Origin of the sequence: Pseudoalteromonas sp. MMG024, from assembly GCF_021654175.1 — a bacterium.
Taxonomy (GTDB): Bacteria; Pseudomonadota; Gammaproteobacteria; order Enterobacterales; family Alteromonadaceae; genus Pseudoalteromonas.
The window spans coordinates 115,343-346,028 of record NZ_JAKFZO010000002.1; the positions used below are offsets into that span (position 1 = coordinate 115,343).

Genomic DNA, 230,686 nt, shown 5'->3' on the forward strand with positions numbered 1-230,686 from the left:
TTTTCGAAGCCAATAAGCTTTGCACATTCAGTGACTAATTCTTTGAATTTATTACTCATGATATTCTCTCTTAGTGAAGCAGCTTTACTGCTCCACTGGTTTAATACAGTTAACGTGTTTGTTATAGCGGACTAATTTTCGCCCATTCCCGGTACCGTTAAGGTATTGCCATAGGTGTGTGTTCTGCCAATCGAATTATTTGACACATTGCCATTACTCTCGTTTGAAACAGCTAATTGATCGTCATTTTGCGGCACACTCAACTCATCTACCGACAAGCTATTTGTTGGCTCTATTACATCCGCGACTTTTGAAATATGCGCTAATGTCATATGACTGTGACTAAATGTGCTTGAATGAGTTATTTGATTAGCATTTGCATCAATCGCATTTGCAAGATCTGAAATGCGTGTTTCAATATTTGCGCTTGATGTAACAGCAGCATTACTTGATGTTGACGCAACAGTCGTAACAGTAGCTGCAGGCGCAGCAGGAGCAACCGTTGCAGCAGGAGCTGGTGTTAACGTACTCGGATCATACGCTGTACCTTTAACATTTTGATTTAGCTGCGTTCTTAGTCTGAGATTTGGGTCGTTCATTAATGTGCCAATTTCATTTATTGACGCACGTAACGATGTACTTAGCTTGCTCTTACAATCTAAAACAGCCTGTTTCTCTGTATACAAGGGATCATTTTGGTCAATTTCATCTGTTAATTTAATATCGACAGATTTTAACTTAGCCATGTCACCATCTAATACATTTGGCGATTTACTAATTTGTAAATTGCGTGCTACATCTTGGCCACCAAGCCTTTGCGCATTGTCATCTGTTTGAGCGCGCGTTGCTAATTCTAAATCTTTGAGTGCTGAAACATAACTGTGGAAATCGTGACCAACTGCTTTTCGTGTTGTCGAACCTATATTAACAGTGGTACTTGCATTAGTTCCTAGGTATTTGTTGAACAAATCAAGTACATCATCTGCACCAAACTCTAAATTGTTGCTACCTCTATTTAGCGGTTGATTTACATCAACTAAGATATTTTTTTGTACATCATTTAAAAATTTAATATTTTCGCTTGAATACTCACTCATAAGGTGGAGAGTAAATAGCTTTGCAAAATCAGTCTCATTAGCAAGTTCTTTCATCAGATAACTTGCGTTCATTCCACGCAAGTTATCTGGGTAACTTTCCAATATGTAATGGCTAGTTTCAGCGCTAAACTTTGAGGGAAAATTTCCTTGCCTTATGTCTCGATGCACACACGCATCAATGACCCCACTTTCTATTCCAAGGCCGCGAGATACTGGCTCTTGAACTGCTTCTCGCGCCGCGCCAGCTGCATAATCAATTGCATTACCTGTTAACGCCATTCCCTTACCAAAGCCCTGCATGCCTTTATAAAGCCTTGAATTTTCAAAACTGTTCTCTACTTTGCTCCAAAATTCTCCAAATTTTTCGCAAAAACCATCAACCATTTTTTGAAATGTATTGCGGTTATCATTTGATGTCACTTGTTGTGCTTGGGTTTCGGATTGGTTTGTTACATCAGTAACTTGACGATTGTTAGTCGCATTATTACTGACTGTAGTAGGCGTATTATCTACCTTTGTGGTCGTCTGAGTGGTGGTTTGATTCACATCACCCACATTATTATTGCCTATAGTCATGTTATTTCCTTTTTTATGGCTGAGAATGCACAGAGAAATACCCTTAGCATCTCAATAACATTGTTGTGTGTTCACCAAAATGAACGGTTATTTTTTTGCTTCGTACAGCTTTGTCAGTATGGACGACAAAACATCTAGAATTGCCTTATTAATTAGCGTATTACCTGCATCCTCATAAAGCGCAGTTAAGCAATTTGTATATTCATCAAACAAATGTGTACAGCCAATAAAGGTGCTTTGGTTAATCACATTTGCTAACTGTTTATGGAGCTGAATAAACACCTCGCTTAGTGCGTCACTGTTATCATTTGGCTGTTTTGCCAGCGTTATTACATCACTTTCAACAATCGCGAAAATCAGTGCTCGGTAGGCAAGCCCAGCCTCTGTCCGAGTAAATTCATGTAACAATTCTGGGTGGCGTTGATAAAACTTAACAATGTCAAAACCGCGCAGGTTTTGCCCAATTAGCCCTTTTTTAGAAAACCCCGAAATGACGTTAATTTCTGCCCGGCGCTGTGATTCTTTTATCTCTATTGCCGCATCACACGGTTTAAAATGTCTGTTCTTTATCATGATTTGAAAAGAGTTTACCTAGTTCGTTTCGTTCTGTTTGTGTAAGTGTTTTGTCGTTCATTAAAAGCGTAAAACCTACGGACTTTTCAAACCCAACTGTTACTAGCGTGTTATCGCTATTAAACGTGTCAAGTGCTGCTGTATCACTGTAAATTGCATCAATCTCCTGACTAACAAGTAATTGAAAACAGTGCTCTAATGAGTCGCATTGAATATAAGATTGGTGCCTAAGTGGTTTTGGCATCACCAGTTCGTTAACCACGCCAGATTCACCTTTAGCAACGTAACCCACGCGTTGAACTTGCCTTAGAAAACTGCTTTCGAACACATATTCACTCAGTAATCGTTGATCCTCTTTGTAAACCAAATAATCGAAAACGCGTTCTTCTAACACAATGCTGCGACTGTGCATCATCGCTTTCAGATCATCTGTTTCAGGTATGCCAACGATAAGGTCGACATTGCCAACACGCATCTCATCTAGAAGCGCGTCGTAAGGTAGTTCGATGACGTTTCCGGCAAGTGTTTGGTTCGACTTACTCAGTAAACGCCAGTCCGCAAGGCGCGTATCCTCTAACACACCAATGTTTACAGTGTTAAGCAATGGTTGCACTTGCTCTTTCGTTAAACTGCATGCGCTTAATACGCACATTACTGTTAAGCAAATAATAAAATTCTTCATTGTATTTACTTACGCGCTTGCTTTGGTGTTATGCCAAAACGCGATTTATATGCTTGGGTAAAATAAGACTGGCTTGAAAAACCCGCTTCGATAGCAATATCAATTACGCGCATCTGACTGGTGTGCAATAAATGTGCTGCATATTTAAGACGGCGTTCATTGAACCAGGCACGCGGTGATGTGTGATAAATTTGATTAAATGCCGATTTAAATGCAGTAAGCGACATGCCAATTTCTTTAGCAAACTGCTCTAACGACCAGTCTTTTAAATAGTGCTGTTCAACAAATTCTCTAAAGCGTTCTGTTGCAGGGTCACAACTTTCCACCAGTAAATTAACTAAACAGCTACCTTGTGGCTTATTTATTTGCAGTAGCAACAATTCTTCGACTTTAAGCGATGTCAGGCTAGGGACTTGTGAATCACTTAAAAGCTGATCTAGCCCAGTCATCGCCATACGCGTTAAATCACAGCCGCAGAATGTTAGTGGTGCTGAACTATCGTGATGCTTGCCTAACTTTGCGCCAGTTACTAACGCTTGATAGCGTTGTTTAAAATTTACAAGCCATGTTTGTTCAAGTGACAAACATAAAATAACGGTATCACGGGTACTATTAAGGTTTTCAAAGTGACAAAAGCCATCTTTTACAAGCAATAAACTGCTCGGTGCATAAGCACTTAAATTGTTTACACCAGCCGTACCTGTGACCACCATTAACAGTGTCAAGGGGGCCTTAAACGCGACAGAATATTCTATACCTGCTGGCAAAGTTAATCGAAATGCAGTCCCATATTCAAACGCCAAATTATTCATAAACGCTTGTTCTAAATTCGTATTTTCAAGCGTAGCTAATTGTGTTTGCATAATGCTTCCCTCAAATTTAGGCCGAAAAAACCCGCGATGTCGAAACACCGTTATTAAAAAAACGTGGAGTTAGGCAGGTATTAACCTGCCTGTAAGTTAGATGTTGTTACCCATATTGCGCGCTGTGCTTGGCTCTTGTGAAAAGAGCTCCTTTGCCAGGCTCAATAATGCAGCTTGAATATCATTCAAAGTGCCTTCCCAGTTTTGCGCACGTTGTTGCAACGCAGCCGCTTGTTGCGCAGTCGCATCGTTTTCAGTTTGCTCTGCTTTAGACTTTTCTTGAATTTCAGTGACTTTATTGTTCTGATTTGCCGCTTCAGCACTAGCAAAACCCGCACTACCGCCAGACCCTGTTGTGACCAGTGATGACACGGCAGCGCCCGCTTGTGCTCCGGCAAATTTTGTTGCACCGGCACCCGCAACACCACCCAAAACGGCACCACCAATATTTATAGCTGCTGCGATACGTTGTTGGTGCACGGCTTCATCACCTTTGTCTTTCGCATCTTTTGCTTCAGAGCGAATGGTCTCTGCTGAGTCGCGTTTTACTTCAACTTGTGTTTCCATTTGTTGAATAATCACTTCCGCGCGATTTTCAGCCGCTTCACGCAAAGATTGTACTAATTGCAAAAACAATTGAGCCATCTTTGTTGCACTGTTTGCAGATGCGGTTAAATCAAATGCGAGCGTTTCTGCATTTTTAACCACGTCGCTATCCAAACTTAAAGGTTCATAACGTTGCGCCGCATCATTAGCATTCACACCACAGTTGTGCTGCGCTTTATCCAAGTTGTTTTCACCAGAAACGACTTGTGGTTGCATCGTATTAATGCGTGGACCATCGAGTACTAAACCATTCATGATAATTTTCCTTAAATTGGTGCTCGTGCGTTGTTTAGCACTGTAAGCGATGCTTGCATTTCATTTTTTGCTGCATCAGATAAAATACTTGCAATATCAACCACTGTGCCTGACTGAGATTGAATGAAGGCGATAAAGCGTTGTAAAATTGACTCAAGTTTTGATACTAGCGCTTCATTCTCAACTAATTCGCTTTCAAGTAACTGCACTTGCAGATTTACTTTATTAAGCGCTTCTTGAATATCAGCTTGCTCTGCACTAATAACGCCGCTACCGGTTTGTGCTCCCATAGAAGCTGCGCTTGATGCCCACGTTGTGCGTCCCATTGCAGTTCTTATCATGTCGTCACTTTGCTTTTTGATCATGGTTTCACAGAGGTTTTTCGCAGCGCGTTCAATCGCTTCTTCTGCTACCTCTTCCGCTACATTTTGTGAGATTTCCTTTACAACCGCTTTGGCTGCTTGTTCAACAACTTCTTCAGCCGCTTCACTTGCAGCTTCTTTCGCAGCCGCCTTTACCCCTTCTTTTACAGCTACTTCTGTCGCTTCTTTTGCGGCTTCTTTACCTGCTGCCGCACCTGCCATTGCACCTGATGCCGCGCCATATGTTAGTAATCCAACACCAATAACCGTGAGCGCAATAGCGGTATAACTTAATATTTCTGCAGCTTTATCTTCTCCTAATGCCAAGCATATTTGTGCAGCCACTTCACACATACCCGCAGCAGTCAATGCAACACCAGCTGCAATTAAATTAGGTTGTCCAGAAAGTACTCCCGCGGCTAACGAGCACATGCCTCCAATAGTGGTCGCGATCGCTGTTACAAAACCAAATACTTTGCCAAAAATACCCGCTTGTTTTGCTTTTTTACGCGCTTTTTCCGCTTTTTCAATTTGATCTAAACGGTTGTCTTCTTGCTCATTAAGCTTGTCGATTTGTTCATTCATTAAATCTTCTTGCTCTGCTTGAACACGCTCAAGTTCCGCTTTATTCGCTGCAATGGTCGAGTCTTTAATCTCTTTGATTTTTCCCAACACAATAAACATGGTGGCAATACCACTTAACGTGGTGTCGCTATCGGGCTCTGCAATACTTGGATTACCCGATTCGTTCGATGCACTGGTTACCCCAGAGGCATCAGATGGGTTAATCCCACTAAAGCTTTTCATTACCGCAGACATTCCTTCTTGGAAAATCTGAGTAAATGCCGTATTGCCAACTCCTAGGCTATTTACTGACATCAGTTTGCTCCTGTTTCTTTTTACGTTTTTCAACGATGGATAGTAACCCTTGTGCTTTAGTTGCAAGTTCGCTGTATTCATCACGCCCTTCACAACGCACAAGCGTACCGGTAAACCCTGCTTCTGCGCGCTCTAAATCACCCAATGCTAAATGGCATTCGCCTGAATGGAATGCAAGCTTTGGTTCCTCAGCATCAATTAACGTCGCCATGCTGTAGGTTTCAGCCGCTTCTTCATATTTACCTTGAGCTTGGCGTGTCGCCCCAAGACCGATTTGGTACTTTACGTTTAGGTGGTCACATAACACCAACATTTTGAATACTTGCTCTGCCTCGCTCATGCGATTGGTTTGATACAAGTTAAACGCAACGGCATATAAGCTTTCCATTTGCTCTTTACTTAAATCCACCAGCTCATGCATTAAACCGCCTTTACCAATAAACGTTTCAAGCTGTTCCTTTTTAACTAGACTTGGGTCAATCTGTGCCATAGTGTTTTCACTCCTCAGAATTTAAATGTAATGCGTATGTCGCGGTAATTTTTTAGGTTTGCTGACAGTAACTTCTTTGCTGGTTTGATTAAGCACTTTACTCACCATTTTCTTAACATCGCTGTGCTGCGTTTTGCCTTTTTCGCGTTCTTTTTTACAGCGCGCTTTGAACTGCTCAAATGTCATGCCTAGCTTTTGAGCTAGCTCCTCTTCTAAGCGACGCGTTTCACGTAAACGTGCATTCACATTCGCGGTTACAGCTTGTAATCTGCGTTGTTGTAGTAATTTGTCAGGATCAGACATGGTGAACACCTTTATTACTGCCTTTTGACTTTATGTGTTCAGTATAAGAAGTGAAATATCAATAAATATGGAGAATTGTTTCTTAATTGTGGTTTTTACGATTAAACCTAACTTATTGAATATAATAAAATTAATGTCATTACCAAGCACTGGATTAAGAATATGCAGAGATTGTGCAAATTGCTTCATTGAGATTTTGCACATTGTGTTATTTTTACGCCAACAATGTGCAAATTTACAAAAATACCTGACTAGTCTGTAAGCTGTTTAATACTGCCGTAAAAATCTTCTGCGTATTGCGACATAGCGGTAATAACAGAAGTGTACTGTTCATTTGATGATTGAAAATCAGTACTTAAGGTTTCCGTTTGCGTGGTTTTTTCTTTTACGGTATTGCGAAGAGCTTCAAGTGCATTTGAAATATCGTTTTCCTGAAACGTCATTAGGTATTGTGTCGTATTTAATGTTGTTGTACCGAAGCGATATGTACCGATACTACTTGTGGTGCTGCCACTGATGTTTTCCCAATAAATATAATCATTATTGGCTTCTTGTAACAAGGTAACCCGCTCAGCATCACTCAGTTCTGGTGTTTGCTCTTTCAATAACTTGAAAAACTCATCGCCACCAAATACCGCAGCAAATGAGTTGTAGGTAATTTCACCGTCTTCTTCAAAAGTGGTACTTTCACCTAATGCTGCCGAAATGTAATTCAGCTGCTCTAACAGCTCATTAATTTGTTCAATGTCGTCTTGTAGCTTCTCGATCATTAGGGTATGAACTTCGTAGCCAACCTCTGCGTATTCCAGAGTCTCTCCTTTAAACACAATAGACCCTGCAGAGGTTAATGATAAATCTCCATCATTAATAAAGGTTTGTATTTCACTTGACGTATATTCCACCCCTTTAATTTGATAGCGCACTGCGTCACTGGTTTCACCCAATGATGCCAAAATACTCCAAGGGTCAATATTTTCATCTACCACTTTTAGTTCATCGGCATCCAGAGTTTCAGTCTTCCGTTCACCCTCTTCAAAAACCGTGGTTGTAACAGAAGCATTAGCAAATGCACCAAATTGCCAGTATGGATCTGCCATGGTTACCCTCCTGTTAGCAGACTTTTCGCTGCATCAAAGTAAGTGCTGTAATAATTCGACATGGCTTCCATTAAGCTGTTGTACTGTGAGGTATTACTTTGTAGGTCAGTACCTAATTGTTCAACCTGAGTCGTGCGTTCTTTTACTTTGTTATTTAACACTTCAATGGCATTGGTAATGTCATTTGTTTGAAAAGCAACTCTTGAGGTCACACTCATTACAACTGTACCAAAATCATAATAGGTATCGCTGTCAGAAGGCCAAACTTGGCCTATTTCAGCCCACTCTCTGTAATTATAATCACAAGCAACAATAAACCTAGCAAGGTTATAACTCGTCTCGCCAGGTAATTCATTTTGTAAATCATCCCAAAATTCACCACTGCGACTATCTAAATCAATCTTTTCCTCACCTTTATCTTTAATATCAGAATTTAGCAACAAAACATTTTCGAGCTTTTGCATATCAATAATTAGCTCATTGATTTCATTGATTTCTTCTTGTATTTTTTCAATAAGCAGTGTGTGAACTTCATAGCCTACTTGGTCAGTCTCAAGCTGCGTGTTATTAAAGGTGATATACCCTGACGACGTGATATCTAAATTGCCATTATCTATAAAGGTCTGAATCTCGTCACTGGTATAAAGTGTGCCATTTATTTGATATTGCACGGCATCAGCAGCATCATCGAGTGCTGATAAAACTTCCCATGGATCGATATTGGCATCGGCATCTTTTAAGTTGGTAATTGATAGCTCTTTGCTTACACGTTCACCATCTTCAAATATATCTGTCGTTACTTTTTCATTTGCATGATAACCAAATTGCCAATAGGCATCGTCAGTTGAAATACCGCTCATTTCTTTGTTCCTTTATCAGCCAAGATAATCACTCTAACAAATAATTTTGCAAAAAATATGCAGCAATGTACGTGCGCACTCAGATTTGACGCCAAGTAAAAAGTTTACACCCGAATTATAAAAATGAAGCTGCGCAGGTATTTCAACGCACGTGATGCTTAATTAAATTCAGTTTTTATGGCTACGACTTTCAGCTGACCCAATATATAAAATTTTGCGCCTTCCTCTACAAACTTATGTTTTTAAACCGTGAGACTCTAAGCACCGTGGAGGAGATATGTTAATTAACGATTTTATAAAACAGCTTGCTAATGAACTAAACATTGATATTAGTCAAAGTGAACAAGGATTTGCGAGCGTGAGTCTGGATGATATTTTGGTCGATATCCAAAGCTACAAAGATACACTGGTATTTTATAGTTACATCGATCACTTCAGTGAACAGGCTTATGAACAAGAACAACAGCTAAAACAAGCAATGAGTTGGACTTACGGCTGGCAAAAAAGCGAATCAAGCATCGCACAATTGTCGGAACGCTTCGCCATACAAACTACTCAACCGCTATCTCTCTCATTTGAGCAGTTACTTGAATTATTGAACAGCCATTGCCAATTAGTGGCGCAAATTCAACAACTCGAACTTCAACCAATTCAACACAGCCAACAGCATGCGTATATTTTACCTTAGATTATTGTTTATCAGCTTTTTACTGCTGCCATTTGGTGTGCTGAGTAAAGCCGCACTTACAAAACAGCCATTTGAATACTATGGTGAAGGCGACTCATTGAGAAAGGTATTGACTGCGCTTGCTTCAAACGCTGATATTAGTGTAAATGTCTCTTCCACCATTGATGAAAAGTTTAATGGTCATTTACGTTACGCTTCAAGCCTTAAAGCGCTAGATTACCTGGCTAGCGCATACGATTTAATTTGGTATTTTGATGGTGCAACACTGCACATAAATCGCAGTGCTGAAAGGCAAAGTCAGATGATCCGCTTAGAGTTACTGTCAACTAATCAACTCAAGCAAACAATGCAAGATTTAAAGCTGTGGGACCCGCGCTTCGAATGGCGCACCATACAACATACCAATATGATTATGGTATCTGGTCCACCGCGTTATATCGAATTAATCAATGAAACCGTAGCCTTATTGCAAGACAGTTCAGATTCCGGCTTTGTTGATCCACTTGTGATCCGCATTTTCAAACTTAATCATGCCAGTGCCATCGATCGGGAGTTTGAAGTGCGCGGTGAGGAAGTAATTATTCCTGGTATAGCTTCACTGTTGGCGAATATGATTAATGGCGAAAGTCGCGGCCAAAGTGGTAATGTGCAAATGCAAGACATCGATGGCTCATCGAGCGAACAATCAGCAACCAGTAATGCCCATACACAAGTAAGCATACAGGCTGACGCCAGTTTGAATGCGGTAATCATTCAAGATTATCGTTCACGTATCGATATGTATGCGCAACTCATTGAACAACTCGATACACCGCGCGAGCAACTTGAAATTAGCCTAGTGATTATCGATTTAACTATGAACTCATTGTCTGAAATTGGCATTGATTGGGCGACTAAGCAAATAAAAATAGGCGAAGGTTTGGTTGACTTAATCTTACCAGGTGCCGGGGCCACTGATGCTGAAACACTGACGACAACGAATGCTGATTTTTTAGCAACAGTGAGCTTACTCGAAACACAAGGCCGAGCACGCGTTACCTCACGCCCCGCCATTGTCACTGAAAATGGCCTGCAAGCATTACTTGATAATAACGAATCGTTTTTTGTTCGCGTTGAAGGTGAACGGGTCGCAGAGCTTGAAGAAATCACTTACGGCACTTTGTTACAGGTGACACCTCGCATAATTCAAACAGCTGTGCCACGTCAAATATACCTTGATGTTAACATTCAAGACGGAGCGCGTATTGATGATGGCGGCCCTGACTCACTGCCATCAATCAAGAACACCCAAATTACAACACGTGCCCAAGTACCTGAAGGGGCAAGCTTACTAATTGGCGGTTATTCACGAGAGTCAAATAGCTCAGGTGTCGGTAAAGTGCCTGGTGTTGGGGATATCCCAATGCTCGGAAAGCTTTTTCAAAACAATACCAGCAATTCACAACAAATGGTGCGTTTATTTATGATAAGCCCGAAAGTGATGGAAACGCATACCGTTCCTGATGGCACACAAGAAATTGATTATGAGTTACTGCCCGAAAACAAACGCATTAAACAGTTGATGCGCTTAAGTAACAATAATGGTCATATTTTTAGTCTGGTTAACCGTTTGCCATGTGAATCTGCGATTGAAGCACGTGTACGCCGTAATCACTATCAAAAAAAACAATACGGTACGACTATTCGCAGCTGCCGAGACCTTGATGGTTACCAAGGTTATCAAGTGACACTCAATAACTGCCCAACAACCGCAACTGAGCCGGAGTGTGCGCTGTGAAAGAATGGAAATTACTAATTCTCAACACCGCATACAAGGGTGCTGAAATCAACTTTACGCATTCTCAGCGCTTGGGTAGTGATGAAAACAGCATGGATTTAGTGCTCAACGACAGTGATATTCCCCCGCATTTACTGAGCCTAAACTGCCAAGATGACGCTGTGTATTGTGAGCCTTTTGCGCAAACTGTGGGCGTAAAGGTGCAAGGTGTGCTCCATGATAATACGCTCGCTTTACCCACACTGACTCCAATCAATGTGGGGGAATTATGGTTTATGATTGGCGAGGTTAACGAGCCTTGGCCTAAAAAATTACCCGTATTTGATAAACCATCGGTAAATCAAAGTAAATCTGAACAGCCCGTCAAGATGAATAAAACCTACAAGCACCTGTCAAATTTGATTTGGCTTGCGGTACTTGGCACCATTACAGCTGCGGTATTGCTGTTTTTAGATATAAAAGCAGAAACTGGTCAAGAAGTAGATACTGAAAAACTCAATTTATCGATTGCTAAAGATCTGCTTCAAACCGACAGTCGCCCTCACCTAATAATTGATTGGGACGAAGTCGATCAGAAAATCAGCCTCTCTGGCTATGTCGATAGCAAACTTGAACGTAAAAAGCTATTGAAGCAAGCAGAAAAACTTAATATTCGCTTTACCAGTGATATTCGTACCATGGAAGAAATTAAGTTTGCAGCACGGTTTATTTTGAAAAACCTTGAGCTTGATGCCATTGAAATGCGTTCAGGTGATCTTGCAGGCAGTCTTGTATTTGTTACTGACTCAAATAACTTAAATGCTTGGAGTCGCGCCGAACAGGTATTACAGCGTGATATTCCTGGTTTAACTGCGTTTGACCTTGAGATTCTTGAAGATAAACCCGCGCTTGAACAGTTAAATGAACTGCTGGTCAATTCCAGCTTTAATGATAAGATTATTGTTGAAGATCGCGGCGATATCATCGAACTTGTAGGCCAACTAAGCGGTTCTCAATTGCGCGAGTTTGATCAATTAAAAAAGCAGTTTGCCACCAAGTTTGGTAATAACCCGCGATTAATTCTATCTACACCAATGATCAAACAAGACGATAGCCCAAACTTAAGCTTACGATTTCGTACCGTTAATCTTGGAAAAGTCCCTTATATTGTGCTTGATAACGGCGAACGCTATTTTGAAGGTGCCCGTTTACCTAATGGTGCGCGTTTAAAATCAATTAGCAGTGAAGGGGTTTTTCTTGAGTCCGGAAACAAAAGTTACATGATAAATTTTAGCCGCACTATTTAAGGAATAAACTATGACTCTCATTGAAAAAATCAAAAACCAAGAACAACGCCAAGCGTTAACTAATCATTTGGAAGCACTAAAGTCAGCTCACGTCGCTACGCTTGCCAAAGGATTACCACCTCAGAAATTTAAGCAAACAGAGGCATGGATTAAAGCGTTAAACGCCTCACTTAAAATAGTTAAAAGTCCAAAATTACAAGTTTTAAACCCGTAATCTAAACCTCCTAGTTAATAGGTAATTTATAGTGTTATGGCACTATATTTTTTAAAGAGGATTTATCATGGCTTTAACCCATGCAGGTTACGACGTAACTAAAGGTAATTTAAGTACAGTATCAACAGAGTTAAAAACAGTCGCGGATTCAACCGCAGGTACACTTGATTCAGCACTCACTGACTTAAAGGCAGATCCAAACAACCCAGCTAAACTTGCGAACTTTCAAGCATCAGTAAATGAATACTCTGTAGTAATGAGTCTTGTTGCCACAGTGCAAAAATCAATTAAAGATGCCATGTCAACGATAGTACAGAAGATGGGCTAATGGATATTCAAGATATCAAGCTATTGGCAGATATCGGTGTGTTAGGCTCAAATTCGGGCCTAACGCGTGAAGCTGAACATATATTTGCAGCATTACGATTATCGAAATCGGGCGAACAAATAGCGGTAACTACCACCGCGTTGAACTTATTCAATCGAGCACGATTTCCAGAAGCAGCCCAAACACTATCTAAATGGTGTGAAAATAAAACACCATCGATACCCCACGCATTATTAGCAATGGTGTATTGGACATGGGGATTTAACGTAAATGCAGAAGCCTATGCGCGTGATGTGTTATCGCAAGCATCGGAGCCAGAGGCACATGCACTTGCTAAAGAAGTACTTGATGGTATGGGAGTAACTTACTGATGGACGCTATTAACCAAATCACCGCTGTTTCAATGGACTCATTGCAAGGACAGCAAGATTATACGTTACCTACGGCTCCTTCTATGGCAGAGATGGAAGGCTTAAGCGCACAATTTTTAGACGCATTAGGCGAAATGAAAGCTGAAGTGTCTTCGCGCGCGGATAATGTTGAGCTTAGCTTAAGTAACTTAACGGATTTATCACCTCAAAAGCTGCTCCAAGTACAAATGGAACTGATGCAAGTAACGTTGCAGCAAGAGCTGATAAGTAAAGGCGTAACCAAAACAACACAAAATGTTGAATCATTAATCAAGGCGCAATAATTAATGAATAGGTTTATATCAGTGTTACTTGCTTGCCTTGTACTAACAGGGTGTAAAGTCGACCTTTACTCAGGCCTTGATGAAAAGCAGGGAAACGAGATGCTTGCATTATTGTTAGTTGAAGGCGTAGATGCGGAAAAAATTGCCGACAAAAAAGGCACAGTTAAGCTGCGTGTTGATAAAAACCAATTATCGAACGCCATTGAAATCCTCTCTCGTAACTCTTATCCGCGAGATAAATTTGCCACATTAAGCGATGTTTTTCCTGAAGGTGGACTGATTTCTACTCCTACTGAAGAATCAGCTCGTTACAATTACGCAGTGTCGCAAGACTTAGCAGCCACGGTGTCCAATATCGATGGTGTGTTAACGGCGCGCGTTCATTTGGTATTACCAGAACAAGATGGCAACAAAAAAGCCAAATCAGACACCAATCTGGCCAAAGCCTCAGTATTTATTAAGCATTCCAGCAATATCAGCCTGGATGCCTATATTCCACAGATTAAACAAATGGTTGCTAATTCGGTGGGCGGATTAAAATACGAAAACATCGCGGTAATTTTATTCCCTAGTGTTGCAACATTTAACCCCATAGCAAAAACCAGTACCGATGTAAGTCTTGGTATTATTCAACAGTTCAAAGATTTAGGTCCTTGGTTAATTGCCGCTGCCGTACTGTTAATTATTGGCTTACGCTTTGAAAAGCTAAGTGGCACAGCGAAAGAAATCTACGAACGACAGCAGCGAAATGGTTAATCAAAAACATCACTTTGCTGCGATGCTTGAAAGTCAGCATGCTGACGCGATCATCGCTAAACTGTATCAACCATTACGCTGGTTACACCCACAATGGATTGAAAAGGTGATACCTGCTGACTTTCCCATTGATCATCAGTGTATTAAAACGAACCAGTTTCTCGCGGAACAATTAAGCATTCCCGGCACGTTTGACACAGAGCTTAGCTCGCCGTTATCTAAGTTTTTGTTACTTGAACGTGAATTGATCACGCAAGTGATTGGTGTGTTGGGCCTGTCATGTTTTCAACCGTCATTGAAAAAGTTGATAAGCAAACAGATTAAACACTCGATAGATCAACAAATTGGCTGTAACGCATGCCAAATTGTGACACAAAAAATCCCTTTTATGTTAAGCGACTTTCCAAAAGAGTTGCTGGTTGAGGATATCACGTTGAATTCATCGACCAACTTACCCAATTTCATTGAAAAGGGGTTATCAGTGTTTAAGCAAATTTGTGACGACGAGAGTCATTTTCAATTACTGTGTTTTATTTTATCACCTGAGTATATGAGTAACGAAAAACAAATCGTCCGCTCAAAAGAAACGTGTCGTAAAACCATCTTACTTATTCGTAAATTAGCCATTGAGATAGACCCACCATGTTCAAATTTACTGAAATAAAAGCGGATAAGCTGCAATTGGTCAGTGGCGCTAAAGTGCTGAAAGCCGTTGATTATAATCATTACTTAGGTTCACAAGATGTCGTTGAAGCAGCTCAGAAAAAAGCAAATGATATTATTGCAAGCGCAGAGCGTGAATATAAGAATCAGCAGGCGCTTGGCTTTGCACACGGTATGGAACAAGCAAAACAACAACAAGCGCAGTTACTTTTACAAACAGTGGAGCAATGCCATCAGTATTTTGCTTCTCAAACACCACTAATTGCTGAACTGATTATGGCGGGCATGTCACAGCTTGTCAGTGAATTTGATGACACTGAACTTACCCTTGAAATGGCTAAAAAAGCGCTGAGTACAGTGACAAACCAGCGAAAAGTTACGTTACGTGTAAACCCGAACTTAGTAGACTCCGTAAAAGAAAAGCTCTCCGTTCTTTTGAAACAATTCCCTGAAACAAGCTATGTCGACGTTGTTGCAGATCAGCGAGTGGATGCTGGCGGCTGTTTACTAGAAACCCAAGTAGGCGTGATTGATGCGACCATTGAGAACCAAATTGCCGCAATTGAATCTCTGCTTTTAAGCGAAGATCACGTATAATCTGCCAATCTAACGGATATATTTAACACCTATGCTCAAACAAACAATTCTATTAATAGAGGATGACGAAGATCTCGGCGAAATCTTAATTCGTTTTATCGAGGCGTCTGGCTATCAAACAAAGTGGCTTAAAACCGGCGATACTGTAATGGATTATGTTAATAACAACATGCCAGATCTTATTTTAATGGATGTGATGTTACCCGGTGTCGATGGCGTGACCCTAACCAATCAAATTCGCCAATTTAGTGACGTGCCAATTATTATGGTGACCGCTAAAACGGACGAGATCAGCCGTTTAATAGGTTTGCAAACTGGTGTAGATGACTATGTTTGCAAGCCCTATTCTGGCCCCGAGCTGATGCTCAGAATTAAAGCAATATTGCGCAGGGTGAATACAACCCCCTCACCTACAACAGTTGAAACTCAGGTTTCTGCCATAAGTACTCAAAGCTTGCAACTCGATGAAGCACAGCTAAAAATCAGTTACGGTGAACAACAGCAGAAACTCACATTTGTTGAGTATAGTTTATTAAACTTACTAGTATCGCATCCTAACCGGATTTATAATCGCGAACAAATCATTGAATTAGTTTACGATTCGTACCGTGAAATAAGCGACCGTACGGTCGATAGCCATATTCGTAATGTGCGAAAAAAGTTATCGTTACTTGGGCTAGATTACGAAGCAATTGAATCAGTATATGGTGTGGGTTATCGCTATATCGAGAAAGCATCATGAAACATGCCCCATCCATACGTATAACTACCTTATTTATAGCCGCGCTTTTTATTGTTGTTTTGCCAGTTTCAGCAAACCAGTTGCTAAAGGAAATTACAAGTATTGCTGAAGTCCCCAATCAGCACACAAGCTTAAATAAACTGCGCAATACCGCAGAATTGGGATCAAATATAACTGCATTTACGGCCGCTACAGAAAGTATTCTCAAAGGTTATTTAAAACAAGGTGAATATGACGCGTTTAGCAAAGAAATAAGGTATGTAAAACAACATAGCCTTTGGTCTAGCACGCCAGAGTTACAGATAATTGTTTACATTGCCCTAGCTGACGAAGCTTATCGAAAAGGCGATGTGCAGTTGGCATCGGACATCCAAACTACCGCCATCACATTGGCGCAGAATCATAATTTCATCTCTCGAATGAGCGAAGTATATACACGTCAAGGCATCTTTTATCGCAATCTTGGTTTGTTGGACAAAGCCCTGGAATATTATGAACGAGCATTACCTTATGCAGAGCAAAGCGGTGATCCATTGCAAGCGTCAAGAATTACCATGAATAAAGGGGTTATTTATGAAGGGCAGAACAAATACAACGAAGCATTAGAGCTTTATAAGCAAGCATTACCAAGCATTGAAAGTGGTAACAACCCTATTTTACTTGCCGACATCTTGTTTAATATCACTGCGGTTTATATGCAACTGCACGAATTAGATTTGGCCTTAACGTTTTCTCAGCGCGTGTTAAAACTTGATGAAGCGTCTGGCGACATTAATAATATCATTTACTCTCTTAACCGCATTTCAAGTATTTATTTGTTACTTGGTGACAACGGTCAAGCACAAACCTATTTAAACCGCTCTATCGAATTGGCAGACAAAGGGAAAAATAAGCAGCAATTAGCAGTGGCGTTTATGCGAAAAGCACGTATCTTGATGAAACAAGGTAAACTAGACCAAGCGCTTGAAATTGCAAATAAAAGCGCCGATAACGCTTTAACAATCGATAACCCCATCACCAAGAATAACGTTATACCACCGCTTGCTGAACTTTACATATCGATTAATCAAAACCAAAAAGCGATAGAGCTTATTGAAATGCTGCCAGGTGATACGATTAGCCCAACATACATGGTTAGAAAGCAAAAAATTCTAGCAAAAGCGAATTACAACATAGAAAATTATCAGCAAGCCTACTCGCATCTAAAAATACTGCACAATACCGAGCAAGCACGCGCTGAAGAAAAATTGAAAGCATACCGGGATGAAATGAATTCAGAGCTTGCAAAATTCTCAGAACAATTAAATGTAAAAGAGTTAGAACTTGAAAATGAAAAGCAGCAAAGTGATCTTGAAGTAATGCAATATCGTCAATATTTCGGCATCACTTTAGCGTTAATTGTTTTTCTACTATTTAGCCTTTTGATTTACTCGCAAATTAAGAAAAAGCAGATGGCACAAGCGCAAGCTCGATTAAAAGAAGCTGCAATTGACCACAAAAACCAAATGCTTTCAGATATTTGCCACGAACTACGTACACCGTTTAGTGTACTAAAATTACAAATTGAGGCACTGCAATATAACTTAGAACCAGATACTGAACTCGCTCACAACCGTTTAAATGCAAAGATTGAGCAACTAAGTCACTTGGTGTCTGATATCGACCAACTATCGCAAGCTGATTCGATGGTACTAACCTTAAATAAGGTTAAAATTAACACACACAACTTACTTAATGCCATTATTACTGATAACCGTGTACTTATTGAAAAAGTAGGCCTTGAGCTTAAGCTTGATATTCAACTTGACGAGACACTTGATGTTGACCTTGATATCAACCGTATCCAACAGGTTTTCCATAACTTATTTAGTAATGCGATTCGCTACACATCAGTGCCTGGTTTTATTCGATTAAAAGCACGAAATGACCAGAATAATCTGTTTATTCAAGTAGACGACACTTCCCCAGGCGTATCGCTTGAGGATATCGAACACTTGTTCAATCGTCTCTATCGAGTTGAGAAGTCGCGAAGTCGTGCCACGGGTGGTTTAGGTTTAGGTTTATCTATTTGTAAAAGCTTAATTGAATTACACAACGGCCGCATTATTGCCAAACAAGGAAAAAGTGGCGGACTATGTATTCAAATTACACTGCCCTTACACTAAAATCGAGCTGGCCAACGCGCTACACATTAGCGCGCTTTGGCAAGCCCACTTTCTAGTATCAACGGTTACATTCATTATTGTCACTCAACTAACTGACATGTCAGTTAAACCATTCTTATCACCCACTTTTGTGACCATTGTTGTTTAACAAACCAAAACGCCATAAAAAACAACACTGCCTAATTGTTTCACGCAGCGTTTTTGAACTAAGTTAAAGTAGTTATAAACCTACACGATTAATACGATATTCGACCATTCAAATATTACGTATTTTTCATTGACATTAACCTTTGCTGAATTAGAATAACGCCGTTCGAATCTCATTCGAATGGCGTTACCAAAGAAAATAAGCGAGAGGTTTAGTAATGGCACCAGCACCAAAATATAGCCTGCAAGAACAGGAAAGAATGATTTTAAATGCCGCAGAACAGTGCATTAATGAGTCGTCAGTTACTGACTTTACGATGGCTAAGGTCGCGCGTTTGGCAGGTCTTTCAATGGGCTCTGTATATAAGTTCGTGCAGAGCAAAGAAGATATTGTGCTTGCCCTTGCCTATCAATCATTTGATCACGTATCAAAGGTATTTGAACGTGTGCTTAGCTTGCCTTTATCAACGCCAGAAAAAATGCTCGCGGTATGCTTAATATCCCCTAAAGCCATGCAACGCTTTGAATTTGATTACGAACTGCAATCTTATTCAACCAATAAAGCGGTTATTCAACGCGCTTCTAGTCGTTGGACTGAAAAAATGATCGACGCCTGTAACTGTTGTGAACAAGGTTTTAAATTAGCCCTTTCCGATGGCATCAGTGCGGGCGAGCTGCAAAATGTGCCTAACCTAAGCGAAGTGATTGAAGAAATACTCATTAGTGGCTGGGCTATAACTGTTGGCTTTGAACAAGTACAACGGGTTAAACAAACGCAGGAAATTGTCGAAGGTACAGACTCATTACTTGAGCCATTGCCGCTTAATCATCCTATTATTAGAAGCACAGTGCGTTTGCTTAATAGTTACCCATGGAAGAAACCCATCGATGATGACTCACTTGTCACCATTGAAAACGAATTAAAGAAATTAACATTGCGTTAATGCAATACAAACGGAGAAAGTATGAAAATTAAACGCTGGCTCGCAGCCATTATCCTTATACTTGTTATTGTCTCGGGACTAGGTTTTGCCAAGTTTAGTCAAATTCAAGCAATGATTGCCTTTGCCGAATCATTTCCTGAACCTTCCGCATCGGTTAAAAGTACCTATGCACATCCAACTCAGCACATTAAAACCGTAAAAGTTATTGGCCAAGTGCAAGCACCGAATACACTAACCGTAAGCAATGAATATGCTGGCAATATTACCAAAGTAGGTTTTAAACCGGGTGATATAGTTGAAAAAGATCAGTTACTTATAAAACTAGATACCAGTATCGAAGAAGCCAACTTGAGTGCTGCTAAAGCACGCCTTACACTTGCAGAATCAACCCTATCGCGTGTTGAAAAGTTGTTATCGCAAAAGCGTATTAGCCAAGATGAAGTGGATAAAGCGCTGGCAAATGTTAATGTTGCTAACGCTGAAGTAGCTAATTTAACGTCAGTTATTAATAAAAAGAACATTAAAGCGCCGTTTGCTGGTCGCGTTGGTTTAACGCAATATCAAGTCGGCCAATTACTTGATGCCAATAGCCAAATCACTACTTTGGTTGGCTTAAATGATAATATTTGGATTGATTTTGCTGTGCCACAAACGCTACCACGCTTAGCCATTGGTGATGCCCTGCGCGTTGCACCGGTAAAGCAGCAAAAGTCAGACACCACGTTAACGGCTGAGCTTATTGCTATTGCGCCGAATATCGACGTAAATTCACGCCAGCAAAGCTATCGCGCCATTGTTAACAACCAAAATAAGCAGTTACATCACAACCAAATGGTGAGTGTGTTTGTACCAATTGAAGTGATTGACGCAGTAGCAGTACCGACCAATGCGGTAACACGCAGCCACTTCGGTGATTTTGTTTATAAATTAGAGAAAGACGATAAACAAAATTGGCGTGCCAAGCCAATAAAAGTAGAGCTAGGCGACAAAATCCAAGACCAACAATTAATCTTAAGTGGTTTAAATGCTGGTGAGTTTATTGCCAGTGAAGGTGCGTTTAAACTAAAAGAAAATCTCTTGGTTTACACCACAGAAACGGCAGAAAATACAACGCACACTGGAGGCTTGTAATGAGTTCATTACACGAAAACAAGCCCTCCTTTATGGACATATTTGTCAATCGACCCGTATTGGCAATCGTACTGTCAGTATTAATTGTGCTTGCGGGTATTAACGCCGCGCAAAAAATCTCGGTACAACAATACCCGAAAATTGAAAGTGCCTCGTTAGTCATTAATACCGTTTACACCGGTGCATCAGCCGATGTTGTAAAGGGCTATGTTACCGAGCCTATCGAGCGTGTAACCTCTACGGTTCCAGGCGTAGATTACGTTGATTCAATTACCACAGCAGGCCTTAGTAAAGTAACTGCGTGGCTTGAGCTAAACCACAATACTACCGATGCTTTAGCTGAGCTCACGACTAAATTAAACCAAATCAAATTTGAACTACCAACGGGCGCTGAAGATCCGGCAATTCAAATTGTACGTGCCGATAGCCCGTACGCGGTGTTTTATCTGGATGTGCAATCGCAAGGTTTACCACGTAGCGAAGTAAGTGACTACCTAACCCGTAACATTGTGCCACAAATGAGCGATATTGATGGCGTACAAAAAGTCACCCTAGAAGGCGGTCGCGATCCAGCTATGCGCATTTGGCTTGATACCGATAAACTCGCTGTGTACAACATCAGTGCAGTTGATGTGTTTCAAGCACTGCAGGCTAACAACACCATTGCAACATTAGGCTACAGTGAAAACAACCGCCAACGCATTGATTTAATGGCTAATACATCGCTAAAAAGCGTTGCTGATTTTGAAAACCTCATCGTAAAAGAAAGTGACGGTGTACAACTTCGCCTTGGTACTATCGCCAATGTCGAAATTGGCGAAGCCGAAGGCATGGTAACAGCGCGTTTAGATGATCACGATACGGTATTCTTAGCAGTTTGGGCGCTGCCAGGCGCTAACGAAATTGTGATTGGCGATGCACTTTATAAAAAGCTAGATCAAATCAATGAAGTATTGCCAAACGGTATGCACATTGAAATCGGTTACGACGGCACGCTCTACATGCGTGATTCTATCAAAGAGATTTTTACTACCCTTGGTGAAACGGTTTTACTTGTTGGCATTGTGGTTCTCGCGATGATGGGCTCATTTAGAACGGCTATGGTGCCGCTTATCACCATTCCTATTTCAATTTTAGGTGCGATTGCTGTTATTTATGTAGTTGGGTTTTCACTTAACCTGCTGACAATTCTTGCAATTGTGTTATCAGTTGGCCTTGTAGTAGATGATGCCATTGTGGTCGTTGAAAACGTAGCCCGCCATATGCGAGAAGGCAGACCTCGCTGGCAAGCTGCACTCATTAGTTCACGTCAATTGCTTGTGCCAGTAATCGCCATGACCTTAACGCTTGCCGCAGTGTACGCCCCCATTGGCTTTTTAACTGGTTTAACGGGCTTCTTGTTTAGAGAGTTTGCGTTTACCCTTGCCATTGCTGTACTTATTTCCGGAGTTGTTGCAGTTACTTTATCACCAATAATGAGTGCGTGGGTTAACGCCGAAGGCGGTAAAGAAAGTAAGCTGACGAAAAAAGTAAATAGCTACTTTGATAAGTTACAAAATTTCTACTTTAACGCATTAGACACCCTATTTAACTGGCGTGCTCAAGTGTTCTTCGTGGCTATTGTGTTTTCATTGTTATCGGCACCTTTTTATCTTTTATCACAAAAAGAGCTCGCCCCCATTGAAGACCAAAGCAGTATTCAAGTGGTTGTTGAAGCGCCGCCGGAGTCTTCTCAAGCTTATACTTCAAGCAAAATGGATGATACCGCTGAGGTGATGAATGCTACAGAAGGTGGTCAGTTTACCTGGCAAATTATTACTGCCGCGGCCGGTTTTGGTGGTGTTGAACTTGCGCCATATGAAGAACGCGAAAACTCGGTACACGACTTACTGTTTGACCTTTACGGTCGACTTGGCAGTGTAACGGGCTTAAGCTTGTTCCCAATTCTGCCAGCGTCATTGCCTACCGCAGGACAGTTTGACGTTGAAGTGGTATTGCGCGCGAATGATGACCCAGAAACTATGAAGCAATACGCCGACAAGATTATTGCAAAAGCAAACGCCAGCGGCAACTTTATGTTTATTAATACCGACCTAAAAATCGATTTACCGCAAGCAGAGCTAGAAATCGACCGCGAATTAATCGCCGATTTAGGGTTAAATTTACAATCGGTGAATGATCAGCTGAGCATTTTAATGTCGAACAATTTTGTTAACTATTTTAATAAAGACGGCAAAGCCTATCGCGTGATCCCAATTGTTGGCGATAATGAGCGCTATAACCCTGAAAACATTCTGGATATGAAAATACGCACAGGTAGTGGCGAGCTTATTCCTGTGTCGTCATTTGCAACATTACGCACGTTTACCAGCCCGCGCGTATTGGGCTCGTTTAACCAACAAAGTTCATTTAGAATTTTAGCGGGTGTTTTGCCTCATATCACCAAGGAGCAAGGTTTAAGCACTATTGAAAAAATTGCAGCTGACGTGTTACCAAAGCATTATTCTATTGATTATGCAGGTGAATCACGCCAACTTCGTAAAGAAGGTAATACTATGGTTGGCGTACTATTAGTATCAATGATTGTGGTTTACTTCCTGCTGACGATTCAATTTAATAGCTTCCGTGACCCGTTAGTTGTATTGCTTGGCTGCGCGCCTTTAGCACTTGCAGGCGCACTAATGTTGCCATTTTTATCATTAACTACGGTGAATATTTATAGCCAAATAGGCCTTATTACCTTGATAGGATTGATTGCAAAGAACGGTATTTTAATTGTTGAATTCGCGAATCATTTACAGCTTGAAGGTAAATCTAAACTAGACGCTGTAAAAGGCGCTGCCGCTACACGTTTACGCCCAATTTTAATGACCACAGGTGCAACCGTACTCGGTCATTTCCCATTGGTACTCGTAACAGGTGCGGGCGCTGAAGCGCGTAATAGCATTGGTATTATTTTGGTTGCCGGAATGTTGATTGGTACCTTCTTTACCTTAATGGTGCTACCGCTACTTTATGAAAAAATAGCAAAAGATCACCGCGGCGAAATGGAAACAGAAGAAGCCTTATCTCATACGCAATTTCAAACCGCTTTGTAAATTCAGATTTGCGCGTTAACAACTCAAGGTCGTTGGCGCGCATAATGTTCGCCCTATAATTACGATATTAATAACGATATACTGATTAAATAATTGCTTTTTCATCCAAACCAAAGGTAGCCAATGAGTCTTACTATTCGCAACGCCACTGCTAACGATATTAATACAATTCTGCATTTTATTAGGGAGTTAGCAATATATGAAAAGGCAGAACACGAAGTATTGGCAACGCCCGAGACCATCAAACAGAGCATGTTTTCTGAGCACTCTGGTGTTTACGGTTTAATTTGCGAATTAGACGGTCACGCCATTGGCTTTGCCGTATTCTTTTACAACTATTCAACCTGGCTTGCAAAACCAGGCTTATATCTTGAAGATTTGTACGTATCACCTGAATACCGCGGCAAAGGCGCGGGCATCGCGTTACTTCAAAATTTAGCACAAATTGCTGTTGAAAAAGGGTGTGGCCGCTTTGAATGGAGTTGCTTAGATTGGAATACCCCATCGCGTGACTTTTATGAATCACTTGGCGCCGAGCCTCAGCATGAGTGGATTGGCTATCGTATGAGTGGTGAAACGTTAGAAAAATTTGCTGAAAACGGAAAATCTTAAAATAAAAGCGTTACGCATGAATAGATAAGAGTGAAAGCGACTTAAATATGCCGCTTCCACTTTAACAAGCCAGCTGTTATTACGTTACAATAAGCTGGCTTTTTTCTTATCCTTTACTGCAATCAACCAATAGGTAACGCCAAGCGCAAGTACTAAGCCTGCAGTGCTCTAAATGTATTCAGGGGCCAATTTTGTAAAGTCGAGTACAATTACTTTTTGCGCTATCGCCATTAATGCTGTCGCGATTACCAAGTTAACGTGAATTACATCGTCACGTAGATACATAACAATGTTGATAAAGATTTCAATTGCAATCAATACAGCCAAAAACGCGCTAAACACTGCGAGAATGTCACTAATTGATAGCAAGAAATAAGGCGGTGAACTCAATTTCATATACATCACGTAGACAACATCTAACACCCCCCAAATAATGAGCAACGTCATTAAAATTGCGAGTATTTTTACGCAAAAGCGAATAACAGTATGGCTAAAACGGATCGCTTTATCATCATAACTTGCTTCATCAAAGCCACTATCATGCTTTTCCATTGCATCTCCTTAATGCTGCAAAATTTAAAAATGATAACTTATTGAACTTTAAACGTTTATTCGCGTTCTTCAATAGCACTGCCAGAATTAATATCAAGGCGCATATTCACCCCAATTTGCTCAACAAACTGGGTGTCGTGACTCACTAATATAAACGCACCCGGATAGTTTTTTAATGAAATCGCCAATGCAGTTTTCGCAGCGATGTCCAAATGATTATCAGGTTCATCAAGCAGCAATAACGCATCTTTTTGTGCATGGCTTACGCATAGCATCGCCAGTTTCATTTTTTCGCCGCCACTTAATGATTCAACAGGTAAAAAAACGCTATCGCCTCGAAACCCAGCAGACGCGAGCAAGGTACGCGCGGTTTGTTCACTTATCTGTGTTGTCAAAGCCATAATAGCACTTAGTACATCACTGTATTGATCGAGCCAGCGACAATTTTGTTCAAGATAAATCACATCGCAATTACTATTAACTGTTAGGTTCACCTTACTCAGGTTTGCTATGTTTTTAAGTAAGGTAGATTTTCCTGAACCATTATTCCCTAGAAGCCAAACGCGACTTGTTTGTTTAATGGTAGCGTTCAGTGGTGGCTGATGATTAAACTCACATTGCCAGTTGTTTATATTAACCAGTACCTTATTTTTATGAGTATTTATATCCGCCATGTGGAATGTGACTGGTTCGTTTAATACCTGAACATCGCATACTGCACGCAACATTTTATTTGATGTATCAATGCGCGCGTTTTGCAATTTCACTTGCCGACTATGGGATTTGGCCGCACCTTCTTTTTTACTATCGAGTAACACTTTCGGCTGACTGCCCGATGCTCTTTTTTGCTTGCCCTGCGCCGCACGCTGATTTGCTTTTTCTAAGCTTAACTGTGCAATGCGCTTAAATTGCATTTGTTCGCGTTTAATGTGCTCTTGTTTCGCTCTTAGTGCTTTTTGCTCGGCATTAAACTGTGCTTTAAATTCATGATAGCCAACACCGTATTCATTTACCGTACCATTAATTACGTGCAATGTATGTGTGCTGTGATCCAATAGACTTTCATCGTGACTTGCCATAACCACAATCCCCCTAAAGTCTTTTATTTGGCAGCTTAACCAATTTCTGGCATTTATGTCGAGGTGATTGGTTGGCTCATCCAACAATATAATATCTGCATCACTGTTAAAGCACCGATGTAACATTAAACGAGCCAGCTGCCCATAGCTTAATTTATTACACGATATAAACGGGTCTTTTGGTAATGCAAGTCTCGTTAACAGTGCTATTGTATCTCGTTCGCAATGCCAATCATCTTGTACCGTTTGATAGTCGTTAACGTCGATGCTACCGGCATTAATGCGCGACAACGCGTTTAGTTTATCAGCAACACCCAAATAGCCTGCAACTGAGCAATTTGGCATAGCATTGAGCTGCGAAAAAATAGCGGTTTTGCCAGTGACTTTAATCGTGTTATTGCAGCCATCAAGCTTTGCTATTGCGTTTATAAGTGTCGACTTACCGCTACCGTTGTTACCCACTAAGCCGTAAACGCCACGTGTTAGTTGCAGAGATACGTTTTTTAAAATGTGTTTTTGCGCTACGCTGTATGAAAAATTTGAAATCGAAATATGTGGCATAAGACCATCCTTTTACCCAAGTAAAAGGGATCAGCATCACCTGCGAGAAACGTCTAAGCATTATTGCACTTAGCGTCAATATTGATTTTCAGTGAAAAATTGGCAAAGCAACGCCTACTAATCCCTAACATTAAACAGAAAGTTAAAATTGTTTGGGGAGTTAGTTGTTCATGTCGGCGTTTGCTCCAATAAGAAATGTAGGTTTACTTTGCCCTAAAACAACAAAACGCGCAAGTAATCAGCAATACAAAATAAAAAAGCGTAGAAAATAACGTTATTATCAGCCTTCAACACATTGATATTTAAACAAAACACAGGTATAGCGCGCAATTATTACTCAGGAATTCTTCTACCTCCCTAACAGACCTTTCAAAAATAAACTGAAGTTAAGCCAACTTAACCAAAAAACGATATAAATTAATCAAGTACAACTCAAATTACGAGTAGTTTTAGTTTTAAAGGATTTAAAATGCGATATTGGTTTTTTGTTTTAAGCATCGTGTATTCGTGTTCGCTTGCGGCAAAAGAAACGCTTAGAATTGGTGTTCAGCTAGAAAGCCAAAAACATGTCGAACAATTTATTGCGGGTCGCGAAATTAACAGTATAGATGATTACTCGGGCGAGTTTGCGTATCGCGATGTTGTTGAACAAGTATTATTGTTACAAGCGCTTCACTTTGGTGGATTTCGTGGCGACATTGAATTTGTACGAGCAGATCACTATAAACGTCGCTTGCGTCTGCTCGAACAAGGACTTCTTGATTTAAGCGTTACCGGAGTTTGGCTAAGCGACGCTCTGCCCATTAAAGATAATCTATACATTTCAAGGCCGTTATTGCGTGATGGTGAAGCTGAGGCAGGCTTTTATGTACATCAAAACAATACACGCGCACGTCAGGTAAATGACAAATTTGGCTTACAACGCCTAAACGCAATTTCCAATAAAAACTGGCAAATTGATTGGCGAATAATGTCGGCAATTGGTTTCGCTCATTTAGATAGCGTAAGCCAATTTACACAAATGACAGATATGATTATGAAAGGCCGAAGTGATGTTATGCTTGCGACATTTTACAACACCGACGATCTGAGTTTTTCACAAGACAATGAAACCTTTGTACCAATTCATGGATTGAAAGTTAAGCTCCCCGGTAGCAGGCATTTTGTTGTGTCAAAAGCCGCGCGCAACTCAGAAATATTTGACTGTGTGCAACGGGGCTTAAAAGAATTACGAAGCCGCGGTTTAATCAATAAGGCCTATCGACAAAGCGGCTACATAAATGAAAAAGTGAACGAATGGATGGTGATTCGTTAGCCGTACCATGCAACAAGTTTACATTTTTAGATTGGTTATTGCGGAATTAACCAGGTAATCATAATTCGCGCCCCCATTCCATCAGGCCCATTGTCTAGGCCTTTTGCCCAGTAATGCAGACCAGTACCAAGGCTAAATACATTATCTCCGATGGTTATCACTTGGCTGGCAACCAAATTGATTGGTACTGACTCTACATCATTTTCCCAGTCGATTGTTGCTTCGCTGTTTAAGAATACTGAGGTTGCACTTGGCCAGGTATAACCAATAAAAGGTTGAATAAAAGTTGCATTTACATCAGTCTGACCTTGGTCCTTATCTGCACCATAACCCCAGATATGGTTTGCCAATGCACCAAACGTCCAGCCATCGCTTTGTGTAAGCAGTACCGCCGTTGGGCCTATTCCCCAATTGTCGCTACCAAACATAGGATCAGAGGCACTCGGAAACATAAAAACAGGCCCTGCCCCCCAAATCCAGCCACTGTCGGTTTGTTGTTTAGGTGAAAAGAAAAAACTTTGTACTATATCGCCAATGCCTTCTTCACGAAACGAGCCAAAGTCTTGGCTTACTATGGGAATAATTGTGCGAGAGATTAAATTCCAATCATCATTTAAATCGTACGGTACAACAGGCTGAACATTGGTTAACCAACGGTCACCTTGCTCATCCTGACCAATATTCGGGTCGTAATTAAACTGCACTGGCACACTGATTATATCGGCAACAGGGTTTTGTAATTTTTTGGCGATATCAGCAGAATTGTTTGCTGTGGCAGTAAGTGAGCTTAGTCCAAGCAAGGTACTTAGAATGCTATATTTCATGCGCTTCATCCTTAAAGACTAAAATTCGTTTTAGTTTACTATTTACACACTTACACTAACGCAGTTCATCTTTAAGAGATAGATTTTTCGGAGATTTGTTTCCATTTGCTGTACCAGCGCACAACTTCATTGATGGGTTTTGGCCGACAGATAAAAAAGCCCTGTAATAAAATGCCAATTTCACTTTGGCGCAAGTACTCTAAATCTTCAATATCTTCTACGCCTTCTGCAACAAGCTCTACTTTTTGCTCTTTTGCAATATCGATAAGCGACTTAACAATCACCTGAGAAAATTTATCATCACGAATGCTCGAAATAAAACATCTGTCTATTTTAATCTCAGTGAAAGGCAAGGTTCTTAACTGATTTAAATTAGTAAATCCCGTACCAAAATCATCAAGCGCAATACCATAACCATGCATGCGCAAACGGTTTAACGTTTCCAGTTGTTCAGGCGTACGCAACGCGTATTCTTCGGTCACTTCAATAATAAATTGGCTTGGCTCTAATCCGTTAACACACAATATGGTCGCCATTTGTTCGGCACAAAATGAATCTTGCATTTGTTTGGGTGATAAATTAATTGCCAGTTTAAAATCGTGATCAAAAATCACCTGCAATTCGCAATAATGTCGTGCGGCTTTTTCAACAAGCTGAAACGTAATAATATTTTCAATGCCAAGTGATACTGCAGTCGGCAAAAAATGTTGCGGTAAAATGGCATCAATACGACCAGGCTTTACGATTCTTGCAAGAATTTCCAAACTGTCAACACAGTTAGTTTGACTGTTAATTTTAGGCTGGTAGTAAGGTTCAATTTGCTGGCTTTCAATGGCTTCAATCAGTTCTTGTTCAGAGAGGTATTGCAGGGTTTGCATTTTAACAACATTGAGTGTTTTTAGCCGGTCTAACACCATTTCAATTTGTTTAACGCTAACAGGCTTTGACAAATTGCCAATAAGCCGGACTTTGTGAATTTTAGCAAGGTCGGCGGCCAGCGAGATAACACGTTCATCCATTTCTGAAACAATTGCCACACCACCATTAAAGCCAATTTCACCTAACTGCCTAATAAATGCCATACCGTCTAATTCAGGCATATTTAAATCAGTTAATACGCAGTGATAAGCTGAACTATCTTTTTTGATTTCGTCAAATGCAAGACGCGCGGAAGAAAAAGTCTCGGTATTTTGATAACCGAGTCCATTGAGCATTGCTTTTAACGTTAACAACATGGTTTTCGAATCGTCAACAATCGCAATTTTAATTAAATTTTTATGCATGTCGCATTCCTTGCAAGTAAGAACATCTTTGACGCCAGCCCTTTCCCTTTTAAGTCTAGTAACAAACTGAAAGATTACAAAAATTTAATCGTTAAATTGACATCAAATAGTATGTCATTTTGCGTTTAGTTTATTCATTAAAAATGATTAACAAAACCGAAACATTACATTAATTTGATCTAGTTAAATTTTTAACCCGTACAAGATCTCGCCAGTTAATTATCAAAAAAAGGATAAACAAGGTGAGAAATTTATTAAAAATAGCACTTTTAGTGTCATCAACGCTTGTAGTAACTGGGTGTAACGACGATGACGACGATCATAAAGTGGAAACGCCAACGACACCAGTTGCCACACCAACAACAGTGGTCGACGTTGCAGTGAGCGACGGCAACTTTACAACGCTAGTCGCCGCACTTGAAGCAACAGGGCTTGACGAAACGCTTGCAAATACTGAATCCAACTTTACCGTATTTGCGCCTACCGACGCTGCATTTGCGCTGTTACCTGAGGGCACTGTTGAAGCACTGTTAGCCGATACAGACACGCTTTCTGATATTCTCACATACCACGTTATTGCAGACAAAGTCGATGCGGCAACGGCAGTATCAAGTGCAGGATCAAAAGTAACCATGGTTAACGGTGATTCGGTCGGTTTATCGCTCGACGGTGATAATTTGCTGGTCAACACAGTAACTGTTACAGCAACCGACATAATGGCAGACAACGGTATAGTTCACGTTATTGATGCTGTGTTAATGCCCCCAACAGATAAAGGTATGCCAACGGCAAATATTGTTGAGACCGCTGTTGCAGCAGGTACTTTCAATACGCTCGTTGCTGCTTTACAAGCAACTAATTTAGATACAGTGCTCGCTGATGAGTCTAAAATGTATACGGTATTTGCGCCAACTGACGATGCATTTGCAATGCTTGGTGAAGAAACCATCAATACATTACTTGCAAATACCGACGTGTTAAGCAGTATTCTTTTGCAGCATGTTGTTATGGGTGAAGTTGACTCTGTTACTGCATTTACCCTAAACGGGATGGAAGCTGAAACAGCTTCTGGTGCTAAATTGCCTGTATCAATCAACTCAGAAACTGATTCATTGATGTTCGGTGGTGCTAAAATTGTTACCAAAGACATCTACACCACTAACGGGATTATTCACGTAATTGATGCTGTTATTGTGGGTGATGTAAGTGTACCTGAGCCTGTCGGCAATATTGTTGATGTCGCCTCACAAGCAGGTTCATTCAACACATTATTAATCGCCGCGGCTGCCGCGGATCTTGCTGAGGTACTTGCAGACGAATCTGCAACTTACACCGTTTTTGCACCAACAGATGCTGCATTTGCACAACTTCCTGAAAGTACACTAAATGCTCTACTCGCCGATACAGAAGCGCTGAAAAATGTATTGCTCTACCACGTTATTGCTGATGCGAAAGTAATGTCGGATGGCGCAGTAGCTGTTGCGAATAGTGAAAATAATAAGGTGACTATGGCAAACACTCAAATGGCCGCCTTATCACTTTCAGGCTCTGATTTGTACATAAATGCGTCTAAAGTATCTGCTGCCAATGTCGAAGCAAGTAATGGCGTAATTCACGTGGTTGACCAAGTGATTTTACCACCATCAATGAAAGGCGAACCGACTCAGAACATCGTTGAGGTTGCCGTATCCAATCCTGACTTTTCAACCCTAGTGACCGCGTTACAAGCTGCAAATTTAGTCGATGCGCTAGCTGATGAAACTAAGTCTTACACGGTATTTGCACCAACTAATGCTGCGTTTGATAAAATCCCAGACGATGCGTTAACAGCATTACTTGCCGACAATACGGCTTTAACAAATGTGTTGTTACAACATGTTGTGGCTACTGAGATAGATTCTGTTTCTGCGTATGCAGCAAATGGTAAAGCAGTAGACACTCTTGCAAATAATGATGTATCAGTGGATTTAATTAATTACACCGAATCAACTAATTCGGCGTCAGATGAAGTTGCCTATGATGCTGCAGGTCAAATGCTAGTCGGCGGTAATGGCTCTGCCAAAGCAGGTTACACGCTCTATGTGTTCGATAATGACCTTGGTCAAACTAGCAGTACATGTGTTGATGCGTGTGCAGATGCATGGCCGCCAGTAATGGTTACTGATGAGATGGTTGATAATATTCAAGGCTTAAGCGTTATTACACGCGCTGACGGTACTAAACAAGCAGCCTTTATGGGTCGCCCGCTATATTTTTATGCACAAGATATGGCTCCTGGTGACACCAAAGGTGATGCAGTTAACAATGCTTGGTGGAAAGTGTCATTGCCACAAGTTGCGCTGCAAGTGCAAGGGGCTAACGTGGTGACTACCGATATTTACACTACTAACGGTGTTATCCATGTGATTGATACCGTTATAACTGAAACCTTAAACTAAACACTCCCTTCGTGTTAAAGGGGCGTTTGAAGCCCCTTTTTTTACGCATTCTTACAGGCGTTGATTTTACGTGATACGTCGCTTTGGAATTCGTCACTTAAAAACGTAGTTGCCGGTACCGGTTTGGCAAAGTAAAAACCTTGAAGGTTATAACAGCCTAAGCGTTTTAACACGCTGACCTGCGTAAGCTCTTCAACCCCTTCGGCGATACAGTAACTGCCTAAATTTTTCGCTAAATCCGCAATAGTTTGTACGATCGCTTGGTTTGTGCGGCTGGATAACATTTGACGAATAAAACTCTGATCTATCTTAATCACATCAATTGGAAATTGGTTGATATAAGTTAACGACGAATACCCTGTGCCAAAATCATCCAAATACAGTTTAAAGCCTGCTTTTTGTAAGCGCTCTAGTTGCTCAAGAGCGTTCACCGTGTCTTCAATCAAAATACCTTCGGTAATTTCTAAGCGAATTTGACGTGGCGATACGTTATTGTCCGCTAAAATGGTGACAAATCGCTCGACCAAGTTAGGCTGGGTAATATGTAGCGCAGATAAGTTAATTGATAGGTAGCGGTTCTCATTACTTGCTAACCATGACGCTAACTCTGTTGTTGCTGTTTCAAGCGCTACTTCGGTTATCGCAACAATTTGCCCAATTTGCTCTGCCAACGGAATAAACACACCTGGTGAAATCATGTCACCGTCTTTAAACCAGCGCAATAGCAACTCTACACCCACTACTTTTTGTGATTGCGTATTAATAATGGGTTGATAGAAGTTAGTCAGTTGTCGATTTTGTACCGCGTTAACTAATTCGTTTTCAAGCAACATACGGTTGCGCGCTTCTTTATTAAGCTGCTCAGTATAAAAGCGGTAACAATTACGACCGCTGTTTTTCGCGTGGATCATCGCGATGTCTGCTTTTTGTATTAGTTCTTCAGTTGTTTCTGCATCAAATGGATAAAACGAAATACCGATTGATGAACTAATATTGACCGTGTTACCGCCAATTTTATAGGGTTTGGCAAGTTCGCTGTTGAGGTCATTAGCATATTGGCTAATTTCCTGTGGCGAAACCACATCTTCAAACAACACAATAAACTCATCGCCGCTTTGACGGCCTACACTGTGTTGCTCGCCTACAACCGAAGTCATGCGCTCGGCAACTTTAACTAATAACCTGTCACCGACACTGTGGCCAAGCGAGTCGTTCACCTGTTTAAAGCGGTCGAGGTCAATAAATAACACCGCAACGACTTTGTTTTGAGCATGCAGCAAGGCTTGTTCGATACGATCGTTGATTAAGCTACGATTAGCTAATTGCGTAAGGTGATCAAAGTTAGCCATTTGTGTAAGTTTCTTCTCTGCTGCTTTTTGCTGCGTCAAATCCGACACAACAACCACATAGTTACTTACACTCTCTTCACCGATCGCGGAAATTGATAACAATACCTCAATGGTTTCGTTATCAAACACCCAAGTTTCTTCGCGACGTAAATGCTCGCCAACCTTAAGACTGGCTAATTGCTCAACGTAAAATGCTTGACGTTTCTCATCAAATAACGCCAATAAAGTATCTTGGGTCGCATCTTCCGCATGTTTTGAAAAGCGTTTATTAAACGCTTCATTTGACGCAACCAATTTGAATTTGCTGTCTAAAATAATCAGCCACTCGTTCATTTTGCGCAGTGCTTCACCGTAGAGTCGCGCTTGGATCTCTTTATTTTTGGTTTCGCTAATATTGGTGTAAGTCCCTGCATAAACGGGGTTTTCTTCATTTTTACTTTCTTTAGAACGCTTACCTAAGTCTCGATACCATACCCATTCACCACTTTTTGCGCGCATACGATACGTAACGTCCCATAAATTGGTCGCGCCACTTGAAAATGCCCGCCATTTTGCTTCTAAGCGAATACGGTCTTCAGGATGGATAAGTGACATATGATCATTGAGGCTGGTTAGCGTTTCACGCTCATAACCTAAGTCAGACACAATGCGCTCTTGATCCAATTGCTGGTTATGGCTGTTATACACCCATACACCGCTGTTACTCGCGTCAAGCGCCAAGCGTGCACGCTGCTTTGCCGCCATCGAATCATTATGAAGTTGTTGCAGAATATGCTGCTGCTTAACGCGCTTAATGTAAATTAACGTAAAACAACCAAGAAACAGAATAATGTAACCAACAATGGCATATGGCGATGTCCATGGGTTGTGCTTTACGTAAAATGAAAAGGTTTCAGACTTGCCTAATTGGCCATCTTTTAATGAATAAGCTGCTACATTAAACGTGTAGTCACCTGGCAACAAACGGGTAAACTCAATGTTATTCTTACCGTAATGTTCATACACCACACTGCTTGGCCCTTGTAAATCAACACGGTACTTAATTTGCTTTTGATTGGCAAAGTCAAAGTTAGAAAAGTGGAATTTCAGGCCAAAATCATCATATTCAAGCGATAATTGCTGCTCCATTAAGCCTGAAAACGTAAGTTTTTCATCGCGAGATTTCAATTCGACATCAAGTAACCTTACCGGTTTGTCGTTTCGTGTTTTTTCAATTTCTTCAGCGTTAAATAAAATAATGCCCGCGGGTGTCGTAAACGCAATTCGACCATCTTTTAATTTATGTGGCGCACTGTAGACCTCATCACTTATCAACCCTTGCTCGTGGGTATACTGATTAAGTGCATCTAAGTCTTTATCATATTTGATTAAGCCACTTTGCGAACTAAACCACAGCGCGCCATTATCACTTTGCGTGACACTGAATAATCGATTATCCGGTAAACCATCAGCAAAGGTAATTTCTTTTTGTAGTTGATACTTATCGTCGAGGGCCACTATGCCGTGTGCATTATAAGCAATCCAAATAGTATTATCTGCGTCTCGTGTCCAGTCAGATACAAACTTGAAATCGTGTACCTGATAGTTATCGATCTGATGAATTAATTCGAATGTACCCTCTTGATAGTTATAGTGGTAAACCGCCCCACCAACGCTATAAAGCACGCCAGAATCATCAACAAAGCTTTTCATAAAGCCAATTGATAAATCAGGATCAAAGTGTTTATCAAGACTGTTAAGAGAAGTGAGGGTATTTTTTTGTGTATCTAAAATAAAATGCCCTTTGTAACTAACAAATATCAAACGATGTTTGTCTAATGGGTGAACACCGTAAGGATATAGCTCAGTGAATTCTTTATTAACTTCTGCAGATAAGTTGGTCGGCACAATGACTTCTTTTTCAGTGTCAAAAAGTGTCAATCCCTCACTGTGTACCAGCCAAATCTTTCCATCACCTGCGTCAAAAATATACTGAATAAAGTGCTTTCCCCATTTATTTTTGGGGTTCTCACTAACGAAGAAATGTTTAGTTTCTTTTGTCTCAGTATTTAGTTTTGTCAGGCCATTCTCGGTTGCAACCCAAAGCGTACCTGCTTGCAATTCAATAAAGTCGGTCACTGAAGAATTAGACAAATTGATGCCAGACGCGTTGCTGTAACTTGAAAATTTTTGTAAGTCAGGATGCCAGTAATAAACGCCCTTTGACTCAGACGCAAGCCAAAGCAATCCGCTATTATCTTGGTAAATGTCTTTAATAGCGTCGTTACTGACTAAGGGGTGACGTTTTGAATATTGTGCCAGCAAATTTAACTCAAACGACATTGGGTCGAAGCGATACAGTCCTTTTTCAGAGCCAATATAAAATGCATCTGCATTTCTAACCACACCCCAAATATTTAAATCGGCAATAAGCTGCATGGGTTTAGCATCTTGTTCATCGAGTTTAAGTGCAAACAACCCTTCAACTGTGCCAATCAATAAACCTAAACGATGATCCCACGCTAAGTATTTTACATTGTTGTTATCATAGGTATCTTGTATGTTGGAAGGTTTATGGTGCGTTAACCCCGCACCACCTGTCTCGATATGATAGACATAAAGACCTTTCGATGTACCAAAATATATGTATTCCCCTTTGTAAAACAGGGTGCGAATAAGGTCTTGATTTTCACTTAATGAAAACAAAATTTTTAATTGCTTTTTTGCAACACTATACGAAACCAAGTGACGACCAATTGCTAATATCAAGTCACCCTTTACTTCAATAACACTTTCAACACTTAAGTATTCGTCTTTAGTTTCAACTAATTTACCGTCATAGAACCGTGTGGCTTCAAGCGTAAGAGGATCAACAAAATACGCACCTGTATAATAAGTGCTAACAATTAAACTGCCATTTTTTAGCGAATGGAGTGCAATAATGCCATCGTTTGCAAATACGTTGTCAGGACCCGTTATTTTTTCAAATTCATAACCATCAAAACGATTCAAGCCATAGTCTGTGGCAACCCACAAGTAGCCGTAGTTATCTTGCAGCGTTTGATTGACATAGCTTTGCGATAACCCTTCTTCAACGGAATAATTTTTCAGATAGCGGCTATATTCCGCAGCAAACGCATTGCTGGATGCAAAGAGTAAAACAAGAACAAAAGAAAAGACTTTATGAAACAAAAAATTAAACCCTAGTCACATGAATCCGTTCAGAATATGAGAAGTAAACCAACGAGCCATCACTGCTGTCGTTTCATTAATACAGTGTAAAACACAAAGCATATTCAAAGAAGAAAAAATTGATCTTATTCAAAACAACTTCTTAACATTAAAAAACGAACTTTAAAGCAAAGCCAAACCCGTAACAAGCTGAAATAGCTAATTATTAACGATAAAACGCATAATACGGATTAGTCCTTTTGTCGTACCAAAGTACTTTAAAGCTAATCTGTACTTATTAAGCTAGATCTTGCCTTGGCAATATAACTTTGTATTTGCCTTTCATTTATAATAGCCCGTATTGGCCCAAGTGCGTGTATTTTGGCCATAAAATACAACAAAACATGCATATTTAACCTATAGCCAAGTAAACCCAGTTTAAATTGTACAATTCTTCACCTGTTTTAGTGCTTTTAAATCGCTAACTTTGCGCTACGACAGGCTATGTTAAGGCGCTCTGACTTACACATTACTCAAGCAATAAATAGTTATTTTTAAGCGCTTTTATACAGGTACTGTAGCCAAGCGCAATCATCTCAGCGGCTTTATCAAACTCCAATGTGCCACAGGCATTACGGCTAATCTCAACCAGTACATCAGGCGGATATGCCGCTAATTTAGCTGCAGCTAAGTGAGACTGCATGGCATCAAATGCTTTATCTGCTACTTCGTACGCCCCCAGTTTATTCACCTCTTTTTCTTCTTTATCAAATCGCAATGAATCTATAAAACGTGAAATTGGGAATGTATCATCGTGAATTTCGACTTTTTCGATGGGTTCTGGTGGTGTTGCTTTTTCACTGCCTAAATTAACCGCTATTTTATAATCACTGTCATCATTAAACGTAGGCGCAATCGGCACAGGATTTAACACCCCACCATCAATTAGAATTCTATTATTGGTTTCAATCGGTGTAAAAAACAAAGGAAGTGAAATCGATGCGCGGATCGCGTCGAATAATGAGCCTGAATTTAGCCATACTTCTTTACCGTTTAAAATATCAGACGCAACAGCCGTGTAGCTAATTGGTAACTCGGTAATCGTAATATCCCCTACCATTTCCTTTAAGGTGTTAATTATTTTGTCGCCCTTTACAAGCCCATTATTGCCCCACGCTAAATCAAGCAATGACACAATATCGTATTTGTCTATTTCTAAAATCCATGTCTCAAATTCAGGCAACTTACCTGCTGCATAAATACCACCGATTAAAGCACCAATTGAACACCCTGATATGGAACAAATCTCAAAGTTGTGCTGTTCTAACGCTTTAATTACGCCTATATGCGCAAGCCCACGTGCACCACCACTGCCTAAAATAAGTGAAATGCGTTTTTTCATCTATTTATCTAATTTTACTGAGTTTTTACTATTAATACATAAGATTACATACCGATACAATAAGATCAGTTGAACTTATTCACTGGGTTTAAAATAGATACCGTCATATCAACTCATTTTGGAATAAGTGCATGAATACACTGCTGTCTAAAGTATCAGTTCGTATCAGTATCAATATCTTTGGAATTCGGATTAATAACCGAGCATAAAATTGTATACAATTTAAATCTCGGTTATTATGCCTGTCATTTCTATCGTTCAAAATGAGTTAGCGATGTCATTAAACCCCCTTGCAGAGCAATACGTAGAGCTAGTACTGGCAATTGGCCTTCATCACCCACATTATGTTGACGCTTACTATGGCCCAAGTGACTGGCAACCAACTATTAAAGAGCCGCTTGAAGCTATTCAACAGCAGGTTACAAAACTTGTAGATACCTTAAAACGAACAACACCAAATGAAAGCGAAACACTCAGACATACATTTTTATTAAAGCAAAGTGAATCAATACTAACTTTTATAAATGTAATTTCGGGCAACGCACCAAAATTCGATGATGAGTCGCTTGCGTTATACGATGCCATTTCGCCCAATAAGACGGAGACTGAGTTTGATAACGTCCTACTAGAGCTTGAAAACCTGGTACCAGGCGACGGTAGTTTAAGCGAACGCATGGTGGCATTTAACGCACAATTTGAAATTCCCAAAAATAAGCTCGATGACGTATTTAAAGCCGCAGTATCGCGTTCACGGGAGATTACCAAGCAATTTATTCCACTTGCAGATAATGAAAATTTTCAGCTGGAATATGTAACTAACCAAATTTGGAGTGGCTATAACTGGTATAAAGGCGATAACTTCAGCCTGATTCAAATGAATACCGACTTCCCGATTTATATTTCACGTGCCGTCGATTTAGCCGCCCATGAAGGCTATCCCGGTCACCATGTGTTTAACTCACTAATGGAAAAGCACCTAGTGAACGAAAAAGGCTGGATGGAATATTGTGTTTATCCATTATTTTCCCCTATGTCACTGCTTGCCGAAGGCTCGGCTAACTATGGCATTGAAGTGGTTTTTCCAAAACCTGAACGCATGGTATTTGAAAAAGAAGTACTCTTCGTGCTTGCCGGTCTCGATGTCTCACAAGCTGAGCGCTACTATCAAGTACAAGCGCTACTGCAAAAACTCTCTTATGCTGACAACATGGTTGCTAAACGCTTACTTGATGGTGAAATATCAGAGCAACACGCAGTCGAGTTATTAGTTAAATACACCTTAGTGAGTGAAGCGCGTGCAACACAGCGCTTAGGATTTATTAAAGCAAACCGTGCCTATGTGCTTAATTACAACCTCGGCCAAGATATTGTTAAAGCCTACATTGAAAAACATGCCAATATGCAAGATAAAAACTCTGTTTGGCAGGTGTTTGCCGATTTACTAGCAAATCCAAGGCCCGCGAGTTTATTGGTATAACTCATTCAATAAGGCCTTTTTTGCTGTTTAACTTGGGCGTAAGCCTCTTCAAAAAATTCCTAACTAGCAGTTGCAACTATTATTCTTTGTAACTGCTTTATTTTATCTCATTTAAAATCAATGTAATAAAAATTTTTAGTTAACTTCTTATCCCAAGTTCAGGTTAAATAAAAAACTCAGTCAATTTTCTATTTTTCACACAAGCGTAACCGATTTGTAAAAAACCCTCGTTAGACTTTTTTTCAGTTTCTGGTCTAGACCATAATAATTTTACTAACTGAGAAGCCTTAACATGAAAAATATATCGCGTATTGCCGCCAGTATACTGCTGATAACAAGCCCCCAAATTCTTGCCGCAGAAGCAAAACTGACAGGCGTTGTAAAAGATCAACATGCAACACTACCAGGTGCCATGGTGAAAGTAGTTGGAACTAATAACAGTGCCGTTACCGACTTTAATGGCCGCTTTGAACTCCCTAAATTAACACCAGGTACGTATCAACTGGAAGTTAATTATATGGGTTACCAAACAAAGCTACTGAGCGTTTCTGTTAAAGATGATGAACTGAAAGTACTTGAAACCATTTTCCTCAATGCAAACAACACCAACAATGAAATTGAAGAAGTGGTTGCGATTGGTCAAATCCAACGTGGCGAAATGGCTGCAGCTAACAGCCAAAAAAATGCCAGCAATATTATCAATGTGATATCAAGTGACGGCATTGGCAAATTACCAGACCGAAATGCAGCAGAAGCAGTACAGCGTATTCCGGGGATTTCCATTGAGCGCGATCAAGGTGAAGGCCGCTTTGTTGCTGTACGCGGTTTACCATCACAATGGAGCTCAGCATCAATAAATGGTAATCGCTTACCAACCGCTGAAGAAGAAACCACCAGCCGTGCTACCGCATTTGATTTTTTCCCAAGTGAACTTATTGAATTTGTTGAAGTATCAAAAGCCATCACACCTGATATGGAAGGTGATGCAATTGGTGGTAACGTTAATTTCATCACCAAAAAAGCCCCTGACGAATTTACCTTAAATACCAATATCGCGCTAGGTGCAAATGAACTTGCCGAAGGCACTAACTACTCTGCTAGTGTGCTATATGGCGACCGTGTAGCCGATGACAAACTCGGTTATCTAATTAATGCCACTGCATGGAAACGTGATTGGGCGACGGATAACTTTGAACCTCGTCGTGGAAATGATGGTATTGGTATTCGTCGTTTAGAGCTTCGAGACTACAAAGGTACACGCGAAACCTACGGTTTAAATGGCTCTTTAGAGTACACTTTAGATCAGGGTAAAATCAGCGCAAGCGTAATGTACGGTACCTTAATCGACGATGAAACCCATTACAAACATCGTATGCGTTTTGACAAAAACCGCGTTGAAGTGCAACACATTCGCAATGAACTTATCACCGAAATGCGTGGCGGTGAGCTTGCTGGTGAACATTATTTTGGTTTTGATAAAACATTTTCTTGGTCACTCTCAAGTTATGAAAATGAGTTCCGCTACGGCGATATGCCAAATAGCGAAGACAACAGTTACTTTGTTGTGCGTTTTGACCAAAAGAACGTTGGCTATGTTGGCCTTGAAGACCGTGGCACAGGTAAAAACTATGCCTACAACGAAGTGGACGGCGGCAGTGACCCATGGAATGCCATCAGTAACCACTTGCCAAATGGCTTTCAAATGTCACCAAGCGATACCAAGCTTGCATGGGTAGAGCTTTACAAAGTATTTGTTAATGAAAAAGACAAAATCGTTTTCAGCAGTGATTTTGACTGGCAACTAGATAACAGCCTATTACTTAAATTCGGTGTGAAGTACCGTGATAAAGAACGCGTTGCCGAATTTGCTGATGAATTTTACGCTTGGAATAGTGAGAACTACGGCGATGCGCCTACGCTTGCAGACTTTGCGTTAAGCGACCAACCAGGTCGGAATGATTACTTAAACGAACTTAGCATTGATTACGCAAGCCAGTTCTCTCAAGTGGCTTCCACGGATGCGTTAGCACAGTTTTGGACACAAAACCGCAATAAATTTAAGCTCGATTCCGGTGAATCAGCACTTATTTCAAACGGTGGCGCACTTGGTCGTAACTTTGATGTAAACGAGCAACACGCCAGTATTTATGGTATGGCAACATGGCAAGCTAATGAACAAATCGAAGTACTCGGTGGCCTGCGTTTAACCCAAACCGATACCGAAGTATCTGGCTTTACCTATCTTGCCGATCAAGACAAAGTGGTTGAAAGTAAAGCCGAGAATGATTATCTCTCTGTGCTGCCATCGCTCCATATCACATATAAAATGAGTGATATGACCAATTGGCGTTTAGCACTCACGCGCACTTTTGCCCGTCCGGATTTTGGCTCATTATCGCCAGGTGCAACTTACCTTGAAGCAGATAACCAACTGTTTTCAGGTAATCCTGAACTGGAACCAACCTATTCAAACAACATTGATGTCATGTTTGAACATTACTTTGACCGCCTTGGTTTAGTGTCAGCCGGTGTGTTTTATAAAGATATTGAAGATCCAATTTTCCAAAGCAGTTCCATTGGCAGTTACAACGGCCGTGAAGGTGTTAATTTAATTCGACCAGAAAATGGCGACAATGCATCGTTAATAGGATTAGAACTTGCGTTTAATCGTGATTTTGGCTTTATTGCGCCAAGCCTTGAAAACTTTGGGGTAATGGCAAATGTGACCTTTATGGATTCAGAAATGACCATTCCAGAACGCGATGACAAGGTAAGCATCCCTCGCCAAGCCGATGAATTATTTAACATTACCCTTTACTACGATAACACCTTCTTTGCTGCGCGTTTAGCTGTGAACCACAAAGGTGAGTACATTGAAGAGCACGGCGGTGATAAACAAAGCGACAGTTACTACGGTGACTATACCAGCGTTGATTTTACTACCTCATATCAAATTAATGACGATGCCATGGTTTACCTTGAGCTTAATAACTTAACGAACGAACCCTTAATGTATTACCAAGGTCAGCAAGGTCGCCCGCTGCAAGTTGAATATTACGGTATTCGCGGCATGCTCGGCCTTAATTATCGTTTCTAACGAAGTTTTAACGAATGTTTCTAACGAATGTTTTTAACGCGAACGAGCGAACAGGGGTAAGGGTGCATCACAATTCAAACTTAACCCCTTGGGTTACACATTAAGTTCACAGAACACTATCACAATGGGTTCCCGAAACAATTGCCCTAAATTAACACTGATTTGTTGATAGTACCGAGGTTGCAAAGCACCTGTTTTGCACCCTTTTTCAAACGCAGTCGAGACGTATTATGTTGTTTAAAAATGCTAACTGGTTACAAAAGACACAAGGCCCCGCGTTCGTATTATTCGCAGCCTCCGCTGCCTTTATGACTTATTTTTGTATGTACGCATTTCGAAAGCCATTTGCTGCATCAAGCTATCTTGCATTTGAGCAAGAAAACTGGCTTGTAAGCTTTAAAGTGGCGCTGGTATTAAGCCAAGTATTTGGTTACATGCTAGCAAAATTTATCGGCGTAAAAGTGATTTCCGAAATGCACTCTAATCAGCGAGCCAAAGCCATAATTTTAATGATCTTAGGCGCAGAGCTCTCGCTGGTGTTATTTGCACTATTGCCAATTGGCCTTAACATTATTTGCCTATTTTTTAATGGTTTATCTCTTGGCATGATTTGGGGGGTCGTCTTTAGTTATTTAGAAGGTAGACGCACCACCGAAATCCTCGGTGCCATTTTAAGCATCACCTTTATTTTATCATCCGGTGTTGTGAAAACCGTTGGCCGCTTTATTACCAACAACTTAGGTGTTTCTGAGTTATGGATGCCTGCCCTAACAGGCCTACTCTTTTTACCCTTATTATTGCTCAGTGTAGTGTGTTTAAACACCATTCCAAAACCAGATAAAAACGATATTGCAGCAAGGCAAAAACGCACACCAATGGATGGTAAAGCACGGTTTAATTTCTTTAAACAATATTGGTTTGGTATTACAGCGCTCGTTTTAAGTTTTTTACTTTTCACAGGCTTTCGCGACTTTTTAGATAACTTCCAAGCAGAGCTGTGGATGGCGTTAGGTTATGGCGAAGAGCCAACTATTTTTGCTTACGCTGGCATTCGTATTTCAATTATCGTGCTGATTGCCCTTGCCATGATGGTACTGATTAAAAACAACAAAACCGCTTTTTTAGTTAATCATGGTTTTATCTTATTTGGCACTTTATTACTCGGTGCGAGTACCTATGGCTTCGAAGCAGGCATCTTAGATGCCAAGGCATGGATGGTGTTACTTGGTGCAGGACTTTATATCGCGTATATCCCCTACAACTGCTTTTTATTCGACCGCATGATTGCCGCCGTGGGTGGTGTCGCCAATGTGGGTTTTCTACTCTATTTAGCTGATTCAGCAGGGTATATCGGCTCGGTCAGTATTTTGCTGTATCGCACCTTTGCCGAGCCAGAGTTGTCATGGCTGAGCTACTTTATTGCTACCAGTTACTGGATCTGTGCGGTTGCAAGCGTATTAGTCATCAGTTCCCTTTGCTACTTCAGCATAATTTTATCTAACAAATACACCTCTAAACGAGCACTTAATGCTAAGTCGCTCGCACCAACTCATTAAGGACTATTTATGAAACAAGTAGAAGCGCTTATTCTCGACTGGGCTGGCACCGTTGTTGACTATGGCTCAATTGCACCCACTACCATCTTTGTTGAAGCGTTTAAATCGGCTTATGATTTTGACATCACGCTCGAAGAAGCACGAATTCCAATGGGCATGGGTAAATGGGATCATATTGCTGCACTTGGCAAGCTCGACAGTGTTAATCGCCGTTGGTGTGAACAATTTGGTACGGCAATGACCACCGATCAAATTGACCATATTTATCAAACCTTTATGCCGCTGCAAAAAGCCAAAGTTGCGGATCGTTCAGCACCTATCGAAGGCGTGCTACCAGTGATACAACGCTTACAAGCAAAAGGAATTAAAATCGGTAGCTGTTCAGGCTACCCGCGCGAAGTGATGACAGAACTTGAAATTGCCGCAGCTGAACACGGCTACCGCCCAGATCACTGCGTTGCAAGTGACGAGTTGACTGCGGGATCTCGCCCCGGTCCTTGGATGGCATTGGAAAATGTTAACAAACTGGCAATCAATTCTGTCAATCACTGTGTAAAAGTTGATGACTCAGTTCCCGGTATTTTAGAAGGATTAAATGCAGGCATGTGGACAATCGGTGTGGCACTTACGGGCAACGCTGTGGGCAAAAGTGAACAAGAGTGGCAAGCTTTATCAGCAAGTGAACAAATCGCTTTAACGCGCGAAGCATATGCCCAATTATCAAGTGCAGGTGCTCATTTCGTGATTAATAGCTTAGCCGATATAGAACCGGTACTTTTTGAGATTAATGCACGCTTAGCAAGATGCGAACGCCCTTAATGACGTATCAACCCTTTTGGTTTGATCAAGCAATGACTGAAGAAACAACTTCTGTTTCTTCAGCCAGTATTGATGAAAGCCCTTATGACATTGCAATTATTGGTGGTGGATTTACCGGACTTTGGACGGCAATCACCATAAAACAACGCGCACCAAACACGCGTATTGTGATCCTTGAAAAATATTTATGTGGCCAAGGGGCTTCAGGTCGCAATGGCGGCGCCATGTTGACGTGGTCAACCAAGTATTTAAGTTTAAAAAAACGCTTCGGTGAGTCACAAGCCAAGTGGCTAGTACAACAATCTGAAAACGCCGTTCATGCAATATCCCAATTTGCCACAGAACATAATATTGACTGTGATTTACGTGTCGATGGTTGTTACATCACCGCCTCTAATGCCGCGCAACAAGGTGAGCTTACACCCTGTCTTAGTGCCCTTGACGGTGTTTCACTTAATCAATGGCAACCGCTAAATAAAGAGCAGCTGAAACACACGGGTTCAGGTCAAAATCAACACGCGGTTTTTTCACCTCATGCTGGCAGTTTGCAACCGGCTAAACTGGTTCGCGGGCTACGCCGTATTGCCATTGAAATGGGCATAGTGATCAGTGAATCTACCCGTTATGTTTCCCACGTAAAGATAAACGCACCACAAAACGAGACTATTACCGTTTGTTATAAAGACAAAAATCAGTCAATAAAAACTCTTAAAACTGAAAAATTATTATTTGCCGTCAACGCCTGGTTACCAGAGTTAATGCCAAAATTTTCGCGAAATGTTGTGTTGGTATCATCCGATATGGTGATTACTAAACCGATGCCTGAAAGGTTAAAAGCACTTAACCTTAACCATGGTGCAGCAGTTATCGATTCGCGTATCTTTGTGAATTATTACCGCACAACATCCGATGGCCGTTTAATGCTCGGTAAAGGCGGTAACTATTTTAGTTTTGCCAATCAGATAAGTGATAAATTCAACGCACCCAGCCAATATCAAGCTGAGCTACAACACTCACTTAATTATTTCTTTGGCGATCATGGCTTTGAAATTGAGCGCACCTGGACAGGTCCATCGGATCGTAGCGTAAGCGGCTTTCCATTTTTCCAAGAGACCGATAAGAATGTAGTAGTTGCAGCAGGTTACTCGGGCAATGGTGTGGTGCAGTCGTATTTAGGCGGTCAAATCCTCTCGTCTATGCTATTAAATACGCACGATGAATGGCAAAAGTGTGGCCTTGTAAACCAAAAGCTTGAACGTTTTCCCATCGAGCCTTTTCGCACACTTGGCGCTTATGTCATTCGCAACGGCATCAGGCGAAAAGAGAGCGCGGAGGATAACAATGTAGCACCATCTAAACTCGATAATTACTTAGCTAAGCTTTCTGGTGCTGCTGCAAAGGCAGATACAAATTAACGCGCAATTCATATGCTTGACATATTTCTAAGGCCTAATAGCATAGGCCTCGTTTTCTGCAGATTTTAAAAGCCACTTTCTATGTTGCTATATCAAAAAATACAAAAGTATATTCAAACACATATCGCCAGTGGCGAGCTTGCTATTGGTGATAAACTACCATCTGAGCGCACGCTGCAAGAACACTTTAATTCTACTCGTATTACTGTGCGTGAAGCATTAAACCGCCTTGAAGCAGAAGGCTTAATTTACAGCCAAAAACGCCGCGGCTGGTTTGTTACACCCAATAAACTTAAGTGGCGACCTGCTACTAAGGTTAATTTTTATCAATTAGCGCAAGAGCAAGGCTTTACGCCAAACACCCATGTATTGAGTATTGAAAAACAAGAAAATCTGTCGCTTAACCAGCACTTTAGTGGAGATACGTTATATAAAATCGAACGTGTTCGCAGCCTTGATGGCCGACCCATTATGTTTGAGCAGATTAACTGCGATGCCAGCCGTTTTGATGATTTAGAATCACAACCGCTCAATGGCTCAATCACCACGATTATGACCTCTCATTATCATGTGGATATTAACAACGAAGAATGCGTAATAAGTGTTACCGTTCTGCCCGATGATGTTGCCAAAAGCCTTGCAAAAAATAGTGGCGCGCCGTGTTTACAAGTGATTCGTCAGCGTCATGAATCAAGTGGTATTTTAATTGATTACAACATTGAATACTGGCTGCATGATGCCATTGAAATGATAGTAATTGGCCAATAAAAACTAACGCATAGGGCTGAGGTTTCTTATATTTTTCTTTAAATTCTAAGCGCTAACATTTTAACTATGCTGGATTTTTACTAAACTCAGAGCATTAATTGTACAGCGGCAGAATGAATGAGCATTAGTTACCAAGAAGCAGTGGGTGTGAGTACCACCATAGAGATCATCGCCTGTATTTTCGCGCTATTTATTTTACGCTCGGTGATGAAAGACAACAAAGAAACCCCCTACCTTTTTGGTTACTTTATTAGCTCATTACTGTTCTTTTACTTTCTTAATAAATCGACCTTAGAGATTGGCAATACAGGTTGGTACATTGAAGACTTATTAGGTAGCTTAACATCACTCTTTTTTGGTTTAACCATTTGTAAAAAAAACCATAGCGAATGGCTTTGTAGGTTATTAATCACGGCATTTTTTGCGTTTTCAGCGTCAATATTATTTGTTGCAAACCACGTTCATTACACCATGACATTTTCGGCATTTTGTATATTTATTGCGTTTATAAGTCTTGTTCGTACTAAAAATTTAAACCAAGCAGATAAAGGCTTAGCCATATTTATCGCTGTGTCTTTGATGGTTATATTTTACGAATTAAACAGTATTCCTCATAACATTAGTCGAATTGAGTATTACGCATCTGATTTCTATTATCCGCTGGTTTATTTTTCATCGTTAATCTTAGTATTAACGGTATTTATTTTTACCAGCCAATTAATAAACCTTACACTGAAATACAAAACACTCGCCACACAAGACGCACTAACCGGTTTATATAATCGGACTTCTGTTTATGATTTAGTTAACAACCAGCTCGCGCTAGCAAAACGAAATAAACAAGCCTGCGTTGTGCTTATGTTAGATATTGACCATTTTAAACAAGTAAACGATCAGCATGGGCATCAGCAAGGAGATGATGCGATTAAGCTTGTGGCACAGCAAATACAACACTGCACGCGTGAATACGACATTAATTGCCGTTATGGCGGTGAAGAATTCTTTATTTTTTTAACCAATACTGACAGTAACCTTGGCTTTCAAATTGCCGAACGCATTCGTGGATCGGTGACGGAACACTCAAAAGATAAGCTATACGGGCCATTAACCATCAGTGTTGGATTAACTCAGTTTAATGAAACCGTGTCTTTGGATGATAATATTGCACACGCTGATAAAGCCTTGTATCAGTCTAAACAAGCTGGGCGTAACCAAACAACCATTAACTAACAAAACAAAAGGCAATAATCTTAGCTATCACCTTTAGCTAATCAATAATTCTATTTTAAGCTTCTAACCAAAATCGGCTGCGCTTTATTGCACTAAGTAATCGCGTTATATCATCAGGGTAAATCTCGCCAATATTGCCAATGCGGAAACAATCAGCATCTGATACTTTCCCCGGATAAATCACAAACCCTTGCTCTTTTAACGCACTGTAAAACAAAGCAAAATTGTATTTATTACTGGTTGGTGAATAAAACGAGGTGATAATCGGCGAATGAAGCTCTTTCGCTAGTAAGGTGGTAAAACCAAGTGCGTGCATACCATCAACTAAACGCTGTTGATTTTCTTTGTAACGGTTATAGCGCGCTTTAACACCGCCTTCCTCTTCTAATTCCAACAACGCCTGATAGAAGGCTCTTACAACATGAGTCGGCGACGTGAAACGCCACTTACCGTTATGATCTTCCATGGTTTTCCACTGCGCGTACAAATCTAAGCTAAGCGACCGTGCAATGCCTTGACATTGTTCAATAATTGCTTTTTTAACAATCACAAAGCCAAAACCCGGCACACCTTGAATACATTTGTTAGCAGAGCTGATAAGCACATCTATGTTAAGTTCAGCCATATCAAGCTCAATACCACCAAAGCTACTCATTGCATCCAATATAAAAGTTTTTTGGTGCTTTTTAGCAAGCGCGCCTATTTCTGCAATCGGGTTAAGCATGCCCGTGGTGGTTTCGCAGTGCACCATTGCAATGTGAGTAATATCACTGTGTGTTTGTAACTGCTCTTCAACCTCAGCCATATTTGGGAACTGGGTTTCATTTAAATTTATTACCTGCGCATTAATATTTAAGTAATTTGCAATTTCAGCGATGCGCTTACCATAAGCGCCATTATTAATAATAAGCAGTTTATCAGTGTTTTTAATTAAACTGCCAAGTGCTGACTCAACACTTGCAGTACCACTTCCTTGCATTAATACACTGGTATAATCGTGAGTGTTACTCGCAAGTGCCGTGAGTTTTGCACGGATCGCCTGCACAATCTCAATGTTATAGTCGTCATCCCAGGTACACCAATCTTTAAGCATTGCTTGCTTTACTGTATTGCTGGTTGAGAGTGGCCCCGGCGTCAATAACAAGTATTCATTCATTTCATCTTTTCCAATCTGGTATAGTCCAGATCATTTAAGCATAAAAATGACCTCGAATTATGAAACTTCAATGACAAATAACGGTTCGGGGTAAACCTTAGATAGGAGTTATTCGGCTTTTAGTGCTACAAACTGCCCATTAGTAAGTGATAAAAGATCACTTGGTTGAAGTTCAATCTCCAAACCGCGACGACCGGCGCTCACATAAATAGTAGATTGTGCTTTAGCTGAGTCATCAAGCAAGGTTTTAAGACGTTTCTTTTGTCCAAGTGGGCTTACGCCGCCAAGTACATAACCGGTTAAGCGTTCAACATCGAGCGGATCTGCCATTTTTGCTTTTTTTGCTTTACTCGCCTTGGCCACAGCTTTTAGGTTTAATTTTTGATCGACAGGAATAATCGCTACAACCAGCTCGCCATTATCTAAGCTCGCTACTAGCGTTTTAAACACAGTGGCCGCAGATACGCCAAGCTTTTCACTGGCTTCTAACCCGAAAGACGCAAAACTGCTGTCGTGTTCATACTGGTGTACGGAGAAATCTATTTTCGCTTTTTCTGCTGTTTTAATCGCTGGCGTCATGATTTTGCTCATAAAACTAAGATGTTATAAGCAGCTTACATAAGCCAATTCAAAAGCAAAAGCCCTTTTAACACGAAAATAGTGCGACCGTAAAAGTATTCATGTCCAACAAAAAATAGTTCAGGTCGCACTAGGGAGGGTTGATACGGGGTTATCCAGTGAATCTAGCGAATTCTTGTGGACTTAATTCGCCATTACTATCACGGTCTAAATGTGTAAATTGTTCAAGTAGTGCGTGATTGCGTTTCGCCTCGTCTACGCTGATGGTGCCGCTGTTGTCAGAATCGAACAAAGCAAACTCTTCATCTGCAACAGCTTTTACGGTGGCAAATAACATTACATACATTGAGATTGCGATAACTAAGGCTTTTTTCATTTCACTTCACTACTTGATTTAATAAAAAAAGTTGGACTCACTCGGCATACTGATTGACAAGGAGTTAAGTGAGCCCAACTGTAAAACGGGATATTTAAGAAGCTTTAAACTTATGACGCTTTAAACTTCGAAAATTCCTCTTTGCTTAACTCGCCACTGTTGTCTACATCTAAGTCAGCAAATTGGTGAACTAGCGATACGTTTTGCATTGCTTCGTCTTTGCTGATAGAGCCGTTACCGTCTGTATCAAATGTTGCGAAATCGTCTGCTGCAACTGCTGAGAATGAACTTGCGATAACAAATACTGACATTACTAATTTTTTCATTTGGAACTTCCTTTCATTTTAACTTTGAATATCTAAACTGATTGGAAAGTAGCGCACTTCCCTATTATTAAGTGGTAAGGCGTTTGTTAGCCTTCAAATGCTGCAAATTCGTCTTTGCTGATTTGCGCATCTTCGTTTGTGTCTAACTCTTGAAACACTTCAGCTACTTTGCTGTTTGCTCCCGCTTCTACTTCAGAAATGAAGCCATCTTTGTTAAGGTCAAGCTCATCAAATAATGTGTTTGCTTGTGTATTAAATGCTGCTACACCAAGTACTGCTGTTAAATATGCAATTGCTCTAATCTTCATGGGTATTTCTCCCTATATTTGGATGTCCGTTAAATTTTTGCTTAACGCAAAATACATTTGTTAAGCTAGTCTCGTTTTATGCTTTCGCATTGTCGCTAAGACTATTACAAACATGATGCCAACTTTTAAAAAAGCATATAAAACAAATAGATAGAATATTTTTGAGGCATTTCGTTCGAAAACCAGCTGTTTATTTGTTGCTAAATTGCAACAGCAGAACAGTCGATATATTTTTATCTATATAAAACAAATAGTTACATTGTCGCAATTTAGCAACAACTAATTTAATTTCTACTTTTAATCGAGCGAAAGCTGTTCGGTTCAGCCTGTATTTGCAAAGGTTTTTTTAGTGAAACAATTTTTTTCTCAGTCGTTACAAAAACAAGCGCTAGTCGCTATGTTAGTGGGCGTGCTTCCAATCGTATTGCTTACACTGTGGTATGCCACCAGCATCTCGAAACACCAGCAAGAAACACTTAGTATTTATGATGAAAATCAAGAACTTATACTCGAATACAATTATATAAAAGCAGACGTAAATGGCATTGAAAAGGCGCTCAAGAACAACCAACTTTTAAAGAGTGAACAATTACAAATTAGTATCGAACAAAAATGGCAAACCACGCAAAATCGCATCGAATTACTAAAATTAAAACTCGCGAAAAGTGATTTTGTTGCTAAATTGCAACAAGCGACATTATTGGACCCCAAAAGCGCTGACGAATTTGCTCAACTGGTGGCGCAACTTAAACAACTTGATGCCAACTTTGATGACACACTAGATACCCGTCTCGCAAATAAAAATGAACAGTTTAAGTCGTTACAAACCGAGTTTGTTGTTGGCCTTATTGTGTTACTGCCGATATTAGTGATTATTAGTTCGTTTTTAATCTTTCGCATTTGTCGTCAACTCAATCAGGTTGAAACCGTGTTATCAGATGTAGGTAAAGGGCAGTTAGATCAACCGATAAAATTATCAGGTAGCCATGAGCTGCAACAACTTGGCAGGCGACTAGACTGGCTTCGCTTGGCACTAAAACGCGTGCAACAACAAAAGGAAACCTTTTTGCGTCATGTCACCCACGAACTGAAAACACCGCTAGCCTCAATTAATGAAGGCAGTAGCTTATTAAACAGCGGGTTACTTGGTGAGGTAAGTGATAAACAAGGTAGAATTTTAACCATAATGCAGCAATCGGTAGAGAAGCTTGCGCGCATGATTAATGATTTACTTAATTACAGTGCAGCAAGCCACCCTGACGGACTACAACAGGTTACCTCTTTCAACACACTAGAAGAAGAAATTAACCGTCACTTAAGTGATACTATTGCGAATAAAGACATCGCTATATGTTGGCACATTAGCGCTACAAATAAGGTACCTCACTTACCGTGTAAATTGATCCTTACGCAACTAGTCAGCAATGCGCTAAATCATGCGACGAGCACAGTAGATATTTACATTAGACAAAATCATAATACCATTGAACTCAACGTGGCGGACGACGGACCAGGCATTAATCAAGAAGAAGCACACTTACTTTTTCAGCCTTTTTACCAAAGCGAACACAATAAAAACAAGCAAGGTTCTGGGTTAGGGCTTGCCATTGTGTCAGAATGCGTCAATCAATTAAAAGGCGATATCACATGGCAAGAAACAGACTCAGGTACAAACATACTAATTACATTCCCAAGCCAATGAAGATATTTAAACTAATTACACAGTTAAGTGCAGCACTGTTTATTGTCGCATGTACAAGTACACCACCTGTGCAAAATAACAGCGAACACACTCAGCCGACAACAAATAAGGCAGCAGAACAAACGCATCAACCAATTACCACAGTTATAAGCGCCTTACTTGCAAATTGTACTCAAGCGCCAACACGCCAAACTCTTGAAAACGAGGCGTTACAAACATTTATTAGTGAATACTGTACAACAACCTCTACCAACAAACAGTTAAAACTAATTGAGGACATTAAAGCCAACGCGTTATGGCCAAATGATTACGTGGTTTGGTTTGATTCGTTAACTTGGCATACGGAAAACTTACGAAAACAAAAGATCACTAACTTTTATTCAGATTCAAAAGCTCAAAAACACGAGCAACAATTACTCGAGCTGCAAAGGCAATTAATTGAACTTAAACAAAAGCTAGTCGACATTGAAAAGCAACGCCTTGAAACCTCTCTTTCAGAAAACAGAACACAATAAAGGACACCTATGAAACATTTGGCTAGCGCTGCCAATTTATTATTGGTTGACGATGACACTGCGCTTGCAGAACTGCTTGCGATTCGCCTTGAAGGCAACGGATATAATGTCACTGTGGCTGAAAATGGTAATCAAGCACTTGCCCTGTTAAAGCAAACCGCCATTGATTTAGTGATCACCGATTTTAAAATGGCGAATATGGATGGCTTTGCTCTTAATCAAGAAATCAAAAAATTTTACACTGGCATGCCGGTAATTATGATGACAGCACATGGTTCTATTCCCGATGCGGTAGATGCCATGCACCAAGGGTTTGTTAGCTTTTTAACAAAACCTATCGATAGCCAGCAAATGCTTGATGTGATAGAAAAAACGCTTGCCGGTAAAGTAAGCCAAAACAGCAGTGTTGAGCCAGATAACTTTCATGGCCTCATTTACCAAAGTGAAAAAATGCACCAATTAGTGCAGCAAATAAAAGCGCTGGCAAACAGTAAGGTCAATATCCTTATTCAAGGTCAAAGCGGTAGCGGTAAAGAAGTCGCAGCAAAAGCCATTCACTTAGCCAGTAATCAAGCCAACGGCCCTTTTATTGCTATTAACTGTGGTGCAATGCCAGGTCACTTGCTTGAATCAGAGTTATTTGGTCATAAAAAAGGAGCCTTCACAGGCGCAGTAAGCGATAAAGAAGGCCTAGTGCAAGCGGCCAATGGCGGTACCTTATTTTTAGATGAAATTGGCGATATGCCGCTTGATTTGCAAGTCAAATTATTACGGGTGTTACAAGAGAAAAAAGTTCGTCCAGTTGGTAGCCAAGTTGAACAAGAAGTCGATATTCGTGTAGTCTCAGCAAGCCATAAAAATATCGTGCAAGCGGTCAAAGATAATCAATTCCGTGAAGACTTGTATTATCGTTTAAATGTGGTTTCAATTACTTTACCGAGCTTAAAAGAACGCTTAGATGATATCCCCCTACTCGCCACGCGATTTTTAGCCAAACTCACCGACGACGCCAAACAATTTAATCCACAAAGTATCACGCGCATGCTAAGTTACGATTGGCCGGGTAACGTGCGTCAACTACACAATATCGTTGAACACTGTATTGCCATTAGTGCTGGAAATATTATTACCGAAGATGTTGTTGCAAACGCATTGCCTGATTCAGATGAAACGCATAACGCCTTTGTTGGTTTAAATGAAGCCAAACGTCAGTTTGAATATGACTATATTCAAAAGGTGTTAGCACTGTCTGGTGGCAATGTGTCTGAAGCTGCAAAACTGGCACAACGAAACCGTTCCGACTTTTACAAATTAATGAAAAAACACGAAATTAATAATGAGTGATCATACAATTACGTAATAGTGTTCCGTTACACTTGGGCGTTATCACCGTTTTTGGATTGGTTTAAGTCTGCAAGTAAAATGAGGCTTAAACCAATTATCGCAATATTCGTTGTAACTGGATTAAATGCTTCAATCAGTAACGACGGCTGTAAAATCGCAACAAACAGCAATAAACCACATAACGCTAAGATATTGAAAAATAATAGCAGTTTTGAACGATAATAAACAAAAATAAGCAGACCGAACAACACTTCCCCGACCCCCGCGGCTTTCGTAATGAAGTATGAGGCTTCTTCAGAAAACCCGATACTCGCAGTCATTAACTTTTCAAATGGCGCAATATGCACTAGTTTTGGAAAAATTCCGTGATACAACCAACTAAAACTCACAATATAACGAGCAATTTGAACTGATGACACCGAGTTTCGTCCTTGATTTACAACATTAGTATTGACGTCATCCTAACATCAAAACACCAAGCAACGTCTTAAATATTGAAAAAACATCAGCTTAAATCGCATACGATGTTTCACAACAATAAAAAACACCCAAACAACGACGCTCCGTTCGGGTGTTGGCCCCAAGCCTTACAGCATTTTTCGCAAAATGAGTTTAAGCGCGCCCAAGCATACGCAATAAGGTGACATCCTTACTCAACAGGTGATGTTTAAACGCGTTTACAGTTGATGCTCTGTGTGATTGTCACCTACTGTAAACCCCGATTACAATTAATGAAGCTTAATAAATTCGCCCGCTAGCGCGCCGCTAAATATACCTGCTTTTATGTTGAACAAACACCCACTGATAATAACACACTTAGTTAGACGCAAGTAACTGACGAGCGGGTTGATTGTAACTAAGCGTTATTACATTTGACGCCAAATCATACGATGACAAGTATTTCGCAATACTCGTAAACGTGGTGGTATAAATTTTCGAACCATGATCATCGGTCGACACGCCATCCATAAATAAGTTTCCCATTGCCAATTTTGCACGGTTTACTCTAATACGCTGCGGCTTAAAATACGCTTTAGTGTTCGCTTTTAATTGCTGTTTATCTGTAGTTTGATAAATCGCTGAGTTAATCAGATCTAGTAAATGCTCGTTGCAATTTTGATATTTTGTTGAGTAAGGGTTTGATATAAGTGAGTAATTGCTATTGTGCAGAGTAACATTATTACCGTTAACAACGGCTTCAATTAGCCTTGTTTGTAGGTCACTGTCAGGAATAATTATACCCGCAGTAAGCTCAGGCACACCCCAAAAAAAATCCACAGGATAATCGGTCACTAAACTGCTTTTGTCTTTATCTTTTGGCTCTTGATACAAGTTATAAATAGCATACCCTTTCGCTGTGTCGCCGTTATCAAGGGCAATTTCCGAATAAATCGCTAATGCCGAATGGGTGAAATTAACGCCTTTTGGTAAATCTTTTTTCGCTTGCCCCATGCGCGCAATAATAAATGCACGCGCACCTTTTTTAGCGGCATAGTGCTCAACTTGTTTAGCAAATGCGGTGACATCCTCAACCGGAAACGTTTGCTTTTGTTGTTGCTGGCTGCCAGCAATGGCAGCCTTTGACAACAGCAAGCAACTAATTAACGCATATGTCCATTTCATAATGTTTCTCCCTTAATACGATTTAACCCGGAAATAAGTAAAAGTAGCTGCTAGAAAGTAATTTGTTATCCCGAATTCAGATTACTTAATTACTGCTTGCACTTTTTCTTCATTGCATGTGCAGGTGAACGGTCTACTGTGATAGTCACCTCGGTAATTTCAAGCGGTGCATCTGGTTTTTTGCTAAGTGATTTTGCAGTGCGCATTGCTTTATCGCCCGCAGCCATACTCACCATGCCAACGCTGCCAGCGGCAAGTAAGGGTACGGCTACTACACCGCTCGCAACTTGTGCTGAGCCTTTCGCTGAATGGGCCGTTGCAAGCGATGAGTGTTTGCTCGCCTCACTAAAGTTATCTGATGCTGCATTTGCGTGATACGGCATTGCCGCGAAAAGTACTGAACTGATTACAATTGATTTAATAAACTTCATGTTAATTCCTCTTGGGTGGTTCCGTTTACGCTTTTTAAATTAGGATAAAGAATTATTTATGTAAACCAAAATGGTTGAAGTATGAAATTTAAAGACTTAAAGTATCAAAAAATAATACCAAGGATGATTATGAGCCAAATTAAAAGCGTCACCTTAACGCTTAAACAACTGCTTAAACAACACAAACTCACCTACCGCGATGTTGCAGTGCATCTAGATTTAAGTGAAGCAAATGTAAAGCGTGTTTTTGCTAGTAATAACTTTTCGCTAACGCGGCTTGAACAAATTTGCCAACTGCTCAATATTAGCCTTACTGATTTGTTTTCATTAACTGAGAAACAGCAAAGCCAATTATCACAGTTAAACTTAGAACAAGAACAACAGTTGGTTGATGACCCTAAACTGTTACTTGTCGCGGTATGTATTCGCGATGGCTGGCAATTTGATGAAATTATTGAGCAATACGACATAGATCAATTCGAAGCGATCCGTTTGATGGCTAAGTTAGACAAACTCAAAATTATTCAGCTATTGCCCAATAATCATTACAAATCGCTTATCGCACAAGATTTTCGTTGGCAAAAAAATGGACCATTAGAGCGCTTTATGGAAAACGAAGTCATGACTAAGTTTATGGCTAACAAATTCGATAACATTGATGCATCTCGCTTTTATTTACGCGGCCGTTATTCACAAACTTCCATCGATTACATTAAGAAGAAACTAGAGCAGCTGACTAAAGAAGCAGCGCAACTCAATATTGAAGATGCCGATCTTGCCCTTGATAAACGCAAACACATGGGCATATTGTTTGCGATGCGGCCATGGGAGCCGTCGTTGTTCGAACAGTTTAGACGTGTAAAAAGTTAGTCTAGTAGCATAAATTAATACCATTAAGCGTAAAATAAGCAACTTTCAAATGTAAAGTTTACTTATTTGTAATTATCCCGATACTTGTGTGTAACTTAATTCACAAGCATGGAAAAATATTATGGATAATTTAAAACCAACCAGCGCATTTAAATTAAGCGCGATCGCAAGTTTAGTGATTGGCATGGGTGCGTATTTAATTGGCTTATACAATGCAACCTTACTGTTGAACGAAAAAGGTTATTACCTAATTATTTTGCTTTACAGTTTATTCGCTGCAGTGTCGTTACAAAAAGTTGTACGTGATAAACAACAAGGTTTACCTATATCAAAGCCGTACACAATGATTTGTTGGATATCACTGGCAATTGCTATTGCATTACTCGCGATTGGCCTGTTTAACGCCGATATGTTACTCAGTGAAAAGGGCTTTTTTGCCATGGCGTATACCTTATCGCTGCTTTCAGCCATCACAGTACAAAAGAATATTCGCGATATGTTAGCGTTCAAATAGGATGAAGAGCCCGCTCCACTGCCTGAAATAATTGAATAATAGTAATTAAAAGGGAAGCACGCTTCCCTTTTTTTACATTTGTAACCGCGTAATTACAACAATCACCAATAACTACAGGCTTACACTTTTCATTACTCTACACTAGCGCGAAATCTTACTATCAAGAGTAACGTCCGTGCTTATTAGAAAAACACTTATCGCATCATCGCTAATGATGGTGTGTGCCAACGCCACCGCTGGCGCTTTTCAACTCAATGAACACAGTGCATCAGGTTTAGGCCGTGCTTTCGCAGGTGACGCTGCAATTGCCGATGATGCCAGTATCGTTGCGCGTAACCCTGCTGGTATGAGCAAAATTAAAGATGCACAAATCAGTGGGGTTGTGTCATACATTGCGCCCGATGTATCTGTGTCTGGATTAAGTGCCTCAAACGGCAGTGATATCACAAGCTTAAATGACAACAGCATCGCGCCTTCAGCTGTCATTCCAGCTGGATATTTTGTGTTACCAATCAACGAGCGTTTGACGCTTGGTGGTGGTGCATTTTCAAACTACGGTTTAAGCACCGAGTTAGATGACGATTACAACGCGGGCCAACTTGCTGGCGAGACGTCACTTACCACGGTTAATTTTAATCTAAGTGCTGCATACAAGGTAACAGAGCAACTGAGCGTGGGCGCAGGTTTAAATTTAGTCTATGCCGACGCAAACTTAGTTCGACACTTTGGTGAAACAGCATTTAACCTACCAAATGAGTTAGAAGCAGCAAACTTAGAAGGTGATGATATTGCATTTGGTTGGAACATCGGCGCATTGTACGAAATAAACCATGACCACCGTTTTGGCCTAAGCTACCGCTCTCAAGTAGAGCTCGATCTAGAAGGTGATTACTCTAATCAACTACCTACCATGATTGGTGGTTTACAAGGCAAGGTATTACCAGGCGAACTTGCCATTACCTTACCTGATATTGCTGAGTTTTCGGGTTATCACGCTTTAACTCCAGCATTGGCTATTCATTACAGCGTGCAATGGACCGACTGGAGTGATTTCCAAGAGTTAGCCGCTTATGTTGAAGGCAAAGAAGACGCAGTATTTACCAAAACTGAAGATTTCAGCGATGCATATCGTGTATCGCTCGGTGCGAGTTATCAGCTTACGCCGACAGTAATGATCCGTGCAGGTATCGCCAATGACGCGACACCGAGTAACTCAGCGCACAAGTCAATTTCAATTCCAGATAGCGACCGAATTTGGTACAGCACCGGCGTAAGCTATTTTCCTAACAAACAGCATAAAATTGATTTTGCAGTCACTTTCATCGACGGTGAGTCGGTTAGTTTTGAAGAACGTGATGATTTAGGCCAAATTTGGGGCTTTGAATCACACGGCGACGCCAGTTTAGCTGCAGTGCAATACAGCTACACATTTTAGTAATAAAAAAGAGGCATTTGCCTCTTTATTTATGCCTCTTACAAACTCACATTTCTAAGTCGATATGCGGCATTTTTTATTATAAACATTATCAAACTGCTTAAACTAAGTTCGTCAACTTAAGTACTGCCAAGTGAAAAGGTGAATCGCTAAACGTTACTGAGACTAGACTTTATGCTCTAAATCTGTGATGGTGCTAGATGGTAAAAAAAATTATAAATGCTTATGCTCACTGAAGTTCCTCATTCTATTCCTCGCACAAACAGTCAACTTGGTCGTTTTATCGGACGCAACTTTCTAAAGTTATTAGGTTGGCGTGTCTCTGGGGCATTCCCAGATCAGTCAAAATTTGTTGCGGCTGTGGCACCACACACATCAAATTGGGACTTTATAATCGCAATCGCCGTTAAGCTTTCGTTAGGTATCGAAATTAAGTTTCTTGGTAAACACACCATATTTTTCTGGCCGCTGGGTGTTTTACTTAAAAAGTGGGGTGGCATTGCCGTTGAGCGCTCTTCTAAGCACGGTTTGGTTGCGCAGGTTGCTGATGTATTTCAACAACAAGACAAACTTATTCTAGGCATTGCACCTGAAGGCACTCGAAAACACACCCATGAATGGAAGACGGGCTTTTTGCACATAGCCTATGCTGCTAATGTACCTGTTGTGCCCATGACACTCGATTTTCGCACCAAAGAATTTATTGTAATGCCACCGGTTACACTAAGCGGAAATATTGAACCAGACTTAACCCTTATCAAACAACAATTTCCAAAGGCGATGGCTAAATATCCAAGCAATGTATCAGGTTAATTAGAGCACTGTGTTACGGGTGCAAATGCAACAAAATTGAACTTACTGTGCACTGAAAACGCCCTAAAATAATAAGGGTTGGCACTTAACTTGCTCATATTTTGTTCCACACAATACGTATGAAAGGAACTCAATCATGAATGTATACAGCGCAAGTAACCTCAGTGCGGTTAACAAACCTCAATCATTTCGGGTGACACAAGCAGATAAGACGCCTCAAGATACAGTGAACAAAAGTGTCAGTGATTCGGTATTAATAAGTGAACAAGCCCATAAAATGAATGAAAATTGGCAAACCATTGCCTCTCAATATGATGTGCACAGTATTTACGGCGATGAAATTCGCAGCCTATCTAAAGAGTTATTTGAAGGTGGCTTTATTGGCCGCGGTGAAATGATGGCAATTGGCGCCCCCACCTCAATGAATGAGTTACCAAATCAAAAGCATGATTTACTCAATGACATGAAGCACACCTATAAGCTAAGCACTTCGTTAGGCGCGCATAACAGCGGATCAAGTGAAGTTTATCTAAATGCCATCGACGTACTGACGCGGCTAGAACAAACGCGTATTCTATAACCTATTAATGACTTCATCTATCAGCGATGTACTATTCTAACTAATGCGAACAGAAACAAAAGTGCTGCGATTTCGCGGCTTTTAACTAACAACGGGCTGTAAAATGCCCTATTTGAAAATGAGTAACGTACAACAGCTTAACTTACGTGCGCGACGACTCGGTTTCGCCCTTGTTCTTTAGCTTGATAAAGCGCTTTATCAACACGTTTAAACATACTATCGAATGTATCATCGTCGTGTTCTCGCATCACTAAGCCGATACTCACTTTTGCCAACACGTCGTCTTGCTCCGTCGCTATGGCATGAGATGATTGAAAATCACGAATGCGCTCGGCTACCTTACTGGCTTGTTCAAAGTTTGTATGTGGCAAAATAATCGCGAATTCTTCACCACCGATACGCGCTAAAACATCTTCGTCACGTAAATTTCCAATCAGATTTTTTGCGATTGTTTTAAGCACTTCATCACCTGCGGGGTGACCATATTTATCGTTTATGCGCTTAAAATGATCGATATCGAGCGACATTAATGCAAATGGCTCGCCGCTGCGCACCGCTCGCTTAAATTCACGTTCGGCAACTTCAACAAAATAGCGGCGGTTATATAGTCCGGTTAAATAGTCGGTGTTGGCTTGTTTACGAAATTGCTCTTTGAGCTCATAAAGTTCTGTCACTTCGGTAGAAAAGCCAATAAGCGAACGGCGCCCTTGTTGCTCAAAGGGTACTTTTACACTTAGGTAGTGGCGCGTATTACCACTTTCATCCGTAACGGTTTCTTCAATCGTTTGCTTTTTGCCACTGGCAAATAATTCCGAATCACTTTGGTGGAAATGTGCAGCCATTTCAGCAGGCAATATGTCTTGCTCTTTCGCACCGATAATTTGTTTTACCGGTAAGCCAAACAACGAGGCAACTTTAGCATTAACATACATAAACTCACGAGCATCGTCTTTCATATAAATATGCGCTGCTACGTTATCTAATACAATATCAAGCAGTTGGTTTTGTTCGTGTACCTTGCTCTCTAATTCACGTTGCTCACTAACATCATTGGCAATACCAAATAAGCCGATAATATTTGCGTCTTCATCATAAATTGGCTTTTTTACAATGCGGTACGTTACTTCTTTATTAAAAGGCTTTACAAAATTCGTTTCTTCTTTTTCCAGCACGTTGTCTGTTTGCATTACGGCGCGGTCATTCTCAATGACTTCTTGAGACTTCGCTAAGTTGAAAAAGTGACTATCGTCTTTTCCGAGTACATCTTCTTCATTTAAATCAAACACATTTAATACGGCTTGATTAACATAGGTATATCGTCCATCTAAATCTTTACTAAAAATACAAGCACCCACGTTATCTAACATCCTTTCTAAAATAGCGATTCGCTTCTTTAATTCAGCCGTCATTGGTCACCTAATGTCAGTTTGCTTGGAATTATTTACCTACGCGACATAATTAATCGCCACACTAGTGTGTACGGGCATGAAACAATAGCGTGTATATTACTCAAGTATATCTTACTTTGCGTTTTTCTCACACTTTTAGATATGAAAAATAAAGTAACAATATCAATTAAGTCATACACTTATATTTAGTGCGGTTTTTAAATAGGTAAACTAGCGTAAATCTTGTGATTTAACTAAGCACAGAGCTTTTGATTGCATAATTATCAATAAACTAGGTACAATTTAGCGGCCAAAAAAATAATAATAAATGCGCGTAATGTTAAAACCTTGTTTGTTTTTGCTTGTTTTATATTTGAGTGTTAATTCCGTACTCGCCAAATTGAATGCCCCGTGCACGCATTGCCCTATTGTCGTGGCCGTTAAAGACGCCAGCTTATTTGACGCAAATATTTATTACCGCGACAGTTACCGCGCGCTTAGCACAGAGCCAAAAAGGCTCAAACACGCTATTCACAAAGACATCAATCGCGAATTTCACACCCTTAAATATAAAGAAGTGTGGTCGGTACTCACCTACAGCGATGAAGAGCCAAATAATCGTGAAAATATTCGGTTAATTTATAAAAACACCTCAATTTCAAAACAACATAATGGCACCGGTAAATTTAGTCGTAATCAAGATTATTGGAACCGAGAACATACTTGGCCAAAAAGTCATGGTTTTCCTAAGCGCTCGCAACAAGGCTATACCGATGTTCATCACATAAAACCCGCCGATGTGTCACTCAATACTCAGCGCAGTGATAATGACTTTTTTAATGGGGGCATGCCTATTAAAGAGGCTCCCTGGAATAAAAAGTATAAATCACAATCTTTTGAGCCACACAACGGGGTTAAAGGCGATATTGCGCGCATGATTTTTTATATGGACGTGATGTATGAAAGTGGTTCACACCATGATATGCCAGATTTACAAGTTGTAACGCATCACGATACTGCACGCAGCAAAATCGAAGACGGCGTTGGCCAGATTGGCGATTTATGCACGTTATTACAATGGCATTTTGCCGACCCAGTCGATAGTTTTGAAATTAACAGAAATACGCTAATTTATACCTTTCAAGCAAATCGTAATCCCTTTATCGATCACCCTGAATGGGTTACGTTTTTGTATAAAGCCGATTGTGATTAAATCGTCTAATTTAGCTTTTACACAGTCTAAACAAACACGTATGTTAAATTTGCAACACCAGTAAACATCACTGCTAAGAAAAGGAACAATTATGGATTTTGCACTTTGGATAAGCCTTGTCGGAGTTTGCGCAATCGGTGCTATGTCCCCAGGGCCTAGTTTAGCGGTGGTGTTATCTCATTCTATGACTCGCGGGTTAAAACAAGGGCTGATTGCCAGCATTGCCCATGGCGTTGGAGTTGGCATTTATGCAACACTTGCGGTTGTTGGATTAGCGGGTTTTATCCATGAATTTCCTATTGCCTATAAAGTTATTTTATTTTCTGGTGCCGCTTATTTAGTTTATCTCGCAGTTAATATTCTGCGACAAAAAACAAATCATTTTGAGATCACTAATAATGCAAATACGGGGAATTTTGCTGCAGCGCAAGATGGCTTTGCCATTGCATTTTTAAACCCAAAACTCGCTATATTCTTTTTGGCGCTATTTTCACAGTTTATTGACCCAGATAGCATAACGATTAGTTCAGCGGCTATTATGTGCATTACTGTTTTAGTGATCGACACACTATGGTATTGCTTGGTCAGCCTTATTACGAGTCATGCTAATCAAAAATTTGAATTGTTACGATACGGCAAAGCAATTAATAATATTCTTGCCATTGCATTTATTTTGTTGGCAATACGCGTTGTAGTAACCAATATTTAGCGGCTGGCGTGTATTAAGTTTCAGGCCAAATCGTTTTTAAATTAAAATGAGATTAATGGCCGCGTTACTTTGTAGAACAACAAAGTAAAAATAGAAAGCGATAGCAATAAGCTGAATACGAAAAGATTGAGAAAAGTATATGGCGTTTAACGTAACAGTGATTGGTGCAACAGGCCTTGTTGGTAGCAAACTAGTAAAGCAATTAATTAAATGTGACCAAGTTAGGCACATAAATTTACTGGTAAGGCGAAATGTTGAGTACAACCATGCCAAAGTAACATGTCACGTTATTAATTTTGATGAGCTAGCGCAACATCACACATTGATAAACGGTGATATGTTATTTTCTTGTTTAGGCACAACAAAACGCCAAGCGGGTTCAATTAACGCACAACGTATTGTCGATGTTGATTATCAATATACAGCAGCAAAAATTGCAGCGGAAAATGGCGTTAGTCGCTATATTTTGCTGTCTTCTAGTGGCGCTAATAGTAAAAGTGTGAGCGCATATCTCAAAATGAAGGGCGAGCTAGAAACAAAAATAAAGGCGCTACCTTTTAAACATATTAGTGTTTTACAACCGTCATTACTTTTGGGGAATCGAGATACGTTTCGTCTTGGTGAATATTTAGCAAGTTTGATATTACCTACACTGTGTAAGTTAACTTTCTTAAAGCGCTTTAAACCGATAACCGCATCGCAAGTAGCAACAAAAATGCTCGATGTGTCACTTAATCAAGCATCACCGTTAGCGGTTTATTCACTCGACCAACTGTTTGAGTTAGATAAAGACTAATCAGGCTATTTACTACAAGTTCGTTCGAACTTTTAGATTACCTACATACCAATTTTCCTGAAATCGCATTGCGCTCAATGCCTTAAGTAGTACAGTAATCAAGCTTTTAATATTTTCCTTCCATAAAAACAACTAAAAATAGCCATGCTTTTTGACTAAGAAGATGAGCTTTTTTTACATTCACATTGCCTAATTTTGATCTCAATTCTTAACATATCCAATTGATTAATATTGGCAGTCTTAAACACATTTTTTACATCGAAAACCTTATGTAGCCGCTAATTAAATAAATTATTATTGTTTAAATTTCACCCGAAGATACATTAAACAAAAACCTATAACCTTTTGTATTATTTGAATTTTAAATTATTCACAAAGGTTTCATTTCGTGCGTAAATGTAAACCAATACAAAATATAATGTATACAATATTTACACGGCAAGCATATCCATGTTACATCTATTTACATAATGTATACATTATACTTTCGCAACAATTCAGGATATGCAACAATGATAAAAACAAGCAATTTACTCAAGCGTTCGGCATGAGCCCTTGCCGTTTCCGGCGCTATCGCAATAAGCGCACCAACGTTTGCAAATGATACCTTCAACGGCACTGTGAAAGGTGTCGTGTCAAATGCACAACAGCAAGTACTCGAAAATGCTACGGTTACACTAAAACATAAAACAAAAGGCGTAACACGTACTATCACAACCAACGAAGACGGCAGTTATACCCTACGTAAACTACCTGTTGGTGAATACATTATGACCATTGAAAAAAATGGTTATGAACAGATCATCGAGCAAGATCTTCTGGTGACCGTAGGTGGCTCAGTTGTATTTAACAATACAATGTATTCGGTCGGCACCGATATGGAAACCATAGAAATTACCGGTAGCAGCATTGCGCGCGTTAATATGGAATCTTCTACTGGTGGTATCGTTGTTACAAAAGCTGAACTAGAACGTTTACCTGTGGAAACAGGGTTTGAAGCAATCGCGTTACTGACACCAGGTGTTGTAAGTAACGGTGAATTTGGTGCATCAAGCATAGGCGGAAGTTCGTCTGCTGAAAATGCCTATTATTTAAATGGTATTAATATTACCAATATCAAAACCGGTATTGGCTCTATTGGTTTACCATGGGAAGGTGTTGCGCAAACCGAAGTTATGACAGGCGGCATTGACCCTAAATTTGGTGGTGCTTTAGGTGGTATTGTAAATGCCGTATCAAAATCGGGGAGTAATGAATGGGAATTCGAAGCATACGCTCGTATCGACCCTGAATTTACGCGTTCACACCACGACAATTTAATCGATAGAGAAGGCAATTACTTCTCAAACACAGCGCAAGATGAAAGCACGTTTACCCGCTACTCAATCTCGGCAGGCGGCGCTTTAATTGAAGATACCCTATTCTTTTATGGTGTTTATGCGCCGCAAAAGAATGATTACGAAAAAGGAAAAAACAACACCATAGATATCGGTGAAAATACATCAGATCGTTACCTTGCTACTGTTGACTGGTTTATTACCGACGATCACTCAATTACTGCCACAGCCATTGGCTTTACTAACAAAGGCAAAGGTAAAACTTACGCAAACGATTGGCAAACAGAAGACGTTGGAGAGTTCCTAAGTGATTATAAGTCGCGTACAGGTGGCGATATTTATGGCTTAACATATTCAGGTATTCTCAATGACGATATGTCGATTGAAGTGGTTGCTGGTCGCACTGTAGATAAAACGTATAACTCAGCAACCAGCTCAGATCCACTCGTGTGGTCACAACTCTCAGGTAGCTGGAACAAAATCTCACAAGAGTCAGCATCATCAATTACTGAGAGTGAGTTTATTCGCGATCAGTTCCGCGCAGACTTTAGCTGGACACTCGACGACCATGATATCAAGATTGGTTTTGATTACGTAAATATTGATGTTGATTACGAAAACAGTCCAAATGGTGTTGGTGATCGCGCTGGTTGGTGGGAAGTACTTTACGCATGGGAAGGTAACCCAGTTGGACACCCTGCGGGCGAAGCATTTATTGATCAACGCGTAAGAACCGACTTCACTAATTCAGAGGTCAACTCAACCGCATTCTACATCCAAGATACGTGGATGGTTACCGATCAACTAACCTTAAATTTAGGCCTACGTTACTCAAGCGTTTACAATACAGTCTCTACGGGTGAAAAGTACGTAGATGTTGACGACCAAATCGCCCCTCGCCTACAAGCGATTTATGATTTAGGTGAAGGCACGTCAAAAGTATATGCCACCTTTGGACGCTACTACCAGCCAGTATCAGCAAACATGAACATCACGCAAGGTGGCCAACGCAGTGATATTCATTACTACTATGAACTCGGTGATTTAGATGCAAACGGCGAACCAATGCTACTTGCTGATGGCTCACCAAGTACAGGTGCATTTTTAGGTGAAGATGTTGTACAAACTGGTGAGATCAACACGGGTATGATTGTTAGCCAAGACCTAGAAGCCATGTATTCTGATGAAATTACAATTGGCTATCAAGGTGAGTTTTTAGACGGTGATTTAGTTTATGGTGTACGCGGTATTTATCGCGACTTAAAGAAATCAATTGAAGACACCAACTACGGCCCTGTAATGCGCAAATGGTTTGCAGAAAACGGTATCGACAGCGATCCGGGTTACGCTTATATCTTGAATAACCCAGGTACTGACCTTGATATTTTCTACGATACAAATGGCGACGGTGTGGCCGAGCGCATTGTTATTCCAGCAGATTACATCGCATTACCAGACCCTAAGCGTAAGTATGGCGCAATTGAAAATACCTTAAAAGGCAACATTGGCAACGATTTCCATTATAACGCATCATACACTTGGTCGCACAGCTGGGGTAACACCGAAGGACTTGTACGTACCGATAACGGTCAAGCCGATCCAGGTTGGACAACCTCTTATGACTATGCTGATTTAATGGATCATTCAAGCGGTAACCTGCCAAATGACCGTCGTCACTCATTTAAAGTAAATGGTTATTACAACATTACTGAAAATCTTGTGCTTGGCTTTAACGCGCGTGTTACTTCAGGTGTACCAATTAGCCGATTCTCACGTCACCCAGAAGGCATTGATAGCTGCGCAGCGAGCTCAGTGTGGAGTGAATGTAATAGCCGTGGCTATGACCATGTATCATTCTATGATGCTGATGGTAACCCTGCTCCACGTGGCACATTTGGCGAAACAGATTGGCTAAAAGAGTTTGACTTAAGCCTAGCTTACAACATTTCAGTTGCCGGTAACCCACTTGAGTTAAAAGCAACAGCATTTAACGTGTTTAACTTCGATACGCAAACAGCTGTTGTACAAGAACATGCGCGTGACGGTGAAAACGGGCAAGAAGTGAATCCAAACTGGGGGATGACATCATCACGTTTAGGAGCACGTTACCTGCGTTTTGAAGCACGTTATTCATTCTAATTTACGTACGTAAATAACTAAAAAGCCCGAAAATTATTTCGGGCTTTTTGTTTTACATAATCAGGTCAAGTAACCTAAGTTCAAGTTACGTAACAGACTCAAAATCATCGCTTAATATTAGCTGACCTTGGTTATCACAATGAATGTAATTTTCTTGCGTTAAATACTCGATTACCGTATCAACATCGCTATCTGCCACGCCAGACAGTTCTAATTCATGGCGCTTAATTGGCTTTGGGTGAGATGTCATCAACTCACTTAATACCACGCGCATAATTAATTTATTTTTACGACACATAACACTTCACTTACGGTTGTTTTATGTACAACCACTTTGTACCATAAAAAATCAATTTCGCACATTTTTTATTCAAAGCAAATTTTACGCAACAAAAAACCCGAGAGTGCATCTCGGGTTTTAATACTAAAATCAGTTAATTAACTTAGCCTTTTGGCTTGTCTTCTGTTAACTTCTCAATCACTAAAATTAAGCCCAAACCAGCCATCGCTAACGCAAAGCAAATTAAAGCTTGCGGATCTTGTCCCGTCAGTGTGTGGTATGTTTCCGGCCCAATATTCGTTTGACTAAGTGGCTTTTCAATACCTTTCGAATTGGTATAAGTCGTTACCACTTGCTTCCAAGGCCACAATAAATTTAGTGAGCCAAACAAAAAACCAGCCAATAACGCAAAGGTTACATCTCTAAAACGTGCTAACAACCAGCCTAAAAAGTGCGAAAATGTCATTAAGCCAACAACACAACCCGCTAAAAATAAACCGATTAGCGGTAAATCAAAAGAGGTAACCGCGCTTAATACATGGCCGTACATACCTAACAACAACAAAATAAAACTGCCAGAAATACCAGGTAAGATCATCGCACAAATGGCAATTGCCCCTGCGACAAAATAATACCACCAGCTTGCATTGGCCTCTGCTGGTGCCAGCGAAGTAATCGTAAAGGCAATTAAGGTTCCGATAATGCATGCAATAACGGTTTTTATATCCCAATTCTCAAGCTGTTTTGCAATATGTAAGAAAGACGCGATAATTAATCCGAAAAAGAAAGACCAAACAAACGTTTGATGATTGGCCAACAAGTAGGTGATTACTTTCGCCAAAGAAAGTGCACTTAATGCTAAACCACCAAAAACAGCAACCAAAAAATTACCATCAATATGTTGCCATAATGCTTTTATTCCACTTTCCTTTAACACCTTAAACGCAGTTAAGTTAACGCTACGTATTGCGCTTAACAAGCGTTCGTATATGCCAGTAATAAATGCGATAGTTCCCCCTGAAACACCGGGAACTACATCAGCCGCGCCCATTCCAGCACCTTTTAAAAAGGTCATTACATAGTCTCTCAGCGTATCTTTGTGCTGTGACATAACCTTAATTTTCTCCATAAATAAAAACTAAGCGTATATTAGGGTAAGTCGCACCAGAATACTATCGTGAGTTATCACCCAATAACATGAAATCTATTGAATTTTGCGTACCTAAATTGTAGAAATTATTGCGCTATATCAAAAGCATCACTGGTAAAAACACTACTATAGTAGTAAAGGAAAACATTAAGGTGCAGGGAGGTACAGGTTTAAATAGGCGGATGTATATGCTTACCCCCCAACAAGCAAGACAGCGACTGCGTCGCGTTAGCTCATTAGCGATTAATGAAGCATCAAATTTAGATAGTTTATTAACCGATTTACTATCTGAAGGCTGTCACTTTTTATGTGTCGATCAAATAACTGTTTGGCTAGTCAATGACATTGATTCAGCTGAATATTTACATTGCGTTGCCAGCAGTTGCGAAATTGATGTGCAAACAATACCCACTTTAGATATCGCACAGCACCCAGACTACTTTGAACGCATGTTCAAAGGCGAAACCATTATGGCAAACCACCAGCTGCAAAATACCCACAATGATCAGTCTGATAACGTGGCTAACACAATACTAGATACAGTTATTTTTCAAAACGGTAAAGCGCAAGGGGTGATCAGCTGTAAAACAAAAAGCCCTCACTGCTGGAGCAACGAAGATATTGTATATGCCGAATCACTGGCTGATAGCTGCAGTCGGCGACTTATGGCGCTTGAAACACTAAAATTACAAAACAAACTAAGCGAACTGGTGTTTGTTGATGCGCTAACAGGCCTCAAAAACAGGCGTTATTTTAATGAACGCGTACAAAGTGCTAAAAATTCGCAATATCGCATACAAACACCGCTTTCACTTATCATGATCGACCTAGATCATTTTAAACATATTAACGACGAATTTGGCCACAAAGCCGGCGACATCGTACTTTCACAATTTGCTCGTACGTGTCAAAACCAATTGCGTTTGGAAGATTGTTTATGTCGATACGGTGGCGAAGAGTTTATAATAATTTTGCCCTATACTGACGAACAACAAGCAACCCAACTCGCTGAAAGACTAAGAGTGACCATTGAAAATATGGTAATTCAGCACGAACAACGCATTATAAAACTTACCGCAAGTTTTGGTGTTGCAGAAATGGCGTTAGAACACTCTATTGAAGATACAATTAAAAAGGCTGATGTCGCTGTTTATCGGGCAAAAAACGCAGGTCGAAATTGTGTAATTACCCTTAGATAAATGTGCTATTACACCAACTTAATGTTACATACAGCTTAACTAAGATTAAAAACTAATAGCTGACTAATATTAAAGCGACTACTTAAAACCTCTGATGAATTGCTTTTTATTGAAGCAAAGTGGTAACAATATCTCATGAAATTAGGTTAACTAATTCAGATTAACAGACCGCGGCACCTAAGGTGCCACGACACAGCACTTAATTTCTATTAGCGCTTAACCAAACACATTTCAAGGTTTACTCATGTTCTCACAATCAAACACCATATCATTTGGCACATACTCCACTTAGCACGCATTAATAGTTATTGTTTTAGCTGTTGCAAAAAAGCAATGCAGGCATTTTCAATCAGATCGAGCACCCTCTCAAAGCCGTGGTCGCCGCCATAATAAGGGTCTGGAATTTCATCAACCTCGTTATCACCGTAACTTAAAAACAGTTTCAGTTTATGTTGATACTGCTTGGGGCAAATCGCTTTTAAATCCGATAAATTGCTTTTATCTGCACAAAGAATCTCATCGAAGTATTCAAAATCATTAGCCGTCACTTGTCTCGCGCGAATTGATGAAAAGTCATAACCACGAGTCTCACCGGCAGCGCATGACCTTGGGTCTGAACGCTCTCCAGCGTGATACGCAATAGTACCCGCTGAATCTACCTCAACATTAACACCTAACGAAGCCGCTTTGGCTTTAAGCACCGCCTCACCCGTAGGCGAACGACAAATATTACCCATGCATACGACTAGTACTTTAAAAACTTGATGTTTATCATTTTTCACACTCATAAAATTTACCTAAAAAGAATCATAAAACCACGATTTATTTAAGCCCCTATTTGCGGAAGCACACCTCGTCTAATGTTTTTATTGTTCAACATAAATATTATTAATGACATTCGACATATACCCTTTTTTCTCTTTCACTTGATACTTCGTAAGTTTTTTCCCTTCACCGACTCGTCCGCTTGAAATAGCAACTAAGAAGTACATAGCGCGACTATTTCCCGAGATAGCAAGTCTACGGTTATCTACCGATACGTTAGGTATGTAAATACTTTCTAAACTTTCAAAGTGTTTTGTGACCAAAGTAATATCTACTTGTTTTGGATAAGTTTTCTCAGCACACCAACATTCAACTTCTAACTTTAATCGTTTTGAAAACAAACTTACCCATTCCAACTGATGTAAAGACTCTTTATTCAAAGGGTGCAGATACCTTATGATTTGTCCAGTCAATAAATAGCCAAGATAATCAATTGCATTGAACTCCAATTGATTATCTAAAACAAACGAATCAGTGACACTCAATTTATTATCAAGTATCTGAACTAAATTACCCCTTAGTTTCCCATCTGGGTTAACAACGATTCTAACTGGTAGTAGTAAGCTGTAACTTACTAATACACAGAGAAGAAGAGTAACTATAAAAAATTTATTTAAAGGCATAACTTGCTTATAAATCATTATTCGGGATTAACGGCAAAAATTACTGGGTAAGTAAGCAATTCTTTCCCTCCACCATCACTGAGTGTTATAACGACATCGATTTCAGCATTACTAACAGGCTCAGAGCTCATCATCTTAAAGCTCATTCTTATAGTATCATTGCTTATGAAGCTTGCCCCTGCTGTGTTGATGGTTATTCCTTGTGGCACAGATGAAAACTGACTATTCAGTCCTCTAACTTGAGAAATTAACTCTTGTGAATCAGTTATATCAACATAAAAATCAGTAGTTCCACCTTCAGTTACATTTACCACAACAACAGGAACACTTGTGTCTATTGTTATTGGTATAACTTTGCTTTGGGTCTGACCATTACTTTCAGCTGTAATATTAATTTGATGATTCCCGTCAGCTAGCGTCAGTTCAACAGAAAAACTACCATCGCTGTTTACAACAGTAATATTCCCATCAACTTTAACCTCTGATTCAACCTGATTAACGCTACCAGTTACCAACACCTTATTAGAGGAAAAATTGGTATTGGGCTTAGGCGAAAGAATCGTTAGTCTTAATTCATCAGGATTTGCATCTTTCACAGAAATAATTTGCTTAATCACCTCTGTTTTGATAACTGAGTTGCCAGCATCAAGAAGCGTTAGCGTTAAGTCTAATAGGTGCTCCCCAACTAACGCACTTGTATTTGCACTATATTTATAATCAAAGCCAATACCATTTTGCGTACCATACACACTAATCATATTGAAGTTGATACCATTAGGGTTATCAGACAAAGAGTACGAATACCGCGCGACTTTAGACAATTCATCACTTGTCAGCGAAATGATCTGAGAGTGAGTTGCACTTTCACCACCTTGAATAATTTCAATTACTTCCATATCATCGGTAGAGTTTATAGTAATAGTGACAACCTTTGTAACCTCATTACCGTTTTGAACCGCTTTTACCACTATATCATGTTCGCCAGGCATCAAGTTTAAGGATAGAGAAAACGCTCCCGTTGACTCGACTTGTGCTTGTAAACCATTGACAGTTACCTGAGAGTCAGAATGCGATACCGTTCCTGTAACCGTTATATCTGGATTATTAAAAACTTCACCACTTGATGGAGAGAGAATATTTAAATCTAGACTTTGTGTAATGACTTCAAAAGTAATGTTCTCTTCTACAGATTGGTAACCATTGTCTGCTCTCACTTTTGCAGTGTGGACTCCTTCCGAAAACGCCAACTCTTTTACAAATAAACCATCTGCATCTAGCGTTACTACTTGACCATTGATTTCTACTTTAGCTAAAACATCACTGACGCTTCCTTCAAATACAATTTGTGAATGATTAAAAGACGCGTTTTCTTTTGGTGAAATTAATGTCAATACAAGTTCATCGGTGTTTACATTCACATCGTAACTACGAATATACTCTTGCTCTAATGTGTTAGCTTTTACAGTTATTCGGTTAAACCCTTCATTTAACGTTAGATTATGAGCAAAGTTACCATCGTTATTTATCGAAACAGACTCACTATTAATCTGTAACTCTGCACTAAGATCATTCACGTTACCATTAAGGAGGTAGTTTAAAGTTCCAATTTTTTGGTCTTGCTCTAAATTATTAAAACTCACTGTTAAACGCTCTACACCAACATACACAGTCGCATTAACATAGCCTGTGTGGATAACATTGCGACTGTTATCCAATAACTCAATCGCAGTGGAAATATTATAAATACCCGGGACCACAGATTGTTCAGTTGTTACAGCATAATCAAAAATGATGGTATCTAAGGGTGAGCCAGTCATTTTATTGAAGCTAATACTAAGTTGAATCCCTTCAGGGGGAGAGTCAATAAACAAAGTGCGATAACTGCTCAATTGAGATAATATACTATTGGTTGTTTCCAACGCCCACTCAGATGTAACACTCGCGCCAACAGCAACTTCAATGTGTACTTGTTCGGGCTTATTTCTGGTCACAATGATACTCTTCGTGTCACTGCCAAATTGGTTAGCTGCAACAATTTCAATCACATTCTCGCCTAAGCTTAAAGGATAGTTTTGAGTAAAATCACCTGTCGATGGCTCAACATTGACAGCTATTCCGTTAACTGTCACTTGCGCATTTTTATCATCAACATTTCCCTCTAAATCAATAGTCTCAGAAATCGTAACGACATTCGATGAATTAGGGGAAGAAACCACTACGGAAGGACCACTTAACGCAACTTCAATGTCCACAAGCTGTTGTGACAAACCACTTGCATTCTTTCCCTCGAATATCAATTGGTGGTTTCCAGTACCAAATTTTAAAGAATGGAGAAAATTGCCATCGGTATCAATAGTAATTTTTTCACCATTCACAAATAACGAATCCAACGGAATTGTTGAGTCGACATAACCTTGAACTGTTATTTGCTTAAGGCCATCATTAAACAGATTAAACACTTCATTTTGTACAGGGCTAGTAACGGTAAATTTAGGCTTTGGCATTTCTTTTCTGATTATCTTTACTGTTTTTTCAGTAACCAGATCATTTAAAGAAGCTTCAGCTCTTATAGATACTAAGTTTTCACCTAGTGTTAAAGGGATATTTAAATAGTGATAGGAGTCGAACTCTGAATTATGACTTGAAACATTGTCTTTATCTAAGAAATGTTTCACTGCTAATTCGCCATTAATATATACATTCGCAAGCTTGTCATTTGGTGTATCAAGTTTAAAACGTATTTCAGAAAAAAATGTTTCATCACCATCAACAAAAGAAATTAGCTCGATATTTGGTGCAACAGTACTGTCTTCAAGCACATCAATATAGCTTAAAAATCGCCACTCGTCTGTTATGTTAAGCTCCGGTGAACTTGTTCTAAAATTAGCGTAATGAACAACATTTTTTTTACCTGACGACGCGCCACCCACTAGAGTTTCTACCCCCAAGCCAATACTGCCTATATAGATACCTTTATAGTTATCTTGATTAATGCCGACTTGAGTAAAGGAATTCATGTTGATATCGCTATGAGCGTTATCGTTGCGCTCTGAACGCGGTATATAGCCTTCATTGTGATACCTAATAAGTTCAACTTCCGACACCGCTGAAAACTCCTGACCGGCCTCTAATGTATATGTTAGAGGTTCAAAATTAAGCTCAAAATTCTTACTTATGACCTTACCGACAGCATTTTCAACAGATAAAGTAAAATGTTTTTCGAGTACATTCTGACGGCCCAAAATTAGTAAATATTCATTTATCCCATTATTGAGCAGTTGGCGTTTTATGCCCATAGGGCGACCATTCAAAGTTGCCTTCGTAGGTATAAAATTAGCTACGCTAGCCAGAATTGTTGCATATTTACTACTTGATGTGGCCTTGTTTCGATGACTCCATATATAAATTTCAGGCTGGTTATTTATTTCAACAAAATCCGCTGTGAAATGTATTTTTTGTGCAAAAAGCTGTTGTTCTTGACCAAAAGCGCGAATAAATGAATCAGAATCGACAGTATCTCCCTTTTTTACAAGCGATTGATAAATCTCGTAAGGGAACTCTATAACTAATTTTCTGTTTTGGAGTTCATTTAATCCGTGGTCAGCAACAACTTTTCCTTCAAGAATTCGCCCATATGCCCCGTAAGAAGAACTCGCATTTCGTGGCACTGGAGCTTGGAACAATTCTGATTCACGACTGTGTTTCCAACCAAAATCAAACTTAAACGCTTTTACCTGTTGATAGATTGTGTCTGGAAGGGTAATAGGGACATAAATAGAGTCCGGTTTTATAACCTTTAAGTCAAAATGCAACGGTTCAAAAAACACTGTTCTATGGAGTGTTTGTATCACTCCATCTGAAAATTCTATTTGAATAGAAATTAAATTACGCCCTTGTTTCAAGGTATTTTGAAAGTGTAAATTGGTTAAGAATATGTTTTTGTTATTTGCATCTAGCCATTCACCATTGTTTACTTTCACCTTTTTCATTTCTACAGTTGTTGCGATTTCAATGTTGGGCCAAGCAGTATGGATTGTTTCTCTATCCACTAAGTTAGTAATTTTAGCGCCGTGCTTGAGTCGATTCACCTTTATTGGAAATGCTGTTTTTTTGCCACTTTTTTCACCAGTCACATAAATCCAATTTTCACCTTCAAGTAGGTTAATCTCTTTAGAAAAAGACCCATTATTCAATGTAGTAACCGGTATACCATTAATTTTAATGTCGATATCTGATTCAGAAGCCGTGCCCGCAATAACAATCTTGTCTGTAGGCACATGTTCATCATGAGTATGAGATGTAACCGTTATATTTGGGTAACCAGCTGGGTGATAGTCTAAACGGTATGTTTCTCTATCAACCACATCATTCCTTTTCAATTCAAACTCTAGGTAATTTCGGCCAGCAGATAAATTAACTGGAATATCAAAGTAACCATCATTAATAGCAATACTTGAACCCTTGTATTCAAGTGAGTGCGCATCAATAAGATAACCTTGGAAACGAGGATTCGACATAGTTTCAACTTCACCGTCACGGTGTGAAGTCACGACCATTGCTGCACCACCATTTTCTTTAACTAGCGTAATATGAAACCATATTTCATCAATATGACTGATTGCATTGTAAGCATGCGTCACTTCAAAGGGGATCGAAAAATCATAACCACCATAAGATGGATCAATGCTTTTAGATTCAAAATTCATTGTTAGGCGAGGTATATTTTCCAAATCTTTATTTACGACACTGGCCATAAATCCAAGTTCGCTTAGTCCGGAGTAAACCTCTTTCCACATTGCTTTTGGCGCAACGACTTCTTTATCTAAGTGGTTCGCTTTGATGTATTTTGGTGGCTCTAAACGACCATAACTGGTCAAGCTGGTTGATTGTTCAAACGCTACATCTATATTGCTGCCAGCCAATAAAGTAATCGTCTTAGGTTGGCTGTGTAAGTGCAGGATTCTCTTAGATTTCACACCATATTGACCGTAGCCAATTATGTTAAGCACATTGTCCCCAGCTTCAAGCGGAATAGGATATGCTGTAAATACACCCGTATCTAATCGTGCTTCTACGCCATTGACTGTTATCCTCTCAGTCCCCTGATAACTTCCCGCTATAGTTATCGATTTTGCATTAACAGACTGCCTATCTTGATGAGAGGTAATATGTAAATTAGGCGCAACCGCATATTTTACAGTTAGTTGATAAACTATTGCGTTGCCGTATTGGTCTCTGCCTTTAAACTCAATTACGTTTTCGCCAAACACCAATTTATAATCAGACAGATTAAAACTGCCCTCAGAAATGGCAACAGCTTGCCCATTAATAAGCAAACTACCAGTTGGTGTATCTATGAATCCTCGAATATCAATTGAAGATTCAGATACAACTAAAATATCTTGTAAATTGCTAACCGTGAGCCCATCGTAACTTCGTGTAGCTGGCTCAATAAAAAATTGCTCGACGGCATTAATTATATAACCATTGGTTGATAGTATTGGAAAGTCTTCACCCGATAGCTCACCATTGACAAACGCCGCGGTTTGATACAGCCCTGTGTTTGAATTTATACCCACAATAGACTCGAGTTTATCCGCACCATATTGTGTCAAAATATCAAATGCACTCGTTCCAAACCCTATGCAAGGCAAAGCAATCAAGTTTTGCCCAACTTTTATCTCCGCAGAGTCACATTGAAAGTGACTAACACTATCGATCAAACGTTCTGCAATTGCCTCTACAACGATGGCTTGAGATTCAATCACAGCAAAGTTTTCACCTTGCCACTGATTATCATCATAATAATATTCTGCTGAAATGTTTCCTGAACTATCTAACAAAGCAATTTTACTGATGAATTCATGCCCTCCTAATTTAGTAACCAGTTCTTCAGCGTAAGGCGTTTTTAGTAATTCAGGTGGATAGTAAATAAGGTTACGTCCATTAATGAGCTTAATATTTGGGATCGTGCTCTGTGAACCTTGAATCGCTTCTTGTAAGTTAGAAACGCCATCGTTATCAAAATCGGCATTTGCGTCAGAGATTTCATTCGACCACGAAAATGCATTGTTAGGATCAGTGAATAACTCGTTTAACTCAATGTCATTAGACAGGCCGTCCCCATCGATATCGAGATCACAAGCATCGCCAAATTCATCGTCATCAAGATTGCTTTGTGATTCATTATGAATTTCAGGACAATTATCAACACCGTTCAAAATACCATCACCATCAATATCATTCGGTGAAATATCACAAACATCCCCTTTGCCATCGTTGTCAACATCCGCTTGGTCTAGATTTGGCGTAAATTGACAATTGTCATTAGTAATAAATGATGCACCTGACAACAATAAATTAGTTAATATATTTGGGTTTTGATTACTATAGGATTGGTACGCTGATCCATCTTCTGAAGTTAAAAATAATGTCGCTCCCTCAGATGGCACATGACTGGGTAATCGAATTTTGTTAACCCCTACATCAGTTGTTATTTCCAATTGACTGTGGGGTTGATTGATCATCACACAATCACAGTTATAAGGATCAATTGTCGCAATCAATTGGCCAACTGATGATTGTTGTTCTTCAGTCTGTGGCGCCTCATCGTAACGATGTAACGACAAATCAAACTCGCCAAGTGGGATCTGTTCACCTGTATCAGCCAACTGTTTTAAGAAATACACTTTTGCAACGGAATTTCTTGCAAACTGTAAATTAACACTCTTTACCATCACTAAACGTGAAAGTAGTAGCGCATGAGCAGACGGTTCACCGACCTGATGATAATCCAACACTGTATCGTTATCGTCATCGTCATCGCACAGATCACCAAGTGTATCTTTATCGTTATCTTTTTGTTCAAAGTTATGTGCTAATGGACAATTATCACTCACATCACCAATCGTATCTCCGTCAGTATCCTCTTGATTTGGGTTTGCTATTAATGGCGCATTATCAAGGTAATCCTCAATGCCATCGTTATCATCATCATCATCACATGCATTACCTAGTGCGTCATTATCTGTATTCAGTTGCGCAGCATTTGCAATACTCGGGCAATTATCATCTTTATCTGCAATACCATCGTTATCTTGATCTGCATGCGGAGGATGATTTTCATTACTTTTTGGGTCAAAGCCTGCAGCTACCTCTTCACCATCTGAAAAACCATCACCATCTGAATCTACAGAAAGTGCATCAGTTTGGTAAACCTCTGCTTCTTGGTAATCTGAAAGGCCATCATTGTCTGTATCTGAATGCACCGCAGAGGTGCCCAGTACTTTTACTTCTTGGTAATCTAAAATACCGTCTTTGTCAGTATCTTGCGAATTGGCAGCCGTACCTAGTCGATACTCTTCTAAATTTGTTAATCCATCATTATCAAAGTCAGCTTGCGCATCGTTTGTATTCACACTTAACCCATTTTCCAACTCATACCAATCAGGTATGCCATCACCATCAGAATCCTTTTTGTCAGATGCAAATAATGTAAAGGGCACAAATTGCAATTTACCCGTTTGAGAGTTAGTGGCTAATGTGTACTGGCTATTTTCAATACCCGTCACCTCATGCCCATTAATTGATAACGCCGAAGTATCGACTGTTATGTGCTTTTCTCCATCAGCCACATTCGACAAACTAATAGCCGCCATATTCTCAGGTAAAGCATCTCCAACAACATGAGAAAGCGGGTACTTGCTGTTAGGAAAATGGAAATAAACCAAGTTACCACGCGCAGAATCACTGGTCTGATGTTCGATATAGGCAGCTAAGCTGTCATTAAGCACAACATTCGCTCTCGACATCGTTTTTACATGAAAAAGCGCACCAAAATTGGGCACGGTAACCCTATTGCCTTCAGAGTCACTTTGCACTACTCGAAAATAATAATCGGTACCTGGTTGCAAGCCTGTTACCCGCGTTCTAAACAGGCCCTTTGTTAGTAAGATTTGACTAATGTTGCTGTCTTGCGCATAGGTGAATTGTGTCTCATTATGCGTTTTGACAAGTGATAAAGCCCCTTTTGGCTCCAAAAATACTTCAACTTGCCCTGAGCTATCCTCAGGTGCTGTCCAAGCAACAATAAATGAGCGGGTATTTACATCTGAAACCTCAATACTTGAAGGAAAGACCGCCAATGTTGCGAACGCTGGTAAACTTATAAAAGAAATAAGTGACAATAAAAAAATGATTAATCTCATAGTATCCCTACTGCTGACATTGAATAGATGTTGGATAGGTAAATGTGCAAATTGCTTCACTGGCTTCATTGCCCGCTGAGTCAGAAACAATTAGCTTAAAGGAGTTCTCACCTTCATTTAACTCGCTCGCTTTCGGGCGATACACAAGCTGAAAATGTGCTGGGGTTTGTTCCATTAAATCGTCTGTCAGCTCAGTGATTTGATGATAATCAAGCCAGATCTGAGCAAAATTAGGAGCAGTATTTAAATGTAACGACTGTTTTAAATTAGTGGCATCAATTACGCTGCCATTGGGCATGGTTATTTTCAGTTTATTTAAGTCCACACCACTAACACTCTTGATACCGGGGTAAATCGATGTATCGTTATCGCCATTTTTAAATACATCATCTATTGTAAATGAAATATAGATTGGTGTGGGGTAGATAGGGATAGTTGCACTTAAATTTTCATAAAGTTTTTCGAAGTAGAAATAGGACGTGTGGTATCGTTTATAGCCATAGAATATCTTTGATTTATCCGAATTATTTCCTACAAAAACATTATGGGTGTAACTAGGTATAACTGCTTTCACCAAAACAGGCTTATTAGCATAAAAATCGCCTATATTTGTTACTTGAACACGTCCTTTTCTAACAGAAAAAATTGATCGGTACCCATCACAATCCCCATCTTCTTTAGGTAAGCAAACAAGTTTTGTGTCAATAGCCTTTATTTCGGTCTGCTCATTATTAGAATTGATGACGCTGAACTCTATAGGCTCGGCTTTTGATGTGATGTTATAGTGGTTTAAAAAGTTTGTGTCATTATCAATCTCGTACGCATCAATCAATATATTAGTCTTATCTCCTAGGGCATATTTAGGCTGCGCATGCTCATTGATAGGATCATAGTTAACATGAAGTTCTCTTACATCACTCCATACATTTTGTCTATTACCAGAATTTGCATAGTGGTATGACCGTTCAAAACCATGGGGAACAAACTCAATCACTTCGTCCAATGGCTGGCCCACAATAGCAGATAAATTGTTAGTGCCATGTTCGTGAACTAGTCTAGGACCCATATCAACAGCTAATGTATAAACAACAGAATGATTGTCCAACTGTATATTTATAGTATAAGGTTGTGCCAGTCCTTCCGTATCCGAGCGACCAAATTCATCAAAAGTTGGTAATACATTGCCTACAGATATTGACCCAATCCAAATGCCGTAGTCATTTGTTTTAAACCCTGTAATAGGTACGCTTGGTGAGTTACTGGGCTCAATTGAAATACCACTATCAGCTCCAGGCGATATCAGCTTCACATCCGCATTGGCAACTGGATTGCCATACCCATCTTTGGCTATCAAACCAATTGAATTGTAACTTTTTGTTAACATTGTTAACTGGAGATCGGTCATTCTATTCGCTGTAACCTTACTTACCTCTCCAGCCTTACTTTCTGCACTAAAAACAACCGGTGCCGATTGACCCGGTACAGTCATCATGACAACTTGCGGTAACGTGATTAAAGGCTTCGTAATATTATTGTCATTATTGATGTAAAGTTGCTCGCCCAATTTATGAAATGCTTTCACTGTGCCAGTAGCATCGGTTGTCAGTCTTAACTTTTGCTCTGTTGTAGCGCCGGACTTGTCTCCTAACTTACCGTCTCCTGATACAACCACCCAATCAACGAAAAGTCCTTCTATACCCTGTCCTTCAGCGTTTAAAAACGTCGCTGTCCAAGGTTCAGGTAGTTCAGTGCCTACCGTGCAGGCACTACCACAATTTTGCTCAGTTTTAGCTATTTCAACCCTCGCAACGGGCGTATCAATCACTTTTACATTTAGCTTTATTGGGTCATTTTCAGGGATCCCTGGCGTGGTAATTTCTAACTCAAAATCACTAATCAAGTTAGGTCCCGTCAATTTCACCGCAACCATGCCATAACTATTTGATTTCTGAGTATCTAAATATGTATCAACCGTTTCGTTAGCAGTGCTGGAGCTACCCAGTTTCTTTTGTTGTATCGATTTTGCTTTTGTTTGAGGTGACACACTGGTTGTTCGTTGCGTAATGACCACATCTGCATTTGAGATAGGTTGACCACGTTTATCTGTCAAAAGCAGTAAAACAGGTTCTTTCAGTTCTGTACCTCTCACTGCGGTCTGAAAGTCGCCCATTAAGGTTGAAATTTTAGAAGGACCGACAGGCGCTTCAATATTAAGCGAAAGTTCGTAAGCACCAACCATTTGTGCGCCAACAACAAGCGTGTATATCCCTGTTTCTTTGACTTCAAAACCGTTAACAGAGATATAATTACTCGCAACCTCCACACTTTCATGCAGTAGCAAACCACCTTTTGGACTGAGCATTTGTAACGTGAGCATTGGCGCGCTATTAATGGGGTTCACCATAACGTTAATTTTTGACCCAGCCAGCGCAACAAAGGTATAAATATCTTGCTCGCCTAACGTCTCAATTGCAGCCTCAACAATCATACCTGATAACAACTGCGTTGAATCCAAGTCGGCTTCAGTGATGCGATTAGAAATGACACTGATTGGCGCCGAGTTACTCGTTAAGTCGTTAACCGTTACCGATAGCGAATAGTCGCCAGCTGCTATAGTCTCAGGCACATGAACAAACAAACTATTATGAGATGCACTTTTTACCTGTAATCGTTGACCATTCAGTAATACAATATTGTCATTAATATTTGTAACAAAGCCTTGTCCTGTAATAAGAACATGCTCGCCCTTAATCACACTACCAGGCGAAATATGATTAATCACCGGTGCTGTAATTGACTCCTTTGAGAGCGCAAACTTTCCAGCATCCGCTAACATGCGTACTTCAACAGCCACACCATGAGTAAGCGTAAAGCGGTCTCCCACCACTTCTGAGCCTTGGTACTGAGTCTCAAAATACTGTTTTGTCTGTGCATCATAATAGCGAATGCTTTCAACTAACTTAGAATCACCTAACGCACTTATAAATTGATAAGAATCAAAATTTGCCGGGGGGCAACTAATTGCAACTAAGTTAAGCCCCTTCTTTAACTCAAACTCATGACAAGAAGTCACACCGGGAAAGACCATTTCTCCATCCGTCTCACTGGTAATTAAATAGCCTTCTCCGGGCTCAATATCAAATGAAACGCCTTGCGGTTCACCATTAAGCATAAATGCAAACTCGAACCCACCCGTGCGTTTATTAAATTTTTCAATTCGGTTTACGCCAATAAATTGACCAACTTGCTGCAATAAATCGTGTGAATTTAAACCAAAAGGAATATGTTGCGGGTAGCTAAAATAATTTAACCCGCGCTTTAACGAAAAGGTAAACTCACTCTCAATTTTTTGATTTATGTAAAAATCGATACCTGACGTTTGTGAACCTGCGGTTACATCAAATAACTTCGGCTCTTCACTGCCCTCTTCGTAAGACGATTCATTTAAGTCGTAAAATTCTCGCTCAAAAAAAACGGCATCAGGTAGACGCACTAACGCATTCATCCGGGCGGCTTCTAGTCCCGGGTGAGTCGCATCTAATGGCTCAATTTGTAAAAGGTACTTTCCAACAGGCACATGCAAACTATAGCTGCCTCCTGTCAGGCTATACGTGCCCACTACTTTTTCGCGAGTCTCACTATCTATGGCAATAATATGCGCACCTCGGATAGTCTCACCAGACACGCCATTTATTACTGCGCCCTCAATACGGCCATATCGCTGTTGAGCATCGTTTTTACCCATATAACTTGCCAACGTTGCGATATCATCAGGCTTAATTTGCGCGCCTCTTATAAGGTCAGTGTCTAACACAGGATACATAGTAGTGCGCTCAATAGAACTGTGCGCCAAACCGATGCAATGGCCAATTTCATGCAGTGCAATGTTGTGAATATGTTGCTCAGAAAACGTTTTTGAGCCATCAAAGAAAATGTCAGCATCAAAAATACTGCCAGCAGGGTAAACTCCCAAGGGAATATCTGCTTCACCATCACCATTGAGGTCGGCATTATCTGCGGTTATTTCAATAGCAGAGTTAAATACAGAATAGGCACAAACAGCCAGCACATCATCTGTAAATGTAATACCCCGATTAATAAATGAAACAAGGTTGTAACCATCAATTTTTGCTCCCAACTGACTGCCATCTCCACTGCCGCTTTCTGTTGACAGGCCTTGATATTGAAAAGACAAATGACTATCCGGTAGATTTTGCCATGCTGCAAACGCATTTTTTAATTGTTGCTCAAGCGCTGTTAGCTCAAGTTGGTTATACCCAGCATCATTTAAATGCCATTTGTAGGGAAGATTAGCATCGTGCCATTTTACGGGTGATACGTTATTCGAATCGTCGATTGTCCAATTAACACTTCCTGCCAATACAGGAAACGTTGCCAACATGAATAGTTGGCAAATCCAATTAAATGTTTTCATGAATTTTTATTCTTGTCGGTTAGTGATTACAATGCGCTTGTGTTGCCATTTGCTTTATTTGTGTTTGCGTGGCCGCTGTTAATATTTTCAGCCCTTTAGCAGCGCTTACTGTTGTGGTGCAAAAAGGCATTAACAGATGGGCGGCTTTATTTGCAACTGGCTCTAACCGCGAAAAAGTCAAAGTAATATCTGTAAGCTCACTTTCACTATCCCACCAAGTGGTTAACACATACGCTTTTTCAAGCTCAGCGTTCAGTGGGGCTGTTAAAACTAAGTTGGCTAAATTAAAAACAGCGCGATTGAGCGTTGCATTCACAGCAAGGGGGTACCTACTGAGTTCAGGTATTGCAAGCACATATTGCCCATAATCACGCTGCCATTTAGGAGCATATACCAAGGGAAGTTGCTCGCTCCAGTGCATTTGTTCAGCCGTTGCAAGCGAAGCCGACATACCCGCATCTGCTAAAACCGCTAAATTTTTAACAACCGCCGCTTGTTCACGTCCTAACGAAAAATGATGTATTTGCGTGGTGCCAGCAGACAAATCAACTGCTTTTTCAAATTTAATCTCACTGCTGTGAGGCGTAACATTATACTGAATAAAATCAGCACTCACGGGCAATGCAAGTGTCATCGCGACAAAAGCGGCCGCTTTAGTTAAGCTATCCATCTAAACGTCCTTATTTACTTGCTGGCGCGGTTATTTTGTCTGTAGTTTTTGGTTTTACCACATCACCACTTGCAGGCTTTTGCGTGATCCGTGCATGTTGCTGTATGCGCCCTATCCCCGTCGCGCCTAACGCAACGTTTGTGGCATCTAAGCGCTTTACAATAAATTTATCGGTAAAGTTCGTTTGGTTAATCTTTTCATGTGTTAAATGAATTACTTTTGCCGTTGGCTTGTTTACTTTATTGTTTTGATGCTGTGTTTTAATTGGCGTCGTTGCTACTTGCTTCGTTGCCAATGGCTGCCCTTGATAACGCGTTGTATACTGATTCTGTATCATACTTTCAATTAAATCTTGCTCAGTTTGCGACGCCTCAAGCTGACAACACACAACGACAAACAAACCAATCACTATGCACTTATTTTTCATTGCCTAATCCTTTATCTTTTCGTTCACTTAATAGCTTACGAATACGTGCTTTAGCATTCATTAAAGTAAGTGCCTCTTGCTTTAATACTGCCTTATGCGGCTTGCTCTTTTGCTCAACGCCCGCAGTTGTAATAGCTGCTTGACTATGCGTGGCAACTGCAAGTTGTGTTAGCGCAGGCAATATGGGTTTGTCGCTACCCAGTCCCTGAATGCGAATCACAGACGCCTTTCCATCAAGCAAAGCATGATGACCAAGACCATCTGATTTTGTAAAATAAAGGGCTTCGTCACCTAGGTTTAATGTTGTTTGATGTGAAAGGTGTTGCGACACCGAGACATTCAGTTGAGGATGCAGCGCTGTTCCACCTAACTGGCTAATAACTAGGTTTTTCTTAGCTGCGTGCCCATTCACTGCTGCGGTCAAGTCATCTCTTACTAAAATGTGCGTAAGTGTCATAATTTGACCATCTACCCATTCACTCTGCTTCGACATAACACGCCCCTGCACCACGACTTCTGCATTTTTTAGTTGTGACTTAAGAGAATTTGCATTACTTGTTTGGCAAAACAATAATAGTGATAGCATTAAAATATAATTAATCCGTGCCACTGTTTGTTCCTTCCTTAGATTCTGGGGTAAATGCCCCTTTTGTTGCTTCTAATCTGATTTCAGGCTTTGTACTGTCAAATAACAACACATGATTGCGGTCAAAACCGGGCTCATAAGCAAAGGCACCCACCTTATCTTTTAAATCACCAAACATATCGCCCGGTACGGATTCGGTTGTGTGCCAAAAATACTCATTTTCCCGTGAGTAGATAGAACCTTCTTCGCCCGCATAAATAAGATAGCTCGGCCCCGTTTTTGTTACATAACGTCTCGCAGGTGTCGCAGGCGTGCTATCCAACAAACTACCTAACATCACATCCTCAGTCGGCTTACCGGTTTTATCTCGGTGATTATTAAGATCCGCCGCTTTTACTAACAAGGTAATACGTCCGTTTAACCCATCAGCAAATAACCCCGCGAGTTCACTGGCTGGGATCGTCACTTGCCAACAGTTACCCGTGGTTAATACGTCTGTACTAAGCGACACACAACCCGAAAATCCATCATTGAGTACGTTAAACGTTAGGTTATCTATATTAAACAGTTTATCAGTGCCCATCTTGGTTAAACCCAGCTCAAAACCGCTATTGGCAAGATTGGGATGGCGAATGGCTTCATTAAACTTAAGGTTCACTGTGATGGCGTCATTTTGATTTAAAAACCCTAAATGAGGAATGGTTTGCGCCTTATAGCGCTGGGCAATAAAGTTAAACGGTTCTTTCACAGAATTATCTGTTAAAGGAAACTGTGCTTTCTCATACATCATGGTAATCCGGCCGCTTTTGTTTACCTTACCTTGCCACTTCATGCCATAGTGCGTGCGGTTGTTTTGTGCTACCGTCACTTCTTGCAAATAAGGCGGTAAGTTTGCCACATCATAAAAAAACTGGCTGTAGCCGGTTAAAAATTCCATTGAATACGGAATTAACACCTCTGCAAAGCGCTCCAATAAACTATCGCCTTTTAAACAGCGGATTTGCGCTGCCGAATATTCTGTGCACGTTTTAACTAGCGGATTGGTTGCTGAAAATGGTTTTGTAATATCTTGGCGAAGATAGTTTGGCCTCAATAACCACTCTCCAGGGGCGATGTTTTTGCCATCCTCTTCCCCTTCGTAAACCATGCCTTTCATGGTTTGTTCTATGTAGTAAAAGTCTTCAGGTCCCCCCATGGCTGACGCCTCCCACCAATCGGCAAACAAGCTGTTAAAACTGCCTCTAAGCCTAACTCTATGAGCTGGATAGTCGCCGCTCCCCTCTCTATGCTTGGCCGCTGCATGCAGAATCTCGTAGTGGGGTAACTTGCGTCGCGACTTAAGGTTTAGGCGCAAACCACACTGCGTCAGTTTTGGGCCTTCTTCACTTACATAGTCAGCAAGGTCGCCAAAATAAAACATTTTGCTAAGTTCCCCTTGACCACACAGCATACCCGCAGCCTCATACGATGCAAGGGTTGCTTCTACATCAGTAAGCCACTTTTTACCGATTTCACTTGCCCTTATTGGCTTTGAATAGGAATCATCGATAATCTGTATTTTAAACCACGTTGGTAAATGACCTTGAAATAACGGCACGTTATAAATGCCGCGCGACATCACATTTGGGTCAAGTAAATCAGTTAATCCACTCACAACAGATGGGTCGCTACTGCGCCCCCAAAGTTGCCCCGCACTCGTTACTAACTTTGCGTGTGGCACCGCTCTAAACCAAGGATCAGCTATCCCTCCAATAAATTCATAGATTTTACTGGGAATAAAATGGGCTTCGTAATCATCTGGCTCGCCATGTAGCTGATAATCTTTTGCATGGGTGAACACCGTTAAATGAGCATCGCCGTGCACATGGGCAATGGAGCTCATATCTTCCGCGTGGTGTAGGGCATGGCCAAATAACCACATGGCTTTAGCACCGCTTAGCTGCTTGCCGTGGTGCTTTATACTCCAGTCCCCTTGCGGGTCCATTTCGACTAAATCATCGATGGTATTTAAATAACCCATGGTCGTAATGGCATCGTTAAAAAACCGCCCGGCGGCGATTTCGCTGGGTTCAATAAAACCATAAAAGTCATGCACTGCACCCGTTGCGCCAATCACCCAATCGCTTACATTCATCGGCATGCCCGAATACGCGTGTTGAAAATGCGACATCACGCGGTTTGCAGGTTCATCTTCCATTACCACGCCATCAAGTACATCCAAACTCGGTTTACGAAATGCTTTATAGGGCGTCTTTTTTGAAAAAATCGTACCAGCATCCTCATCGATGTCTTTTTGATCTTTATTTGGAAACAACGGATCAAAACCCCAAAGGTAAGGGTATAGCTTGCCAAGTTCTGATTTTTGCTGCGCTTCACCAAAGTGCTTAATTTCATAGGCCGGGTGCTGCTGATACAGCTGGTAATACGCCCCATCAGTTTTGTCTAATGTCTTAATAGACTCGCCGATGATATGGGTGATCCTAGGGTGAGTGGTATTCGTGTCATGGGCTATACCTGTTAGGCTCACTCCTAATAGTGCTAAGCAGAACGCTATTTTAGTTAGTGTAAACTTACAGTCCATAAAAATGTTCCGTCCTTGGTTTTTTAATATCGTCTTGGCAATCCACGCGGTCAAAACAGTCAGTTTCTGGGTAGCGATAAAACCACTCTTTGTATATGGGGTTATATTTTGCCTTAATGCGGGCCTGCTCTTCGGACGAAAACTGCGGCAAATATTCTTCTCGCATCATACGAATTTGCCATCGAATTTCTCTTCCTAAGTTATATCGACCTTGCTCGTATAACATTTTATTAGAATGATGCTCTCTAGTGCCCGGCGCAAACTGCACCATTTTAGCTTTGTAGTCAGCCGCATACCCCTCAATATAAGCTAATTTCGCTTCAAACGGTTCGGCATCAAGAGTGAGCGGAATTGTTTCATCTGCGCGACTTGGCGCAATTCCTCTTTCTGTGGTTGAATTAGAATAAAGCGGATGTACTAACGTAAAAAGCATATTGGCGTAGGCATTTGATATAAATAGTTGCAGCTTTTCCCGCGGAAAAACCACTGCTTGATTAGCGTAGCCGAGCTTTTTATGGCGATAGTGGTTGTAGCTATCATCACGGGGGCAGCCACCATGACCACAGGTTTCAACATGGGCCGATGTGATAACAAATGGCTCTGTCGATTCAATGCCATCTTGTGGCTTGACCGTAACCGCAATGGGCCCACGGTAGCCGTGTGACTTATCCATCAAGCTTGTGCACCCGGCCAACACCAAAATGCTAAGTGTTAAAAATAAGCGTTTCATTTTATTGTTCCTTGTAAAGCGCCGTTAGCCTTGGCATTGGGGGATTAAATACCAAAATAGACTCGCCAATAATCTCATTGATACGTGGATGGGTGGTATTAGTATCATGGGCTATACCTGTTAGGCTCACTCCTGATAGTGCTAAGCAGAACACTAGTTTCGTCAGTTTAAACTTACAGTCCATAAAAATGTTTCGTCCTTGGTTTTTTTATATCGTCCTGGCAATCCGAGCTACCGGAACAGTTTGTTTCTGGGTAGCGATAGAACCACTCTTTATAAATGGGGTTATATTTCGCCTTAATCCGGGCCTGCTCTTCGGGCGAAAACTGCGGTAAATATTCTTCTCGCATCATGCGAATTTGCCATAGAACAGCTCTTCTTAGATTGTATCGCGCTTGCCCGTATGACCATTCATTGTCGCGATACTCTCTAGTCCACCGCGCAAACTGCGCCATTTTAGCCTTGTAGTCAGCCGCATACCCCTCAATATAAGCTAATTTTGCCTCAAACGGTTCGGCTTCTAGGGTCAGCGGAATTGTTTCATCCGCGCTACTTGGTGCAATTCCTCTTTCTGTGGTTGAGTTAGAGTACAGCGGATGTACTAACTTAAATAATATATTGGCGTAGGCATTTGATATAAATAGTTGCAGCTTTTCCCGCGGAAAAACCACTGCTTGATTAGCGTAGCCGAGCCTTTTATGCCGATAGTAATTGTAGCTATCATCATACGGGCAGCCACCATGACCACAGGTTTCAACATGGGCCGATGTGATAACAAACGGCTCTGTCGATTCAATGCCATCTTGCGGTTTAACCGTCACCGCAATGGGCCCACGGTAGCCGTGTGACTTATCCATCAAGCTTGTGCACCCGGCCAACACCAAAATGCAGAGCGTTAAAAACAGGGGTTTCATTTTATTATTAGTCCTTTTCAAGCGCTGTGTTGTCTTATCATATTGTTGTTATTGGCCATTTTTAGTCACTTTTCGCTACACTAGAGCGCGTTAAAGTGCTGTGTTTGTGGCTTTTGCGCATCTTGTTACAGTGCGTTCCTAAGCACAGTTTTCACTTAATATCTGTAAAGAAACAGTCACAACAACGCGCAAAGCTTGGTTTATCGTAGAATTACGCTTTGTTTAATTTAAGCTTTTTGCAGTAATCACTGGGTTATCGGCACTGCCTGAAATGGTATACCCTAAAATGTTTGCTAAGTCGGCTAGCTCTGGGGCAATAAATAAACCACTTTCAACATCATGCATAAGATTCAAGTTAGCTAAAATAGACGAGCGATTTTCTGTCAGTAAAAGCTTGAGTGCTTCATCACGCTCATATTGACTCATAACACGATTAAAGTTCGCTTTAATTAAATTAAGCTTTTCTGGTAATAGTGCCTTTCGATAGGTAATGTAACGCTCTATCAATGTGAGGTATTCGGGAGGCAACCCTGCACTACCATAGTTAGCTGTGATATATTTAAAATCAGCAACTTCAGCTAATCCTAGTAGCGTCAATAGCGTTGTATCAAAGCCATAGTTATCTGCTATTGATTGATCTAATGCTTTTGCAAGTTTGGCTATCGCCACACTATCACCAGGCGTACTCAGCTTGCCAAATATCCAACTTGCTGGGCCTCTAAAGATTGGATGCGCCAGCTCACTGGCAAAAAAGTCAATGTCTGATTTTATCTCTGGTTTAGGGTGATAGGTGAAATACATAAGCGTTTCACGAAAACGTAAACCTCCAAGATCGAGATCCGATAAATAACTTGTATAAAATTGTTCAGCACGCGTGGTGGGGCCGCCGAGCATAATAGCCAAGTTAATCGACTTCTGTGCAAGTGCAACGTGACTCGTACCATTTGCAAGTGCAATCATGTCAGCTTGTAATGAAGGGTAAAGAGCATACTCGTAAACATGATTTGCTAGTAAAAACTTAGTGCGCAAAACCGCCTCTTCAAGAGGTGCATGAGTATTATTAGGTGTCGTTGTCAGCGCATTATATTGCGTTTCAAATTGGTTCAGTTGTGTCACGAGTGAAGGAACTTGACTGAGGCCTTTATCTGCACTTTCTGCCAAGTCCTTTACTTGCGCTTCTGCCGCTTCAATTTCAGCGAGCTCCAGTGCATTCAATGATAGGTTTGTACATAATATACATGCTGAAATAAGCCCTGAAACGAGGCTCTGGTATTGATTTCTCACCTTGATAAATCCATTTAATCTGTCTCCGTAATCGGGGCATTATACGTGTACAACATGTTAAATCAAGAAAATGAGAAAAATTCACACTAAAACATTAAAAATTATAAACAACTGAATTTAATGCAAAATATTGCCGACCCCTTTGAATATAGAGTTATTACTCAATTTAAAGCGATTGTAAAATTTGACATCTAGTCATTTTATACTAGCGATAAATCGTGTGGTTTACTTTCAAGTAAATAGGTTTTTACACCATGTTTCAGCTACCTGAAATATACAAAAAAGAGTCTACTTATTTTGATGTTATTACAATCAAAAGCGGTTACTAAGCTAAAGTTTGCAAATGAAAGATGCCAAAAACATAATGCGAAGTTTTAGGCGAGTTATAGAGAATGCATTAAAGCGTTATAATTTGATTAAAAAAAACGTAATTTCAAGTGATACTATCCCATAAAAACAACAAACACTTTATATGGCGCATTTCCTTTATTCATAGAAACCTTTTTCTTAAAAATTCATGATTAGGATACAACTTGGTTAATGAAAATGCCTCAAATCACTTAGCGATTCAAGTAAAGCCATGTCATGTAACTAGCTTGAATCTGTTAGGCGTTCAAGATTCAGCTTTGTTTTTCCTCTGGCAGCCACGCGCGCAGTTTAGTTTTAAGATTGGCTTCAACAATTGGTTTAGTAATGTAATCATCCATTCCGGCTGAGATACACTTCTCGCGATCGCCAACCATTGCATTTGCCGTCATAGCGATAATTGGAATACGTTCGTTGTGTTTGCCTGCCTTACCATTTCGAATCGCCTTGGTGGCATCATAGCCGTCGAGTTCTGGCATTTGGCAATCCATCAAAATTGCAGTAAAGCTGTCTTCACTTTCGTTTAGTATATTGAGTACCTCTTGCCCATTTGAGGCAATTTTAACGTCCGTTAAACCTAATTTGGCTAAGGTGCTTTTGGCAACAATTTGATTTACTTGGTTATCTTCAGCAAGCAATAGTTTAATATTTTTCGCCCATTTAACCTGAACATTTGTCGCGTGAGTTTGTAGCGTTTGAATATAATGGCGAGTTACTAAAGGTGTTGCTTGCTCAAGTGCATCGCCGCCGTCAACCACAATCGATAACGCATCGAGTAAATCTGAGGTCGTCGCGGGTTTCGGAAAATAGCCCGCAAAACCAAGCTCTGCGAAATAAGATGCATCGCCTTGATGGTTCATTGAGGTCATCATCACCAATTTTGTTGCATGAAAATCTGGATGCTGTTTAATCGCTTTACCTAATTGCGCACCATCAACATTCGGCATTTGCATATCCAAAAACGCAATATCAAAGCAACGTTGGTGAGTTTCAAAGTAAGATTTACACATCAACATCGCTTCATCTGCTGAAAGCGCTTCAGTTACACGTGCACCCCAAAACTCAAATTGACCACGTAAAACGTCTAAATTTGTTTTATTGTCGTCAACAATCAAAATATGTAATTTACTAATATCAATCGATGGAATACTGGCTTTAGCCCCACTGCCACAGCCAAGCACTAAACTAAATTTGAAGCTGCTCCCCTTGCCCTCGAGACTACTCACCTCAATGCTGCCCCCCATCAGTTCACACAACTGTTTAACGATAGCCAAACCTAACCCAGTGCCACCATATTTACGTGTTGTAGAGGCGTCTACCTGAGAAAATGTTTTAAAAAGCTTGGATTGTTGCTGCTCTGGAATACCAATTCCGGTGTCATTAACTTCACAATTAAGCAGATATTGATCTGAACCTTTTACTTCTAAGGCCGCTTTTATCACTACTTCACCCTGTGCGGTAAACTTAATGGCATTACCGACTAAATTGTATAATATTTGACGAAGACGGTTTGGATCGCCCATCACCGTTTGTGCATTTACGTTGGTAATGTCCAGTATCAATTCAAGGTTTTTTTGATGAGCCTGAATCGCGGCGGCCTCTGCAAATTCGCCAAGCAAGGTGCGTAAATCAAACTCAATTGATTCAAGCTCGAGTTTACCTGCATCAATTTTTGAAAAATCCAAAATATCATTGAGTAAGTTTAATAGTGCATTTGCACTGCCAATTGCCACATTTACCCGATGTAATTGTTCTTTCGACAGTTCGCTTGTTTGCAGTAAATTAAGCATACCTAACACCCCGTTCATTGGTGTTCGGATCTCATGACTCATTGACGCCAAAAATTCACTTTTCGCTTTATTGGCATTTTCCGCTTGATGTTTAGCTAATTCCAGCGCTTTGTTTATTTCAATACGCTCGGTTACATCGGTAAGCGATCCCGCCATACGCGTGGCATTGCCATTTTCATCCCAAATTGCGGTACCTCTTGCACGATAAAACCGGTACTCCCCACTTTTTGTGCGTAAGCGGTACTCAATATCGTAAAGCTGCCTTTCTTTTAAATGTTGTTCGATTGCTGTATTGACGCGTTCTTTATCATCAGGGTGCAGGGCATTTTCAAAACTCGCAAAGGTATTAGGAAACGCCTCATCGTATGACGAGTAGCCTAGTAGTTCTTTATAGCGCGGCGCATAATAAACCGTTCCGGCTTTTATATCCCAATCCCACAAACCATCGTTACTTCCAGCTACAGCCACTTTATAGCGTTCTTCACTGAGTTTAATTGCACGCTCAGAAGCCGCTAAACGCCGATAGGGATCGAGCAATAATCTGTGGCCGACGAGATAAAGTACTATCCAAGCCACCAAAAGGCTTATTAAAATTGACGACGCTATTTTAATAATCACCGCCATCACGCGCTGCTCAATAAGTTGCATATTTAAATGATAATTGAGCGTAAGTCCGGTGTTTCCAAGTGCCAGCGTAGCAACCGATAAATATTCGGTATTGCTCTTTAAACTTGAGAAATCTAACCATTTTCCATTAAGCGTTACGCCATAATTCGCACTGTTTATTACATCTTGAAAAAGCTCAGCGAGGGAATAGCGGAATTCAACAATCATTACCCCTTCGGTAAACCCGTTATACTCTACAGGTACCGCAATTAAAAAATGATCACCGTCTTGCAACGTATTTAAAGTCACTACGTGAGCAACGTTTTCACTCAACAGTTGTGCAAGCCAAGGGGCGTTTAAATCGGGAGGCTCTGCTTCACTGTTACTATAAACAAGTTCACTAGCAATATTCACAAGCCAAATTGGATGCTTTTTACCAACTAAATGATAGTCATCTAAATAATCTGACAAAGATGCAGCAGACACATCTGAACCCATAACACCATTCACTAACATAGGTTGCTTAGCCAAGTCACGCAGCAGCTGTAATCGTGTTTCTACAAACTGTTGAATGTAACTTGCGCTTAATTTAGCTTCGGTCTTGGCGTTATTAATCTCATATTGCCGCATATTTTTATCAGTGGTGAAACCGACAAATACTGCGCTCACTAAAACCGACAGTAACAGGCTTAGCACCACAAAAGATAAAAACGCACTATTAGCTGATAGCTTTGTAGTTAATTTATTATTCGCCATTTAGCGCTCTATATTATTAAACACACGAATACCACCATTCGCTTTGTATTCAGCCATACATAAGTTTTCAAGTCCTAACGCGTCATGGGCATCAGGCTGGGTAGGACTCCATTGAGAAAACGGTGGTTGATACGTTTTAATCAAACCTCTAATGGGCTTCTTAATACGCTCTAATTCATCGCGCAGAGATAAACGAATATCGCTAATATCGCCCTCAGTTTTAACATTAACAAACGCGGTTAAAAATATTTTTGCTAAATCAAAGCTATGAATAAATCCAGCTGGCGCCGATAAGTTTTCCAACCCAGTAAATTTATTTGGAAACAACTTTGTGGCTGTAACAGCGGCCTGTTTTGCAAGAGGAGACTGGTTTTGTGGTTCGATAGCGAAACACGTTTGAATAAAGTTTAGTTTAACGTCAGTGGCTAGATGTTGTTTTACATAGCTATAAAAGTCGCCGCCAGTGATCCCCCAATGGCTCACTATTGGCACGCGTTGGTCAGCCGGCAGCGCCGCCATTGCATCAACAAATTGCTTGCCCTCTACTGCATTACCAACAAACAAAATACACTCTGCGCGCGTTGAGGTAATATCTCGCAGCATTATTTTGGCTTGATTAAGTTTTGTATTCCAACTAAACCAGGTTACAGCACTGTCATGTTCGCTGCCTAGCGCCTTTCGCATGGTACTGTGATTAGACTTGCCCCAAGGCGTTTGCTCAAGCAGCATGTGGGGCTGCTCACACCCTAATTGATCGCGTGCAAAGCTGACGATGCGATACCCCGCTTTAGTGTCATCAACCGATACACGAAATACCCAATTTGTAGGCTCTGCATGGCGAGTAATTGGCCCACCTGCAGCCCATGGCACAAGTAGCAACACTTCATTTTTACTAATAAACTGCTTGTACTTTATATAAGGTGGCGAATGTAAGCCGCCCAACATAAACAGAGCATGTGGGTCTGCCAAAAATTGCTTCATATGCAACAAACTACGATTACTGTTACCGCGATGATCTTTTTCAATAAAGTTAAATTCTATGTTGTTAAACTCGTTTTCGTATTGCGAAAGCGCAGCTAAAAAACCCATTTTCATCGCATTGGCGGATTCGCCATGATTTGAATAGTCAGAGTCATGGTAGATATTAAAAACGCGCTTTTGTGCAATTGCGTGACTTGTGATAAACAGGGAAACCAACAGCATCCCTCTTACTAAAACTAACATCTGTTTACCTGCAAAATTTCCAGTAATTAAACAATAGTCAACATTTCAAGTTTAGAGTAGTGATAAGCAATTAATTTTGTTCAATAAAGCCGCTCTATATTTGTTATGACGCAAAAAGCTGTCATTACTGAAATCACGTGAAAATTGCGTTCCGAGCGGGGATGCTGTACCCTGCTCGGCCGCCGTTATAAGAGTTACTAAAAATGCATTTCTCAGACTTAAACCTGTGCCCTGAAATAAACCAAGCAATTGAAGAGCAAGGTTATGAAAGCCCAACGCCAATTCAAGAAAAGTCAATTCCAGCAATATTAGCGGGACGTGACGTAATGGCTGCGGCGCAAACCGGTACAGGTAAAACCGCAGGTTTTACACTGCCAATGCTAGAAATGCTAAGCAAAGGGCCAAAGGTTCGCAGCAATCAAGTGCGTGCATTAGTACTCACACCAACGCGAGAATTAGCAGCGCAAGTTTGGCAAAGTGTTGCAACCTACAGCAAACACCTCCCCCTTTCGTGCCAAGTTGTTTACGGTGGTGTTAAAATTAACCCACAAATGCTGAAACTGCGAAAAGGTTGCGATATTTTAGTTGCCACGCCTGGCCGCTTACTTGACCTTTACCAACAAAATGCTGTTAAGTTTGACCAGCTTGAACTCTTTGTGCTTGACGAAGCCGACCGCATGCTCGACATGGGTTTTATTCATGATATTAAACGCGTTATTAAAGCGCTGCCTTCAAAGCGCCAAAATTTGCTGTTTTCAGCAACCTTTTCTGACGATATTCGCGCACTTGCTAAAGGCCTAATTAACGACCCAATCGAAATCTCAGTTGCTCCTGCCAATACAACCGCTAAAACAGTGACCCAATGGGCGTATCCCGTTGATAAAAGTAAACGCACTAGCTTGCTTAAACACCTAATAAAAACCAATAACTGGCAACAGGTATTAGTATTTACGCGTACTAAGCATGGTGCAAACCGTTTAGTTCGTGACCTTGAAAAAGCAAAGATTAATGCCGCTGCAATTCACGGCAATAAAAGCCAAAGCGCACGTATGAACGCACTTAATGGCTTTAAATTAGGTGATGTAAATGTACTGGTTGCTACCGATATTGTTGCGCGTGGCCTTGATATTCAAGAGCTGCCTTATGTGGTTAACTTTGATCTACCAAATGTATATGAAGATTATGTTCACCGTATTGGTCGTACTGGCCGTGCAGGTGCATCAGGTGAAGCGATTTCATTTGTAACCCAAGACGTCGCTGCCGATTTATTTGGTATTGAACGACTTATCCAAGAAGTTATTCCGCGTAAAATTGAAGCTGGGTTTGAACCACAAAGCCCAGTGCCAGATTCAAAGCTAGATACGCGCCCAATTAAGCCTAAAAAGCCGAAGAAACCGAAAAAGCCAAAAGAAAACGCTAGCACCAACGACAAAGTAAAAGCTGAAGCAAAAGCGGTAAGTAAGCCAAAAAAGAAAAGCAGTTCACACAATGCTAAGCCTAAAAATGGCGAAAAACCAAAGCAAAATAGCAAAGGCAGAAGTGATAATAACGCACAAGCTAAACGCCCGAAACGAAAGCCAAATAATGTAAAATTTAACGCCAACAAATAAGCTGCAAAACATAGTGTAAATACGCTTACCAAGTTAAACGAATAATATCACTTTGTGCACTTAACGATTCCACCATAACTAGGGTGGAGTCGTTTGGTTGAATATCAAAATTTAAGCGAAACATGTTTTTACCTATCGCGGTACATTGCTCTGCTCCTAGGCTTGTTTGGGCTTTTATTGTTCGCTGACAAAGCAATCCAACCCGTTGTTCCAATTTTGTGTAATAAAACACATTGCCCAAGTAATCCCAACGATGCACATTTGCTGAGTGCACCTTGCCGAGCGCATTCACTTTTTGCCATTGCCCATCTTGTTTTGTTAAATGCCACGCCATTAAGCTTGGGTCGATTGCAATGGCACTTTTATGATCAGAATTCTTTTTAAAACTCACAAACCCATCAATAATTCGGCTTCGTTCATTCGTTTGCGTATTCAATTTAATAATGGCAGGCGAATTACCAACATAATGAGCAAGGTATATATGAACACTATCTTCATGCCATACTGGATTTTCTAAACGCTCAAGCGCTTTACTTACAAACTTAGGCGGGTGTGCCGTTTTAATCGAGTGAATATCATTAACAATAAATAAGCGCCCATCAACAACTCCCGCGATTCGATCTCCATCAAAAGAAGCAGCTATTGCACTGAGGCCTTCTGGCGTATCAAACGAAATAATATCCTGCTCTTGGTTGTTATTATTTAGTAACGTCAAGGCAAGCTGATTAGCCTCTAATGAAGCATAAACGAGCGCTTTACGCTCCCCCACATACAGCGGTAAGTCCTGCGCGCCATTTTTTTTCAATACCCTAGTATTAAAAAGGTGCGGTGTTTCGCTGTGATTAACTTGGTTTAATTTGGGCTGTGGTATTTCTTTTAAATCCAAGTAGTCACCATTGTGCTGTCTTAAGATCAAACAGCGTTCGCCACAACTTGCGTAAATATCGATTGCATTAGGGGGAAGATCGATATCAAAAGCAAAGCCGTTATTTGCCAACTTGAACGTGGCAGCTTGGCCAAAAAAGTTACTAATAATCACACCACTATCATCAAATAACCATACCATGCGGTTTGCCGTAAAAGGCAGCAAGTGATTTGCAATCACATCATTGCTTGTCAAATCCACAATGATTAAAGATGACTGATTGTTTTCGACTTCTCTCAAAATAGCTATCTGCTCACCATTTTTTGACTGTGCAGCATAGTAATCACCACGACCAGTGACATTGGGTAAAGACACAGGCTCTATATCTTGCGTGGTAAAATCAAAACGATAAATGCTGTGAGGGGTTGGATTCGTTACTTCATCGGCAAGCCATAGCCCTGACTGATCAATTTGCCAGCCAAGAATGTATTTTGGCGTATTTGCCATTATTTCAAAGGGTGTTACTTCAGTAACATTACGGTTTTCATCAAAACTTGCGACAAAGTGTTTTACCTTCGGACCAAAGCCAGATGTAAAGACCAACTGCTTACCATCTGGCGACCAAAAACTATCGGTATAGTGTTTGTCGTCCCAACTTAAACGTTGAATTTCATTCGTAATCAAATCTTTAATATAAAGCTGCTGCGCACTGATGTTTGATTCGCGATGAAGAAACACCAGTTGTTGTGATGCTTTATTATAATCAGCAAATATTTCAGAACCAGATAACGTGGTTAATCGATCGATAGTGCTTTGTGGCGAAACTTCAGGAAGGTGTTTTGGGCTAAAAATCCAGAGTAAAAGTCCCAATACAGCAATCATCAAAACGATTAATACTGGCTTGAAACCTTTGCGTTGCTGTTTTTGCTCTAACGATGAGGCTGTGATTTCCTCAACTGACGCCAGCCATTTATATCCTTGTTTAGGTATTGTTTTAATAAATAGAGGTGCACGCGCATTGTCACCTAATAAATCACGTAGTTTTTTAATCGCAGCTCGAATCGATTCATCCGTTGCAGGGCGACCTGCCCAAACTACACGCTCTATTTGCTCTCGCGAAACAATATTAGCGCGGTTGGTAATCAAAAAATGCAACAAGCTAAATAATTGCGGCTCAATCGCAATGCGATTTCCAAGCTTAAAAAACTGCTCAGAGGTAGTGCACAACTCAAACTCACTAATGCGATACCCTGTGCGTATTTCATTATTTTCTTCCATTTAAAACAATACCTTATTGAGTTGTGACTTTTTGTGAACACGGTATTTTTGCATACTATCACAAGACATAACAAAACTTTCTTTGAATTTAGAAAAGCATTAAGCAAATCATGTTGCCATCACTTCGTCGTAATTAATAATCAAAAGGTGAATACGTGAAATCTTTGTATTTTTTGATAAGTTTGTTCCTTACAAGCTTAATTTTTAGCTATATCAACCTAGCCCATGCAAACAACAAACATGCGCTTGATAAACAAATTAATGAAATAGTAAAACAACATAAAATACCCTCGATTGCTTACGCAATCATAGAGCCTGGCAAGCCGCAATACATCAAGGTAATCGGTAACGCCAATCAAAAACAGGCTCTACAAGCTACAACGTCAACTCAATACCGAATAGGTTCCGTGAGTAAACTGTTCGTTGGAATTGCTGCATTGCAATTAATTGAACAAAATAAACTGTCTTTTGACGATACACTCAAAACCTTATTACCTGACTTGGAATATCATAATCCCTGGGCCGATAGCCACCCCATTAAACTGATCCATTTATTGGAAAACACAGCAGGTTGGCGAGAAATCTCGTTAAGCGAATTTGCTTATTCCAACAACCCTCCTATGTCATTAGAGCAAGTGCTAGCGGTTAATCCCAATAGCCGCACCTCTCGTTGGCCTGCCGGCACACGTCATGCTTACACCAACACAGCATCAACTGTTGTCGCACTGATTATCGAAAAAGTGACAGGGGTTGCTTTTGAAAGTTACGTTGAAGAACACATTCTCAAGCCGCTTGCGATGGAAAATACGACCTATGAAGGTTTTGAATCAGAAGCGTTAGCAACAGGGTATCGTAAACATAAACCTGTCGCTTACAAACACATTCTGATGAAACCAGCGGGTGCGGTATCGTCAACAATTACTGACATGGCAAAGCTGTTAACGCTATTCATTAAAAAAGACTCAACAATATTAAGTTATGAAATGCTAAGCAGAATGGGATTCTCACATTCTACCAACGTGGGTAAATTTGATGCCGGTTACGGTATTACAAATTCAGCACGTTTTTATAAAGGGGTAAAATATCGTGGCCACGATGGATCATTGCCCGGCTGGATGACTGAATTCGTTTACTCGCCAGAATTCAATGCCGGTTTTGTGTTATTACAAAACAGTGATAATGCTCGAGCAATAAGAGAAATTGGTTTTGCTATCAGTAAATCGTTAGAAAAATATACCGACACAAACGCGCATAAACCTTCCCCTATCCCGGCAGCTTTATTAGAACAATCTGGCTATTATCAATATATCAATCCGCGCTTCCAAAACCGCTACTTTCTTGAGCGCCTTAGTGCATTTAACAAACTACACATAACACATGATGGCGCCTCTTTTAAGCAAGTTTTTCCGTCTGGCTGGCAGCGTACTCTTACATTGAATGGTCAAAGTGATTGGCAAAACAGCCATGGGAATGTAGTAATGAAGCAAGGAATTGATCCCATCGAAGGGCTTGTTTTTCACTATGGCGATCGTGTATTTAAACCAGTTTCAGCGCTCAATGCTTGGGCAGATAAAATCATTTTATTTATTTGGCTAATACTGTTACTGGGTATGTGCTTTTACAGCATTATTTGGCCTATTCAAGTTAAACGTAAGAAGCTTACCAACAAATTTGCCATATCACTTCGCAAAAACGTGTCATCTGCCGCGTTAACAAGCTTGCTGTTTTTAGTATTGATTGGATTAGGCTTAGCCGAACCAATTTCACGTTTAGGCACACTGAGCATTTTCTCACTCGGGATCTTGTTAAGCAGTTTAATGATGCTGTTAACGAGTGCTTTAACGCTGCGCTGTTTATATTTGGTTAAATCGAAGATAACGCATAAAACGTTTTTTATCATCTCTCTGATTTTTATCTCTTTACAAAGCATTATTGTTATTTATTTAGCATGGCATGGTGGCATTGGACTGCGCACTTGGGCATAAGCCTGATTTAACCTGAACCCGGAGTAAGAAGTTAACTAGTAACATGTAATATATGTATTTTATTGTTTTAAACTTTCTAGCTTGATAGTTTTTCTTAGTACAAGGCAAATTTGAGCGCCAATAGCTCGTCTATTGCCAACTAATTTAACGCAGTAATAAGTTAAAGTTGCAGCTAGAAAATAATTTATTATTCCGAATTCAGGTTATATACATACCCATGTTTAATTTCACTTATAAATATGGGTAATAAATTATTATTCGCCATCTAACGATTGTTCAAAATGTGCTGACAACAAGCAAAAGTTTCCTGCACTCTACTAGAGGGTATTACACCCCAAACGACATTACATCTCAATTTTAATGGCCCCTGCCGGTGCAAAGATCCACTCCTAACAACGCTGCCTACCCTCCAATACCTTGCTAATATCTTTTCTGTTTCGATAAAAACCAATTTAACAGTGTAAAAGAAACAAATGAAAAAAACACAATAACCTTATTGAGATCGATTATCATTTAAATTACGATACGCAACAATTTTTAGTCACTTGTGAATTTAGGTCCCTGTTATGAAATCGCGTGCTTTTAAACTAAGTACTTTATTTGTTGCCACATCTTCAGTGTTCGCCACCCCACTTTTTGCCAACGATCAAACGGATAAAAGCATCGAAAAAATTGAGGTGTTAGGAAAGAACCACTCAAACTACCTTGCCGTAGAAGCAGAAACCGCTTCGAAACTTGGTATTTCGATTAAGGAAACGCCACAATCTGTACGCGTAATTACTCGTGCCCTTATGAACGACTTTTCACTTGATGATGTGAATCAAGTACTTGAAACAACTCCGGGCGTTTCGGTTGAAAAAATTGAAACCGATCGTACTTACTACAAGGCACGCGGTTTTGATATCACCAACTTTCAAGTAGACGGGTTAGGCTTACCGCAAGAAAGTGGCGCACTGCAAGGCACACTTGATACAGCCATTTATCAACGAATTGAAGTGGTTATGGGTGCAAACGGCATGATGACAGGTGCCGGCAACCCATCAGCTACGGTTAACTTTATTCGTAAACGTCCAACCGATGACCTGCGCGCCGATGTATCAATTACTGCGGGTTCTTGGTCAAATATGCGTTTAGATGCAGACGTATCAGGCCGCTTAAATGAATACGCAGCAGGACGTGCTGTAGTCGTTAAACAAAAACTCAAAACGTAAAGGTCGCGCTATGCGGCCTTTTGTTGTTTTTATAAACGGACGTCACCGAATTATGAAAAAGAAACTCCATCTTTGGCACCGCTACTGCGGTTTAGTCATTGCCCTGCCGCTTATTATAATTTCGCTTACGGGCAGTATTTTAGTTTTTAAAGAAGAAATTGATCACTTAATTATGCCCGAACTGGCAAGTGTGAATGCTTCACCTGGAACTCGGCTTAGCTTCGATAACTTGCACACAACCATCAAACACAATTTGCCTAACTATGAAATTGGCAGCTGGGAAATATTTGATGATGGGCAAACCGCTGATCGGGTATACGTACTCAAACACGGTACAGACGAGTGGTTTAAAGTCTATTTAGATCAATACCAAGGCATTGTTCGATCAACGCCACAAGCGGTCGACCATTATCTTACCGATTGGCTGTTAGACCTACATTACAAATTTTTAATTGGCGAAACTGGCCTTTGGTTTACTGGCACTATTTCGCTTATTTTAATGTTTATGGGCATTTCAGGCTTTATTATTTACCGCCAGTTTTGGAAGAAATTTTTTACCTTACGCTTAAAAGTTAAGCGCATCGCTTTTTTTAGCGATCTACATAAACTAGTCGGAATTTGGTCTGCGCCAGTGCTGCTTATTTTAGGTTTTACAGGCGTATACTGGAATATATCTGAAATTATTCATCATGAATTTGAGCACGCTGATGAGCCACCACATTTAGTTAAAGGGCCACTATACAACCATCAGCTTTCACTCGATAACTTAATGCTAACCGCAAAAACACAAATGGGCGGCTTTAGGGCGACTTATTTAATGTTTCCTTTTGAGCCCGATTTACCGATAACGTTTTTTGGCGACGTTGCAAATACCAGCTTTGTTACAAGCGAATACGCGTCAACAGTAAGCTTTGATAAAGAAACTGGAAAACAACTGCCTAACTACGATATTCGTGAAGCACCGTTCTTTTTAGTTGCGGTAGATAGCTTTCGCAAGCTACATTTTGGCTATTTTGCAGGGTTACCGAGCCGTATAATTTGGTGTTTAATCGGTTTAACACCGCTTATATTTGCGATTACCGGATGCTATTTGTGGCTTAAACGCAGAAAGCCTTCACGACGCAAGCTAGCTAGAAGTGAATTTGCATCTGCCTAACCAAGTATTTTTGCCGAATATAAATATATTCGGCAAAAATTAGTCTCAAAGAAACATTAAGTTAGAATCCTCTAACATTTGAAATTAAAAATAAAATAAATTTTTATTAAAATAAATATTGAATTATCTACCAAACAGACCCACTATTAAATTAACAGTAATTTTTAAGTTGTAAATTATGCTTCGTTGGTTGTTTGTCGTTACAGTAGTTGTTTTGGCGCTTAGCTTAAGCACCACGACAGCTATTGCAAGCGATAGCCAAGCAACCGTTATTTGCGTTGATAACGCTGAAGACTTAAACCCAAACCAACTTGATTTTGACGATGTCGCGTTAGACGTCAGCTCAAAAAACGCCATAGCGTTAAATTTTCACCAACCCAACCAAAGAACACAACCTGCGATTCAATCACGCATCGCGATTAAACTAATAAGAGCACCGCCTACAACCTGTTAGCTTTTTATATTTATCTTAATTCTAACAGTTAACAAATAAGGTGGTCGTTATGAACCAATTCACTTCATTTTCAACAAAACCGCTTCTTGAAGGCGCCAGCGTATTTGCACAAGTTCATGTAGACACTAGCGTGTCACTTTCAAGCCCTGCTTCATTTGTAATGCATGGCTTCCACCTTGAGCCTTTGCAGTATATTGATATCGATACTAATTTAGATGATGCAAACCGCATTTTGGAAAAAACCCATATGCGCACCAGCTTTGTAGTTGATGGACAAAACCAACTAAAAGGCGTGATTTCAAAAGCGCGCCTAGCAAGCAGTTATGTACTTAAAATAGCAAGTAAAAAAGGCTTAACACGTGCACAACTTACGATTGGTGACATTATGGTGAGATTAGAAGAGATTGATACTGTATCAGAAACAACACTTGCCAATGCCAAAGTGGGCGACGTGTTAACAACCATGGAAAAAGCCAGCTACGAATATCTATTGGTAACAGGTGCTAATCAAAACGAATTGCGCGGCTACTTTGATTTAATTGATATTGCAAAAATCACAGGCTATTCACTTAATCAGGCAAAAAGTGCCAAGACTTTCAGTCAATTGGTCGATTCGCTAGTCAATCACAGCGAAATTTAGTTCAAAAATCGCCCAGTATTTACTGGGCGATAGCTTAATGTCTTTAACAACAAGGAGGCGGTTTACAATCAGCTAAGTTGTGAGCGTCTACCCGCTTTTACTTTTAAGGCAATAAAAACCACAAGTAATACACTGCCTAACATAAACAAGCTCAATGAAATGGGAATAAGAAAAAATGCCTCCCTTAAAAATCCATTTTCATCAACCGTAACTCCTGTAAATTGATAAGCAAAATACGCGATTAATGAGAAACTAAAACACACTATTGCAGGCCAAACTTTTTTAAACGACATCTCTATCTCTAATGATTGTATTCTTATCAATAGAGCTTGTATGCGCTAAAAAGTTGCAATAATTTTCACGTATTCATCACGAGTTACAAGTTAAAGGCTCTACCAGCAATATCCACATTAAAGGTTTCAATGGCGCCGCGTTTTTGCATGGTTACAAACAGGTTTTTACCGTTTTTGCCACCAAACGCCACATTTGTTGGAAATTGCCCTTTTAGTTTTACTTCTCTTAGTAATTTACCTTTTGGAGAAACCACCGCAATAACACCTGCACCATAGCGTGCAATATATAAGTTACCTGCCTTATCTGTACGCATGCCATCAAGGCTGAAATCATCAAATTCAATCAGCAGTTGTTTATTAGAAACATTGCCTTGGGCGTCAAGATCATAACGCCAAACTTTACGCTGCACACTTTCGTTCACATACAAGGTGTTATTATCTGGGCTTACTTCAACACCATTAGTGGTACCCATATTCGCCTCTAATAAACTTGATTCACCTTGTTGGTTTATACGCCATAAATTACCTGTGCTGGTTTGCCAGTTTGGGTCGCTCGCAAATAAAATACCGTTATCCATAATGGCGAGATCATTTGGTTGATTCATTTTTGCATTATGAGCAAATACCTTAACTTTGTCTGCGAGCTCGCCGCCTTGCGCTGAGTCTTTGGCTGCTATTTTCAGTACATTGTGATTAACGTAGTCAGCAATATACATGTTGCCTTTTTTATCAAAGCGAATGCCATTAGCGATAGAGCCATTTTTAAGCGTGACGAGCGTCTCAACATTATCTTTACCAAGCACTTTACCGATAGTGCCTTGGTGTTTGTAATTCACCGCATATAACACACCTTGCGAGTCAACCGCTGGGCCCTCTATGCCATTGGTGAACGCATTATCTTTCACCCAGTCACTTGTCTCGAATATCGTGTTACTGCTTACATGGGCGGCAAATAATGCCAGAATTAGTGCACTTGCTATGTTTAATTTCATTGTTATTCCTTATTGTTCGGTGCAAGCAAGATAGAGATCTCGCATTGGATAAATACCTGCAATCACAAGTTCGTCTGTGAGTTTTTGTAAATCAAGCAATTGCTCGTCTAACCCGGTGCCTTTTATTTCACCTTTACAACTGCTTATCACCTGTTGTGAAAGCCCAATAAATTGCGTTAGTGATACAAGCGTCGGTTTTAGCTCGCTTAATGTTTTACTTGATGAAAGGGTTTCAAACCCCATTTCAAGGCCTTTTTGCCACTTTATTAATTGATCATCTAATTGCGTGAGCGAATTAACATCGCCCGCGGTATAGGCTAATACCCAGCGTTTAATTTGGCGTACTTGCTCGCTTTCAACATTTAAATAATCAACAAATAAATTAAGTGGCGCCTCTTGATGATATTCATCGTTTAAATATTTAATATGGTGACGAGTATAGTAATGAGCAGGTTCAAGCAGTGCTGCCATCGTATTCAGAAGCGCTAAGGTAGTGACTTTTTCTTGTTTACTAAGCGACTTAGAAAGCAAGCGTTCAAAACCACTTTGTTGCTGCGACAAGTGCGCTGCCCCAATCACATTTGCAGCGAATGTATTGATAAAAGCCAAGCGCAAATACATGCTGTTTTCATCTGTATTTTTTTCATTTGACCACAAGCGTTCACTTATCACGTACAAACGCGGCCAAATGCGCAAATCAATATTGTCGTCGCTCACCATTTCGCTCCAAATGGTGGCTTCAGCGCCTAAAATATTTGCTGCATTTGTGTTTTTTAATGGTCGCGATAGCGATATTTCTGAGGGCGCATTGAGCGTTGATAACTTGACTGGGTAACGGCTATTACCAATCATCACTGCGCTATTTTCGCCCTTTAAATCAAATTCAAAGGTCAATGGCCCCATCCAACTGTCCATTTTGGCTTTAAATGAATTTGTTGCGTGATTGGGGGCTTTATTAACAAATGCCAACTGATGGTGGTTATTATTAAGTTTAATTAAAACCCGATCACCTAAAACAACCAGCTCACCTTTAACATCACTGCCTTTTAAGCGGTCAATCACAAACGACTTTGCCAATAACTTCGGTTTCGATAAATCAACCTGAGGCAATTTGCGTAGTGGATCATTACGATAGTGGTAGTCGCTGTATTGTGGCTGATCAATGTAAAACCCTGTCGATAAAATACCTAAATGACCGCTATTAGCGACTTCATTCAAAGAGTCATGACCGCGCCATGATTGCACCACAATGTCTTTTGGTAAATCTTGATGAAAAATCTCATCCCAGCCCATCATGATGCGCTGGTGTTTAGCAATAATAGGTTGAATTTGGGTATTAAAATAATTCTGCAAATCATGGCCATTTTTAAGGGAGTGCTTAGCCATTAGCGCTTGAATATCCTTATTATTTAGCCACTGCTCGGGGTCCACTTCATCACCGCCAATGTGTAAATACTGATCAGGAAAAATAGCCGTCATTTCTTCAATTAAACTATCTACAAACTGGTATACCTCAGGTTTTGAAATATCAAGTAACGGCTTAAATACGCCCCAATGACGCTCCATTTCATAGGGCTTTACCTCTGCCATAAGCTCAGGGTATGCAACAGCAATGGCACTAGCATGACCTGGCATACCAAATTCAGGCACCACTCGAATACCTAACAGAGCGGCATACTCAATAACTTCCTTTACCTCACTTTGGCTGTAATAGAGGCCATCTGATGCCTTTTGCGTAAGCTGTGCAAAGCGTTTACTTTCAATGCGCCAACCTTGGTCGTCTGTTAAATGCCAGTGCAGCACATTTAATTTGGCTGAAGCCATGGTGTTTAGCTGACGTTTAATTGTTTCAATGGATAAAAAATGTCTCGCACTGTCAATTAATAATCCACGCCAAGCAAATCGTGGTGCATCAGTAATAGTTGCATGAGGTAATATCAGTTGATTGTCAAAATGGTTTGCCGCTATTTGTATGAGCGTTGTTAAACCATGCTGTGCGCCAAACACGGTATTGGCGTTTAGTGTGATGCCATTTTGGTTAATTTCTAATTGGTAGCTTTCGTCGTTATTGAGCTGTGGCACAAGTAAATCGCTTTCCTTGTCGCGCACGATGACTTTAAGGGTTTCGTTATCTGGGGTTTGATTTTTGTTATTTGCTAAGTCTATTAAGGTGATTTTGTGCTTTGCTAAACGTGTTAAGTGCAATTCTAAACGCTTTGCTTGAAATTCTTTTCGCTTATCACTAAACCCTTCAAATGAATAATCAATTTGATTAGATAAACGCAGTTCACCCGTTAGCCTCTCAAATGATTGTGGTATTGGCATTAAGCTGGTTTCAGCAAAAAGTGATGTGCTAAACAGCAATAAACTACACAGCTTTAAAAATACACATGCTTTACTAATAAAATGTATCGACACCTAAACACTCCTGGTTCGAAAGTTTGGGAAGAAAATGAGTTGGGACAAGCGCACCATGCTGCTGAATCACCGAAGCAGCTACCTTATGCGCAAAATGCGCGGTACTTTGCGTATCACGCCCAATTAACATTGCCGCTAAAAAACCTGCAGCAAATGAATCACCTGCGGCGCAGGTATCGACAACTTGCTTTTGGGCAAGCTGCTGTGCTGCCACATAAAGCAATGCGTCTTTGCCTACTTCTTGAATCACACAGGGCCCTGCACCTTGTCGAATAACAAGGGTTTGCCTAGAACTTTTCCCTTTGAAATGTAAGTCAATAATATCGCTCACCGATTGCGTGCCATAAACGGCATATTCATCGTCATTGGTTAAAAATGCGATGTCGGCAAGTGCCATTAACGAAAAATAGTCTTGAATCGGCGATATCGACTGCCAAAGCGCCGGGCGATAGTTATTATCAAAATAAATGATACCGCCCTTCGTTTTAAATTGCTGTAACGCGTTTATAAGCACACCTCGTTGCTTTTCATCTAAAATCGCAAGGCTTATGCCCGAAAGATAAATGGCATCCACCTGCTTTGTTTCAAGCGCTGTAAGTAAGTTGTTAGATAACAATAAATAATCTCGTGACGCACTGTTTTGCCTATCAAAACGAAAAGAACGCTCGCCACAATCACTCACGTCAACCCAATATTGCCCTAATGTTTTTGTTGGGTGGTGCGCCACAAAATCAAGCTGCACTCCAGATTGTGTCATTAACGCTTTTAGCATTTCACTTTGGTTATCATGACCTATTGCCGTTGCGTAATAAATTTGAATTGGCTTTTCGCTCTGAGAAGTTATGAGTTGACTCAGATAATAGGCGGTATTAAAGCTATCACCACCAAAAAACACATCGCCATCAGCGCGATGCTCAATCATACACTCGCCTAAAAACACAATAGAGTTAAATGGTTGTAACATCACATTAGCTCCACTTTATGCTTCTGCACTATTTTTGATGGCGTTTTTACTTGTGTAACTAGGCTCACAACAATGCCAAAAAACGCGCCACTTATTACCGCCGGTATTGAAGGGTTACCAAAAAACGCGAGCCACTTGGAGTTAAAACCTATTAGCGCAGCTGTTAATGTACTCGCTACTAAAATTGCAATACTGCCTTGCCATGTTAGCTTTCGCCAAAAACGACCAAGCAACCCCATGACAAACAAGCCACACAGTGCGAGCGAGATCATTTTAGTGATATAGGTGATGATATTATTTGATAAAAGGGCAAATAACAGCGCAATGGTCACGGTTAAAACCATGGCAAAACGTGACAATACAAGTTGCTGTTTATCTGTGAGAGGTCGCTTACTCAGTGATTTTTTAAAAAGCCACGCATAAATATCACTGACGAACACACTCACACCAGCGATAGCATCGGAGCTTGCGCTCGACAAGGTGGCGGAAATGCCCGCTAATAAAATAATCCCACCCAGTAACAGTGGCAGAGTATTAAGTGCAATATACGGAAAAGCATACGCTGGATTATCTAAATCACCCTTAATTAAATAAGCGCAAATACCGATAATTGCAGGTACTAAAGAAAACCCCAAATACAATACTCCAGACATCACAAACGATTTGCGAATACTGCTTACATTGTCACCTGAATAGATGCGCTGGCGAAATGAAGGTGTTGCCATCACCCCAACCAATACTGCAAATGACATAGAGATTGCTGGAATAAGACCGATATTCTGATAAGACAAAAAGCCACTACCGTTTATCAGTTGATTGTTTTGTACCGCTTGCCAACCACCGACAGAATCAATCGCAAAATAGGCCATTAATAAAAATCCTACAAATAAAATCATCGCTTGAATGGCATCGGTCCACACCACTGCAGAATAGCCCCCTAAAGTGACATAAATGGCAAGGCCAATGCCGATAATTAGCTTCGCAGTGGTATCATCTATACCCGTAAGCCAGGCTAAATACATGCCACCGCCAATTAAATGCGCACCTAACCAGCCAATACTTGCGGCATAAATAATCACAGCGAGGATTTTTTTTACAAGTGCGTTATTGCCAACATAGCTCGCAAGCTCTTCACTCATGGTAGCGAATTGTTGTTTGCGCACAGGTGCAAATACCCACGCCAATAACAGTATTCCCACTGCACCACCTATGCCATAAAGCGCACCAGCCCACGCATTTTGATAGGCAAAGCCGACAGCCCCCATCGAAGAGCCGGTGCCGACCATAGTTGCAACAGTGGTGCCGAGCGTTAAAAGTAGTGGCACTTTTCGCCCCGCTAACAAAAAGTCGCTACCCGATTTTTGCCAGCGAGAAACAAACCAACTAATTGCAATCATGGCAAGCAAATAGGCAAAAAATGCAGCCAGAAACGTCATTTGTTGTGATGTCATAAGTGCCCCTATTTTTTATTATTCTTTTAAGGTTTTAGTTCCCTTATTGACCTTTGTAGCAGGTCACATCCACTTCCACTTTACAGTCGACAACCAGGTCTGCCACCATGCAAATGCGCGCAGGCGGGTGCTCACCAAATACTTCTGCAAACACTTTATTAAATGACTGAAAATAACGAGAGTCAGTTAATACCACCGAAACATGGGTCACTGTTTCTAGGCCGTACCCTGCTTCAGTCATAATGTCGATGCAGTTTTGTATGGCAAGACGCGATTGCTCAATAATGCCGCCTTCTACAACTTCGCCATCGCGCATGGGGGTTTGTCCTGAAACTTTTAACCATCCACCCGCTTCTACTGCGCGTGAAAAAGGTAAATGTTGGCCACCTGTACCTGTGCCGCCTTCTGCGCCAATACGTCTAATTGTCATAATTTCCTCTTTTAAATGCTGCGTTGAGAACTTTCTCTCAACATTTCAAAGTTTTTATTTAGTTGGCGTTAATATTAAGTGCGCGCTAAAAATCGCCCGGCTCTGCCATATTGCGTAATGCTTTGCGCATCGAGACCCTCAACAAAACTTACTTTGCCGTTGACCCATACACACTTAATGCCGTCAGCTTGTGCTTGAGGGTTTTGATAGCTGGCGTTATCGATAATCGCCTTTGCATCAAATAACACTAAATCTGCAAAGCTATCTTTCGCAATTTTGCCGCGATTGTTTAGCTTAAATCGCGATGATGGCAACGCTGTCATTTTATGAATAGCTAATGCCAGAGACAGCGTTTGCTGCTCTCTTGCGTAATGCCCTAATACTCTTGGGAACGTACCCCATAATCTCGGATGCGGATGTGGATCGCACGGTAAACCATCCGAGCCAATCATGCTGTTCTCATAGCTTAAAAACTGTTTTACATCATCTTCTAACATGCAGTGATAAACCGCACCGGCAGGCATTAATTTTTTAGCAGTGTCGATTAATGATAGTTGCCAGTTATTTGCTATATCTCGTAAACTTTTTTCAGCCATTTCAGGATGGGTTTCAGACCACGTAATGTAAATCTCGGTGCTGTCAGTGACTTGATTTAAATCGAGCGTGCTTGAGCTTGCGGCATATGGATAACAATCGCAGCACGCGAGTTGTGATTGTCGTTTATCTTCTAGATGCGCTAATACTTCCTGTACTCGGCCCCAGTTATCAATGCCGGCGCATTTTAAGTGGGAAATAATCAGCGGAAGCTTTGCTTGCTTCGCGGTTGCAAATGCTTCATCCATAGCATCAATAATGCCTTGAAATTCTGTGCGTAAATGGGTGGTATACACACCTTCAAACGGCGTTACGCATTTGGCAAGACGATTCACTTCTTCACGACTTGATGCTTTAGCATTCGGATAAGCAAGCCCGGTACTTAGCCCTAATGCGCCCTCTTCCAACTGAGTACGCAGTAACGACTGCATTTGGGTAATTTCTTGTTCTGAGGCAGCTTTTGATAGATCATTCATTACTTGCGCGCGAAGGCTAGTATGACCAATTAATTGGGCAAGATTAACGCTTGGCTTTATGTCGTCGAAAGCACTTCTAAAATCAGCTAAATTGGGATGTTTGAAATCTGCTTTCTGACCCAATAAGTTAATCGGGTCTACCGGCTCAATATCTGCAACATAGGGCACACTACTAATACCACAATTGCCTGCAATTACCGTAGTTACACCTTGACTGACTTTGCACAGCATATGCGGATTACGCAGCACTTCTAAATCGTCATGCGTATGCACATCAATAAAACCAGGGGCTAATGTTAACCCAGTTGCATCAATGTCTTGATCTGAGTAGAGGTGAGAGCAATCACCAAGCGCAATAACGCGGTCGTCACTTATGGCAACATCGCCAACAAACCATTCATTTAGCTCGCCCGTGTAAACAGTCGCATTACGAATAACAGTGATAGTGTGGTTATTATCACTCATATTTAATCGCCTAGGGGAAAGCGAGTGTCCGCCGGTGGCGCGTCGCTGTTTTGGTTACGGTGCTGATCTAATTGAATTTTTAAACGACGTAACTTTTCTTTTGAGCGGCGCTGATTTTTAGTTGCCACTTCACTTGATAAAATATCAATCGCGGCCATCATTGCATAACGTGCAGCACTTGGCTTAAAGATGTAATCACTTTCTTGCGTTTTAATCGGCAAATGCACATCTGCAATATCAGCAAGTTCACCTAGCGGGCAAATGGCGATAATATTTGCACCGTACTCTTTTGCGATACGCGCAGCAGCAATCACATCTGGCGATACGCCACTTAGCGATAAACACAGCACCACATCATTTTTGTTGATGGTTGATGCCGTCATACGCATCATCATAGGATCAGAGTGGGCGTTACATAACACATCTAAGCGAAATAGGCGGTTTTGACATTCCATCGCCAGCATGCTGCTGCCGCCACCAACACCAAAAATCAAGCAATGGCGTGTATTACAGATTGCTTCTGCAGCGGTCATGACTGCTTCTTCACTAATTAATCCGACATTAAGCTCTAAAATTTCTTGAATTGATGAGTAAACATGAAAGATATCTTTCTTTTCGATTGGTTCTGAAGTAGTGAAGCGCTCACCGATCGCAGCCGATTGCGTGATCTGAAACTTTAAATCGCGCACATTTTCGCAACCTAAACTTTTGGCAAGGCGTGTAATACTCGCGTGACTCACACTCGCTTTGTCTGCCAGCTCATTAATTGAAGCCGTCGCTGCAAATTCAAGATCACTCAAAATTAGATGAGCAACTTTGTCTTCCGCTGGGCTAAAGTGCCCTAACCCTTCTTTTATTTTGTTAATAATATCCATATGTTACTGCTTCCTAGCTAAAAAAAGGTTGAAATGGTTTTGCGAATTACCCAATCATCATCGGCGATTGCAACTTGTCGCCATTTATCAAATGTTAAGCACGGATGAGACGTCGAAAAACAGACCATATCACCCACTTTCAGATTGCAGTTGTCAGACAAGGTTAGCATCGCATGCTGATCCATAATTTTAACGGTTTCTATTAAGGCATCAGCCGCTTGCAATGTTTGGTTATCAACATGATAGATTAATTCTGCTTTTGGTAAACCTGCATCAAATGCGACATCACGTTTACCTAAACCAACAATGGCAAGCCCTGCTTCGGGGCGCGATACAACATAGGCCCACACCGTTAAGCTCGAGGCTAAATTACCTGTTACGTCACACGCTAATTGACTGCGTGCCATCACCGCATTTTGTGCATCTTGATAAATGCCAGTGTCATGAATGAGGTAACAACCCGGGCGAATGACTAAATTAAAGCTATCTTGGTGATTATGTTTGCCTAGTGTATTCGCTACGATGTCATACCAGGCAGAGCCCGCACCAGTAATAATAGGTTTACCCACATCAAACGCATTTTGTTGTCGAAGTGTGCTTGCGAGTTGATAGATTTCATCAACAAAATTAGTGACTTTATCGAGGGCATTACTACCGCCAATCACCCCTTCATAAAAACCAATACCTGCGAGCTTTAAACTTGGATGTTGTTTACATGCAGCTAAAAATGCATCGGTATTATTCACATCACGCCAACCGCAGCGACCGCCTTGTGCACCAATTTCTAAAAGAATGTTAATTGATACTTTTCGCGCATCGAAAAAGCGGCCTATTTGCTTGGCGTTTTCCACCGAATCTACAAAACAGTAAAATTCTACATCGATGCTTTCGAGTAAGTTGGCTATTTGCTCAAAGTGGTATTTTCCTACCAATTGATTTGCCAGAATAATTCGTTTAACACCGTGACTTACTGCGTTAAGTACTTGCGCAACCGTTGCAAGGGTAATGCCCCAGGCACCGTGCTCAAGCTGCATTTTAAAAAGCTCGGGTGCCATTGTGGTTTTGCCGTGGGGGGCTAAGTTTACTTCTGCCTTTTGACAAAAGTCGCTCATCCACTTTGCGTTATTATTAATGGCCGATTGTGATAATACTGCAACCGGAAAACTCACTTCTTCACGCAATATATGCCAGCCACCGTGTGCTAGAGATTGTGGATTTCCCGCACCTTTAATTACTTCATTCATAAAAATTGTTACCAAATTGCTAACAGCGAAACACCCAACTAATACAATTCTATTCAATCTAGATGCATTTCAAACAAATTTGTTATCAAAGTGTTGCTTTTTTAATTATGTTAATGTTAAAAAGTAACAAGTTCAAGATTTTTATATGTTACTTTTTAACATTAGATGTAACAGACATTCACATTTGAACTAGGTGAGTCAACTTTCAAGTATCAGCTAAACTGGGCTGTTGATAAGAGTTTAGCGCTGCGTGAATTGAGCTGTAAAACGCGTACATTACTGATGAAGTTACGACCCTTTTATTAATTTTTTGACAAGCAATGACAACGCTGTCAGTAAATTATACAAGTAATCACAACAATAAGGTTTCTCGGAATTATTTTCTGATAGAACTAAACACTAATAGGGGAAAACTGTGTCCAACAGAACATTTAAACGAAGCGTGTTGTCTTCAACCATAGCGGTAGCTCTCTCTGCCGGTTTCGCACAAAACGTTATCGCTGAAGAAAAATCATCGGCAGACGCCGAAATGGAAGTCATTCAGGTGAAAGGTATTCGCGCCAGCACCGTTAAAGCAATTAACGTAAAGCGTTTTGCACCTTCACAGGTTGATGGCATTGCATCAGAAGATATCGGTAAGTTACCCGACGTAACAATTTCAGACTCACTACAGCGCATCACTGGTGTACAGGTTGAGCGTACAGCAGGTGAAAGTGGTCCAGTTCAAATTCGTGGGATGTCGCAAGTTGATACTACACTTAACGGCGAAGTATTTTTAAGTGCAACCACCATTGATTCATCAGGCGCTGACTTTGGAGACTTACCTTCTCAGCTTTTCTCTGGTGTTGATGTTTATAAAACAAGTGAAACGAAACGTACAGTTTCTGGTATCACCGGTGCAGTTGACCTTAAAACACGTCGTCCATTCGATATGAGCGAAGGCTGGACAACAAACGTTGCAGCAGATGTGACACAGGGCTCTATTAGTAACGAAACCGATCCTAATCTAAACGGTTTAGTTAGCTACAACGCTGAAAAATGGGGGGTTTTATTCTCAGCAGTAGCACAAGAAGCAACCCTTGCTACTGACTACAATGGTTTCTTCGATACCTCTGAAAATGGTGGTATCGGTGCGGCTAACAACAACTTCACATGGGGTCAAAACCCTCAAGGTAACGACATTCGTCACGTTGTACCGCAAGGTTTTGCGGCATTTAACAAGCAAGAAAAGCGTGAGCGTCAAGGTTATCAATTTGCTTTTCAAGCTGACTTAAGTGAAGGCTTTGAGCTAGTTTTTGAAGCTTTCTATACCGATCAAGAGCGTTTCAACGAACGTCAAGGCTTCTCACATAACAACCGTTGGTACTCTTTTAATGACTATGCATTCCCAACAGATTCAGGCTACACTGATAAATTTACCGATATTCATGGTAATGAGTGGGGTTCGGTAAATGATTTTTACCTGCAGCCATGGCGCATGCAGACGTTCACTCAGGTGAACAACAACTATGAAACATCTACCAACTTAAATTTAGAGCTAAACTTCAATAATGGCGGTCCATTGTCTGGTCAAGTACGTGTTACACGTGCTAAAGCGGATGCAAGCATGCGTCACGGCTATGGTGAAGGTGATTTACTGAGTATTGACCAAGGAACTCGTGTAACTGGCCCAGGTCAGTTCACACCAGCTGAGTACTGTGGAGCAGGTGACACGATTGTGGGCGACCAAGGTGGTTGTTACGCAGCCTTTGCACCAGGCGGCATCGAAGATGATTCATTCCTTATCCGATATGATGCACGTGGCGAATCTCCAGTATTTAGTGGTTTTGACCAAATGGTTGACGGTGGTCAAGGCCAGATGACAATTGCTGACTACATGGGCAGCTTAGATTCATACCATATTGGTGCATTCTCATCAGAAGGTAATACCGATGATGAAGGGGAAATCAATACATTCAGCACAAACTGGAATTACCAATTTGACGATCTTCCATTCATTACAAGTGTTGATTTTGGTGTACGCTATATGGAGCGTAAAGTAGATCACGACCAATTTACATACACGTCTGAATTTGGTGATGGCTGTGATATTGCACAGTGGAAAGCGGTTGACCAATACCACACTGTTGATACCTGTGAAGGTAACCCAGCGGCAGGTGAATACCTAACAGAAGATGTTGGCGATTTAACTGCAGGTACTTGGGTACCATATACATTATTAGGTCCATCACGCCTTGATACCTATACAACAGTTAGCCAAATTTCTGACTTTGGAAGCGTTAAGGGCATTCCGACAATGTGGGCAATTGACCCATCTAACTTCCGCGACCCTCGTCAATTCCACCTAGATACGTTTGGTAATGTTCAGCGTACAGAAAATGCCGGTGCATCATATGATGTAAAACTAAACGAGTTCAGCTACTTTGCACAAGCTAACTTCGAGTGGGAAATGATCCGCGGTAACTTTGGTATGAAGGTGGTTGAAACTGACCTTTATGTTAAGCAAAACCTTGCTGGTTCAAACTTACCTCACTCAGGTTTAGGCCCGGATATCGGTGATGTGGTAACTGAGCGTAGTTACACTGATTACTTACCTTCACTAAATATCATTGCAGATATTACAGAAGATGTGATTGTTCGTGGTGCCTACTCTAAAAATATGCAAGCACTTAGCCTTGCTAGCTGGGGCGGTGGTAAAACAGTGGGTAAAGCCATTAACGGTGAATGTGACTGTTTACGCGTAGTAAATGGTACCCTAACAGGCAACCCGGCTCTTAACCCATGGCGTTCAGAAAACTTCTCACTATCTGCTGAATGGTATAACGGCGAAGCGTCAATGATGTTCTTAGCGTTTTATAAAATCGATATTGAAAGCTTTACTACAGGTGGTGAAGTAATGATCGATGAGCCAGATGACGATGGTATCCGTCGTGGTCCTTGGCCCTTCAGTACACAAATACAAGGTACGGGTGGTCACGTCCAAGGTGTTGAAGTTGGCATGAAAGCAGCGTTTAGCGACTATACGGACGTAGCAATTCTAAATAACTTTGGTGTAGATGTTAACTATACGTACAGTGATAGTGGTTACGAAACTGATGAGCCAAGCCCATTTGGTTCGCGACCGTTCCCAGGTAACTCTGAGCATACATACAACTTTGTACTATGGTACGAACAAGACGATTTCTCAACGCGTTTAGCATGGAATTCGCGTAGTGAACGTATGATCACAGAAGGCTCTGACAATTCTGTAGCTAAACAACGTCTTCTCCAGGACCCTTATTCGCAACTTGATTTCAGTGCAACATACCATGCAACTGAAAACCTAGATATCTTTATTCACGGTTCTAACCTTACTGAAGAAGTACAACAGACTTATCTGCAATTCTCTTCACAAAAAGCGTTCCGTAACGAGTATGAATCGCGTTGGACCCTTGGTGTTAGGGCAACATTTTAATCCTTAGAATTATTAGGATTTAGGTTGAATTAACACTTTCTGCCCAAGACTGCCGTCATTTGGCGGCAGTCTTTTCTTTTGGTTTCATCACGATACAATGCAAATACCCATTTGATTAACTAATTGCCTATTTACTTAATCAAGTTACTTAATCAAATTGGTATTGAAGTATAAGCACGAGTGTGAACCATGACAGAAACGACAAAAACAATAAATTCCATCGTCATCGTTGGCGGCGGCACATCTGGCTGGATGACAGCTGCAGCCCTTGCTAATCACGCCCCGCTAAAACACTGTAAAATAACCCTAATCGAATCAAGTAAACTTGGCACCATAGGTGTCGGTGAAGCCACCATTCCAACTTTGCGCCGCTTTTACCAAAAGTTAGGGTTGAGTGATGTTGAAGTATTAAAAGCTACCAAAGGTAGCTGCAAACTTGGCATTGAATTTCAAGGCTGGGCAGGTGAAAATTCCCGCTTTATTCACCCGTTTGGCATTTACGGGCAAAGTACGCCTACTACCCCATTTCATCATTATTGGTTACGCGCAGAGCGTGCAGGTGCACACAGCGATTTAACTGATTACTCACTTGGCGTGCAAATGGCAAAACACAACAAATTTGTGCCACCCAAAATAAAACCAAAAAACCAGTTAGAAATTTTTGATTGGGCGCTGCATTTTGATGCCAGCTTGTTTGCCAAACTGATGTTCGATTATTCAACCAATAAAGGTGTTCAGCATATCGATAACACCATTTTTAGCATTGAAAATCACCTTGATGGCAGCATTAGTCAATTACATTTTGAAGATGGCTCAAGCATCGCGGCGGATTTATTTATCGATTGTTCTGGCTTTAAGGCGCTGTTAATTGGTGAAAACCAAGCTGTTGAATATGAAAATTGGAGCCATTGGCTATTAAATGACAGCGCTATCGCAGTGCAAACAAGCGCAACGACTGAGCCCATCACTCGTACTCTCGCTATCGCGAAAAAAGGCGGCTGGCAATGGCGTATTCCACTTCAGCATCGCGTTGGCAATGGCTACGTTTACAGCAGCACATACCTTTCCCATGAAGAAGCAGAGCGAAGCTTGCTTACATCAATCAGTGGCGACATTATACAACCACCACGTAAATTTAGTTTTACCCCTGGCAGGCGCAAAACAGCGTGGCATAACAACTGTGTCGCCATTGGTTTAAGCTCTGGCTTTTTAGAGCCATTAGAGAGCACCAGCATTGCACTTGTTGAAACGGCCATCGAAAAACTCTTACTTACTTTCAATAGCAATCAATATTCAATAAACGATGTCGCTAAATTTAATGATGTGAATGCACAAGAATATGAGCGCGTACGAGACTTTATTATTTTGCACTATAAGTTAAACGGCCGCAGCGACAGCCCGATGTGGCAGTATTACCGTGATATGGCAATTCCGGCATCACTCGAAGAGAAAATGCTAACCTTTGCTAAAACTGGCGAGTTAAAACGTCTGCCTTGGGAAATGTTTGGCCCTGACAGTTGGCTGGCTATTTACCACGGTTTAAATTTTTTACCCGAAAACTACCAAGCAAGCGCAGATAATATGCCGCTCAATTACTTAAACGCACATTTAACTAAAATGCGCGAAATGGTTTCAAGCCAAGTAAACAATGCGCCTACCCACAGCGAATTTTTAGAGAAGCACTGTGGCTATCAACCAATCAAGCAACAGGAAGCGGTATGCAGTTAACACACAATCCCATTGAAAAGTTTGTTATTGTCGGTGGCGGCACCGCAGGTTGGCTTGCTGCAGCAACGCTTGGCAATATTTTTAAAAACAGCAACACCCAAGTTGAGCTGATTGAATCAGACGAAGTCAATATTATTGGTGTCGGCGAAGCCACGATTCCACCGCTCATTGATACGCTTGAAAGCTTAGGCATCGATTTAGTTGAATTTATAAAAGCCACTCAAGCCAGTTTTAAATGGGGTATTCAGTTTGAAAACTGGTATCAAGAATCGCATAGCTATTTTCACCCGTTTGGTGAAGTTGGCCAAAAGATTGATGGTCACGAGTTTTACCAATGTTGGCTAAAACAAAAAGCCGAAGGCGACAACACGCCGTTAATGGCTTACTCGCCAGAAGCGGTATTATCTGAAAAAAATCGCTTTTTTGTACCGCACCAAGCGATGAATACGCCACTTGCAGGCGCCCGCTTTGCGCTACACCTTGATGCGGTGCTGGCAGGCCAATACTTACGTAAATTTTCTGAAAACATTGGTGTAAAACGCACCGTTGGCCACGTGGAATCAATTAGCAAAACGATTGACGGACATATATCGTCCGTCACATTAAAATCAGGCGAGACAATAAGCGGCGACTTTTTTATTGATTGCACGGGCTTTAAGGGTTTATTGATTGGTAATGCGCTTAATACTGAGTACCAAGATTGGTCTGAGCATTTACCCTGTAATCGCGCTGTTGCGGTACAAACCAAACTTACGGGTGATACCAAACCGTATACCGTTTCGCGCGGGCAAAAAGCCGGTTGGAGCTGGCATATTCCGCTGCAACACCGCACTGGCAATGGTTATGTATATTGCGACAAATACATCACCGATGAAGAAGCGATTCAAACCTTACTTGATAATGTTGACGGCGAGCCGCTAACCGAGCCAAGAGTGATCCCGTTTGTTACAGGTGTGCGCGATAAAGTATGGAATAAAAACTGCCTATCACTTGGTCTGGCACAGGGGTTTTTAGAGCCGCTTGAATCCACTGCAATTCATTTAGTCTCTAAATCACTGGCACTGTTTGTGCGCATGTTTCCGACTAAAAAGCCAAATGCGGTATTACAAAACGAATTTAACCGCCGCATTATTGGCGATTATCAAGAAATTCGCGACTTTTTAGTGCTGCACTACTGCACCACGAAACGAGACGACTCAGCGTTTTGGCGCGACTGGCAGCAAAAACAAATTCCGGCAAGCTTATCTGAGCGCATTGAGTTTTTTAGACAAAGCGGCGGATTGATCCCAGGTGTAGAAGAGCTATTCCAACCCACCAGCTGGTATGCGGTGTTTGATGGGATGGGGGTGATACCCAATGGTTACAACCCAACCTTAGATGCGCTTAACAGTGAAACGCTGGCAAAAAGTCTTATGGCTGGCAGAAATGCACTAAAAAAGTGCGCCGAAACGCAGCCCACGCACGATGACTTTTTACAAAAGTATTGCCCGGCAGAAGAGGTGATTTTTAAGTGAATCATCTTTATCTATCATTAGGAACGGTTTCTTGCAGCCGATCCTTTTAACCGCATAGTGAAACTTTCTTCAATCATCAGTTGAAGTGAAAATGTACTTTGAGTTAAGTTGCCCACAATGACATCGCCTAGGTTAATTAAATATTAAAGTAAGCATTATAGATCGCTTTTTTGTACCTTTTTTACAACGTATCATTGACTTAATTAGTTCTGTATGAGATTTTGTGCCAAGAAGACATACTATGTCATGGATTAAGGAGTCAGTAATATGGATTTAAATGAACTATCAATTAAATTAGCTAACGCTAATTCTCAAACCGCAGAGTTTGAGTCATTTATCATTTCAAACAGTAGCCAAGACGTTCTTCAAATTATCGTAGACGGTAACGATGAATTACCTATTTTTGTAACACGCACCGAAGAGCAAGTATTGTGTATCTCATATCTCTTCAACGAAGAAGAAATCAAACCAGAACAAAAAGTTGAGCTCAATAACTTATTGCTACAGCTCAATGTACCAATGCCACTGAGTGCATTTGCAAAAATCGACGACAAATACGCTATTTTCGGTGCGCTATCGACCACTTCAACGTTCGAACAAATAGAACACGAAATAATCACTTTAGCAGCCAACAGCATCGACGCGCTGGAAGCCATTTCTGAATATCTAACGGACTAATTTTACAGGAGTAAACTTATGAGTATTTTCCAAAAATTATTTACCGCTCTGCGTGGCGGTGCGCGCGAAGCCGGTGAAGGTATTGTGGATGCAAACGCAATTCGAATTTTTGAGCAAGAGATTGTCGATGCAAAAGCCGCGTTAAATCAGGCAAAGAAAGGTTTAACGGAAGTGATGGCAAAAGAAATGCAGTCAAATCGAGCGATCAAAGCCGTTGACGCTAAAATCAGTGAGCATGAAGACTTTGCAGCCCAAGCTCTTTCTCAAGACAATGAATCGTTAGCATTAGAAATTGCCCAAAAGATAGCTGAATTTGAGCAAGAGAAAAGCCATCAAACAGAAGTGTTACAGAGTTTTCAAAATCACATTGTCACTTTAAAACAGCAAATTAAAAAAGCTGAAAAGACAATCCAAGAAAACCAACGTCAGTTGAGTATGGTTAAAACAACTGAGAGCGTACAAAAAGCCACTTTGGCAGTTAATGACACCCTAGTGAGTAATAACTCTTCAATGGCGTCTGCTAAAGAATCTTTAGAACGTATCAAGCAGCGCCAAGCTGACAAGCAAGACCAGATTAATGCGGCAGAGATGCTTGATGCAGAGTCAAGCGACAGCGACCTTGAAAGCAAGATGCAAGAAGCTGGCATAGGTAAAGAAGCAACTCGCAGCCAAGCAATCTTAGATCGCATCAAGGCTAAACAAAGCTAAGTTGAAAATGTAAAGGACTACATGTGATTAACAAGAAGGACTCTTGGCAAAAGCAAGAGCAAGCTGTCAGAGCCACTCAGCTTGCTTTTGATTTAAGTTCAGAAGCGCAAAAGTTCATCAAAAAAAAAGCTATTGATGCTGAGCTAACACCATCCGACATGATCCGACGGATTCTCGATTTGGAAGTCAAATCCAAGAAAACTCGCCAGCGCTTAAGCTTTAATCTAAACGATGAAGAATTACAGCTACTAGCCACTCGCTTTAATGTCGACCCAAATGATAAACGCAGTGTTAAACAAAAAGTAGCTGAGATACTAATTCAATTTGCACAACAGCCTAATTAACCAACATTCACAATACGAGACTCTAGTATGGATTTTCTAAATACCGCATTTAGCTTTCCCAGTAGCATTTATACCTTGCTAATGGTGATAGTTATTTTATTTTGGTCAGTTACCCTGATTGGGTTTGCAGATATTGATATGCTTGAAGGGGATGTCGACGTTGATGCCGAAGCTGACGTGGGTGGTGATTCCGGATGGTTTCAAGCGGCATTTGGTGGTGTTCCGCTTACTATTTCATTGAGCCTAGTAATTATGCTCAGCTGGATGTTCAGTATTTATTGCCAAATGTTTTTTAGTTACTTACTAGGTGACGGCATTTTATTTTATGTATTCGGCATCTTCATGTTGTTAGCAAGCCTTATTGCTGCCGTGCCACTTACAATCGTATTTCTAAAGCCTCTTAAACGGTTTTTTAAAGGCCATAATACTGCATCTCGCAATGATCTTCTCGGTTTAGAATGCACAATTGCGACCGGTAAAGTTACACAGTCTTTTGGACAAGCCCGCGTTTTTCATAATGGAGCAGAACATCTCATTGAAGTACGTTGCGAGCATAACAATCAATTTAAATCTGGTGATCAAGCTGTACTCATTGAACACCAATCAAGTCAACACAGTTACATCATCGCAGATAAGCCTTGGTAACAATACACTTATATAACTAGGAAAATTCAGGAAGAAAACATGGAATTTTTAGACAACTTAATGCCAATCCTGACAGTTGCAGGTATAGCCGTTGCTATCATTTTTAGCATCTTACTTATCATTGGCAAATTTTATCGAAAAGTAGAACAAGGCCAAGCGCTTATCATCAATAAAATGAAAAATGAGCCGGATGTAACAACCACAGGTGGTATTGTTTATCCAGTTATTCATAAAATGGAAGTGATGGATATTTCAACTAAACGTATGGTATTAGATCGTCGCGAAAGTAGCGGTTTAATCTGCCGCGACAATATTCGCGCAGATATCGCTATAACGTTTTATATCCGCGTTAATGAAAGTAAAGAAGATATTTTACGTGTTGCTAAGCAAGTAGGTTGTTCACGCGCTTCGCAACCAGAAACGCTGCAAGAGCTTTTTGAAGCTAAATTTTCAGAAGCATTAAAAACCGTTGGTAAGCAACTTGAGTTTGAAGAGCTCTTTACACAACGTGATATGTTCAGAGACAAAATTAAAGAAGTCATTGGTCAAGACTTATCAGGATATACTCTTGAAGACGTTGCAATTGATTACTTAGAGCAAACAAAGATAGAAATGCTTGATCCTAACAATATTCTTGATGCCGAGGGTATTCGCCGTATTACTGAAAAAACCGCGCAACAGAATGTTGAAACAAACCAGCTAAAGTGTAACGAAAAGATCAACATCGAACATCAAAACCAAGCTGCGCTTGAAAAGTCTAAGGAAATAGAGCGTCAACGTGAAGATGTGTTAGCCAAACAAAAGCGTGAAATTGAAACAGTGCGCGCTCGTGAAACAGCTGAAGCTGAGCGCGTTAAGCACGAAGAACGTGTAAAATCGGAAGAAGCACGCGTTGCCGCAGATGAACAAATCGCAATTGCAGAAGAGAACAAGCAACGTGAAATCGACATTGCAGAGCAAAACCGTTTACGTGTTTTAGCTATTGAAGAAGAAAAAGTAACGCGAGCACGTCAGGTCGAAGAAATCGATCGCGAGAAAGAAATTGAAATTTTACGTATCAATAAAGAAAAAGCACTTGAAGTCGAACGTAAAGAAATTGCAGATGTTCAACGAGATCGCGTAGCCGTTGAAAAAACAGTTGCCGAAGAGCAAGAACGTATAAAAGATGTGCAAACAATCGCGGCCGCAGAGCGTGAAAAAGATGCCATTGTTATTAGAGCAAAAGCTGAAGCTGAAGAAGCGCTTGTTAAGGACATTGAAGCTGCAAAAGCAAAAGAGCAAGCAGCTGAATACAAAGTACGCGAGCTTGAAAAAATGGCGGAAGCAGAGCTTCGTGTAGCACATCAAAAAGCTGAATCGATTAAGATAATGGCGGAAGCCGAACAAACTGAAATAGCTGCTAAAGGTCTTGCTGAAGCTGATGTTATTAAGGCAAAGGCTGAAGCTGAAGCAATTCAAGGCGAAGTAGATGCAACGAAACTAAGACAACAATTAGAAGCTGAGGCTCAAGGAAAACGTGAAATAGGTAACGCTGAAGCTGAAGTGCAAACTGCGATGGCCGATGCTATTAAACAACAAGGCCAAGCGGAAGCTGATACGCTTGAGCTTAAGATGACCGCAGAAGCAAAAGGTTTGCAAGAGAAGCTCGAAGCATTAAATGCGATGAATAAAGAAGCACGTGATTATGAAACATTCTCTCTAGAGTTAGGACAGCAAAAAGAGCTTACTCTTGCGAAAATTGATGCAAGTAAAGACATCGCGGCTCATCAAGCAGAGGTGTTAGCGAAAACGCTAGGAAATGCGGACATTAACATTATGGGCGGCGATGGTCAGTTCTTTAATCAGTTTATGAAAGCGATATCACTTGGTAAATCAATTGATGGTTTAGTTGATGAGAGCCAAGTTGTACAAACAGTATTCAAAGATCATTTAAATGGCGACCGTAATTTAGTTGAAGATTTAAAAGGCGTACTTGCTGGCGCGAACGAGTCATCAGAGACACTTAAAAACATCAACATGAGCAAATTACTGAGTCAGTTATCAAACTCAAGTGATTCACAAAAATCTCAACTTTTATCACTATTGGGCATTGATTTAAGCCAATCTCAAAAACTTGAAACGCAAGACTAACTTCCACTGTGAAAAAAGCGCACTATAGTGCGCTTTTCCCTCTAAGGCTATTTTTCAGGACACATTGTAAATGACGGAACAAGCACAGCAAACCGCTTTAGAACAAGGCTCATATGACCTTATTAAACGCCGCCTCAATAACCTCGGCAATGAACTAAAATCATCTGTTGACGCTATCAATCAACAACGTATTGAAAGTTTTGGCAGCACAGAACTGCAAGTAAAAGGTCGAGTCCGTGTGCGCACAGAAAATAACTGTGTACCGCGTGATATTGTTGTTATTGGCGATAAACTGATCTTTGCTTACAACGTGTTTATTGGCCTGAAAACAAACACCAGTATCCATGACGTATTTAGTGTTCACAAACTGTCAGTTGTGGATGAGCACTTTGAAATTGATGATTACCCAAGTGAAACCCGCTTTTTAACAGACAGTCGTTTTATTCGTGATTTTGAAGAGCTCTATACATACTACAAACAAGCAAAACTGCAGCATTTATTTGCTCAACATGGCAAATTATATGCCCTATTCCAAATCGGTGACAAACTCAGCGATGTTCGTGTTTTTCGTTGGCAGATTGAAAACGACAATACACTTAATTACATCGATAATCGTGGCGAAAGAGACATACAAAATCGCCAAGACTACGATTTCGAATGGGAAAAGACTTCGCGAGAACATCATGTTGAAGGCGCACACCCTCATATCAACGTAAACGATACTATTTTTATCGATACCAAACGCGGTGCACTGACGTTTAAAATCGAAAACAACACTGATTCTGGACAAGGTATATACAGTGAACCACTCGATGATAAAAACCAATCGCTTGCAGATTGCGAACTGGAATATGCGCTCGTTGGCGATTTAGTATTGCTTAAGGTTTTGCCCTACCGTGAAAAAGAATGGCGATACTTTATCTATAATACTCGTACCCAAACCATTGTTAGGCAAGATGCAATTTCCCATGCCTGCGTGTCTTTACCTGAGGACCATGGCATTATTTACCCAGGTGGCTATTATCTACAGTCGGGCCAATCTCGCTACTTTGAGGATAACTTAAACGACTTAGAATTCCATAAGCAATTGCGCTCACCAAATGGTGAGGATGTGCTCTATGTGTTTTATGAGCCAAGTGAAGGGCGCTACGCACTCTTTGCCTACAACATCATTGAAAAGAATCTACAAAATCCGATTTATTGTCATGGTTACGGTGTTTACCAAGACGGTTTAACCGTCACATTTAAAGGTGAAAAAGACGAAGCTGAGCGTGTTCACCCATTACAAATATGGCAAAGTCCCTTTGTCTCTGCTGAATACGCGGCTAACGCACCCGCACCAACCGATACGTTCGGAAAAATTGGCAATCCCGATTTAGTACGTGGTATATCAGATTTATTCAGTGTATGTCGAGCGATTCAAGAACAAACTGCAACGCAAAATCACTACGAAGATCTGATCTCCCTTGCTCGCGCAATATTTGATCGTTACCACTGGTTAACTAAAACCGAGTTCGAAAAGCTTAATTCTGAATTACACAGTGTGCTTGAAACTGCTGAGCAAGTGCTCGACGAATTTGAAAAGGTTACTCAAATTCAAAGCAAAGCTAAAGAAGCACTCGATGACATTAATGAGCAGGTTCAAACAGCACTCAAAGGGATCCGTCCCGATAGTTTCAAACTGGCCAACCAATTTGTCGAAAGTCTCGCCATCCTCAAGCAACTCAGTGGCAAGGTCATCAGTCTTGAAGACGTTAAATATATTGACGTTAACGCTCTGTCTAAATTGCAACAAGAAATTACTGAACAAGAAGGCTTGCTTAGTAACGCCACAGCAAAGTTCTTACAAAAAGACGAAGCGCTAGAGCCTTATCATAAACAACTTAAAGAAATTAGCGAACTTGGCGAAAAAAGTGAAGGCGTTAGCGAGCTTAACGATTACTTAAAACAACTTGACGCCTTAGCTGGCGAGCTGGATTTGCTCAATCATACCATGCTTGATTTGGAGATTGATGATAGCCGAGTTCGCACCCAAATATTAGAAGACATTAGCGGTGTATACGCACTTGTTAACCGTGCAAAAGCCAGCATTGAAATAAGACGCAAAAGTTTAGGTTCTGTTGAGGCAAAGGCGGAGTTTGCCGCGCGATTTAAATTGTTCTCGCAAAGCATTACCGGAGCGCTTAACAGTGCAGACACACCTGAAGAATGTGACGAGCAACTATCTCGACTTTTAATCCAATTAGAAGAGCTAGAATCTCTCTTTAGCGAACACGATGAATACTTAGCTGAAATCATCGCTAAACGCGACGATGTGTATGAAAGCTTTGAAGCGCACAAACAAAAATTACTAGATGAACAGCAGCGCAGAGCACTGTCATTAACTAATGCGGCTGAGCGTATTTTGCAAGGCGTCACCCGAAGACTCTCTAGTTTTAATGAGTTAGACGCCTTAAACAGCTACTTTGCTGGCGATCCAATGATCAGCAAATTGCGTAAGTTGATTAAAGAGCTACAATCGTTAGGTGATGAAATACGCGCCGACGATTTAGAAGCAAAACTCAAAGCAACGCGCGACCAAGGTATTCGTGCACTGCGCGATAAGCAAGATATTTATACCGATGGTGGTAACACAGTGAGTATTGGAAAACATGCCTTTGGTGTGAACAACCAAGCACTGGATTTAACGCTACTGCCTCGCGATGACGCCTTAATGTTCCATCTTACTGGCACGGATTATTTTGAACCAATCACCGATGCCGAAACAGCAGCAAAAATGTCCGATTGCAAAGCAATTTGGCAACAATCTTTGGTTTCAGAAAATAACGATGTATACCGCGGTGAATATCTAGCATATCAAATGCTACACGCGGCACGTAATCAAACCCAAGAATTAACACTTGATACTCTATTAACCGCTCAAAAAGAGTCTAGCCTACTCACGCTTGTGCAAAAATTTGCTGAGCCAAGATATCAAGAAAGCTACGATAAAGGCATACACGATCATGACGCAGCAATTATTTTAGACAACTTGCTGGCGCAATCGCAAGAATTAGGGCTTCTTACCTACCCTATTGCCTCTCGTTTTATGGCGCAAGCGCTGTTTATTAACTTAAGCGATGTAGAGCAAGACACTTTGCAAAGCCAAGCTCAAAATAGCCAGTTAATGAGTGAGCAGTTCGGAAATGACCAATTTAAACTGACACTGTCTCTGGCTCTGACGGAAAAACTTGAGTCATTTGCGAATAATTTACCAGCACTTAATGCATTGCTTGGGCAAATCTCATATGCACTCGGCGCAGATTACTTGATCAACGAACTTGCTAATATGCCAAATGGCTCGCTGCAATTTACTGTAAATAAACAGGCCAAACTGGCAGCAGAACAGTTTATTGGCGCCGCGAAAAGTAAAGGTTTTTGGCAAACTGTGACTGACACGCTGACTAAACTAACCTCATTCGATGAACAAGCAGCTCTAACGGTCAACTGGTTAAAAGCCTATGCGAAAAACAATGAGCATGATGACAAAACGGCCATAGAGGCAGCCAGTTTTGTACTCTTTAGCACGCACTTCAAAGCAAAATTCAGTGGGATTGACACTAAAGTAGAAGCACAGGTAACTGGTTTAATGGGCCAGCATGCACGTATTAATGAGCAAACAATGGCACTTGATTATGCTGAGTTTAGTCAACGTCTGACCCACTACAATCACTCCATAGTGCCGAATTTTGAGCGTTATCATGCGCTTAGAAAAGAAGTAATCGATTTACAAAAAGATAAATTGCAACTAGATGAGTTTAAGGCGAAACCTCTGAGCTCATTTGTACGAAACCAACTCATTGATAAAGTTTACTTTCCGATTATTGGCGATAACTTAGCAAAGCAAATTGGTGCCTCTGGCAAAACCAAACGAACCGATTTAATGGGCATGCTCTTACTGATATCTCCACCGGGATACGGTAAAACTACACTTATCGAATACATAGCGAACCGTTTAGGGCTTACCTTTGTCAAAGTAAATTGTCCTTCAATTGGTCACGACCAAGTCTCGCTTGATCCTGCCCAAGCAATCAATGCTACTGCAGCCAAAGAGATTGAGAAAATTAACCAAAGCTTTGAGATGGGTAATAACGTGATGTTGTATCTCGATGATATTCAACACACAAACCCTGAGTTTTTACAAAAATTCATCTCTCTTTGCGATGGTTCAAGACGTATTGATGGTGTTTGGAACGGCAAGAGTAAAACCTATGATTTGCGCGGTAAAAAGTTCTCAGTCGTAATGGCTGGTAACCCGTATACCGAGTCAGGCGAATCATTCAAAATCCCAGACATGCTAGCAAACCGCGCCGATATCTATAATCTCGGTGATACCTTAGCGGGATGTGAGCAAGAGTTTGCCATGAGTTTTATTGAAAACTCCCTGACATCCAATGCAGTAATGGCGCCGCTTGCCAATCGAAATATGCAAGATCTGTATAAGTTTGTTCGCATTTGCCAAGGCGAAGACATTTCTCTTAACGAATTAGAGTATAGCTACTCAAAAGCTGAAGCCAATGAGATCACGTCCGTTCTAGATAAACTGATGCACGTCAGAAATACCGTGTTAAAGGTAAATGCACAGTATATTGCATCGGCTGCACAAGATGACATTTATCGAACCGAGCCACCTTTCAAACTACAAGGTAGCTACCGTAATATGAACAAAATGGCTGAAAAGATTGTCGCTGCCATGAACGATGATGAGCTTGAAAACCTAGTACAAGACCATTATCGCGGCGAAGCGCAAACATTAAGTAAAGGCAGTGAAGAAAATCTTTTAAAGCTCGCTGAATTAAGAGGCACGCTGAGTGAACAAGATGCTGAACGCTGGCAGCAAATAAAGAAAGACTACAGCAGTAAAAATAAACTCGACCAAGCAGGTAGTGCAGAAATGATGGCAGTAGAGCAACTTGCCAATGTACATAGCTCACTTGAGCAAATTGGCGACAAGTTAAATGCAAATACGCTTGTGCATAATTACCAAGAACAATTTGGCTCTCTCGTAGATTCAATTCGTAATTTAGATAACGCCAATGCTTTGAATACACTAACCGATACTTTGTCGACGCAACTTTCTACTTCGCCATACCAAGATACGCTGACAGAGATTGCGCAAACCATCGCCAGTAATAATTCAATTGATGCTCTGGGCAGTATTTCTAATGCACTTGCTCAAGGCAATCAGCAGAGCACACAGTATACCCACTCATTGCAAGATCTCACTCAAGCTGTAGAAACACTTAAACTAGAGAACATTGAACAGTTGCTTGCTAAGCTTGTGACCGCTCAGGACAATACCGCAAATTCTGTCGCTCTACAAAGCGATGTGCTGAGCCAATCTATTGCTCATAACAATACGAACGAAACACTAAACCACATTGCCAAGCAGTTAAGTGAAGGTAACGAGCAAAAAGGCCATGAGCTAGAAAAACTCCAAAGCCTTGTTCAAGCAGTTGATTCTGAAAAACTAACCAAAGTTGAGCAGTTACTAGAGCAACTAGCGCAATCTCATCAAAACGCCGCGGAGAGTTTAAATCAACAAGGGGAGATTGCTATTAAACGTAATTCACAACTAGCTGAAATCTCGGAGCAACACCGTAAACAACTCGACTCTTATGTTCAAAAGCAATTAATAGCAAATAGTATGGTTGAACAAATGGAAAGACTCAATGCACAAAGCGTTGAAGCAAATAAGTTGCAACAAATCTCCAACAAAGACACATCAGTACTTATTGATACACTCAATAGCCTAGTGGAAACACAGCAACAAGGCATCGAGAGCGATCAAACGTTAGAAGTGAGCGAAAAGTTATTAGCGCCACTTAATCTCATTGCGCAAAGTACCCAGAATCAATCTCAAACTCTGAATGAGCAATTGGCGGCTATCTCAAGCGTAATCGAGGCGCAGCAACAAGTATCTAAGCAAACCGTGCAAGAGCTAACCACGGCGCTCTCCGCGATAACACCAAATGTAACGGTGGATAATCATACCGACCCAAAAGTTGCCGAAGCGGTATCTGCTATCGCAGAGACAATTGACGCTTCACTATTGCCTGTACTAAAAATCATGCAACACAAAGTGAGACTCGATCACGATGTTTGGAATAAAGTAGATGCCGTCTCTAAGCAATTAAAGACACTTGATAGCTCGTTCGAAGAACCTGAACCTGTAATCACCGCACAAGATAAAGCGATTATTGTTTCATAAAACTGACAATGGAGCTTAAATCAATAAGCTCCAACATTTAAAAGTAAACAAAATTTACTTAAGCTTGGCAAAAGCTTAATGGCGTGTAAAACAGCGCTCTAGCAATATGTCTTAAAACAAACAACCCACGATGACTTTTTACAAAAGTATTGCCCAGCCGATGAGGCGATTTTTAACTAAATCGCCTTTGCTTTTGTAAAAAGCTCAGTTAAAGTGACTAGAATTATTTCACGTATGTTGTAAAGGGCTTAGTTATCATGCGTTTATTAGCTTTTATTGTTAGCTTATTTTTCTCTCAAGCAGTGTTTGCAACACCAGACACACTATTTTTGCTGCGCCATGCTGAAAAGCGCGATGGCATTAATCCGAATCTATCTGATGCAGGTAAAGCACGTGCAGAGCACCTGGTTAGCATGTTAAAAAACAAAGAAATTAAGCATATTTTTAGTACCAACTACAACCGCACGCTAGAAACCGTAAAACCGCTCAGTCAAGAATTAGACATTGTGGTGACCCATTATAATCCGCGTCAGTTAACAGCCTTGGTTAAGCAACTCAAAACATTAAAAGGCAATACCGTGATTGTGGGACACAGCAATACCACACCACAACTTGTAAAATTACTAACAGGCCAAGACGTTACTATCAATGAAGACCAGTTTGATAAGCTGTTTGTAATTGAAGGCGGCACGTTAACCTTGCTTAGCTCGAACAATTAAGCGATAGCCTTGAGCAAGCAATACCCATTGAGGTTTGCTTATAAATACGGGTAACTTATTGTTGAAGGCCCGTTTTATTTAGCTTATTAAATACAGAACGACACATTTAGCACTTTTCGAAAATCCGGCCATCAACATCCCGCTTAATAATACCAATTATTGTGAAATACGGTTAAATCGCTGTGCTAATTCGTTAAATGTGCAAAAGCCAAGGGCCAATGGGTAAGCTTGATTATTATCGTCAAGGTAAAATAAGGCGGGAAAGCCGGTTACGTGTAATTGCTGTGCCATACCTAGGTGCTGTGTAAGCCTTTTTTGCGTTTGCTCAGAATTAAGGGCATGAACAAATTCCACTTCATCTAATCCAATTTCAGCAGCACATTCAATCAGGGTGTTTTCTAACGATGGGTTTTGCGCCTTTTGGTAATATGCAATTTGAATTGCATTTACCATTTTTTCTGCCCCATTATCCAGTAAATCACTTGCCACAATCACTGCGCGACACGCTAAATAAGTTGATCGATACGGTGTATTACAGCGCCAATAGTCATGATTAAATGTCACGTTTGTCTTCGCTTCAATTTGATGCCAATAATCAGCAATTGTCGCCCGCATTTGCTCAGTCATAGGCTGGTCATTGTCAGGCGCTAGTCCTCCCATAACCCATTCAATATCGATATCTGAATGTGCTTGTAAAAACGCTTCCAGTTCAGGTGTAAACCCGTAACACCAGGCACACATTGGGTCCATTACATAAATAAAACGCATATTTTCACCTTAACTACACACACTAGCTTTACCTGCTTTACGCAGCGCATAAGGACCACCCTGCTCATCTAATACCAACGCTAACCACTGACCGGTGTGCGTACTATCAAATAAATTCGAAGACGCCATTAATTCAGCAACCACCTCGCGTTTTATTTTTATTAAAGTCGAACCATCACAGCTCTCTAAATGCCAATCTAATTGGGTATTAAGTACCTTAACGGTCATTACATTTGTATTATCTGATGCGTTGTTAAAACGTCGATTTAAGTTCGCTATTTGCGCATTACGGTCATTTTCTAACGCATGTTTTTGAGTCGTAATAGACCAACTTAGTGTTTCTGATTGACGTTCTACTACAGCAACTTGATAGTAATTCGCTTCATTAATCTGGCTATATTGAGGCGCAGCCTCTCGCTGCACTTGGTTAAACACAACAAATCCGAGCATCGTTAACGCAGCAATGCTCATTGCAAATTGAAGGCGATAAAAAAATTTAGATTTTGGCTTTTTTGTCGACTGGGCAATAATGTTATCGCTAAATTCACGCCTCTGCTTTACGCTTGAGTGCAGTTGTTGTTTGCGCTTTTTATAGAGCGAATCAATTAGTTCGTCTGCTTTGTTACTCATCTGCGTACCCTTTCAGCATATTGCGTAAATTTTGTTTTGCGTAGCGTAGTCGTGATTTTATTGTCTCAAACTCGCACCCTGTAATATGTGCAATTTCATCAACCGAAAACCCTTCTTTTTGTAGAATAAACGCTTCTCGTTGGTAAAAGTTGAGTGCGTTAAGCGCACTATCAAGCACCGCCAACATCTCATCTCCACTCACTTCGTGTGATTGGCCGCATACTAGCTGCACATCATCTAGCTGGGTGAGTTTATTTTGGCTACGAAATTCATCAATCAGTAAACGCCTTGCAATCATAAACAACCAAGATTTAAACGAAACTGATGTTTTAAATAACGCTTTTTTTTCAATCACTTTAAGCCATGTTTTTTGACTAACATCTTGCGCAAGCACTTGATCTGACTGACTTACCAAAAAATGATACAAATCGTCATAATAAGTATCTACCAATTGATTTAAATACCGCTTTTTCCCAGAATCACGGTAACGCACCATGATTTCCTCTGCGCTGAGGTCTGCACTAAGCCAAGTAGTCAAAGTTAACAACATCTATAACGACTCCTTTTGCTCGTTGGTCCAACTTTTGCGTAGAAGCTGTGTTAGGGGTTAAGCGTATTTACGAAAAATACGCCCATAAAGTTTTTTAAAACAACACAATAAGTCATTTACATTCGCAAAAACAATCCCCTAAACATAACAGCACTTTATTCTTGCGCTAATTTAAATTCAAGCAACACTGACTGGTTTGTCTGAATATGTGCCACCCCGTTATCAATAGAGGGTTTATACTTCCAGCGTTTTAACGCCTTTAGTGCAGCAGTATTAAAAACACGTTTGGGTTCAGCAGCAATCACTTGCGCATCGATAACACGGCCGGTTTTATCAATACTAAACGTCAACTCCACCCAGCCCTCAATGCCATCGCGAGCTGCTCCTACAGGATACTTAGGTGGCACACGCACAATTGGGCTTGCCTGCCCACTTTGCGACATAAGGCTAGGCGCACTGCTTGGCATACTACCAATAGACACATTTAAGTTGGGTGCAAATGTTAACGGAGCATTGCTCGACGCATTTGCTGGTGCTTCCAAAACACGTTTCGGAGGCTCCGTTAACTTTGGTGGTGGTTGAATTTTAGTTTTCTGCTTAACCTCTGAAATTTCGCGCGCTTGGTATAACGCAATATCAATAATTGGTTTGGGCGCATCAACAACTCGATTTGGTGATTTTATTAAAAACTGCATAAACGCGAACAAACTAAATGTCACAGCCAACGCAGCAATAAAGCAAAGTGTTAGTTTTAGTATCGGAATTTGTGGCTCGAAAGTATCAAGTTGCAATAACATAGGCTTTCCCTTTTTTTAATTGAGTTACCTATAAAACGCAGCGCCATACTAAAAGGGGTAAAAATTTTTTAATAATTTTGAGTTTAAACCTCAACCTTTCAAATTATAAACAGTTATCAACGTATTACGGCCCGTTCTGGTGCAATAAAATCAATCAAAAATCGTTTACTTAAGTTAACACCCATTTCTTTTCTAAACCTTTTTAAGCCCTGCTACGACTTAATAAATAACCAAAGCGTTAAATGCTTTACTTAACAAACAATAGGAATAGAGATATGAACACGTCAAATGCGTTTGATTTATTATTTACAGCAGGTTTAACTACATTTGTTGTTGCAAGCCTGATTACTGCGGGCATGACATTAGCACTTGTAACAGGGTCATTAATTGGTGCTACTTACTTAGTGTTTAAATAACCAGATAAAGAGACAATCCCAGTAAACAAGGAGTTTCTTATGCACAAAAGTACAGGTTATTAAAAAGGCACTTAGTTTAAAACTTAGTGCCTTTTTTATTTAAGAATTTTCAAAAGTATTACTCGGGGATGGATTAAGTTTTAATTAATAAATAAAACTTGGCTAATATCACTCCCAAAGACCTTTTAATTAGATATCTACCATTTCAATTTTAACCACTACATTTTTAAAGCCGGCCTCTTCCAGTTGCTGCTTTAAATGTGCCTGATTATTGCTAGCATCGTAAGCACGCGATGCATTAAACGTACGTGCGCTATTATTAAGAGGTGCCTCATCACCAAAGTAAACATTACCGGCAAATTGGCTTTGCGCATAGAAGTGGCCTGTTAGCGTTGTTTTCTTTGGTCTAAGTACACGGCTTAGCCAGTATTGCATAGTTGTTAAGCTTGTTTGCTCTATCATCCAAGGCCAATCCCACTTTTTGTTCTCACCTGGAATATTGCGATGCTCCCATTGATACGGAATACTTTTCTCTTGCCCAGACCATCGGCCAATGACAAAATTAGCCGTTTCATTTGGACGGTTATCAGGGTGCGTTAATAAACCATTACCGCTCCAACGCATAAATCCGTTGACTGTTAAGTCATACGTAATGTCAGCATCAAATTCATAAGGGTATGAAATTGAGGATTTAAAAAGATCAACTTTGGCATTTAGACGTGTGTACGCAGGAATATTCGTACGTGCCTGTATAACCACACGCTCAGTTTCAGAACCACCATTACTTTCCCCCCAAGCTTGGTTTGCCGAAATTGTGACCGACAGCGAAGTATCCGATCCCCCTGTCACCGATGGTGATTTCCAAGTATTTGATAATGTCACCGATTCAGAAATGCTATAGTCGTTGGTCTTAGACCAATTTGTGGACGTATCGTACTCTATGGTTACAACCGACATCTGATCTGCTGAAGTGTTGTTAATTGCTGGCACAGAGACCGTTCTAATTAACTCTTTCTCAGTCGCAATCACATCACCAGTAATCTTATAAGAATCGGTATCCATTACGTATTCGAAATTAGATACGTCAATGGTACTTTTCTCACCACAGCGATAACCAGAACAACTGCCCCCATTATAACCTCGGATATTCCAGCCATCACCTGCCCGCGTAACCTCCATATCCTCACCAACATAATTAGAACGATTACCTCCCACCCAAGCAAAACCCATATAATGAGCAAGATAGGAAAGCGGCTTGATAAAGGCATCTTTTTGGTTTACCAATTGCCACTCAATTTGACTTTGGCTGCCCGGAGTAACATTAATAGCGCTTAATGTTGGGATTTCAGTCATCGGATTTTTCGGGTAACACCATGAGTTTGACGCTGTACCGCGTTTAATTTCACCTGAATAACCCGGTCCCATAATTACCCAACCATCGGCAAGACCTGTGATTTGCCATTTACCCATTTTTTTAACAATATCATTACGGTAAATCTCAGCTTCACTTTTGGTGATCGGTCTATTTTGAGCAGAGCAAACACCTTCGCCTAGCGCCTCATATTGAATTTGATCGAGATAAATAACCGAAGAGTTTGCATGGGTAAGGCCTGCTTGGCCAATAAGCATTAACGCGAATAGTTTTTTCATTTACTACTTCCTTTTTAGTCATATATAAATTCAGTCCATGTATTTATAAACATCAGAAATAATGGACTGTTGAGAATAGTAAAAATCGCTAAAGCAGATTAATAGAGGCATCAATGAAAGTTAAATTTTCAAAAATGTTAGTTGTAATTTAGCTTTTTGGTTGACTAATCAAACCTGACGTTAAATATCTATGCCACTCAACGAAGAGGTCAAAAAATCAATTAAATAGCGCGTACTTTTAGGGATTAATTTATCAGGCCAAATTAGATTAATATCACGCTTAATTGGCTTAACATGGTCAAGTACATTTACTAGGCGATTGGCATTTAGGAATGGCTTTACACAATAAGCCGGACCGTAATAAATACCGCGCCCCTCAACTGCAGCTAATGCGCACATTTCGATGTCATTTGAGACAAAATCTGGATGTGGTTGGAACACATGGCGCTCACCTGTGAGCGTGATAAAACCCCAATTGTCAAAAGGTGAGCAACAAATATGTGGAAAATGAGCCAGGTCATCAAAGTTTGCAGGCTTGCCATACTTCGCAATAAGAGTTGAAGAGCATGCCATAACGAAATGCATCTGATTTATCACCTTACACATATACTGCGAATTTTCGAGCTGGCCAATTCTAATAGCCAAATCGAACTCGGTGGCTTTTAAATCTAATCGCTCATCAGACAGTAGCATATGTATCTTTATATTGGGGTGTAAGGTATTGAATCGGCTGATCAAACCTGTGAAGTAAACACTTTTAATAAAGTTCTGTGGTGCAATCAGTTTAATTGTACTTACCTTATTTTCACCAATATTTTTAAAATCACACAGAATACTTTGTAAATCTTCAACATGATTCAAACAATGCGCGTAAAAACTTTTACCCGGCTCAGTTAACCTTAAACTACCTCGCTCACGATAAAACAGGGCTAGAGATAAATCGTCTTCAAGTTTTTTAATGCGTCTTTGTAACGTTGGCAATGGAATATTAAGTTTAACTGAAGCTTCATGAAAAGTTTTAAATTGATTTGTTTTGATGAACAGTGCCACGATATCTAGCAAGGTATACCTCCTGTAACAATTGAAGATAACTGCTCAGCCATATTTGGAAAAACGACTTACTTAGCGCATTTATCAACCGAGTATTTATTCAAACTACTTAAGCGTACCCATTTAGGCAACGAATTTTTATTAATGCTATGTGTTGAACTGCTATCAAGCCTGATATTTCAATGGCAGCTACCTAATTTAGCTTTGTTAACAAATGAAAACAATGGTGTGATGCGTTGTAAAAATTAAAAAATTCGCTCGCGAACCAAGCTAACAGACTAAATAAGGGTTTTAAATATAGAACGATACCGTTGCTTAAAAAGTATCAAGCTTTTAAAACTAATTTACTTACTTCTTAAATAACGCCAGGTTTAACTGTTTTACTACTGCTTTCCACCCGGTAAAACCTCGTTGTTTACACCCATTAACAAATTAAAGGAAAATCATATCTCAATGAAATAATTGAAATAATTACTCTAAAATCACCTTCCGACTGTGCTTACTGCTGTTTTTTAAACCACTTTTTGGACAAAAAACATTGAATTGTTAATTTTTAGTAACAATACTGAGTTGACCTCTGAGGTCTGACAACCCAGAAAAACACACAATGACAACAATTAGCTTGGAAGTTGATATGAATAAAAATAAAAGCAGTATCACGTTAAGCAGTATCTTTGCATGCGCAGTAGCGCTTTCAACAAGCTTTGCAGCAGCAAGTAAAGAATATAAAACAATCCTGATCCATGGATTTCAACCCGCACAATTAATTAATGCAGCAGGCACTGATGTGACAGCTGATGGTGCTAACTATTGGTCATCTTACTGGGATCAACTGGCAGATGAACGCATAGACTGGCCGTCTTATGAACGTGTTGAAGGTAAAATTGCATCAGATTGGGTTTGGCCCAAACTAAAACAATTTTCCCAATCAGGGTTATGTGACGCAGGCTGCGTTTTTGTCACCCACTCAACGGGAGACTTAGTTGCTCGTTATATTATCGACAACCAAGCAAATTGGTTGCAGAATGCTGGATTAAAGGCGCTTAATATTGTTGCAACCTTTGATATAGCTGGCGCCGGTGGTGGTAGTGAGTTGGCAGATATTGCTGTCAGTGCATTATCAGGGGCAGCCTCTTGGAACCCACTTGTTGATGCTGCGCTCGAGTGGTGGCTAGGCAGCAATATTAATGAGGCAGTGGGTGTATTACACGACTTAAAAGTAAACAACGCACGTAACCTTGCGCCTTTGCCCGATAGCAGAGCCCCCCGCTTACGCTTTGTTGCCGATGGTGATGACTTTTTTGGCGCAACCTCGTTATTTATTCGTGGCAATGATGATGGCGTTGTAGCTACTCATTCCGCATGTGGTGCAAGTAGCGTTGCAGCTTATGGTAGTTGCAGTACAGATGTTGACACAAACGGCCGAATCAAAACTCAAAACGACGCTGTATCTGGTTTTATGCCTTATCACTATCCAATGTTAATGTCTGACAACTACAGTCATAACAATATTCGTGAAAGCAAACATCGTGGTGAAGTTACTGTTGCGATTAATCGTGTTGGGATTGCAGCAAATACAGTGTCATTTGATAGCTATGAAAAATCAACCGGCGCGTGGTTTTGGAAAAAAGAGTTTCGCCTTGTTAATCAATCCGATCAGCTAAGCGCATCAGAATTAATTTATAACGCGATTCCCTAACCCCTGGGCCCTGTTAACTTGCGGTTGGCAGGGCTATTTCTAGATGTGATATTTTATGAAAAAATCCATTATTGCACTTGCACTTACTACGGTATTCGGTTTTTTAATATGGCTGTTTTTCTCTGATAAAAGCGTTGCACAACCTAATACATTTAAAACATTACCGGCAAAAGCATCTGTTATAACAACAGCTGTTCAACCAAAAGCTTCAAACGTTACCCAACAAAAATTGACGATTGCGCAAGCAAAAAAACACTTTGATGAATCCATTAAATCTGCGGCAAAACAGGTATCCCACCAATATGCTGCTGCACTGAATTTTCCTCCTTATTCGCAACCACTTACTTCGCTTGATACAGACCGGCTAGAACCCAACAAGTTTAACCCTGTCGCCATACCTATTAACAACGATGGCGCTAACTTGGTATTAAGTTTAAATAAATATCGCTTTGTATACCCAGAGCCAATAGCTGTGCGTATTGAAGGCGAAAATATCGGCGCGGTGACATTGAGTTTAATGGACGTCGACAGCAAAAAAGTGTTGGCATCACAACGAATTAATAATGCTAAACAGAGCTATGACTTTTCATTTTCGGCCCGCGAAGATTACCCTAGAAATTTGCAAATCTTAGCTGAGGCACAAATTAATGCGGATCAAGTACCGATTGTTGCACACCTACAATATATGAATCCAAGTGCCGTGTTGATGGGGTTTGATAACGCTTGGCCTAACAGCGATAAAATGACCATTCCCGCCAAGCTAAAAGTTTACAAAGCAGGTATGTACCGCATTAGGGCCAACTTGTATATCGGTGAGCAACCCATTGCGCATTTAGTCTCGCGAGAACGCTTAGAAACTGGCAGCCAAACTATTGCATTAGATGCTCATTGGTCAGTGTTAAAAGTCACTGATCAACCTATGCATCTGCATGGTTTTGTCATTGAATTAATGTCACCCGCACCTGGAGAGCCAAGTGTTTTTGGCCATAGCGAAATAAAATCGTTCACGATTAGTGAGTTTCCAGTTGATAGTTTAAATAAAACCCCATATCACCCCACACATGCTGAACGCCAAAGTTTACAGTTTCTAAAAAGCTTAGGCACAACAAGTTAATCGATTAGATGAAATAAAAATAGGGATCACCATCGATCCCCATTTGATTTAATAAACATCTATTTTGAATTGTCTAGCAACTTAGCGTGAATAAACGGTTTTTCCGCGACTAATTGTTTGCTCAATGTATAAATCTTTTAATGTTTCAGGTGCTACTTTTAATGGGTTTTTGTTCAAAATAATTAAATCCGCTTGCTTACCGACTTTTAAACTACCTTTACTATTCTCTTCAAAGTGTTGATAGGCAGGCCAAAGCGTCATTGATTTTAAACCTGTGTAAGCATCTACACGCTGTTCGGGTCCAAGTACTTTATGTGTGCGCGTAGTGCGATTTACTGTGGCATCCAGTACTCTAAATGAGCTTGGCAATGCAACAGGCGCATCATGGTGGCTACTAAAAACCATTCCCGCATCGAGTATAGCGTTAGTCGGCGAAATAAAATCAGCTCGCGGTTCGCCTAACACCGAGTCGCGATGCCAATCGCCCCAATAAAAGGTATGCATTGGGAAAAGCGCTGGGAAAATACCTGCATCTTTTAATCGTGCTACTTGATCTTGTCGTATAGTTTGGCCATGAATTAGTACTGGGCGACGGTCTTTTTTGCCAAGTTTGCTGTTAGCTTTTTCTACAGCAGTAATAAATTGTTCAATTGCCGCATCACCATTGGCGTGGGTCAATACTTGCCAATCATTTTTAAAAGCGGTTTCAACATAGTTATAGGCGGTTTCATCTTTAAATGTTGGGTAGCCAACATACTCATTATTTTGCCCATGAGGTGGATGAAAATACGGCTGCGTTAACCACGCTGTTTTGCCTTGTGGTGAACCATCAAAATTTAACTTAACACCACCTATGCGAAAATGATTTGTGTACGTTGGCGCATTGTATAGCGAAGTCATAAAGTCACTGCTCGATACCATATCCGCATACGCAACAACATCTATTAGCAGTTGCCCTTTGGTTGATGCGCGTTTAAGCGCTTCATAGCCATCGGTGGTTGCACGGCCTTCTTGCGCGGTAGTGTAGCCAAATTTCGCATACATCTTTTGCGCCGCTTCTAACATAGTGTCTTGCAAGCTTTGGTCGATGAGTTTATTGAGGCTAAATAACACTGCAAAGTGCGCGTTTTCTTCAAGCACACCGTTTGGCTCTTTGCTACCTTCAATACGGCGAATAACACCCCCCTCTGGATTAGGTGAATCTGCATTAATCCCACTTAGTTCGAGTGCTTTACTATTTGCCACACTTAAATGACCCGAAGTATGCACAATCAACACCGGCTTATCGGTACTTACCTTGTCCAGGTCATCTTTAGTAGGGTAGCGGTCAAGTTCGGCATCGTCATAGCCAAAGCCTAAAATCCAACCTGTTTTCTCGATAAATAAGCGTTGCGTTTGCTCTTGGTCGGCCGCTTTTAATATCTCAATAATACTGTCTACCGTATTTGCTTTTCCATCAGGCGGCGGTAAAACATTGGCCACCACGGCTTGAAGCCCTACACCATAAACATGGCTATGCGGGTCAACAAAGCCCGGTAACAGCGCTTTACCTTTTAAATCAATCAGTGCAGTTTTACCAAACTTATGCGCCATGGCACTTTTTTTATCACCGACAAAAATGATTTTTTCGCCAAGGGTTGCGATTGCTTCTGCGTATTGAGGCGTATCACCTTCCATAGTTAATACGTCACCACCAAAGTAAATTCTATCGGCTGCTGTTACTGCAAGCGGTTTTGACACTGCCTCACTTTGTGTTGGTTTTTCTGAAAAACAGCCTGTTAGTGTAAGCCCAACAGCGCCTGCTATCATCCAATGCCATTTCATAACGTACTCTCCTTTACTTAAGTTTGTGAACTCGCTTTATCAGTTCGCACTCACTAAAACCAGTAAACCGCATCTCATTCAAAAAGGGAACAAATTATTTAAGCGATTGTTATTTCAGATCAAAAATTAGTGGCTGTCGGTCTCTCAAGTTAGCTTTTCTTGTAGTAGCTCAACAAACTTTCTAACTTTTGGCGATAAATGCTTACGACTCGGATATACCGCATACACATGAACTTCAGTCGTTGGAAAATCGGTAAACAGTACTTCAATATCGTCATTCTGCAACGCCTCAGCTAAGAAAAATTCGGGCAGGCGCACAATACCATGGCCGTCTAACGCCATTGCTAATTCCATATGGCCGTTATTGCAGCGAATACGTTCTTTAACAGGCACCGCAAACTCGCTGCCATTTTTATCGATAAAGTCCCATTTATCGGCCTTCTTTAAATTGCTATAACAAATGCAGTGATGATTAGACAGCTCACGTGGGTGATGAGGTTTACTATACCGCTCAATGTATTTTTTACTGATAATGGTATACGTTGGAACACTAGCCAGTCGTTTACAAATTAACGTAGAATCATCCAGTGCAGGCGTTGCACGAATAGCTAAGTCGTAGCCTTCGTTAATCAAATCGACTTTTTCATCGCTGATATTCCACTCTAAACTAACATTGGGATAAAGCGATAAATACTCCGACAATGCTGGCTGTAATAGCCCTTTACTCAAGCCAAGCGGACAGCTCACTTTTAAACTGCCTTTCGGTTTTTCATCACTTGGTGAGATCGATTGCAGTGCCTGCTCAGTATCATTCACCAGCTGCTCGCAGTGATTAAAAAACACTTGCCCCTCAGGCGTAAGTGAAATAGAGCGTGTGGTTCGATTTAATAAGCGCACGCCTACACGCTCTTCTAACTTACTGATTACTTTACTAACATGGGAGTTTGAGTGATTCATCGCCTCAGCAGCTGCACCAAAACCACCCAGTTTTACCACTTGCACAAAAATGGGAATACCATCAAATATATTATTAGCCATATGGAAACAGTATTTTAATTTTATAAGTATTAATATCGTAAAGGAATTAATATAACCTTATATTCAACAAGTCAAGGTAACTACTTAATTAGAATTCGTGTCGGAGAGCATTATGAAATTATTAGCATTCGCAGCAACAAACAATAGCCAGTCAATTAACAAGCAACTAGTACAATACGCATCATCATTAGTAGATGCAGAAGTTGAGATTTTAGATTTAAACGACTTTGAAATGCCAATTTACAGCCAAGATCGTGAACAACAAGGTGGCATTCCAGAGCAAGCACAAACCTTTTACAAAAAAATCGGTGATGCAGATGCCGTTGTAATTTCATTTGCTGAGCATAACGGCTCTTACACAGCGGCTTATAAAAACCTATTCGATTGGACATCACGCATTAATATGAAAGTGTATCAAGATAAGCCAGTTGTATTAATGGCATCATCACCAGGCCCTGGCGGCGCGCAAAGTGTATTAGGCGCAGCAACAGGCTCAGCAGGTTTCTTTGCGATGGACGTTAAAGGCAGTTTTTCACTACCAAGCTTTTTCGATAACTTTGATGTAGAAAAAGGTCAAATTACCAACAGTGAACTCGCCGATAAATTATCTACCATAATGGCGCAGCTTGGTTAATTAAAACGTAACACTTACGTTTTATTATGAGGTTAAAACACCCTCCCCTTCAACAGGTGCATTGCACCTGTTTTTTTATGGTTAGCGTTTGATAATTAACAGTACTTTTTAAAGCACTCACCCAAACTTGACGTTACTTTTAAAACCACGCTTTTAGCTTGCCTGCCATTTTTTTACTACAAAATAGTAAAAACCATTTGCATCTTTCGTTTTAAAAAACTATTTTGTAGTAAATTAAGCCTTGATAGTGTCCATAGGTGGTTTGTGGGTAAAAGTGATAAATTTTTAGGTGAGTTTGAGCAAATGGTTTTACTCGCCTTATTACAACTAAAAGAAAACGCTTATGGCGCGGCTATTCGTCAACTTTTAGACCAACAAATTAAACGCACTGTTGCTCTGGGTGCACTTTACGCCACCCTTGAACGGCTAGAGAAAAAGGGCCTAGTGTCATCAAAACTAGGAGAAGCAACACCTGAGCGCGGCGGTCGCCCGAAGCGTTTTTTTAAAGTAACTAATGATGGATTAAAAGCGTTACAGCGGGCAAAAGATGCCATGGATACCCTTTGGCAACACGTGCCAAATCAGCCTTTTGAAGTATAAACGGTGAACACCATGGCTAAAAACAATGTAAATCCACCTAAGCTCGCTGCTTGGCTAATTGCGCGCTTTACACCAAAACACCATCAAAATGCCCTTTTAGGCGACTTGTACGAAGAGTATTCTCTACTACAAACGCAAAACCCATCAGTTGCAAATTGCTGGTTTTGGCATCAAACCTACCTTTCAGGCCAAACGGCGTTTCATCGCCTAGTTACTAATACGAATGTCATTAAAGGCGTTATTTTTAGTATCGGACTTAGCCTTTTTACAATTATCGCCCTCTTGGTAATGTGGTTAAGTAGCATGGATAACGTTGATGGCTTTAGTGACGGCTTTTGGCACTCGCTGTTAAATGGCAATATACACCTCGCCTTACTCGAAGGTGCATTTTGGTTAGGCACACCAGAATATGTGATGAAAAGTGTCGATGATGGCATTTGGTCGTTTATAAAATTATTTATTGATGTTCCGGCTGTAATGATGGCGACAGCATCCCTCTTTGCTATTCGTTATTTAAGTAAAACCGCATCAATGCGACTACTTTGCATAGCGTCTTTATTAATGGTGTGTGTGCCCTACTTTTACGGTATGCATTTACTTAGCAATCACGATTACGCGGCAACGCAAACTGGTCCTGTACTGGCTTGTATGTTGCTCAATGTGTTCTATTTAGTGCTGCCAAGCTGTTATTTTATTGCGAAACGCTTACGCGTCGAACGCAGCAAAGTGTGGCAATCCAACAGTTAAATAACGCAAGAAGTATCGCAATGGAAAACCACGAATTTGTAGATGAAAAAGCCAAAGGTGCACCCAATTGGATGACGACGTTTGCTGATTTAATGTCGCTCCTGATGTGCTTTTTTGTGTTGCTGTTATCTTACTCAGTGATGGATGTCGAAAAGTTCAAACACATCGCGGGCTCAATGAAAAAAGCCTTTGGTGTGCAATCAGAAGTAATGTTAGAAGATATACCAAAAGGCACGTCGATTATCGCTACCGAGTTTTCGCCAGGAAAACCAGAACCCACACCAATACAGTCTGTGCAACAGCTTACAACTGAGAATGAACAACGTGACTTACAAACACAAAAAGCTGAAAGTGATGTAGCTAAAATCAATCTAAAGTTAAAAGAAACCTTAGAGCACTTACTTAAAAGCGAAATTGACAACGAACTAATTGAACTTGAAATGCTCGGGCAACAATTGATTATTCGATTAAACGAGCGCGGCAGTTTTCCATCTGGTTCAAGCTTTTTACAACCGCGATTCAAACCCGTTTTAACGACTATAGCTGAGCAACTCGCGCGTATTCCGGGGCAAATTTCCGTATCTGGCCACAGTGATGACTTGCACGTAAGTAATGAACTGCATGCCAATAACTGGGAGTTATCATCAAAGCGTGCGAATGCCGTGCTGCAAACCTTACTCGTTTCAAATCATCTTAACAGTAACCGCTTGCATATAGCGGCTTATGCCGATACTAAGCCTTTGCTGCCCAACACATCGCAACAAAACAGAGCTAAAAATCGCCGCGTTGAAATTGCAATTTCACAAGGCAACGCGGTCGAACTTAAACCTTCTCAGTCTTTTTAGGAAAACCCATGGATTCAGCAAGTGGCTTTGGCCTTTCAATCATCATTTTAGCACTGATTTTTGGCATTTTTGCCAGCGGCGCAGCACCAGAGGCATACGCAAATCTATCATCCATTTGCATTGTACTTGGTGGCACCTTAGGTGCGGTAATGCTAAGTTATCGCTTATCTAAATTTATCGCTGCTATAAAACACATTAAATGGGTATTTTCTAAAACCACGCCCGATCTCTTTAACACCATGGATGAACTCGTTGAATTAGCTGAAGTTGCCCGTAAAAGTGGCTTTTTAGGGTTAGAAGAAAAACCGATAAACGACCCGTTTATGGCTAAAGCAATTAACTTACTGGTCGATGGTCATAACCCTGAAGCCATTGAATTTACAATGAATCGCGATATTTTGCATACTCGCCAAAATAATAACGATGCCATTAAAGTAATGAACAGTTTTACCGAACTTGCACCTGCTATGGGCATGATAGGGACATTAATTGGCTTAGTTGCGATGCTAATTGCAATGGACGACCCAAAAACCATCGGGCCGCAAATGTCAGTCGCGTTATTAACGACCCTTTATGGCGCACTGATTGCCAATGGCATCACAGGTCCTTTTGCTAATAAGCTGGGCGAGCGCGCAGAAGAGATAAAGCACCATATGTGCTTAGTGCGCGATGGAGTGATGCATATTGCCAAAGGGGATAACCCAAAAACCATGATGAATTTGTTAGCTGGCTACTTAGGTGAAGATTTAACATCTAATGCAAGGTTTGTTGATGAAAAAACTAGCGCTAGCCAATAATCATTTTGTTATAGTAAATCGCTGATAACAAAACCAATTGTAGGTTGCCAACAATGATTTTAGGCCTTAATCATATCACTATTGCGGTGAGCGATTTAGCTCGCTCCCTTGAATTTTACATCGATGTACTCGGTTTCAAAGGGCATGTAAAATGGCAACACGGCGCATACTTATCTATAGGCGATTTATGGTTTTGCCTAAGTATTGATACACCCTCAACCCGAACTGACTATTCGCACATTGCATTTGATATTGCTAAAGCAGACTTTGATAACTTTAAAACGCGGATAGCAGAGCACAACATTCCCCTTTGGAAGAATAATAAAAGCGAAGGCGACTCGCTTTACTTTTTAGACCCCGATGGTCACCAATTAGAAGTGCATGTCGGCTCGTTGAAAACACGCCTGCAAGCACTCAAACTACGCCCTTACAATAACCTTGAATGGTTATAAACGCTTAGACTTAATGGAGTAAACAATGAAACCAATTTTATTTATATTAACTATGCCATTTGAAGACGGACCCGGAAAGATGTGGGTATGCTCTCATTGCGCAATGATAGAAGGTGCACTGCAGTTTAACCCGCATTGGCAACAACACCTAGATATTCGCCGCATTGATTTTGCTAAACCAAGACAGCAAGTGGTTGAATTACTTGGCGAAGAAAATCAGTGGTTGCCAGTGCTTATTCTAGAAAACAAGCGCACCATCACCGACCCAGTAGCTATTATCAACCATCTAGCGAGCGAGTTTGGTGGCGCTGCGGCGCATCCATAAATAAGATACAAAAACGAGGCACACGTTATTTGATTTTAAGTATGCCTCGTTATTTATAGAGTTAGTGTGTTATTTATCGCTCCATACCGCAAATTCGTTACCACAAGGGTCGCTAAAGTGAAAACGTTTTCCACCTGGAAACTCAAACGTTTCCACTACAATTTTACCGCCAGCTGCGGTAATTTTGTCTTGAGTTTCAGCCAAATTTGCACTGTAAAACACCACTAATGCTGAGCCTTTAGCTACCGCCATAGCGTTGTCACTTAAATAAAAGCCACCATCAATACCGGCATTATTAAACGCGGTATATTCAGGCCCGTAGTCGGTAAACTCAAAGGCAAAAACCGCATTAAAAAAGGCTTTAACCTGTGATAAGTCGCTGGCTGGAAACTCAAGATAATTTATTTTTTCGTGTTGCATACGGCCTCCGTGTCTTCGCTAAAAATACTAAATAACCTGAACTTGGCTTAATACGTTAACTACCAATTTGTCATAGATAGATTTATTGGTTTAAACCTTCTCGCTTAATAATTTGTCATGCCAAATCCAGATCAAATTATAAAACTGCCTACCAAAACGTAAAGTAATAAACTGATTGCAGCAATCACCAAACAATACGGTAACTGGGTTTTCACGTGCTCAATATGATCGCACCCACTGGCGATAGACGCCACTATGGTCGAATCTGAAATAGGTGAAGCGTGATCGCCAAATACCCCGCCGCCCAAAACAGCTGCTAATAAAAACGCCGGTTCAATGCCTGTTTGTAATGCAATAGGTAAGGCAATTGGAAATAAAATGGCAAAGGTTCCCCACGATGTGCCCGTAGCAAATGCCATAATACCTGCAGTAATAAACAGTAACGGTGCAATCCAAAGCATTGATACTTCAGAGCTCATAAGGCCGCTAACATAAGTGCCTGTGCCAAAGGCTTTTACCGCATCGCCAAAGGCAAACGACAACACTAACACCGCAACCGCTGGCACTAAGTTTTTAATACCTTTAAGGCTGTGCGTTAACAGATGTTTAATTGAAAACACCTTATCAAGTAACAACATCAATACAAGTACAAGGTAACTCGTCACCACGGCCCAAAGCACCGAGAACGAACCGCTGCCGCGACGTAAGTCTCCATCACCAGTGTAATAGAGTAAACCCAAGGTAATAAAAATAATACCAAGCATAGGAATAACAAGGTATCGCGCTTTGCCAATCGTATCATTTTGCTCAAATTTTGATTCGACCTTGCTGCTAGCTGCTTTTAAAGGGCCAAACACGCGTCCGCTTAACGCCGTGTAATACACCACGCAGATAACGATAATGGGATAAAAGTTATAACCTATGGTGCTTAGCAAAACGCCTACTTCATCCGATAAATTATATCCATCAAGCAAGCCTAAAATGTATGCGCCCCAGCCATTAATCAGCAATAAAATACTAATTGGCGAACAGGTAGAATCGAGAATAAACGCAAGACGCGCACGCGATAATTTGTATTTGTCAAAAATGCTTTGAGACGCAAGACCCGCGGTAAACATACTTAAATTAGTATCGGTAAAAATAGACGAACCGATCAACGTCGGAACCATCGCAGCTTTTCTATCGTTATCAACCCAATGCTTTTTATTAAGCGCATTAATAAAGCCAGCTACACCACCACTGGCATTAACCAGCGCAAGTACTGCACCAATCAATAAACTAAATATAATAATGCGTTGGTTATAGGTGGATGTTGCGACATCAATCACCCCTGTAGTCATCGCGCTGACACTAGTTAATGGCGCAAAATTTGATGACATAAAGTATGTAAGTACTAACCCAACTATTAGGGCTTGAATGGCACTTTTACGCCAAATGGCAACTAATATCGCCACAATCGGCGGGATAATGGTATAAATTGAATCGTTCATTATTATTCTCAGCACGCAATAAGCGGCTTATTTTGAACAGTTAAATACATAATTGCAAAAAAATGCACTAAACCAAGGTAATGAGCCAATTTTGATAGTCAGCATCTATCGGAATATGCGCTTGTTGCCAATCGTTATCGTAATAGGTATTTAAATAACGCTCGCCACTATCACAAATCAAACTTACGATAGAGCCCGACTGCCCTGATTCATGCATTTGTTTTGCTAGGTGTAACATACCAACCAAATTTGTCCCAGTTGATGGGCCGACTTTGCGTCCCAACTTTTCTGACAACCAGAACATGGCTGCAATACTTTGTCCATCCGGCACTTTCAGCATTTCGTCAATCACACCCGGTATAAATGAGGGCTCTACTCGCGGGCGACCAATGCCTTCAATACGACTACCCGTTTGAGTTGTCAGTGTGTTATCACCGTTTTTATAAAAGTCATAAAATACCGAGTTATCTGGGTCTACTACCAGTAACTGTGTATTAACACCTTGATAGCGCACGTAACGACCAATTGTTGCCGATGTACCGCCTGTGCCTGGGCTCATCACAATCCAGCGCGGAATTGGGTTTGGCTCTTTAGCCATTTGCGAAAAAATACTCTCAGCAATATTGTTATTACCACGCCAATCGGTTGCCCGCTCCGCATAGGTAAATTGGTCCATATAATGGCCGCCAAGCTCATCAGCTAAACGTTGTGACTCGGCATAAATCTGTGTGGTATTTTCAACTAAATGGAATTTTCCACCATAAAACTCGATTTGCTTTATTTTCTCTTTCGCAGTCGTTTTTGCCATAACTGCAATAAAGGGTAAACCTAGTAATTTTGCAAAATAAGCCTCAGAAACCGCCGTTGAGCCGCTTGAAGATTCAATAATCGGCGTATCTTCATTGATCCAACCATTGCTAAGCGCATACAAAAACAATGAACGTGCTAAACGATGCTTTAGTGAGCCCGTTGGGTGTGTACTTTCATCTTTAAGATAAAACTCAATATTAGGAAATGCCATTAAATTGAACGGGATCAAATGGGTATCCGCTGAGCGAGTATAATCGGCGGCAATTTTAGCAAATGCCTGTTTTGTCCAATTGTTATTCATTTTATCCCTATTCATTGTCTATTAAGATAAAAACTGTAGTCTTACCATTAGCATAGAGATTACAGTTCCTAAAATCTATGTTATCTTTCTTAAACAAAACACAACTTCGTTAGCTGGCCAAGGAGCTTGATTATGAAAAACCTACTAATCGCATGTGGCGTGTTATTGTTAGCTGCCTGTGCAAAAACCCCTGATTGGGACTATGACCGCACAGCAAATTTTGCAAACTATAAAACATTTGCCTTTGTTGATAACGCCGATCTTGCTAAAAACACCACTAATTACCAAATTAGTCCGCTAATGGAACAACGTGTGCGTGCAGCAGTTGCACGAGAATTAAAAGCGAAAGGCTTTACCCAAACAGCAACCGACTCAGCTGACGTACTGATTAACTACCACGCATCAGTTGAAAAGAAAATCAGTACCGACACCATTTCATACAATACCGGTATGGGTTACCCGTACAGTGCACGCTGGGGTTACTGGGGTGTAGGAATGGAAACCCATACATCAACTCGCGAATATGAAGTAGGAACGCTGGTGTTAGATGTTATTGATCGCAACGAAAAGGCCCTTGTTTGGCGCGGTGCAAAAGGCGGTAAGTTAACTAAAAACCAATCGCCAGAACAGCGTACAAAAGCAGCTAACGAGCTGATCGCTGAAATTCTATCAAACTTCCCGCCCGAATTAATGTAGGGTAAGCGGATACAAAAAAGCCATCAATGATGGCTTTTTTGTTATTAAGGGCAAGGTCTATTGGTGAAAGCGAAATTAGGTTGCACCTTCAAGATAGCTAATAATCTTCATTGCATCGTCATTGGTGTCACCACACACATCATGTGTCGGCTTAAAGTCTAAACAGACTTTAGGGCGGGTTTTATCTCCAAATAATCGACATAAGTTATTTTCGTCCAGTTGCACACAACGCACACCCGCAGGTTTACCCATTGGCATACCCGGTATTGATGATGAAATACTTGGCGCAATGCAGCACGCACCACATCCTAATCGACACTCCACGTTTAAAACCCCTTTTGTTTCTCGGCTCGCATTATAAAACATTCTTCCTAGGCTTGCGATAGCGTCACTTCAAGTGCCAATGGCCTGATAAAGTGTAACAAAACATGTTTTTAGGCTATCTTTAGATAAAATTTAGAAACTAGGTATTTCATATACTTATAAGCGTATTAAAAATCATTATCAAAAATCACACATAGTTTGTTACATCTAGCTCATCTTCGTAAACATTCTCTTCTCTATAGTAACGTCGTCATCAATAGAAAAATGTAGGGATTTAAAATGGCGAGCAAATTAAAACTCACCGGGATCACCCTAGCTGTTTTGCTAGGGTCAGTTGGCGTTGCAGCAGGTTTAGGTGCAATGAAAAAGCCACCGGAAAAAAAAGAAGAAAAAGATTCAATTCCAGTTGTTGTCGTTGAAGATAACAGTGTTGAAACCATCACACTAAACGTTAATTCTTACGGGTTAGTTAACCCTAAGTATCAAACCTCACTTACTGCGCAAGTAACCGGCCAAGTAACTGAAATTTCAAATGCCTTTGTTAAAGGTGGCTTTGTTAAACAAGGCGAAGTGATTGCCCGTATCGATCCAAACGATTACGAAGCAGCGCTCACAGAAGCAGAAGCAAGTCTCGCGCAAGCGCGCGCAGCACTTGAATTAGAACGAGCACAAAAGCGCGTTGCCGAATCCGAATGGGAACGTATCAAAGAAAGTGCCAAAAACGAATTTGTGCCAACCGAACTTTATTTGCGTAAACCACAACTTGCGGAAAAAGTTGCGCGCTACCGCGCAGCAGAAGCCGGTGTTAAACGTGCAAAACGCAACCTTGAGCGTACCTACATCAAAGCACCTTACGATGCAATTATTACCGCGCGCTCAGTGGCACTTGGCTCAGTAGTAAATTCAGGAAGCCCTATAGGCGAATTAAGTAGCACCGATTTTGCCGAAGTGCGCCTACCGGTAGCGGATAAAGAATTACAATTCTTAATGCAGGGCGGTTTAAACGCTGAAGTTGACCTTGTTACAAATTACCAAGGCAAACTGCACCATTGGCAAGCAAAAATTGTACGCAGCGAAGGCCAAGTGGATAATAAAAGCCGTATGTCTTACTTAGTAGCAGAAATTAAAGACCCGTATGGTTTAGATTCTAACAATACACCACTGCGTTATGGTTCTTATGTAAATGCAGCAATTTCAGGCTTATCAATTGAAGGCGTAAGCCGTGTTAAGTCACACCTCGTTAAAGACGGTAAAGTTGCTGTGTTAGAAGACGGCGTACTGGCATATCGCAGTGTTGAAATACTGCGTGAAGAAGGCCGTGATTTAATTGTTAAAGGCGACTTAGGCGATAATGAACAAATTATTGCATCTAATATTAAGCGTCCTAAAGCAGGGATGAAACTTGCCAACGCTGCACTGGCAAGCGATATCAAACCTGCAAAGCCTGTTGCAGAACTTGCGATGAAACACGAGGACTAAACCATGATTGATACAAATAAAGGTATCATTGCATGGTTTACTCGCAACCCTGTTGCAGCAAACCTGCTAATGATCATTATTTTGGTCGGTGGCTTATTTACCGCGATGACCATTCGTAAACAAATGTTCCCGCAATTTGAAAACAGTTGGATGTCAGTTCAAGTTGCCTACCCTGGCGCTGCCGCGCAAGAGGTAGAAGAAGGCATAACCATGAAAATTGAAGAAGCATTAGAGGGTATGCAAGGCATTGAGCGCCTTATCACCTACTCTAACCGCGGCTTCTCACAATCGTGGATCCGAATTGACGAAAGTTACGATGCCAAAGAGGTACTTGATGAAGTTAAGATGCAAATTGACTCCATCTCAACCTTCCCAGATGGTATGGAACGCCCTATTGTTGCAAAAGAAAAGTACCGTCAAGAAGTGATGTTTTTATCGGTACATGGCCCGCTTTCGCAACGCGAGTTAAAAGATTTAGGCTACAAAATTCATGACGAACTATTAGCATTACCGGGCATTAATATTGCCGAATACTACAGTGGTTTAAACTATGAAATTGGCATTGAAATTAGCCCTGATAAGCTGCGTGAATACGGCCTAACTTTTAGAGATGTTGCTAATGCTGTGCGTGCTTCGTCGGCTAATATGTCGGCAGGTCAAATTCGTGCTGAAAACGGCTATATTTCAATGCGTGTTGAAAATCAAGCCTATCGCGGCAAAGAGTTTGAAAAACTCCCGCTTGTTAGCCTTGCGGACGGCAGCCAGATTTTACTTGGTGATGTTGCAACAATAAACGATGGCTTTCAAGAAGGCATTCAATTTTCTAAATTTAATGGCGACAACTCACGTACTTTTTTTATTGGTGCGTCAGAAGATCAAGACATCACTAAAGTTGCTGCAACAATTAACACCTACTTAGAAAAGAAAGCAAAAGAGCTACCTGAAGGCGTAACGTTAGAATCATTTGTTGATATGACCTATTACCTTGAAGGTCGTTTAAACATGATGATTGAAAATATGGCATGGGGTGGCTTGTTGGTTATCCTGAGCTTAGCATTATTCCTTCGCATTAAACTGGCGTTTTGGGTAATGATGGGATTACCTGTGTCGTTCTTAGGTGCATTGTTAGTTATGCCACTTGGCGGCCTTGATATCACCATTAATATTATGTCGCTATTTGCCTTTATTCTGGTACTCGGCATCGTGGTGGATGACGCCATTGTCATCGGGGAATCAGCACACAGTGAAATTGAAAAACACGGCCACTCAACCGACAACGTCATTCGCGGCGTAAAACGCGTGGCAGTGCCTGCTACCTTTGGTGTACTCACCACGATTGCAGCATTCTTACCGATGATGCTAGATAGCGGCCCAGAAGCTGCGGTATCAAAATCCATTGGTGGTGTAATCATTTTATGCTTAATCTTTTCACTGATTGAATCAAAGCTTATTTTGCCTGCTCACTTAGCAAAAATGAAATTAAAGCCACACAACCCTAAAAACCCATTACACCGTATGCGTGAAGGGTTAGATGGTGGTTTAAAACGCTTTATTGATAACAGCTACCGTCCAATGATTGTTAAATTTATTGAGTTCCGCTACCCGGTTATTTTCGCTTTCGTTGGCTTAATGATTATTAGTGGTGGTCTATTTGCAGGTGGCTTTGTTAAGTTTGTTGCCAATCCTAAAGTGCCGCACGATTTCGCTAATATCAACATTGAGATGGAACAAGCTACTGCCGAGCGCACAACACTTGATACGGCGTTAAAAATTGAGCAATTAATTTTGAACGAAGACAAGCTAATTGAGCAAGAGCACGGTCAGAAAATGATTGAAGCAATCTCTGTGCGATTAGAAGGCCGTACCAATGCCGAGGTCATGGCAAAACTAGTTGACCCTGAACTGCGCCCAATGGATACCTTTGAACTTGCCGATCGCTGGCGTAGCAAAATGCCTGACTTTGCCGCGGTTAAAAACCTAAATATTCGCGACAGCATTGGTGGTAACCAACGTGACGACGGCGATATTAGTTTCCGCCTTGAAGGCAAAGATATGGAAGAACTGCGTTTAGCTGCCGCTGAGTTAAAAACACATCTAAATACCATTAAAGGTGTGGGTGATGTAAATGATTCAATGCAAACAGCGACCGATGAAGTGCAGTTTGAACTAAAACCAGTTGCCTACAGCTTAGGCTTAACCTTAGCGGATGTTGCATCGCAAGTAAGCTTTAGTTTTTACGGCTTAGAAGCACAACGTATTTTACGTGACGGCGAAGAAGTTCGCGTAATGATCCGCTACCCAGAGCAAGAACGTAACGCAATCAGCCGTATTCACGATGTACGCATTATCACGCCGCAAGGTGCTGAGGTACTGCTATCAGAAGTGGCTGAAGTAAAACTGGTTGAAGGTGTAAGCCGTATTCGCCGTGAAAATGCGCGCCGTACAATTAATGTATGGGCCAGCATTGATGCAGAGCAGGTTGAACCCTTTAAAGTCGCAGAAGATATTCGTGAAGAGTACATCCCAACATTACTTGAGAAGTTCCCAGGTATTAGCACCAACTTAACGGGTCGCGTGCAAGAAGAAATGGACTCAATGATGGAGCAAATTAAGAACTTCATTATTTCATTAATGGTAATTTACAGCCTACTGGCAATTCCACTGCGCTCTTACTCGCAACCGCTGTTAATTATGTCGGTTATTCCATTTGGCATCATTGGCGCAATGTTCGGCCATATGGTACTTGGCATGACCATGAGTGCCCTGTCGATGTTCGGTATTATTGCCGCAGCAGGTGTGGTAGTAAATGACTCGCTGGTTATGGTGGACTTTGTTAACAACGCTCGTAAGCAAGGTGTTGCCATTAAAGATGCGGTGGTTGACGCTGGTTGTAAACGCTTCCGCGCTATCTTACTGACTTCAGCAACGACATTTATCGGTCTTATTCCAATTTTGAGTGAAACCAGCTTGCAAGCACAACTTGTGGTGCCAATGGCAGTATCACTCGCATTTGGTGTGTTATTCGCAACGGTGATCACCCTAGTGCTGATCCCATGCCAATACGTTGCACTTGAAGATATAAAAGGTCTTTTTAGACGAGACAAAGAGAAAAAGGACATTTCTCAATCAGACATTGATGACGACGCTACTGTAAAAATCTGATTACTTGTCTAACCAACCAAAGCCCACACATTGTTGTGGGCTTTTTATTTGTTTCTTTTCCAAGTGATGTTGTTCAACACGCTCTAATTTTGTTAAGCGCAATTAGAACGCTCAACAGCTCATCACAGTTTAAATAATAAAAATATTCCTTATACTGTCGGTAAACGCAGGGAAATCTGGACGATACTAATAGATGTGCTTTTACGTAGCCTAATAGTGAGAATCAAAGTTAACGATTTATGGAAGCGAATGTGGTAAAAAAATACAGCGTAATAACTCTTATTATTGTGCTACTCGGCGCACTTATATGGTTTGCCAACTTTTATTCACTGCCTACACCAGAAATTGATCACGCTTTACCTAACACACAGATTACCGACGAAATAATACTGGAACAGGTAAAAACCGCCCCCAAAAAAGCACAGACACAAACGAAAACCGCGATAGCACAAGATTCAGCTAAAAATAGTTATTGCAAAGACCAGACACGTTACATCGCCAAATTTGAGCGCGATAAAAAAGGCTATTTAAGTACGCTTGCTGTAGCTTGGAAACTACAGGGGCAAAACCCACAAACCATAATTAATGCACTTGAAACGACAGTATCAAAAGACGCCGCACAGCGTTTTAAGCGCGACTTAAAACTGGTCTCATCGTTTAACGAAAGTAATCAGAGTAAAAGCCAACAATACCTCAATGAATTAACTTTTAATGATTACGCGAAAAATAAACACCGTTTACACTTTTTAAAATGGCGTCAACACGCGATTAAAAACGACTTTATAGAAAGCTATCGCGAACAAGCAGAGCGTTACCCTGATATCGCGGCCGATATACTGCAACAAGCATTTTTACAAGCAATCAATATTGATAACCCAAAGCCCGATTTTGATCAATTGCTGTTACTTTACGATAGTTACTACTCACTTAACCCTGTTCCAAACAAGCTGATTACGTCACACCAACTATCTTATTTGCTAAGCGGATTAACGCCCGATGTTGCCAATAAAGTGCTATCTCGTTTATTGCTGATTGAACAATTAGACAGTGAAGAAACAAAGTCTATTGTGCTAGCGCGCATTGGCGGTATCAACAAGCAGTTCGCCGAGATAATCAAAGGTGCGACGGTTAGCGCAAAACCAGTTGTTGAAAGTGATGAATTAGAAACCCGTATCGCAAATATTATCGAAAAAGAAAAACTGAGTCTCAGTGAACAAAATGTTTGTCAGCTTTACGATGTCGCTGAAATCGACAGCCAAATAAATGTTACGTATGTGGATGCATCAACCCTTGATTACGACCATCCGAGTTGCGATCGTTTGTTGTCAGAACAAGCTAAAGAGGTTGGCATGCTGGCGTTATTTTCTGAATTATCAGCTCAATTTTTAGCGGCGGGTATCGACCTTAGTAACCTAAATAATGCAGAGCAGGTAAAACGAGCAGATCTTACTTTGATCCATGAATACCTTGCTAAAAAGCCTGAGTTTGAGCGTGAACTTGCGTATTTATTAATTTACTCAAGGCCGATGCATAGTCAACGTGTCGCAATCATTGATGCGCTAGTTACGCAAGGGCTTTATCCGAAAGATGCCAATGCCGTTGCAGTAATTCAGCGCCTTAACAGCGAGGATGCACTGCGTATGCTTGATCGCATGGGCAATATCGATAAGCCAAATCAACGTGGTGAAAGTGTGGTGTATAACCTGATGTTTATCAATCCAAGTCTAACCGTCGAATTAATAAATCGTGGTTATGTGCAGCAACACAGCGAGCGCCATTCGGATCCGCTACTGAAAATGTTACATTTTTTAAAAGAAAACCGTGCATCAGATCAATGGATTAGCGTTGTCGATGCGCTTATTAACAACGGTGCAAAACTAAAAGCGCGCCACCTAGACGAAATGTACCGCATTAAGCTGACTTTACCGGAAATTTACCAAAAGCTAATAGAGTTACACCCCGAATTAGCCGCTGAAAAAGCAGGTTCACTCAAAGTAATACAATGTCAGGGCGTAAGCGACACACACTAAGCGTCATTATCGTGTTTTTTTGTCATCGAAAGATGATTTTGGTGCATTATATTTAGTCGTGAGCCAACTAAACTGGCAACTAATATGGTGAGGTATAACTGCCCTACCACTGCTTCAAAATACACAAACACCCTAGAAATTGGAATATTAGGGGCAATATCGCCAAAACCTAGCGTGGTTAACGTAACAAACGAGAAATAAATGAACTCTGGAAATAACGCGAACCACTTGATGGTCGAGGGTACGTTATTAAACGCAGGCATAAAGTTAATATGAATAAGGCTATAAATAATCGCCCAAATAATACCCATCATAAAGTAGAGGCAGATTGCGCCAAGGATTTTGTTGCCGTCTACAGCGCCTGAAAACAGTACCTGCTTTGCCGTTTTAATTGCAGTAAATGTAAAGAAAACAAGCATTAAGCCCAATGTGACATTATCCCCCATCACACTATCAATAAACAAAGTCAGCCAAGAAAATGCGATAATTACAAACGGAAACAACATCTTATATTTAAATAACTGATTGCTTGAATCAACGCCCCACACCGAAATCAACAAGGTGAACATGGTGCACGATTGCATCATATGCTGCATTTTACTGCTAAAAAATTGGTGACATAGCGCTGTACCAAACAATAGCAGAGTTAAGGCAATGGTTAGATAAAGAAAGTTATCTCGTTGGCTCATATTAATTCCTTTGAGCGTTGATACAGTAAACGGTATATCCGCGCGTTGTTTAACTAGGATTTTGTTGCAAAATTAAAGTCACTGGCGACACGAATATAAGGCATCGCAATATTATATGTTTGCACTAACTGCTGAGCGCGTTTTTTAGCCGCGGCGTATGTCTCAAAATCAAAGTTAATTGCGTAATAAAAACTCGCCATTTCAACAACCTTACAATCAAGCTGTTGCGCCACTCTTAATGCATTTTCACGTTCTGCATATTTACCAAACTGTAAAACAAACCCACTTAAATTTTGACTTGGTTGTGGTGGCTCAAAGGTTAATGCATCGTGCGAACGAGTGCTGGTTTGATGTGCTGCGGCAGATTGATTACTGTGCTCGTTAATAAGGAACATTTCCGCTTGAGGCACACCTTGCTTAAGGGCCATTAGCGCGTATTCATGGGCTTTGTTTTTATCTTGCGCTAGATATTCACCATTAAAGTGTAACGACGCCAAGTTATGCGCTGCAAAACCATTGCCTTGTTTAGCAGCACTTTGGTAATAACCAATACTTTCTTGTGGCTCAGTTTTAAAAATCAGTGTGGCATAAATAAATTGCGCTTTATCATATCCTGCATCAGCAGATTCTTTGATAAGTGCCAAACCCCGAGCTTGATCTTTAGAAACGCCCTCGCCTTTCAAATACAGCGCGCCTAATTCTAATTTGGCTTTATTATCATCCTGCTCAACAGCAGTACTTAACCACTCAGCTGCTTTATCTGGTTGATAAACAACACTCGTCTCATTGCTATAGCGACTCGCCAATTTACGCTGCGCATTAACCGAGCCATTACGCGCTGCTTTTAAATAATAATCAAACGCCAAGCGCTTACGCTTTTCAACAGCAACGCCAACAACTTTTCCAAGTTCAAACGTAAGGGCGAGATTAAACGTTGCCTCCGCGTGACCTTGTTCATCGGCAAGGGTTAAATATTCGAGTGCTTTTTGTTTATTTTTAACAACCCCTTGTCCTTTAGCGTATAAGGTTGCCAAGATAAAATTTGCTTCTGCGTTATCATCTTCTGCTAATTCAGCACATTTATAGCGCGCGTTTATATAATCCGCATCGTTAAACGCACGGGTGCATTCATTATCAAACTGGGGCGTGTACTGGGCTTTAACAGCCATAAATGGCGTTAAAAGTAGCAAGCAAAACAGGAAACGTATTTTCATAGCGCTAAAACAAAAAAGCTCGGTAATAACCGAGCTTTTATAAGTTAGATGTATTCTACTTCTGTGATTTCGTACTCAACCGCACCATTTGGCGTTTTGATTGTTACTGCATCATCGATTTCTTTACCGATTAAACCACGAGCAATTGGTGAGTTAAATGAAATCAGATTATTTTTAATGTCTGCTTCGTCATCACCAACGATGCGATAAGTCGTTTCTTCGTCAGTATCAACGTTAACGATAGTAACGGTTGCACCGAAAATCACTTTGCCGTTATTTTGCATTTTAGTAACGTCAATGATTTGAACCGTTGATAGTTTTGCTTCAATCTCTTGAATACGGCCTTCACAAAAACCTTGCTCTTCACGCGCTGCGTGGTATTCAGCATTTTCTTTTAAGTCACCGTGTTCACGCGCTTCTGCAATATCAGCGACAATTTTAGGACGGCGTACCGTTTTTAATTCATTTAACTCGTCACGCAGTAATTGTTCACCACGCACTGTCATTGGTGTTTGTTGCATTATTCTTCCTAGAACTCTTTCACAATAAAAGCCCGGATTAACCGGGCTTTTTATCATTTCTATTTTAATTGTCTTAGTCTATATCAAAAAATAGAGACGGGGCAATTAATTTACACGCTTGTGTAACTCTTGTACCGATGATACCGTTGAACGGTCATCAGCTGCGTGCGCTTTACAGTTAGCAAACGCCGCATTAAGCGTTGTTGTGTAGTTTACTTTACCTTGTAGTGCACCACGACGAAGTACTTTAGAATCTTCAATCGCTTGACGACCTTCAGTAGTGTTTACAATGTAGCTGTACTCGCCATTCTTGATACGGTCAAGAATATGAGGACGACCTTCGTAAACCTTGTTTACACGACGTGATTCAATGCCAGCTTCTTCAAGTGCTTTTGCGGTACCGCCAGTTGCGTCAAGCTCAAAGCCTAAATCACGCATGGTACGCGCTAATTCAACAATACGCTTTTTATCGCTGTTACGAACAGACAGTAACGCACGACCACCACGTGGCATTACGTTACCTGCACCAAGCTGTGCTTTTGCAAATGCGTCAGCGAACGTGTCACCCACACCCATAACTTCACCTGTTGAGCGCATTTCAGGACCACGCATTGGGTCAACGCCAGGGAATTTAGCGAAAGGAAGTACCACTTCTTTTACGCTGTAGTATGGAGGAATGATTTCTTTCGTTACACCTTGGCTTGCAAGAGACTGACCCGCCATACAACGTGCAGCGACTTTTGCAAGTGCAACACCAGTTGCTTTTGAAACGAAAGGTACAGTACGTGCTGCACGCGGGTTAACCTCAATTAGGTATACCTCGCCATCTTTAACAGCAAACTGTGTATTCATTAGACCTACAACACCAAGTTCTAACGCCATACGTGTTACTTGGTCACGCATACGGTCTTGAATTTCAGGGCTTAGTGAGTAAGCTGGTAGTGAACAAGCTGAGTCACCTGAGTGAACACCTGCTTGCTCGATGTGCTCCATGATACCACCGATGATCACTTGTTCACCGTCACAGATTGCATCGACATCGATTTCGATTGCGTCATCTAAGAAGCGGTCAAGTAGAACTGGCGCTTCGTTTGAAGCTTGCACCGCTTCAGTCATGTAACGGCGTAAGTCGTCTTCGTCGTATACGATTTCCATCGCACGACCACCCAGTACATATGAAGGACGTACAACCAGTGGGAAACCGATTTCAGCAGATTTAGCTACCGCTTCTTCTAATGAAGTCACTGTCGCGTTTTCAGGTTGAAGAAGATCTAAACGCTCAACCATTTGTTGGAAGCGCTCACGGTCTTCTGCACGGTCGATTGCATCTGGCGAAGTACCAATGATTGGCACACCGTTCGCTTCAAGTTCACGCGCAAGCTTAAGTGGTGTTTGACCACCGTACTGCACGATTACGCCTTTTGGCTTTTCAACACGTACGATTTCTAATACGTCTTCTAGCGTGATTGGCTCGAAGAATAAACGGTCTGATGTGTCGTAGTCGGTAGAAACTGTCTCTGGGTTACAGTTAACCATAATCGTTTCATAACCGTCTTCACGCATTGCAAGGGCTGCGTGTACACAACAGTAATCGAATTCAATACCTTGACCGATACGGTTGGGGCCACCGCCGATAACCATAATTTTGTCTTTGTCAGACGGGTTCGCTTCACACTCTTCATCGTACGATGAATACATGTATGCTGTGTCTGAGCTAAATTCTGCCGCACAGGTATCTACGCGCTTGTATACTGGTAGTACTTCTAGCGTGTGGCGCTTTTTACGTACTTCAGCTTCGCTAACACCAAGTAGTTCAGCAATACGTGCATCCGCAAAACCTTTGCGCTTTAAGCGACGTAAGAAGTCTTTGTTAAGGCCAGCCATGCCGCCTTCAACGATTTTTGCTTCATCTTTGATGATGTCTTCGATTTGTACTAAGTACCAACGGTCAATCTTAGTCAGTTCAAACACATCTTCAACGCTCATACCATGACGCATTGCATCAGCAACATACCAAATACGCTCAGCACCTGGCTCACGTAATTCACGTACGATTTTTTCATTCGCATTAGGGTCGTCTAGTGCAACGATTGGGTTGAAACCAGTTGCACCAACTTCTAAGCCGCGAAGTGCTTTGTGCAGTGATTCTTGTTGGTTACGGCCAATTGCCATCACTTCACCAACAGACTTCATCTGAGTCGTTAGACGATCGTTAGAACCTGCGAATTTTTCGAAGTTGAAACGCGGGATCTTAGTTACAACGTAGTCGATTGACGGCTCGAACGATGCAGGTGTTGCGCCACCCGTGATGTCGTTTTGAAGCTCGTCTAGCGTGTAACCTACTGCTAATTTTGCAGCGATTTTCGCAATTGGGAAACCTGTTGCTTTTGATGCAAGTGCAGATGAACGCGATACACGCGGGTTCATCTCAATGATAACCATACGGCCATCATCTGGGTTTACACCAAACTGTACGTTTGAACCACCGGTTTCAACACCGATTTCACGAAGAACCGCCATCGATGCGTTACGCATTAGCTGGTATTCTTTGTCTGTTAGCGTTTGTGCTGGTGCTACAGTGATTGAGTCACCTGTGTGAACACCCATTGGGTCGAAGTTCTCGATAGAACATACGATGATACAGTTGTCGTTTTTGTCACGAACAACTTCCATCTCGTACTCTTTCCAACCTAGTAAACTTTCATCAATAAGAAGCTCGCTTGTAGGTGAAAGGTCAAGACCACGTGTACAGATTTCTTCAAACTCTTCCATGTTATAAGCAACACCACCACCGGTACCACCCATAGTGAAAGAAGGGCGAATAATACATGGGAAGCCGATACGCGTTAACGTGTCACGTGCTTCATCCATTGTGTGTGCGATTTCTGCGCGAGGACATTCAAGGCCAATCGCCTTCATTGCCGCATCAAAACGCTCACGGTTTTCTGCTTTGTCGATTGCATCTGCTGTTGCACCGATTAACTCAACGCCGTGCTTTGCAAGTACGCCGTGTTTGTCTAAGTCAAGTGCACAGTTAAGCGCAGTTTGACCACCCATAGTAGGTAGTACTGCATCTGGCTTTTCTTTTTCGATGATACGCTCAACCACTTCCCAGTGAATTGGCTCGATGTAAGTTGCATCAGCCATTTCTGGGTCAGTCATGATAGTAGCAGGGTTAGAGTTTACTAAGATTACGCGGTAACCTTCTTCTCTTAGTGCTTTACACGCCTGTGCGCCTGAATAATCGAATTCACATGCCTGACCGATAACAATCGGACCTGCACCTAAAATTAAAATACTTTTTATATCATTACGTTTTGGCATTTTAGTCTCAGTCCTAATTATTTACGTTCTTGCATTAAGTCGATGAAATGGTCAAATAACGGTGCCGCATCGTGAGGACCTGGGCTTGCTTCAGGGTGACCTTGGAAGCTAAACGCAGGCTTATCAGTGCGGTGAATACCTTGTAATGTGCCGTCGAATAATGAAACGTGCGTTGCACGTAAATTTTCAGGAAGTGTCTCTTGATCCGCTGCGAAACCGTGGTTTTGCGCAGTGATCATTACCACATTGCGGTCTAGATCTTTAACCGGGTGGTTACCACCGTGGTGACCAAATTTCATTTTTACTGTCTGAGCACCTGACGCTAACGCCAGTAACTGATGACCTAAACAAATACCAAAGATTGGCGTGTCTGTTTCAAGGAAAGTTTTAATTGCTTCAATTGCATAAGTACACGGCGCTGGGTCACCTGGGCCATTTGATAAGAAGATGCCATCTGGGTTAAGTGCAAGTACATCAGCTGCAGGGGTTTGTGCTGGTACTACCGTTAATTTACAACCGCGGTCAACGAGCATACGTAAAATATTACGTTTTACACCGAAGTCGTATGCCACAACGTGGAATTTTGCATCTTCATCGCTTAGAGTTTTAAACCCTTCGCCTAACGTCCAACTTGTTTCGTTCCAAGTGTACTGTTCTTTTGTACACACTACTTTAGCAAGGTCCATACCTTTAAGGCCTGGGAATGCTTTCGCCGCTTCAAGCGCTTTCGCTTCATCAACATCACCTGCGATGATACAGCCGTTTTGTGCGCCTTTGTCACGTAAAATACGAGTTAACTTACGCGTATCAATATCAGCAATACCTAGGATGTTGCGTGATTTAAGATACTCATCTAATGATTGCTCATTACGGAAGTTGCTTGCAAGCAGCGGAAGGTCGCGAATAACTAGGCCTTTAGCCCAAATTTTTGAAGCTTCTTCATCTTCGCTGTTGGTACCTGTGTTACCGATATGCGGGTAAGTTAAAGTAACAATTTGTTCAGCGTAAGATGGATCAGTTAAAATTTCTTGATATCCAGTCATTGAAGTATTAAAAACTACTTCACCAACTGAGATACCCTCAGCACCAATGGCAGTACCGCGAAATACCGTGCCGTCTTCAAGGACTAACAGAGCGGATTTAGACAAGTTGACCTCCTAACAGTAAAAAACGGGCAAAATTTGCGTAAAATTCAACCCGTTCAATCGACCTAACGCCCTAGAGAAAGCGCTAGATTATAAAATTTTGGCAAATTCCAAGTATTTTAGATGAAATCTGAATAAAGGTCTAATAAAAAATCAGAAAAAATTAAAAATAACGTGTTTAACAGAAAATTTACTTTAACCTGCCAAAAATTTCAGTTATCTACCTAAAACCAAGCACATCTTGCATGGTATAAAGTCCAACTGGTTTATTATGTAACCAAGCCGCAGCCCTTACAGCGCCTTTAGCAAAGGTCATTCGAGAGCTTGCTTTGTGAGTAAGTTCGAGTCTTTCGCCGTCAGCCGCAAAATAAGCCGTATGTTCACCAACTATATCGCCGCCACGCATCACAGAATAGCCAATTTCTTTTTGACTTTTCGCCTGCTCATCTTTTGAGCGGTCAAAAACAGCAACTTCATCGTGTTGCCAGCCTTTTGCCTCAGCAATGGCTTCACCAATCATTAATGCCGTGCCAGACGGCGCATCAATTTTATGTTTGTGGTGTAGTTCGAAGATTTCGATATCAATATCGTCTGCCAACGTTTTTGCCGCAGTTTCAACCAGGTTCTCAAGTAAATTGATTCCTACTGAATAATTGCGAGAAAAAACAATTGGGATTGATTTTGCAGCAGATTCAAGCTCCGTCATATCATCCGCGGTTAAACCAGTCGTGCCAATCACCATTGGAATGTTATGTGCCACCGCGTAGGCTAAGTGTTTTTTCATGCCTACAGGTAGTGTGAAATCAATAATTACGTCAGTGTCAGCGTTTACACTCGTTTCATCACTAAAGGTAACTGTGCTGTCGCCTTGGTTAATAAAATGCTTAACGGCTTGTCCAAGTAATTCATTGTTAGCGCGCACTGCGGCACTTACTAATTCTGTTGACTCATTGTTGATGCTTGCTTCACAAAGTGCGCGGCCCATTCGGCCATTCGCACCAAACACTGCGATGTTTGTCATAACTCTCTCTATTTTTGTTCGGTTAAATGCGTTAAACCTGACGCTTTCATAATTTCGGATAAAGTTTGTTTGATATTATCCATTAAAGAAAGCCGACCTTAGCATTTTTTAGCGGTTAATTTTATTCCTTTGCCAATGATAACAAGTTCAATTTGACAAAGCATCTAGACATCTATACATTCGCACATCCATTTTTGTTCACTCTGTTTGTTTGCCAATATCGCTTAAAACTTGCGCTCACGTGCAAAACATGGAACTAATAGAACTGAATAAGAAGAAATTTCAATTATTGCATGTTGTTAGCAATAATTTACAAAGTTTCCGTTTGAGGTTTTTATGGATACGCACATTAACAAAACCGCAGCAAAACTCTCGTTGCTGCCGTTACTTACATTTGTCGGCCTATTTTTAGGGGCGGGTTTATATTTGCAGTCGCAAGGCGTTGATTATGCGTTTTATCAATTGCCAGCGCCTGTAGCGATTTTACCTGCAATTTTACTGGCATTTTTACTCAATAAAAAAACCATTAACGAATCTGTAGACACCTTTATAAAGGGTGCGGGCCACAACAATATCATCACTATGTGTTTGATTTATCTGCTTGCTGGTGCGTTTTCAACAGTTGCAGGCGCGACTGGTGGTGTTGATGCTGTGGTAAACGCGGGCCTTGATTTAGTACCTCCTGCGTTTTTATTACCAGGCTTATTTTTAATCTCAGCAGTGGTGTCAACGGCAATGGGTACATCAATGGGTACTATAGGTGCCATTGGCCCTATTGCCTATGCACTCTCAGTCAAAACAGGGCTTGATCCTGCGCTTGTTGCCGGTACCGTGGTGTCAGGTGCAATGTTTGGCGACAACTTATCGATTATTTCAGATACCACGATTGCCGCTACGCGCACGCAAGGCTGTGAAATGAAAGATAAATTCCGCGAGAACTTGAAAATTGCCTTACCCGCCGCTGCGTTAACCGTACTACTGTTAGCATTTTTAACGCCTGAACCTGAAATCATTGATGTTAAAGACTACGACTTATTATTAGTATTACCTTATGCATTTATTTTGGTGCTTGCGGTAGCTGGCTTGAATGTCTTTGTCGTGTTGTTTAGTGGCATTGTATTTGCCGGTTTAATGGGCTTTACTGGTGACTACCAAGGTGGTCAATTTGTTAAAGACATTTACGAAGGCTTTAAAGGTATGCAAGAAATTTTCTTGTTGTCGATGTTTATTGGCGGCCTGTCTGAGTTTATTCGTGTAAATGGTGGCCTTGATTATATCGCTCACAAAATTCAAAAAGGCACTGCTGTTATTGCTAAATGGAATCGTAAAGTAGCCGACCAGCTTGGTATTGCTGCGTTAGTACTTACTTCTAATTTATGTATTGCGAACAACACAGTATCAATTATTGTCGCAGGCCCAATTGCGAAAAAGCTTGCTGAAGACGGCAATATTCCGGCTAAACGCTCGGCAAGTTTGCTCGATATTTTCGCCTGTGTAATGCAAGGCAGTTTGCCATACGGTGCACAAGCACTACTACTTGGCGCAACTTTCCATATTACGCCTTGGGATGTTGCAACCAGCTCTTACTATTGCTTTATTTTAGCGTTTGTTGCCCTTGCGATAATTGCTTTTTATAAGCGCAACGAAGCCTAGTTTCGCTTTTAACTATTCCGTGTTTGGCGCTCAAATGAGCGCCTTTTTTTAATCTTTTAAATGTACTTATTGGTCAAGAGGCGCAACCTGTAAGTAAAAACGCTATTACTTATTTCCGAGTTAAAAGGAAAACCTAGGCTATTTTAAGGTGACACACCCTCCGCTATTCCCTCTTTTTTCATAAGCATATCGTTTAGTTTGAACTCTCTTTTCCTTAAATTACATATTGTCTGTCTCGCTATATTACGAAGTAAACCGACTCAGCTTTGGATAACTAAGCACTGCTATCAATTATTATTACTGATATCAGCGTTAATATTGTCTGCTATAAAAATGTGATAAGAAAGTGATAAGAAAGTTCGCCTTAAACTCTGTAGTCACTACGTCCTATAACTATTTAATTACCCTTCTACTATTAAATTTAAAGGATTGTGCCATTTCTTATCCAAACTTGATGCCAAATAACACTTGCAATCAATTGTTATAGTATAACATAATATGTATCGTTACTATATAACATTACAAGGATAAAAAGATGATACGTAAAGCGCTTGCAAGTGCTATTTTGGTTTCCCTACTGAGCGCCTGCGGTTCAGACAAGCACACCGTAATTGACAATACTCCGGTTGTAGATCAGCCTTCTGAGCCTCATCCAGAACTTGAATTACCTGCGGGTCGCTTAGCGATTAACTCTCCCGATTCAAATCAAGTTAGTATTTATGATTTAACCAGCAATCAAGTCATTGACACATTTTCTGTTACTAACACTGTATCTGCACTTTATGCCAGCCCTAATGGTCGTTACGCGGTAGCGATTCAGCGTAACAATAACCTAGTTGAATTTATTGATGGCGGTATTTATTTAGAAGAACACGGCGATCATCATGATCTGCATGAAGATGCACCATCAGCTAATTCATTTGAATTACTCGATGTAAAACCAACGCACTATGTGCCTGTTGGTGAGCAAGCGCTGGTATTTTTTGACGGTGATAAAGACGCATCTGCAGATGCCGGGTTTGCAATTATTTCTGACGAAAGTATTACTGAAAGCCGTATTGTTGCTGAACACCATTATGAAACCTATCAACACGGTACAGGGCAAATTCGTGACGGCTTCGTACTTGCGACTATTCGTGATGTAAACAGTGAAACATCGTTACCTGAAACAATTGGTTTATTTGAAATACATAACGATCACTTCCACCAAGAACAAACGTTTGAACATGCGTGCCCTGATCTTCATGGTAGTTTCCAAACTGAAGACTATATCGCGTTTGCGTGTAGTGACGGTGTTGTAAAAGTAAAACAAGAAGGCGAGTTATTCACGTCTAGCAAAATTGCTAACCCAGAAGAATTACCAGCAGGAGTGCGCATTGGTAAATTTATTGGTAGCAAAGAAAACAACACGATTATCGGCTTATCTCGTGGGGGCGTATTTACTGTTGATTTAACAACAGATGAAATTAGCCTATTCCAATGGCAAGCTGGGGGCATTACTAGTTACCTAGCTTACGGTGTTAGTGGTGATGAAGAATCAATCATCGTATTAGACGAAGCTGGCTATATTAATGTGTATAACCAAGAATCGCAGTGGCAAAGTGTCGCTCGTTTCGCCGCGATTACTGAACTAGATGCAGAAAAAAGCGCTAAGCTTATTGCAAATAAAGCAAATAATCACGTTTACCTAGCGTACGGCAATACCGTGTACCAAGTTGATATTGAGCAGCAAACAGTCGCTGAAATTACAACGTTTGAAGATGGTATTGGCAACCTAACTTGGTTAGGTGCGTTTGAAGAAGAGCACGAACACGACCACTAATAAGCGCATATTTTATCTTTAAATAAAAATACGCTTATCGGTTTAACGCTTTCACTTTGGTTTCCCATTAAAGTGATCTCAATGCCGGCAAGGCTACATTGCCGGCATTTTTTATCTTTCTTTAATGCGATTTAGTTTAAAGCAGCAGTCTCTACTTGAACCTTGCTGTTTTTATATTTACGCTTCGGCGAACAAATGCAAAGCCAAGTAAAGCTATTAACCAACGATAAAATGTGCCACCACTACTTTTGCTAGTTTCTTCATCACTTGGAGTGGTGGTTGAGTTAGCGCTAAAATTTGCGGTTAGTTCAATAGTGGAACCTTTCACCACACCGCAATCAATGTAGCTTTCAGCGGCATAGTAAAAAAAGTTATTTGTATTAAATTGGCCAGTTGCGATATCTTGATAACCATCATTATTAAAGTCACCCACAGATACAGCAGTTAGCCCATCTTCTCCTTTACTAATTTCAATAGCACTACTATAGCTTCCGTTGACATTATATATAATGCGTAAACTGTAAGGGCCATAATGTGCTGTGACAATATCCATGTCGCCATCATCATCTACGTCGGCAAACCCGACGCCATAAGGAGCATTACTCTGATCAACAACCATTCCCGAAAAACCATCAGATGAACGATATACAGAGACATTGCCCGTATCAATTTCAGCAGAGGCAATCACTAAACCATGCTCACTATCAAGATAGCTATCCAATGTAACAGCTGCTGTGTTTGCGATACTCTGAGACTTTACGTAGCCATCCTGTGATTTTTCATATATTGCTACTTCTTGAGTTTGAATTGAGTCAACAAGCTGAAATAAATCGCCCGATCTATCAGCAGAAAAACTCGAGATGATTAGTTCAGTAGAGCCATCTTGATTTAAATCTGCTGCACTTACAGCATAAGGAATTATATTTGGGATTTTAATAATGGCTGATTCAGCTAATTGGCCCGTACCATCGTTTCTATACACACGCACTTGCTTAGCGCCGTACTCTGCTACGAATAAATCGGAAAATCCATCTTGATCCATATCATGAATAGCCATCGCCGAAGGATAATTTAATGAAGAAATCAAACCACTAGAGCTAAAGGTGCCATTCCCTTGATTAAGGTATTTAATAATTTGCCCTCTAAATAGGCTGATGCCTAATAAATCATTTACACCATCGTTATCTAAATCGACTTTTGCAAGGGTTTTAGCGCCTCCACCAGCCATACCAATTGATAATTTATCATTACTTGTTTTGACACCTTGTCCAAAGTCACATTGCTGGCCACTCCAGTGAGAAAAGCTACCACCTGCGTTCGCACTTGGTGAAAGCACCACATTATTATTCTCAGTACTTATCGTACATGTGTCGGTACAAGTTTCATCACCATATTTGACACTACCATTACCGGTAACACCCAAAGTGATTTGATTCGCAAATACGCTAAACGGCAAACTAATTAATATTGCACAGAGTTTTTTATTCATTTTATTCTCCTAGAAGTCAATCTTTCCGCACAATGCCTTAGCCAAGTGATCAATTGCAATTGAGAAATTATCTCGATACTATTTCGAAGTTATCTTATTTATTTTCAGAAGGTTATAATGAGAACGTTTTACTTAGCAGATTTCAAAGTTGAACCTGAAAAAAATAAGGTAAGTTTACCCAAGGCTGAATTTCGTTTAGAACCCCGTGTAATGTCGATTTTATGTTACTTAGTCGAACATCAAGGTGAAGTATTAAGTAAAGAACAAATTTTGGCTGCACTTTGGCCAAACCAATCACTTGAGCCAGAACTCGTTACTAAGGCCGTTTTCGAAATTAGAAAGATACTGAATGATAACCCTAAAACCCCTCATTTAATTGAAACCATCCCTCGTAAAGGCTACGTATTTATAGGCAAAATAAACTTACAAAAAAGTAAGCTCAGCACAGCTAGCATCTCTTTGATTAGTATTTTTGTATGTATAGTTGCCGCATTTTTTTACACCAATAATACGCAAAGAAATGGTATAGATTTATCTAACGTACCGACTAAAAAAACAATACGACATAGTGTAGATGGGGAAATCAGTTCGATAAGTGTAAATAACAATAATCAGCTGCTATTTACTCACAAAGAAAACTCAAGTTCATCGCTTTATTTACATAACAATACAACGCTTAAAAACACCAAGCTTGGAACTTCGCTGACTGAAATAAAAGATATATTTTCAACGAATGAGTCAGATTATATTCTTAATTGCAATGACGTTTGTTCTATATTCAAACGCGATAAAGACAACTACACACCTATTTTAAAGATTAATGAAAGAATCATTAATTTAAGCATTTCTCCAAACGAAAAATGGCTAGCATTGCAAATCACTAAGCACAATAGACACAATATAGCGTTAGTCTCGATTGAAGAGAACGACGCCAAAATCTTCTATCTGCCTCATGATGGTAGTCAACAACATCCAGTGTTTGCCAACGACAACAGCCTATATTACATTTCGCAAACTGCAGACAGAAAAACTTACTTAGCAAACTACAATCTAGACACTCGCCAAACGACAACTAAGCCATTACCCATTGATAGAGTGAGCGGTTTATCTTTTTATACTGATTCAAAGTACGTTATAACAGGACGTTACAATGGGCAGTATGCATTATGGCTCTTAACTATAGACCCACTCTCCTTATCAGTTATAGCTAACATTGACCCACAGCAAAAAGTGACTGGGATAGCGGTTGAACACAAAACTAAAACTATCCATTATGCCATACAAAATAGGCCTATCACCATCCAAAGCAAAGGTGCACTATCAACCAAAATTGAGCACCCTAGCATAAACCTTGATGGTAAATACCATATTGAAAGTAAAGCTTTTATTTTTAATTCAAATCGCTCTGGAAGCTACGAAATTTGGTTAGAATCGCAGGGTCAGCAATCAAAACTAACAAACATAAATGCAAGCTACATTCATGCGATAAAAGTAAATAACACACAAAAATTGATTGCCTTTAGCTATACCAAAGGCAAAACTAAACACATCGCGGTATATTCTTTATTAAACAATACGATAATTTTCGATGTCACAACTGAAAACGATAGCTATTTACTCAATTTTGACCACACTTCAACTAATTTATATATAAGTCAAAGGGCTGCCGAAAATTATGATTTGCTTAGCTTAAATATCGAAAATCAAACTGTCTCTAAAATTGCTCTTAATGCGGGTATTGCAACAATGAGTGATGCTAATGGTATCTACTATTATTCTTTCAGTAACCAAGCTTTGCAATATCAAACAAACCTTGGCACAACCAATACCCTTTTTGATTTTGAGAACAAAGCTCTTCAAATCAGAGCAAGCAGCATCAAATTAACAAAAGAGGGCTTTTTTTATTTGAGTAAAATCAATAAGCAGCAAGTAATCAGTTTTTACAACTTCAATTCAAAAATAACGAAACCATTATTTATGATAAAACCACGTCAGTTCGTGACTGACTTTGGATTTATCAACTCCCTGCCATATATCATTTTTGATGAAGATGCAGATGTAACAAGTCAGATAATTAGTTTAGAACTAGTTAAATAGTCAAATTTAAAGTTGACTTAAAATACTTTTCACAAAAGGCGATTTTGCTTTTCCGTAGTCATCTTGAACGGTATTCCCTTCAGCTAGTACCGCTTTCTTTTTTGCTTCATAGGCTGCTCTATCTTTTGGATTTTCGAGCATATGTTGTTTGTAAGCGACTTGCTTTAAATGCTCTTCGCTATTGTGTTCAATAACATGTAAATGCACATTAAACACTTCGCCATTATATTTAACGCCTATGTCTTTTCGTGGTCGTGTTGCTGGAAAAGGCTTATTACTATGTTGGTCAACAAAGCCAAACGGCTTGATATATTCGACTGCAGATCCCAGTTCACCTGGCTGATATAAAATAGAAATATCAATGATGCCCTTGCCGGCAACATAAAATGATGACGAGCCAAAATGTAAAAAGGTAAAACGAGGATCAGCAAGGCGTTGCATAATATGCGTTGCGACGGTTAAAAATTCTTCTCGCCAAGGATTAAAACTAGCTGGCACTAATTTATAACTACAAAATTCAATCATTGAAATGTCTTAAAAACAATTTTGTTTAATATAACGTTTTGTTAGTTAGCGATAAATAGTTTCTCGTTAAATGAGGTTTAACTGTTACAGATCAACAAATATTATTGAGAACAATTATCAATTCACTTAAAGTAAATATCAATCTGATACAGTGTATTTATCTAAAATAATGCCAATTCAGTTAGCGCAGTTATGTTGCTAAACACCTTATGTGCTAACAATTCGCGATTTCGGTGACGTGGTTTAACTGTACCTGTATTTACACACCTCCCCTGGTTTTTAGTAACGATGGGCTGTAATTCAGCCTTATCCCACTAAGTTAACAAACCAAAGGGCACGCACGTGCCCTTTTATCTTTCAAATACATGGGCTGTTGCACAAACTAACAATCTCAATTAATTAAGTTGTGGTTAATGAGTTGTTGACGAAATTTACGCGGCGTACATCCTTTAAACGCCAGAAAACGACGATTAAAGTTAGACACGTTATTAAAACCGCACTGGTCGCTGATCACCGAAATGGGTGATGAACTGGTCACCAATAACTTACACGCTTTACCAATACGTAAGCGATTAATAAACTCAGTGAGCGTGCATTCGGTGCGCTGTTTAAAATAGCGATGAAAGTGGTTTGTTGACATATGCGCCAGTTCTGCAAGTTGATCGGCGTATAAATTGTCTGTGTAGTGCTGATATATAAACTCAATCACTTGATTAAGTTTACCGTTATCTTGTTCCATCTGCTTACCAAATGCGAACATTGGTGTTGATAAAGTAACTTGTTCGACGTCGTGCTGCATTTTATCTAACAAATCGAGTAATAAAAACAAACGCTGAGTTACCCCCGCATTATCCATAGCTTCAAATAACGTTTTTGCTTCAATTGCGCATTCTTTTGAATACTTAATGCCTTTTAGCGAACGCGCTAACATTGGCAGTAAGCTTTGCAACTCTTTATGGTCACGCGCTAACTTATCAAGCCATTTTACGGGAATTTGCGCCACATACACAATTTGCTCAGAACCATCTTGGTTTGCTTCAGATTGCCATGTATGCGGTAAATTAGGCCCGACAAAAACCAAGTCTAGCTCACCATATTCCTCAATATGATCGCCAATATGGCGCATACCTTTACTGTTTAATGTTAGGCAAATTTCATATTCAGGATGATAATGCCAGCTAAAAGGCAAATAAGGCATCAGGTATTTGTGATACCGCCATGACGCATCGGTAGGCGTTATCACTTTTTCACAAAATGCACGCATAATTTAATAACTAACTTAATTCATTTACTACAAACCATTTCAACAGAATCGTGCATAACAAAAGATACAATTCTATCAAGTAACGATACTTTTCAATTTTATCGTTAAGTTGTATTTCAGACTATTCGCTAAAAGTCGAACAAGTATGTACCTATAAAATTTACGGGTTACTTATTAAAGTGGTTTAAAATAACCTAAATGCTGTAATACCGGCTTCAGCTCCTGTTTTGTTTAGAGTAATTTGCTTCGATATTTACATTAAAAAACTCCCAAAACTCCGACTTTTCAGCGGTGATTGACGCACTCAATTAACGCGCCATCAAAAGTCAAAATCACGCCTTAAATGATCGAAAACTGCTGTTAGCTTGATTGAAAAGTATTATTAATAAATAGAAAAATACCGCTATCTAATTCTTTATCTTGGCACACTAGATAACGTTTACAGTCTACTCGGTATTTCCCCCTAAGAAATCACCTCACAGGACATGTAAGCGCGAGGCTGTGGCAATCCCCTTGTTTTTGTCTGCCCATCAAAAATTAATTTTTGTCGCAGCCTCACCCATGCGCTCTCGGCGAACGAAAAATACTAATAAACGAATAAAACCAATAATAAACAGGAAATAATCATGAAAGCCTATCCCGTCGTGCTCTTAGTCTTAATCACTTTTTTTGTGATTTCGTTTGTATCAAACCTCCTAGGCCCAATTTTTCCCGCACTGATTGAAAGCTATCAAATTGGTCTGATGTTAGCTGGATTTTTCCCCTTTGCCTTTTTTGCCGCATACGGCTTAATGTCAATCCCAGCGGGACTAATCGCACAAAAAAAAGGGGAAAAATTTGTTATTTTACTAGCGTTTGCGCTGGCAGCACTCGGCGCCATATTATTCGTATTACTGCCTAATTTTGCCATGGCAATGTTTGCACTCTTTACCATTGGCAGTGCGATGGCATTACTACAAGTAGCGATTAATCCGCTACTTCGACGCGCCGGTGGTGAGCAAAACTTTGCCGCTTATTCTGTATCCGCTCAATTATTATTTGGTGCAGCAGCGGCATTATCACCATTAGTCTACAGCACTTTGATTAGCCACATTGAAAATAGTACACCAACTGGGCAACTACTGGCGACCTTCACTGAACCAAATAAAGCGTGGCTAATTATGTATGCGCTATTTGCGGTTATTAGCTTAGTGATGTTGGCCGTTACTTTTATTACTCCAATCGCGCGCGAGCCTCAGCAACAACAGAACACCAACCTTGCCGATTCGTTAGCACTTTTTAAAGACAAAACCGTATTACTGTTTTTTATTGCAATTGCCTGTTATGTCGGCTTAGAGCAAGGCATTGCGAATTCAATTTCGGTCTTTTTAGAGACTTACCACGGACTTGCTCCCAACACCCAAGGCACTGACGTGGTCAGTCAGTTTTGGTTATTTTTAACCATTGGCTGTGTATTAGGGTTAGTGCTGTTAAAAGTACTCGACGCCAAATTAGTGTTAAAACTGTTTTCTCTGGGTGCTGCAGCGTCACTTGCTTGCGCTATTTTTGGCAGCAAGCAAGTTGCGCTTGTGGCGTTTCCAGCAGCAGGTTTCTTTTTATCAATTATGTGGTCCGTACTGTTTTCACTTGCACTAAATTCGGTTGCAAATGGTCACAGTGCGGTGTCTGGTATTTTATGTACTGGCATTATTGGTGGTGCATTGGCATCGCCGATTATTGGCTTTATCGCAGAGCTTTCAGGCGATTTACGTATTGCACTGTTAGTGTTGTTTATTCCTCTGGGCTTTATTTTTAGCGTTAGCATTTGGGCTAAGCCGCTGATTAAAAATCACACCATTCAATTTAATAAAAAACGTATCGCAGTAGATTAAGAGAGCAGTAATGACTAATTGCAATACCCCGTTTATTACCTGTGTTGACTTAGGCGGCACTAAACTTGCCATCGCAAACATTGCAGATGGCAAAATTATCAAATCGCATACCGTACCAATTGATGCGAGCTTAACTAAAGACGACTTTAACGCGTTTTTATTTAATAATTTAACCCCCTTTGTAACCAAGGCATGCCGTGGCATTTGCATTGGTGTACCAGGCTTAGTCGAGAGTGATAGCGGCTTTGTTATTGAAGTGCTCAATATTAAACACTGGCAAAATGTGGCGCTTAAAACGCTGCTTGAAGCGCGCTTTGCTCGGCCTGTTTTAGTGCATAACGATGCCAATTGTTTTACCTATGGCATTTATAAAAGCAAAGACTATCAGGGTTATGAGAATTTAGTTGGCGTCACTTTAGGCACAGGCCTTGGCGCGGGCTTAATCTTAAATGGCCGCCTTTATACCGGCAAACAATCTGCCGCTGGCGAGTTTGGTAGTTTCCCCTATTTAGACGGCATAATCGAAGACTATTGCTCAAGCCAGTTCTTTAAAAAACAAGGCTTAGATGGAGCAGCCACTTATCAGCAAGCACAAGCTGGTGATAACCACGCACTGGCTCTATTTACAGAGCTCGGTAAACATTTAGGCCACGCACTGGTGCAAGTAGTGCATGCGTTTAACCCTGAAAAAGTGGTGTTTGGTGGTGCCATTGCTAAAAGTGCCCCACTGTTTATTGATGCGTTACAGCAAACATTACTTAAGCAACTGCCGCAAAGCGTTTATAACGCACTGCAAATTCATTACACCCAAGATACAAATACTGCGTTGTTTGGCGCTTATCAGCTTTTTTTAGACGAGGTAGCAACAGGTGAATAAGTTATTAGCCCTTTCTGTTTTATGTTTAGTAACACCGAAGCTTGTCAATGCCAATCAACACACCATCGATACGCTTGGCAACGAGCTTGATGTTAACTATCGCTTAATTAGTGCTAGCCCCAAAAGCTGCCCCGGCGATGAAAAAAAATGTTACTTATCTGAGTTAACCCTGACCAACCCAAGTGACCTTAAAGACACTAACTTTGCCATATTTTTTAGCCAATTGATGCCGATCTATGCTGTGGAATCAACGCACTTTGATATTAGCCATATCAACGGCGACATTCACAAAATTTCCGCAAAAAAGCACTTTAAAGGTTTTACTAAAAATACCCCAGAGGTGATCCGCTTTTACAGCAAAGATTCGCAAATTACCCGTTCCGAATTTATGCCAAACTACATTATTAGCGATAGAGCTGCTAGCGATAAGGTAACTGCACGCACCATTAAAAGCACCCATACGAGTATTGATCCTGAAACCGGCCTTGAGCGCCAGCCCTACCTTGCGCCATTTACCTCACTTGCGCAGTTACGCGTAAGCAAACAAGACCAAACGCCGTGGATGTCGCCACAATACCTCTATCAAACGCAGTTAAAACCGAGCCTTAACACGGCGCCGGTGAGTTTAATCCCGAAACCAAGTCGCCTTGACATTAACTCGGCGGATCATCTTGTAAAACTCAGCAAAGGGCTAAACCTAGCACCTGAGCTTGCCGACAATAACGCATTGTCTGCGGCGTTAACGCGCCTTAAACGGTTCGGTATTGGCCACTCCAAAACGGGCATTCCAACACAACTTAACATTGATAATACACTCGCCAATGACGCCTATCAGTTAACCCTAGAGCCCAATGCCATTACCATCACAGCAAGCAGTAACACTGGTGCATTTTACGCACTGATGTCGATTGCGGGTTTAGTCAGCCTTGATAATTTAAGCGTACCAAGCCTTACCATAGTTGATGAACCGCATTTTGAATTTAGAGGTTTGCATATTGATGTGGCGCGAAATTTCCGTAGCAAACAGTTTATCTTAGATACCTTGTCACAAATGGCGGCCTATAAACTCAATAAATTACACCTCCATTTAGCCGACGATGAAGGTTGGCGCTTAGCCATTAACGACTTGCCAGAGCTGACCGACGTCGGCGCATATCGCTGTTTTGACTTAACTGAAAGTGAATGTTTATTGCCACAATTAGGCGCAGGTATCGACAAATCGAGTCCAGTTAACGGCTTTTATAGCAAAGCAGACTACCAAGAGATTTTAAAATTTGCCGCGCTTAATCATATTGAAGTCATTCCTTCGCTGGATATGCCAGGGCACTCACGCGCTGCGGTAAAAGCCATGGATGCGCGTTACAAAAAATACATGCAAGCGGGCGAGCAACAAAAAGCCGAGCAGTACTGGTTAAGTGAAGCAAACGACACCACCCAATACTCATCAATTCAGCATTACAACGACAACACTCTCAATGTATGTTTGCCAAGCACTTATACTTTTATTGAAAAAGTAATTGATGAACTTATCGCGATGCACCATGAAGTTGGTGTAGAGCTTGCCACTTATCACATTGGCGCGGACGAAACGGCCGGTGCGTGGCTTAATAGCCCGGCATGTAACGCCCTTAAAGCCAGCACTCCTGAGCTAACCTCATTTAACGGTTACTTTATTGAAAAAGTATCGCAGTTAGTTGCCAGCAAGGGGATAAAAGTAGCGGCTTGGAATGATGGTTTAGGTGATACTAATCCACAGAATATGCCATCAAACGTACAATCGAACGGCTGGTCGATGATCACCGAGGGCGGCTACAAAGAAGTACACCAGCAAGCCAATTTAGGCTGGGATATGGTACTCTCTACACCCGAAGTTACCTACTTTGATTTCCCTTACCAAAGTCACCCTGAAGAGCGCGGCAACCACTGGGCGGCACGTGCCATTGACGGCTATAAAGTGTTTGGTTGTATGCCTGAAAACTTACCTGCTCACGCGGAAATTTGGCAAACCAAAGAACATGTCGCATATCGCGCTGATGATAACCAAGAGCGTCTAAACCAAGGTATTCGATTTAAAGGCTTGCAAGGCCATTTATGGAGCGAAATGTTACGTTCAGACAACCAAGCCGAATACATGCTTTATCCGCGCTTATTGGCGCTGGCTGAACGCGCTTGGCATAAAGCCGATTGGCAACTTAGCTACGCTGAAAAAGGGCGTATCTATGATAAGAAAAGCGGTCTGTTTACAGCACAAAAACAAGCAGAGAGAGATACAGATTGGCAACGCTTCGCCGCGTTGGTTGGCTTAAAGGAAATTGCAAAGTTAGAAAAGCAAGGGGTATTTTATCGCGTACCAACCGTTGCAGCAGCGATTAACAACGGCAAGCTGGATGCATTTACGCCTTACCCTGGCTTTGCAATTGAGGTGCAAGATAAACAAGGCACTTGGCATGCAATTAACCACATCAAAGATGTAAACGATGCTCGTTATATTCGTGCACGCAGTGACACACGCGTTGGTAGAAGTCTTTCGCTAAAATAGACCGTGTGCGCTGTTTTTCGTTTAAGCTAGCCTAAAGCGGCGCAAATAATATATACCGATTTGCTACAAAGGCGTAACTTTTGGTTATTTATGACAAAAGTATTAGCTCACCTAGCATCATGATTTAAATGATAAAATGACACTTTTAAACAGCTTTACACACTTTTTCTGGGGATAACCCTCTAATGATTATGGATGAAGGTATTAGTTTCCAAATAGACCAGTGACACTATTTAAATAGCAAACAACCATTTTATCATAAAAGGCTTATTTGTTTTTTGCATGTTAACCCAACTCAAAGGTGGTAATCCCATAAATTTTATTGGCGGCGGTAGCGGGTATTGTTTTTTGATACATGCGCATTGTGGCAAACACCACTTCCATACGTTCCGATTCAGCTAAAGAGATAGCCTGTGGGTTGTTTTCGGGCACATCTAAAATAATTTGTCCCCCTTGAATATCCACCTGCAATGCCTGAAAAAGCGATAATGCAATATCTGGCGAATCCGCAAAAAGCGGCCCTACTTTATAACCTTGCTGACACTTGCGCCTGACTGCATAGCCTTTAATTTCACCGTTTTGTAAAAAACAGACAGACTTACCCTGAGGTTGTGATAACCACGCAGCTAGAAATTGCTCACGCGCAGCACCAAAACATGCCTTATCGTAAGTTAAAATATGAGGAATATGTTCTTTTGTAACATCAACAACCTGCGCCGAACGAGTTGTCGCATTGGCTAATTTTTGAAAGCGTTTATTCTGATAATAAGGCACGTAACCGATGCGCTTGTATATCTCGACATTTTCCAGCACACCATCAATGCCAACATTTCGATCGCCGCAATACGCTAAGCGGTGTTTGGTCAGGGTTAAACCATAACCTTTACCTCGATGCTCAGGTGCAACAATATACAAGCCACAAAACGCATACGCGTGATCATAAGTGACCGCACTGCCAACTGCGACAATTTCACCGTTTAAGTCTCCAACAAAAAAGCCATTGGGATCTGCCAAATAAAACAGCTCAGCATCGTTTAAGCCTGGGTTCCAACCTTCCCTTGCAGCCCAATCAATGGCGATTTTTAGTTCATCAACCAACATTGGACGAATTGTAAATTCTGACATTAAACCCGCTCGTTATAGTTAAAAATCAAATTATTTGAGTGTGATTCTTAACAGCCTAACGCGTATGCTATCACCTGTAAATTAACCAGATTAAAAACAAAATAGTGTATTGTTGTTTACCTTGGAGATAAAAAATACTTAACTAATTTAAAAAACAGCCGACATCTATCGCGTATGGCCTAAATCTCTTTGCTTTATTAATTAACCAAGGACAGTAATGAGCATTTCTAGCATCAGTAGTATTCATACTACTACCTCACAAAAAACAAATCCGGATAACAACATTGATAGTGCTGAAAACAAACAAGCTGACGAAGAAAATAGCGATGTTCAGGTATCAATCTCAACAGAAGCATTTAAAAAATTAAAAGAAAGTAATAACCCTGAAAGTGATAAAAAATCTGAATTACCTGAACATATTCAACAAATGATCAAAGCAATTGAGCGCATCGTTGAACAAATTAAAGTAGCAGAACAAACCCTAATTGAGGCCAAAAGTGCAGATTATGAAAGTGAAGAAGCAAAACAAACAACATTAGATAGCCATCAAAGCCATTTGAACTCTCTAGAAGTTGCTCGCTTTGAAGCAGTTCGGGCACTGCAAGAGGCAATGAAAGAAGCTGGCATTCAAGACATGAGTATCATCGCAGACTTAATGTCTTAAAACGATAAACCGTGTATACTTGGCTAATAAAGTGGCGCAATTATTAAAAATTGCGCCTTAATGCGTTATTCTCTCAAACTTACTCGATAACCATAATCAGCGTGTTATGTATTAAACACTTACGCATACGGATTTTCTGATTCTAGACAGCGTATTTTTTAAAAGACTATCGCCCCGTTTTCTTACTTATACCTTAAGCATGTTTAAAACGCATTTAAGTGAAAAAATAAATGATTCGGTTAAATGCCTTTTAAACCTCCAACCCTATTGCCAAATCAAATGACGAATGCAGTTAACGTATTTTGAGTGCCGAGAGGGTCTTAACGGACAGGTCGCCAATAAATCACTTAACGCAGCTTCATTATCCGCGTTTGTTTTAAGCTCCAGTAAGACATAATCACCCAAAGCTGCAGCACGCGTTAAATTTGCCTGCTGACGATACCGTTGATCGTATGATTCAATGTTACTATCAAACGTTGCTCGAATGGACTCATCACCAGAAATATAATACTCCCGACGGTAGCGGCAGATAATAATTGGAGAATGTTCTGTATCCCATAAATACTGCGCATTTACTGGCAAAGATTGGTAAGCATTTTTAAGTGCGTAAAGCCATGAAAAGTCGGGGTTTTCGAACTGTAATGCGGTATCAAACGTGACCTTAAACCCTTTTCCACCTTGGCGGTGCTTAAATTCAAGTTTGGCCTGATGAGCATGATGCAGCTCACCATACCAGCGAATGCGTACTTTTTTACGCGTACTAATACCACTTAAATTTTCTTCAAAGCGCGCTAAAAACGGCGTATCTAGGTACAAACTATTAATATCTCGTGGTGCAAAATGTTCACGAAACATCATCGAGTGCGCCATTAACCATATATACACTTCTTGTAATCGATTTAAAGGAACTGGCACTTTAACCTCAAACCGATATTCTCTTTGCTGTAGGTTCATTTTGGTTTATCCGATTTCATTACTGTGTTGTATAAGTTTTTCACATCAAGCGCTTCAGTGCGCACAGCTAGCCCATTCACATGTAATTGACTACCCAATTCCGCTGTATTCTTGCCACTGCAGTTGGGATCAGAACATAAGTAATCACTAACTCGCATTATCGCAGGGCCAAAAATCCGCTTTTTCGAATAACTCATTAACGCTTTATGTTGAATGTTAGACGCACGCACTCCGTCAGCTTCAATTAAGGAACTATCTTTGGCAACCAAGCCAAAATTAACATCGTCAAGCTCAGTGTCACTAACAAACAATTGACTGCGCTCACCCGCTGAAATGGCTTTGTCACGCACATTATTAAACTTGGCATGTTTTACCGTAAGGGTTGAACCACTTACATCTAAGCCATCGCCACCAGAGCGAAAGCCAATATTGGTAAATTGACTGGTATCAAGCACACCAGTGCAAAAATCGCAATCAAATGCATCAGACAACGCATTTTTGATGGTTAAGTCGAATATATCCACCTTTGCATTAATAATGTTTAAGCCATCTTCAGATTGATTATCAGTAATTTGCACCGAGCGCATATTCACCTTGCCTTTAACAAAATAAATAGCGCCTCGTGGCTGCCACAAGCCAAGTTTTGGGCTACTGGCATAACTTATTTGCAGATGTTCAACTTGGTTTATGGTATTTACGTCATTTGAGAAAACACTTAAGCCTGACCACTTTGAAGTATCCGCTTGGCGCGTCATAACAACGGGTTGATGCTGTGTTCCTTGACTATGAAGTGCGCCAAACACCATCAAACCTGCATACCGGCTAAATTTAAGCGTAGTTCCTTTAGGGATCACCACTTGTGTATTCGGCGGCGTCACTAAATATTCATCAATAAGCCATTCGCCCGGCTTAAATACCCATTTATTTTCGGTTTGCGTAATAAACGCTTGATAATGAGATGCGTCAAACGGTGTGATGCCACCGCGAGGAATAAATGCCAATGGAGGCGTGTCTTTTTGAAAATAAAAACTGTCTATGCCTTTATCTTCAAGTCCCGCACGTACCTGGATTGCATGTAAACGCTCTGGCAAAGTAACCGCTAATGTTTCGCCTGCGGCAATAGTAACGGGTAACTCATCATTAATTTGCTCAAGTGGCGAAATTTCTTGGCGTTTTGTAACACCTTCAATGCTTTTAATCGTCAGTGGAACTCCTTGATTATTCACCACCGACCACACAAGTTTACCACTTTTATTTTTTAATCGACTTAATAGATCCCATGGCGCTAGCGCGCTAAACCCATCCATTTGCTTATGCAGCTCTTCGCTCACTTGCACAATACTCTCACACTCATCAGTTTGGTAATTAGCAGCCCAACAGTTAGCTTGTTGCTTCATTACCTGATAGTTAAATGGCGTAGTGAGTGGACTATCACTGTGCAGCGATTTGATAAATTGCTTGTCGTAATCAGCCAGTGCTGGAATAAGCGTAGTATCAAGGCTCGCAATTAAACGCTGTTTAGCTGTCAAATAATGTTGCTTGACATTAGCGTCTGCAAGCATTGCCTTACTTAGTGCGAATTTATGACTTGGCGGTTTCATTAACCAAATATGCGCAGCCGGCGTTATCGCTACATCGCTTTGGATCGGTTCGAGTTTGGCGATATGCGGGTTGTAATACCAACGCCAGTTATTCCATGTCAGCGCATGCCATGCTCCCCATAAATCAACCATCGCAAGATATTGCCCCATGCGCTGCGCATCAAATACATCGCTTGCCGGGCGTTTGCCTGTTAAAAAATCATCTAACAGTGACAATGCAATTTGCCGTTGATTAGCAAGTGCTTGATTTGCCAAAATGGTTTTACGCTGCAAAACTCTCGGCTTCAGCGTACGAATCACTTTGCCGCTTTCATCTGTTGTTTGCGACACTAAATCAAGTCGTGTAATCAAGCCTTCCGTGCGGTTATTAACCGCCAACAAATCTTGACTAAAGGATTGTTCAAACAACATAACGCCCCAATCTGCACCATTAACAATTAAGCGCACAGGAATATTTTTCGGCGAAATAATGTCAAAGTTGCTGAGCGCTAAACTTTTGGCAAACAGGTTCGGTCCCTGGTTTACGCGCACACTTGGCGCAACTAAGGCGAACTTACGCGATTCAAACAAAGCTTGTTTTTTCTTAAGTTCAACTTTTAGGGACCAGCGTATTTGTTTATTCACGTGATCTAACATATCACCTTGCAAGCGCACTTTTGCAGTATGGCGTTCCTTACCATATACAATGGTGGCTGGCACTTGGCTACGCAGTTCTGGGATCATGCCACGCTCAAATGCAGTGCGTCTGTCATTTTCAAGCTTAAGCCAATCCTGATACTTAATATCGACCTTAATGAGTGGTAAATCGGTGTTGGCTGATAAGTAGCTTTGCGGAGCCTGCACTACACTGCGCATTAATTGCAACGCTTTGTCTTTGCCTGAAACATGCTCAGCAACAAATCCTTTATCAACTAAGTATCGTTTGACTGCACCTGCAGATGGCATTAGCAAAATTGCTAACACCAGCAGGCCACCTAATAGTTTTATGCGGTCACCTTTCGTTGGTGATTGAATCGGAGTATCTAATCGCATGGCTAAACCCCCGCAATATTATGTTGCTCCAGCAGCGAAATATTGATACCAGAAAACGCGTTTGACAGTGCCGTCATACACAGGTCAATTTGGCTTTCATCGCTTACTGAAATAAAGAAGTTGGCGTCGAAACGATTATCTGCAATATCAATACGGCGTAATTCAATTCTATCGGCATGTTCACTCAACAAACTTTTAAGTTGCGAGACCAGTTGCGTATCTTTTAAGCTTTGATCACTAATAAAATTAAGCGACAAGAACAAACCGTTTTCTTGTTTGCTTTTATCGTCGCGTTTTTTAACCCAACCAATTAAGAACAGAGTGACAAAACACGCAACTACCGCGGCCAGCGTTTGTCCTGCGCCGAGCGCAACTGCCACACCAATATTCAAAAAGAGGTAAAGCAGTTCTTCGGGTTCTTTTATCGGTGTTCTAAAGCGTACTATCGATAACGCCCCCACCAAACCAAGAGCCAGCGCGAGTGATGCTTTGACTACGGTGATAATTAAAATAACGCTTAACATTAAAAGTGGAAACAAACGTGAGAAATCTTGGCGATTGCAAAACGCGCTCGCATATTTGCGAAAGTGCACACCTATAATGCTGGCCATTACAAATCCAATCAACAGATTGAGCACAAGGGCTGCAAGTTGCACACTTGCGTATGGGAAGAACATGTTGCGTATATCTTTTGGTAGAAACGCGATTAACATTGGGTCAACTGATTCCATAACGGCTCCTATTATATTGCTAACGTAAGTCATCGCGCAGTAAGCAGTGATAACAGTGTATTAACCCAACTGCGCTATTAATGACTTAGGCATAAAGCAATCCATAACTCGCAACCTTTCCTAGCACGCTATTAAAAACCACCAAAAAAGGTTAATTAAACAAACAGTTATGATTTAAACATTAACACTGCTCCGCGCGAGCTATTCAATAACCGGCACCGCAGCTAGATAAAAATGCGTTGCAATTTGCGAATTTTCCGCCGAATTTTGCAAAAACGAGTAGTCGATAAACAACAATGGTTAACGCTTGCTACGCTGAAAATGCTCAGTCCGCTAGTTATTTTGAGAAAATTACACGCGATAATTCATAGCGTTAGAAAATTAAAACGCCACATCATTAACGTTTGAAGACGTTCGTGTAACTGCCATTGGATTTGTTTTTGCAAACATTAACCCATTCCAATCTGGCTAAGGCAACGTTATGAAAAACGACGCAAGATATTCATACTCGCTATTGCACCTCGCAATTATGCTTAGCTGCACTTTACTAGGTGCGTGTAAATATGAAGCGGTTGAGCAAAGTGCCGCACAAGTAAATGACGCAAACACTTCGCAACCAGCTGCAGCTGATTTTCAGCTGCCACTATGCGATGGCGAATGCACATGTGATGAGATGAGCATTGCATTCAATGATACTGGGTCGCAACTTGCTGGGGATTTTCCTGCTGGCAATTTTGCTAACTGCAATAACCTATCGGTTTTTTTGCAAGATTGCGATATAGGTGCGGATGCTACGCAAAACCAAGACCTAGATGGTCATGCTGGGTTTAGTTTTACCAAGCTCGATAACGCTGGCAATAGAATTAATGATATGAGTGAAACTGCATCATGTGTACTTGATAATATAACCGGCCTTATTTGGGAAGTAAAAACCTTTGCTGGCTCTGGCGGCCTGCAAGATGCAAATCATACTTACACTTGGCGCGATGATAATTTCGGCGCATTTTCAAGCATTAACGGCGGTGACTGTGATCGTGATTGCGATAGCCAAAGCTATTTAGCACGACTAAATCAACAGGCCTTGTGCGGTTACAATGATTGGCGTTTACCGAGCAAAATCGAGTTACAGGAAATCGTTAACTACCACACCAATACACCAGCAATTGATAGTAATTTTTTCCCACATACCAAAACCGCATTTTATTGGAGCAACACCCTCGATGTTGATGATGAGGGCAGCGTGTGGGCGGTCGATTTTAATGTGGGCCGTGTGGCTGGAGGCGTTAGTTCTACAACGCGCCATATTCGTGCGGTTCGTGGTGTTGACCGCATTCTTCAACAACTTCAACCACCAACAAATGAAGAACAAGAAATTGAAAGCCGTCGTCGCTATGCACGACAACAAAGGTGTAATGCTATTGAAGCGAATACCGCACCTACTATACGCTACAAACAAGATCAAAACGGTAATGTACTCGATACCCTAACCGGACTAATTTGGCAAAAATGCGTTGTTGGCTTAAGTGGTAAAAACTGTGAACAAGGCGAAGCAGAAAAACTAGATTGGCAACAAGCATTTGAATACGCTAATACACTAAATGATAACACGCCAAATGCGCAGCCATGGCGCTTGCCGAGTATCAAAGAACTGCAACAAAATATCGAGCTTGCCTGCGAGGAGCCCCCACTAAACCCGTTTGCGTTTAAAAACATTCCATTCGGTGAAGTGTGGAGTGCTACACCAAACCCACGTAATGATGACGCCAGTTATCACTACCAGTATCAAAATAGTATTGTCTTTTACAGCTCCCGACAAACAAAACACCACGTTCACTTGGTGCGCAGCTGTCAAAGCACTTTCTAAGGAGATAACTCATGAAAACAGTAATTTTAACCATCTTAATACTTTGGCTTGTCAGTGCGCATGCATCTGAAAAGCAAAACGTGAACTTCTACGACTATTCAATTGGCGTAAGTTATCAATATTTAACCGCTAGTGATTATCAAGCTACTAATGATAGTGTCACAATCGATGGCGGTAATGCGCATGCAATCGGGTTGTATTACAAAGGTGAACCACATCGCTATTTGCAGTTTGCTACCGGAATGGATTACATGTACATGGAAGATACGTCACCGTTTACACAATCCGTAAAAAACGAATTTACCGGCCAGATCAGTAGTAAAGAGTCATCAATTACGGGGTTTGCAATGTATGCTGAAGCTGGGTTTAAATTCGCACCGCAAACTGTTGAGCGTATGTCATTTGGCGTACTCGCTGGTTATCGCTACAACAATATTGAACGCGCCGTATTTAACTGTGATAGCTGCGAACGCCAAACATTAGATGACTTTGAAAGCTCACTATATGCTAAAGCGTTTTTTGAGTATCAGCTAACACAAAATGTGCATATTCAGCTCAATTATTCAAACTTTTTTGCTGACAAGGGCTTTGATAACGCCATCGGCTTACATATTAGTTTTATGGGGCTATAACTGTGAGTTGTTATGAGGGGTAAACGCAAATAAAGCGATGCAATGAGCATCGCTTTGCTATTTTATAAAATGATTACTGGCAGTCACTTATAAACTTCCACGGATCACCCGCAGTCGGCACATTATTTTGCGACCACCATTTGGCCTCGTATATTTTGCCTTGATAAGTGACTTGCATGCCGCCCGTGTAAACCTCTGACTCAAGCCATGCATTTGGACAAGAAACCCCTTGTTCAAAGCTCACAGAAATAGTGTGATTACTACTGATAGCATTAAAGGTATAAGCATTTGCTGCGCTGACCGTTACCCCATCAACTGTAATGTTTGCCACGCGATAACCACTGTCTGCAACAAAATTAAGTGTGAAGTCAGTGTTACCTTTTGCACTTAGCTCACCATTTGCATTAGGTAGTGGTGAAATACTACCACCATTACCCACCACTGCCGCTGTTACCGTGTAATACACTGGAATATCGATTGTCGCGTCACTAAAATTACCATTAACAAATGAAAAGTTTGCTGCACTTAGTGTTGTTACATCGGTATTTTTGAGCACTAGTCGTTTTTGATCGCCTTGCGACGCCGCTGCATCTAATGTAATGACCGTATCCGCCCCCTCTTGCGTTAACACTAGCATCGAAAAACTGTAATTAAACAGTGGCATACTAATCACTGTTTTTGCTGCATCAAAACTATTAACCGACAAGGTCATGTTCCAGCCCCAGTTTTGACTATTAAGTGGAACAATAAAGCCTAAACGGTCATATCCACCGGTTACATTATCAAACATATCTGGCGATAAATCGGCGATGGTTAAACCCACTAACTCAACCGAGCTATAAATGCCACCATCTGCTGCTTGCACACCAACCACCAGCGCATTATCCGTCTCGTACGCTTTTAAATGTTTAAAACCAATCCCTGCGGTGCCCCGAATTTTATCTAAGCGTGGATTAAAATTATTAACCGTTTGCGAACCCGACCAAGCAATTTCATAAATTTTTGATTCTGCAATCACGGCACTTGGATTTGCGCTAATTTCAGCGGCGCTCACCCCTTCAATCACCACTCGTTGATTAGAAAAGCTAAGCTCTGCACCAGCAGCAACATCAGCTATCTGTAAATTTGCCAGTGGCTCTGACGCTGTCCAGTCTCGTAGCACAATAAAATCTTCGGCAAGGGTGAATCCGCGCACGGCAGTGATAGCGCTGTCATTTTGATGTAAAGCAAGCGTATCAACTCCGCCACCTAATATCACAAGATCATTACCCCAGCCTGCGGATAATGTTTCAGCGTAGCGTGAGCCTTCAATTACATCGTCAAAAGGCGTATCAAAAATAGTATTATAACCGCCAAATTTATGTACATATTTAGTGATGCAAGTGCCTAATTCGTCACACGTAATTTCGTCCTTTGTTAATAAACGTGCTGTGCCCCATGCGCCGCGTAAATGTGCTGCGGCTAACAACCCCGACATAGTCGCTTGCACTTGCACTGGATTGCCATTGTCATCAACACCCGGCCAGCTTTTTGTAAGTGCTTCTGCCCATGTCATATTGGCATCACTTAACAATTGCGTCATCACACCGTAATTAAAATGCATGGCATCGCGAATAACCAATTCTTGTTTTTCTGGCTTAATTAAGTCAGCAAATGAGTTAACACCGTTTTTGCCAACAAATGTGCCTTGCCAGTTATTAACATCCGTTGCTAAGATTTTATTGCCACCAGAGCCGACGATTTCAACTAACGCTTCAGTTTCGCAACCAATCCACGTCGAATCATCAACGAAGACATAAAAACTGTCGTATTCAACACCGTCTACGGTAACCACTTTTGGGCTGTAATACCCTGCATCGATTAATACTGCTTCACCTAGCTGATAACCAACAAAGCCCCACGCATTCATTGAGTTGTACTGCATGCTCTTAAACATTTCTGGGTCGTTAGGGGTTTGCGCGTTGTAAAAATTATCGACCCCCAGTTTAGTGAAAAACTCATTGATAGTAGTTGGCTCGGGGATCATGCTACCAGTTGAGCAATCACGCACCATACGACCGGGTGTACTTACCCGTGCATAGTTATAAACAGGATTATTGAGGTTTTCGAGATAAAAATCGGCGAGATTTGGGTTTATACCCGATTCAAAATTTCGTAATGAATCTAAAAAGTCTTGAATACCAGTACCTGCATTAACATTACAGCTAATTAATACAGCCAGTGCGCAAGTAGTCATTTTAGCGTGACGCATTAGAGTGTCCTTCTTAAAGTCGTTTACAAATTGCTAATTTTGCAAAAGTTAAATTTAAGTATGCTTAAACAATCGCATTGTCTTGGTTAAACCAGAACTGCGCTAAATCTAATGGTCTAACATAATTCACACTAACGCTTGACTAAAATTTAGTCAATATAATTTACTTATTAATTTAACTTTTTATTTACATTTTGAAATGGTGATAATTGTGAGATAAAGATAAGGCAAACTGGGCAGCTTGCCTTAGGGGAACACGAGCCACTAATCTAAACAACATAATTCGGCCCATCTGTGTTAGACGGATAAACGTTGCTGATGTGGTATTGGTAATACTTTTGCATTCAACAACTAAGAATATAGCGGTTTGAGGCACATTGGCCTCAAACCTTTTATTTAAAAGCGAATGCTGGCGCCAACAAAGTAACGGGTACCGAATTCATCCACACTGTGAACAATATTGCCCGCCTTAGGTTGACGCAACACTAATGCTTCGTTGAGCAAATTCACCGCTTCAAATGACATATCTACATTTTCTGTAACATGCCAAATAACCGATGCATCTAACTGATCATACGCATCATTTAAGCTGTCTAAGCTACTACCATTGTACTGGCGTACCCAGTCATCACGGTAGTTATAAGCTAAACGTACACTAAACATTTCGTTTTCGAAGTAACCTGATAAGTTAAATGAGTTTTTAGACACTTCTTCAATTGGTACTTCTTCACCGGCTGAGTTGGTACGTGCACTGTCGGTATAAGTGTAATTAAACTGAGCACCAAAGCCGTTACCAAAGTCGTGTTGGTATTGTAATTCAATACCGTGCACATCAGCGGTGCCTACGTTACGAGAACGTGTCACTAAACATTCAGGACCACACCCAGCATAGTTCTCTTTTGCTGTGGTTTGCTCTATGTAATCACTAATATTTTTTATAAAGAAAGTCGCACCAACAATCGATGACGGATTAAAATAATACTCTAAACCCATATCGTATTGATCTGATTTGTATGGGTTTAATTCAGGACTGCCCACATTAGCTGTTTGAAAACTTTCAGAGATAATGTCTGCTACTTTCATATCGTCATAGTCAGGACGCGACACCGTCGAGCCTGCTGCAACACGGAAAATAAGGTCGTCTGACAGGTCCATTGCCACATTCACACTTGGCAAGTAATTGGTGTAAGACTTTTCAACCTCACCCGCTACGCCATTTATTTCGCCAACTGAAAGAATATCTGTGTCGACGATACGCAAACCTACGTTACCGCGAAAGCCTTCACCTGAAAAATTAGCTTTAACATAGGCCGCGGTAATGTCTTCTTCTATTGAAAACGCGTCACGTACAGAAATGCTACTGGGTTTGTTTGCCTCGGCATAACGCCAAATATCGCGACTCGCTACTGGAAACGACGACATACTTCCCGCACGCCCTTCTGCTGAGTGTAGGCCAGATACAAAACCGCCATTAAAATCAGCTAACGAAAGACCCTCAGCCATTGCCGCTGCAAGGTCAAGATCTTGGTAATTACCTTGTGATGAAAACGCTTGTTGTTGATATTTTAAACCCGCTTGAATTGACGTTACTAAGTCGCTTTCTAGCAAGAAAGTAAAATCAGCCTGGGCGTAATCAATTTCGTTTTCACGAATGTAATTGATATACGTAAACTCTTGAAATAAATCAAAGTTACTGTGTGAATCAAGATAGGCTGGATTAGTTGGGGTGAGTTCCAGTGGGCCAGCAACATCAAAGCTAAAACTTGAATTTTCGGTGTTGGTGATATCCCCCCACCACGTACTCGACTGCAACGTTTCACCTTTGGCATCCGATTTACCAATTACAAAATCAGCAGACCATGTATCCGCCTCATATTCAACGGTAAAGTTAAGCGCATCTGTTTGCATATCAGGTTTACGCAATACCGCATTGTTAAAAAGTGGCGCAAGTCCAGCACCTGATGCAAGCGATGTTGCTTGAGTAACAATACCATTTGCATTTTCAACAACCGAATCACCTTGCATTTGGCCAAAACCAACAATGGCAAACATCGCTGAATTGACGTGATCGTTCTTCAATTCAAATAAATTATAATTTAAGTTAAACGATAAATTATCGCTTGGCGCGTATTGCAATGTCAGTTGAGAGCTTGCTCGCTCGCGATCTTCATCGAATAAAATAGATGACATAGCGCCATAAGAACTACGCTCTACACCATTAGAATCAGTAAATGTGGCGTTTCCAGCAGGGCCAAAATTCGACAAGGTTTCGCGGTATACCTTTGACTCTTCATTGGAATACGCGAGTAACACACCAAACGTTTCGCTGTCATTCTTCCAACTGCCTAACGCTGAATACGCAGGCGACCAGTCTTCAGCATTGTTGTGATACATGCCTTCAACCGACGCAAATACAGTCCCAGCATCCATATCGAGCGGTTTACGGGTTTTAAGATTAACCGTACCGCCCATCGCGCCTTCATTAATATTAGATTCAACGGATTTATACACATCCATGCCAGCAATCTGCTCCGACGCTAACATTTCAAAGTTAAAGCTGCGGTTCATACCGCCTAAGTCAAACCAACCAACGCTTGCTACATTTTGACCGTTTAATAGCACCATACTGTGCTCAGGTGCCGTACCACGAATGGTTACTCCGTTCACTTCACCAAATGTTCTAACAACTGTCACACCAGGAATACGTTGTAGTGCATCACCGATGTTTTTATCGGGAAACTTACCAATATCCTCAGCTGAGATTGAATCGACAACAGCATTGGCAAAGCGCTTTGTATTGAGTGCTTTGGTTAAACTTCTGCGAATGCCACGCACTTCAATGGTCTCAATGTTGTCATCTTCGGCCAGTTGTTTGCTTTCTTCTGCTGACAAATTAAATGTCATGGCACAAAGCGCTGCACCAATACACAATGACAGGCGTGTTGCTTTTAGTGTTACCGCAACAGGTTGGTTAGTCTTCATCTTGTTGTCCTTATTATTATTTATAAGTTTTCAAATATCATGTGGCATCATCGCTGCTAACCAACTGAAATTTAATAACATTATCAGTCAACACGCTCCGTCAAAGCACTGCCTTCTCCCCAGACGCACGCAATTGCCACTTTAGTTTATTTATATTAGTAAATTATTTTGATTAATTATTAATTAAATCATTTTGACTAATTGTCAAGCAATTCTCATTCTTTTTGTTTAATTTCTATAAAAATGACGCAATATATTTTGCAGCGCAGACACGGCTTGAGTAAGCACAAATGTAAGTCGCCAGTTCTGCATAGTCCGTTAGTTCGTAATCAGAGCGCATTGCAATCACCACTACTTGCTTGCCAAAGCGCTTTAGCGCGCGTTGTACTAATTGCTTTTGCTCCGCTACATCAAAGCTTTCTCCGGGTAACGGATAATCTTCGGTAACAATTACGAGCGGTGTTGATATTGTCTCTTCACAACCTTCAAGCAACGTTAAAAACTCATCAAAAGGTAATAAGTTAACTTTACTTGTGCGCTGTTGTAGGCCCTGAATAATGGTATCTTTTGCAGATCGGGGATCGTTTGGCCCAATACCGCGACTATTTACTAAGCTATCATATTTTTTCGGATGCGCTGCAAAGGTGAGAGTATACTCACGCCCCGTAAGTGGCCAATTACCCGCCTCATTACGCAACACCGAAACGCTACTGCTAACCGTCGTTTCAATTAACGCTTCAATATCGTCTGCAGTCAAATGCTCCGGCGTTTTTGCAACATTGAGCTTGTCATATTTGAACGACAACACATGGTGTAACCGTTCGTTTATCACGACTTCATCAAGTTGCCCTGATTCTACTGCGTGGATCACCCCATTTAACGTAGCAAGTTGCAGCGCTTTATAATCAGTTGCACTGTTTTCATAGTGCTCCTCGCTTAGCATCACTAAATGCGCACCTGCTTTTAACGCTAAAATCGCGGCTTCAGCAGGTTGGTAGTTTTTACGCATTGCCCACATGTTCATACTGTCGGTTATGATCAGTCCATTAAAACCCATTTGTTGCTGTAGCAAGTTGGTTAAGATTTTTGATGACAAAGTTGCAGGGTAAATATCATCAAGCTGTGGGAAGCGAATATGGCTTGTCATAATCAGTGACACACCGGCATCAATTGCCGCTTGAAACGGTAGCAAATCCCCCTGTTGTAGTTCGTTCAATGTCTTGTCGACGGTTGGCAAACATTGATGGGAGTCACTATGCGTATCGCCATGACCTGGAAAGTGTTTTGCCGTTGCCAAATTACCACCGCGTTTAATACCTCTAACTGCTGCTGCAACATGCGTTGCCACCTGGTTAGGCGTTTCTCCAAATGAACGCAAACCAATAATCGGGTTATTTGGGTTGGTGTTAACGTCAGAGCAAGGCGAAAGCAGTGTGTTGTAACCAATTTCATGCATTTGCTCAGCAAATACCTGATACATTTGCTCAGTTAGATCTGGTTTATTAGCTTTGCCAAGCGCCAAATTTCCCGGCCCTAAATCGGTGTGTTTGGCTAAAATCCCCCACGAGCCTTCTTGGTCAACACACAGTAATAAGGGCGCATCGCACGCACGTAACTGGGCTTGATGTTGCAGTTCGTCAGCTAATGTTTTCGCATCTTTAGGTGTGGTAGCGTTGTCATCGGTAATATAAAACCCACCCACATGATGTGATTTCACCAACTGCTTCGCATAATCAATATCGTGCCCAGCAAATGCCAATACAAAAAGCTGTCCAACTTTTTCAGCTAACGCCATAGTGCTAATTAGCTGAGTTACTTTACTGTTATTATTCATGATTTCTCCAAATTTAGGCCGCAAGAGACCGCTTTTATGAATTAACATAAAAGTAAAAACATTGGTTAAAGTGAAACTTTTGCTATTTGGCTTAGCGCTAACAATCGCGCAAAAGCCAAAATCCGTTAAGCAACCTTGGACGTAGTAACGTCAAGTGCTGTTTTTGCGCCCGTGATTAAACTGACTAAGTCCTCTTTCGTGACATCAGAAACAGATACATCGGCAACAGATTGTCCTTGATATAGCACTACTGCCCTATCGCACGTATCAATCACATGCTGCATATTGTGACTGATCAGAAGCACTGCCACCCCTTGCGAGCTGATCACATTAATTAATTCATTTACCTGAGCACTTTGCTCAACACCTAGGGCCGCGGTCGGTTCATCCATAATCACAATGTCTGCCCCCCAGTTGACCGCTCTGGCAATAGCAACCGCTTGTCGTTGCCCCCCGGAAAGTGATTGAATTTGCGCCTGAAAGCTTGGAATACGACTGTTTAAGCGATTAATCGCTTTTTTGGCACGCTTTTCCATGGCTTTTTTATCAAGCCAACCAAGCGCACGTAATAGCGGGTTTTTATGCTTTATTTCACGGTTCAAGAATAGGTTATCGGCAATATTAAACTCTGGCACCATGGCGAGATCTTGAAACACCGTTTCAATACCCGCATCACGCGCTTGCTCTGGATTGGTTATGTGTACGGTTTTATCATTCACCAAAATACTGCCGCTGTCGGGCGCATGAATGCCTGAAATACAGCGCACTAATGTTGATTTACCTGCGCCGTTATCACCTAGCAAACCCACTACTTCGCCTTTGTTGATTTTAAAGCTGACATTTTTTAACGCAGTTACGGCACCAAAGCTCTTTTTAATGTCTTTTAATTCCAGTGCAACTTGATCTAATGCTGTTCTAACCATTTTTAATCTCCTTAACACCAATTGCTACGGCAACAATTAATATTAGGCCTCGGGCTATCATTTGTTCATTGGTCGAAAAGCCAGATAGAATCAAACCGTTGTTAATTAAGCCCATTAACCATGACCCAAGTACCGCGCCAATAATACACGCGCGCCCGCCAAATAAACTGGTACCACCAATGGCAACTGCAGCAATCACGGTAAGTAAATCTGCCTCGCCTAATGTGTAGCGCGCGCCATGTAAGCGACCCGCATATAAAAGCCCAGCGAGCGCAGCTGCCATAGATGAAATGACTAAGGCATAAATACGAATGCGCGTTACCTTAATGCCCATAGCAAGCGCCGCTTTAGGACTGCCGCCAACCGCTAAGAGGTGTCTGCCAAAGGCCAGTTTGGTTAATGCCACATAGCCAATCGCAGCAATAACAACCGTCCATACTAATAACGACGGAATGCCAAATAGTTCGCCTGCGCCAAAAAATCCGGTGAAGCTACTATTAATAATGGGTACAGACTCTAAATTGGTGAACTGACGCGCGAGCCCAGTGATAACTCCCATTGTGCCGAGTGTGATTAATAAAGAAGAAACCTGTAATCGTTCAATTAAAAAGCCGTTAACTAAGCCGACAAACAGGCCTACGCACAGTGCGCCAAGTACCGCCAATGGTATACCGGTATACTGCAACAAAACCGCACCGACCAAGGCTGATAATGCCACCACGGCGCCAATAGATAAATCGATATGACCCACAGCGAGCGCAAATGTTAAGCCAACAGCCATCACGGTAATAGGCGCTGTTTGACGAATAATATTCATAAAATTAGTCAAACTAAAAAATGCGGTGTCATGCAGTACAACGGCGAAAAGCATTAGCACGGCGACGAAAATATAGTAAATAAATAGTTCACGCTTAAAGGCGTATTTAGCGACAAATTCGGCAATGCGTGATTTTGTCTCTATGGTAGTTAAGTCACTGGCACTCATTGTTTTTCCTTATTGTTTTAGTGCAAGATCAAGCATTTTAGGCAATGGCGCTTTAAATGCTTGTTGCCAAATATCAGCAATATTGTCTTTCGTAACAGCGTCATATGGCACCAAAGTAAAGTGCGGTGCAGGTAGGCCTAATGTTGCTAATGCACCTAACTTAGCCATCGTTGCGCCAATAACATAAGGCCTATCGGATATGCTTGCGAGCATGTTGCGCTGCATCGCCATATCGAGCAAATTATTAACGCCAAGGTCGTGTGTTACTACTTTAATATCGCGATTACCAAATGAACGCAGTGCTTCAATTACACCTTCGGCCGCGGCATCCCAAGATACATAAATCACATCAAGATCAGGATGTTGCAAAATCATCGCCGCGGCGATTGCACTTGTTTCATGCTCTTTAACAAAGCCTTTTTCTACAACAACTTTATGACCCGGTAAAGTTGAAACTTGTTTACGAAATGCGCTATCGCGATTATTGGTAATAAAGTACTTTGCATCGTGAAAAATCATGCCTATTTTGGCGTTCTCACCAAATGCCTGTTGGATACTTGTTGCTGCAGCTTTGCCCATTCCGAACATATCGTCGGTAACAATGCCAACATACTCTTTGCCATGGCGAAAGCCTGGTATTGGGTTACTTAACAGCACTAACTGTGCACCTGCATTGATGGCTTTTTGGTAACTTTGCTTAGTACTTGTGCCATCAACACTGAGTGATAACAAAATGTTAGGTTTTAACGCGGTGATATTTTCAAGGTCAGCAACTTGCTTGGCCGGATCAAACTGTGCATCAGTACTGGCAACCACTTTAATACCAAGCGCTTCAAAAGTATCACTCGCACCGCGAGATACTGCGCTTATCCAAGGGCTTGCACCATGCCAAGCCATAGCTGCTGTCAGCGATTTTTGTTTAATCTTTTGGGCTTGTTCTTTGCTTATCGTAATTGATTTTGCTTGTTTTGCCTGTTGCCAATCGATATTTTGTTCAGCGGCGTGAGTTGGCATGGCGAAAGAGATGAGTAATCCCGCGGTTATTGGGATTAGTTTTTGTAATTTCCTAATATTGCGCCAAATTGGCTGTCCTTGCTCTTTCATTTTTGAATTCTTTTTATACAATGGATTGTGTTATATTTATGCAAACGGTTAATTATGTCAAATGTTTTGACTAATTAATTCTGGCGAAAAATACCAGTTAATAATTGCACATCCATCATTACTCAATATATCATCGTTTAAACTTCTGAATTTTGGGATAAAAGCAGGACATTTCTTTTGAAAGGATCAAACGCAAAGCAAAATAAAGCGCTTAATTTACGCTTAGCCCTGTCCCAAATTGTTGCTTTGGGTCCAATCTCCCGCGTTGAGATCGCTCGAAATACTAATCTGACCAAACAAACAATTACCAATATGGTCGAAACCTTATTGGAGCATGATCTGGTGTCTGAAGTTGGCATAAAAAAAGCCGAAGGTGCCGGTAAACCCTCAAAAATGCTCTGTTTTAATGAGAAAGCGGCGTATTCGATTGCCATTCGCATTATGGAAAATGAGTTGTTTGTGGGTATGTTTAAACTCAATGGTGACTGCATCAATAGCTTAACTACGCTATTTTCACCTGATGAGCTGGTGAGTAAAGCCACTTATTTAGTTAACACCTTAGTTAATATTGAAAATATCGATAGCAGCAAGGTGCTTGCCGTAGGTCTTGCCATGCAAGATAGCAATAACTTTGCATTAGATGCGCACAAAGTAGCAAAAGAAACCCAAGTCGCCCTTGCCGAAAGTCTAAATTTGCCCGTTGCGTTAGAAAGTACCGCATCGGCGTGTGCCGCATACCAAATGTTGTTTGGTGAAGCTCAAACGCTACAAAGTTTTGTTTATGTACATATAGGCAATCGAGTTGAATCATCGGTTGTTTATAACCGCGACATACTGCTTGGTCAAAACGGTCTAACAGGTGCGCTAGGCGATATATTTGTTACTCCCGAAACGGATAACGATACTGGCGAACTTGGCCGTTTAAATGACTTTTCATCGCTTAATTCGCTAAAAGCGGCGCTCAATATTGATAATCAAAAGCACGATGATTTTTTGGCGAATTTAACTGCCGATAATAAGCTTCTTGAAAGTTGGGTTAATCGTGCCGAAGAGCCAATGCGCATCGCGATTCATACAATAGAGTCTATTTTTAATAGCCAAACGATTATTTTAGGCGGCGATATAAACGAATGGTTACTCGATACGTTAATCAAGCAGCTTCGCCCTTACATTCCAAGCATTGCACAATATGGCGAGCGTCAAGTTATCCGCTTAATTAAAACCCCAGAAGTTAGCCAAATAACGCAAAAAGGCATCGCTACGTTACCACTTTATGCGGCATTAGGCTTTGAGAACCATCATATTCTTTACTGCCCAACCGCTCTTCAAGCAACGCCTTTACAAGCGCTTATTTACGCATTAGACGCATAAAAAAACACTTGCTGGTTGAAGGCAAGTGCTTTTATGGTTGAGATACTGTAACTGTGAAATTATAAATGTTATTTATGACGAATTAAGTATGTCGCTAATGCTGCAACTGAACCGATAACTACTGCACTTGCCATACCTGCACTCACTAATGTGCCAATGGTTACGCCTAATGCAAAAATTGCGATACCACCCTCTACAAGGTGTGAAACGTCAAAATCGAATGTTGTGTTATCTGCTGCTGTCATGGTCTTAATCCTGTTGTGTTGATGGGCTTAGTATAGGCAGATCCATGAACTGAAAATTGGCTTTGTGTTTAGCGGTAAATTTAAGTGATATTTGGTAAAAGCGGAGGATAAAGCGTTGTACAGGGGTACAATAGAAAAGGCGCAAATCTAGTTACTCGCGCCTTTTCACTCAAACACCAAAGCGTGTTAGGTTTTTAATTGACCCAATTGTTTGTGTTTCTCTTCAACTAAATGTGTTAGTTGTTGCGCCGCTTGTTCAACGGTATCGGCCAACTGAGACAGTTCGGCTGCAGCATCAGAAATACCGGTCATGTTAGCACTTAAATCTTCAGTTACCGCACTTTGCTCTTCCGCTGCTGTCGCGATTTGCGTTACCTCATTTGAAATAAGGGCAAGCTCATCCACCATTTCTCCCATTTGCGATGCTGCTTTAGCACAGTGCGCCATCGCATCGCTGGCTTGCGATACTGATTTTTCGATAATTGATTCAGATGTGCCAACCTCACTTTGTAAGTTATCGATTAATTGACTAATTTCGTTAGTTGATTCTTGTGTTTTTGATGCAAGCGAGCGAACTTCATCTGCAACAACCGCAAAGCCACGGCCCTGTTCACCGGCACGCGCAGCTTCAATCGCCGCATTTAGCGCCAGTAAATTGGTTTGCTCAGCGATCGAGCGGATCACATCAAGAATATGCGTAATATCATTACTGCGCTGAGCAACGGCAACAATTGATTCTTTTGCGCTGCTCACATATTCAGTCATGGTTTCAACCGAGTGAGATGCCGCCACAATACCTTGTTCGCTCTCTTTTACCTTTAAATTGGTATTGTTTGTGGTCATCGCAGCACTTTCTGACGAGCGAGCGACTTCGCTTGCGGTCGCACTCAATTCATTAATCGCCGTAACAACACTATCTATTTCCATATGTTGCATATTTACTTTGGCTTTTATTTCCTGCGCAGCCTGTGATGTATTCGCTGATTGACTAAACGAGCTATCCGCCAACTCTTTTAAGCCATCAACCATGGTTCGCAGTTTTTGCGTAAACATATTAAAGCCAGCCGCCAGCGAGATTAGTTCTTCGTGTTGCGTAACCGTTAAGTTCACGGTTAAATCACCTTCACTGCTTGCTAAGTTTTCAATGCGTTGTTTTATATCGGTAATTGGCTGGATAATAGTGCGTAAAATGACGATTGAAATCGCAATTGCAATTACCGATACCAAAATACCAATAAACATCATAGTGCGGCCCACAGACGCGGTTGCCTCAGCCTGACTTTCTGCTAGTGCTACCGCATTGGCAAGTGCGACGTTTTTAGGTAATTCTAAAATTAAGCTCCAAGTAGTGTTAGCCGCTTTAATATTGATTGGCATAGAAAAAACTAAATTTTCACCAATCTCAATATTATCTTGGCGCTTGCGTATTGCCATAATGTTTGTTGCATCGCCATTGGTGAGGGATTCGCTTAACGGGCGCGCCAGCTTTTTATAATGACTTGAGCCCACAACTAAACCAATATCACTTAAAATAGTCACTTTGGCTTGCCCATTGTAGAGGCTTTGCGAAATGCTCTCGGTAAGTGATTGGAATTTAGGTAAATTAATATCACTGCCTACCAAACCAATAAATTTGTTATTACTAATGATTGGCACAGTCAGCGAGGTCATCAATTCCGATTTACCGGGTTCAATTTCATAAAGATACGGCTCCATAATGCACGGCTTGCGCGTATCCATGGCACACAAGTACCACTCACTTTCGCGAAAACCGAACTCATTTTTAGCATGTAAGTATTTTTCGGCAGCGTCTTCAACTTGGTGTTGCAGTAAACTGCCGTCGTTTTCTCGCGTAATGTATATTTCAAGCGTACCCGAACCTGGTACTGAGTGCGTAAATCCGGTGGTGAATTCACTATCACGTTGGTCATAACCATTCGCTTCAAATTGCGCATAAATAGACGAAATATCAGGGTTTTTGGCAAGGGCTCCACGTGTCATTTGATAGACGCTATCACGTGATAACGGTGAATTTTCAGCGGTGTTTGCTAAGCCACCCGACAAAGTTAATGGAATTTTATATTCTGTATTGATGTAACCCGCAATCTCCGTGGCATAAAATTGCGTTTTAGCCATTAACTTATCGTTTATTTCAGCAAGCAATACGTCCTGTACTTTAGCGCTTTGCGTATCATTGTTGGTGTTTAATTGAGACCAACTAATAGCAACCAAAGTAATAACCAGCAAAGCCAAAGTTATTGAGATAAACGCTATTAATTTTGTTTTAATTGAGAGGTGATGCATAGATGTAGCGACTCTTTGTTTTTATACTCAGTTAAATATATTCAAAATACGAGAAAATATGATGACAATAGTCAATTATTATCATGTTTTTCTTTAAACTACCATAACTTAGATAGCAATAAGCTTAATAAAGCTATGCTTATCCAATTGCAACAATTTGATTTTTATATTCCGCATTATTAACCAGCAGCGTTAAAGTTGCAGTTTTTAACTTCAACAAACCAAGGGGCCTCAAAACGCGCGGTATTATTTGGCTCTGGCGGCAGATCAAGAGATATTCCCATTGGCGCAGCCAAATGCTTTATGATTAATGCTTTTTCTCGCCGATCTTTAACCTGTAAAAACTGCTCTTCGAGTGAATTTCGCATCTCTTCACTCAGCTCATTATTATTAATAAAAAGATAGTAGGCATTTACCCATTCTAATAGCGCGTTTAACGCAGGGTTCGGAAATGCTTCTGCCTGTTGATAGGTTGGTAAGTATAGTCGCTGATAATTCGTTAACTCTTTTTGAGTGACAAAGGTAAAAAGTAAATATGTACCAGCTCTAACATTACCCGCTCGTTTGTTTATAGATTGATAATATTCTAAAGCGATTCTAAACCGCTGTTCTGCCTCTTTTATTTTCCCTTCTTCAAGTGCGATTAGACCTTGGTTGTTACTTATCACCGCCATCATATTGGTATTTTTTGTCGCTTTTGCTAAACGAGCAGAATATTCAAATAATGATTTTGCCCGTGGCAAGTCATTTGCTTGGCGCGCGAGTAAAGCGAGGCTGTTATTTAAGATTAAACGCAGTCGGTCATTTTTTGCATTTTCATAGGAGCATTTAAAGCTTATTTCAGCATCGCGTAAGTAGTTGTTTCTTCTAAGCCAAATACCTAAGGCACTGGTTACTGTTGTAACATGATCAGCAAAGCCGTTAGTATTTTTATACTTAAAAATAGCTTCGACAGATGAAATCAAGTTCTCGAGCTTTCCTAGCGGCAAAGACGCTCTCATTTGTAACAAATGCCATTCGATTTGTTGCTTTTCAGTTAGCTTGTCACTGTGTGCTATTTGTTGAAGAATGCGATAGCTTTCTGACGGTTTTACAGTTAAATAATCCTCAGCCTCTTTTAATCGCTCATCTATTGAATCAGCAAATAAAAAAGGTGAAAAAAATAAAAACATCAAACAGACTATGCGCAATCGAAGACTCCAAACAGTATTGCGAAAATTACATCAACCTATTTAGGTATAACACATAGCATCAATAAACCTTATAACTCTGGCAAATTATTTTCATAAGGTTTACCAGTAAACTCTGCCATATTTTTACACACGTTTACCGCTAAACCTCGTTCTTTGGGGTTTGCCACCGCAACATGAGTGCCATCGTTTAAAACCATGTAAACACGGTATCTCTGAGTTGCAGCTTGAGCAGTCATTGCTCTAAAACCCTTTATTTCAGTGAGATAATAAACACGGTTGAAAACGGTGTATAGGTTGCTCGCCTTAAGTTGAATTGTTTGTGAGCTTAAATTTATACGACAAACATAGCCGCCAAAAACACCAATCCAGCCCAGCCAACAAAAAAAGCCAGATACCCAAATTGGTAAAGACCTAGTTGAGTCAGAACCTAAAACACTTAAGATACCAACGAGTAATAAAAGCAAACTCAGCAGTTTTAATAATAGCTTAGCAATACCGGTGACACGATACACCGCCTCATCATGTGATAGCTTTTTAAAGTACATCAAAGCACCCCGTATTTAATCAAACCCGCGAGCACGGTAAAAAAGAAAAACGGCAGTGACAACCTAATGATTGATTTACGATCCCAGATTTCAATATACACATCGCTTTTATTACTGAGTGTTTCAGTTTGGTCAAGTGGCGTAATATCAGCAGTCTGCCTATTGTCAAAGCTAAGCGGGGTTTTGTTAGGCCAATTTGAGATGTTTTCTGTTACCGGAAATTTATAGTGCGAAGACAAAAACGCCAACAAAGCGTAGGCATCTTGATAGTCATCAAACACATAGTTTTGCTCTGCAATGGTTATTTGATACGGTCCTTTAGTTCCAAGGCTTGTTAATTCGCATGCCAGCGCACTAAAAGGTGCTATCGCACGTCGTTTTTGGAAAAAATGCCAAAGTGATGTTGATAAACAAACTTGTTGCGTGGCGCTATCAAACTCCAATAATCGTTTTCGACCAAATAGCAGCAATGAAATGCCACAAAAGAAAATAGCCGAAATGATAAAAGCGAGTCTGCTTGTTTGATGCAATGCAATTGCCATCACCACACTCGCAATACCAGGCACAAGCGTAACCAATGCAAACAATTTGGTGGTCATTTGACGTCTTGATGGCAAACTAGCATTGCCATTTGCCGTTATTTTTAGCAGGCGTCTGACCAATTTGGGCAGAGTTTGATAATCCATTATTTCAACCATTACAATTGAGACTGTAGACCCTAGTCACAAAGAGAAACAGAGCCAAGCTTAATACCGGAAAAGATTACCACAAACATCGCTTTAACTGAAAAAAAGGTTACTAAGCGCAATTAAACTACCCTACAAAAACATACGTTAAATTCTTAACTAACGCGGTAATAACTAAAAATGGCAGCGAAAAAAGTACAATGTTATGCCGACATCAAGTCACTTAACCTGAACTCGGGTTAAAAAGTTAACTAAACATTTGAAATATATGAGCTATGTTGTTTCATACCTTCTAGCTTGATAGTTTTTCTTGGTACAAGGCAAATTTGTGCGTCAATAGCGAGCCTATTGCAAACAAGTTTAACGCAGTAATAAGTAAAAGTAGCTGCTAGAAAGTAATTTACTATCTCGAGATCAGGTTACTTAACCACTCACTAAACAAACGGGCCGGAAGCGTCGCCAACGAACTTTTATTGGGAATGTAATAACAAAGGTCAGACCTGACAGGCAAAGTAGTAAGCTCACACAATTCTCCACGTGCCACATAACTTTTGGCTAATGTCTGTGAGCAAAACACATACCCGCCATGAGCTATGGCCTGTTGCAGAGCAAAAAGCTCTTGATCGTATTGGGTTAATGCTAAGGTTTGCGTTATGCCATTTTGGTTACACCATTCATTTAATGGCACAGGCGGTAAAGCGGGATTTTTCCATTTACAGGTATAAATATGGCTTAACGAGGCTCGATTGCATTGCTCGCCTGCCGACTTGGCGCGATACACATTAAATACATCGCACTGCAAAATATCTTGGCTATTCACAACGCGTTTATCGCCTAAACGAATAGCCACAGCATATTGATTATGCTCAACGTTCTCTCCCGTTGAAATCGCAACCTCAATATCACCATGCTTTGCGTTGAACTCTGCGAGCGACGGTAACAACACCGAGGCAGCAAATGACGATGTCGTGTTTACATTAACCAACTTTCCAATATGCGTGATTTCATCTAACGCCTGTGCAATTGTTTGAAAACCCGAATTAGTTGCTTGTGCTAAGCGTTTTCCTAATTCGGTCAATTCTATTTTTCGCGTTTTACGCACAAATAATTGGGTATTTAAACGCGCTTCTAGCTTACTTACATGATGCGAAATTGCAGTTGGCGTTAATGCAAGCTCACTTGCTGCTAGTTTAAAACTGCCATGACGCGCCGCCGCATCAAATGCTTTTAACGCTTGTAACGATACTTGCAAAGCCTAATCCCTCCTGTTTATAAATAAGTTTTACTCACCTGTAAATGATATCAAATCGTTTGTCCAAAGCCAGCTAGAAACGCATTATTCAACACACAATTTTAATAAAGGAAACATCATGACCACAATACTACACATAGATTCAAGCGTTAGAGCGATAGATAACGATAATCCCGCACACAACTCACTGTCTAAAAACATTGCTAAAACATTTTTAGACAGCTGGCGAGAAAGTAATCAGATAGATGAATATATTTACCGTGATGTAGGTGTAAATCCACCTCATTTTATTTCCCAAGATTGGATTGGCGCCGTGTTTACGCCAAGTGACAAAAGAAGTGCAGCGCAACACCAACAATTACAACTGTCAGATACCCTAATTGATGAGCTAACGCGCGCCGATATCATTTTAATGTCAACACCTATGTACAATTACGGCATGCCAGCACAGTTAAAAGCATGGTTCGACCAAATCATTCGCATCAATAAAACGTTTGATTTTGATTTAGCCCGTGGCGATCAACCTCTAAGACCTTTACTTAGTGGAAAAACCTTAGTGCTGATCACCTCATGTGGCGAGTTTGGTTTTGGTAAAGGCGAGGTCAACGAAGCGCACTCACATCTCACACCACATATTCAAACCTTATCGAAATATTTAGGGGTACAAGTGATGTTTGAAATTGCCTCTGAGTATCAAGAATTCAACGATAAAAGGCACCAAGATTCCGTTACCAAAGCGCATCACGATGCAGCCGAACTGGCAAAGACATTAAGTACGCAACAACAGGAAATACAGCATGCCAACGCAGTTTAATCAAAGTCACATAAGTGCCATAATTTCGCTCGCAGAGAAAAACGTGGCACAAGCTGGCTTACCTTTTTCAGCCATGATCCTTGATGACAAAGGTGAAATATTAAGTACTGGTGTGAACCAGGAGTCAGAATGTTACGACTGCACTGCTCACGCGGAAATTCAAGCCATTCGAGGTGCAACGAAAAAATGTTGCCGCTTGAGTCTTGAAGGCACCACATTAATTGCCTCGGGTGAACCATGCGCCCTTTGTTACATGGCGATATATGTGGCGAAAATATCGCATATCGTAATTTTAACCGATCGCCATCAAGCAAGCGCCTATGGGTTTAACTATCTCGCGAGTTACGACAACATCAATGCACAATTACTCGATAATTTTTCCATAACCTACTTACAAAACAGTGATGCAATACGCCCATTCGAACAATATCAAAACACACTAAATCAACGTTAAAAAAGGCGCATTACGCGCCTTATTTCACTGCAACTTTACAAATTTATCGCGATGATTTCACCTAAATTCACATTACCCAAGCTGCAGTGACAACCCAGTTAGCCAAATTAATTGCGCACCATAAGATAATCGCCGATGAATGCCTGGGTTTGTTTGCTGATTAATTGCACGCGTCATAGTCAACAAAAATACAACGGCCGCGACGACCATAATCCAAGAAAACACCTTAAAATTATGTGAAATGACATCATTGGTTGGGCTAAGTGCCACCAACACTGGTGCCACAAGTAACGACAACAACATTACAATGCCTGAAACTGTGTGTATTTTGCAGTTAAAAGAAGGATTTTCAGTAAAAGGATCAGCATCCATCGGGAAATAACCCGCAACCCAAGTTGCGAGGCCATGCGCAATAACACACCAGCCTGCACCAGTGACTAGCAAAGATACATTGGGTAATTGAGTTAAATACCAGCCAAAAAGGCAAAAAAGTAAACCCAATGGGTAATTATTGATACGAGGTGATAGTTTTTCTGTTGGGCTACCCGTAGCACCAAGCTCACTGCAAAACTGCTTAGCATGGTTATAACCCGCATAATATCGCCCAGCAATAAAAACACCTAACACAATCCAGACGGTTGCAATAAGTCCTGAATAAACTGCCATTTTTTCAAACATAAACCACCTCCCTGTGCTATTTCAGTTCCATTTATTTACACTTTCTAATGCCGTTTTCAAAAAGCGTTATTTACTGTGCGTATTTTGCCAAACCATTGGCACAAAACGAATTCCATTTACACTCATTTCAGAGCCTGTTGCCACAAAACCTTGAGACTCATAAAAAGAAACCGCATTTAACGATGCTTTTAAACTTACTTCGCCGGTGTGTGAGGTTGTCATTAGCCGTGCAAGTAATGCTTTACCTATGCCAAATGCCTGATACTGATTATCGACAAACAAGTGCGTTATACCAATTCTGTTAAGTATGAGATCAGGGATAGCGCTGGATAAATGAAATGATAACAAGGCGGAGTTTTTCTTATGTAGTTGTTCTACATTGATAAATTCTAACGCAGTTAGCATGATATTTAGTCCGCTAGGATGATCAGCTACTTAAGTGAATTGGTATTACGCATTGCAGCAAAACCAATGAGTTTATTGTTAATCGACGCTTTAAAGCTTTGATACTCGCTCCCATCGATCACAGTATTAATATCTGATTGAATACTAGCAACATACGCGTTTTTTCCGTTAGATTCTAAATACGGCAAAATCGATTGTTGAGATACATCAAGCACCAATGCCGCCAGACTACTGGCATCACTTTGTGTTGCTGTTTCAAACGCTATTTTCATAAACACGAACCATCCCTTTTTTGTTTAACCGATAAAACAACAATTACTCAAGTAGCTGCTTGATACTTTTCACAACAAGGTCGGCATCGGCAATATGAAGATGATGCTTGTTTGACGTTGAATACACGATTGCGCTTCGACTCGAAAGACCCAAAAAGTCGTGTTCAGCGCCTGCATAAAGCGCATCCATTTTTAGCGCAATATCATCTGGTACAAAAGGCGGGTCGTAGCGTTCACCCGATGCCTTAGCTCGTAACACGATAATCGGTTTATTTGCAAAACAGCCTGACGTAACCAGCGATTGATAGCTTACGATATGGTCGACATTTTCCGGCACTTTTTTAAACATTGGGTCACGCACACTTTGCTCAAAGTGATAGTAACGCGCTAAGTTTTCATCGTCTGTTTTAAAATTATTCGGCCAGCGTGTTGCCATTGTATAAAAGTAACCAAATGGCGGAGGGTCGATAAACACCGCGCCTTTCACCTTGTTTGCATACTGATTATTAAAGGCTGTGATAATGTAAGAGGCGTACGAGCCACCAGCAAAATAGTATGGTGGTTTAACATTAGCATTGTGCAGCAAAGTGTAAAGACGTGTCGCCATATCATTAACAGTAAACGGTACTGGGCCTTTTTCACTTTTACCTAACCCTGCTCGGTCGTATAAACAAATACTAAAATCGCTGTATAACTGTTTTACATTACCGAGCCAAACACCATCAGAGCCTGAACGACCAAAACCTTGTTCAATAATGAGTGTCGGTTTATCGTTTTCATAACACGTCAAATACAGCTTAAATCCACCAACTTCAAATAATCCTGATTTTGTTGGTTGCAGCGCTTTCTCTTGCGCTATGGCAATGCTCACAGCAGCAAAACAATTGTTATTTGAAAAATGACTTTTACTCAACGAATTAATTGCTGCTTTCGATGGTTAAATACCTGTTTTTACCGAATGAAATGTAATACCAAGCGAAAAACATTGCTTCAATAATATTATTAGCAAATGTGTTTTTTACAGTGATTTTTGTGCCACTTAATTCACTCACTTTCACCTCAGCACTGCTACACCAATCGATTTTTGCTTGAATAACTTGGGTTTTCGCAGGCAGCGACACGGTTTGAGTTTTACCTCGTTTAATCACAGCAACTTGTTTACCATCGGCAAATAGTTTGTAATCTCGCGCCATATCTTGGAACTGTTTAGGTCGGAAAACTTCAATATCCATATTTATCCTTGTCTCACTAAAAACTACAGGTCATTAGCAAAAAAGCTTAAAGTAATTACCTAAACACCTATTTTTGCTAATTTTTTTAGAACTTTAACAAGAAAAAACTTATTTACTATCGATTTAAAAAGGTTACGTTATGCGCTTGAAAAGAGGACTCAAGCGCTATTAGGTTTAAAGTAACGATTACCGAGTACGTTTTTGCTGAATATACTGATTTACCTCAGCAACGGGTGCTAGCCAAAAGCCGTTTTTAGGATCTTTTAAATATACGATTAACTGATCTAATGCCTTGCTATCGATAGTGTAGAGCGCTCTATCACCAACTTCGTGACCGGCAAGTACTATCCACGCATCATCAAATTTAGCCCGCTCGATAATCGCCTTTATTTCTTCAAACGATTTATTATCGATATCAAACGCGCGGATTTGTGCTGTGTCATAATAATGCGGGTCATTTGCCGTTTCATCATTCCATGTTCTGCCGTATTCAAATGACTTAGCAATCAGCGGCACATAGCTTTGTACCGATTCACCGCGGCCCACAAATTTATGACCACATGGATAGGCATAACCCACAGGAGCCACACCTGTAATTTGCTCAATTTGCTGTTGCGCTGTTTCAATATCTTTTTCGATAAATAGCAAATCGACTTGTTCTAGCCCTTTGTTCTTTTCCCGTAACCAGCGAAAATTGCCCGTACATAAATGGCTAGCACTGTGATTCGCAATTTCATGCCCCGCTTTAGCGGTGGCTTGCCACTTAGCTTCTTTGCCTTTCATTTGCACTGGCATCAAGTAAAACGTGCCCTTAACGTTATGTTTATCTAAAATTGGCAGCCCAACATCAGCTTGGGAGCGGCGCGCATCGTCAAAGCTCAAACTAACCGCATGCTGCGCGTTATTGGGGTAAAAATCACCAGCAACTGACGCGAAACTCGATAACGTTACACAAATTGCAAAAGAAGAAATAAGTCGCATAAAACACACTATAAAAAGAATAAGTTAGACACAAACTAACCAGCCATTTTAGTAAATACAAGTGAAAAAAATTTGTATAAACTGAGTTTTAAACACCATATTTTAGTGCCCTTAAACACCATAAAAACAATCTTTTTGCCTTTTCCCTTCACGTTTACTGTAAATAACAGAAAATCAGTGGTAACCGTGCATATTTTTGTATGAAATTTTTAAAAATCGCCTATAGTGTAAAAAGTTTTTTTGGATAAATTTATGTGTCGTTTTATTGCGTATAAAGGTGAAGAAGTCACTTTAAACGATATTATTATTTCGCCAACGAATTCGCTTATTGAACAAAGTAAAGATGCGAAAAAGCGTAAAAAGCCACTCAATGGCGATGGATTTGGCTTAAGTTGGTACCCAACTCACAACGACCCTTTTCCTGCGCGATTTGTCAGCATTGAGCCTGCGTGGAGCAATCAAAACTTGCAACAAATTGCGAGCAAAGTGCGCAGCCAGTGCTTTTTTGCCCATGTTCGTGACGCATCTGTTGGTATGCCTGTCTCGCAAGCAAATTGCCACCCATTCAATTATCAAAAATACACCTTTATGAACTGGTTTTAATGTGACGTGTACAATATGTATTTGATGCTGACGCGCTTTTGCTAATAATTGCTGAGATTGGCTAATAGCCTGTGCAAATGCCTTTTTATCTTTAACCAATAAGTTTCTTAGTGTGCCTTTTGGCGATACCCATTCATTTTGGTATTCAATCAGTCTAACGCGCTTGTGTTTACCTGTTTCTTTGCCAATACATGGCAACTAAAAAACAAGCAGAAGATGACTATTTGGCAGTTGAGTAAATTTTTCATAACTATTCCTACAAAGTAAATGTAGCAATAGTGTGATTTGATTAACCTACGTTCGCCTTAACATTTGATAAGGCATTAATTTTTGTTTTTTACACGCGATAAGGTAACGTCTGTCATACCAAGATACGAAGCGATGTGTTTAAGCGGTATTTGTTGACAAAGTGTTGGGTATTTATTTAAAAAGTAAGCGTAGCGTTTTTTCGCGTCTTGCTGCAAAAACATTAATTCGCGCTCTATTTTGTCTTATAACAATTGCGCTGTTAAGCAATGAAATAAGCACTGACTAATGCTGCAATCTTTTAATAACTCAACTACTTTCGCATAAGTCATATGGTAGCCATGCACCTCAGTCAGAGTTTCAACATAAAAATTCGATGGGCCTGTTATTGCCGACGGCGCAATTGGTGCCAATATGTCACCTTCGCCAAAAAACCTTTATTTGATTCTTTACCCTCTGAGTCGAGGTAGTACAGACGCACAAGTCCGTGTGAGATAACATAAAAATCTTGCCAGTGCTCACCTTGGGCTAACAACGGCGTGTTAAATTTAAAGATTACGGGCTTTAATTCTTTGGTAAGTAAAGCCGCTTTTGCTCTACTAGTGCCTTTAGACTCTAAAAATACGGAAAGTGGCATATCCATTTGCGATACCTAAACAACTTGCTTTGGCAACCATACTATTCGCAAACAACGAATGTTACGTGTAATAAGATGTATTTCATAAAAATCATAAAACAAACAATTATTATATTATGCTTGATCTCTTTTTAAACATTAAAAAGGCTTTAGCAATGACTTACTAAACTTTTATGTAAACGCTTGTTCGCCAAACGCTAAAGTAGTGACTAAAATTCAAGCTGTAACATATGTTGCCTGCACTTAGCTGGTCAACTTTTTGCTCCACATGTTTATTTATGAGGTTTTTATTTTAAGGTAAAGGCCCTAAATTTGTTTTATAATTAAAAGATAATAAAATCATGTACCTAATTAAGGTTTAACTTAATAAAAGCGGTACAGAAAGACTTTTACATGGATAACGATCATTGCTGTGAAAGCTGATCCAAAAGGTTACAAATGAAATCATTTATTCCGAGTATTTGCCTGTTGGCATTGTCAGCCTCGTATAGCTTCGAAGCTAACGCGGCAGCAACAACCCTAACTTTTAATAGTAATGATAGTAACTGGGACACAGACCATATTGCCGAGGATGGTGAAGGCGGTAGTACCAATATCGCCGGTATCACCATTCAGATCTTCAATATTGACGACTCCAGTGGCGCTAAAACCAACAGTATGAACTGGTTTAGCAGCGCTAGCCTGGGCAGTAGTGATGGCTTTAGCGGACTGACCGTCGATTTCAACTCGTACTTCACCGGATGGGGCGGCGTTGCCGTCAAAAGTAATGACGGTTCGGAGTTTAAGTTTAATGGTTTCGATTTTTACGATTGGGGTGGTCAAACCGGCGAAGCCATGAACATCGTTGCTTACCGTAACGGCGCAATGGTGGCCAGCAGTACCGTCAGTTTTAATGCTAATAGCAACACGTCCCGCGTTAACCAAGATTTATCCGCCAACTCTCATTATCAATATGTCGATGAAGTGCGGATATATTTCAACGATGGCTCAGGCTATGCCTCCATCAACAACATCATTATTGATAACGCCATTGCCCCGAATACAGCGCCAACGCTTGGCGGCACCCCTGCTGACGATACCGCCACGGAAGATGTGGCCACGGCAGTTGATCTATCCGCCTATAACATATCCGATGCCGAGCTGGACGACCCCATTACTCTAACGCTGAGTGTCGATCGCGGCACCCTTGCAGCGCTTGGCGGTAATGGTTCCGCCAGTGGCGTTACTGTAACCGGTTCGGGTACCGCTAGCATGACTTTGGCAGGCAGCGCCGCTAATTTAAATACCTTCCTCAACAATACTAGCAATATACTGTTCACTACAGCGTCAAATGACACCACCGCCGCCACAATGACGGTGACGCCTAACGATGGCACTTCCAACGGTACAGCCGATACCGTCACCATTAACATCACTGCAGTTAACGATGATCCTGCAGCGACAGGGCTGGCGAGCGACATTACCTTTACGGAAGATACCCAGGGTAATGTGAATCTGTCAGCAGCGACTTTCGCGGATGTGGACAGCGGCAACATCACCGTCACCCTCACGGCCAACGAAGGCAGCTTCGCTACCCCCGCCGATGGCGCAGGTGTTGGCGGCGGAGTCACGGAAATACTAGTTAACACCACTACTATCACGCTCACTGGATTTGCCGCAGATATCAACACGTATCTGGATACTGCCAGCAACATCCGCTGGACCGGCGTACCAAATGACAATGGCAACGATACATCTACCTTCACTGTCACGGCCAACGACGGAGATGGCTCGGGTAATGTGGCCCTTGGCACAATCAATGCCGATATAACAGATGTCAACGATGATCCTGCAGCGACAGGGCTGCCGAGCGATATCACCTTTACCGAAGACTCTCAAGGCAACGTTGATCTGTCGTCCGTTTTATTTGAAGATGTGGATAGTACCACACTCACCGTGACCATTACGGCGAGTGAAGGAACCTTTGCCGCTCCAGCCGATGGTGCAGGTGTTGGCGGCGGTGTCACAGAAACACTGGTCAACGCCACCACGATTACGCTCGTCGGGACAGCTGCAGACATCAACACCTACCTGGACACGGCCAGCAACATACAATGGACGGGAGCAGCCAACGACAGCGGCAATGACGCTTCAACTTTTACCATAACTGCCAATGACGGAGACGGTTCGGGCAACGTTGCCCTCGGCAGCGTCAACGCCGACATCACTGCCGCTAACGATGCACCAAGTTTGGATGCTGCTCAGTCACCGGTATTAACCGCTATCGATGAAGACGCTGGTGACGACGATGGCTCTGGTACCGATGGCGATGACGACGGTGCAAACAACGCCAACAACCCCGGTACCAGCATTGCAGCTATAGTGGTGGATGGTTCGATTACCGATGTCGATGGCGGCGCGGTGGAAGCCATAGTAGTAACACAAGTCGATAATACCAACGGCGTTTGGCAATATTCCACTAATAATGGCGTTAGCTGGAGCACATTTACAAATCCTTCTGGCTCTGTTATCGACATCACAGTAAACGCAGTATTGTTAGACAGCGCGAACTTGATTCGTTTTGTACCCACTACCAACTACAACGGCACAGCTACCCTTACTTTCCATGCATGGGATAAATCTTCTGGCAGCGCCGGCGGGACCACCAATGCCTCAACGACCGGCAACGCAACGCCGTTTTCCAGCGTCTCAGATACCGCCAGTGTGACCATAAATGCGGTGAATGATACGCCAGTATTTACCGGTCTGGACGGTACACCCAACTATACCGAAGGTGCAGCTGCTGTGCAGCTGGATGCAAATGCAAGTATCAGCGACCTGGAGTTCGATACCTTAAATGGTGGTGATGGTGATTACTCAGGCTCTAGCTTAACAATTGCTCGAAATGGTGGCGCAAACGCCTCAGACATCTTCAGTGTATTAACCAGCGGTAACTTAACTGTGGTTGGTGGCCCTAACGGCGGTGGAACAATAAGCGCTGGCGGAAATGTGATTGCTACAATTGCCAACACTGGAGATGGTCAACTCCAAATCACCTTTGCTAATAACGGCACAATTCCAACAGCAGCTTTAATTAATGAGGTGTTACAAGCAATTTTTTACCGCAACAACGGTGACGACCTGTCATCGAATATACAATTGGACTTCACTTTTAGTGATGGCGCTTTAAGCAGTGGTGGTACCACCACCGTCAATAGCACAGATATAAATGATGCACCGTCTATAAGCGCTACCGGCGGCAACCCGATCTTTATTGAGGGCTCTGGTGCACAGGATCTATTTAATACCGTTAGTACGGACACCATTGAAACTGGGCAGACTTTTTCTGCCCTAACAGTCACCGTATCCAATGTCTCTGATGATTCTTCAGAAATTCTTTCATTCGATGGATCAAACGTAGCTTTAACGAATGGTAATTCTGTGACTTCAGCCACTAATGGCCTAACAATCAATGTGTCTGTCACAGGCAGCACCGCCACCGTATCGTTTAGCGGTGCCACGCTTACAGAGGCCCAATTACAGACGCTTGTAGACGCACTCACCTATCGCAACAGTTCAGATAACCCAACCACTGCAGGGAATCGAGTCGTAACCATCACCAGCGCCACCGATAGTGGCGGCACAGATAATGGCGGTAATAATGCAACCACACCAAACTTGACTTCAACTGTGTCAGTAACTGGTGTAAACGATGCCCCAATAGTGAGTAACGTATATACTGAGACCAGTCAAATAGTGGCCGGTAATAGTGCCCAGGCGTTGAGTGGCTTTGCCGACGCTGCCGTCGCCAATGCTGACAGCACTGACTACAACAGTGGCTTTCTCACCTTGGCGCAAACCACCGGCACCGCTAATGGCAATTGGCTTGTTGACGGCACAACAGTGACCTCGGGCGGCGATGCCACCGTCGGCGCGGGAGAAGATATTCAAGTATCAGGTACGTCGATTGGTTCGGTAGATGTCACCGACGACGGCCAAGGCGGCAATGATTTCACCATCAACCTTGGCGTCAATGCCACCAACGCGCTGGTACAGACCCTACTGCAAAACTTACACTACGAAGCACCGTCGGCACTAGGCGATCGTGACTTCACTCTGACGCTCAACGATGCAGATGGCATTGCCAACGGCGGCGACGCTGACGACAGCGGTAGCTTTACTATTAGTGTTACACCAAATCCACCCGTAATTGGTAACTTAAACAGCGATAGCGTCAATGCTTCAGAAGGCGGGGGAACTGTATTATTAGACGCTGGCAGCAATGCTACTCTCACAGATGCCGACTCTGTCGATTTCAATGGCGGCACAGTAACCGTGAGTGTTACTAATAATGCAGATGCCGCAAGTGACGTCTTGTCGGTGGATACCAGCGGGGTAGTAAGTTTAGCCGGCACTACTGCAGGTTCTAACCTTTCAGTTTCTGGTACAGTGATTGGTACTTTGGTGAATAATATTGCCGCAGGCAATGACTTTGTCATTAACTTGAGTGCACTCTCAACACCCGCATTAGTGCAGTCACTACTGCGAGCCTTAACCTTTGAAGCAACGGGGGAGAACCCATCAGAATCTACGCGTACCATTAACATCACCGTCTCCGATGGTCAAGGGAACGATAGTGCTGATGTAAGCGTGGTGGTTACAGCCATCAACGACGCACCGCAACTAGCAGGATTAATCAGCGATGTTAGCTTTACTGAAGATACAGCTGCTTATCTGGATTTATCCGCAGCGACCCTGTCGGATGTCGATACTTTCGGTAATGTTGTACTTACTTTAACCGCCAGTGCTGGTACGTTAACAGCAACCACTGGTGGAGGCGTTACCATAGGCGGTAGCGCCTCATCGGCACTTACTTTAACCGGCACTATCGCCGCTATCGATACGTACCTCAATGGTGACAATATCACTCATACACCAGGCAATAACCTCGCAGGCAATAATGCGGCCACCATAAGCTTAAGCGTGAATGACGGCGGCACCAACACCGATTTAGGTAGTGTAAATATCGATATAACCCCAGTGAATGATGGCCCAACAGCATCAGACAATATTATAAACGTTAGCTACAACGGCACCCACACATTTAATGCCACCGACTTTGGTTTTAACGACGTTGATCTTGGTGATAGTCTTCAGTCTGTTAGAGTTGCGACAGTTCCTTTAAAAGGGTCTCTTACGTTAAATAGTAATCTAGTGAGCAACGGGGATGTGATCAGTATCGCCGATATTAGTGCTAACTTAATGAAGTATTCTCCAATTACTGGTGAAAGTGGAAGCGGTTATGCAACTATGGTATTTAGCGTAAATGATGGCACAGTATTTTCAGTATTAACGCAAACGATAACGTTTGATGTTGCTGCTGCACCGCCTCCTCCGCCAACAAACAGAGCGCCGTCAATTAGTGGCACACCAACTACTGCTATCAACGAAGGGGAAACATATTTATTTAGCCCAACAGCAACTGACATAGATGGCGATACATTAACTTATTCAATTGTTAATAAACCATCATGGTCAGCATTTGATACTGCATCTGGTGTATTATCTGGCACACCGAATGCAGACAATATCGGTACAACCTCAAACATCGTAATTTCGGTAAGTGACGGTAAGCTATCTGCTTCTCTGCCACCATTTAGTATCAAAGTGTTGAAAGCTAATGAAGCCCCCATTATTTCGGGCTTTGCACCAAACACAGTAAAAGCAGGATCTTCATATAGTTTCTCTCCAACAGCGAGTGATCCTGATAATGATGAACTGACTTTCACAATAACCAATCAACCAACTTGGTCAATATTTGATACTTCATCTGGTGAATTATCCGGAACACCCAATGTAGATAACATCGGTACAACATCTAACATTGTTATATCAGTGAGTGACGGTGATCTTTCTGCTTCCCTATTGCCGTTTAGCATTGAAGTAATTAATGTCAATGAAGCACCAGTGGCTGATAGCCAGAATGTAGAACTTGATGAAGATACGGTCAAAACTATCACTTTAACAGGTAATGATAGCGATAACGACAAACTAAGTTTTGAAGTTGTCACTGAGCCATTGTCCGGAACTATCGAGCTGCAAGGTGACACTTTAATATACACACCAATTGAAAACTTTAATGGGAATGATCAATTCACCTTTATTGCTAAAGACTCTGAACTTAGTTCAAAGCCTGCAACAGTGACAATTAACGTTAAACCTGTTAATGACAAACCAGAAGCTATTGCAGATATCGTATCGTTAACTTATTCAGACACAATGCAATATCTACTTAATGTTACTGCAAACGACATTGATGTTGATGGCGATACGCTTACTGTTGTTGGAGCGAAAACAGAGATAGGGAATGTTGTTATCAAAAACAACCAACTACTTTATACCGCAGTTTCTGGCAGTCCTGAACAGATCGCCTTCACCTATAGTATTCAAGATGAAGCACAAGAAATTGCAAAAGGATCAGCAATATTAAATATTAAGCAACAGAATACAGAAAACTTACCTACTGTATCGCCTCCGGCTAATATCGAAGTAAACGCTACATCTCTATTTACAAAGGTAGAACTTGGTGTCGCTACTGCCTTAGATGTAAATGGGAACCCCGTAGCCGTTTCCGTAGTGGGTAACAAGGTACGGTTCAAACCTGGTACACATAAGGTGTATTGGCAAGCTATTGATAGCGAGGGTCGAAGCGCCATCGCTACGCAAATAGTTAAGGTACATCCAATTATTTCAATTGAAAAAGATACTGTTACCTCCGAAGGTTCAACACTGACTACGTACCTTTATTTAAATGGTGACGCTGTTAATTACCCACTGACAGTAGATTACTCTGTCACTGGCACAGCTGATGCAAACGATCATAGCTTGATCGAAGGCCAAGTTTCATTTACATCGCGAACAGCGAAAATCGAGGTTGAAATATACGAAGATGCTGTATTGGAAGGTGATGAACAAATCACTATTTCACTTTCCCCAGGAGTTAATTTAGGAGCAAATAAGCAACAAGTAGTGACAATAACTGAGAGTAATATTGCACCTAATGTTTCACTCACTGTATCTCAAAATTATGAAAATAGGCTAACCATAGGTAAAGATGATGGCTTAGTGACCGTTAAAGCTGATTATTTTGATGTTAATTTGAACGATTCAGTATTACTTGATTGGAATAGTTCACTGACTAATAATTCAACAACTGGTGACACATTCACCTTTGACCCCAGCAATCTAGACGAAGCTGTTTATGTGGTATCGGTTACAGCGACGGATTCAGGTCAACCGTCATTATCAAATACGGCTGACGTTTATATTACAATCAAAGAGAATTTGACTCCGCTCAGTAACATATCTGATACAGACGGTGATCTAATACCTGATGCTCAAGAAGGATATAAAGACACTGATGGCGATGGTATTCCTGACTTTCAAGATGTCATTGATGACTGTAATGTTATACCTAACTCTACGAATGAACAAAACCGTTTTCTAGTCGAAAGTGAACCTGGCGCTTGTTTACGTATAGGCAGCACAGTAGTCGATAATCAATCTGGCGGGGCACTAATATTTGGTAATGAAGTTAGTCCAGACGATCAAGCTTCGCCAACAGGTGGAATTTTCGATTTCATTATTTGGGAAATGGCTAAAGTTGGTCAACCTGTCCAGTTGGTTTTACCACAAACACATGTTATTCCTCAAAATGCGGTATATCGAAAGTTCATTAATAACCAGTGGCAAAATTTTGTTATCGATGACAATAATCTGGTAGCTTCATCGGAAGGGGTCTCTGGCTATTGTCCTCCTCCTGGTGATACAAGCTGGACACCAGGGTTAACTGAAGGTCACTGGTGTGTTCAGCTCACGATTGAAGACGGAGGCCCAAATGATGCTGATGGTATCGCTAATGGTGCAATTGTCGACCCAAGTGGTGTTGCAGTTCCTATCAGCAATAATCAGGCCCCAGTTGCTGTTGATGACACTTTCTCGATGAAATGGAACGACAGTGCATTTATCGATGTGTTACAAAACGATACGGATGTAGATAATGATAACCTAACAATAAGCTCAGCTAGTGCTGATTTCGGTGATATTGAGATTATTGATAATCAATTATTCTATACCGCTGAAAAAGACCTTTATGGCATAGCTACAATTGAATATAGCATTGATGACGGTAATGGTGGCAGTGCATCAGCAAATGTCTATGTTTCAATTAGGGCTAATTTTGCGCCGGTCGCAAACGACGATGTTGCAACGACCGATGACAAAACTGCTATAAACTTAGCTGTACTAGTTAATGATTCAGATCCTGATGGTGATGAAGTACAAATTATTACAGCAACGGTTGATAAGGGTGCTATTTCTATCAACGCTGACAATACACTGAAGTATGTGCCAGACGCTGGTGGTGAGTACACAGCGAGTGTTACCTACACTATTAGCGACGGTCAATATGAAGCACAGGCTGTGGTAACTATTTCAGTTACTAAATTTTCACCTCCAGTTGAGCCAAGTAAACCCGTGACTAAGAAAAAATCAAGTGGTAGTGTCCCTCTTTGGTTCTTGTGTTTACTTTTATATGCAGTCATTTTGCGTAAAAAGTATTAGTCCACGTAAATAAATTAAGCCCAGCGTAGTCTGGGCTTAATTAATCGCTTGTTATTAAAACCTATAATTAGCAGATAACGACACAAGCCCTCCGTTACCCGGCGCTAAGTTCCAATCCATGCCTTTTGCGCCAGCCGATACCCAATACTCTTTATCAAATAGGTTTTCAACTTTAAAGCGCAGCATTAAATTAAGGTCGCTAAAGTCATAGCTTACGCGCGTATAGCTTGGCAGTGATAAGCTGTTTTGTAAGTTTTGTTGGCGCTCACCAACATAAAAACACCAATATTGGCGCTTAGCCCAGACAAGCCTTTAAGCGACGTAAAGTTATAATCAACAAACAAGTTGCCTTGTGTTTTCGGCACATTGTGTGGCTGATTACCGTTAATTTCCGCTTGCCCCGAAAGCTCTCTAATTTCAGCATCCATAAAGCTGGTTGAGAATACTAACGATAGGTTTTCGATAATTTCGCCATTGGCGTTTAACTCAATACCGCGGTGACGTTGCACACCATCTTGCACAAAGTAATTGGTAGCGCGATTATGATACTCCAATGACTTTTCGATTTGATAAATCGCAGCGCTAAATGTGGCCTTGTTAAAGCGATACTTTACACCTACTTCCATTTGCTCACTTTCTTGCGCACCGAGGTACTGTTCGTTTTCAGCGCCACTACCTATCACCGCAATGCCGCCTTCGCCTGCGCCTTCGGTATACATACCGTAAAATGCCAGCGCATCATTTGGGTTGTAATTAATACCCAACGTTGGTGTTGTATAACTATCATCGTTGTGCGTACTCGTTGCTCACCAGGGGCTGTTTTATCACGCTGATAGGTTAAATACCTCACTCCTAAGGTTGCATACACATGATCGCTAAAGTGCACAATATCTGTGATAAATACCGCACTTTCACGCGATTTTTCTAGATTCGCATCTGGGATCTCTGGAAACTCAGGGCGCGTTGTGTAAACAGGATCAAATAGGCTTGCAACTGGATTTTCAAGTTCGAACCAACGACCCGAAATAGACTCTAAATCACGGTAACTTACGCCAACCGCCAGCTCATGATTTATAAAACCGGTTTCTACTTCGCCACTTAAAAAACTGTGGCCAGAGCGCGCTTTAAACGACTCATCTGGCGTGACCAAAATGGCAGCACTCAGTACTTCTCCTTTAGGTGATGTGGCATAAATATCTGGGAAAATGGTAAAACGATCATTGTTGCTTAGCGCCACCTGATTAACCCATTACCAATTATCGTTTAACCAGTAATCGACACAGGTTTCTGTCTCGTACAGCGCCCAAGGTTGCCTAGCAGTACCTCTTGGGTGTCGACATAAGGTGGTAAATAGGTTTGCACATTTTCACCATACACTAAGCCAATTAGGGGTTGCGAGACAATCGACTTGTCGTGATAGTCAAAGCCTAGTCTGACAAGCACCTGATCATTTAACTGCCAATCAAATGCACTGCTTAAAAAGTAGCGTTCGGTGTCATCACCGCCGGTAAAATCACCATTATCTTCTATCGCTGCGTTCACACGATAGCCCATATCGCTTTGTACTGATAACGGGCCGCCCATATCAAGCGACAAATAACGACCATCACTGCTGTTAAGCTCTGCTCCAAGCTCAATAAATTGCTCAGAGGTAGGTCGTTTGGTTACTTAATTAACCGTGGCTCCAGGATTGTTAAACCCTGCAATCACACCCGAAGGTCCTTTTAGCACATCAATGCGTTGAACATTTTCAAGTGCTACATCTTGGTATGGCGCTAGCGATAAACCATCACGTCGCAGGCCATTATTCCAATCTAGTTGAAAGCCACGCAAACTAACAAAATCAAACACAGTACCTATTGAGGTATTTTGTACCGACGCATCATTACTTAATACCTCACTTAACGTACGCGCAAGTTGATTATCGATAAGTTGTTCTGAAAACGACTGAATGGAAATTGGCAGCTGCAAAGGATCTTTAATGCCCAAGACAGCGGCGTTCACATCGCGGGCATCATACATTGGAGCACGTGTGCCCAACACTTCAATATGTTCGAGTGACTTTTCGGTATTGGCATAAAGGGAGAGGGTCAATAGAGAAAGGGATAAGGCGCACACGCCATTATTTAACTTCATGGTTTTAAGGTCCGTTTAAAAAAACAATACATTATAACATATTATTTTGAAAGCATTAGCCAACACACAGCTACCGCTTGTGCCTTAATATAAAAAAGAGAACATCGCTAATTTCGAATTAGCCTGATCGTTGATTAGATTGCATTGCCCGCCAAGCACCATAGGCGCAAACTTCGAATATCACTTTTAAATACAATAAAGCCTGTTGAAAAACAGGCTTTATTTTTCACATGCACTTTTGTGCACTAGTAATGTTAAACACGAGTTAAAACCAAATAATGTAGTTACCAAGTGCCGCAATCATTACACTTACCACAATACACAATGTATTGAATAAATAGCTAACGAAACTCCCCTTTACGTAATCGCCTGCGATTTGCCAACCTGCCAGCATGCTATTAAGCGATAAAATAATAAGGCTTATACTGGCGATTACTTTAAACCAATTAGCGTTTAACAAGCCGATTAACGATGTATAATTGTCGACAGGAAAAGTAGCAAACACAAAAACAAAACACAGACTAAGTAGCACAATAAATAAATTAGCGATCCGCTGAAAAATCCACTGTTTTGTACCGTGACGATTAATGTTTAAACTAGCCAAACCCAGCCTCCTGCAATAATGCTTAACACCAATGCCAAACCAATCGTAACGCGAGAAATCGCAATGCCGCCTGATAACTCTTCAAAATAACCAAATTCCTGAATAAAGTGTTTAACACTTGCAAGGCAATAATATGCCAATGCAGTTAATCCACCCCAAACTAAAAATTGGATAAAAAATACATCATAAAAATAGGACTTCACTTCGTCAAACTGCTGTTGAGAGCGACTCGCATAATAAATAACAGGGATTAAACCTACTGAATAAAACCAAATGATTACTGCACAGATTCGATGCAAAATTGATGCGTAGGCAGTAATGGGTAACGCCATGGTATGAATTGCCAAATTGACTGGCCGCTTATTTTTCATAACATAAAACCAAAATTATAGAGTGAAAACAAATTAACACTAACGATAATCATTATCAATCTCGAACATTTAAATTAACACCTAATCTCACTGTGTTGATGATTAATCAGACAAAGTTCGACACGTTTTTGTACGAAGTTGAAATGAATGGATTTAATAAACACAGTGCACCGACCACATAAAGCTTGATTTTGATAATAGCTATCATTAGCATTAGCGACAAATCGACTGTTTTAATGATTTCAATGCAGCCTCCCTATAATGTCGAGCGAATTTATCAACATTGCATGCCGTTAATGCAGCAACACCTCGCCAAAAAAGTAGCATGTAGCGAAACCAGAAAAGATCTTTCGCAAGAGCTTTATCTCAAGCTTATGCTCGTTGAAAACTGGCATAGCATTGGCAATATTAATGCCTATGTCACAACCATGCTGAACAACTTAATAATTGATTTTTATCGCAAAAGTAGTAAAGAGTTAGTTGATGATGTCGATCTGGATTCACTTAAAGCCGATACTTGTCCAGAACTACATGTTGGCCAGCACCTGGCCATTGAAAAAATCCAGCAACTGCTCGATAAACAAAAGCCCGAAATGAAAGATTTAATTTGGCGCGCTAAAATCAATGGCGATAGCTGTCGCAATATCGCGTGTGATAAAGGACGCTCACTGAGTTGGGTTGAAAAGTCATTGGCGACTTTGCAAAGCAAATGCCGTCAGCTTATTTTGGGGTCGCAGCATAATGATTAAACGCTGGTTAATTCGCTTACAAGCCAAGCGCTGGTTAACAAAAATGCGCGCTGACAACGTAACTTACGAGCAACAGCGCGCTTTTGTCGCTTGGTGCAAAAAGTCTAAACACCATCAAGATACCTACTTTGCTGAGCGCGACATATTGCTAAATAGCAACAGCAATAAAGCATCTCGTTTAGGTTATTCATTGGCGTTTTTATCGTTAGTGGCATTTGCGCTGACAATTTGGCTTGTCAAAACGCCCAACACCAGCAAAGGTGCGCCATCATTGGTGTACTTTAGTGCCGAGCAAAGCCCTGTAACCTTAAGCGATGGTTCGGTAATTGAGTTAAAAAAAGCCACTAAAATTGCCGTTGCTTACAGCCAAAACGAACGCATAATCAAATTGCTTGAAGGAGATGCCTGGTTTGATGTCGCAAGCGACGCTAATCGACCATTTCGCGTTGAGTTTAATAATAAGCAAGTCACCGCGCTAGGTACGTCTTTTTTGATCAATACGTTAGGCGTTGCAAAAGTGGTTGTAACCGAGCATAAAGTTAGTGTTACTAACACCCAAACCAAGCAAATGCAGCAACTTACACAAGGTGAAGGGTTAATTTTATCAAATAAACATTGGCTGAAAATGCACGCAAGCGAAATTAATGCGGCACTGGCATGGCGTGATGGCAAACTGATCTTTAATGCAACTCCCCTTGGCGATGCAATTAAGCAGTTACAACCTTTTGTGGATTACAAAATCAGCGTCGTTAATCAGCAACACCTAAATTTAAAAGTAACCGGTAATGTAAATACACAATCGCCTGAGTTTGCGCTGTCTTTGTTATTGGAAAGCTTAAATTTAAAGCAAATGCGCAATGCCAGTAACGATCTCATAATTTATTAAAAATAATTTACGGTTTTTCATTTTTAACGCGTTATAGATAGTAAGAATTATTTTTATTAAGGTTAAAAATGAAAATCCTCCCACTTGCATTAGCTATTTCAGCAGCCTCTTTTTCTACAATTTATTCACCTGTTGTGCTTGGCAATACGCAAAGTGTCAATCAGCTTGTTCAGTTTGATATTAATGCATCCTCGCTACGCCAAAGTTTAGCTGAATTTACACGCGTTACTGGCATTCAATTATTTGTAAACGATGCGCTATTAAACCAACAACAAAATGCACCGCTTAAAGGCCAATTTACAGCGGCTCAAGGCCTTACATATTTGCTCAACCAATCAAATTTATACGCTGAGTGGAAATCACCGCAAGGTGTGGTGCTAAAAGCAAAAGCACCGCAAAATCAACGTTCACAAACGACGAGCAAACCATCAACAACTGCGTCATTAGATAACATTGAAGTAGTGCAAGTAAATGGCTCTCGTATGCAACAAGGGCTGACCAGTGTTGCACGTCAAACCAGCTATTTTTCGGCAGCCGATATCACTAATGCAATGGCCGCGAATGCAAATTTAGCTCAGGTAATTGGCAAACTAGTGCCCGGTGTATCGCCTGCCAGTCAAACCATGACGAATTTTGGTTTAACATTACGTGGGCGCAATTTACTGGTATTGATTGATGGTGTGCCAATGAGCACTAACCGTAATGTGTCGCGTGACTTATTTAATCTTGATCCATCACTCGTCTATTCAATTGAAATTGTACGTGGTGGTAACGCCATTTATGGTTCAGGCGCAAGCGGCGGTGTGATGTACATCACAACTAAAACGGCTAAGCAATCAAGTACTCAAACGCGTGCAGAATT

Annotated in this window: 188 protein-coding genes (2 of these 188 cut by a window edge); 85 read left to right on the forward strand and 103 right to left on the reverse strand. The window is 41.0% G+C overall.

Annotated features, from left to right (window positions below):
* The 11 genes from L1068_RS02315 to L1068_RS02365 all read right to left on the reverse strand — a co-directional run.
* Positions 1 to 59, reverse strand: the beginning of a protein-coding gene (locus L1068_RS02315; protein ID WP_237128884.1) for a type III secretion system chaperone. Its footprint begins 400 nt before the window's first position; only the first 59 of its 459 coding nucleotides appear in the window; its start codon is at positions 57 to 59; its stop codon lies off the left edge, out of view.
* A gap of 72 nt (positions 60 to 131) precedes the next feature.
* Positions 132 to 1,673, reverse strand: a complete 1,542-nt coding sequence (locus L1068_RS02320; protein ID WP_237128885.1) for a hypothetical protein — start codon at positions 1,671 to 1,673, stop codon at positions 132 to 134.
* Between the two features lie 87 nt (positions 1,674 to 1,760).
* The gene (locus tag L1068_RS02325) at positions 1,761 to 2,246 is read right to left on the reverse strand and encodes a hypothetical protein (RefSeq protein WP_237128886.1); all 486 of its coding nucleotides are present in this window, start codon (positions 2,244 to 2,246) and stop codon (positions 1,761 to 1,763) included.
* Positions 2,224 to 2,928 (reverse strand): hypothetical protein, encoded by a 705-nt coding sequence (locus L1068_RS02330; RefSeq protein WP_237128887.1) that lies wholly within the window; start codon positions 2,926 to 2,928, stop codon positions 2,224 to 2,226. The genes L1068_RS02325 and L1068_RS02330 overlap by 23 nt, the downstream gene beginning before the upstream one ends.
* 5 nt (positions 2,929 to 2,933) lie before the next feature.
* Positions 2,934 to 3,791, reverse strand: a complete 858-nt coding sequence (locus tag L1068_RS02335) for an AraC family transcriptional regulator (protein ID WP_237128888.1) — start codon at positions 3,789 to 3,791, stop codon at positions 2,934 to 2,936.
* Between the two features lie 96 nt (positions 3,792 to 3,887).
* Positions 3,888 to 4,652, reverse strand: a complete 765-nt coding sequence (locus tag L1068_RS02340; protein ID WP_237128889.1) for a hypothetical protein — start codon at positions 4,650 to 4,652, stop codon at positions 3,888 to 3,890.
* 11 nt (positions 4,653 to 4,663) lie between these two features.
* The gene (sctE, locus tag L1068_RS02345) at positions 4,664 to 5,893 is read right to left on the reverse strand and encodes a type III secretion system translocon subunit SctE (RefSeq protein WP_237128890.1); all 1,230 of its coding nucleotides are present in this window, start codon (positions 5,891 to 5,893) and stop codon (positions 4,664 to 4,666) included.
* Positions 5,880 to 6,383, reverse strand: coding sequence for a SycD/LcrH family type III secretion system chaperone (locus tag L1068_RS02350; protein WP_237128891.1), 504 nt, complete (start codon positions 6,381 to 6,383; stop codon positions 5,880 to 5,882). Before L1068_RS02350 ends, sctE begins: the two co-directional genes overlap by 14 nt.
* Before the next feature lie 21 nt (positions 6,384 to 6,404).
* Positions 6,405 to 6,686: a hypothetical protein gene (locus L1068_RS02355; RefSeq protein ID WP_237128892.1), complete on the reverse strand. Its 282-nt coding sequence runs from the start codon at positions 6,684 to 6,686 to the stop codon at positions 6,405 to 6,407.
* A gap of 251 nt (positions 6,687 to 6,937) precedes the next feature.
* Positions 6,938 to 7,783: a hypothetical protein gene (locus L1068_RS02360; RefSeq protein WP_237128893.1), complete on the reverse strand. Its 846-nt coding sequence runs from the start codon at positions 7,781 to 7,783 to the stop codon at positions 6,938 to 6,940.
* A 2-nt stretch (positions 7,784 to 7,785) separates the two neighbouring features.
* On the reverse strand, positions 7,786 to 8,643 hold the full coding sequence (locus L1068_RS02365; RefSeq protein WP_237128894.1) for a hypothetical protein: 858 nt from the start codon (positions 8,641 to 8,643) through the stop codon (positions 7,786 to 7,788).
* 277 nt (positions 8,644 to 8,920) lie between these two features.
* Here L1068_RS02365 and L1068_RS02370 point away from each other — a divergent pair, with 277 nt between their 5' ends.
* The 16 genes from L1068_RS02370 to L1068_RS02445 all read left to right on the forward strand — a co-directional run bounded on the left by L1068_RS02370 (position 8,921) and on the right by L1068_RS02445 (position 24,485).
* Positions 8,921 to 9,331 carry a hypothetical protein gene (locus L1068_RS02370; RefSeq protein ID WP_237128895.1) on the forward strand — a complete coding sequence of 137 codons (411 nt, stop codon included), beginning with the start codon at positions 8,921 to 8,923 and terminating at the stop codon, positions 9,329 to 9,331.
* Positions 9,312 to 11,108: a type III secretion system outer membrane ring subunit SctC gene (gene sctC / locus L1068_RS02375; protein WP_237128896.1), complete on the forward strand. Its 1,797-nt coding sequence runs from the start codon at positions 9,312 to 9,314 to the stop codon at positions 11,106 to 11,108. The genes L1068_RS02370 and sctC overlap by 20 nt, the downstream gene beginning before the upstream one ends.
* A complete protein-coding gene (sctD, locus tag L1068_RS02380; protein ID WP_237128897.1) occupies positions 11,105 to 12,394 on the forward strand; it encodes a type III secretion system inner membrane ring subunit SctD in 1,290 nt (429 codons plus the stop codon). Before sctC ends, sctD begins: the two co-directional genes overlap by 4 nt.
* Before the next feature lie 10 nt (positions 12,395 to 12,404).
* Positions 12,405 to 12,608: a hypothetical protein gene (locus tag L1068_RS02385; protein ID WP_237128898.1), complete on the forward strand. Its 204-nt coding sequence runs from the start codon at positions 12,405 to 12,407 to the stop codon at positions 12,606 to 12,608.
* Between the two features lie 67 nt (positions 12,609 to 12,675).
* The gene (gene sctF, locus L1068_RS02390; RefSeq protein WP_237128899.1) at positions 12,676 to 12,936 is read left to right on the forward strand and encodes a type III secretion system needle filament subunit SctF; all 261 of its coding nucleotides are present in this window, start codon (positions 12,676 to 12,678) and stop codon (positions 12,934 to 12,936) included.
* Positions 12,936 to 13,307 (forward strand): hypothetical protein, encoded by a 372-nt coding sequence (locus tag L1068_RS02395; RefSeq protein WP_237128900.1) that lies wholly within the window; start codon positions 12,936 to 12,938, stop codon positions 13,305 to 13,307. Before sctF ends, L1068_RS02395 begins: the two co-directional genes overlap by 1 nt.
* Entirely contained in the window at positions 13,307 to 13,630 is a 324-nt protein-coding gene (gene sctI / locus L1068_RS02400) for a type III secretion system inner rod subunit SctI (RefSeq protein ID WP_237128901.1), read from the forward strand. Before L1068_RS02395 ends, sctI begins: the two co-directional genes overlap by 1 nt.
* Positions 13,631 to 13,633: 3 nt before the next feature.
* Complete coding sequence (gene sctJ / locus L1068_RS02405) at positions 13,634 to 14,386, forward strand: type III secretion inner membrane ring lipoprotein SctJ (protein WP_237128902.1); 753 nt, start codon at positions 13,634 to 13,636, stop codon at positions 14,384 to 14,386.
* The gene (locus L1068_RS02410) at positions 14,379 to 15,050 is read left to right on the forward strand and encodes a SctK family type III secretion system sorting platform protein (protein WP_237128903.1); all 672 of its coding nucleotides are present in this window, start codon (positions 14,379 to 14,381) and stop codon (positions 15,048 to 15,050) included. The genes sctJ and L1068_RS02410 overlap by 8 nt, the downstream gene beginning before the upstream one ends.
* Positions 15,029 to 15,646 (forward strand): HrpE/YscL family type III secretion apparatus protein, encoded by a 618-nt coding sequence (locus L1068_RS02415; protein ID WP_237128904.1) that lies wholly within the window; start codon positions 15,029 to 15,031, stop codon positions 15,644 to 15,646. Before L1068_RS02410 ends, L1068_RS02415 begins: the two co-directional genes overlap by 22 nt.
* 31 nt (positions 15,647 to 15,677) lie before the next feature.
* Positions 15,678 to 16,388 carry a response regulator gene (locus tag L1068_RS02420; RefSeq protein ID WP_237128905.1) on the forward strand — a complete coding sequence of 237 codons (711 nt, stop codon included), beginning with the start codon at positions 15,678 to 15,680 and terminating at the stop codon, positions 16,386 to 16,388.
* Complete coding sequence (locus L1068_RS02425) at positions 16,385 to 18,553, forward strand: ATP-binding protein (protein ID WP_237128906.1); 2,169 nt, start codon at positions 16,385 to 16,387, stop codon at positions 18,551 to 18,553. Before L1068_RS02420 ends, L1068_RS02425 begins: the two co-directional genes overlap by 4 nt.
* A 365-nt stretch (positions 18,554 to 18,918) precedes the next feature.
* Entirely contained in the window at positions 18,919 to 19,644 is a 726-nt protein-coding gene (locus tag L1068_RS02430; protein ID WP_010558955.1) for a TetR/AcrR family transcriptional regulator, read from the forward strand.
* Positions 19,645 to 19,665: 21 nt separating this feature from the next.
* Positions 19,666 to 20,775, forward strand: a complete 1,110-nt coding sequence (locus L1068_RS02435) for an efflux RND transporter periplasmic adaptor subunit (RefSeq protein ID WP_237128907.1) — start codon at positions 19,666 to 19,668, stop codon at positions 20,773 to 20,775.
* Entirely contained in the window at positions 20,775 to 23,873 is a 3,099-nt protein-coding gene (locus L1068_RS02440; RefSeq protein ID WP_237128908.1) for an efflux RND transporter permease subunit, read from the forward strand. The genes L1068_RS02435 and L1068_RS02440 overlap by 1 nt, the downstream gene beginning before the upstream one ends.
* 123 nt (positions 23,874 to 23,996) lie before the next feature.
* On the forward strand, positions 23,997 to 24,485 hold the full coding sequence (locus L1068_RS02445) for a GNAT family N-acetyltransferase (protein WP_237128909.1): 489 nt from the start codon (positions 23,997 to 23,999) through the stop codon (positions 24,483 to 24,485).
* 168 nt (positions 24,486 to 24,653) lie between these two features.
* On the opposite strand, the gene L1068_RS02450 is transcribed toward L1068_RS02445, so the two are convergent.
* The gene (locus L1068_RS02450) at positions 24,654 to 25,037 is read right to left on the reverse strand and encodes a phosphate-starvation-inducible PsiE family protein (RefSeq protein ID WP_237128910.1); all 384 of its coding nucleotides are present in this window, start codon (positions 25,035 to 25,037) and stop codon (positions 24,654 to 24,656) included.
* Positions 25,038 to 25,093: 56 nt separating this feature from the next.
* A complete protein-coding gene (locus L1068_RS02455; protein ID WP_237128911.1) occupies positions 25,094 to 26,677 on the reverse strand; it encodes an ATP-binding cassette domain-containing protein in 1,584 nt (527 codons plus the stop codon).
* Between the two features lie 469 nt (positions 26,678 to 27,146).
* Here L1068_RS02455 and L1068_RS02460 point away from each other — a divergent pair, with 469 nt between their 5' ends.
* Positions 27,147 to 27,992: a hypothetical protein gene (locus L1068_RS02460; protein ID WP_237128912.1), complete on the forward strand. Its 846-nt coding sequence runs from the start codon at positions 27,147 to 27,149 to the stop codon at positions 27,990 to 27,992.
* Between the two features lie 35 nt (positions 27,993 to 28,027).
* On the opposite strand, the gene L1068_RS02465 is transcribed toward L1068_RS02460, so the two are convergent.
* Complete coding sequence (locus tag L1068_RS02465) at positions 28,028 to 28,816, reverse strand: transporter (RefSeq protein ID WP_237128913.1); 789 nt, start codon at positions 28,814 to 28,816, stop codon at positions 28,028 to 28,030.
* 71 nt (positions 28,817 to 28,887) lie between these two features.
* Entirely contained in the window at positions 28,888 to 30,099 is a 1,212-nt protein-coding gene (locus L1068_RS02470) for an EAL domain-containing response regulator (RefSeq protein ID WP_237128914.1), read from the reverse strand.
* Positions 30,100 to 30,341: 242 nt separating this feature from the next.
* Between L1068_RS02470 and L1068_RS02475 the strand changes: the two genes are divergently transcribed.
* Positions 30,342 to 32,537: a fasciclin domain-containing protein gene (locus L1068_RS02475; protein ID WP_237128915.1), complete on the forward strand. Its 2,196-nt coding sequence runs from the start codon at positions 30,342 to 30,344 to the stop codon at positions 32,535 to 32,537.
* 41 nt (positions 32,538 to 32,578) lie between these two features.
* Here L1068_RS02475 and L1068_RS02480 read toward each other — a convergent pair whose 3' ends face one another.
* On the reverse strand, positions 32,579 to 37,057 hold the full coding sequence (locus L1068_RS02480; RefSeq protein WP_237128916.1) for an EAL domain-containing protein: 4,479 nt from the start codon (positions 37,055 to 37,057) through the stop codon (positions 32,579 to 32,581).
* Between the two features lie 508 nt (positions 37,058 to 37,565).
* The gene (locus tag L1068_RS02485) at positions 37,566 to 38,438 is read right to left on the reverse strand and encodes a patatin-like phospholipase family protein (protein ID WP_237128917.1); all 873 of its coding nucleotides are present in this window, start codon (positions 38,436 to 38,438) and stop codon (positions 37,566 to 37,568) included.
* Positions 38,439 to 38,712: 274 nt separating this feature from the next.
* Between L1068_RS02485 and L1068_RS02490 the strand changes: the two genes are divergently transcribed.
* The 7 genes from L1068_RS02490 (at position 38,713) to L1068_RS02520 (ending at position 48,800) form a co-directional block, all read left to right on the forward strand.
* On the forward strand, positions 38,713 to 39,915 hold the full coding sequence (locus tag L1068_RS02490) for a hypothetical protein (RefSeq protein WP_237128918.1): 1,203 nt from the start codon (positions 38,713 to 38,715) through the stop codon (positions 39,913 to 39,915).
* Between the two features lie 292 nt (positions 39,916 to 40,207).
* A complete protein-coding gene (locus L1068_RS02495) occupies positions 40,208 to 43,012 on the forward strand; it encodes a TonB-dependent receptor (RefSeq protein WP_237128919.1) in 2,805 nt (934 codons plus the stop codon).
* A 230-nt stretch (positions 43,013 to 43,242) separates the two neighbouring features.
* A complete protein-coding gene (locus L1068_RS02500; RefSeq protein ID WP_237128920.1) occupies positions 43,243 to 44,568 on the forward strand; it encodes a DUF5690 family protein in 1,326 nt (441 codons plus the stop codon).
* 9 nt (positions 44,569 to 44,577) lie between these two features.
* Positions 44,578 to 45,387, forward strand: coding sequence for a phosphonoacetaldehyde hydrolase (gene phnX, locus L1068_RS02505; RefSeq protein ID WP_237128921.1), 810 nt, complete (start codon positions 44,578 to 44,580; stop codon positions 45,385 to 45,387).
* Positions 45,387 to 46,802: an FAD-dependent oxidoreductase gene (locus L1068_RS02510; protein WP_237128922.1), complete on the forward strand. Its 1,416-nt coding sequence runs from the start codon at positions 45,387 to 45,389 to the stop codon at positions 46,800 to 46,802. Before phnX ends, L1068_RS02510 begins: the two co-directional genes overlap by 1 nt.
* Positions 46,803 to 46,883: 81 nt before the next feature.
* The gene (locus L1068_RS02515; RefSeq protein WP_237128923.1) at positions 46,884 to 47,570 is read left to right on the forward strand and encodes a UTRA domain-containing protein; all 687 of its coding nucleotides are present in this window, start codon (positions 46,884 to 46,886) and stop codon (positions 47,568 to 47,570) included.
* Positions 47,571 to 47,687: 117 nt separating this feature from the next.
* Positions 47,688 to 48,800, forward strand: coding sequence for a GGDEF domain-containing protein (locus tag L1068_RS02520; RefSeq protein WP_237128924.1), 1,113 nt, complete (start codon positions 47,688 to 47,690; stop codon positions 48,798 to 48,800).
* Positions 48,801 to 48,855: 55 nt separating this feature from the next.
* Here the strand turns inward: L1068_RS02520 and phnW are convergent, their stop codons facing one another.
* From phnW to L1068_RS02545, 5 genes are all read right to left on the reverse strand, one after another.
* Entirely contained in the window at positions 48,856 to 49,956 is a 1,101-nt protein-coding gene (gene phnW / locus L1068_RS02525; RefSeq protein WP_237128925.1) for a 2-aminoethylphosphonate--pyruvate transaminase, read from the reverse strand.
* Between the two features lie 108 nt (positions 49,957 to 50,064).
* A complete protein-coding gene (gene ybaK, locus L1068_RS02530; RefSeq protein WP_237128926.1) occupies positions 50,065 to 50,535 on the reverse strand; it encodes a Cys-tRNA(Pro) deacylase in 471 nt (156 codons plus the stop codon).
* A 151-nt stretch (positions 50,536 to 50,686) separates the two neighbouring features.
* On the reverse strand, positions 50,687 to 50,911 hold the full coding sequence (locus tag L1068_RS02535; RefSeq protein WP_237128927.1) for an EF-hand domain-containing protein: 225 nt from the start codon (positions 50,909 to 50,911) through the stop codon (positions 50,687 to 50,689).
* A 110-nt stretch (positions 50,912 to 51,021) separates the two neighbouring features.
* A complete protein-coding gene (locus tag L1068_RS02540; protein ID WP_237128928.1) occupies positions 51,022 to 51,237 on the reverse strand; it encodes a calmodulin in 216 nt (71 codons plus the stop codon).
* Positions 51,238 to 51,323: 86 nt separating this feature from the next.
* Positions 51,324 to 51,545, reverse strand: a complete 222-nt coding sequence (locus L1068_RS02545) for an EF-hand domain-containing protein (RefSeq protein ID WP_237128929.1) — start codon at positions 51,543 to 51,545, stop codon at positions 51,324 to 51,326.
* Positions 51,546 to 51,894: 349 nt separating this feature from the next.
* Between L1068_RS02545 and L1068_RS02550 the strand changes: the two genes are divergently transcribed.
* The 3 genes from L1068_RS02550 to L1068_RS02560 are packed head-to-tail and all read left to right on the forward strand — an operon-like array spanning position 51,895 to position 55,106.
* On the forward strand, positions 51,895 to 53,247 hold the full coding sequence (locus tag L1068_RS02550; protein ID WP_237128930.1) for an ATP-binding protein: 1,353 nt from the start codon (positions 51,895 to 51,897) through the stop codon (positions 53,245 to 53,247).
* Complete coding sequence (locus tag L1068_RS02555) at positions 53,193 to 53,762, forward strand: hypothetical protein (RefSeq protein WP_237128931.1); 570 nt, start codon at positions 53,193 to 53,195, stop codon at positions 53,760 to 53,762. Before L1068_RS02550 ends, L1068_RS02555 begins: the two co-directional genes overlap by 55 nt.
* Positions 53,763 to 53,771: 9 nt before the next feature.
* Entirely contained in the window at positions 53,772 to 55,106 is a 1,335-nt protein-coding gene (locus L1068_RS02560; protein WP_010558926.1) for a sigma-54 dependent transcriptional regulator, read from the forward strand.
* Between the two features lie 26 nt (positions 55,107 to 55,132).
* Here L1068_RS02560 and L1068_RS02565 read toward each other — a convergent pair whose 3' ends face one another.
* The 3 genes from L1068_RS02565 to L1068_RS02575 all read right to left on the reverse strand — a co-directional run bounded on the left by L1068_RS02565 (position 55,133) and on the right by L1068_RS02575 (position 57,160).
* Positions 55,133 to 55,525 carry a DoxX-like family protein gene (locus L1068_RS02565; protein WP_237128932.1) on the reverse strand — a complete coding sequence of 131 codons (393 nt, stop codon included), beginning with the start codon at positions 55,523 to 55,525 and terminating at the stop codon, positions 55,133 to 55,135.
* A gap of 397 nt (positions 55,526 to 55,922) precedes the next feature.
* Positions 55,923 to 56,729 (reverse strand): DUF2145 domain-containing protein, encoded by an 807-nt coding sequence (locus L1068_RS02570; RefSeq protein ID WP_237128933.1) that lies wholly within the window; start codon positions 56,727 to 56,729, stop codon positions 55,923 to 55,925.
* Positions 56,730 to 56,818: 89 nt separating this feature from the next.
* A complete protein-coding gene (locus L1068_RS02575) occupies positions 56,819 to 57,160 on the reverse strand; it encodes a hypothetical protein (protein ID WP_237128934.1) in 342 nt (113 codons plus the stop codon).
* 129 nt (positions 57,161 to 57,289) lie between these two features.
* Between L1068_RS02575 and L1068_RS02580 the strand changes: the two genes are divergently transcribed.
* From L1068_RS02580 to L1068_RS02600, 5 genes are all read left to right on the forward strand, one after another.
* Positions 57,290 to 58,030 (forward strand): helix-turn-helix transcriptional regulator, encoded by a 741-nt coding sequence (locus L1068_RS02580; RefSeq protein ID WP_237128935.1) that lies wholly within the window; start codon positions 57,290 to 57,292, stop codon positions 58,028 to 58,030.
* 121 nt (positions 58,031 to 58,151) lie between these two features.
* A complete protein-coding gene (yiaA, locus tag L1068_RS02585; protein WP_237128936.1) occupies positions 58,152 to 58,544 on the forward strand; it encodes an inner membrane protein YiaA in 393 nt (130 codons plus the stop codon).
* Between the two features lie 175 nt (positions 58,545 to 58,719).
* Positions 58,720 to 59,979, forward strand: coding sequence for an outer membrane protein transport protein (locus L1068_RS02590; RefSeq protein ID WP_237128937.1), 1,260 nt, complete (start codon positions 58,720 to 58,722; stop codon positions 59,977 to 59,979).
* A 219-nt stretch (positions 59,980 to 60,198) separates the two neighbouring features.
* Positions 60,199 to 60,792: a 1-acyl-sn-glycerol-3-phosphate acyltransferase gene (locus L1068_RS02595; RefSeq protein ID WP_237128938.1), complete on the forward strand. Its 594-nt coding sequence runs from the start codon at positions 60,199 to 60,201 to the stop codon at positions 60,790 to 60,792.
* Between the two features lie 136 nt (positions 60,793 to 60,928).
* The gene (locus L1068_RS02600; protein WP_237128939.1) at positions 60,929 to 61,372 is read left to right on the forward strand and encodes a hypothetical protein; all 444 of its coding nucleotides are present in this window, start codon (positions 60,929 to 60,931) and stop codon (positions 61,370 to 61,372) included.
* Between the two features lie 137 nt (positions 61,373 to 61,509).
* Here the strand turns inward: L1068_RS02600 and L1068_RS02605 are convergent, their stop codons facing one another.
* Positions 61,510 to 62,781: a diguanylate cyclase gene (locus tag L1068_RS02605; RefSeq protein WP_237128940.1), complete on the reverse strand. Its 1,272-nt coding sequence runs from the start codon at positions 62,779 to 62,781 to the stop codon at positions 61,510 to 61,512.
* Positions 62,782 to 63,193: 412 nt separating this feature from the next.
* On the opposite strand from L1068_RS02605, the gene L1068_RS02610 reads away from it, so the two are divergent.
* The 4 genes from L1068_RS02610 to L1068_RS02625 all read left to right on the forward strand — a co-directional run bounded on the left by L1068_RS02610 (position 63,194) and on the right by L1068_RS02625 (position 68,954).
* Complete coding sequence (locus L1068_RS02610) at positions 63,194 to 63,973, forward strand: endonuclease (RefSeq protein ID WP_237128941.1); 780 nt, start codon at positions 63,194 to 63,196, stop codon at positions 63,971 to 63,973.
* 91 nt (positions 63,974 to 64,064) lie between these two features.
* Complete coding sequence (locus L1068_RS02615; RefSeq protein ID WP_237128942.1) at positions 64,065 to 64,682, forward strand: LysE family translocator; 618 nt, start codon at positions 64,065 to 64,067, stop codon at positions 64,680 to 64,682.
* Between the two features lie 139 nt (positions 64,683 to 64,821).
* The gene (locus L1068_RS02620) at positions 64,822 to 65,478 is read left to right on the forward strand and encodes an NAD(P)H-binding protein (RefSeq protein ID WP_237128943.1); all 657 of its coding nucleotides are present in this window, start codon (positions 64,822 to 64,824) and stop codon (positions 65,476 to 65,478) included.
* A gap of 620 nt (positions 65,479 to 66,098) precedes the next feature.
* Positions 66,099 to 68,954, forward strand: coding sequence for a TonB-dependent receptor (locus tag L1068_RS02625; protein ID WP_343221828.1), 2,856 nt, complete (start codon positions 66,099 to 66,101; stop codon positions 68,952 to 68,954).
* An 85-nt stretch (positions 68,955 to 69,039) separates the two neighbouring features.
* Here the strand turns inward: L1068_RS02625 and L1068_RS02630 are convergent, their stop codons facing one another.
* Complete coding sequence (locus L1068_RS02630; RefSeq protein WP_237128945.1) at positions 69,040 to 69,252, reverse strand: hypothetical protein; 213 nt, start codon at positions 69,250 to 69,252, stop codon at positions 69,040 to 69,042.
* Between the two features lie 145 nt (positions 69,253 to 69,397).
* Positions 69,398 to 70,345, reverse strand: coding sequence for a DUF368 domain-containing protein (locus tag L1068_RS02635; protein WP_237128946.1), 948 nt, complete (start codon positions 70,343 to 70,345; stop codon positions 69,398 to 69,400).
* 227 nt (positions 70,346 to 70,572) lie between these two features.
* Here L1068_RS02635 and L1068_RS02640 point away from each other — a divergent pair, with 227 nt between their 5' ends.
* Positions 70,573 to 71,583 (forward strand): GGDEF domain-containing protein, encoded by a 1,011-nt coding sequence (locus L1068_RS02640; protein ID WP_237128947.1) that lies wholly within the window; start codon positions 70,573 to 70,575, stop codon positions 71,581 to 71,583.
* A gap of 305 nt (positions 71,584 to 71,888) precedes the next feature.
* On the opposite strand, the gene L1068_RS02645 is transcribed toward L1068_RS02640, so the two are convergent.
* From L1068_RS02645 to L1068_RS02710, 14 genes are all read right to left on the reverse strand, one after another.
* On the reverse strand, positions 71,889 to 72,371 hold the full coding sequence (locus L1068_RS02645) for a low molecular weight protein-tyrosine-phosphatase (protein WP_237128948.1): 483 nt from the start codon (positions 72,369 to 72,371) through the stop codon (positions 71,889 to 71,891).
* A 78-nt stretch (positions 72,372 to 72,449) separates the two neighbouring features.
* Complete coding sequence (locus tag L1068_RS02650; protein WP_237128949.1) at positions 72,450 to 73,031, reverse strand: hypothetical protein; 582 nt, start codon at positions 73,029 to 73,031, stop codon at positions 72,450 to 72,452.
* Positions 73,032 to 73,048: 17 nt separating this feature from the next.
* On the reverse strand, positions 73,049 to 81,238 hold the full coding sequence (locus L1068_RS02655) for a thrombospondin type 3 repeat-containing protein (protein WP_237128950.1): 8,190 nt from the start codon (positions 81,236 to 81,238) through the stop codon (positions 73,049 to 73,051).
* A 7-nt stretch (positions 81,239 to 81,245) separates the two neighbouring features.
* On the reverse strand, positions 81,246 to 85,673 hold the full coding sequence (locus L1068_RS02660; protein WP_237128951.1) for a matrixin family metalloprotease: 4,428 nt from the start codon (positions 85,671 to 85,673) through the stop codon (positions 81,246 to 81,248).
* Positions 85,674 to 85,692: 19 nt separating this feature from the next.
* A complete protein-coding gene (locus L1068_RS02665; protein ID WP_237128952.1) occupies positions 85,693 to 86,343 on the reverse strand; it encodes a hypothetical protein in 651 nt (216 codons plus the stop codon).
* A 10-nt stretch (positions 86,344 to 86,353) separates the two neighbouring features.
* Positions 86,354 to 86,770 carry a hypothetical protein gene (locus L1068_RS02670; protein WP_237128953.1) on the reverse strand — a complete coding sequence of 139 codons (417 nt, stop codon included), beginning with the start codon at positions 86,768 to 86,770 and terminating at the stop codon, positions 86,354 to 86,356.
* Positions 86,760 to 87,380: a hypothetical protein gene (locus L1068_RS02675; RefSeq protein ID WP_237128954.1), complete on the reverse strand. Its 621-nt coding sequence runs from the start codon at positions 87,378 to 87,380 to the stop codon at positions 86,760 to 86,762. Before L1068_RS02675 ends, L1068_RS02670 begins: the two co-directional genes overlap by 11 nt.
* Positions 87,367 to 89,937, reverse strand: a complete 2,571-nt coding sequence (locus L1068_RS02680) for a hypothetical protein (protein ID WP_237128955.1) — start codon at positions 89,935 to 89,937, stop codon at positions 87,367 to 87,369. Before L1068_RS02680 ends, L1068_RS02675 begins: the two co-directional genes overlap by 14 nt.
* Positions 89,927 to 90,667, reverse strand: a complete 741-nt coding sequence (locus L1068_RS02685) for a hypothetical protein (protein ID WP_237128956.1) — start codon at positions 90,665 to 90,667, stop codon at positions 89,927 to 89,929. Before L1068_RS02685 ends, L1068_RS02680 begins: the two co-directional genes overlap by 11 nt.
* A gap of 1 nt (position 90,668) precedes the next feature.
* Complete coding sequence (locus L1068_RS02690; RefSeq protein WP_237128957.1) at positions 90,669 to 90,851, reverse strand: hypothetical protein; 183 nt, start codon at positions 90,849 to 90,851, stop codon at positions 90,669 to 90,671.
* Entirely contained in the window at positions 90,841 to 91,581 is a 741-nt protein-coding gene (locus tag L1068_RS02695; protein WP_237128958.1) for a hypothetical protein, read from the reverse strand. Before L1068_RS02695 ends, L1068_RS02690 begins: the two co-directional genes overlap by 11 nt.
* A 222-nt stretch (positions 91,582 to 91,803) precedes the next feature.
* A complete protein-coding gene (locus L1068_RS02700) occupies positions 91,804 to 92,865 on the reverse strand; it encodes a hypothetical protein (protein ID WP_237128959.1) in 1,062 nt (353 codons plus the stop codon).
* Positions 92,866 to 93,485: 620 nt separating this feature from the next.
* Positions 93,486 to 96,383 (reverse strand): PAS domain-containing hybrid sensor histidine kinase/response regulator, encoded by a 2,898-nt coding sequence (locus L1068_RS02705; RefSeq protein WP_237128960.1) that lies wholly within the window; start codon positions 96,381 to 96,383, stop codon positions 93,486 to 93,488.
* Positions 96,384 to 97,607, reverse strand: a complete 1,224-nt coding sequence (locus tag L1068_RS02710; RefSeq protein ID WP_237128961.1) for an ABC transporter substrate-binding protein — start codon at positions 97,605 to 97,607, stop codon at positions 96,384 to 96,386.
* A 203-nt stretch (positions 97,608 to 97,810) separates the two neighbouring features.
* Between L1068_RS02710 and L1068_RS02715 the strand changes: the two genes are divergently transcribed.
* The gene (locus L1068_RS02715; RefSeq protein WP_237128962.1) at positions 97,811 to 99,217 is read left to right on the forward strand and encodes a DEAD/DEAH box helicase; all 1,407 of its coding nucleotides are present in this window, start codon (positions 97,811 to 97,813) and stop codon (positions 99,215 to 99,217) included.
* 25 nt (positions 99,218 to 99,242) lie between these two features.
* Here L1068_RS02715 and L1068_RS02720 read toward each other — a convergent pair whose 3' ends face one another.
* Positions 99,243 to 101,360: a winged helix-turn-helix domain-containing protein gene (locus tag L1068_RS02720; protein ID WP_237128963.1), complete on the reverse strand. Its 2,118-nt coding sequence runs from the start codon at positions 101,358 to 101,360 to the stop codon at positions 99,243 to 99,245.
* Between the two features lie 155 nt (positions 101,361 to 101,515).
* Between L1068_RS02720 and L1068_RS02725 the strand changes: the two genes are divergently transcribed.
* The 5 genes from L1068_RS02725 (at position 101,516) to L1068_RS02745 (ending at position 106,806) form a co-directional block, all read left to right on the forward strand.
* A complete protein-coding gene (locus L1068_RS02725) occupies positions 101,516 to 103,345 on the forward strand; it encodes a beta-lactamase family protein (protein WP_237128964.1) in 1,830 nt (609 codons plus the stop codon).
* Positions 103,346 to 103,911: 566 nt separating this feature from the next.
* Complete coding sequence (locus L1068_RS02730; RefSeq protein WP_237128965.1) at positions 103,912 to 104,556, forward strand: TonB-dependent receptor plug domain-containing protein; 645 nt, start codon at positions 103,912 to 103,914, stop codon at positions 104,554 to 104,556.
* A 52-nt stretch (positions 104,557 to 104,608) separates the two neighbouring features.
* Positions 104,609 to 105,712 carry a PepSY-associated TM helix domain-containing protein gene (locus L1068_RS02735; RefSeq protein ID WP_237128966.1) on the forward strand — a complete coding sequence of 368 codons (1,104 nt, stop codon included), beginning with the start codon at positions 104,609 to 104,611 and terminating at the stop codon, positions 105,710 to 105,712.
* 178 nt (positions 105,713 to 105,890) lie between these two features.
* Positions 105,891 to 106,166: a hypothetical protein gene (locus L1068_RS02740; RefSeq protein WP_237128967.1), complete on the forward strand. Its 276-nt coding sequence runs from the start codon at positions 105,891 to 105,893 to the stop codon at positions 106,164 to 106,166.
* A gap of 49 nt (positions 106,167 to 106,215) precedes the next feature.
* Positions 106,216 to 106,806 (forward strand): CBS domain-containing protein, encoded by a 591-nt coding sequence (locus tag L1068_RS02745; RefSeq protein WP_237128968.1) that lies wholly within the window; start codon positions 106,216 to 106,218, stop codon positions 106,804 to 106,806.
* 68 nt (positions 106,807 to 106,874) lie between these two features.
* Here the strand turns inward: L1068_RS02745 and L1068_RS02750 are convergent, their stop codons facing one another.
* From L1068_RS02750 to L1068_RS02790, 9 genes are all read right to left on the reverse strand, one after another.
* A complete protein-coding gene (locus L1068_RS02750) occupies positions 106,875 to 107,099 on the reverse strand; it encodes a DUF3955 domain-containing protein (protein ID WP_237128969.1) in 225 nt (74 codons plus the stop codon).
* Between the two features lie 83 nt (positions 107,100 to 107,182).
* Positions 107,183 to 108,091, reverse strand: a complete 909-nt coding sequence (locus L1068_RS02755) for an SMP-30/gluconolactonase/LRE family protein (protein ID WP_237128970.1) — start codon at positions 108,089 to 108,091, stop codon at positions 107,183 to 107,185.
* 9 nt (positions 108,092 to 108,100) lie between these two features.
* The gene (locus tag L1068_RS02760) at positions 108,101 to 110,509 is read right to left on the reverse strand and encodes a family 20 glycosylhydrolase (RefSeq protein WP_237128971.1); all 2,409 of its coding nucleotides are present in this window, start codon (positions 110,507 to 110,509) and stop codon (positions 108,101 to 108,103) included.
* Positions 110,490 to 111,431, reverse strand: coding sequence for a sugar kinase (locus L1068_RS02765; protein ID WP_235576757.1), 942 nt, complete (start codon positions 111,429 to 111,431; stop codon positions 110,490 to 110,492). Before L1068_RS02765 ends, L1068_RS02760 begins: the two co-directional genes overlap by 20 nt.
* A gap of 41 nt (positions 111,432 to 111,472) precedes the next feature.
* Entirely contained in the window at positions 111,473 to 112,924 is a 1,452-nt protein-coding gene (locus tag L1068_RS02770; protein WP_237128972.1) for a sodium:solute symporter family protein, read from the reverse strand.
* 43 nt (positions 112,925 to 112,967) lie between these two features.
* Entirely contained in the window at positions 112,968 to 113,354 is a 387-nt protein-coding gene (locus L1068_RS02775) for a RidA family protein (protein ID WP_054980188.1), read from the reverse strand.
* 74 nt (positions 113,355 to 113,428) lie between these two features.
* Positions 113,429 to 114,889, reverse strand: coding sequence for a D-aminoacylase (locus L1068_RS02780; protein ID WP_237128973.1), 1,461 nt, complete (start codon positions 114,887 to 114,889; stop codon positions 113,429 to 113,431).
* Between the two features lie 2 nt (positions 114,890 to 114,891).
* A complete protein-coding gene (locus L1068_RS02785) occupies positions 114,892 to 115,764 on the reverse strand; it encodes a MurR/RpiR family transcriptional regulator (RefSeq protein ID WP_237128974.1) in 873 nt (290 codons plus the stop codon).
* Between the two features lie 17 nt (positions 115,765 to 115,781).
* Positions 115,782 to 117,008 carry an amino acid deaminase gene (locus L1068_RS02790; protein ID WP_237128975.1) on the reverse strand — a complete coding sequence of 409 codons (1,227 nt, stop codon included), beginning with the start codon at positions 117,006 to 117,008 and terminating at the stop codon, positions 115,782 to 115,784.
* 415 nt (positions 117,009 to 117,423) lie between these two features.
* Here L1068_RS02790 and L1068_RS02795 point away from each other — a divergent pair, with 415 nt between their 5' ends.
* The 10 genes from L1068_RS02795 (at position 117,424) to L1068_RS02840 (ending at position 135,178) form a co-directional block, all read left to right on the forward strand.
* The gene (locus L1068_RS02795; protein WP_237128976.1) at positions 117,424 to 120,462 is read left to right on the forward strand and encodes a TonB-dependent receptor; all 3,039 of its coding nucleotides are present in this window, start codon (positions 117,424 to 117,426) and stop codon (positions 120,460 to 120,462) included.
* Between the two features lie 189 nt (positions 120,463 to 120,651).
* The gene (locus tag L1068_RS02800; RefSeq protein WP_237128977.1) at positions 120,652 to 122,190 is read left to right on the forward strand and encodes a tryptophan halogenase family protein; all 1,539 of its coding nucleotides are present in this window, start codon (positions 120,652 to 120,654) and stop codon (positions 122,188 to 122,190) included.
* The gene (locus tag L1068_RS02805) at positions 122,181 to 123,704 is read left to right on the forward strand and encodes a tryptophan halogenase family protein (RefSeq protein WP_237128978.1); all 1,524 of its coding nucleotides are present in this window, start codon (positions 122,181 to 122,183) and stop codon (positions 123,702 to 123,704) included. The genes L1068_RS02800 and L1068_RS02805 overlap by 10 nt, the downstream gene beginning before the upstream one ends.
* Before the next feature lie 267 nt (positions 123,705 to 123,971).
* A complete protein-coding gene (locus L1068_RS02810; protein ID WP_237128979.1) occupies positions 123,972 to 124,382 on the forward strand; it encodes a DUF2170 family protein in 411 nt (136 codons plus the stop codon).
* Positions 124,383 to 124,400: 18 nt separating this feature from the next.
* Positions 124,401 to 125,090 (forward strand): PspA/IM30 family protein, encoded by a 690-nt coding sequence (locus tag L1068_RS02815; RefSeq protein ID WP_237128980.1) that lies wholly within the window; start codon positions 124,401 to 124,403, stop codon positions 125,088 to 125,090.
* Between the two features lie 23 nt (positions 125,091 to 125,113).
* On the forward strand, positions 125,114 to 125,434 hold the full coding sequence (locus tag L1068_RS02820) for a hypothetical protein (protein ID WP_237128981.1): 321 nt from the start codon (positions 125,114 to 125,116) through the stop codon (positions 125,432 to 125,434).
* 27 nt (positions 125,435 to 125,461) lie between these two features.
* Positions 125,462 to 126,079 carry an OB-fold-containig protein gene (locus L1068_RS02825; protein WP_237128982.1) on the forward strand — a complete coding sequence of 206 codons (618 nt, stop codon included), beginning with the start codon at positions 125,462 to 125,464 and terminating at the stop codon, positions 126,077 to 126,079.
* 39 nt (positions 126,080 to 126,118) lie between these two features.
* Positions 126,119 to 128,209: a hypothetical protein gene (locus L1068_RS02830; RefSeq protein ID WP_237128983.1), complete on the forward strand. Its 2,091-nt coding sequence runs from the start codon at positions 126,119 to 126,121 to the stop codon at positions 128,207 to 128,209.
* Between the two features lie 70 nt (positions 128,210 to 128,279).
* Positions 128,280 to 134,459 carry a DNA repair ATPase gene (locus tag L1068_RS02835; protein ID WP_237128984.1) on the forward strand — a complete coding sequence of 2,060 codons (6,180 nt, stop codon included), beginning with the start codon at positions 128,280 to 128,282 and terminating at the stop codon, positions 134,457 to 134,459.
* Positions 134,460 to 134,716: 257 nt separating this feature from the next.
* Positions 134,717 to 135,178 carry a phosphoglycerate mutase family protein gene (locus L1068_RS02840; RefSeq protein ID WP_237128985.1) on the forward strand — a complete coding sequence of 154 codons (462 nt, stop codon included), beginning with the start codon at positions 134,717 to 134,719 and terminating at the stop codon, positions 135,176 to 135,178.
* A 156-nt stretch (positions 135,179 to 135,334) separates the two neighbouring features.
* Here L1068_RS02840 and L1068_RS02845 read toward each other — a convergent pair whose 3' ends face one another.
* The 4 genes from L1068_RS02845 to L1068_RS02860 form a co-directional block, all read right to left on the reverse strand.
* Positions 135,335 to 135,946, reverse strand: a complete 612-nt coding sequence (locus tag L1068_RS02845) for a DsbA family protein (RefSeq protein ID WP_237128986.1) — start codon at positions 135,944 to 135,946, stop codon at positions 135,335 to 135,337.
* A gap of 9 nt (positions 135,947 to 135,955) precedes the next feature.
* Entirely contained in the window at positions 135,956 to 136,576 is a 621-nt protein-coding gene (locus L1068_RS02850; RefSeq protein ID WP_237128987.1) for a hypothetical protein, read from the reverse strand.
* On the reverse strand, positions 136,569 to 137,126 hold the full coding sequence (locus L1068_RS02855; RefSeq protein WP_237128988.1) for a sigma-70 family RNA polymerase sigma factor: 558 nt from the start codon (positions 137,124 to 137,126) through the stop codon (positions 136,569 to 136,571). The genes L1068_RS02850 and L1068_RS02855 overlap by 8 nt, the downstream gene beginning before the upstream one ends.
* A 155-nt stretch (positions 137,127 to 137,281) precedes the next feature.
* The gene (locus L1068_RS02860) at positions 137,282 to 137,923 is read right to left on the reverse strand and encodes an energy transducer TonB (protein ID WP_054980175.1); all 642 of its coding nucleotides are present in this window, start codon (positions 137,921 to 137,923) and stop codon (positions 137,282 to 137,284) included.
* A 275-nt stretch (positions 137,924 to 138,198) separates the two neighbouring features.
* Between L1068_RS02860 and L1068_RS02865 the strand changes: the two genes are divergently transcribed.
* A complete protein-coding gene (locus L1068_RS02865) occupies positions 138,199 to 138,339 on the forward strand; it encodes a hypothetical protein (RefSeq protein WP_161805685.1) in 141 nt (46 codons plus the stop codon).
* A 189-nt stretch (positions 138,340 to 138,528) separates the two neighbouring features.
* On the opposite strand, the gene L1068_RS02870 is transcribed toward L1068_RS02865, so the two are convergent.
* Together L1068_RS02870 and L1068_RS02875 are read right to left on the reverse strand one after the other, a co-directional pair.
* Complete coding sequence (locus tag L1068_RS02870; protein ID WP_237128989.1) at positions 138,529 to 139,989, reverse strand: aerolysin family beta-barrel pore-forming toxin; 1,461 nt, start codon at positions 139,987 to 139,989, stop codon at positions 138,529 to 138,531.
* Between the two features lie 180 nt (positions 139,990 to 140,169).
* On the reverse strand, positions 140,170 to 141,051 hold the full coding sequence (locus tag L1068_RS02875; protein WP_237128990.1) for a LysR family transcriptional regulator: 882 nt from the start codon (positions 141,049 to 141,051) through the stop codon (positions 140,170 to 140,172).
* Between the two features lie 622 nt (positions 141,052 to 141,673).
* On the opposite strand from L1068_RS02875, the gene L1068_RS02880 reads away from it, so the two are divergent.
* Positions 141,674 to 142,738: a hypothetical protein gene (locus L1068_RS02880; RefSeq protein WP_237128991.1), complete on the forward strand. Its 1,065-nt coding sequence runs from the start codon at positions 141,674 to 141,676 to the stop codon at positions 142,736 to 142,738.
* A 55-nt stretch (positions 142,739 to 142,793) separates the two neighbouring features.
* Positions 142,794 to 143,852 (forward strand): hypothetical protein, encoded by a 1,059-nt coding sequence (locus L1068_RS02885; RefSeq protein ID WP_237128992.1) that lies wholly within the window; start codon positions 142,794 to 142,796, stop codon positions 143,850 to 143,852.
* 81 nt (positions 143,853 to 143,933) lie between these two features.
* On the opposite strand, the gene L1068_RS02890 is transcribed toward L1068_RS02885, so the two are convergent.
* The gene (locus L1068_RS02890) at positions 143,934 to 145,676 is read right to left on the reverse strand and encodes an amidohydrolase (RefSeq protein WP_237128993.1); all 1,743 of its coding nucleotides are present in this window, start codon (positions 145,674 to 145,676) and stop codon (positions 143,934 to 143,936) included.
* A gap of 144 nt (positions 145,677 to 145,820) precedes the next feature.
* Positions 145,821 to 146,714: a LysR family transcriptional regulator gene (locus L1068_RS02895; protein ID WP_237128994.1), complete on the reverse strand. Its 894-nt coding sequence runs from the start codon at positions 146,712 to 146,714 to the stop codon at positions 145,821 to 145,823.
* Positions 146,715 to 146,826: 112 nt separating this feature from the next.
* Here L1068_RS02895 and L1068_RS02900 point away from each other — a divergent pair, with 112 nt between their 5' ends.
* The 7 genes from L1068_RS02900 (at position 146,827) to L1068_RS02930 (ending at position 151,114) form a co-directional block, all read left to right on the forward strand.
* Positions 146,827 to 147,348 carry an NAD(P)H-dependent oxidoreductase gene (locus L1068_RS02900; protein ID WP_237128995.1) on the forward strand — a complete coding sequence of 174 codons (522 nt, stop codon included), beginning with the start codon at positions 146,827 to 146,829 and terminating at the stop codon, positions 147,346 to 147,348.
* 264 nt (positions 147,349 to 147,612) lie between these two features.
* Positions 147,613 to 147,948 (forward strand): PadR family transcriptional regulator, encoded by a 336-nt coding sequence (locus L1068_RS02905; RefSeq protein WP_010558865.1) that lies wholly within the window; start codon positions 147,613 to 147,615, stop codon positions 147,946 to 147,948.
* Positions 147,949 to 147,960: 12 nt separating this feature from the next.
* A complete protein-coding gene (locus L1068_RS02910; protein WP_237128996.1) occupies positions 147,961 to 148,695 on the forward strand; it encodes a hypothetical protein in 735 nt (244 codons plus the stop codon).
* Between the two features lie 20 nt (positions 148,696 to 148,715).
* Positions 148,716 to 149,540: a flagellar motor protein MotB gene (locus L1068_RS02915; RefSeq protein ID WP_237129089.1), complete on the forward strand. Its 825-nt coding sequence runs from the start codon at positions 148,716 to 148,718 to the stop codon at positions 149,538 to 149,540.
* Between the two features lie 8 nt (positions 149,541 to 149,548).
* Entirely contained in the window at positions 149,549 to 150,337 is a 789-nt protein-coding gene (locus L1068_RS02920; protein WP_237128997.1) for a MotA/TolQ/ExbB proton channel family protein, read from the forward strand.
* A 53-nt stretch (positions 150,338 to 150,390) separates the two neighbouring features.
* Positions 150,391 to 150,789 (forward strand): fosfomycin resistance glutathione transferase, encoded by a 399-nt coding sequence (fos, locus tag L1068_RS02925; protein ID WP_237128998.1) that lies wholly within the window; start codon positions 150,391 to 150,393, stop codon positions 150,787 to 150,789.
* A 25-nt stretch (positions 150,790 to 150,814) separates the two neighbouring features.
* A complete protein-coding gene (locus tag L1068_RS02930; RefSeq protein WP_237128999.1) occupies positions 150,815 to 151,114 on the forward strand; it encodes a DUF3088 family protein in 300 nt (99 codons plus the stop codon).
* Between the two features lie 69 nt (positions 151,115 to 151,183).
* Here L1068_RS02930 and L1068_RS02935 read toward each other — a convergent pair whose 3' ends face one another.
* From L1068_RS02935 to L1068_RS02945, 3 genes are all read right to left on the reverse strand, one after another.
* Positions 151,184 to 151,534: a VOC family protein gene (locus L1068_RS02935; protein ID WP_237129000.1), complete on the reverse strand. Its 351-nt coding sequence runs from the start codon at positions 151,532 to 151,534 to the stop codon at positions 151,184 to 151,186.
* A 131-nt stretch (positions 151,535 to 151,665) separates the two neighbouring features.
* On the reverse strand, positions 151,666 to 153,024 hold the full coding sequence (locus L1068_RS02940) for a Na+/H+ antiporter NhaC family protein (protein ID WP_237129002.1): 1,359 nt from the start codon (positions 153,022 to 153,024) through the stop codon (positions 151,666 to 151,668).
* 67 nt (positions 153,025 to 153,091) lie between these two features.
* Positions 153,092 to 154,135 (reverse strand): PLP-dependent cysteine synthase family protein, encoded by a 1,044-nt coding sequence (locus tag L1068_RS02945; protein ID WP_237129003.1) that lies wholly within the window; start codon positions 154,133 to 154,135, stop codon positions 153,092 to 153,094.
* 132 nt (positions 154,136 to 154,267) lie between these two features.
* On the opposite strand from L1068_RS02945, the gene L1068_RS02950 reads away from it, so the two are divergent.
* On the forward strand, positions 154,268 to 154,831 hold the full coding sequence (locus L1068_RS02950; RefSeq protein WP_054980161.1) for a DUF4136 domain-containing protein: 564 nt from the start codon (positions 154,268 to 154,270) through the stop codon (positions 154,829 to 154,831).
* Positions 154,832 to 154,906: 75 nt separating this feature from the next.
* Here the strand turns inward: L1068_RS02950 and L1068_RS02955 are convergent, their stop codons facing one another.
* On the reverse strand, positions 154,907 to 155,197 hold the full coding sequence (locus L1068_RS02955) for a YkgJ family cysteine cluster protein (protein ID WP_105172687.1): 291 nt from the start codon (positions 155,195 to 155,197) through the stop codon (positions 154,907 to 154,909).
* A gap of 237 nt (positions 155,198 to 155,434) precedes the next feature.
* On the opposite strand from L1068_RS02955, the gene L1068_RS02960 reads away from it, so the two are divergent.
* The 3 genes from L1068_RS02960 (at position 155,435) to L1068_RS02970 (ending at position 161,826) form a co-directional block, all read left to right on the forward strand.
* Positions 155,435 to 156,634 carry an efflux RND transporter periplasmic adaptor subunit gene (locus L1068_RS02960; protein WP_237129004.1) on the forward strand — a complete coding sequence of 400 codons (1,200 nt, stop codon included), beginning with the start codon at positions 155,435 to 155,437 and terminating at the stop codon, positions 156,632 to 156,634.
* A 3-nt stretch (positions 156,635 to 156,637) separates the two neighbouring features.
* Positions 156,638 to 159,796, forward strand: a complete 3,159-nt coding sequence (locus L1068_RS02965; protein WP_237129005.1) for an efflux RND transporter permease subunit — start codon at positions 156,638 to 156,640, stop codon at positions 159,794 to 159,796.
* Positions 159,797 to 160,035: 239 nt separating this feature from the next.
* Positions 160,036 to 161,826, forward strand: a complete 1,791-nt coding sequence (locus L1068_RS02970; protein WP_237129006.1) for a hypothetical protein — start codon at positions 160,036 to 160,038, stop codon at positions 161,824 to 161,826.
* Here the strand turns inward: L1068_RS02970 and L1068_RS02975 are convergent.
* From L1068_RS02975 to dapB, 6 genes are all read right to left on the reverse strand, one after another.
* The gene (locus L1068_RS02975; protein ID WP_237129007.1) at positions 161,823 to 162,515 is read right to left on the reverse strand and encodes a potassium channel family protein; all 693 of its coding nucleotides are present in this window, start codon (positions 162,513 to 162,515) and stop codon (positions 161,823 to 161,825) included. The genes L1068_RS02970 and L1068_RS02975 overlap by 4 nt on opposite strands.
* 53 nt (positions 162,516 to 162,568) lie before the next feature.
* The gene (locus L1068_RS02980) at positions 162,569 to 163,729 is read right to left on the reverse strand and encodes a tetratricopeptide repeat protein (protein WP_237129008.1); all 1,161 of its coding nucleotides are present in this window, start codon (positions 163,727 to 163,729) and stop codon (positions 162,569 to 162,571) included.
* A 44-nt stretch (positions 163,730 to 163,773) separates the two neighbouring features.
* Positions 163,774 to 164,250: a transcription elongation factor GreA gene (gene greA, locus L1068_RS02985; protein ID WP_010558849.1), complete on the reverse strand. Its 477-nt coding sequence runs from the start codon at positions 164,248 to 164,250 to the stop codon at positions 163,774 to 163,776.
* A 105-nt stretch (positions 164,251 to 164,355) separates the two neighbouring features.
* On the reverse strand, positions 164,356 to 167,574 hold the full coding sequence (gene carB / locus L1068_RS02990) for a carbamoyl-phosphate synthase large subunit (RefSeq protein ID WP_237129009.1): 3,219 nt from the start codon (positions 167,572 to 167,574) through the stop codon (positions 164,356 to 164,358).
* Between the two features lie 17 nt (positions 167,575 to 167,591).
* The gene (gene carA, locus L1068_RS02995) at positions 167,592 to 168,722 is read right to left on the reverse strand and encodes a glutamine-hydrolyzing carbamoyl-phosphate synthase small subunit (RefSeq protein WP_237129010.1); all 1,131 of its coding nucleotides are present in this window, start codon (positions 168,720 to 168,722) and stop codon (positions 167,592 to 167,594) included.
* Positions 168,723 to 168,939: 217 nt separating this feature from the next.
* Positions 168,940 to 169,740, reverse strand: coding sequence for a 4-hydroxy-tetrahydrodipicolinate reductase (dapB, locus tag L1068_RS03000; protein ID WP_237129011.1), 801 nt, complete (start codon positions 169,738 to 169,740; stop codon positions 168,940 to 168,942).
* A gap of 336 nt (positions 169,741 to 170,076) precedes the next feature.
* On the opposite strand from dapB, the gene L1068_RS03005 reads away from it, so the two are divergent.
* Together L1068_RS03005 and L1068_RS03010 are read left to right on the forward strand one after the other, a co-directional pair.
* Positions 170,077 to 171,393: a Na+/H+ antiporter NhaC family protein gene (locus L1068_RS03005; protein WP_237129012.1), complete on the forward strand. Its 1,317-nt coding sequence runs from the start codon at positions 170,077 to 170,079 to the stop codon at positions 171,391 to 171,393.
* A 535-nt stretch (positions 171,394 to 171,928) separates the two neighbouring features.
* Entirely contained in the window at positions 171,929 to 173,215 is a 1,287-nt protein-coding gene (locus L1068_RS03010; RefSeq protein WP_237129013.1) for a hypothetical protein, read from the forward strand.
* Between the two features lie 151 nt (positions 173,216 to 173,366).
* Here L1068_RS03010 and L1068_RS03015 read toward each other — a convergent pair whose 3' ends face one another.
* Entirely contained in the window at positions 173,367 to 174,704 is a 1,338-nt protein-coding gene (locus tag L1068_RS03015; RefSeq protein ID WP_237129014.1) for an FG-GAP and VCBS repeat-containing protein, read from the reverse strand.
* A gap of 117 nt (positions 174,705 to 174,821) precedes the next feature.
* On the opposite strand from L1068_RS03015, the gene L1068_RS03020 reads away from it, so the two are divergent.
* Positions 174,822 to 176,801 (forward strand): winged helix-turn-helix domain-containing protein, encoded by a 1,980-nt coding sequence (locus L1068_RS03020; RefSeq protein WP_237129015.1) that lies wholly within the window; start codon positions 174,822 to 174,824, stop codon positions 176,799 to 176,801.
* Between the two features lie 6 nt (positions 176,802 to 176,807).
* Here the strand turns inward: L1068_RS03020 and L1068_RS03025 are convergent, their stop codons facing one another.
* Together L1068_RS03025 and L1068_RS03030 are read right to left on the reverse strand one after the other, a co-directional pair.
* Positions 176,808 to 177,326: a GrpB family protein gene (locus L1068_RS03025; RefSeq protein WP_237129016.1), complete on the reverse strand. Its 519-nt coding sequence runs from the start codon at positions 177,324 to 177,326 to the stop codon at positions 176,808 to 176,810.
* A gap of 391 nt (positions 177,327 to 177,717) precedes the next feature.
* Positions 177,718 to 178,590 carry an AraC family transcriptional regulator gene (locus L1068_RS03030; RefSeq protein ID WP_237129017.1) on the reverse strand — a complete coding sequence of 291 codons (873 nt, stop codon included), beginning with the start codon at positions 178,588 to 178,590 and terminating at the stop codon, positions 177,718 to 177,720.
* 626 nt (positions 178,591 to 179,216) lie between these two features.
* Between L1068_RS03030 and L1068_RS03035 the strand changes: the two genes are divergently transcribed.
* From L1068_RS03035 to L1068_RS03045, 3 genes are read left to right on the forward strand one after another with little or no spacing between them, the layout of a single operon-like run.
* On the forward strand, positions 179,217 to 180,461 hold the full coding sequence (locus tag L1068_RS03035) for an MFS transporter (RefSeq protein WP_237129018.1): 1,245 nt from the start codon (positions 179,217 to 179,219) through the stop codon (positions 180,459 to 180,461).
* Positions 180,462 to 180,471: 10 nt separating this feature from the next.
* Positions 180,472 to 181,338 carry an ROK family protein gene (locus L1068_RS03040; protein WP_237129019.1) on the forward strand — a complete coding sequence of 289 codons (867 nt, stop codon included), beginning with the start codon at positions 180,472 to 180,474 and terminating at the stop codon, positions 181,336 to 181,338.
* Positions 181,331 to 183,877: a family 20 glycosylhydrolase gene (locus L1068_RS03045; RefSeq protein WP_237129020.1), complete on the forward strand. Its 2,547-nt coding sequence runs from the start codon at positions 181,331 to 181,333 to the stop codon at positions 183,875 to 183,877. Before L1068_RS03040 ends, L1068_RS03045 begins: the two co-directional genes overlap by 8 nt.
* Before the next feature lie 285 nt (positions 183,878 to 184,162).
* On the opposite strand, the gene L1068_RS03050 is transcribed toward L1068_RS03045, so the two are convergent.
* Complete coding sequence (locus L1068_RS03050) at positions 184,163 to 185,002, reverse strand: GNAT family N-acetyltransferase (protein WP_237129021.1); 840 nt, start codon at positions 185,000 to 185,002, stop codon at positions 184,163 to 184,165.
* A gap of 217 nt (positions 185,003 to 185,219) precedes the next feature.
* Between L1068_RS03050 and L1068_RS03055 the strand changes: the two genes are divergently transcribed.
* Entirely contained in the window at positions 185,220 to 185,666 is a 447-nt protein-coding gene (locus L1068_RS03055) for a hypothetical protein (protein ID WP_237129022.1), read from the forward strand.
* Between the two features lie 264 nt (positions 185,667 to 185,930).
* On the opposite strand, the gene L1068_RS03060 is transcribed toward L1068_RS03055, so the two are convergent.
* The 3 genes from L1068_RS03060 to L1068_RS03070 are packed head-to-tail and all read right to left on the reverse strand — an operon-like array spanning position 185,931 to position 189,984.
* The gene (locus L1068_RS03060) at positions 185,931 to 186,620 is read right to left on the reverse strand and encodes a polyphosphate polymerase domain-containing protein (RefSeq protein ID WP_237129023.1); all 690 of its coding nucleotides are present in this window, start codon (positions 186,618 to 186,620) and stop codon (positions 185,931 to 185,933) included.
* Positions 186,617 to 189,253 carry a hypothetical protein gene (locus L1068_RS03065; RefSeq protein ID WP_237129024.1) on the reverse strand — a complete coding sequence of 879 codons (2,637 nt, stop codon included), beginning with the start codon at positions 189,251 to 189,253 and terminating at the stop codon, positions 186,617 to 186,619. The genes L1068_RS03060 and L1068_RS03065 overlap by 4 nt, the downstream gene beginning before the upstream one ends.
* Before the next feature lie 2 nt (positions 189,254 to 189,255).
* Positions 189,256 to 189,984 (reverse strand): DUF4956 domain-containing protein, encoded by a 729-nt coding sequence (locus tag L1068_RS03070; RefSeq protein WP_237129025.1) that lies wholly within the window; start codon positions 189,982 to 189,984, stop codon positions 189,256 to 189,258.
* A 481-nt stretch (positions 189,985 to 190,465) separates the two neighbouring features.
* Here L1068_RS03070 and L1068_RS03075 point away from each other — a divergent pair, with 481 nt between their 5' ends.
* Together L1068_RS03075 and L1068_RS03080 are read left to right on the forward strand one after the other, a co-directional pair.
* Positions 190,466 to 191,848 (forward strand): DUF1566 domain-containing protein, encoded by a 1,383-nt coding sequence (locus tag L1068_RS03075; protein WP_237129026.1) that lies wholly within the window; start codon positions 190,466 to 190,468, stop codon positions 191,846 to 191,848.
* Between the two features lie 11 nt (positions 191,849 to 191,859).
* Positions 191,860 to 192,480, forward strand: a complete 621-nt coding sequence (locus L1068_RS03080) for a hypothetical protein (protein ID WP_237129027.1) — start codon at positions 191,860 to 191,862, stop codon at positions 192,478 to 192,480.
* A gap of 73 nt (positions 192,481 to 192,553) precedes the next feature.
* Here the strand turns inward: L1068_RS03080 and L1068_RS22030 are convergent, their stop codons facing one another.
* From L1068_RS22030 to L1068_RS03115, 6 genes are all read right to left on the reverse strand, one after another.
* Complete coding sequence (locus L1068_RS22030; protein ID WP_275419445.1) at positions 192,554 to 194,731, reverse strand: carbohydrate-binding protein; 2,178 nt, start codon at positions 194,729 to 194,731, stop codon at positions 192,554 to 192,556.
* 396 nt (positions 194,732 to 195,127) lie between these two features.
* Positions 195,128 to 197,713, reverse strand: coding sequence for a TonB-dependent receptor (locus tag L1068_RS03095; RefSeq protein WP_237129028.1), 2,586 nt, complete (start codon positions 197,711 to 197,713; stop codon positions 195,128 to 195,130).
* 235 nt (positions 197,714 to 197,948) lie between these two features.
* Entirely contained in the window at positions 197,949 to 199,547 is a 1,599-nt protein-coding gene (locus L1068_RS03100; protein WP_237129029.1) for a glycoside hydrolase family 3 N-terminal domain-containing protein, read from the reverse strand.
* Positions 199,548 to 199,672: 125 nt separating this feature from the next.
* A complete protein-coding gene (locus tag L1068_RS03105) occupies positions 199,673 to 200,470 on the reverse strand; it encodes an ATP-binding cassette domain-containing protein (protein ID WP_237129030.1) in 798 nt (265 codons plus the stop codon).
* The gene (locus tag L1068_RS03110; RefSeq protein WP_237129031.1) at positions 200,463 to 201,455 is read right to left on the reverse strand and encodes an ABC transporter permease; all 993 of its coding nucleotides are present in this window, start codon (positions 201,453 to 201,455) and stop codon (positions 200,463 to 200,465) included. Before L1068_RS03110 ends, L1068_RS03105 begins: the two co-directional genes overlap by 8 nt.
* Positions 201,456 to 201,464: 9 nt before the next feature.
* Complete coding sequence (locus L1068_RS03115) at positions 201,465 to 202,559, reverse strand: substrate-binding domain-containing protein (RefSeq protein ID WP_237129032.1); 1,095 nt, start codon at positions 202,557 to 202,559, stop codon at positions 201,465 to 201,467.
* A 177-nt stretch (positions 202,560 to 202,736) separates the two neighbouring features.
* On the opposite strand from L1068_RS03115, the gene L1068_RS03120 reads away from it, so the two are divergent.
* Complete coding sequence (locus L1068_RS03120) at positions 202,737 to 203,930, forward strand: ROK family transcriptional regulator (protein ID WP_100915500.1); 1,194 nt, start codon at positions 202,737 to 202,739, stop codon at positions 203,928 to 203,930.
* A 68-nt stretch (positions 203,931 to 203,998) separates the two neighbouring features.
* Here the strand turns inward: L1068_RS03120 and L1068_RS03125 are convergent, their stop codons facing one another.
* From L1068_RS03125 to L1068_RS03150, 6 genes are all read right to left on the reverse strand, one after another.
* Positions 203,999 to 204,175: a hypothetical protein gene (locus tag L1068_RS03125; RefSeq protein ID WP_237129033.1), complete on the reverse strand. Its 177-nt coding sequence runs from the start codon at positions 204,173 to 204,175 to the stop codon at positions 203,999 to 204,001.
* Positions 204,176 to 204,361: 186 nt separating this feature from the next.
* Positions 204,362 to 206,479, reverse strand: a complete 2,118-nt coding sequence (locus L1068_RS03130; RefSeq protein WP_237129034.1) for a methyl-accepting chemotaxis protein — start codon at positions 206,477 to 206,479, stop codon at positions 204,362 to 204,364.
* A 179-nt stretch (positions 206,480 to 206,658) separates the two neighbouring features.
* On the reverse strand, positions 206,659 to 207,651 hold the full coding sequence (locus L1068_RS03135; protein WP_237129035.1) for a tetratricopeptide repeat protein: 993 nt from the start codon (positions 207,649 to 207,651) through the stop codon (positions 206,659 to 206,661).
* Positions 207,652 to 207,740: 89 nt separating this feature from the next.
* On the reverse strand, positions 207,741 to 208,217 hold the full coding sequence (locus L1068_RS03140) for a hypothetical protein (protein ID WP_237129036.1): 477 nt from the start codon (positions 208,215 to 208,217) through the stop codon (positions 207,741 to 207,743).
* On the reverse strand, positions 208,217 to 208,903 hold the full coding sequence (locus tag L1068_RS03145; protein ID WP_237129037.1) for a hypothetical protein: 687 nt from the start codon (positions 208,901 to 208,903) through the stop codon (positions 208,217 to 208,219). The genes L1068_RS03140 and L1068_RS03145 overlap by 1 nt, the downstream gene beginning before the upstream one ends.
* A 403-nt stretch (positions 208,904 to 209,306) precedes the next feature.
* Positions 209,307 to 210,155, reverse strand: coding sequence for a LysR family transcriptional regulator (locus tag L1068_RS03150; RefSeq protein WP_237129038.1), 849 nt, complete (start codon positions 210,153 to 210,155; stop codon positions 209,307 to 209,309).
* A 118-nt stretch (positions 210,156 to 210,273) separates the two neighbouring features.
* Between L1068_RS03150 and L1068_RS03155 the strand changes: the two genes are divergently transcribed.
* Together L1068_RS03155 and L1068_RS03160 are read left to right on the forward strand one after the other, a co-directional pair.
* Positions 210,274 to 210,969, forward strand: coding sequence for an NAD(P)H-dependent oxidoreductase (locus L1068_RS03155; protein ID WP_237129039.1), 696 nt, complete (start codon positions 210,274 to 210,276; stop codon positions 210,967 to 210,969).
* The gene (locus L1068_RS03160; RefSeq protein ID WP_237129040.1) at positions 210,953 to 211,423 is read left to right on the forward strand and encodes a nucleoside deaminase; all 471 of its coding nucleotides are present in this window, start codon (positions 210,953 to 210,955) and stop codon (positions 211,421 to 211,423) included. The genes L1068_RS03155 and L1068_RS03160 overlap by 17 nt, the downstream gene beginning before the upstream one ends.
* Positions 211,424 to 211,495: 72 nt before the next feature.
* Here the strand turns inward: L1068_RS03160 and L1068_RS03165 are convergent, their stop codons facing one another.
* From L1068_RS03165 to L1068_RS03190, 6 genes are all read right to left on the reverse strand, one after another.
* A complete protein-coding gene (locus tag L1068_RS03165; protein WP_237129041.1) occupies positions 211,496 to 212,101 on the reverse strand; it encodes a DUF998 domain-containing protein in 606 nt (201 codons plus the stop codon).
* A 66-nt stretch (positions 212,102 to 212,167) separates the two neighbouring features.
* Positions 212,168 to 212,506: a GNAT family N-acetyltransferase gene (locus L1068_RS03170; protein WP_237129042.1), complete on the reverse strand. Its 339-nt coding sequence runs from the start codon at positions 212,504 to 212,506 to the stop codon at positions 212,168 to 212,170.
* Between the two features lie 26 nt (positions 212,507 to 212,532).
* A complete protein-coding gene (locus L1068_RS03175; protein ID WP_237129043.1) occupies positions 212,533 to 212,778 on the reverse strand; it encodes a hypothetical protein in 246 nt (81 codons plus the stop codon).
* Between the two features lie 43 nt (positions 212,779 to 212,821).
* Complete coding sequence (locus L1068_RS03180) at positions 212,822 to 213,691, reverse strand: alpha/beta fold hydrolase (RefSeq protein WP_237129044.1); 870 nt, start codon at positions 213,689 to 213,691, stop codon at positions 212,822 to 212,824.
* Positions 213,692 to 213,695: 4 nt separating this feature from the next.
* Positions 213,696 to 214,010, reverse strand: coding sequence for a hypothetical protein (locus tag L1068_RS03185; protein WP_237129045.1), 315 nt, complete (start codon positions 214,008 to 214,010; stop codon positions 213,696 to 213,698).
* Between the two features lie 186 nt (positions 214,011 to 214,196).
* A complete protein-coding gene (locus L1068_RS03190) occupies positions 214,197 to 214,991 on the reverse strand; it encodes a polysaccharide deacetylase family protein (RefSeq protein ID WP_237129046.1) in 795 nt (264 codons plus the stop codon).
* 252 nt (positions 214,992 to 215,243) lie between these two features.
* Between L1068_RS03190 and L1068_RS03195 the strand changes: the two genes are divergently transcribed.
* Complete coding sequence (locus L1068_RS03195; RefSeq protein WP_237129047.1) at positions 215,244 to 215,594, forward strand: class II glutamine amidotransferase; 351 nt, start codon at positions 215,244 to 215,246, stop codon at positions 215,592 to 215,594.
* A 631-nt stretch (positions 215,595 to 216,225) separates the two neighbouring features.
* On the opposite strand, the gene L1068_RS03200 is transcribed toward L1068_RS03195, so the two are convergent.
* Positions 216,226 to 216,483, reverse strand: a complete 258-nt coding sequence (locus tag L1068_RS03200; RefSeq protein ID WP_237129048.1) for a hypothetical protein — start codon at positions 216,481 to 216,483, stop codon at positions 216,226 to 216,228.
* A 432-nt stretch (positions 216,484 to 216,915) separates the two neighbouring features.
* On the opposite strand from L1068_RS03200, the gene L1068_RS03205 reads away from it, so the two are divergent.
* On the forward strand, positions 216,916 to 225,078 hold the full coding sequence (locus L1068_RS03205) for a tandem-95 repeat protein (protein WP_237129049.1): 8,163 nt from the start codon (positions 216,916 to 216,918) through the stop codon (positions 225,076 to 225,078).
* Positions 225,079 to 225,132: 54 nt separating this feature from the next.
* Here the strand turns inward: L1068_RS03205 and L1068_RS03210 are convergent, their stop codons facing one another.
* From L1068_RS03210 to sdhC, 7 genes are all read right to left on the reverse strand, one after another.
* On the reverse strand, positions 225,133 to 225,264 hold the full coding sequence (locus tag L1068_RS03210) for a hypothetical protein (protein WP_343221837.1): 132 nt from the start codon (positions 225,262 to 225,264) through the stop codon (positions 225,133 to 225,135).
* A gap of 26 nt (positions 225,265 to 225,290) precedes the next feature.
* Complete coding sequence (locus L1068_RS03215; RefSeq protein ID WP_237129050.1) at positions 225,291 to 225,842, reverse strand: TonB-dependent receptor; 552 nt, start codon at positions 225,840 to 225,842, stop codon at positions 225,291 to 225,293.
* Positions 225,758 to 226,315, reverse strand: a complete 558-nt coding sequence (locus L1068_RS03220; RefSeq protein ID WP_237129051.1) for a hypothetical protein — start codon at positions 226,313 to 226,315, stop codon at positions 225,758 to 225,760. The genes L1068_RS03215 and L1068_RS03220 overlap by 85 nt, the downstream gene beginning before the upstream one ends.
* Before the next feature lie 26 nt (positions 226,316 to 226,341).
* Positions 226,342 to 226,674 (reverse strand): hypothetical protein, encoded by a 333-nt coding sequence (locus L1068_RS03225; RefSeq protein WP_237129052.1) that lies wholly within the window; start codon positions 226,672 to 226,674, stop codon positions 226,342 to 226,344.
* 72 nt (positions 226,675 to 226,746) lie between these two features.
* Positions 226,747 to 227,214, reverse strand: a complete 468-nt coding sequence (locus L1068_RS03230) for a TonB-dependent receptor plug domain-containing protein (RefSeq protein ID WP_237129053.1) — start codon at positions 227,212 to 227,214, stop codon at positions 226,747 to 226,749.
* A gap of 265 nt (positions 227,215 to 227,479) precedes the next feature.
* The gene (gene sdhD / locus L1068_RS03235; protein WP_237129054.1) at positions 227,480 to 227,818 is read right to left on the reverse strand and encodes a succinate dehydrogenase, hydrophobic membrane anchor protein; all 339 of its coding nucleotides are present in this window, start codon (positions 227,816 to 227,818) and stop codon (positions 227,480 to 227,482) included.
* Positions 227,806 to 228,189: a succinate dehydrogenase, cytochrome b556 subunit gene (gene sdhC / locus L1068_RS03240; RefSeq protein WP_237129055.1), complete on the reverse strand. Its 384-nt coding sequence runs from the start codon at positions 228,187 to 228,189 to the stop codon at positions 227,806 to 227,808. The genes sdhD and sdhC overlap by 13 nt, the downstream gene beginning before the upstream one ends.
* A 245-nt stretch (positions 228,190 to 228,434) precedes the next feature.
* On the opposite strand from sdhC, the gene L1068_RS03245 reads away from it, so the two are divergent.
* From L1068_RS03245 to L1068_RS03255, 3 genes are all read left to right on the forward strand, one after another.
* Complete coding sequence (locus L1068_RS03245; protein ID WP_237129056.1) at positions 228,435 to 228,938, forward strand: sigma-70 family RNA polymerase sigma factor; 504 nt, start codon at positions 228,435 to 228,437, stop codon at positions 228,936 to 228,938.
* The gene (locus L1068_RS03250; RefSeq protein ID WP_237129057.1) at positions 228,931 to 229,824 is read left to right on the forward strand and encodes a FecR domain-containing protein; all 894 of its coding nucleotides are present in this window, start codon (positions 228,931 to 228,933) and stop codon (positions 229,822 to 229,824) included. Before L1068_RS03245 ends, L1068_RS03250 begins: the two co-directional genes overlap by 8 nt.
* Positions 229,825 to 229,892: 68 nt before the next feature.
* Positions 229,893 to 230,686: the 5' portion of a TonB-dependent receptor gene (locus L1068_RS03255; RefSeq protein WP_237129058.1), read on the forward strand. Its footprint extends 1,633 nt past the window's final position; the window shows 794 of its 2,427 coding nt (coding positions 1–794); the start codon lies at positions 229,893 to 229,895; its stop codon lies beyond the right edge, outside the window.

Excerpts from the sequence above, each read along its gene's own strand:
- L1068_RS02320 (WP_237128885.1), bottom strand. The coding sequence starts at position 1,673 with ATGACTATAGGCAATAATAATGTGGGTGATGTGAATCAAACCACCACT.
- L1068_RS02325 (WP_237128886.1), bottom strand. The coding sequence starts at position 2,246 with ATGATAAAGAACAGACATTTTAAACCGTGTGATGCGGCAATAGAGATA.
- L1068_RS02330 (WP_237128887.1), bottom strand. The coding sequence starts at position 2,928 with ATGAAGAATTTTATTATTTGCTTAACAGTAATGTGCGTATTAAGCGCA.
- L1068_RS02335 (WP_237128888.1), bottom strand. The coding sequence starts at position 3,791 with ATGCAAACACAATTAGCTACGCTTGAAAATACGAATTTAGAACAAGCG.
- L1068_RS02340 (WP_237128889.1), bottom strand. The coding sequence starts at position 4,652 with ATGAATGGTTTAGTACTCGATGGTCCACGCATTAATACGATGCAACCA.
- sctE (WP_237128890.1), bottom strand. The coding sequence starts at position 5,893 with ATGTCAGTAAATAGCCTAGGAGTTGGCAATACGGCATTTACTCAGATT.
- L1068_RS02350 (WP_237128891.1), bottom strand. The coding sequence starts at position 6,383 with ATGGCACAGATTGACCCAAGTCTAGTTAAAAAGGAACAGCTTGAAACG.
- L1068_RS02355 (WP_237128892.1), bottom strand. The coding sequence starts at position 6,686 with ATGTCTGATCCTGACAAATTACTACAACAACGCAGATTACAAGCTGTA.
- L1068_RS02360 (WP_237128893.1), bottom strand. The coding sequence starts at position 7,783 with ATGGCAGATCCATACTGGCAATTTGGTGCATTTGCTAATGCTTCTGTT.
- L1068_RS02365 (WP_237128894.1), bottom strand. The coding sequence starts at position 8,643 with ATGAGCGGTATTTCAACTGACGATGCCTATTGGCAATTTGGTTATCAT.
- L1068_RS02370 (WP_237128895.1), top strand. The coding sequence starts at position 8,921 with ATGTTAATTAACGATTTTATAAAACAGCTTGCTAATGAACTAAACATT.
- sctC (WP_237128896.1), top strand. The coding sequence starts at position 9,312 with ATGCGTATATTTTACCTTAGATTATTGTTTATCAGCTTTTTACTGCTG.
- L1068_RS02385 (WP_237128898.1), top strand. The coding sequence starts at position 12,405 with ATGACTCTCATTGAAAAAATCAAAAACCAAGAACAACGCCAAGCGTTA.
- sctF (WP_237128899.1), top strand. The coding sequence starts at position 12,676 with ATGGCTTTAACCCATGCAGGTTACGACGTAACTAAAGGTAATTTAAGT.
- L1068_RS02395 (WP_237128900.1), top strand. The coding sequence starts at position 12,936 with ATGGATATTCAAGATATCAAGCTATTGGCAGATATCGGTGTGTTAGGC.
- sctI (WP_237128901.1), top strand. The coding sequence starts at position 13,307 with ATGGACGCTATTAACCAAATCACCGCTGTTTCAATGGACTCATTGCAA.
- sctJ (WP_237128902.1), top strand. The coding sequence starts at position 13,634 with ATGAATAGGTTTATATCAGTGTTACTTGCTTGCCTTGTACTAACAGGG.
- L1068_RS02410 (WP_237128903.1), top strand. The coding sequence starts at position 14,379 with ATGGTTAATCAAAAACATCACTTTGCTGCGATGCTTGAAAGTCAGCAT.
- L1068_RS02415 (WP_237128904.1), top strand. The coding sequence starts at position 15,029 with ATGTTCAAATTTACTGAAATAAAAGCGGATAAGCTGCAATTGGTCAGT.
- L1068_RS02420 (WP_237128905.1), top strand. The coding sequence starts at position 15,678 with ATGCTCAAACAAACAATTCTATTAATAGAGGATGACGAAGATCTCGGC.
- L1068_RS02425 (WP_237128906.1), top strand. The coding sequence starts at position 16,385 with ATGAAACATGCCCCATCCATACGTATAACTACCTTATTTATAGCCGCG.
- L1068_RS02430 (WP_010558955.1), top strand. The coding sequence starts at position 18,919 with ATGGCACCAGCACCAAAATATAGCCTGCAAGAACAGGAAAGAATGATT.
- L1068_RS02435 (WP_237128907.1), top strand. The coding sequence starts at position 19,666 with ATGAAAATTAAACGCTGGCTCGCAGCCATTATCCTTATACTTGTTATT.
- L1068_RS02440 (WP_237128908.1), top strand. The coding sequence starts at position 20,775 with ATGAGTTCATTACACGAAAACAAGCCCTCCTTTATGGACATATTTGTC.
- L1068_RS02445 (WP_237128909.1), top strand. The coding sequence starts at position 23,997 with ATGAGTCTTACTATTCGCAACGCCACTGCTAACGATATTAATACAATT.
- L1068_RS02450 (WP_237128910.1), bottom strand. The coding sequence starts at position 25,037 with ATGGAAAAGCATGATAGTGGCTTTGATGAAGCAAGTTATGATGATAAA.
- L1068_RS02455 (WP_237128911.1), bottom strand. The coding sequence starts at position 26,677 with ATGCCACATATTTCGATTTCAAATTTTTCATACAGCGTAGCGCAAAAA.
- L1068_RS02460 (WP_237128912.1), top strand. The coding sequence starts at position 27,147 with ATGCGATATTGGTTTTTTGTTTTAAGCATCGTGTATTCGTGTTCGCTT.
- L1068_RS02465 (WP_237128913.1), bottom strand. The coding sequence starts at position 28,816 with ATGAAATATAGCATTCTAAGTACCTTGCTTGGACTAAGCTCACTTACT.
- L1068_RS02470 (WP_237128914.1), bottom strand. The coding sequence starts at position 30,099 with ATGCATAAAAATTTAATTAAAATTGCGATTGTTGACGATTCGAAAACC.
- L1068_RS02485 (WP_237128917.1), bottom strand. The coding sequence starts at position 38,438 with ATGAAAAAACGCATTTCACTTATTTTAGGCAGTGGTGGTGCACGTGGG.
- L1068_RS02490 (WP_237128918.1), top strand. The coding sequence starts at position 38,713 with ATGTCATTAAACCCCCTTGCAGAGCAATACGTAGAGCTAGTACTGGCA.
- L1068_RS02495 (WP_237128919.1), top strand. The coding sequence starts at position 40,208 with ATGAAAAATATATCGCGTATTGCCGCCAGTATACTGCTGATAACAAGC.
- L1068_RS02500 (WP_237128920.1), top strand. The coding sequence starts at position 43,243 with ATGTTGTTTAAAAATGCTAACTGGTTACAAAAGACACAAGGCCCCGCG.
- phnX (WP_237128921.1), top strand. The coding sequence starts at position 44,578 with ATGAAACAAGTAGAAGCGCTTATTCTCGACTGGGCTGGCACCGTTGTT.
- L1068_RS02510 (WP_237128922.1), top strand. The coding sequence starts at position 45,387 with ATGACGTATCAACCCTTTTGGTTTGATCAAGCAATGACTGAAGAAACA.
- L1068_RS02515 (WP_237128923.1), top strand. The coding sequence starts at position 46,884 with ATGTTGCTATATCAAAAAATACAAAAGTATATTCAAACACATATCGCC.
- L1068_RS02520 (WP_237128924.1), top strand. The coding sequence starts at position 47,688 with ATGAGCATTAGTTACCAAGAAGCAGTGGGTGTGAGTACCACCATAGAG.
- phnW (WP_237128925.1), bottom strand. The coding sequence starts at position 49,956 with ATGAATGAATACTTGTTATTGACGCCGGGGCCACTCTCAACCAGCAAT.
- ybaK (WP_237128926.1), bottom strand. The coding sequence starts at position 50,535 with ATGACGCCAGCGATTAAAACAGCAGAAAAAGCGAAAATAGATTTCTCC.
- L1068_RS02535 (WP_237128927.1), bottom strand. The coding sequence starts at position 50,911 with ATGAAAAAAGCCTTAGTTATCGCAATCTCAATGTATGTAATGTTATTT.
- L1068_RS02540 (WP_237128928.1), bottom strand. The coding sequence starts at position 51,237 with ATGAAAAAATTAGTAATGTCAGTATTTGTTATCGCAAGTTCATTCTCA.
- L1068_RS02545 (WP_237128929.1), bottom strand. The coding sequence starts at position 51,545 with ATGAAGATTAGAGCAATTGCATATTTAACAGCAGTACTTGGTGTAGCA.
- L1068_RS02555 (WP_237128931.1), top strand. The coding sequence starts at position 53,193 with ATGGCAAGAAACAGACTCAGGTACAAACATACTAATTACATTCCCAAG.
- L1068_RS02560 (WP_010558926.1), top strand. The coding sequence starts at position 53,772 with ATGAAACATTTGGCTAGCGCTGCCAATTTATTATTGGTTGACGATGAC.
- L1068_RS02570 (WP_237128933.1), bottom strand. The coding sequence starts at position 56,729 with ATGAAATGGACATATGCGTTAATTAGTTGCTTGCTGTTGTCAAAGGCT.
- L1068_RS02575 (WP_237128934.1), bottom strand. The coding sequence starts at position 57,160 with ATGAAGTTTATTAAATCAATTGTAATCAGTTCAGTACTTTTCGCGGCA.
- L1068_RS02580 (WP_237128935.1), top strand. The coding sequence starts at position 57,290 with ATGAGCCAAATTAAAAGCGTCACCTTAACGCTTAAACAACTGCTTAAA.
- yiaA (WP_237128936.1), top strand. The coding sequence starts at position 58,152 with ATGGATAATTTAAAACCAACCAGCGCATTTAAATTAAGCGCGATCGCA.
- L1068_RS02595 (WP_237128938.1), top strand. The coding sequence starts at position 60,199 with ATGCTTATGCTCACTGAAGTTCCTCATTCTATTCCTCGCACAAACAGT.
- L1068_RS02600 (WP_237128939.1), top strand. The coding sequence starts at position 60,929 with ATGAATGTATACAGCGCAAGTAACCTCAGTGCGGTTAACAAACCTCAA.
- L1068_RS02605 (WP_237128940.1), bottom strand. The coding sequence starts at position 62,781 with ATGACGGCTGAATTAAAGAAGCGAATCGCTATTTTAGAAAGGATGTTA.
- L1068_RS02615 (WP_237128942.1), top strand. The coding sequence starts at position 64,065 with ATGGATTTTGCACTTTGGATAAGCCTTGTCGGAGTTTGCGCAATCGGT.
- L1068_RS02620 (WP_237128943.1), top strand. The coding sequence starts at position 64,822 with ATGGCGTTTAACGTAACAGTGATTGGTGCAACAGGCCTTGTTGGTAGC.
- L1068_RS02630 (WP_237128945.1), bottom strand. The coding sequence starts at position 69,252 with ATGTGTCGTAAAAATAAATTAATTATGCGCGTGGTATTAAGTGAGTTG.
- L1068_RS02635 (WP_237128946.1), bottom strand. The coding sequence starts at position 70,345 with ATGTCACAGCACAAAGATACGCTGAGAGACTATGTAATGACCTTTTTA.
- L1068_RS02640 (WP_237128947.1), top strand. The coding sequence starts at position 70,573 with ATGCTTACCCCCCAACAAGCAAGACAGCGACTGCGTCGCGTTAGCTCA.
- L1068_RS02645 (WP_237128948.1), bottom strand. The coding sequence starts at position 72,371 with ATGAGTGTGAAAAATGATAAACATCAAGTTTTTAAAGTACTAGTCGTA.
- L1068_RS02650 (WP_237128949.1), bottom strand. The coding sequence starts at position 73,031 with ATGCCTTTAAATAAATTTTTTATAGTTACTCTTCTTCTCTGTGTATTA.
- L1068_RS02655 (WP_237128950.1), bottom strand. The coding sequence starts at position 81,238 with ATGAGATTAATCATTTTTTTATTGTCACTTATTTCTTTTATAAGTTTA.
- L1068_RS02660 (WP_237128951.1), bottom strand. The coding sequence starts at position 85,673 with ATGAAAACATTTAATTGGATTTGCCAACTATTCATGTTGGCAACGTTT.
- L1068_RS02665 (WP_237128952.1), bottom strand. The coding sequence starts at position 86,343 with ATGGATAGCTTAACTAAAGCGGCCGCTTTTGTCGCGATGACACTTGCA.
- L1068_RS02670 (WP_237128953.1), bottom strand. The coding sequence starts at position 86,770 with ATGAAAAATAAGTGCATAGTGATTGGTTTGTTTGTCGTTGTGTGTTGT.
- L1068_RS02680 (WP_237128955.1), bottom strand. The coding sequence starts at position 89,937 with ATGGACTGTAAGTTTACACTAACTAAAATAGCGTTCTGCTTAGCACTA.
- L1068_RS02685 (WP_237128956.1), bottom strand. The coding sequence starts at position 90,667 with ATGAAACGCTTATTTTTAACACTTAGCATTTTGGTGTTGGCCGGGTGC.
- L1068_RS02690 (WP_237128957.1), bottom strand. The coding sequence starts at position 90,851 with ATGGACTGTAAGTTTAAACTGACGAAACTAGTGTTCTGCTTAGCACTA.
- L1068_RS02695 (WP_237128958.1), bottom strand. The coding sequence starts at position 91,581 with ATGAAACCCCTGTTTTTAACGCTCTGCATTTTGGTGTTGGCCGGGTGC.
- L1068_RS02705 (WP_237128960.1), bottom strand. The coding sequence starts at position 96,383 with ATGGCGAATAATAAATTAACTACAAAGCTATCAGCTAATAGTGCGTTT.
- L1068_RS02710 (WP_237128961.1), bottom strand. The coding sequence starts at position 97,607 with ATGTTAGTTTTAGTAAGAGGGATGCTGTTGGTTTCCCTGTTTATCACA.
- L1068_RS02715 (WP_237128962.1), top strand. The coding sequence starts at position 97,811 with ATGCATTTCTCAGACTTAAACCTGTGCCCTGAAATAAACCAAGCAATT.
- L1068_RS02720 (WP_237128963.1), bottom strand. The coding sequence starts at position 101,360 with ATGGAAGAAAATAATGAAATACGCACAGGGTATCGCATTAGTGAGTTT.
- L1068_RS02730 (WP_237128965.1), top strand. The coding sequence starts at position 103,912 with ATGAAATCGCGTGCTTTTAAACTAAGTACTTTATTTGTTGCCACATCT.
- L1068_RS02735 (WP_237128966.1), top strand. The coding sequence starts at position 104,609 with ATGAAAAAGAAACTCCATCTTTGGCACCGCTACTGCGGTTTAGTCATT.
- L1068_RS02740 (WP_237128967.1), top strand. The coding sequence starts at position 105,891 with ATGCTTCGTTGGTTGTTTGTCGTTACAGTAGTTGTTTTGGCGCTTAGC.
- L1068_RS02745 (WP_237128968.1), top strand. The coding sequence starts at position 106,216 with ATGAACCAATTCACTTCATTTTCAACAAAACCGCTTCTTGAAGGCGCC.
- L1068_RS02750 (WP_237128969.1), bottom strand. The coding sequence starts at position 107,099 with ATGTCGTTTAAAAAAGTTTGGCCTGCAATAGTGTGTTTTAGTTTCTCA.
- L1068_RS02755 (WP_237128970.1), bottom strand. The coding sequence starts at position 108,091 with ATGAAATTAAACATAGCAAGTGCACTAATTCTGGCATTATTTGCCGCC.
- L1068_RS02765 (WP_235576757.1), bottom strand. The coding sequence starts at position 111,431 with ATGATTGAGCATCGCGCTGATGGCGATGTGTTTTTTGGTGGTGATAGC.
- L1068_RS02770 (WP_237128972.1), bottom strand. The coding sequence starts at position 112,924 with ATGACATCACAACAAATGACGTTTCTGGCTGCATTTTTTGCCTATTTG.
- L1068_RS02775 (WP_054980188.1), bottom strand. The coding sequence starts at position 113,354 with ATGACAATTAGACGTATTGGCGCAGAAGGCGGCACAGGTACAGGTGGC.
- L1068_RS02780 (WP_237128973.1), bottom strand. The coding sequence starts at position 114,889 with ATGAGTGATAATAACCACACTATCACTGTTATTCGTAATGCGACTGTT.
- L1068_RS02785 (WP_237128974.1), bottom strand. The coding sequence starts at position 115,764 with ATGGATATTATTAACAAAATAAAAGAAGGGTTAGGGCACTTTAGCCCA.
- L1068_RS02790 (WP_237128975.1), bottom strand. The coding sequence starts at position 117,008 with ATGAATGAAGTAATTAAAGGTGCGGGAAATCCACAATCTCTAGCACAC.
- L1068_RS02800 (WP_237128977.1), top strand. The coding sequence starts at position 120,652 with ATGACAGAAACGACAAAAACAATAAATTCCATCGTCATCGTTGGCGGC.
- L1068_RS02805 (WP_237128978.1), top strand. The coding sequence starts at position 122,181 with ATGCAGTTAACACACAATCCCATTGAAAAGTTTGTTATTGTCGGTGGC.
- L1068_RS02810 (WP_237128979.1), top strand. The coding sequence starts at position 123,972 with ATGGATTTAAATGAACTATCAATTAAATTAGCTAACGCTAATTCTCAA.
- L1068_RS02815 (WP_237128980.1), top strand. The coding sequence starts at position 124,401 with ATGAGTATTTTCCAAAAATTATTTACCGCTCTGCGTGGCGGTGCGCGC.
- L1068_RS02825 (WP_237128982.1), top strand. The coding sequence starts at position 125,462 with ATGGATTTTCTAAATACCGCATTTAGCTTTCCCAGTAGCATTTATACC.
- L1068_RS02830 (WP_237128983.1), top strand. The coding sequence starts at position 126,119 with ATGGAATTTTTAGACAACTTAATGCCAATCCTGACAGTTGCAGGTATA.
- L1068_RS02835 (WP_237128984.1), top strand. The coding sequence starts at position 128,280 with ATGACGGAACAAGCACAGCAAACCGCTTTAGAACAAGGCTCATATGAC.
- L1068_RS02840 (WP_237128985.1), top strand. The coding sequence starts at position 134,717 with ATGCGTTTATTAGCTTTTATTGTTAGCTTATTTTTCTCTCAAGCAGTG.
- L1068_RS02845 (WP_237128986.1), bottom strand. The coding sequence starts at position 135,946 with ATGCGTTTTATTTATGTAATGGACCCAATGTGTGCCTGGTGTTACGGG.
- L1068_RS02850 (WP_237128987.1), bottom strand. The coding sequence starts at position 136,576 with ATGAGTAACAAAGCAGACGAACTAATTGATTCGCTCTATAAAAAGCGC.
- L1068_RS02855 (WP_237128988.1), bottom strand. The coding sequence starts at position 137,126 with ATGTTGTTAACTTTGACTACTTGGCTTAGTGCAGACCTCAGCGCAGAG.
- L1068_RS02860 (WP_054980175.1), bottom strand. The coding sequence starts at position 137,923 with ATGTTATTGCAACTTGATACTTTCGAGCCACAAATTCCGATACTAAAA.
- L1068_RS02865 (WP_161805685.1), top strand. The coding sequence starts at position 138,199 with ATGAACACGTCAAATGCGTTTGATTTATTATTTACAGCAGGTTTAACT.
- L1068_RS02870 (WP_237128989.1), bottom strand. The coding sequence starts at position 139,989 with ATGAAAAAACTATTCGCGTTAATGCTTATTGGCCAAGCAGGCCTTACC.
- L1068_RS02880 (WP_237128991.1), top strand. The coding sequence starts at position 141,674 with ATGAATAAAAATAAAAGCAGTATCACGTTAAGCAGTATCTTTGCATGC.
- L1068_RS02885 (WP_237128992.1), top strand. The coding sequence starts at position 142,794 with ATGAAAAAATCCATTATTGCACTTGCACTTACTACGGTATTCGGTTTT.
- L1068_RS02890 (WP_237128993.1), bottom strand. The coding sequence starts at position 145,676 with ATGAAATGGCATTGGATGATAGCAGGCGCTGTTGGGCTTACACTAACA.
- L1068_RS02895 (WP_237128994.1), bottom strand. The coding sequence starts at position 146,714 with ATGGCTAATAATATATTTGATGGTATTCCCATTTTTGTGCAAGTGGTA.
- L1068_RS02900 (WP_237128995.1), top strand. The coding sequence starts at position 146,827 with ATGAAATTATTAGCATTCGCAGCAACAAACAATAGCCAGTCAATTAAC.
- L1068_RS02910 (WP_237128996.1), top strand. The coding sequence starts at position 147,961 with ATGGCTAAAAACAATGTAAATCCACCTAAGCTCGCTGCTTGGCTAATT.
- L1068_RS02915 (WP_237129089.1), top strand. The coding sequence starts at position 148,716 with ATGGAAAACCACGAATTTGTAGATGAAAAAGCCAAAGGTGCACCCAAT.
- L1068_RS02920 (WP_237128997.1), top strand. The coding sequence starts at position 149,549 with ATGGATTCAGCAAGTGGCTTTGGCCTTTCAATCATCATTTTAGCACTG.
- fos (WP_237128998.1), top strand. The coding sequence starts at position 150,391 with ATGATTTTAGGCCTTAATCATATCACTATTGCGGTGAGCGATTTAGCT.
- L1068_RS02930 (WP_237128999.1), top strand. The coding sequence starts at position 150,815 with ATGAAACCAATTTTATTTATATTAACTATGCCATTTGAAGACGGACCC.
- L1068_RS02935 (WP_237129000.1), bottom strand. The coding sequence starts at position 151,534 with ATGCAACACGAAAAAATAAATTATCTTGAGTTTCCAGCCAGCGACTTA.
- L1068_RS02940 (WP_237129002.1), bottom strand. The coding sequence starts at position 153,024 with ATGAACGATTCAATTTATACCATTATCCCGCCGATTGTGGCGATATTA.
- L1068_RS02945 (WP_237129003.1), bottom strand. The coding sequence starts at position 154,135 with ATGAATAACAATTGGACAAAACAGGCATTTGCTAAAATTGCCGCCGAT.
- L1068_RS02950 (WP_054980161.1), top strand. The coding sequence starts at position 154,268 with ATGAAAAACCTACTAATCGCATGTGGCGTGTTATTGTTAGCTGCCTGT.
- L1068_RS02955 (WP_105172687.1), bottom strand. The coding sequence starts at position 155,197 with ATGTTTTATAATGCGAGCCGAGAAACAAAAGGGGTTTTAAACGTGGAG.
- L1068_RS02960 (WP_237129004.1), top strand. The coding sequence starts at position 155,435 with ATGGCGAGCAAATTAAAACTCACCGGGATCACCCTAGCTGTTTTGCTA.
- L1068_RS02965 (WP_237129005.1), top strand. The coding sequence starts at position 156,638 with ATGATTGATACAAATAAAGGTATCATTGCATGGTTTACTCGCAACCCT.
- L1068_RS02970 (WP_237129006.1), top strand. The coding sequence starts at position 160,036 with ATGGAAGCGAATGTGGTAAAAAAATACAGCGTAATAACTCTTATTATT.
- L1068_RS02975 (WP_237129007.1), bottom strand. The coding sequence starts at position 162,515 with ATGAGCCAACGAGATAACTTTCTTTATCTAACCATTGCCTTAACTCTG.
- L1068_RS02980 (WP_237129008.1), bottom strand. The coding sequence starts at position 163,729 with ATGAAAATACGTTTCCTGTTTTGCTTGCTACTTTTAACGCCATTTATG.
- greA (WP_010558849.1), bottom strand. The coding sequence starts at position 164,250 with ATGCAACAAACACCAATGACAGTGCGTGGTGAACAATTACTGCGTGAC.
- carB (WP_237129009.1), bottom strand. The coding sequence starts at position 167,574 with ATGCCAAAACGTAATGATATAAAAAGTATTTTAATTTTAGGTGCAGGT.
- dapB (WP_237129011.1), bottom strand. The coding sequence starts at position 169,740 with ATGACAAACATCGCAGTGTTTGGTGCGAATGGCCGAATGGGCCGCGCA.
- L1068_RS03005 (WP_237129012.1), top strand. The coding sequence starts at position 170,077 with ATGGATACGCACATTAACAAAACCGCAGCAAAACTCTCGTTGCTGCCG.
- L1068_RS03010 (WP_237129013.1), top strand. The coding sequence starts at position 171,929 with ATGATACGTAAAGCGCTTGCAAGTGCTATTTTGGTTTCCCTACTGAGC.
- L1068_RS03015 (WP_237129014.1), bottom strand. The coding sequence starts at position 174,704 with ATGAATAAAAAACTCTGTGCAATATTAATTAGTTTGCCGTTTAGCGTA.
- L1068_RS03020 (WP_237129015.1), top strand. The coding sequence starts at position 174,822 with ATGAGAACGTTTTACTTAGCAGATTTCAAAGTTGAACCTGAAAAAAAT.
- L1068_RS03025 (WP_237129016.1), bottom strand. The coding sequence starts at position 177,326 with ATGATTGAATTTTGTAGTTATAAATTAGTGCCAGCTAGTTTTAATCCT.
- L1068_RS03030 (WP_237129017.1), bottom strand. The coding sequence starts at position 178,590 with ATGCGTGCATTTTGTGAAAAAGTGATAACGCCTACCGATGCGTCATGG.
- L1068_RS03035 (WP_237129018.1), top strand. The coding sequence starts at position 179,217 with ATGAAAGCCTATCCCGTCGTGCTCTTAGTCTTAATCACTTTTTTTGTG.
- L1068_RS03040 (WP_237129019.1), top strand. The coding sequence starts at position 180,472 with ATGACTAATTGCAATACCCCGTTTATTACCTGTGTTGACTTAGGCGGC.
- L1068_RS03050 (WP_237129021.1), bottom strand. The coding sequence starts at position 185,002 with ATGTCAGAATTTACAATTCGTCCAATGTTGGTTGATGAACTAAAAATC.
- L1068_RS03055 (WP_237129022.1), top strand. The coding sequence starts at position 185,220 with ATGAGCATTTCTAGCATCAGTAGTATTCATACTACTACCTCACAAAAA.
- L1068_RS03060 (WP_237129023.1), bottom strand. The coding sequence starts at position 186,620 with ATGAACCTACAGCAAAGAGAATATCGGTTTGAGGTTAAAGTGCCAGTT.
- L1068_RS03065 (WP_237129024.1), bottom strand. The coding sequence starts at position 189,253 with ATGCGATTAGATACTCCGATTCAATCACCAACGAAAGGTGACCGCATA.
- L1068_RS03070 (WP_237129025.1), bottom strand. The coding sequence starts at position 189,984 with ATGGAATCAGTTGACCCAATGTTAATCGCGTTTCTACCAAAAGATATA.
- L1068_RS03075 (WP_237129026.1), top strand. The coding sequence starts at position 190,466 with ATGAAAAACGACGCAAGATATTCATACTCGCTATTGCACCTCGCAATT.
- L1068_RS03080 (WP_237129027.1), top strand. The coding sequence starts at position 191,860 with ATGAAAACAGTAATTTTAACCATCTTAATACTTTGGCTTGTCAGTGCG.
- L1068_RS22030 (WP_275419445.1), bottom strand. The coding sequence starts at position 194,731 with ATGCGTCACGCTAAAATGACTACTTGCGCACTGGCTGTATTAATTAGC.
- L1068_RS03095 (WP_237129028.1), bottom strand. The coding sequence starts at position 197,713 with ATGAAGACTAACCAACCTGTTGCGGTAACACTAAAAGCAACACGCCTG.
- L1068_RS03100 (WP_237129029.1), bottom strand. The coding sequence starts at position 199,547 with ATGAATAATAACAGTAAAGTAACTCAGCTAATTAGCACTATGGCGTTA.
- L1068_RS03105 (WP_237129030.1), bottom strand. The coding sequence starts at position 200,470 with ATGGTTAGAACAGCATTAGATCAAGTTGCACTGGAATTAAAAGACATT.
- L1068_RS03110 (WP_237129031.1), bottom strand. The coding sequence starts at position 201,455 with ATGAGTGCCAGTGACTTAACTACCATAGAGACAAAATCACGCATTGCC.
- L1068_RS03115 (WP_237129032.1), bottom strand. The coding sequence starts at position 202,559 with ATGAAAGAGCAAGGACAGCCAATTTGGCGCAATATTAGGAAATTACAA.
- L1068_RS03125 (WP_237129033.1), bottom strand. The coding sequence starts at position 204,175 with ATGACAGCAGCAGATAACACAACATTCGATTTTGACGTTTCACACCTT.
- L1068_RS03130 (WP_237129034.1), bottom strand. The coding sequence starts at position 206,479 with ATGCATCACCTCTCAATTAAAACAAAATTAATAGCGTTTATCTCAATA.
- L1068_RS03135 (WP_237129035.1), bottom strand. The coding sequence starts at position 207,651 with ATGTTTTTATTTTTTTCACCTTTTTTATTTGCTGATTCAATAGATGAG.
- L1068_RS03140 (WP_237129036.1), bottom strand. The coding sequence starts at position 208,217 with ATGTACTTTAAAAAGCTATCACATGATGAGGCGGTGTATCGTGTCACC.
- L1068_RS03145 (WP_237129037.1), bottom strand. The coding sequence starts at position 208,903 with ATGGATTATCAAACTCTGCCCAAATTGGTCAGACGCCTGCTAAAAATA.
- L1068_RS03155 (WP_237129039.1), top strand. The coding sequence starts at position 210,274 with ATGACCACAATACTACACATAGATTCAAGCGTTAGAGCGATAGATAAC.
- L1068_RS03160 (WP_237129040.1), top strand. The coding sequence starts at position 210,953 with ATGCCAACGCAGTTTAATCAAAGTCACATAAGTGCCATAATTTCGCTC.
- L1068_RS03165 (WP_237129041.1), bottom strand. The coding sequence starts at position 212,101 with ATGTTTGAAAAAATGGCAGTTTATTCAGGACTTATTGCAACCGTCTGG.
- L1068_RS03170 (WP_237129042.1), bottom strand. The coding sequence starts at position 212,506 with ATGCTAACTGCGTTAGAATTTATCAATGTAGAACAACTACATAAGAAA.
- L1068_RS03175 (WP_237129043.1), bottom strand. The coding sequence starts at position 212,778 with ATGAAAATAGCGTTTGAAACAGCAACACAAAGTGATGCCAGTAGTCTG.
- L1068_RS03185 (WP_237129045.1), bottom strand. The coding sequence starts at position 214,010 with ATGGATATTGAAGTTTTCCGACCTAAACAGTTCCAAGATATGGCGCGA.
- L1068_RS03190 (WP_237129046.1), bottom strand. The coding sequence starts at position 214,991 with ATGCGACTTATTTCTTCTTTTGCAATTTGTGTAACGTTATCGAGTTTC.
- L1068_RS03195 (WP_237129047.1), top strand. The coding sequence starts at position 215,244 with ATGTGTCGTTTTATTGCGTATAAAGGTGAAGAAGTCACTTTAAACGAT.
- L1068_RS03200 (WP_237129048.1), bottom strand. The coding sequence starts at position 216,483 with ATGGATATGCCACTTTCCGTATTTTTAGAGTCTAAAGGCACTAGTAGA.
- L1068_RS03205 (WP_237129049.1), top strand. The coding sequence starts at position 216,916 with ATGAAATCATTTATTCCGAGTATTTGCCTGTTGGCATTGTCAGCCTCG.
- L1068_RS03210 (WP_343221837.1), bottom strand. The coding sequence starts at position 225,264 with ATGCTGCGCTTTAAAGTTGAAAACCTATTTGATAAAGAGTATTGGGTA.
- L1068_RS03230 (WP_237129053.1), bottom strand. The coding sequence starts at position 227,214 with ATGAAGTTAAATAATGGCGTGTGCGCCTTATCCCTTTCTCTATTGACC.
- sdhC (WP_237129055.1), bottom strand. The coding sequence starts at position 228,189 with ATGAAAAATAAGCGGCCAGTCAATTTGGCAATTCATACCATGGCGTTA.
- L1068_RS03245 (WP_237129056.1), top strand. The coding sequence starts at position 228,435 with ATGCAGCCTCCCTATAATGTCGAGCGAATTTATCAACATTGCATGCCG.
- L1068_RS03250 (WP_237129057.1), top strand. The coding sequence starts at position 228,931 with ATGATTAAACGCTGGTTAATTCGCTTACAAGCCAAGCGCTGGTTAACA.